This window comes from Corallococcus sp. BB11-1, assembly GCF_026626625.1.
GTDB lineage: Bacteria > Myxococcota > Myxococcia > Myxococcales > Myxococcaceae > Corallococcus > Corallococcus soli.
Map to the genome: position 1 here is coordinate 285,335 of NZ_JAPNJY010000031.1, position 230,686 is coordinate 516,020.

Annotated in this window: 166 protein-coding genes, 2 pseudogenes and 1 riboswitch (2 of these 169 cut by a window edge); of the genes and pseudogenes, 112 read left to right on the forward strand and 56 right to left on the reverse strand. The window is 70.5% G+C overall.

The annotated features are described in order from the left end of the window. The 12 genes in view from OV207_RS27240 to OV207_RS27295 are tightly spaced (at most 40 nt apart) and all read left to right on the forward strand, a layout consistent with a single transcriptional unit that may run on beyond the window. Window positions 1-336 carry the 3' portion of a cytochrome c3 family protein gene (locus tag OV207_RS27240; RefSeq protein WP_193430815.1) on the forward strand. It extends 327 nt beyond the left edge of the window, so the window shows 336 of its 663 coding nt (coding positions 328-663); the start codon falls outside the window, past its left edge; the stop codon is at window positions 334-336. Then, window positions 333-3,584, forward strand: coding sequence for a TAT-variant-translocated molybdopterin oxidoreductase (locus OV207_RS27245; protein WP_267558151.1), 3,252 nt, complete (start codon window positions 333-335; stop codon window positions 3,582-3,584). Before OV207_RS27240 ends, OV207_RS27245 begins: the two co-directional genes overlap by 4 nt. Window positions 3,585-3,589: 5 nt before the next feature. Further along, the gene (gene nrfD / locus OV207_RS27250; protein WP_193430814.1) at window positions 3,590-5,026 is read left to right on the forward strand and encodes an NrfD/PsrC family molybdoenzyme membrane anchor subunit; all 1,437 of its coding nucleotides are present in this window, start codon (window positions 3,590-3,592) and stop codon (window positions 5,024-5,026) included. A 4-nt stretch (window positions 5,027-5,030) separates the two neighbouring features. Continuing rightward, window positions 5,031-5,576: a DUF3341 domain-containing protein gene (locus OV207_RS27255; protein WP_193430813.1), complete on the forward strand. Its 546-nt coding sequence runs from the start codon at window positions 5,031-5,033 to the stop codon at window positions 5,574-5,576. Beyond that, a complete protein-coding gene (locus OV207_RS27260; RefSeq protein WP_193430812.1) occupies window positions 5,573-6,136 on the forward strand; it encodes a c-type cytochrome in 564 nt (187 codons plus the stop codon). The genes OV207_RS27255 and OV207_RS27260 overlap by 4 nt, the downstream gene beginning before the upstream one ends. Continuing rightward, window positions 6,133-7,332 (forward strand): hypothetical protein, encoded by a 1,200-nt coding sequence (locus OV207_RS27265; RefSeq protein WP_193430811.1) that lies wholly within the window; start codon window positions 6,133-6,135, stop codon window positions 7,330-7,332. Before OV207_RS27260 ends, OV207_RS27265 begins: the two co-directional genes overlap by 4 nt. Beyond that, window positions 7,329-7,808, forward strand: a complete 480-nt coding sequence (locus OV207_RS27270) for a hypothetical protein (protein WP_267557990.1) — start codon at window positions 7,329-7,331, stop codon at window positions 7,806-7,808. The genes OV207_RS27265 and OV207_RS27270 overlap by 4 nt, the downstream gene beginning before the upstream one ends. Window positions 7,809-7,848: 40 nt before the next feature. Then, a complete protein-coding gene (locus OV207_RS27275; RefSeq protein WP_193430809.1) occupies window positions 7,849-8,724 on the forward strand; it encodes an SCO family protein in 876 nt (291 codons plus the stop codon). Further along, the gene (coxB, locus tag OV207_RS27280; protein WP_267557991.1) at window positions 8,721-9,767 is read left to right on the forward strand and encodes a cytochrome c oxidase subunit II; all 1,047 of its coding nucleotides are present in this window, start codon (window positions 8,721-8,723) and stop codon (window positions 9,765-9,767) included. Before OV207_RS27275 ends, coxB begins: the two co-directional genes overlap by 4 nt. Continuing rightward, window positions 9,751-11,427, forward strand: a complete 1,677-nt coding sequence (locus tag OV207_RS27285) for a cytochrome c oxidase subunit I (RefSeq protein WP_267557992.1) — start codon at window positions 9,751-9,753, stop codon at window positions 11,425-11,427. Before coxB ends, OV207_RS27285 begins: the two co-directional genes overlap by 17 nt. After that, window positions 11,420-12,082 carry a cytochrome c oxidase subunit 3 family protein gene (locus OV207_RS27290; RefSeq protein ID WP_267557993.1) on the forward strand — a complete coding sequence of 221 codons (663 nt, stop codon included), beginning with the start codon at window positions 11,420-11,422 and terminating at the stop codon, window positions 12,080-12,082. Before OV207_RS27285 ends, OV207_RS27290 begins: the two co-directional genes overlap by 8 nt. 10 nt (window positions 12,083-12,092) lie before the next feature. Continuing rightward, on the forward strand, window positions 12,093-12,530 hold the full coding sequence (locus OV207_RS27295; protein ID WP_267557994.1) for a cytochrome C oxidase subunit IV family protein: 438 nt from the start codon (window positions 12,093-12,095) through the stop codon (window positions 12,528-12,530). Between the two features lie 87 nt (window positions 12,531-12,617). On the opposite strand, the gene OV207_RS27300 is transcribed toward OV207_RS27295, so the two are convergent. Beyond that, window positions 12,618-13,682, reverse strand: a complete 1,065-nt coding sequence (locus tag OV207_RS27300) for a DUF481 domain-containing protein (RefSeq protein ID WP_267557995.1) — start codon at window positions 13,680-13,682, stop codon at window positions 12,618-12,620. Window positions 13,683-13,852: 170 nt separating this feature from the next. Between OV207_RS27300 and OV207_RS27305 the strand changes: the two genes are divergently transcribed. The 5 genes from OV207_RS27305 to OV207_RS27325 are packed head-to-tail and all read left to right on the forward strand — an operon-like array spanning window position 13,853 to window position 18,020. Beyond that, window positions 13,853-14,524, forward strand: coding sequence for a hypothetical protein (locus OV207_RS27305; protein WP_267557996.1), 672 nt, complete (start codon window positions 13,853-13,855; stop codon window positions 14,522-14,524). Between the two features lie 43 nt (window positions 14,525-14,567). Then, window positions 14,568-15,524 carry a GNAT family N-acetyltransferase gene (locus OV207_RS27310; protein WP_267557997.1) on the forward strand — a complete coding sequence of 319 codons (957 nt, stop codon included), beginning with the start codon at window positions 14,568-14,570 and terminating at the stop codon, window positions 15,522-15,524. Window positions 15,525-15,555: 31 nt separating this feature from the next. Continuing rightward, window positions 15,556-16,692, forward strand: a complete 1,137-nt coding sequence (locus OV207_RS27315) for a zinc finger protein (RefSeq protein ID WP_267557998.1) — start codon at window positions 15,556-15,558, stop codon at window positions 16,690-16,692. Window positions 16,693-16,701: 9 nt separating this feature from the next. After that, entirely contained in the window at window positions 16,702-17,034 is a 333-nt protein-coding gene (locus OV207_RS27320; protein WP_267557999.1) for a YkgJ family cysteine cluster protein, read from the forward strand. Continuing rightward, the gene (locus OV207_RS27325) at window positions 17,031-18,020 is read left to right on the forward strand and encodes a hydrolase (protein ID WP_267558000.1); all 990 of its coding nucleotides are present in this window, start codon (window positions 17,031-17,033) and stop codon (window positions 18,018-18,020) included. The genes OV207_RS27320 and OV207_RS27325 overlap by 4 nt, the downstream gene beginning before the upstream one ends. 21 nt (window positions 18,021-18,041) lie before the next feature. On the opposite strand, the gene OV207_RS27330 is transcribed toward OV207_RS27325, so the two are convergent. Next, window positions 18,042-18,650: a hypothetical protein gene (locus tag OV207_RS27330; RefSeq protein ID WP_193430799.1), complete on the reverse strand. Its 609-nt coding sequence runs from the start codon at window positions 18,648-18,650 to the stop codon at window positions 18,042-18,044. A 1,309-nt stretch (window positions 18,651-19,959) separates the two neighbouring features. Between OV207_RS27330 and OV207_RS27335 the strand changes: the two genes are divergently transcribed. Both OV207_RS27335 and OV207_RS27340 read left to right on the forward strand, forming a co-directional pair. Further along, complete coding sequence (locus OV207_RS27335) at window positions 19,960-21,081, forward strand: IPT/TIG domain-containing protein (RefSeq protein ID WP_267558001.1); 1,122 nt, start codon at window positions 19,960-19,962, stop codon at window positions 21,079-21,081. Continuing rightward, window positions 21,078-21,686, forward strand: coding sequence for an outer membrane beta-barrel protein (locus tag OV207_RS27340; RefSeq protein ID WP_267558002.1), 609 nt, complete (start codon window positions 21,078-21,080; stop codon window positions 21,684-21,686). Before OV207_RS27335 ends, OV207_RS27340 begins: the two co-directional genes overlap by 4 nt. 16 nt (window positions 21,687-21,702) lie before the next feature. Here the strand turns inward: OV207_RS27340 and OV207_RS27345 are convergent, their stop codons facing one another. Beyond that, window positions 21,703-22,113, reverse strand: a complete 411-nt coding sequence (locus OV207_RS27345) for a DNA-binding response regulator (protein WP_193428820.1) — start codon at window positions 22,111-22,113, stop codon at window positions 21,703-21,705. A 326-nt stretch (window positions 22,114-22,439) separates the two neighbouring features. Between OV207_RS27345 and OV207_RS27350 the strand changes: the two genes are divergently transcribed. Further along, a complete protein-coding gene (locus tag OV207_RS27350) occupies window positions 22,440-23,837 on the forward strand; it encodes a DEAD/DEAH box helicase family protein (RefSeq protein ID WP_267558152.1) in 1,398 nt (465 codons plus the stop codon). A gap of 60 nt (window positions 23,838-23,897) precedes the next feature. Continuing rightward, a complete protein-coding gene (locus OV207_RS27355) occupies window positions 23,898-25,109 on the forward strand; it encodes a DUF790 family protein (RefSeq protein ID WP_267558004.1) in 1,212 nt (403 codons plus the stop codon). A gap of 27 nt (window positions 25,110-25,136) precedes the next feature. Here the strand turns inward: OV207_RS27355 and OV207_RS27360 are convergent, their stop codons facing one another. Further along, window positions 25,137-25,502, reverse strand: coding sequence for a helix-turn-helix transcriptional regulator (locus OV207_RS27360; RefSeq protein WP_120532873.1), 366 nt, complete (start codon window positions 25,500-25,502; stop codon window positions 25,137-25,139). 130 nt (window positions 25,503-25,632) lie between these two features. On the opposite strand from OV207_RS27360, the gene OV207_RS27365 reads away from it, so the two are divergent. The 3 genes from OV207_RS27365 (at window position 25,633) to OV207_RS27375 (ending at window position 28,278) form a co-directional block, all read left to right on the forward strand. After that, on the forward strand, window positions 25,633-25,995 hold the full coding sequence (locus tag OV207_RS27365) for a response regulator (protein ID WP_267558005.1): 363 nt from the start codon (window positions 25,633-25,635) through the stop codon (window positions 25,993-25,995). 69 nt (window positions 25,996-26,064) lie between these two features. After that, window positions 26,065-26,895: a metallophosphoesterase family protein gene (locus OV207_RS27370; RefSeq protein WP_193428823.1), complete on the forward strand. Its 831-nt coding sequence runs from the start codon at window positions 26,065-26,067 to the stop codon at window positions 26,893-26,895. A gap of 93 nt (window positions 26,896-26,988) precedes the next feature. Then, complete coding sequence (locus OV207_RS27375) at window positions 26,989-28,278, forward strand: DUF418 domain-containing protein (RefSeq protein ID WP_267558006.1); 1,290 nt, start codon at window positions 26,989-26,991, stop codon at window positions 28,276-28,278. 116 nt (window positions 28,279-28,394) lie between these two features. Here the strand turns inward: OV207_RS27375 and OV207_RS27380 are convergent, their stop codons facing one another. After that, a complete protein-coding gene (locus OV207_RS27380; protein ID WP_193428825.1) occupies window positions 28,395-30,650 on the reverse strand; it encodes a M4 family metallopeptidase in 2,256 nt (751 codons plus the stop codon). A gap of 471 nt (window positions 30,651-31,121) precedes the next feature. Here OV207_RS27380 and OV207_RS27385 point away from each other — a divergent pair, with 471 nt between their 5' ends. The 3 genes from OV207_RS27385 to OV207_RS27395 are packed head-to-tail and all read left to right on the forward strand — an operon-like array spanning window position 31,122 to window position 36,801. Then, window positions 31,122-34,052 carry a chemotaxis protein CheB gene (locus OV207_RS27385; RefSeq protein ID WP_267558007.1) on the forward strand — a complete coding sequence of 977 codons (2,931 nt, stop codon included), beginning with the start codon at window positions 31,122-31,124 and terminating at the stop codon, window positions 34,050-34,052. Between the two features lie 41 nt (window positions 34,053-34,093). Further along, a complete protein-coding gene (locus OV207_RS27390; protein WP_267558008.1) occupies window positions 34,094-35,797 on the forward strand; it encodes a hybrid sensor histidine kinase/response regulator in 1,704 nt (567 codons plus the stop codon). A 29-nt stretch (window positions 35,798-35,826) separates the two neighbouring features. Further along, window positions 35,827-36,801 carry an NADPH:quinone oxidoreductase family protein gene (locus OV207_RS27395; RefSeq protein WP_267558009.1) on the forward strand — a complete coding sequence of 325 codons (975 nt, stop codon included), beginning with the start codon at window positions 35,827-35,829 and terminating at the stop codon, window positions 36,799-36,801. Between the two features lie 18 nt (window positions 36,802-36,819). Here OV207_RS27395 and OV207_RS27400 read toward each other — a convergent pair whose 3' ends face one another. Both OV207_RS27400 and OV207_RS27405 read right to left on the reverse strand, forming a co-directional pair. Further along, window positions 36,820-37,224: a hypothetical protein gene (locus OV207_RS27400; RefSeq protein ID WP_193428827.1), complete on the reverse strand. Its 405-nt coding sequence runs from the start codon at window positions 37,222-37,224 to the stop codon at window positions 36,820-36,822. A gap of 99 nt (window positions 37,225-37,323) precedes the next feature. Continuing rightward, the gene (locus OV207_RS27405; protein WP_267558010.1) at window positions 37,324-38,595 is read right to left on the reverse strand and encodes an endonuclease/exonuclease/phosphatase family protein; all 1,272 of its coding nucleotides are present in this window, start codon (window positions 38,593-38,595) and stop codon (window positions 37,324-37,326) included. Window positions 38,596-38,871: 276 nt separating this feature from the next. Between OV207_RS27405 and OV207_RS27410 the strand changes: the two genes are divergently transcribed. Beyond that, the gene (locus OV207_RS27410; RefSeq protein WP_267558011.1) at window positions 38,872-39,984 is read left to right on the forward strand and encodes an XdhC family protein; all 1,113 of its coding nucleotides are present in this window, start codon (window positions 38,872-38,874) and stop codon (window positions 39,982-39,984) included. Between the two features lie 37 nt (window positions 39,985-40,021). Beyond that, the gene (locus tag OV207_RS27415) at window positions 40,022-40,588 is read left to right on the forward strand and encodes a nucleotidyltransferase family protein (protein ID WP_267558012.1); all 567 of its coding nucleotides are present in this window, start codon (window positions 40,022-40,024) and stop codon (window positions 40,586-40,588) included. A 2-nt stretch (window positions 40,589-40,590) separates the two neighbouring features. On the opposite strand, the gene rpiA is transcribed toward OV207_RS27415, so the two are convergent. Both rpiA and OV207_RS27425 read right to left on the reverse strand, forming a co-directional pair. Beyond that, entirely contained in the window at window positions 40,591-41,298 is a 708-nt protein-coding gene (gene rpiA, locus OV207_RS27420) for a ribose-5-phosphate isomerase RpiA (RefSeq protein ID WP_193428831.1), read from the reverse strand. 26 nt (window positions 41,299-41,324) lie between these two features. Next, window positions 41,325-42,521 carry an AI-2E family transporter gene (locus tag OV207_RS27425; RefSeq protein WP_267558013.1) on the reverse strand — a complete coding sequence of 399 codons (1,197 nt, stop codon included), beginning with the start codon at window positions 42,519-42,521 and terminating at the stop codon, window positions 41,325-41,327. 430 nt (window positions 42,522-42,951) lie between these two features. Here OV207_RS27425 and OV207_RS27430 point away from each other — a divergent pair, with 430 nt between their 5' ends. From OV207_RS27430 to OV207_RS27460, 7 genes are all read left to right on the forward strand, one after another. Then, a complete protein-coding gene (locus OV207_RS27430; RefSeq protein ID WP_267558014.1) occupies window positions 42,952-43,326 on the forward strand; it encodes a VOC family protein in 375 nt (124 codons plus the stop codon). A 39-nt stretch (window positions 43,327-43,365) separates the two neighbouring features. Then, window positions 43,366-44,712 carry a hypothetical protein gene (locus OV207_RS27435; protein WP_267558015.1) on the forward strand — a complete coding sequence of 449 codons (1,347 nt, stop codon included), beginning with the start codon at window positions 43,366-43,368 and terminating at the stop codon, window positions 44,710-44,712. Between the two features lie 64 nt (window positions 44,713-44,776). Then, entirely contained in the window at window positions 44,777-45,715 is a 939-nt protein-coding gene (locus OV207_RS27440; protein WP_267558016.1) for a vWA domain-containing protein, read from the forward strand. Beyond that, on the forward strand, window positions 45,715-46,695 hold the full coding sequence (locus tag OV207_RS27445; protein WP_267558017.1) for a VWA domain-containing protein: 981 nt from the start codon (window positions 45,715-45,717) through the stop codon (window positions 46,693-46,695). Before OV207_RS27440 ends, OV207_RS27445 begins: the two co-directional genes overlap by 1 nt. Window positions 46,696-46,714: 19 nt before the next feature. Beyond that, a complete protein-coding gene (locus OV207_RS27450; protein ID WP_267558018.1) occupies window positions 46,715-49,420 on the forward strand; it encodes a heavy metal translocating P-type ATPase in 2,706 nt (901 codons plus the stop codon). Between the two features lie 101 nt (window positions 49,421-49,521). Beyond that, entirely contained in the window at window positions 49,522-50,397 is an 876-nt protein-coding gene (locus OV207_RS27455; RefSeq protein WP_267558019.1) for an N-acyl homoserine lactonase family protein, read from the forward strand. Between the two features lie 173 nt (window positions 50,398-50,570). Next, window positions 50,571-51,983 (forward strand): L-serine ammonia-lyase, encoded by a 1,413-nt coding sequence (locus OV207_RS27460; RefSeq protein ID WP_267558020.1) that lies wholly within the window; start codon window positions 50,571-50,573, stop codon window positions 51,981-51,983. A gap of 6 nt (window positions 51,984-51,989) precedes the next feature. Here OV207_RS27460 and OV207_RS27465 read toward each other — a convergent pair whose 3' ends face one another. Beyond that, complete coding sequence (locus OV207_RS27465) at window positions 51,990-54,806, reverse strand: protein kinase domain-containing protein (RefSeq protein WP_420715265.1); 2,817 nt, start codon at window positions 54,804-54,806, stop codon at window positions 51,990-51,992. A gap of 166 nt (window positions 54,807-54,972) precedes the next feature. Here OV207_RS27465 and OV207_RS27470 point away from each other — a divergent pair, with 166 nt between their 5' ends. Further along, on the forward strand, window positions 54,973-55,989 hold the full coding sequence (locus OV207_RS27470; RefSeq protein ID WP_267558022.1) for a hypothetical protein: 1,017 nt from the start codon (window positions 54,973-54,975) through the stop codon (window positions 55,987-55,989). Window positions 55,990-56,059: 70 nt separating this feature from the next. Here the strand turns inward: OV207_RS27470 and OV207_RS27475 are convergent, their stop codons facing one another. Further along, window positions 56,060-57,505 carry a glycoside hydrolase family 6 protein gene (locus OV207_RS27475; protein WP_267558023.1) on the reverse strand — a complete coding sequence of 482 codons (1,446 nt, stop codon included), beginning with the start codon at window positions 57,503-57,505 and terminating at the stop codon, window positions 56,060-56,062. A gap of 207 nt (window positions 57,506-57,712) precedes the next feature. Here OV207_RS27475 and OV207_RS27480 point away from each other — a divergent pair, with 207 nt between their 5' ends. Then, window positions 57,713-58,603, forward strand: a complete 891-nt coding sequence (locus OV207_RS27480) for an HNH endonuclease (protein ID WP_267558024.1) — start codon at window positions 57,713-57,715, stop codon at window positions 58,601-58,603. Between the two features lie 2 nt (window positions 58,604-58,605). On the opposite strand, the gene OV207_RS27485 is transcribed toward OV207_RS27480, so the two are convergent. Both OV207_RS27485 and OV207_RS27490 read right to left on the reverse strand, forming a co-directional pair. Further along, window positions 58,606-60,057 carry an HTTM domain-containing protein gene (locus OV207_RS27485; RefSeq protein ID WP_420715266.1) on the reverse strand — a complete coding sequence of 484 codons (1,452 nt, stop codon included), beginning with the start codon at window positions 60,055-60,057 and terminating at the stop codon, window positions 58,606-58,608. Beyond that, window positions 60,050-61,276, reverse strand: a complete 1,227-nt coding sequence (locus OV207_RS27490; protein WP_267558026.1) for an imelysin family protein — start codon at window positions 61,274-61,276, stop codon at window positions 60,050-60,052. The genes OV207_RS27485 and OV207_RS27490 overlap by 8 nt, the downstream gene beginning before the upstream one ends. 176 nt (window positions 61,277-61,452) lie before the next feature. On the opposite strand from OV207_RS27490, the gene OV207_RS27495 reads away from it, so the two are divergent. Beyond that, window positions 61,453-62,985, forward strand: coding sequence for a hypothetical protein (locus OV207_RS27495; RefSeq protein ID WP_267558027.1), 1,533 nt, complete (start codon window positions 61,453-61,455; stop codon window positions 62,983-62,985). Window positions 62,986-63,111: 126 nt separating this feature from the next. Then, on the forward strand, window positions 63,112-65,481 hold the full coding sequence (locus tag OV207_RS27500; RefSeq protein WP_267558028.1) for a TonB-dependent receptor family protein: 2,370 nt from the start codon (window positions 63,112-63,114) through the stop codon (window positions 65,479-65,481). Window positions 65,482-65,584: 103 nt separating this feature from the next. Here the strand turns inward: OV207_RS27500 and OV207_RS27505 are convergent, their stop codons facing one another. Further along, window positions 65,585-66,172, reverse strand: coding sequence for a regulatory protein RecX (locus OV207_RS27505; protein ID WP_193428848.1), 588 nt, complete (start codon window positions 66,170-66,172; stop codon window positions 65,585-65,587). Window positions 66,173-66,392: 220 nt separating this feature from the next. Between OV207_RS27505 and OV207_RS27510 the strand changes: the two genes are divergently transcribed. The 5 genes from OV207_RS27510 (at window position 66,393) to OV207_RS27530 (ending at window position 72,730) form a co-directional block, all read left to right on the forward strand. Next, on the forward strand, window positions 66,393-66,833 hold the full coding sequence (locus OV207_RS27510; RefSeq protein WP_267558029.1) for a YciI family protein: 441 nt from the start codon (window positions 66,393-66,395) through the stop codon (window positions 66,831-66,833). Between the two features lie 77 nt (window positions 66,834-66,910). Next, window positions 66,911-68,299 (forward strand): hypothetical protein, encoded by a 1,389-nt coding sequence (locus OV207_RS27515; RefSeq protein ID WP_267558030.1) that lies wholly within the window; start codon window positions 66,911-66,913, stop codon window positions 68,297-68,299. A 107-nt stretch (window positions 68,300-68,406) separates the two neighbouring features. Next, a complete protein-coding gene (locus OV207_RS27520; protein WP_193428851.1) occupies window positions 68,407-69,741 on the forward strand; it encodes a hypothetical protein in 1,335 nt (444 codons plus the stop codon). Window positions 69,742-69,823: 82 nt separating this feature from the next. Continuing rightward, entirely contained in the window at window positions 69,824-70,990 is a 1,167-nt protein-coding gene (locus OV207_RS27525; protein WP_193428852.1) for a hypothetical protein, read from the forward strand. 129 nt (window positions 70,991-71,119) lie between these two features. Next, window positions 71,120-72,730 (forward strand): SDR family NAD(P)-dependent oxidoreductase, encoded by a 1,611-nt coding sequence (locus OV207_RS27530; RefSeq protein WP_267558031.1) that lies wholly within the window; start codon window positions 71,120-71,122, stop codon window positions 72,728-72,730. A 10-nt stretch (window positions 72,731-72,740) separates the two neighbouring features. Here the strand turns inward: OV207_RS27530 and OV207_RS27535 are convergent, their stop codons facing one another. Then, entirely contained in the window at window positions 72,741-73,925 is a 1,185-nt protein-coding gene (locus OV207_RS27535; protein WP_227027743.1) for a glycoside hydrolase family 26 protein, read from the reverse strand. A 166-nt stretch (window positions 73,926-74,091) separates the two neighbouring features. On the opposite strand from OV207_RS27535, the gene ileS reads away from it, so the two are divergent. Continuing rightward, window positions 74,092-77,835 carry an isoleucine--tRNA ligase gene (gene ileS, locus OV207_RS27540; protein WP_267558032.1) on the forward strand — a complete coding sequence of 1,248 codons (3,744 nt, stop codon included), beginning with the start codon at window positions 74,092-74,094 and terminating at the stop codon, window positions 77,833-77,835. Between the two features lie 191 nt (window positions 77,836-78,026). After that, window positions 78,027-80,270, forward strand: a complete 2,244-nt coding sequence (locus OV207_RS27545) for a TonB-dependent siderophore receptor (protein ID WP_267558033.1) — start codon at window positions 78,027-78,029, stop codon at window positions 80,268-80,270. Between the two features lie 3 nt (window positions 80,271-80,273). Here OV207_RS27545 and OV207_RS27550 read toward each other — a convergent pair whose 3' ends face one another. Genes OV207_RS27550 through OV207_RS27560 form a run of 3 tightly spaced genes read right to left on the reverse strand, consistent with a single transcriptional unit; the run spans window position 80,274 to window position 82,398 of the window. Further along, window positions 80,274-81,830: a PepSY-associated TM helix domain-containing protein gene (locus OV207_RS27550; RefSeq protein WP_267558034.1), complete on the reverse strand. Its 1,557-nt coding sequence runs from the start codon at window positions 81,828-81,830 to the stop codon at window positions 80,274-80,276. Continuing rightward, the gene (locus tag OV207_RS27555) at window positions 81,827-82,114 is read right to left on the reverse strand and encodes a hypothetical protein (RefSeq protein ID WP_267558035.1); all 288 of its coding nucleotides are present in this window, start codon (window positions 82,112-82,114) and stop codon (window positions 81,827-81,829) included. The genes OV207_RS27550 and OV207_RS27555 overlap by 4 nt, the downstream gene beginning before the upstream one ends. Then, on the reverse strand, window positions 82,111-82,398 hold the full coding sequence (locus tag OV207_RS27560; RefSeq protein WP_267558153.1) for a hypothetical protein: 288 nt from the start codon (window positions 82,396-82,398) through the stop codon (window positions 82,111-82,113). The genes OV207_RS27555 and OV207_RS27560 overlap by 4 nt, the downstream gene beginning before the upstream one ends. A 170-nt stretch (window positions 82,399-82,568) precedes the next feature. On the opposite strand from OV207_RS27560, the gene OV207_RS27565 reads away from it, so the two are divergent. Continuing rightward, on the forward strand, window positions 82,569-82,943 hold the full coding sequence (locus OV207_RS27565; RefSeq protein WP_267558036.1) for a GFA family protein: 375 nt from the start codon (window positions 82,569-82,571) through the stop codon (window positions 82,941-82,943). Window positions 82,944-83,049: 106 nt separating this feature from the next. Here the strand turns inward: OV207_RS27565 and OV207_RS27570 are convergent, their stop codons facing one another. From OV207_RS27570 to OV207_RS27600, 7 genes and pseudogenes are all read right to left on the reverse strand, one after another. Then, window positions 83,050-85,458 (reverse strand): Ig-like domain-containing protein, encoded by a 2,409-nt coding sequence (locus tag OV207_RS27570; protein WP_420715267.1) that lies wholly within the window; start codon window positions 85,456-85,458, stop codon window positions 83,050-83,052. 250 nt (window positions 85,459-85,708) lie between these two features. Further along, window positions 85,709-86,158: pseudogene (locus OV207_RS27575) on the reverse strand (integrase core domain-containing protein); the annotation flags it as partial. Window positions 86,159-86,230: 72 nt separating this feature from the next. Next, complete coding sequence (locus OV207_RS27580; RefSeq protein ID WP_267558038.1) at window positions 86,231-87,025, reverse strand: hypothetical protein; 795 nt, start codon at window positions 87,023-87,025, stop codon at window positions 86,231-86,233. Window positions 87,026-87,104: 79 nt separating this feature from the next. Continuing rightward, window positions 87,105-88,273 (reverse strand): IS3 family transposase gene (locus OV207_RS27585; RefSeq protein ID WP_267552771.1). Its coding sequence is split into 2 segments (ribosomal slippage): window positions 87,105-88,018 and window positions 88,018-88,273, totalling 1,170 coding nucleotides; the frame shifts between segments, so codons are not numbered across the junction. A gap of 19 nt (window positions 88,274-88,292) precedes the next feature. Next, window positions 88,293-89,090: an imm11 family protein gene (locus OV207_RS27590; RefSeq protein WP_267558039.1), complete on the reverse strand. Its 798-nt coding sequence runs from the start codon at window positions 89,088-89,090 to the stop codon at window positions 88,293-88,295. Between the two features lie 159 nt (window positions 89,091-89,249). Then, complete coding sequence (locus tag OV207_RS27595; protein WP_267558040.1) at window positions 89,250-89,678, reverse strand: hypothetical protein; 429 nt, start codon at window positions 89,676-89,678, stop codon at window positions 89,250-89,252. Between the two features lie 11 nt (window positions 89,679-89,689). Continuing rightward, window positions 89,690-90,664, reverse strand: a complete 975-nt coding sequence (locus OV207_RS27600) for an AraC family transcriptional regulator (RefSeq protein ID WP_267558041.1) — start codon at window positions 90,662-90,664, stop codon at window positions 89,690-89,692. Window positions 90,665-90,757: 93 nt separating this feature from the next. Here OV207_RS27600 and OV207_RS27605 point away from each other — a divergent pair, with 93 nt between their 5' ends. From OV207_RS27605 to OV207_RS27630, 6 genes are all read left to right on the forward strand, one after another. Then, entirely contained in the window at window positions 90,758-91,186 is a 429-nt protein-coding gene (locus OV207_RS27605; protein WP_267558042.1) for a nuclear transport factor 2 family protein, read from the forward strand. Continuing rightward, window positions 91,183-92,034 (forward strand): NmrA family NAD(P)-binding protein, encoded by an 852-nt coding sequence (locus OV207_RS27610; RefSeq protein WP_267558043.1) that lies wholly within the window; start codon window positions 91,183-91,185, stop codon window positions 92,032-92,034. Before OV207_RS27605 ends, OV207_RS27610 begins: the two co-directional genes overlap by 4 nt. A 214-nt stretch (window positions 92,035-92,248) precedes the next feature. Beyond that, window positions 92,249-94,132 carry a methylmalonyl-CoA mutase family protein gene (locus OV207_RS27615; protein WP_267558044.1) on the forward strand — a complete coding sequence of 628 codons (1,884 nt, stop codon included), beginning with the start codon at window positions 92,249-92,251 and terminating at the stop codon, window positions 94,130-94,132. Continuing rightward, on the forward strand, window positions 94,132-96,321 hold the full coding sequence (gene scpA / locus OV207_RS27620) for a methylmalonyl-CoA mutase (RefSeq protein ID WP_267558045.1): 2,190 nt from the start codon (window positions 94,132-94,134) through the stop codon (window positions 96,319-96,321). The genes OV207_RS27615 and scpA overlap by 1 nt, the downstream gene beginning before the upstream one ends. Continuing rightward, window positions 96,318-97,301, forward strand: coding sequence for a methylmalonyl Co-A mutase-associated GTPase MeaB (gene meaB / locus OV207_RS27625; protein ID WP_267558046.1), 984 nt, complete (start codon window positions 96,318-96,320; stop codon window positions 97,299-97,301). The genes scpA and meaB overlap by 4 nt, the downstream gene beginning before the upstream one ends. Before the next feature lie 75 nt (window positions 97,302-97,376). Beyond that, window positions 97,377-100,844: a methylmalonyl-CoA mutase family protein gene (locus OV207_RS27630; protein ID WP_267558047.1), complete on the forward strand. Its 3,468-nt coding sequence runs from the start codon at window positions 97,377-97,379 to the stop codon at window positions 100,842-100,844. Between the two features lie 55 nt (window positions 100,845-100,899). Here the strand turns inward: OV207_RS27630 and OV207_RS27635 are convergent, their stop codons facing one another. Next, a complete protein-coding gene (locus OV207_RS27635; RefSeq protein WP_193428869.1) occupies window positions 100,900-101,640 on the reverse strand; it encodes an SDR family oxidoreductase in 741 nt (246 codons plus the stop codon). A 155-nt stretch (window positions 101,641-101,795) separates the two neighbouring features. On the opposite strand from OV207_RS27635, the gene OV207_RS27640 reads away from it, so the two are divergent. Beyond that, on the forward strand, window positions 101,796-102,722 hold the full coding sequence (locus tag OV207_RS27640) for an AraC family transcriptional regulator (protein ID WP_267558048.1): 927 nt from the start codon (window positions 101,796-101,798) through the stop codon (window positions 102,720-102,722). Window positions 102,723-102,908: 186 nt separating this feature from the next. Further along, the gene (locus OV207_RS27645; protein ID WP_267558049.1) at window positions 102,909-103,625 is read left to right on the forward strand and encodes a hypothetical protein; all 717 of its coding nucleotides are present in this window, start codon (window positions 102,909-102,911) and stop codon (window positions 103,623-103,625) included. A 27-nt stretch (window positions 103,626-103,652) separates the two neighbouring features. Here OV207_RS27645 and OV207_RS27650 read toward each other — a convergent pair whose 3' ends face one another. The 5 genes from OV207_RS27650 to OV207_RS27670 all read right to left on the reverse strand — a co-directional run bounded on the left by OV207_RS27650 (window position 103,653) and on the right by OV207_RS27670 (window position 107,021). Next, window positions 103,653-104,666, reverse strand: coding sequence for an IS630 family transposase (locus OV207_RS27650; RefSeq protein WP_267558050.1), 1,014 nt, complete (start codon window positions 104,664-104,666; stop codon window positions 103,653-103,655). A 174-nt stretch (window positions 104,667-104,840) separates the two neighbouring features. After that, window positions 104,841-105,461: a hypothetical protein gene (locus OV207_RS27655; RefSeq protein WP_267558051.1), complete on the reverse strand. Its 621-nt coding sequence runs from the start codon at window positions 105,459-105,461 to the stop codon at window positions 104,841-104,843. A 51-nt stretch (window positions 105,462-105,512) separates the two neighbouring features. Then, window positions 105,513-106,115, reverse strand: coding sequence for a hypothetical protein (locus OV207_RS27660; RefSeq protein ID WP_267558052.1), 603 nt, complete (start codon window positions 106,113-106,115; stop codon window positions 105,513-105,515). Between the two features lie 91 nt (window positions 106,116-106,206). Next, complete coding sequence (locus OV207_RS27665; protein WP_267558053.1) at window positions 106,207-106,473, reverse strand: hypothetical protein; 267 nt, start codon at window positions 106,471-106,473, stop codon at window positions 106,207-106,209. Beyond that, window positions 106,470-107,021 (reverse strand): PAS domain-containing protein, encoded by a 552-nt coding sequence (locus OV207_RS27670; RefSeq protein WP_267558054.1) that lies wholly within the window; start codon window positions 107,019-107,021, stop codon window positions 106,470-106,472. Before OV207_RS27670 ends, OV207_RS27665 begins: the two co-directional genes overlap by 4 nt. 187 nt (window positions 107,022-107,208) lie before the next feature. Between OV207_RS27670 and OV207_RS27675 the strand changes: the two genes are divergently transcribed. The 3 genes from OV207_RS27675 to OV207_RS27685 all read left to right on the forward strand — a co-directional run bounded on the left by OV207_RS27675 (window position 107,209) and on the right by OV207_RS27685 (window position 110,323). Further along, on the forward strand, window positions 107,209-108,771 hold the full coding sequence (locus OV207_RS27675; protein ID WP_267558055.1) for a hypothetical protein: 1,563 nt from the start codon (window positions 107,209-107,211) through the stop codon (window positions 108,769-108,771). Between the two features lie 56 nt (window positions 108,772-108,827). Then, window positions 108,828-109,586, forward strand: a complete 759-nt coding sequence (locus OV207_RS27680; protein ID WP_267558056.1) for a DUF1338 domain-containing protein — start codon at window positions 108,828-108,830, stop codon at window positions 109,584-109,586. A gap of 185 nt (window positions 109,587-109,771) precedes the next feature. Then, complete coding sequence (locus OV207_RS27685) at window positions 109,772-110,323, forward strand: hypothetical protein (protein WP_267558057.1); 552 nt, start codon at window positions 109,772-109,774, stop codon at window positions 110,321-110,323. Window positions 110,324-110,374: 51 nt separating this feature from the next. Here OV207_RS27685 and OV207_RS27690 read toward each other — a convergent pair whose 3' ends face one another. After that, entirely contained in the window at window positions 110,375-110,965 is a 591-nt protein-coding gene (locus OV207_RS27690; RefSeq protein ID WP_267558058.1) for a DUF938 domain-containing protein, read from the reverse strand. 284 nt (window positions 110,966-111,249) lie between these two features. Between OV207_RS27690 and OV207_RS27695 the strand changes: the two genes are divergently transcribed. Continuing rightward, window positions 111,250-112,914 carry a cell wall anchor protein gene (locus OV207_RS27695; protein ID WP_267558059.1) on the forward strand — a complete coding sequence of 555 codons (1,665 nt, stop codon included), beginning with the start codon at window positions 111,250-111,252 and terminating at the stop codon, window positions 112,912-112,914. Between the two features lie 131 nt (window positions 112,915-113,045). Here OV207_RS27695 and OV207_RS27700 read toward each other — a convergent pair whose 3' ends face one another. Both OV207_RS27700 and OV207_RS27705 read right to left on the reverse strand, forming a co-directional pair. Continuing rightward, window positions 113,046-113,801 carry a DUF5953 family protein gene (locus OV207_RS27700; RefSeq protein ID WP_267558061.1) on the reverse strand — a complete coding sequence of 252 codons (756 nt, stop codon included), beginning with the start codon at window positions 113,799-113,801 and terminating at the stop codon, window positions 113,046-113,048. After that, complete coding sequence (locus OV207_RS27705) at window positions 113,798-114,535, reverse strand: DUF6310 domain-containing protein (RefSeq protein ID WP_324291570.1); 738 nt, start codon at window positions 114,533-114,535, stop codon at window positions 113,798-113,800. Before OV207_RS27705 ends, OV207_RS27700 begins: the two co-directional genes overlap by 4 nt. 464 nt (window positions 114,536-114,999) lie before the next feature. Between OV207_RS27705 and OV207_RS27710 the strand changes: the two genes are divergently transcribed. The 3 genes from OV207_RS27710 to OV207_RS27720 all read left to right on the forward strand — a co-directional run bounded on the left by OV207_RS27710 (window position 115,000) and on the right by OV207_RS27720 (window position 117,894). Further along, window positions 115,000-116,301, forward strand: coding sequence for a metal-dependent hydrolase family protein (locus OV207_RS27710; protein ID WP_267558063.1), 1,302 nt, complete (start codon window positions 115,000-115,002; stop codon window positions 116,299-116,301). A 104-nt stretch (window positions 116,302-116,405) separates the two neighbouring features. Next, window positions 116,406-117,371, forward strand: coding sequence for a hypothetical protein (locus OV207_RS27715; RefSeq protein ID WP_267558064.1), 966 nt, complete (start codon window positions 116,406-116,408; stop codon window positions 117,369-117,371). Between the two features lie 85 nt (window positions 117,372-117,456). Then, entirely contained in the window at window positions 117,457-117,894 is a 438-nt protein-coding gene (locus OV207_RS27720) for a nuclear transport factor 2 family protein (protein WP_267558066.1), read from the forward strand. A 282-nt stretch (window positions 117,895-118,176) separates the two neighbouring features. Here OV207_RS27720 and OV207_RS27725 read toward each other — a convergent pair. The 3 genes and pseudogenes from OV207_RS27725 to OV207_RS27735 all read right to left on the reverse strand — a co-directional run. Then, window positions 118,177-118,782 (reverse strand): annotated as a pseudogene (locus OV207_RS27725) (PLP-dependent aminotransferase family protein); the annotation flags it as partial. A 163-nt stretch (window positions 118,783-118,945) separates the two neighbouring features. Continuing rightward, on the reverse strand, window positions 118,946-119,767 hold the full coding sequence (locus tag OV207_RS27730; protein WP_267558067.1) for a hypothetical protein: 822 nt from the start codon (window positions 119,765-119,767) through the stop codon (window positions 118,946-118,948). An 11-nt stretch (window positions 119,768-119,778) separates the two neighbouring features. Further along, window positions 119,779-119,928 carry a hypothetical protein gene (locus OV207_RS27735; RefSeq protein WP_267558068.1) on the reverse strand — a complete coding sequence of 50 codons (150 nt, stop codon included), beginning with the start codon at window positions 119,926-119,928 and terminating at the stop codon, window positions 119,779-119,781. A gap of 209 nt (window positions 119,929-120,137) precedes the next feature. Here OV207_RS27735 and OV207_RS27740 point away from each other — a divergent pair, with 209 nt between their 5' ends. Together OV207_RS27740 and sthA are read left to right on the forward strand one after the other, a co-directional pair. Beyond that, a complete protein-coding gene (locus tag OV207_RS27740; protein ID WP_267558069.1) occupies window positions 120,138-120,266 on the forward strand; it encodes a hypothetical protein in 129 nt (42 codons plus the stop codon). A 71-nt stretch (window positions 120,267-120,337) separates the two neighbouring features. Beyond that, window positions 120,338-121,735 (forward strand): Si-specific NAD(P)(+) transhydrogenase, encoded by a 1,398-nt coding sequence (gene sthA, locus OV207_RS27745; RefSeq protein WP_193428891.1) that lies wholly within the window; start codon window positions 120,338-120,340, stop codon window positions 121,733-121,735. Window positions 121,736-121,825: 90 nt separating this feature from the next. Here the strand turns inward: sthA and ahcY are convergent, their stop codons facing one another. Then, window positions 121,826-123,256, reverse strand: coding sequence for an adenosylhomocysteinase (gene ahcY / locus OV207_RS27750; protein WP_267558070.1), 1,431 nt, complete (start codon window positions 123,254-123,256; stop codon window positions 121,826-121,828). An 85-nt stretch (window positions 123,257-123,341) separates the two neighbouring features. Then, a riboswitch (S-adenosyl-L-homocysteine riboswitch) is annotated at window positions 123,342-123,414 on the reverse strand. Between the two features lie 207 nt (window positions 123,415-123,621). Between ahcY and OV207_RS27755 the strand changes: the two genes are divergently transcribed. The 4 genes from OV207_RS27755 to OV207_RS27770 all read left to right on the forward strand — a co-directional run bounded on the left by OV207_RS27755 (window position 123,622) and on the right by OV207_RS27770 (window position 130,397). After that, complete coding sequence (locus tag OV207_RS27755; protein WP_267558071.1) at window positions 123,622-126,417, forward strand: cation-translocating P-type ATPase; 2,796 nt, start codon at window positions 123,622-123,624, stop codon at window positions 126,415-126,417. 127 nt (window positions 126,418-126,544) lie between these two features. Then, complete coding sequence (locus tag OV207_RS27760; protein WP_267558072.1) at window positions 126,545-127,843, forward strand: universal stress protein; 1,299 nt, start codon at window positions 126,545-126,547, stop codon at window positions 127,841-127,843. 96 nt (window positions 127,844-127,939) lie between these two features. After that, window positions 127,940-128,995 (forward strand): zinc-binding dehydrogenase, encoded by a 1,056-nt coding sequence (locus OV207_RS27765; RefSeq protein ID WP_267558073.1) that lies wholly within the window; start codon window positions 127,940-127,942, stop codon window positions 128,993-128,995. 100 nt (window positions 128,996-129,095) lie between these two features. After that, entirely contained in the window at window positions 129,096-130,397 is a 1,302-nt protein-coding gene (locus tag OV207_RS27770; protein ID WP_267558074.1) for a hypothetical protein, read from the forward strand. Between the two features lie 95 nt (window positions 130,398-130,492). On the opposite strand, the gene OV207_RS27775 is transcribed toward OV207_RS27770, so the two are convergent. Next, the gene (locus OV207_RS27775; protein WP_267558075.1) at window positions 130,493-131,440 is read right to left on the reverse strand and encodes a LysR substrate-binding domain-containing protein; all 948 of its coding nucleotides are present in this window, start codon (window positions 131,438-131,440) and stop codon (window positions 130,493-130,495) included. 126 nt (window positions 131,441-131,566) lie between these two features. On the opposite strand from OV207_RS27775, the gene OV207_RS27780 reads away from it, so the two are divergent. Further along, entirely contained in the window at window positions 131,567-133,042 is a 1,476-nt protein-coding gene (locus tag OV207_RS27780; RefSeq protein WP_193428900.1) for a catalase, read from the forward strand. A gap of 20 nt (window positions 133,043-133,062) precedes the next feature. Next, complete coding sequence (locus OV207_RS27785; protein ID WP_267558076.1) at window positions 133,063-133,602, forward strand: ankyrin repeat domain-containing protein; 540 nt, start codon at window positions 133,063-133,065, stop codon at window positions 133,600-133,602. Between the two features lie 54 nt (window positions 133,603-133,656). Here OV207_RS27785 and OV207_RS27790 read toward each other — a convergent pair whose 3' ends face one another. After that, window positions 133,657-135,561, reverse strand: coding sequence for a transketolase (locus tag OV207_RS27790; RefSeq protein ID WP_267558077.1), 1,905 nt, complete (start codon window positions 135,559-135,561; stop codon window positions 133,657-133,659). A 211-nt stretch (window positions 135,562-135,772) separates the two neighbouring features. Here OV207_RS27790 and tal point away from each other — a divergent pair, with 211 nt between their 5' ends. Next, a complete protein-coding gene (gene tal / locus OV207_RS27795; protein WP_267558078.1) occupies window positions 135,773-136,894 on the forward strand; it encodes a transaldolase in 1,122 nt (373 codons plus the stop codon). A 418-nt stretch (window positions 136,895-137,312) separates the two neighbouring features. Beyond that, a complete protein-coding gene (locus tag OV207_RS27800; RefSeq protein WP_267558079.1) occupies window positions 137,313-138,620 on the forward strand; it encodes a hypothetical protein in 1,308 nt (435 codons plus the stop codon). A gap of 314 nt (window positions 138,621-138,934) precedes the next feature. On the opposite strand, the gene OV207_RS27805 is transcribed toward OV207_RS27800, so the two are convergent. Genes OV207_RS27805 through OV207_RS27820 form a run of 4 tightly spaced genes read right to left on the reverse strand, consistent with a single transcriptional unit; the run spans window position 138,935 to window position 145,455 of the window. Beyond that, complete coding sequence (locus OV207_RS27805) at window positions 138,935-142,954, reverse strand: NACHT domain-containing protein (protein ID WP_267558080.1); 4,020 nt, start codon at window positions 142,952-142,954, stop codon at window positions 138,935-138,937. A 13-nt stretch (window positions 142,955-142,967) separates the two neighbouring features. Beyond that, window positions 142,968-143,375 (reverse strand): DUF6375 family protein, encoded by a 408-nt coding sequence (locus tag OV207_RS27810; protein WP_267558081.1) that lies wholly within the window; start codon window positions 143,373-143,375, stop codon window positions 142,968-142,970. After that, window positions 143,372-144,328 (reverse strand): radical SAM protein, encoded by a 957-nt coding sequence (locus OV207_RS27815; protein WP_267558082.1) that lies wholly within the window; start codon window positions 144,326-144,328, stop codon window positions 143,372-143,374. The genes OV207_RS27810 and OV207_RS27815 overlap by 4 nt, the downstream gene beginning before the upstream one ends. Then, window positions 144,325-145,455, reverse strand: coding sequence for a PDDEXK nuclease domain-containing protein (locus OV207_RS27820; protein WP_267558083.1), 1,131 nt, complete (start codon window positions 145,453-145,455; stop codon window positions 144,325-144,327). The genes OV207_RS27815 and OV207_RS27820 overlap by 4 nt, the downstream gene beginning before the upstream one ends. Before the next feature lie 500 nt (window positions 145,456-145,955). Between OV207_RS27820 and OV207_RS27825 the strand changes: the two genes are divergently transcribed. The 6 genes from OV207_RS27825 to OV207_RS27850 all read left to right on the forward strand — a co-directional run bounded on the left by OV207_RS27825 (window position 145,956) and on the right by OV207_RS27850 (window position 157,180). After that, window positions 145,956-149,642: a hypothetical protein gene (locus OV207_RS27825; protein ID WP_267558084.1), complete on the forward strand. Its 3,687-nt coding sequence runs from the start codon at window positions 145,956-145,958 to the stop codon at window positions 149,640-149,642. Beyond that, window positions 149,639-150,178 (forward strand): DUF1318 domain-containing protein, encoded by a 540-nt coding sequence (locus OV207_RS27830; protein WP_267558085.1) that lies wholly within the window; start codon window positions 149,639-149,641, stop codon window positions 150,176-150,178. The genes OV207_RS27825 and OV207_RS27830 overlap by 4 nt, the downstream gene beginning before the upstream one ends. Next, entirely contained in the window at window positions 150,172-153,636 is a 3,465-nt protein-coding gene (locus tag OV207_RS27835) for a hypothetical protein (protein WP_267558086.1), read from the forward strand. Before OV207_RS27830 ends, OV207_RS27835 begins: the two co-directional genes overlap by 7 nt. A 166-nt stretch (window positions 153,637-153,802) precedes the next feature. After that, window positions 153,803-154,252, forward strand: coding sequence for a hypothetical protein (locus OV207_RS27840; protein ID WP_267558087.1), 450 nt, complete (start codon window positions 153,803-153,805; stop codon window positions 154,250-154,252). Between the two features lie 96 nt (window positions 154,253-154,348). After that, window positions 154,349-155,485, forward strand: coding sequence for a hypothetical protein (locus tag OV207_RS27845; protein ID WP_267558088.1), 1,137 nt, complete (start codon window positions 154,349-154,351; stop codon window positions 155,483-155,485). A 225-nt stretch (window positions 155,486-155,710) separates the two neighbouring features. Beyond that, complete coding sequence (locus OV207_RS27850) at window positions 155,711-157,180, forward strand: ELWxxDGT repeat protein (RefSeq protein ID WP_324291571.1); 1,470 nt, start codon at window positions 155,711-155,713, stop codon at window positions 157,178-157,180. Between the two features lie 61 nt (window positions 157,181-157,241). Here OV207_RS27850 and OV207_RS27855 read toward each other — a convergent pair whose 3' ends face one another. Then, window positions 157,242-159,068: a fibronectin type III domain-containing protein gene (locus OV207_RS27855; protein ID WP_420715268.1), complete on the reverse strand. Its 1,827-nt coding sequence runs from the start codon at window positions 159,066-159,068 to the stop codon at window positions 157,242-157,244. A 224-nt stretch (window positions 159,069-159,292) separates the two neighbouring features. Here OV207_RS27855 and OV207_RS27860 point away from each other — a divergent pair, with 224 nt between their 5' ends. From OV207_RS27860 to OV207_RS27880, 5 genes are all read left to right on the forward strand, one after another. Then, the gene (locus OV207_RS27860; protein ID WP_267558090.1) at window positions 159,293-159,838 is read left to right on the forward strand and encodes a DUF2378 family protein; all 546 of its coding nucleotides are present in this window, start codon (window positions 159,293-159,295) and stop codon (window positions 159,836-159,838) included. A 136-nt stretch (window positions 159,839-159,974) separates the two neighbouring features. Then, complete coding sequence (locus tag OV207_RS27865; RefSeq protein WP_267558091.1) at window positions 159,975-161,192, forward strand: hypothetical protein; 1,218 nt, start codon at window positions 159,975-159,977, stop codon at window positions 161,190-161,192. 14 nt (window positions 161,193-161,206) lie between these two features. Then, a complete protein-coding gene (locus tag OV207_RS27870) occupies window positions 161,207-162,202 on the forward strand; it encodes a HEAT repeat domain-containing protein (protein ID WP_267558092.1) in 996 nt (331 codons plus the stop codon). A gap of 49 nt (window positions 162,203-162,251) precedes the next feature. Further along, window positions 162,252-162,767 carry a hypothetical protein gene (locus OV207_RS27875; RefSeq protein ID WP_267558093.1) on the forward strand — a complete coding sequence of 172 codons (516 nt, stop codon included), beginning with the start codon at window positions 162,252-162,254 and terminating at the stop codon, window positions 162,765-162,767. A gap of 79 nt (window positions 162,768-162,846) precedes the next feature. Continuing rightward, window positions 162,847-163,353, forward strand: a complete 507-nt coding sequence (locus OV207_RS27880; RefSeq protein ID WP_267558094.1) for an SgcJ/EcaC family oxidoreductase — start codon at window positions 162,847-162,849, stop codon at window positions 163,351-163,353. A 480-nt stretch (window positions 163,354-163,833) separates the two neighbouring features. Here the strand turns inward: OV207_RS27880 and OV207_RS27885 are convergent, their stop codons facing one another. After that, window positions 163,834-163,998 (reverse strand): hypothetical protein, encoded by a 165-nt coding sequence (locus OV207_RS27885; protein WP_267558095.1) that lies wholly within the window; start codon window positions 163,996-163,998, stop codon window positions 163,834-163,836. A gap of 549 nt (window positions 163,999-164,547) precedes the next feature. Further along, a complete protein-coding gene (locus tag OV207_RS27890) occupies window positions 164,548-164,778 on the reverse strand; it encodes a hypothetical protein (RefSeq protein ID WP_267558096.1) in 231 nt (76 codons plus the stop codon). 103 nt (window positions 164,779-164,881) lie between these two features. On the opposite strand from OV207_RS27890, the gene OV207_RS27895 reads away from it, so the two are divergent. From OV207_RS27895 to OV207_RS27910, 4 genes are all read left to right on the forward strand, one after another. Continuing rightward, on the forward strand, window positions 164,882-165,364 hold the full coding sequence (locus OV207_RS27895; RefSeq protein WP_267558097.1) for a hypothetical protein: 483 nt from the start codon (window positions 164,882-164,884) through the stop codon (window positions 165,362-165,364). 198 nt (window positions 165,365-165,562) lie between these two features. After that, complete coding sequence (locus OV207_RS27900; RefSeq protein ID WP_193428920.1) at window positions 165,563-166,000, forward strand: hypothetical protein; 438 nt, start codon at window positions 165,563-165,565, stop codon at window positions 165,998-166,000. 79 nt (window positions 166,001-166,079) lie between these two features. Next, the gene (locus OV207_RS27905) at window positions 166,080-166,478 is read left to right on the forward strand and encodes a phage holin family protein (protein WP_267558098.1); all 399 of its coding nucleotides are present in this window, start codon (window positions 166,080-166,082) and stop codon (window positions 166,476-166,478) included. Next, window positions 166,475-167,443, forward strand: a complete 969-nt coding sequence (locus OV207_RS27910) for a hypothetical protein (RefSeq protein ID WP_267558099.1) — start codon at window positions 166,475-166,477, stop codon at window positions 167,441-167,443. Before OV207_RS27905 ends, OV207_RS27910 begins: the two co-directional genes overlap by 4 nt. 71 nt (window positions 167,444-167,514) lie before the next feature. On the opposite strand, the gene OV207_RS27915 is transcribed toward OV207_RS27910, so the two are convergent. Continuing rightward, window positions 167,515-168,546 carry a serine hydrolase domain-containing protein gene (locus OV207_RS27915; RefSeq protein ID WP_267558100.1) on the reverse strand — a complete coding sequence of 344 codons (1,032 nt, stop codon included), beginning with the start codon at window positions 168,544-168,546 and terminating at the stop codon, window positions 167,515-167,517. 267 nt (window positions 168,547-168,813) lie between these two features. Between OV207_RS27915 and OV207_RS27920 the strand changes: the two genes are divergently transcribed. From OV207_RS27920 to OV207_RS27950, 7 genes are all read left to right on the forward strand, one after another. After that, window positions 168,814-169,695, forward strand: coding sequence for an ATP-grasp domain-containing protein (locus tag OV207_RS27920; RefSeq protein ID WP_267558101.1), 882 nt, complete (start codon window positions 168,814-168,816; stop codon window positions 169,693-169,695). Between the two features lie 189 nt (window positions 169,696-169,884). Then, entirely contained in the window at window positions 169,885-170,211 is a 327-nt protein-coding gene (locus tag OV207_RS27925) for a hypothetical protein (RefSeq protein WP_193428926.1), read from the forward strand. A gap of 50 nt (window positions 170,212-170,261) precedes the next feature. Next, window positions 170,262-171,128, forward strand: coding sequence for a hypothetical protein (locus OV207_RS27930; protein WP_267558102.1), 867 nt, complete (start codon window positions 170,262-170,264; stop codon window positions 171,126-171,128). Between the two features lie 303 nt (window positions 171,129-171,431). Next, entirely contained in the window at window positions 171,432-173,510 is a 2,079-nt protein-coding gene (locus OV207_RS27935; RefSeq protein WP_267558104.1) for a molybdopterin-containing oxidoreductase family protein, read from the forward strand. 453 nt (window positions 173,511-173,963) lie between these two features. Beyond that, the gene (locus OV207_RS27940) at window positions 173,964-174,194 is read left to right on the forward strand and encodes a hypothetical protein (RefSeq protein WP_267558105.1); all 231 of its coding nucleotides are present in this window, start codon (window positions 173,964-173,966) and stop codon (window positions 174,192-174,194) included. Window positions 174,195-174,327: 133 nt separating this feature from the next. Then, window positions 174,328-175,653, forward strand: coding sequence for a hypothetical protein (locus tag OV207_RS27945; RefSeq protein ID WP_267558106.1), 1,326 nt, complete (start codon window positions 174,328-174,330; stop codon window positions 175,651-175,653). Window positions 175,654-175,917: 264 nt separating this feature from the next. Next, window positions 175,918-177,090 (forward strand): zinc-dependent alcohol dehydrogenase, encoded by a 1,173-nt coding sequence (locus tag OV207_RS27950; protein ID WP_267558107.1) that lies wholly within the window; start codon window positions 175,918-175,920, stop codon window positions 177,088-177,090. A 19-nt stretch (window positions 177,091-177,109) separates the two neighbouring features. On the opposite strand, the gene OV207_RS27955 is transcribed toward OV207_RS27950, so the two are convergent. Both OV207_RS27955 and OV207_RS27960 read right to left on the reverse strand, forming a co-directional pair. Further along, the gene (locus OV207_RS27955) at window positions 177,110-177,979 is read right to left on the reverse strand and encodes a hypothetical protein (protein ID WP_267558108.1); all 870 of its coding nucleotides are present in this window, start codon (window positions 177,977-177,979) and stop codon (window positions 177,110-177,112) included. Window positions 177,980-178,017: 38 nt separating this feature from the next. After that, a complete protein-coding gene (locus tag OV207_RS27960; protein ID WP_193428934.1) occupies window positions 178,018-178,971 on the reverse strand; it encodes a GNAT family N-acetyltransferase in 954 nt (317 codons plus the stop codon). 261 nt (window positions 178,972-179,232) lie between these two features. Here OV207_RS27960 and OV207_RS27965 point away from each other — a divergent pair, with 261 nt between their 5' ends. The 6 genes from OV207_RS27965 (at window position 179,233) to OV207_RS27990 (ending at window position 187,222) form a co-directional block, all read left to right on the forward strand. Then, window positions 179,233-180,354, forward strand: a complete 1,122-nt coding sequence (locus tag OV207_RS27965; RefSeq protein ID WP_193428935.1) for a polysaccharide export protein — start codon at window positions 179,233-179,235, stop codon at window positions 180,352-180,354. Further along, window positions 180,351-182,522, forward strand: coding sequence for a polysaccharide biosynthesis tyrosine autokinase (locus tag OV207_RS27970; protein ID WP_267558109.1), 2,172 nt, complete (start codon window positions 180,351-180,353; stop codon window positions 182,520-182,522). The genes OV207_RS27965 and OV207_RS27970 overlap by 4 nt, the downstream gene beginning before the upstream one ends. A gap of 9 nt (window positions 182,523-182,531) precedes the next feature. After that, window positions 182,532-183,803, forward strand: a complete 1,272-nt coding sequence (locus OV207_RS27975; RefSeq protein WP_193428937.1) for an O-antigen ligase family protein — start codon at window positions 182,532-182,534, stop codon at window positions 183,801-183,803. After that, window positions 183,800-185,023, forward strand: coding sequence for a glycosyltransferase family 4 protein (locus tag OV207_RS27980; RefSeq protein ID WP_267558110.1), 1,224 nt, complete (start codon window positions 183,800-183,802; stop codon window positions 185,021-185,023). Before OV207_RS27975 ends, OV207_RS27980 begins: the two co-directional genes overlap by 4 nt. Further along, window positions 185,020-186,345 (forward strand): lipopolysaccharide biosynthesis protein, encoded by a 1,326-nt coding sequence (locus OV207_RS27985; RefSeq protein ID WP_267558111.1) that lies wholly within the window; start codon window positions 185,020-185,022, stop codon window positions 186,343-186,345. The genes OV207_RS27980 and OV207_RS27985 overlap by 4 nt, the downstream gene beginning before the upstream one ends. A 115-nt stretch (window positions 186,346-186,460) precedes the next feature. Then, window positions 186,461-187,222: a sugar transferase gene (locus OV207_RS27990; protein WP_324291572.1), complete on the forward strand. Its 762-nt coding sequence runs from the start codon at window positions 186,461-186,463 to the stop codon at window positions 187,220-187,222. Here OV207_RS27990 and OV207_RS27995 read toward each other — a convergent pair. Together OV207_RS27995 and OV207_RS28000 are read right to left on the reverse strand one after the other, a co-directional pair. Beyond that, window positions 187,143-188,294 (reverse strand): DegT/DnrJ/EryC1/StrS family aminotransferase, encoded by a 1,152-nt coding sequence (locus OV207_RS27995; RefSeq protein WP_193428941.1) that lies wholly within the window; start codon window positions 188,292-188,294, stop codon window positions 187,143-187,145. The genes OV207_RS27990 and OV207_RS27995 overlap by 80 nt on opposite strands. 127 nt (window positions 188,295-188,421) lie before the next feature. Beyond that, the gene (locus tag OV207_RS28000; protein ID WP_267558112.1) at window positions 188,422-189,798 is read right to left on the reverse strand and encodes a hypothetical protein; all 1,377 of its coding nucleotides are present in this window, start codon (window positions 189,796-189,798) and stop codon (window positions 188,422-188,424) included. Between the two features lie 221 nt (window positions 189,799-190,019). Between OV207_RS28000 and OV207_RS28005 the strand changes: the two genes are divergently transcribed. Beyond that, window positions 190,020-190,970 (forward strand): GNAT family N-acetyltransferase, encoded by a 951-nt coding sequence (locus OV207_RS28005; protein WP_267558155.1) that lies wholly within the window; start codon window positions 190,020-190,022, stop codon window positions 190,968-190,970. A 120-nt stretch (window positions 190,971-191,090) separates the two neighbouring features. Here OV207_RS28005 and OV207_RS28010 read toward each other — a convergent pair whose 3' ends face one another. Next, window positions 191,091-193,094: a polysaccharide biosynthesis protein gene (locus OV207_RS28010; protein ID WP_267558113.1), complete on the reverse strand. Its 2,004-nt coding sequence runs from the start codon at window positions 193,092-193,094 to the stop codon at window positions 191,091-191,093. Between the two features lie 447 nt (window positions 193,095-193,541). Here OV207_RS28010 and OV207_RS28015 point away from each other — a divergent pair, with 447 nt between their 5' ends. The 3 genes from OV207_RS28015 (at window position 193,542) to OV207_RS28025 (ending at window position 198,565) form a co-directional block, all read left to right on the forward strand. Continuing rightward, window positions 193,542-194,171, forward strand: coding sequence for a histidine phosphatase family protein (locus OV207_RS28015; RefSeq protein ID WP_267558114.1), 630 nt, complete (start codon window positions 193,542-193,544; stop codon window positions 194,169-194,171). A gap of 92 nt (window positions 194,172-194,263) precedes the next feature. After that, window positions 194,264-195,859 carry a hypothetical protein gene (locus OV207_RS28020; RefSeq protein ID WP_267558116.1) on the forward strand — a complete coding sequence of 532 codons (1,596 nt, stop codon included), beginning with the start codon at window positions 194,264-194,266 and terminating at the stop codon, window positions 195,857-195,859. A 48-nt stretch (window positions 195,860-195,907) separates the two neighbouring features. Next, on the forward strand, window positions 195,908-198,565 hold the full coding sequence (locus tag OV207_RS28025) for a winged helix-turn-helix domain-containing protein (protein ID WP_267558117.1): 2,658 nt from the start codon (window positions 195,908-195,910) through the stop codon (window positions 198,563-198,565). A gap of 13 nt (window positions 198,566-198,578) precedes the next feature. Here the strand turns inward: OV207_RS28025 and OV207_RS28030 are convergent, their stop codons facing one another. After that, window positions 198,579-200,072, reverse strand: coding sequence for a hypothetical protein (locus tag OV207_RS28030; RefSeq protein WP_267558118.1), 1,494 nt, complete (start codon window positions 200,070-200,072; stop codon window positions 198,579-198,581). A gap of 173 nt (window positions 200,073-200,245) precedes the next feature. On the opposite strand from OV207_RS28030, the gene OV207_RS28035 reads away from it, so the two are divergent. Continuing rightward, a complete protein-coding gene (locus OV207_RS28035; RefSeq protein WP_267558119.1) occupies window positions 200,246-210,340 on the forward strand; it encodes a non-ribosomal peptide synthetase in 10,095 nt (3,364 codons plus the stop codon). Between the two features lie 30 nt (window positions 210,341-210,370). Further along, complete coding sequence (locus OV207_RS28040; RefSeq protein ID WP_267558120.1) at window positions 210,371-211,402, forward strand: pyridoxal phosphate-dependent aminotransferase; 1,032 nt, start codon at window positions 210,371-210,373, stop codon at window positions 211,400-211,402. Here OV207_RS28040 and OV207_RS28045 read toward each other — a convergent pair. Further along, window positions 211,363-212,310 carry an aspartyl/asparaginyl beta-hydroxylase domain-containing protein gene (locus OV207_RS28045; RefSeq protein WP_267558122.1) on the reverse strand — a complete coding sequence of 316 codons (948 nt, stop codon included), beginning with the start codon at window positions 212,308-212,310 and terminating at the stop codon, window positions 211,363-211,365. The genes OV207_RS28040 and OV207_RS28045 overlap by 40 nt on opposite strands. A 189-nt stretch (window positions 212,311-212,499) precedes the next feature. On the opposite strand from OV207_RS28045, the gene OV207_RS28050 reads away from it, so the two are divergent. The 5 genes from OV207_RS28050 to OV207_RS28070 are packed head-to-tail and all read left to right on the forward strand — an operon-like array spanning window position 212,500 to window position 229,193. After that, a complete protein-coding gene (locus OV207_RS28050; protein WP_267558123.1) occupies window positions 212,500-214,167 on the forward strand; it encodes a PhpK family radical SAM P-methyltransferase in 1,668 nt (555 codons plus the stop codon). A gap of 60 nt (window positions 214,168-214,227) precedes the next feature. Beyond that, entirely contained in the window at window positions 214,228-218,742 is a 4,515-nt protein-coding gene (locus OV207_RS28055) for a non-ribosomal peptide synthetase (RefSeq protein ID WP_267558125.1), read from the forward strand. 41 nt (window positions 218,743-218,783) lie between these two features. Then, a complete protein-coding gene (locus OV207_RS28060) occupies window positions 218,784-219,788 on the forward strand; it encodes a class I SAM-dependent methyltransferase (RefSeq protein WP_267558127.1) in 1,005 nt (334 codons plus the stop codon). Continuing rightward, window positions 219,781-227,181, forward strand: coding sequence for a non-ribosomal peptide synthetase (locus OV207_RS28065; RefSeq protein WP_267558128.1), 7,401 nt, complete (start codon window positions 219,781-219,783; stop codon window positions 227,179-227,181). Before OV207_RS28060 ends, OV207_RS28065 begins: the two co-directional genes overlap by 8 nt. Then, window positions 227,181-229,193 carry a RiPP maturation radical SAM C-methyltransferase gene (locus OV207_RS28070; RefSeq protein WP_227027757.1) on the forward strand — a complete coding sequence of 671 codons (2,013 nt, stop codon included), beginning with the start codon at window positions 227,181-227,183 and terminating at the stop codon, window positions 229,191-229,193. Before OV207_RS28065 ends, OV207_RS28070 begins: the two co-directional genes overlap by 1 nt. A gap of 1 nt (window position 229,194) precedes the next feature. Here OV207_RS28070 and OV207_RS28075 read toward each other — a convergent pair whose 3' ends face one another. Beyond that, a protein-coding gene (locus OV207_RS28075) for an amino acid adenylation domain-containing protein (protein WP_267558129.1) crosses the window boundary here: on the reverse strand, window positions 229,195-230,686 show its 3' end. It continues 1,778 nt past the right edge of the window; the window shows 1,492 of its 3,270 coding nt (coding positions 1,779-3,270); the start codon falls outside the window, past its right edge; its stop codon occupies window positions 229,195-229,197.

Here is a 230,686-nt window from a genome sequence, read left to right on the forward strand (position 1 = left end):
TTCGCCGACCAGCCCATCCCCTGGGTTCGCGTCCACAACCTGCCGGACTACGTCTACTTCAACCACTCCATCCACGTGGGCAAGGGCGTCGGTTGCGCCACCTGCCACGGCCGCGTGGACCAGATGGGCGCCATCGAGCAGGCCGCCCCGCTGACGATGAGCTGGTGTCTGGACTGCCACCGCGACCCGAAGCCCAGCCTCCGCCCCGCGGAGTTCATCACCAGCATGACCTGGGCTCCTCCGGCGGATAAGGCCGAAGCCGCGGCGCTCGCCGACAAGCTCTACAAAGAATACGACGTTCACTCGCGCACGAGCTGCTCCACATGCCACCGATGAACACCAAGCCTGACAGCGCGCCCGCGCAGGACCTCCCCTCGTCGTTCGCGCTCCCGGTCGTCACGGGAAGCAACGAGGCCAAGCCCCACGCGCACGACCACGACGATGTCGTGGCCGTCGCCCTGGAGCACGCGTCCACCCGCTCCATCCCGGCGGAAGGCGCGTACGGCAAGACGTACTGGCTCGGCCTGGAGGAGAAGCTCGCCACGCCGGAGTTCCTGGAGGAGACCCGCCCGGAGTTCCCCGTCGGCGCGGACCTGCCCCCCACGGGCTTCGCCCGCCGCGAGTTCATGCAGATCCTCGGCGCGTCGCTCGCGCTGGCCGGCGCCACCGCGTGCAGCACCCGTCCGCAGGACGAGCGGATGGTGCCGTACACCAAGACGCCGCCGGAGATCACCCCGGGCAACCCGCTGCACTACGCCTCCGGCATGACGCTCGCCGGCCACACCTCCGGCCTGCTGATCACCGCGCGCGAGGGTCGGCCCGTGAAGGTCGAGGGCAACCCCCAGCACCCGGTCAACCAGGGCGCCGCGGGCATCTTCGAGCAGGCCTTCCTGCTGTCGCTCTATGACCCGCAGCGCGCCCGCGTGCTGCGCCAGGGCAACAACCCGCGCTCGCTGCGCGTGCTCGCCGAGGACATCTCCGCGCTCGTCGGCACCAAGGCCGCGGGCGACGGCGGCGCCCGGCTGCGCTTCCTCTCGGAGCCCATCAACTCGCCGCTGCTCGCGGACATCAAGGCCCGCATCCAGCGCAAGCTGCCGGCCGCGAAGTTCCACAGCTTCGCGTCCATCTCCCACGAGTCCGCCGACACCGCGCACCGCGCCCTGTTCGGCCAGCCCGTGCAGGCCGTCTACGACCTGACCCGCGCGGACGTCATCGTCTCCCTGGACGCGGACTTCCTGGAGAGCCGCCCGGAGAACCTGGGCGTGTCGCGCCAGTTCGCGGACCGTCGCGACCCGAAGAACGGCGAACTCAACCGCCTCTACGTGGCCGAACACCGCATGTCCATCACCGGCGGCATGGCCGACCACCGCCTGCGCGTGAAGTCGCAGGAGGTCTTCGGCGTCGCCGCCGCGCTGGCGCAGGCCGTCGGTGGCCCCGCGGGCTCCCTGGCCGCCTCCGCCAAGGGCGGAACGCTGCGCCCGGAAGTCGCCTCGTGGGTGCAGGCCGTGGCCCAGGACCTCAAGTCCAAGGCCGGCCGCGGCGTCGTCCTCGCCGGTGAGCGTCAGCCCGCCGCCGTGCACGCGCTCGCCCAGGCCATCAACGCGGCCCTCGGCAACGTGGGCACGACCGTGAAGGTCGTCCCCGCCGCCGCGCCGGAGGCCTCCGGCCTCGCGGAGATCCGCGCCCTGGTGGAGGACATCAAGGCCGGCCGCGTGGACACGCTGGTCATCACCGCCAGCAACCCCCTCTACGCCCTCCCGGTGGACGCGGGCCTGGCGGAGGTGCTGGACCCCAAGCAGAACGCCAACCGCAAGGCCCTGTCGGTCCTGTACGCGGGCCACTACGAGGACGAGACCTCCAAGTACGCTGACTGGTTCGTGCCCCTGGCGCACCAGTTGGAGACCTGGAGCGACGGCCGCTCGGTGGACGGCACGGTGTCCATCGCCCAGCCCCTCATCCAGCCGCTCTTCAACGGCGTGCCGGAAGCGGAGCTGTACGCGCTGTTCCTCGACGAGCCGTTCCGCCCCGCCTACCAGATGCTCCGTGAGTACTGGACGGCGCAGGGTGGCGAGGCCGGCCGCGGCGACTTCGAGTCCCGCTGGGAGACCTGGGTCTCCGAGGGCGTCATCCCCGGCACCCTCGCAACCGCCGTGACGACCGCGCCGGACGTGGGCGCCGCCGCCGCCACGGTGTCCGCGTACCAGCCGCCGTCCGCCGGCGACCTGGAGATCAACTTCGTCGCCGACTACAAGCTGCTCGACGGTCGCTTCGCGAACAACGCGTGGCTCCAGGAGCTGCCGGACCCCATCACGAAGATCGTCTGGGACAACGCGGCCATCCTGAGCCCCGCGACCGCCAAGAAGCTGGGCCTGGAGAACGGCCAGTTGGCGGAGCTGGAGTACGGCGGCCGCAAGCTGCAGGTCCCCGTCACCATCCTCCCCGGCAACGCGGACGACACCGTCACCGTGGCCCTGGGCTACGGCCGCACCGGCCTGCACGAGGTGGTGGCCAAGGGCGTCGGCTTCAACGCGAACCTGCTGCGCAGCGTGAACGCCCCCTGGTTCGACGGCGGCGCGAAGCTCACCAAGGTCCGGGGCAGCCACACCTTCGCCCGCACCCAGTACCACTGGCGCATGGAGGGCCGCCCGCTGGCGCTCGACATGTCCGTCAGCGAGCTGGCGAACCCCTCGAAGGCCACCGAGCACGTGCTGGAGCGCGTCCAGGGCGAGCTGACGCCGGGCAAGCGGGACATGCTCGTGAGCCAGCGGACCGAGGACGGCAAGACGGTCCTCGAACAAAGCTTCGAGTACGCGAAGACGCCCCAGGAAGGCTACAAGTGGGGCATGTCCATCGACCTGTCGCGCTGCACGGGCTGCAACGCGTGCGTCGTGGCGTGCCAGGCGGAGAACAACATCCCCGTCGTCGGCAAGGAGCAGGTGGGCCGCGGCCGTGAGATGCACTGGCTGCGCATCGACCGCTACTTCGAGGGCGACGAGAGCAACCCCGCCATGGTCATGCAGCCCGTCGCGTGCGTGCACTGCGAGAAGGCCCCCTGCGAGTACGTCTGCCCGGTGAACGCCACCGTGCACTCGGACGAGGGCCTCAACGACATGGTGTACAACCGCTGCGTCGGCACGCGGTACTGCTCCAACAACTGCCCCTACAAGGTCCGCCGCTTCAACTACCTGCACTACACGCAGGGCAAGACGCCGACCGAGAAGATGCTGATGAACCCGGACGTCACGGTGCGCAACCGCGGCGTCATGGAGAAGTGCACGTACTGCGTCCAGCGCATCGAGCGCGTGCGCATCAACGCCCGCGTGGAGAAGCGCCTCATCCAGGAGAAGGAACTCCAGACGGCGTGCCAGCAGACCTGCCCCACGCAGGCCATCGCCTTCGGCTCCCTGGCGGACCCCGCACAGCGCGTCACCCAAATGCACGAGGACGAGCGCGCGTACCGGCTGCTGCACGAGCTGGGCACCCGTCCCCGCACCGCCCACCTCATCCGTCTGCGCAACCCCAACCCTGCCCTCGTGGCCACTGCTCCCGCTGAGTCGAAGCCGGCGCCCGAAGGAGGTCACTGACCGTCATGGCCGAGACCGCTCACGCACTCCCGCTCGACCCGCTCGAGCCCCGGGACCTCGTCGCGCCGCACCACGACGACAAGTCCCTCAATGAGACGCTGCTGGACCATGTCTGGCGCAAGCCCGGCAAGGGCTGGTTCATGATGCTGGGCATCACGTCCGCCGCCCTGGGACTGCTCGTCATCGGCGTCACCTACACCCTGGCGCGCGGCATTGGCGTGTGGGGCAACAACCAGCCGGTGGGCTGGGCGTTCGACATCGTCAACTTCGTCTGGTGGGTCGGTATCGGCCACGCCGGCACGCTCATCTCCGCCATCCTCCTGCTCTTCCAGCAGAAGTGGCGCACGAGCATCAACCGCTTCGCGGAGGCCATGACACTGTTCGCGGTCATGTGCGCCGGCCTCTTCCCGCTGCTCCACACGGGCCGTCCCTGGTTCGCCTTCTGGCTGTTCCCCTACCCCAGCACCCTGGGCGCGTGGCCGCAGTTCCGCTCGCCGCTGGTGTGGGACGTGTTCGCCATCTCCACGTACCTCACCGTGTCCGCGCTGTTCTGGTTCGTGGGCCTCATCCCGGACCTGGCGGCCCTGCGCGACTCGTCCAAGACGAAGCTGCAGCGCACCATCTACGGCCTGTTCGCCCTGGGTTGGCGCGGCTCCGGCCGGCACTGGCACAACTATAAAATCGCCTACCTGCTGCTCGCTGGCATTTCGACGCCGCTGGTGGTGTCCGTGCACACCATCGTCTCCTTCGACTTCGCCGTGTCGCAGATCCCGGGCTGGCACACCACGGTCTTCCCCCCGTACTTCGTGGCTGGCGCCGTGTTCAGCGGCTTCGCGATGGTCATCACGCTCATCGTGCCCGCCCGCAAGTACCTGGGCCTCCGGGACGTCATCACCGACCGCCACCTGGAGAACATGAACAAGGTCATCCTCGCGACGGGCCTCATCGTGTCCTACGGGTACATGATGGAGCACTTCGTCGCCTGGTACTCCCAGAACCAGTATGAGATCTGGACCTTCTACGTGAACCGCGCCACCGGCCCCTACGCCGGCGTGTACTGGCTGATGATCGCCTGCAACGTCATCACGCCGAACATCTTCTGGTTCAAGAAGTGCCGCACCAGCATCCCCATCATGTGGGTGGCTTCCATCGCGGTGAACATCGGCATGTGGTGCGAGCGGTTCATCATCATCGTCACCTCACTCTCCCAGGACTTCCTGCCGTCTTCCTGGGACCTGTACAGCCCCACCTGGGTGGACTGGTCCATCTACATCGGCACGCTGGGCCTGTTCGGCACCCTCTTCCTGCTGTTCCTCAAGTTCGTTCCCGCCGTCGCGGTGAGCGAGGTGAAGGAGCTGCAGTTGGAGCTGAAGCACGCCGCCCACGCCGCCAACGGCCACCACGGCACGGATTCCGCCGCGGCCTCGCACGGAGCGCACTAGCGTCATGGAAGCCAAGGTCCTCGATTCCTGGGTGTTGGCCGAGTTCGCCACGCCGGATGCCCTCGTGGATGCCACCCGGCAGATGCGCGAGAAGGGCTTCCAGGGCATGGACACCTATTCTCCGTATCCGCTGCACGGCGGGTCGGAAGCGCTGGGGTTGCCCCCTTCGCGGGTGCCCTTCATCGCCCTGGGTGGCGCGCTCACCGGCATGGTCACCGCGCTCGCGATGCAGACGTGGATGAACACCATCGACTACCCGCTCAACATCGGCGGTCGTCCGCTGCTCAGCCTCCCGGCGTGGGTGCCCATCACCTTCGAGCTGACCGTGCTCTTCTGCGCGTTCGGCATCGTCTTCGGGCTGCTCGGCCTCAGCAAGCTGCCCCAGCCGTATCACCCTGCCTTCGAGTTCGAAGCCTTCCGCAGCGCGTCCACGCACGGCTATTGGCTGAGCGTGCCCCACCCCACGGGGCAGGACGCGACGGACACCACGAACCAGTTGAAGTCCCTGGGCGCCACCCAGGTGACCGTCGTCTCGGGAGAGAACGAATGAGGTGGCTCATCCCCGCCGCGGGGCTCGCCGCGCTCACCGGCTGCAACGTCAGCAGTGAATTCCTCCAGCGCATGGAGACCCAGGCCAAGTACGAGTACTACGAGGCCTCCGAGTTCTGGCCGGACGGCCGCGCCATGCGCGTGCCCCCCGCCGGCACCGTTCCGCGCGAGCGCCCCGTGGGCAACCCCGGCATCAGCACCGGCCGCGCCAACGGCGTCGCGGTGACGAACGTCCCCATGACGGTGGACAAGCCGCTGCTCGCGCTGGGTCAGAAGAAGTACAACATCGTCTGCGCGCAGTGCCACGGCGTGCTCGGCGACGGCGACAGCGTCGTCGCGGAGAACATGGCCCTGCGCCTGCCGCCGTCGCTGCTGGACCTCGCGGACAAGCCGGCCGGCCACTTCTACACCGCCATCAACGAGGGCTACGGCATCATGCCGTCCTTCTCGGGTGAGCTCGACACGCGTGAGCGCTGGGCCGTCGTCGCCTATGTGCGCGCGCTGCAGGCCGCCCGTAGCACCCCCGGAGGGGCTCAGCCCGTCCCGCAGGAGAACCGATGACTGCCATGGAGCGCTATACCGGCACGCCCAAGTTGATGGTGCCCGCGTTCGGCCTGGGCGTGGTGGGCCTCGTGCTCACCGCCGTGGGGTTCTTCATGAACCCCGAGGCCACCAGCTTCAGCTACCTGCTGGGCTTTACCTACTGGGCGGGCATCAGCGTGGCCGCCCTCATCATGCTGGCCATCTTCCACACGGCGAAGGCCAAGTGGCTCATCGTCCTGCGCCGCGCCATGGAGACGATGGCGATCGCGGTGCCCGTCTTCGCGGTCCTCTTCCTGGGCCTGATTCCGGCCCTGAAGTACCTGTACCCCTGGTTCCCGGGCTCGCCCCTGCTCGCCAACATCCACGGCCTGGAGCTGGAGCACCTGGCCCACAAGCAGCACGGCTACCTGAACCCCACGTTCTTCGGCATCCGCCAGGTCATCTACTTCGCGGTGTGGATCTTCGTGAGCAGCCGCCTCTACGCCTGGAGCACGCAGCAGGATGAGGCAGGCGGGCTGGACCTCACCGTCAAGCAGCGCCGCTTCTCCCCGGGCGCCCTGCCCTTCCTGGCGCTCACCATCACGTTCGCCGCCTTCGACTGGCTGATGAGCCTCACGCCGATGTGGCAGTCCACCATCTACGGCGTCTACTATTTTTCGGGCAGCTTCCTGGCCGCCTTCTGCATGCTGACGCTCATCACCGTCAACGCGCAGGGCAAGGACCTGTACGGAAGTGTGGTGAAGATTCCGCACTACCATAACCTGGGCAAGCTCATGCTGGCCTTCACGGCGTTCTGGGCCTACATCGCCTTCTCCCAGTTCCTCCTCGTGTGGATCGCCAACATCCCGGAAGAGGCCCCGTGGTACGGCCTGCGCATGTTCGGCGCGTGGCGCCCCATGTCCATCGCGCTGTTCTGGCTGCACTTCGTGCTGCCCTTCTTCATGCTGCTGTCACGCAAGCTGAAGGAGAAGCCCCGCCTGCTGGCCGCGATGGCCGTGTATCTGCTTCTCATCCACGCGGTGGACCTGTACTGGCTCATCTGGCCGGCGTTCTCCGGTGAGGCCGGCCCGACGTTCCACTGGACGCTCCTCACGGCCTTCGTGGGCGTGGGCGGTGTCTCGGTGGGCTACGCCCTGATGCGGGCGCGCGGTCGGTACACGCTGCCGGTGAAGGACCCCTACATCGCGGAGTCCCTGAGGTACGTGCAGCCATGAAGAAGACCCAGTCCGAAGTCGAGTCCCGGGTCATCGTCGGTGCGCATGGCGTCGCGGCCGAGGAAGACCACATCGTCATGGGGAAGGTCGTGGGCGTCGGTGTTGGCGCCATGGTCCTCTTCTTCGTGGGCGCGGTGTGGGCCTGGCGCATCCAGGTCGTCACCATGGAGGAGGCCCAGCCGGACGGTCCTCCGCCGCGTCCCGCCGCGGTGGGCCAGTACGAGATTGGCATCGTGAACCAGCGCCTGTTCGAACAGGACTGGCGCGCGGTGGAGAAGCTGGGCGGCCAGCAGCAGGCCGTGAAGAACGGCTGGGGCGACCAGCCGGGCGTCAGGGCCCACAAGACCATCGACCAGGCCATGGACCAGGTCGTGGCCTCCGAAGCCGAAAAGGCCCGCCAGCCCGCCCCGACCCCGACCCCGGCCCCCGAGCCGGCGCCGCAGACGACGCCCCCGACGCCCGCGCCGACGAAGTAGGTTCCACCCGCTCCCCCTTCACCCGAGCCGCGCCCCCGCCATGCCGTCCCTCCTCCCGAACACCTCCGCCCGCTCCGTCGGGCTCCTCGCGGCGGTCGCGCTGGTGTTCGCCAGCGCCCTGCCGGCGTCCGCCCTGCCGGGCGGAGGCCGGACGCCCCGCGCCATCGTGGAGGCGGACTCCGACCTGCCCCCGCCCATCAGCGGCGTGGACGTGCAGGAGCACCTGGGCGAGCCCATCCCGCTGGAGACCCGCTTCCTGGACTCCTCGGGGGAAGAAGTGCGGCTGGGGGGCCTGCTGTCGAAGACGCGCCCCACCCTGCTCACGCTGGTGTACTACGAGTGCCCCATGCTCTGTAGCCTCGTCCTCAACGAACAGGTCCGCGTGATGCGCGACCTGGGGCTTGAGCTGGGCAAGGACTACGAGGCCCTCACGGTCAGCATCGACCCGAAGGACACCCCGGGCCAGAGCGCGGAGCGCCGCCGCAAGTACCTGCAGTCCATGGGCAAGCCGGAGTCGGCCCCCTGGCATTTCCTCACCGGCACCGACGAGAACATCCGCAAGCTCGCCGACGCCGTGGGCTTCCAGTACACGTATGAGCCGAGCACGAAGCAGTACGCCCACCCCGCGGTGGTCACCGTGCTCACCCCGGAGGGGAGCATTTCGCGCTACCTCTACGGCACGTCATTCGACCGCCAGAATGCGAAGCTCGCGCTGCTGGAAGCGGCGGGCGGTCGGGTTGGGACGAGCTTCGATCGCATCGTCATGTCCTGTTTCAAGTATGACACCGCCACGCGGCGGTACGGTTTCTACATCTTCGGATTCATCCGCCTGGGCTCCCTTGCCGTCTTCGGCGCCCTGGCCACGATGCTGATCTATTTCTGGAGGCGCGAGCTGAAGAAAGGCGCGACTACATGAGCGACCTGGCCAACCAATTCCTGTTCCTCCCGGAGCGCGCGTCCACGTTCGCGGAACGGGTCGACTTCCTGCACTACTTCGTCGTCGGTACGACGATGGTGATGTCCGCGGGCGTCGGTCTCGCGGCGCTCTTCATGTTCTTCCGCTACCGTCGGCGGGAGGCCCACCAGACGACGGAATACGTCGTGCCGGACCTGAAGACGGAGTTCCTCTTCGTCTCCGTGCCGCTGGTGTTCTTCCTGGCGTGGTTCGCCATCGGGTTCCGGGACTTCACCTGGTACACCACCCCGCCCAAGGACTCGATGGATGTCTACGTCATGGGCAAGCAGTGGATGTGGAAGTTCTCCTACCCGGAGGGCCCCAACGGCGTGAACGTGCTGCACGTCCCGGCGAACCGCCCGGTGCGTCTGCTCATCACGTCCCGCGACGTCATCCACTCCTTCTACGTCCCGTCCTTCCGCATCAAGATGGACGCGCTGCCGGGCCGCTACACGCAGGCCTGGTTCGAGGCGACGAAGCCCGGCACGTACCAGGTGCTCTGCACCGAGTACTGCGGCCTGTCGCACTCGAAGATGCTGGCCGAGGTCGTCGTGCTCGCGCCGGAGGACTACGAGAACTGGCTGAAGGAGCAGCAGCGCGGCCGCCTGCAGGACCGGCAGGACGCGCTCGCGGACACCTCGCTGGTGCCCCCCGCGGCCCGCATGTCGGAGCAGGGCCAGAAGCTGGTCGGCACGCAGGGCTGCCTCGGCTGCCACTCGGTGGACGGCTCCAGGCACATTGGCCCCACCTTCCTGGGCATGTACGACCGCACGGAGAAGCTCGCCGACGGCCAGGACATCCGCGTGGATGAAGCCTACATCACCCAGTCGATGATGGACCCGGGCGCGCACATCGTCGCCGGCTACCAGAACGTGATGCCGACCTACCAGGGCAAGCTGCAGGGCCCCGAGTCGGCCGCCATCGTCGAGTACATCAAGTCGCTGCGCACTGCGAACGTGCGCGAGAGCGCTTCCGAGGGACCCGCCTATGACCCCATCCAGTAGCATCGCCGCGCCGGGGGCAGTCCCCGGCCATGAGGCGACCGACGACCACGGCCACCACCCGAGCTACCTGACGGACGGCACCACGGTGAAGTCGTGGCTGCTGACGGTGGACCACAAGCGCATCGGCATCATGTACATGGCCTGGGTGCTGCTCTTCTTCCTGGTGGGCGGCATCTTCGCGCTGCTCATCCGGATCGAGCTGCTGACGCCCGGTCCGACCATCATGGACGCGATGACGTACAACCGCGTCTTCACGCTGCATGGCATCGTCATGATCTTCCTGTTCATGATCCCTGCCATCCCGGCCATCTTCGGCAACTTCATGCTGCCGCTGATGCTGGGCGCGAAGGACGTGGCGTTCCCGCGGCTGAACCTGCTGTCGCTCTACGTGTACCTGGCGGGCGCGGGCTTCGCGCTCTGGGGCATGCTCAACGGCGGCCTGGACACCGGCTGGACGTTCTACACGCCGTACAGCGCGCACACGACGACGTCGGTGGCGCCAGTGCTCTTCGGCGCGTTCATCATCGGGTTCAGCTCCATCCTCACGGGCATGAACTTCATCGTCACCGCGCACACCATGCGGGCGCCGGGCATCACCTGGTTCAAGATGCCCCTGATGGTCTGGGCGCTCTACGCGACCAGCTGCATCCAGGTGCTCGCGACGCCGGTGATTGGCCTGCTGCTCCTGCTGGTGACGGCGGAGAACCTGTTCAGCCTGGGCATGTTCGACGTGGCCCGCGGCGGCGACCCGGTCCTCTTCCAGCACCTGTTCTGGTTCTACAGCCACCCGGCCGTGTACATCATGGTGCTGCCGGCGTTCGGCGTGATGAGCGAGGTCGTCGCGACCTTCAGCCGCAAGAACATCTTCGGCTACCGCGCGGTGGCGTACTCCAGCGTGGGCATCGCCTTCGTGGGCTTCTTCGCCTGGGGCCACCACATGTTCGTGTCCGGCCAGTCGACCTTCAACGCCGGCGTGTTCGGCGTGCTGTCCATGCTGGTGGGCGTCTTCACCGCCATCAAGGTCTTCAACTGGGTGGGCACCGTCTACAAGGGCGCGGTGGAGTTCAGCACCCCGTTCGCCTACTTCTGCGGCTTCCTGTTCTTCACCGTGTTCGGTGGCATGACGGGCATCGCGGTGGCGACGGTGTCGCTGGACGTGCCGTGGCACGACACGTACTTCGTCGTGGCGCACTTCCACTTCATCATGGTGGGCGCGACGATCATGGCCTTCCTGGCCGCGCTCCACTACTGGTTCCCGAAGATGTTCGGGAAGATGTACCACGAGGGGTGGGGCCTGGTGTCCGCGGCGCTCATCATCCTGGGCTTCAACGCGACGTTCATCCCCCAGTTCCTCGTGGGCAACGCGGGCATGCCGCGCCGCTACTACGAGTACCCGGAGCGCTTCCAGGCGCTGAACGTGGCGTCCACGGCCGGTGCGTCGCTGCTGGCGTTCGGTTTCATCATCATCGCCATCTACCTGACGTACGCGCTCATCTACGGCGAGCGCGCGGACAACCCGTGGAACAGCAAGGGCTACGAGTGGCTGACGGCGTCGCCGCCGCCCACCCACAACTTCATTGGCCCCCAGCCGACGTATCCCGAGGAGCCCCACTTCTACGTGGATCCGAACACGGGCAAGGGCGAGGTGTCGGATGTCTAGCGCGCACGTGACGCCGGGCTCGGTGCCCGGTCCCAAGCTGGCCGCCCACTTCGCGTCGCTGGAGGTGCAGAAGCACGCGGCGCGGCTGGGCATGTGGCTGTTCCTGGCCACGGAAATCCTGCTCTTCGCCGGTCTGTTCGCGTGCTACGCGGCGTACCGCTTCCTGTTCCCGGAAGCGTGGGCCGCGTGCAGCCGCGAGCTGGACCTGACGATGGGCACCGTCAACACGGTGGTGCTCATCACCTCCTCGTTCACCGCCGCCATGGCGGTGCACTACGCCAAGGAGGGCAAGAACAAGATGGTGGGGCACATGTTCGTGCTCACCCTGCTGATGGCCGTGGCGTTCCTCGTCATCAAGTACTTCGAGTACAAGCACAAGTTCGAGGTCGGGACGCTGCCGGGCCGGTACTACTTCTACGAAGGCATCCAGCTGCCGGGCGCCCCGCTGTACTTCACGGTGTACTTCGCCTCCACCGCGCTGCACGGCCTGCACGTCCTCATCGGCATGACGGTGCTGATGTTCTCCACGGTGCGCGCGTACCGCGTCGGGGACTTCAGCGCGAACAACTACACGATGGTCGAGCTGGGCTCCATGTACTGGCACCTCGTCGACCTGGTGTGGATCTTCCTCTTCCCGATGCTGTACCTGGTCTGAGAGCTACGACATGGCCATCGCCAACGAATCACATCAGGAAGAGCAGAACATGCAGGAGCACCACGGCGCCGGGCGCTACGTGGTCATCTGGGTGGTCCTGCTCGTGCTCACGCTCGTCACCGTCTACACCGGCCGCATGCACCTGCCGGACTTCGGTCTCCTGCTGGCGCTCGTCATCGCCAGCGTGAAGGGCACGCTGGTGGCGCTGTACTTCATGCACCTGTCCGAGCACCGGGGCGCCAACCGCCTGGTGTTCGGGGTGTCCATCGCGTTCGTGGTGCTGCTCATCGGCTTCACGCTGATGGACTTCGGCACGCGCTTCCGCCTGGCCAACCCTCCGGGCTCGCAGTACAGCGACCTGCAGGCGGTGGACATCGGCGCGAACCAGGCCGAGGGCCGCCAGGGCGGGCACCTGGACCCGAAGCAGAAGGGCGAGAAGCACGAGTAGCTTCGGCGGCTTCTAGTCTGGAAGCATGAACGCGGCGCCCGGGATTGCTCCCTGGCGCCGCGTCGCTTTTGGGGACTGCCCGCGCGACTACAGCGCGATGGTCAGGTTGAAGGAGAGCGCCGTGTCGGTGGACACCTTGCCCGGGGGCGGGGCGCTGTCCGACTTCACGAGGAAGCCCACGCCCAGGGCCAGCGCGTCGGTGAGGTTCGCCATCACCTGCGTCTGGCTGTTGAAGAGCACGCGGGATTCGGTGATGACGCTCACCAGGATCTCCGCCTCTTCCTGGAAGGTGATGTCCTTGGAGATGCCGTAGCGGAACAGGACACCGAAGCGCGGGCCGCCCAGGTCCACGTCCGGCAGGTCCAGGCGCTCCGGGTAGTACTGGAAGCGCGTCTCACGCGCATAGCGGAAGGCGAAGTCGGTGCGCAGCGTGGAGTCCCGCACGCCCAGCTTCTCGTCCTTCTTGGTGTCGAACCAGAGGATGCTGGCGCCGGCTTCACCGTAGGGCCGCGACTCGACGCTGCCGACGTGGTCCGTCAGGGCGCCCGCCAGCAGGTAGCCGCTGAGGTGCTCGGTGAAGCGGCGGTCGCCACGCAGCTCGATGCCGGCGGTGAGGGCCACCACCTGCGACAGCGACTCCACCCCTCCTTCCAGTTGGGGCGGGCGGCTGCGGCCGTACGCGCCGAAGGCCTTCACCGAGTAGATCCACCGCTCCGTCTTGCGCAGCGCGCTCGCGAGCCCGCTCACCGTCAGCGTGGACGCGTTGCCGGTGAGGGAGATGAGGCTCAGGCCCACGCTGACGTCCCAGACGCTGGGCTTCGTGGCGTCGGGCGCGGCGGCGGCGGCGGGCGGCGCCACCGGGGGCGGGGCGATGGGCCCCTGCGCCGTCACCTCGGCCAGGCGCTCGATGGCCGCCGCGAGCCGGGCGCTGGCCTCGGCGGCGCGCTCGGCGGCGAGGGCGGCGCGCTCGGCGGCGAGGGCGGACCGCTCGGCGGCGGGGGCATCCGCGGCAATCACGGAGGGCGGCGTCGGCGGAACGGGGGCGGCCTGGGCACGCGCGGCGGGCGGAGGCGGCGGCGCGGCGGGACGGGGCGCGGGCGGCGGGGTCTGGGCTTGCAGTGAGGTGGCGAGCAGCAGTGCGACGGGGAGCATCGGGTTTCCTTGGGTCTGAAGCAGGTGCGGCGACCGGACCTGCGGGGGAGCAATGGGGACCGGGCTCCCTTTTCCGGCGCGCACTTCTTAGCGCATGCGGGACATGGAGCGTCCGGACCTTCTAGGCTTGAGGCGCGGGTCCCTGGGGCCCGGTACGCGAGGACCCGCCCTTGAGAGCTGCCCTGCCCCTGCTGCTGAGCGCCCTGCTGTCGTGGCCCGTCCTGGCGACGGCGGCCCAGAAGGTCACCGTGCCGGTGGACGTGGGCGTGGGCCCGGCGGTGTTCATGTTCTTCGGGCCCGTCTTCGAAGACCAGGCCCTCCACACGGGGCTGAAGCTGTCGGTGGACGCGGTGCTGGACAAGGAGTGGCTGCGCAAGAACCAGCGCGTCATCCCGAGCCGCTACCGCAAGCAGGCCAAGAAGGTGGAGGAGATCCGCATCTCACCGTCCATCTTCATCCCCGACTCGCTCATCATCTCGCCAAAGTACCGCGACACGGGCATGTACGGCGTCACGTTCAAGCCGCTGGGCCTGGGGCTGCCGCTGTCGTCCAGTCCGGTGCGCTTCACGGTGGGCGCGGGGCTGGTGTTGACGTACGCGTACATCTTCTCCGACACGCTGGCGGACACGCACTTCCTCCGGCCCGGCGCGGAGGTGGGCGCGGACCTGGAGTTCCAGTTGTCGAAGAGCTTCCTCATCAGCGTGGGCTGGGAGTCCACCTTCTACGTGCCGCAGGAGCTGGGCGGGCTGGGGCTGCCGGACACGCTGGGCGACGGCATCTTCCACGTGGGGCAGGCGTACCTGCAGTTCCACTTCCGCTTCCCGTACAGCACGCGGCTGTAGGGCTCGCGCCGGGAGGGGCTGCGCGTCTAGCCTGCCCGGCACCATGTCCCTCGTCCTCGCCTCCGACGCGCAGAAGGCCGCGCGCGACGCCGTCACCCACGCCGCGTGGGGCTCCCCGCTCAGCGTGGCGCAGTACCAGGAGCGCGAGGCGCGCCTGCGGGCCCACCCGTGGAGCCGCGAGGCCATGAGCACCTGGCTGTGGGTGGGGGACGACGGCGCGGTGCTGGCCTCGTGCGAGACGTTCCGCACCGACAGCTTCCTGCGCGGCGAGGACGGGCGGTACGCGCAGGGTGACAGCTACGCCATCGCCAGCGTCTTCACCGAGACCGCCTTGCGCGGCCGGGGATACGCCACGCGGTTGATGGACGCGGTCGCCCTGGAGTTGGAGCGCGTGGCGCCGCGCCCGCACGCCGTCGTCCTGTTCTCCGACGTCGGGGCGCCGCTGTATCGCCGCTCCGGATACGTGGAGGTGCCCGCGTGGGACTGGCACCTGGATGCCTCACCGGAGCCCGGAGGCCGCGCCGTGGACGGCGGGCTCCAGGAGACGGACGTGGCCCGGGCGCTCGGACGGATGCGGCGGCCCGGGGTGCCCTTCCATCTCTGGCCCTCGGCCTCGCAGGTGGACTGGCACCTGGAGCGGGAGCGCATCTACGCGGAGCTGCTGGAGAGGCCGCGCCCCCAGACGTGCGGCGCGGTGGTGGGGGCGTCCACGGCGCTGTGGACGATGATGGCCCGCTACGGAGAGCTGGTGGTGCTGATGCTGGATGCGCGGGACGCCTCCGAAGCGCAGGCCCTGCTGGGAGAAGCACGCCGCGTGGCGCACCGGGCGGGGCTCAAGCGGGTGGTGTGGTGGGAGGAGGCCGCGACGGCGCCGCTGCTCGCGGGCGTGCCCGGGGCCGTGCGCGCGCCGAGGGACGGCTCGCTGCCCATGCTGCGCCCCCTGCGGCCGGGCCTGCCTCCCGCACCCGAGGTCCCCTTCCCTCGCGCCCTCTGGGTGTGACGTCCCCCCACGGGTCCCCTAGGATGGGCGCATGGCGGAACGAAGGCGCATCATCGAGGGAACCTGGAACTGCACGTCCTGCGGCGCGAAGAACATCCCCGCGCGCCACAAGAACTGCCCCTCCTGCAACAACCCCCGCGAGCTCACGGGCAAGGAGTCGGAGTTCGACTTCGGTGACGTGGACGCGGCCGGCAGGTCCACCCGCGAGGGCGTCACCGACGAACAGGCCCTGGACCTGGCGGGCGCGGGCGAGGACTGGTTCTGCGCCTACTGCGGCGCCTCCAACCGGGGCGATGTCACGGCCTGCCGGCAGTGCTCCGCGGAGCGCGGCTCGGACGCGAAGGCCGCGCCCATCGCGGACCTGTCCCCCCAGCCGCCCCCGAAGCCCGCGCCCAAACCCGGCAACTGGAAGAAGGTGGCGCTCATCGTGGCGGCCATCCTGGGCTCCTGCTGCTTCGGGACCTGCGCGATAGGGTACTGGGGAAACATGACGCACGACCTCCAGGGAGAGGTCACCGCCACGAACTGGCGCCGCGCCGTGGTGCAGGAGCGCTTCCTCCCGGAGTCCCGCACGGGCTGGAGGGATCAACTGAGCAGCACCGCCCCGCGCATGCCGGTGGACGGCGCCGGCGAGGTGCCGGGCGTGACGAACATCCGCGACTGCGTGTCCCGCCAGCGCGGCACGCGCAAGGTGGCGGATGGCACGGAGCGCGTGTGCCGGACGAAGACGCGCAAGGTGGCCTGTGGCACCGAGGAGAAGTGCCGTCGCCGCGACAAGGGCAACGGCTTCGCCGAGGAGGTCTGCCACGACGAGACGAAGTACTGCAACGAGTCCTACGAGGACTGCCAGACCGAGACGCGCTACCGCAACGAGCCCGTCTTTTCGCAGCAGTGCACCTACGACACGTACGCGTGGAAGCAGGTGGATCAACGGGAGCTGAAGGGCACCGACGACCCGCCGCGCTGGCCGGAGCTGACGGCCGGAACGAACGAGCGGGTGCGGCGCGAGGAGTCCTACCGCGTGAGCGTGCGCTATGAAGACGACGGCGTGAAGGAACACGTGGTGGAGCCCCAGCGCGAGGACGAGTTCGTCGCGTGGAAGAAGGGCCAGGGCGTCACGCTCACCGTGACGAACCTGGGCAAGGTCGAGAAGGCCGTCCGCCGCTGAAGGAGTTGCATGGAGTGCACCTGCTGTGGCGCCTGCTGCGTGGCGCCGGACATCGCCGCGCTGGACAAGCCCCTGGGGCTGCGCTGCCCCCATCTGGCCGCGGACAACCTGTGCACCGTCTACGAGCGCAGGCCGCAGGTGTGCCGGGACTACGCGGCGGATGAGGTGTGCCGGCGCATCGAGGCGCCCACGCTGGAGGAGCGCGTGCACAACTACCTGGCCCTGTTCCAGCTCACCGGGGAGGCGGAGGCCGTTCGGGCCTCCGGCTGCGCCTCCATGCGGGCGGCCCGGGCGGTGGCGGGGCTGTCGGGACGTGCTCGGGCGCCAGGAGACGCGACGTGAAGTTCCAACCCACCGAACCCTTCGTCCCCGCGCCGGGGATCCGCGGCGCGCATGCGCAGACCATCTTCGCCTCGCTTGCGCGGCCCACCCGTTCACCGCCCCTGCGGCGCGAGCGGCGCGAGCTGCCGGACGGGGACTTCGTCGACCTGGACACCTTCGACGGTCCAACGGGCGCGCCGCACGTGGTGGTGCTGCATGGCCTGGAGGGTTCGTCCCAGGCGGGCTACGTCACGGAGGTGCTGCGGGGCGCGGCGAAGCGCGGCTGGGGTGCCACGGCGATCAACTTCCGCTCGTGCAGCGGGGAGCCGAACCGGCTGGCGCGCGCGTACCACTCCGGGGACACGAGCGACACGCTGCTCGTGATGGCGGACGTGGGCGCGCGCATCACCGGGCCCATGCTCGCGGTGGGGTTCTCGCTGGGGGCCAACGTGTTGTGCCGGCTGCTGGAGGAGACGGGCGACGCGGCCCCGGTGATGGCCGCCGCGTCCATCAGCGCGCCGTATGATCTGGATGCGTGCTGCCGGAAGCTGGACAGCGGGAGCGGCTTCCTCTGGTTCTACCGCCAGCGGTTCCTGCGCACGCTCAAGAGCAAGTCCCGCGCGAAGCTCCAGCGGTTTCCGGGCGCGTTCGACCTGAAGACGATGCAGGCGGCGCACACCATCCGGGCCTTCGATGACGTCGTCACCGGACCGCTGCATGGCTTCCAGGGGGCGGAGCACTACTACCGGGAGGCGTCCTCGGGGCCCCGGCTGGCGGACATCCGCCGGCCCACGCTGCTGTTGAGCGCCGCGGATGATCCGATGCTGGAAGCCCCGGTGATTCCGCCTTCGGCGCGGGGCAATCCGTTCCTCAGCGTGGTGCTGACCGAGCACGGCGGCCACGTGGGCTTCGTCGCGGGCAGCCTGGGGCGGCCGTCCTTCTGGGCCGAGAACCAGGCGCTGGTGTTCTTCGAGCGGGTGCTCGCCGAGCGGCCGGCGGCGGTGTAGCGCCGCTCCGTCCGCGCGGGCTCAGCCGAAGAAGAGCGCGAAGCCGAGCTTCGCGGACGGCTGCAGGGCGCGCATGCCCCAGGACTGCTTCTCCACGGGCGTGAGCGCGTCGCGGAAGGGCTCGTCCAGCTTCTGGAGGCTGGGGACCGCCATCTCCATGACGCTCATGCCGCCGCGCACGAAGAAGCTGAGCCGCCGCGTGGCGTTGAACTCCAGGCCCAGGTGCGCGCTGGCGTACGAGTAGCCCACGCGCTCCATGGAGGACGCGGGCAACAGCGTCCGGTCCGCGAGTCGCCGGTTGAGGGTCTCGGTGCTCGCGGCTTGCGCGTGACCGAGTTCCAGCGACAGCGAGGGTGAGAAGGTTCCGCGCAGCGGCAGCAGCGTGAGGCCCGCGCGCGCGGCAGCGCGAAGTCCGTTGTGCGCACCACCGATGTGCAGCCGGACGTGCGGCGAAGGCCGGAAGACCGCGGAGAGTCCCGCGCCTTCAGGCATGCCCGCGTCGAGCATCAGGCCGAAGGGCGCCAGGCGCTCCGGATCACTGGTGCGGCGTCGCACTTCCTGCGTCTGGGCAATGGCCGTGTGCGCCGCCAGGAACACGACTGCCGCGGTGAAGATGGACACCGCTCCCATGAGGCTTCTCCCCGTTCCAGACATCGCGATCCACCGCGATGAGATTTGCGAGGCGCGCCAGATTCCGGAAGTGACCCATCCGCGGAACCCGACGTCTCTTGCTTCCCCCCGACCCGCCACTCCACACCCGCCGTTGTTCTCCATCGCGTGCCGACCGTCGCGTCCCCGTGAGCTGCCATCAGGTTCGAGCGCGACCGTCTCGCAGCGACATGCCCTGCGTGCGTCACTGCCCATCACTCCCGTCCGGCGTGTCACGACCGCAATGCCGAACTCCCCCAACCTGCACACTGCGCCATCCCGTCGCACAGCCCCTACCGCGTCCTGCTTGCTGCCTTGCTGCCCCGACCCGCCCGTCCTGCCCCGTTCAACCGTGCTGCCCGTCCTGCGTGCTGCCCCGACCCGCCCGTCCTGATTGCTGCGCGTGCTGCATGCCGACCTGATCCGCCCGTCGTGCTCGTTCAACCTTGCTGCCCCGACCCGCCCGTCCTGCCCCGTTCAACCTTGCTGCCCCGTCCCGCCCAACCCCGTCCTGCCTTGCTGCCCCGACCCGCCCGTCCTGCCCCGTCCTGCCTTTGCTGCCCCGCCCCGCCCGACCCCGTCCTGCCTTGCTGCCCCGACCCGCCCGTCCCGCCCGTTCAACCTTGCTGCCCCGACCCGCCCGACCCCGTCCTGCCTTGCTGCCCGACCCGCCCATCCCGCCCGTTCAACCTTGCTGCCCCGACCCGCCCGTCCTGCCCCGTCCTGCCTTTGCTGCCCCGACCCGCCCATCCCGCCCGTTCAACCTTGCTGCCCCGTCCCGCCCAACCCCGTCCTGCCTTGCTGCCCCGTCCCGCCCGACCCCGTCCAACCTTGCTGCCCCGACCCGCCCGTCCTGCCCCGTCCTGCCTTTGCTGCCCCGTCCCGCCCAACCCCGTCCAGCCTTGCTGCCCCGACCCGCCCGACCCCGTCCTGCCTTTGCTGCCCCGACCCGCCCGTCCTGCCCCGTCCAACCTTGCTGCCCCGTCCCGCCCGACCCCGTCCTGCCTTTGCTGCCCTGCCCCCCATCCCGCCCTGCTCCCCCCGAAGCAGTGCGGCTCCCCCCCACCGTGCTGCCCGTCCCCCCCACCGTGCTGCCCGTCCTGCCTGGAGCCTTAGCATTCGCCGTGCCGTCGCTCCGCCACGGGATATTCCCTTGGAACATCAGCCACTTGAGTCTCCAGGCCCCTCAGAACAGGCGCTGCTGTGAGGTCAGGGCCGGAAAAAACTCCTGACCCTCCAGGGCCCCGGCCTAACGTGTGACAGCCTTGTTGACGGGATGATGGAGGAACCCGTGCGCCTTCCGGTCGCCGCCGCACTGCTCAGCCTGGTCGCCTGCTCCGAAGCGACCGAGGGCCCCACCCCGAAACTCGAAGGCCTCATCAATCCGCTCGAGCGGCTCGTCACCCCCGCGCGCGTCTGCAACGCCGGTGGCGGGGAGCGCGGCTGGCGTCTGGAACTCTTGGGCACGGGCTTCAACCCCCTGCCCCGCGACGCGCTCACCGACACGCCCACCGTGGAGCTGCCCCTCGTGACGCTGAGCGGCCCGAGCGACTACACCCTCCCCGCGGACCACCTCTTCTTCGCGCGCGCCGAATTGCTGCGCATGGACCTGCCCACCCGCGACAGCGCTCCCTCCAGCCAGCTCGTCCCCGGCGCCTACACCGTCGCCGTGACGAACCCCCTGGGCGGCACCTCCGAGTTGGAGGACGGCCTGCGCGTCGTGCCCCCCCCCGCGCTCACGAACATCACCCCGCCCCGGGGCTTCTTCTACGGCGCCGGCAGTCCGCTCATCATCGAAGGCAGCGGCTTCCGCGCGGACGCGCTCCCCCTCATCACGCTGCGCCGCGAGGGCGAAGAGGACCGGCCGCTCTTCACCCTCGTCGTCGTCTCCGACACGCGCATCGAGACCGAGGTGCCTCCCGCGACGCCCGAGGGCACCTACGACGTCGTCATCACCAACCCCGAGGGCTGCTCCACCACCCGCCCCCAGGCGCTCACCGTCACCTATCCGAAGCTGGGGCTGCTCACCCTGTCACCCCGGAGCGGCCCCGCCAGCGGTGACACGGCCATCACGCTCACCAACGCCCCGTCCGGCGACGAGCGCCCGTTCTCGCCCGGCATCCCGGACGTGTACCTGGTCGCCCCCGTGAAGGCGGATCCCAGCCAGCGCGTGAACATCCCGCTGCGGGACGTGGCGGTCGTGAGCGGCGGCTCCCAGCTCACCGCCACCGTGCCCACCTGCGCCGGGTTCGAGCCGCCCCCCGTCACGGATCCCCAGTGCCCCAACGGCATCGTGCCCGGCGGCCCCTACGCGCTCATCGTCGCGGACCCCAGCGGCGCGCTGGGCCAGGTGCCCGGGTCCGCGGGCTTCACCGTCTCCGCCTCCCTCCTCAACGACGCCCCCACCCCATGAACGCCTTCGCCCTGCTCGCGTTCGCGGCGCTGGCCGCCGCCCCGTCCCCGTCCCACAAGGACAAGGAAGGCCCCCTCTTCCTCGCGCCCAAGGTGGGCTTCATCAAGACCACCACGTCGCTTGGCGGGGACCTGTACCTCGCTGGCGAGGTGGGCTACCTCACGCCCCTGCTCCAGCGGCGGCTCGCGCTGGTGCTGGAGGTGAACTTCCACCGGCCCTCCACCACGGGGACGCTGCGCGGGCCCCAGTTGGACAATCTGGGCCAGGCCGTGGAGCGCCCCTACACGCTCGCCCAACGCGAGGTGGCCATCCAACTGTCCGCCGTGTTCCGCCTTCCCCGGGGGCTGGGGCCGCTCACGCCGTACTTCGGCGCGGGCCCGGGCCTGTACCTGCACCGCGCGACGGTGGAGGTGTTCGACAGCACCGCGTCGGAGAGCGGCGGCGGGCTGGGCTTCCAGGCGCTCGCGGGCGTGGAGCTGCCGCTGGGCCCTGGCGGCGCGTTCGTGGAGGCGCACTACCACTTCGCCCCCGTGAACCTGCTCACCACCGGCGAGGTGAACGTCGGGGGCGTGCTCGCGGCCCTGGGCTACCGGCTGCGGCTGTAGTCCCCCGGCCCGCGCCTCAGGCCCGGCCCACCGGCGGACGCAGCAGCCGCAGCAGGTGCTGGGCGAGCAGGTCCCGCACGGCCTGGAGCAGCGAGCCCATCAGGTGGTGCAGCGCCTCCGCCGTGTCGCCGTGCGCTTCCCGCACGCGCTCGGAGCGACCATCGAAGATGCGCAGCCGGCCGGGCACCAGCGAGATGACCGGCAGCGACGGGTGCCGCTTGCGCAAGAGGCCCAGGAACAACGGATGGTCCTCGTCCGGGCGGCGCAGGTCCACCACCACCAGGGCCGGCGTGTTCTCCGCGATGGAGGCGAAGGCGTCGTCCGGCTCGCCCGTGGCGGTCACCTCCACGTCCGGCTCCGCGTCGAGGAAGCGCCGGAGGAGCGTGCGCGACGCCAGGTGCGGACTGACGACCAGGACCCGCATCAAGAGGTCCACGCCCGGAAGGACGCGGGGGGCCACCCGGGCAGCGGGGAGCGGCGAGCAGCGACGGGGCGGGTCCTGGGCATGAGCATGAAGCAGGTAACGCCCGGGGGCCCACCAAAGCAACCCGTCCCGTCCTCCGAAGGCACGCCATGCCGCCGGGCAGTCGATCGTCCGCGCCCGTGGCTTCTTCCGGGCAACCCGGCCACAGTGGCGCGGCGCCGTCCAACCCGCTACTTCCCTTCCCGCGGAGGTCCCCTCCCGGGTCGGCTCCCGCGCCCGTCTTTCGAACCCGCGAACCTGCGGCCCCCCACGAGCCCGTCATCGACTCCCTGCCCGCCCCCCTCATCGAGCTGCACTACGACAGCGGCACGCTGGTGGCCCCGACGCTGCCCGAGGACGCGCGCCTGCGGGAGCTGTTCCAGAAGGATGCGCGCACGGGCGTCTTCCGCGCGCCGGCGCGCCACTACCGCGACGTCGTCATGCGCCTGCGCGAGTGCGGGCTGGCGTACGAGGACCGCGCGAAGCGCTTCGAGCCGGTGGAACTGCCCCTCTCCGTCCCCATCGAGCCGTTCCCGCACCAGCGGGCGGCGCTGGACGCGTGGACACGCGCGGGGGGCCGCGGGCTCGTGGAGCTGCCCACCGGCGCGGGCAAGACGCTGCTCGCGGTGCTGGCCATCGCCTGGGTGAAGCGGCCCACGCTGGTGGTGGTGCCCACGCTGGACCTGATGGCGCAGTGGCAGGGCGTGCTCGCGAAGTACTTCCCCGGCCCGGTGGGCATGGTGGGCGGCGGCGTCAACGACCGGCAGACGCTCACGGTGACGACGTACGACTCCGCCGCGATGCAGATGGAGTTCACCGGCAACCGCTTCGGCCTGCTCATCTGCGACGAGTGCCACCACCTGCCCGCGCCCAGCTACCGCTTCATCGCGGAGGGCACGCTCGCGCCCTACCGCCTGGGCCTCACCGCGACGCTCGCGCGCGCCGACGGTGGCGAGCGCGTGTGCGAGGAGCTGCTGGGCCCGCTGGTGCACCGCACCGGCATCGAGGAGCTCCAGGGCCAGTACCTGGCACCGTACGAGGTCCGCCGCGTCGAGGTGCCGCTGACGCCCGACGAGAAGACGCGCTACGACGAGGCGCGCGGCCGGTACCTCACCTTCGTGCGCAGGCTGGGCGTGCCCCTGGCGTCGCCGGAGGGCTGGGCGCGCTTCCTCGCGCAGAGCCAGCGCAGCGACGAGGGCCGCGCGGCCTACCAGGGCTACCGGGAGCAGCGCCGCATCGCGCTCACCTCCAGCGGCAAGCTGGACGCGCTGTGGCGCATCCTGCTGGAGCACCGCGAGGACCGCGTCATCGTCTTCACCGACGACAACGAGACGGTCTACACGCTGGCCCGCAGGCTGCTGCTGCCCGCGCTGACGCACCACACGCCGCTGCCGGAGCGCAAGGCGCTGCTGGCCGCGTTCGCCAGCGCGGAGCTCCCGGTGCTGCTCACCTCGCGGGTGCTCAACGAGGGCGTGGACGTGCCCGAGGCGCGCGTGGGCGTGGTGCTCAGTGGCAGCGGCAGCGTGCGCGAACACGTGCAGCGCCTGGGCCGCATCCTGCGGAAGCGGCCCGACAAGCGCGCCATCCTGTACGAAGTGTGCTCCGCGCAGACCGCGGAGAGCGGCATCAGCGAGCGCCGTCGCCAGCACCGCGCCTACCAGGAGGGCCCTCCGGATGCCGGCGCATGAGCGGCGCACCCCGCCCGGGCTCGGAGGCGGCCCGCCCCCGCCCTCTCACGGAGGCCCCGCATGCTGACGCGTGAACTGCTCGCCTCGCGGGTGCGTGAAGGCATCCTGCGCCCTTCCTTCATCAAGGCGCACGACCCGTCCCTCCAGGCGCTCGCGAAGGAGCTGCTCGCGGACGCGGAGGCCTTCCGGGGTCAGGCCCGCGACGACGTGGAGGAGGCCTTCGCGCTCAAGGCCGGCGCGTTCAGCCGCCCCAAGGTCGCGCGCGGGCTGGTGAAGCTGCTGATGGACCGGCTCCTCTTCGACGAGGCCGGCGAGGGCGCGCAGGAGGCGCGCTGGCGGACGCTGCTCGTGGGCGCGAAGGTGCTGCGCACGCTGCCCCCGGACACGACGCTGGAGGCCTACGAAGCGCGCCTCCACGAAGCCCTGGACGCGCCGCTCGAGGCCACCCGCGAGGCGCTGTACACGGACCTGCCCGGCAACCGGAAGCTGCTCGGCTGGGACGGCGAAGCGCTCACGCCGCAGGGGCTGCTGGACCGCTACAACCTGGCGCTCGCGCAGGGGCCGCTGCTCAACGCCCGGCGCCTCACCCTGCGCGCGCGGGCGCCGGAGCTGCTGCGCGTGCGCAAGCTGCTGCGCTGGCTGAAGTTCTGCCGGCTGGTGGCGGAGGTGCGGCGCGACGGCGAGGACTGGTCGCTGGAGGTGGAGGGCCCCGGCGCCATGCTGTCCCTCCAGAAGAAGTACGGCCTCCAGCTCGCGAGCTTCCTGTCCGTCGTGCCGCTGCTGGAGCGCTGGGAGCTGTCCGCGGTGCTGGAGGACGCGCGCAAGCAGTCCACGCTCCAGCTGAGCCACGAGGATCCGCTGGTGTCGCCCCTGCCGGCCGCGCTGGGGCACGTGCCTCCGGAGGTCGCCGCGCTGTCGGAGGCCTTCGAGGATGCCGCCTGGGAGCTGGACCTGACGCCCCGGCCCCGCCACACCGGCGCCGCGGGCCTGTGCGTGCCCGACCTCACCTTCCGCCACCGGAAGACGGGCCACGAGGTGGCGCTGGAGCTGTTCCACCCCTGGCACGCGGGCCCCCTGTCGCGGCGCCTGTCGGAGCTGCGCGCGCGCCCGGACGCGGGCCTGCTGCTGGGCGTGGACCGGGCGCTGGCGAAGGAGGCGGCGGAGCGGCAGGTGCTGGAGGAGCACCCGCAGGTGGTGCTCTTCAACGGCTTTCCTTCCGTCCGGAAGCTGCGGGAGCGGCTGGCGCGCTGGGACGACGCGACGCCCTCCTGAAGGGCGCCACGCGCACCCCCGGGCGCATCAGCCCCGGGGCTTGAACTGCGAGGCCAGCACGCTGAGGATCCGGATGGAGCCCCGGTCCAGCTGCTTCGCGCGGCGAAGCAGGCGGCGCAGCTCCGCGGACTCGCCGTAGTCGGACGGAGGCTCCGCGGCCCACTTCACGTCCTGCGACGGCTTGAGGCCCAGCGCCTCGTCCGCGGAGATGGACAGCACCACGCACAACCGCCGGAAGGTCTGGATGCTGGGCAGCATGTGGCCACGCTCCAGCCGCCCATAGACTTCACTCGCGATGCCGATGCGCTCCGCCACGTCCGCCTGGGTCAGGTTCAGGCGGGTGCGGGCGACGCGGGCCGCACCTCCGAGCCGGGATGCGAGGGTCTTTTCCATGGGGTCGTTAACCTACCGGGTTCGCCCATGTCGATATGACTTGAGAGGTTGGCTTCCAAGAACTTCCGGGGTAGGCTTGTCGCGACACAACCTCTTGCGTTACGCCTGTCTTCACCACCTGGTGGCCTTCATGCGCGCGCAATCCCCTCCCGTCCCCAGCTTCCTCTTCGTCGACGCGGATCCACGCGCGCTCGCCGCGCTGCGGCGGCTGGTGAGGGATCTTCCCGGGCTCAAGCGCTTCGCCCTGGGCGCGCGCGAAGCGGTGCGGCTCATGCGCGAAGCGGCGCCGTCCGTGGTGGTGAGCGGCTATGGCCTGCCGGACGGTGACGGGCTGTGCCTGCTCGCGTGCGTGCGCGACCGGCTCCCCGGGACCGCGTGCGCGCTGCACACCTCGCAGCCGCCCCTGCGCGCGCTGGAGGGCCAGGGCATCACCTGGATGGACCGCGCCGCCCCGCCGCAGCAGGTGCTGGCGCTGCTCGCGTCCCTGGGCTGAAGCGGCCTCCGCCCCGCCTTCCCGTGCCGAGCGCGGGCCCGCGCGTTAAGGTGGTGGCCGGCCCACGTCATGAAGCTCTACGCCATCAGCGACCTGCACCTGCGACACACCGAGAACCACCAGGCCCTGGCGGCGCTCGCGCCACGTCCGGACGACTGGCTCATCGTCGGTGGTGACGTGGGCGAAACGCTCGCGGACATGGACCTGATGCTGCGCACGCTCACCGCGCGCTTCCGGCAGGTCGTCTGGGTGCCGGGCAACCACGAGCTGTGGTCCATGCCCTCCGAACAGCCGCCCCTGCGCGGCGAGGCGCGCTACCTGCGCATGGTGGACCTGTGCCACCGCTACGGCGCGCTCACGCCGGAGGACCCCTACCCGCGCTGGCCCGGCGACGGCCCGCACCGCGTCGTCGTCCCCATGTTCCTGGGCTACGACTACACCTTCCGCCCGGACACCGTGCCGGTGGAGAAGGCGCTGGAGTGGGCGTGGGAGGACGACCTGATGTGCACGGACGAGGTGCTGCTGCACCCGGAGCCGTACCCCACCCGTCAGGCCTGGTGCCACGCGCGCGTGGAGCGCACGCGCGCCCGGCTGGAGCGGCTGCCGCAGGGGGCGTCCACCATCCTCATCAACCACTACCCGCTGCGCTACGAGCACGTGCGGCTGCCGCGCATCCCGCGCTTCTCCATCTGGTGCGGCACGCGCCTCACCGAGGACTGGCACACCCGCTACCGCGCGGAGGTGGTGGTGACAGGGCACCTGCACATGCCGGCCACCCTGTGGCGCGACGGCGTGCGCTTCGAGGAGGTCTCCCTGGGCTACCCCCAGCAGTGGCGGCACCGGGGTGGACTGGAGCGCTGCCTGCGCGAGGTTCTGCCCGGCCCGGAGAAATCCGGCTGAACTGAGGGAAGCACCGCGGCGGGGCGCACGTCGCCCTGGGCGGGCCCCGGGTGCGTTTGACGGTGTCGAGGGCGCGGGCGTGTAGTTCGCGCCATGCCCGAACCTTCCTCCGCCGGTCCCGTCGACGTCTCCGAGCGCGTGCACCTGCTGGACGCCCTGCGCGGCTTCGCGCTGTGCGGCGTCTTCCTCTCCAACAGCGTCACCTGGTTCAGCGGCCGGGCGCTCCTGCCGCGCGAACAAGCGCAGGCGCAGGGCGCTCCACTGCTGGAGACGGTGGTGGGCGCGCTCTACGCCTTCCTCATCGACCAGAAGTTCGTCACCCTCTTCTCATTCCTCTTCGGACTGGGCTTCTCGCTGCAGATGTCGCGCGCGGAGGCGCGGGGCGCGTCCATCGTGCCGGTGTACCGGCGCCGGCTGGGGGTGCTGCTGCTCATCGGCCTCACGCACATGTTCGCGGTGTGGGTGGGCGACATCCTGAGCACGTACGCGCTGGTGGGCTTCGCGCTGCTGTTGTTCAGGAAGCGCTCCGACCGCGCGGTGCTCACCTGGGTGCCGGTGCTCTTCGTCGTCGTGCCGCTGCTCATCTCCGTCGCGCAGCGCTACGGCCCGGAGCTGCTGCACGGCGCGGAGGCGGCGGCCCTCTCCGCGAAGGCGAAGCGGGCCGAGGACGTGGCGAATCGCTCGGCGTTCCTCGCGGGCCTGTCCAGCGACTCCGTGGTGACGTCCCAGGCGGCCAACGCGAAGTTCGCCTGGCAGGGCCTGGCCAACCCCGGCCGCCCGGCGTGGCTGTGCATCATCCTGGGCCGCTTCCTGCTGGGCCTGTGGGCCGGACGACAGCGGCTGCTGGAGGACGTGGAGCGCCACCGCAAGCTGCTGCGCCGGCTGCTGGCGTGGGGGCTGGGGGTGGGGGTGGCCATCGCCACCCTGTCGCTGGTCATCAACCTGCGCAACCGGGGCACCGCGTGGCCCGCCAGCCCCACGCCGTGGATGCTGGGGCTGCGCACGCTGCGGGAGGTGGGCTACCTGTTCATGGGCACGGGCTACGCGGCGGCCTTCGCGCTGCTCTTCCAGAGGGAGCGCGGCCGGAAGGTGCTGGGCGTGCTCGCGCCCGCGGGCCGCATGGCCCTGTCGCTGTACCTGATGCAGTCGCTGGTGAGCGTGTGGCTGTACGACGGCTGGGGCCTGGGCTCCGTCGGGCACCTGCCCATGTCGCGCGTCATGCTGCTGTCGCTGGGCGTCTTCGCGGTGCAGGTCGTCCTGGCGCGCCTGTGGCTTTCGCGCTTCCGCTTCGGCCCGGTGGAGTGGGTGTGGCGCTCGCTCACCTATGGCAGCGCCCAGCCCATGCGGCTTGCCTCCGCGAGCCCGGCGCGCGCGGCGCACTGACTCCAGCGGCAGGAAGACGCAGGACAAAAAAGAACCCCGGGTCCCGCCGAGGAAAGCGGGAACCGGGGTCTGGAGGAGAGGGGCGCGGCCTCAAGCCGCGCCCCCTTCCGTGCGAACTACCGGACCTTGTACGAGGCGCCGAAGGTCGTCTTGATGTAGCCGTTCACCTCGGTGTCCACCAGGCTCGGCACACCGACGATGGTGATGTAGTAGCGACCGGCGGGGCGGTTGCGCAGCACGATGCTCTCCGTCGCGCTCTCCTTCACACCGCGGGCGATGTAGGAGGTGAACGTGGGGGCCGAGCCGTACTGCACGTAGACGTCCGCGTTGCCCTCGCCCTCACCCAGCGCGATGGACAGCGTGTTGATGCCGGAGTCCAGCTTGAACTCGGGCATGTCGATGATGTAGGTGCGGCTGGAGCCTTCCACGCCCGACAGGTTCTCCACGACGTACTCGTTGCCGATGTTCTCGAAGCCACCCTTCCAGGTGACCGTGAGCGACGTGCCGGAGTAGGTGGTGAAGCCCTTGATCATCACGTACCAGATGGCTTCCGTGCCGGAGGTCGCGAAGGTGCAGGTCTCCGCGTTGCCGGACTTGTACGGACGGCAGTCGTACAGCGAGTCCGTGGGGGCGTTGGCGCGACGGACGTAGAGGTCCGCGTCACCCGTGCCACCGGCCATCGTGAACGTCACGTCCGTGGCGCCCTCGGGGATGGTGATGGAGAAGTACTGCTTGCTGCCGGACGAGCCGTTGATGGGCGTGACGGTCGTGCCCTTTTCGACCGGGGTGGTGACCGGGGGAGGAACCGGCACGCCGACGCCGACGGCCTTCCACGCGTTGCCCACCGAGGCGACCTCATCCGCGGTGAAGCCCAGCTGGGTCGCGGCCTGCTCCGACGCGGTCTTCGCCGCCTCGAAGTTGGAGGACGCGATCAGGATGTCCGTGTTGATCTTGTAGATGACCTTGGCGGCCTTCTCGATGCCGATGCCGGCGACGACCTGGGTCGTCTTGGCGCGCGGGTGCGTGCCACCCTGGGACATCAGGTAGAACGCCAGGTTGGAGATACCCGAGCTGTAGTGCACGTCCACGCCGGAGGAGTAGTCCGGGTAGTAGTCGAGCGAGTCCCCGTCCTTCGTGGGCTCGTCCATGTAGCGCAGGCCGTCACCCGGGATGCTGGGCGTCCAGACGTCGTCGCCGACGATCCAGGTGTTCGCGTCGATGACCTTGCCCTTGCCGTACCACTCGCACACCGCTCCGAAGATGTCGGAGAAGGACTCGTTGAGGCCACCGGACTCACCGGAGTAGGTGAGGTTGGACTCCGCCGAGGTCACCGCGTGCGTCAGCTCGTGCGCCGTCACGTCCAGCGAGTTCGCCAGGTTGGAGGCGTTCACGCCGTCGCCATCGCCGTACACCATCTGGGTGCCGTCCCAGTAGGCGTTGACGTAGTTGTTGCTGTAGTGGACGTAGCTCTTCAGCACCTTGCCGGCGTTGTCGTACGAGTCGCGGCCGAACAGCTCGCTGTAGCAGTTGTAGACGGTCCCGAGGTGGTCGTAGTTGTTGTTCACGACCGGGTCGGCGTGGGCCGGGTCACCCTCGAAGCGCGCACGGACGGCCGTGGGCAGCGACGTGCGGTGCTCCAGGTCACGCACTTCGCGGTTGAGCGCGGAGTGGATGTTCGGACGGATCTCGAACACTTCGCCCGTCTTCGCGTTCACCAGCACCGTGTTGTCCACCGGCGTGGTGTCCTTCAGCTCGCCCTTGACGCGAACTTCGTACGTCAGGATCAGCTCGTTGCCGGAGCGGTGGTAGACGAGCTGGGGCTCGCCCTCGGTGGAGGCGCGCTCGGGAGCGGTGCGGTCACCCGTCGCCGCGGCGATGGCCGCCTCGGCGGCGATGGTGGCCTTCGCCTCGCCCTTCAGGTCGCCACGGGCGTTCGTGTTCACCGCGAACACGGTGCCGTTGCGGGCGTGCAGGCGGACTTCCGCGTCGCGCACCAGGATGCCGTTGTGGGTCACGCCATAACGGAAGTGGGTGTCGCCGTCGAAGCCGACGTAGGCCTTCTTCAGGAACAGGTCGTTCGGGTCCAGGCGGAACATCGGGGCCACGCCCGCGAGCACCGGGGCCAGCTGCTGGGGAGCAGCAATGCCCTGGATGGCCGACGGTGCGGGAACGGAACCAAAGGAACCGGTGACGAAGGTGGGGACCGCGTCCGTGTCGGCCGCGATCACCTTCTGACCCGCCGACAGGTTGGCGGACGCCTTCTGCAGGTTCGCGTCCTCCGTGTTCGCGGCAGGAGCACCTTCGGTGCAGGCACCAACCATCAGGGACAGGGCTGCGGCACCCAGGGCGCCGCGTACTCGCTTCTCGTACATGTAATCCTCCTGCTAAGTGGAAAGATTAGAAACGACTGTGCCACAAGAGAGACGCGTATTTCAAGTACAGGCGAGAATTTTACGGATACGCTACTTCTCAGGAATTGAGAGTTCTCGCAACTGCTTGAAATGACGGGAGGAACCCACGCAGACCGGGGGAAACGAGCAATACGTCAAAGCTGTCAAGACCTGAGCTTCGGCTTTGAAGTACCTGTCGGTGGAAGCGTGCATTGAGTGAACGCCGGGGAGAATTTGCCGTCTCATTTATTCCCGACCCGGGGTGGGTCCTACATCACCGCTGACCGTCGCGAGCCCGTGGAGACGCTCCAGCGCCCGGGGGCGCGGTGGGCTATCAGGGGGCGGAAGGGCGCCCCGCCCACGTGATGCCGTGTGGGACGAGCGCCGAAGGGACCTTCCGTGAAGAAACAGCAGCCCCCTTCCCCTCCGCCGGCCTCCTCACCTGAGGAGGCCGTGGGCGCGAAGACGTTCCCGGACCGCTTCCCCGTGGTGGGGGTGGGGGCTTCCGCGGGCGGACTGCCGGCGTTCCTGGCCCTGCTGGAGCATCTGCCCACGCGGACGGGCATGGCGTTCGTGCTCGTGCAGCACCTGTCTCCCCAGCACGAGAGCGCCCTGCCGGAGCTGCTGGCCCGGGCCACGAAGATGCCCGTGCTGGAGGTCACCGACGGCCTCACGCTCACGCCGGATCACGTCTATGTGAACCCGCCGGGGGTCAGCCTGACGCTCGACCACGGGACCCTGCGGCTGGGGCCTCCCGCGTCTTCCGCGCAGGGGCTGCGGCTCATCGACGACTTCCTGGCGTCGCTGGCGGAGCAGGCCCCCGGCCGGGCCATGGGCGTCATCCTCTCCGGCACCGGCTCCGACGGCACCCGGGGCCTGCGGGCCGTCCACGAGGCGGGGGGCACCACCCTCGTCCAGGAGCCGACGTCCGCCCACTTCGACGGCATGCCCCGGAGCGCCGTCGCGTCGGGCCTCGCGGACCACGTCCTGCCGCCGGAGGGCATCGCGGTCACCCTCGCCCAGCTCGCCAACCTGGACCCGCTCGCGCCGCATGCCCGGGCACCGGGCGCGCTGCCGGCCCCCGTGCTTCCCGAGGAGGGGTTGCAGCGGGTCTTCCAACTGCTGCGGGAGGCCCGGGGCGTGGACTTCACGCACTACAAGCCCAGCACCATCCACCGTCGCCTGGAGCGGCGGATGCATCTGGCCAAGATGGAGGACCTGGGCGCCTACCTTGGTTACCTGGAGGTGCACCCGGAGGAGCTGGAGCTGCTCCACCAGGACCTGCTCATCCACGTCACCAGCTTCTTCCGGGACCCCGCCACCTTCGAAGCGCTCCAGCAGAAGGTCTTTCCGGAGCTCTTCCAGGGCCGCCCTTCCCACCTCTCCGCCCCCTTCCGGGTCTGGATTCCGGGCTGCTCCACGGGCGAGGAGGTCTACTCGCTCGTCATGTGCCTGATGGAGTACCTGGGCGCGGCGGCTGAGGGGGCGCCCCTCCAGGTCTTCGCGACGGACGTGAGCGGGACCGCCATCGAACAGGCGCGCGCCGCCCTCTATCCGGAGTCCAGCGTGTCGGGCATTTCACCCGAGCGCCTGCGCCGCTTCTTCGTGAGGACGGAAGGCGGCTACCAGATCCACAAGTCGCTGCGGAACGTCTGCATCTTCGCGCAGCAGAACCTGGCGAGCGACCCGCCCTTCTCGCGGATGGACCTCATCGTCTGCCGCAACGTCCTCATCTACCTGGGCCCGGTGCTCCAGAAGAAGATCCTGCCCATCTTCCATTACGCCCTGCGGCCCGGAGGCTTCCTGATGCTGGGCACGTCGGAGACGGTGGGGGCCTCCGCGGACCTGTTCTCCCTGGTGGACAAGCGCAACAAGCTCTACCGCAAGAAGAACATGGCCCCCCAGCCGCACCTCACCTTCACCTATCGGGAGTCGCTGTCGGAGCGGCCCCCGCACGCGCGGCGCAAGCTGGAGCCCGGCGTGACGGACATGGATGCACAGAAGGAAGCGGACCGGCTGGTGCTCGCCCGGTACGGGCCTCCCGGCGTCATCGTCAATGAGGACCTGGAGATCCTCCACTTCCGCGGCCACACCGGGCCCTACCTCGAACCGCTCCCCGGGGTCGCGAGCCTCCACCTCATCAAGATGGCGCGCGAAGGGCTGGCGCTGGAGCTGAGGAGCGCCCTGCACCAGGTGAAGAAGAACGCCAGCCGGGTGCGCAAGGAGGGGCTGACCGTCTCCGGGGGAGAACGGCAGCGCAAGGTCAACCTGGAGGTGCACCCGCTGCCCCCGACGCGCGAAGCAGGGCACTGCTTCCTCGTGCTCTTCGAGGAGGCGCATGACGTCCTCGCCGCCCCCGCGCATAAGGGCCCCCGCGGCCGTAAGCACGCCTCCAGGGAGCCCGAGCGCGACCTTGAGCAGGAGCGGCTGCGCGAGGAGCTGCTCCTGACCCAGGAACACCTCCAGACGCTCGCGGAGGAACAGGAGGCGACGACCGAGGAGCTGCGCTCCGCGACCGAGGAGCTCCAGTCCAGCAACGAGGAGCTGCAGAGCACCAACGAGGAGCTGGAGACCGCGAAGGAGGAGCTCCAGTCCACCAACGAGGAGCTCATCACCGTCAACGAGGAGCTGCAGAACCGCAACCTCGAACTCAGCCAGCTCAACGGCGACCTGAACAACCTGATTGGCAGCACCCACATCGCCACCGTGATGCTGAGCAACGACCACCGCATCCGCCGCTTCACCCCCATGGCGGAGGAGGTGCTGAAGCTGTCCGCCGCGGACATCGGGCGGTCCCTGCGCGAGGTGAAGCTGGCCCTGCCCCTGCCGGACCTGGAAGCCGCCGTGACGGAGGTCACCGAAAAGCTCGGCGTCATCGAGCAGGAGGTGCGCGACGGCACCGGGCACTGGTATTCGCTGCGGCTGCGCCCCTACAGGTCCCAGGACAACAAGATTGAAGGCGCGGTGATGACGCTGCTGGACATCGACCGGCTCAAGTCCAGCCTGGACGAGTCCCGCCGCTCACGGGAGTACGCCAAGGCCATCGTGGAGACGATGCGCGAGCCCTTCCTGGTGCTGGACGCGGGCCTGCACGTCATCAACGCCAACCCGGCCTTCTATTCCACCTTCCAGGTGAGCCAGGAGCAGACCCTGGGGCACACGCTCTACACGCTCGGCAACGGCCAGTGGAACATCCCCCAGCTGCGCCACCTGCTGGAGGAGGTCCTGCCCCTGAACAAGCACCTGCGGGACTTCGTGATGGAGCACGGCTTCAACACCATTGGTCACCGGCGGATGCTGCTCAACGCCCGGCAGCTCTCCAGTGAAACAACCGGCGTCCAATACATCCTGCTCTCCATTGAGGATATAACCCGGGAGACCTGACCCTCGCGGAAGTGAGGGCGGGCGGGTCCGGGGGGAAGTCCATGGATGGGCGGAGCGGGAAGAAGCAGGCGGACCTCACGCAGGCGCTGCACACCCTGGAAAACAGTCCCAACGCGCCGGAAGAGCTGCGCGGGCTGCTCCGGGAGCTGCAACGCCACCAGCTGGAGCTGGAGCTGCAGAACCGCGAGCTGCAGGAGGCCCAGCAGGCGCTGGAGGAATCCCGCAACCGCTACATGGAGCTCTACGACTTCGCGCCCATGGCGTGCGCGAGCCTGGACGCGAACGGCTGCATCCAGGACCTGAACCTCACCGGCGCGAACCTGCTGGGCCAGAACCGTTCGTACCTGCAGGGGCTGCCCTTCACCCCCTTCGTGGACCCGGTCGACGTGGGCCGCTTCTTCGGCCACCTGCGCCAGTGCATCGACGGTGAGACGGTGAGCACGGAGCTGCGGCTGAGGATCGCGCGGAGGCAGGTCGAGGTGCGCCTGGTGAGCGCGCCGCTCGAGGACACCGGGTCCCCCGTGCGCATGTGCCGGACCGCCATATTCGACATCACCGAGCTGCGGCAGATGCAGGTGCGGCTGAGCCTGGCGGAGCGGCTGGCCGCGGTGGGCACGCTCGCGGCGGGCATCGCCCACGAGGTCAACAACCCGCTCGCCTTCCTCATGGGCAGCCTCAGTCTGGCCACGCACGCGCTGCGGGCCCCGGCGCCGTCCTCGGTGGACCCGGAGCTGCTCGCCGTCGCACGCCATCACACCGGGGCGTCCCAGGCGCTCGAGGCCCTGGGCCATGCGCAGGCCGGCGCCGAGCGCATCCAGGACATCGTCAAGGACCTGGGCGCCTTCGCCCGCCCCACCGCGCCGCGGGAGCGCAGCGTCAACGTCGAGCAGGTGCTGGAGCTGGCCCTGAAGATGGCCATGGTGGAGATCCAACACCGGGCCCACGTCGTGCGGGACTACACGCCGGTCCCGGAGGTGGTCGCCGACAGCGTCCGGCTGGGGCAGGTCTTCCTCAACCTGCTGGTGAACGCGGCCCAGGCGATTCCGGAGGGGATGGCTTCCCGCCATGAAATCCGCGTCCGGCTCCGGGCTTCCGCCGAGGGCGTGTTCGTGCACATCCAGGACACGGGCGAGGGCATGGCCCCGGACATCCTGGAGCACATCTTCGACCCCTTCTTCACCACCCGGCCCATGGGCCAGGGCCTGGGGCTGGGCCTGGCCATCAGCCACAACCTGGTGTCACAGATGAACGGCGCCATCACCGTGGACAGCGCGCCGGACCAGGGCAGCACCTTCACCGTCCGGCTTCCGGCGGCGCCGTCACCGGTCCAGCCCCGAGTGCCGCCGCCGCCCACGCCGCCCCCCACTCCCCTCCCGCGCGGGAGGATCCTCATCGTGGATGACGAGCGCTCCTTCGGGGCGACCTTGCGCCTGTTGCTGATGGACGCCCACGAGGTGACCTACACCCCCAGCGCGAAGCAGGCCCTGGAGTGGCTGCGCGAGGGGCGGCGCTACGACGCCATCCTCTGCGACCTGATGATGGCGGAGGTGACGGGGAAGCAGTTCCACGCGGCGCTCCGCGAGCAGGCTCCCGAACAGGCCCTGCGCATCATCTTCATGACCGGGGGCGCGTACACCCCCAGCTCCCGGGAGTTCGTGGAGCAGTTGACCCTCCCCCTCATCGACAAGCCCTTCAAGCGCGAGACACTCGACGCGCTGCTGGCTCCCCTGCTCGCGCGCGCATGAACTAGCGTCCGCGCTTCGGGAGGCGACACATGCGCGCGCTACAGGTGCAGAAGCTCACGGGGCCGGACGGACTGGTGGTGGTGGACGTGCCGGAGCCGGAGGCCGGGGACGCGGTGCTCATCGACGTGGTGGCGGCCGGGGTGAGCTTCCCGGATCTGCTGCTGTCCCAGGGCAAGTACCAGCTGAAGCCGGAGCTGCCCTTCGTGCCGGGCGTGGAGGTGGCGGGCGTGGTGCGGCAGGCCCCCTCCGGCGCGCGCGTGAAGGCCGGCGACCGGGTGATGGGCTTCTCCTTCACCCTGGGCGGCTTCGCGGAGGTCTGCGCGGTGGCGCCGGAGCTGGCGTTCCCCATCCCCGCCGCCTGGAGCTTCGAGCAGGCCGCGGGCGTGGTGATGAACTACCACACGGCGCACTTCGCGCTGCACCGGCGCGGTCAGCTCAAGGCCGGGGAGACGGTGGTGGTGCACGGCGCGGCGGGCGGCGTGGGCACGGCGGCGGTGCAGGTGGCGAAGGGCGCCGGGGCGCGCGTGCTGGCGGTGGTGGGCGACGCGCGCAAGGCGGAGGTGGCGAAGCGCGCGGGCGCGGACGTCACGCTGCTCGTGGGCGACTGGCCCGCGGGCGTGCGCGAGGCCACGGACGGCCAGGGCGCGGACGTGGTGCTGGACGTGGTGGGCGGGGACGTCTTCGACAAGAGCCTCAAGGCGCTCGCGCCCGAGGGACGGCTGCTGGTGGTGGGCTTCGCGGGAGGACAGATTCCGTCGGTGGCGGTGAACCGGCTCTTGCTGCGCAACGTGTCCGTGGTGGGCGTGGCGTGGGGCGCCTTCCTGATGCACGAGCCCGGGTTGACGGCCAGCATCGCCAGGGACCTGGAGGCGCTCGCCGAGCGCGGCATCCTCCAGCCCCTGGTGGGCAGCGTCTTCCCGCTGGAGGAGGGCGCCAAGGCGCTGCGCGAGCTGGAGTCGCGCGCGGCCATGGGCAAGGTCGTCCTCCGGGTGAAGGCCGGCTGACGCCAGGGCCCCGGGCCGTCAGTCCAGCGGCGAGGGGGTCCCCGCCTCGCGCTCCAGGACGTCCGCGGCGCGGGCGTCGCGGGGCAGGCCGAAGCGGGCGCGCGAGCACGTCAGCAATTCGCCCGCGTAGACGCTGTCCGCGAGCGCCTCCGCGTAGCGGCCGTGGGCCTCGCACAGGCGGGCCCGCTCATCCACCAGCCGGGCGAGGATGCGCGCCTGCTCCGGGTGGGTGAAGAGGCCGACGACGGAGCGGGCATCGAAGCGGGTGAGCGTCTCGAACTCCATGCCCAGCGACGCCGTGCACGCTTCGCGGATGTGCCCCAGGCACGCCTCCCAGGAGGCGCGGGTCCGGATGATGGCCGGCACCGAGCGGCCAAGCTCCCGGACGGCGTTGAGCAGGAAGGCGTGTCGTAGGACGGGCATCCGGATTGCCACTACAGCCTGTTCGGCCTGAATCATCCAGACGCGCCCCGCCGGGTCCCTCCGGCGGAGCGCGTTCACGGCCTGCCCGCCTCCCCGACGTCAGCTCGAACGGGGCGGCGGCTTCGCGGGCGCCGCGCCGGTGAAGCGGTAGTGCGCCACCACCGGCTGGTGGTCGGAGGACTCGGTGGAGCGGTCCACCTCGAAGAGGACGGGGGCCAGCGAGCGCGTCGCGTAGAAGTTGTCGAAGCGCTTGCCCGTGGCGTGGACGACACCGTGGCTGTCCGGCAGCGACGTGAGCGTGGCGCAGTCCGCGACGTCCTGCAGGCGCAACCACGCGGGGCTGCCCTTGGGGACCTGGCCCGCGCCCAGCTCCGCGCGCGCGAGCTGGGGCGTCGTCAGGGAGTGGTCCGCCAGCCGCACCCGCACCGTCGTCGCGTGGCACACCGTCTCCGGCAGCTCCTGCTCCAGGACATGCAGCTCGTGGCGCAGACGCGGGTCGGCGATGTTGCCCACGCCCCGGTCGCCCACCGTCACGTGGTGGAGGTCGCCGTAGCGCAGGCGGTACTCCTCGATGGTGTCCGTGTCGTTGTCCTGCTGCGGGTGCAGGTGCGCCATCAGCCACGAGCCGCCGCGCTTGATGGCGGTGTTGGCGTTGAAGTCGCCCAGCACCACGGCGGCGACGCCCTCGCGCTGGCGCACGAGCGCGTTGAGCTGGTGCAGGTTGTGCGCGTTGACGCCCGGGTCCCCGAGCGCGTGGTGCACGTTGTAGAAGTAGACCGGGCGTCCCTCCACCTCCGCCTTCATCCACAGCACGCCCCGGTCCTCCACCAGCTCCCCGGCCTGTCCCTGGCGGGCGATGGCCGCCTGGCGTTCAGCGTCGGTGAGGACGTAGGTGAAGTGCGCGGCGTCCACGATGGGGTGGCGGCTCAGGTAGGCCTTGCCGTTCACCAGCCGCGTCCCGTCGTCGCCGTCGCTGCCCTGGTACACGAGGTGGAAGCCGAAGCGTGACGCGAGCAGCACCGACATGGGCACGCCCGCCTCCTGCAGGCCGATGACGTCCGGCATGCGGTCCTGGGCCTCGAGCTGGGTGAAGTACTCCAGCAGCGCCTCCTGGCGCTCGCCGCCCATGAGGATGTTGTAGCTCATCACCGTGAGGCCGGGCCCCCGGGGCGCGCGCGGCGACGGGTGGTGCACGATGAGGGTGCGTCCGTCGCCCAGCCGGCGCTCACTTGCGGGCAGCGGCACGGCGTGGAAGTCCGGCAGGGTGATGCTGGGGTCACGTCGGGGCATGATGTCCTCGCGTCCGCCCGGCTTGCGGCCGAGCAGGTGCCCCACGGCCGGCAGGTGCTCCAGCAGTTCGGGCATCTTCATGAGGACCTCCCCCACCCCGGGAACCGAGCGAGGGGCCGCGCCCCACCATCGGGCGCGAGGGGGTTGTGATGTCGGGCGTCACGCCGTGGCACTGATGATTCCACCGAGCCTCCATCCACGAGTCCTCCCCTCAAGTTCATGGCGGAAGGGCTTGTCCGCCAGCGTCATTCCGAGAGCGGGCGGTCGGCTGGACGCCTGCCCTGCGTGCGCGAGGCGACATCGGCTTGGCACGGGGCGGCGCACGGGTGATGGGTGGGGTGCTTAGATGGGCCGGCGATGAGAGAACTCGACGACATCCTGCGGGTGCGGGAGCGCGCCTCGGGGCCGGTGGTCCTGGCGACGGTGGTGGCGGTGTCCGGCTCGTCGTACCGGCGCCCCGGCGCGCGCATGTTGATGGGCGAGGACGGCTGGCTGGCCGGAGGCGTGAGCGGGGGGTGCCTGGAAGGGGACCTGGTGCGCAAGGCCTTCTTCTGGACGTCGGGCGGGCCGCGGGTGCTGCGCTACGACACCACCGGGGACAACGCCGAGGACGAGGGCGGCCTGTCGTTCGCGCTCGGGTGCAATGGCGTGGTGGACATCCTGCTGGAGCGCTGGGAGCCCGGCCCCGGGGACGCGCTCACCTTCGCGGCCGACGCGCGCGGGCGGTCGCTGCGCGCGGTCGTGGCCACCGTGTTCCGCGGGCCCGAGGCGGCCGTGGGCTCGCGGCTGATGCTGCGCGAGGACGGCGTGGAGGCGGGGAACCTCTCCGGCGGACTGCACGGGCCGGTGCACGCCGCGGCGACCGAAGCGCTGGTGCGCGGCCTGCCCTGGAGTGGCGCGTGCGGCGGCGCGGAGGTGCTGGTGGAGGTGGTGGAGCCGGCCCCGCCGGTGGTGGTGTTCGGCGGCGGCTTCGACGTGGCGCCCGTGGTGTCCCGGGCGCAGGGGCTGGGCTGGCACCTCACGGTGGTGGCGGACCGGCCCGTGGAGCTGCTGCGCCGGAGGTTCCCGCAGGCCCAGGCGTTCATCGCATCCAGGGCCACCGAGGTGCTGGAGAAGGTGCCGCTGTCCGCGCGCAGCCTGGTGCTGGTGATGACGCACAGCCTGCCGCAGGACCGGGAGCTGCTCGCGCGGCTGGTGCCGCTGCCGGTGCGCTACCTGGGCGTGCTGGGGCCGCGTGCGCGGACCGAGCGCATCCTGCGGGAGCTGCCGCAGCCGCCCACCGCCGCGCTGCTGGAGAAGCTGCACGCGCCCATGGGGTTGGACCTGGGCGCGGAAGGGGCGGATGAGATCGCCCTCTCCATCCTCGCGGAGCTGCAGACGGTGCTCGCGGGGCGGGGCGGGGGACGGCTGCGCGAGCGACAGGCGCCCATCCACGCGGATGCCCCCGCGCCGGAGCGCAGGTCCGCGTGACGGCCCTGCGTGCGGTGTCGTCCGCGCGGAGCGGGACATGACCGTGGCCGTCGTGCTGCTCGCGGCCGGGGCCTCTTCGCGCCTGGGCCAGCCCAAGCAGCTCCTCCTCCATGAGGGCGTCCCGCTGGTGCGGCGCGCGGCCCAGGCGGCCCTGGGCGCGGGCCCGGTGGTCGTCGTGCTCGGCGCCCGGCGCGAGGCGGTCGCGGCGGAGCTGGAGGGCCTCCGCGTGCGGTGCGTGGACAACCCGGACTGGGCACGGGGCCAGGGCTCGTCCCTGCAAGCCGGCCTGCGCGCCCTGCCCCCGGACGTGGACGGCATGCTGGTGATGCTCTGCGACCAGCTCCGCGTGGAGGCGGCCCACCTGCGCGCGCTCGTCGCCACGTTCGAGCGCACGCGCGCCCCCATCGTCGCCTCCGCCTACGCGGGCACCCGGGGCGTGCCCGCCCTCTTCTCGCGGGCCGTCTTCGACGAGCTGGCGGCGCTTCCGCCCGCGGAGGGCGCGCGCGGGCTCATCGCCCGCGACCCGTCACGCGTGGTGGAGGTGGCGCTCGCGGGCGGGGAGGAGGACGTGGACACCGCGCGGGACCTCTCACGCCTCACCTGACGTCACGCGCCCCGGACGCGGTGGGTGATGCCTTCGGGGCCGGCCACCACCAGGTCGGTGGTCAGGTTCAGGAACAGGCCGTGCGCCATCACCCCGGCGCGGGACTCCAGCCGCGACGCCAGCGCCGCCGCGTCGTGGATGGGACCGAAGTCACAGTCCAGCACCACGTTGCCCTGGTCCGTGTGGAACGGCGCGCCATCCAGCGCCAGGCGCACCGTCACGCGCGCGCCCAGGGACTCCAGGAACAGCGACTGCGAGCGCCACCCGAAGGCAAGCACCTCCACCGGCACCGGCCACTTCGTGCCCAGCCTGGGGGACAGCTTGGGCGCGTCCACCACGATGATCTCCCGCCGGCTGGCCTGGGCCACCACCTTCTCGCGCAGCAGCGCCCCGCCACCGCCCTTGATGAGGGACAGGTCCGGGGCCACCTCGTCCGCGCCGTCGATGGTGAGGTCCACCACCGGGTGCGTGTCCAGGGTCGTGAGCGGCACGCCCAGCGACGCGGCCAGCGCCTCGGTCGCGCGCGAGGTCGGCACGCCCACCACGTCCTTCAGCGTCCCCGCCGCCAGCAACGCGCCCAGGCGCCGCACCGCGAACGCGGCCGTGCTGCCCGTGCCCAGGCCCACCACCATGCCGGACTGGATGAAGTCCACGGCGCGCTCCGCCGCCGCGCGCTTGAAGGACGACGAAACGCTCTCATCGGAGGTCATGACGGGCCCGGTTCAGGAGGAACGGCTCAGTGCGGCGCCCCAGGATGCCCGGAGTCGGGCGGGGGCGCACGCCGCGCGTCGCTCCTGCCCTCGGGGGCGAGAGGACCCGCCAACAGTGCCTCGTCCGCGTTCCCCGGCACCGCCGGCCCCCGGGCCGCCGCCGCGAGCCGCCGCTCCCGCTTCCACGACTTGCGGCGCTCCCGCTGCACCTCGGTGAGCAGCACCTGCCCCGCCGCCGCCGCCGGCACCGCGAGGATGACGCCCAGCAGCCCCGCCACGGAGCCGCCCACCAGGGCCACCAGCGAGATGAGCAGCGGGTTCATCTTGATGGCGCGCCGCTGCACCAGCGGGCTGAGCAGGTGGGCCTCGAACTGCTGGTAGACCATGAACAGCGCCAGCGCGATGAGCGCGCGCCGCGACCCCACCGACGCCAGCGTGGTGACGCTCACCAGCAGCGCGGTGATGAAGCTGCCGATGTACGGGATGAGCCCCAGCACCATCGCCACCAGCCCCAGCGGCAGGAAGTACGGCACCCCCAGCGCCAGCGCCATCAGCGCCGTGAAGGCCCCACCCACGCTCACGATGAGCAGCGTGCCCACGAGGTAGTTGCCCACCGCCACGCGCATCCGCCCCACCACCCGGCGCACGCGGCCGCGCTGACGGGGGCGCACCCAGCCCAGGATGCTCGCGTAGAGGTCCTGGCCGAACAGCAGCCCGAACACCGCGAGCGCCAGCACGGTGATGCCCGCGCCCATCAGCTCCACCGTGGAGGACAGCACGGTGATGAGCGGCCGGGCCAGCACGCCAGGCTCCATGTTGAACGTGTCCTGCGGGCGCGACAGCACGCCGAAGTGTTCATCCAGCCGCTGCACCCACGGAGCCTTCGTCAGCTCCGCCAGGAAGCCCGGCGCCGCGTGCACCAGGTTCTCCAGTTGCTCGACGAGGAGCGGCACCAGCGTGAGGATGAGCAGGCCGGTGACGCCCAGCAGGGTCAGCGCGATGAGCGCCACGCCGAACCCCCGGCGCACGCCCCACGACTGCATCCGCCGCACGACGGGCTCCGCCGCGAGCCCCAGCAGCAGCGCCACCGCCAGCAGCGTCAGCACGGGCCCCAGGCGCTGCATCGCCGTGCCCAGCAGCACCAGCAGCACCACCTGCGCCCCCACCGACCACACCGTCCGGGGTGGCACGTAGACGGGCAGCCCTCTGCGCGAAGCCTTCATGCTCCCAAGGTAGGGAGTGCCCTCCAGGCGGGCGATGGCGCGCCGAAGGAGGAGGCCTTCCTGTCGGGTGCAGGACGGTGGCCGCGCGACCTGGGGCCCGGGAAGCAGGCGGGCAGCCGGGCCCGGGAGCAGGGCCGACCAGGAATCGCTGCCATCGCCCCCGCCGGAGGACCCTGCTCCGCCGCTCCAATTCCTGCGCGCCCAGGTTTGCCGTTTCGTCCGTCACCGGCCGCGTGATGGAGGGCACCGTTCCCAGGAGCGGCGTCAGAAGCAGCAAATGACAGCAAGACGGCCTCCACCCTGTGGAGGCCCCCCAAGGGCGGGGAAGGACGGGAGGCAGGCCGGGACGATCTGCCCCCTGCACGCAGGGTTTGGGAGGCAAACCGCGCATGGCATCCCTCCAGCGCCCGGGGCAGACTGCCGCGCCCATATGGACGACAAGCCCCACACGACGCGGTTGTTCGTGAAGCTGCTGGTGACGGACGCCCCGGCCTCCGTGCGCTTCTATGAAGGTCTCGGCTTCGAACGCATCGCGTCGGTTCCCCCCATCATCCGCCTCCAGTGGGGCGGCGAGTCGGATGTCTACCTCGTCAGTCCGCCCGCGGGCCTGAAGCTGGAGGGGAAGAAGGGCACGGGCGTGCTCGTGGGCTTCCGGGCGGGCGGGGCGGGCGTGGACGCCGTGGCCCAGAAGGCGACCGCGCTGGGCGCCCCCGTGGAAGGGCCGCACGTGCAGCCCTGGTACACGCGGGAGATCATCATCACTGACCCGGACGGCTATCGGCTCAACTTCATCGAGCCGGCCTGAGCCGCGGGTGCCGCCCCACCCCTTGATTGCCCCAGCGGCATGCGCCAGCCTGTCGCGGCCTCCGTGAGCACTCCCCGCTACTTCGTTCCCCACGCCGCGAGCCCCGCCGAGCCCGTGCCGTGCGATGCCGCCGAGGTCGTCCACGTCATGGATGCGTTCCGCCTGGAGCCCGCGTACCTGGGCGAGGCGGAGTGGTTCGTCTGCACCGACGTCGTGGGCCAGCTCCAGCTCATCCCCGGCAGTGACCGCGCGCGGCTGCCCGCATCCGTGCAGGCGCAGCTCGCGCACCACGAGGTCGCCGCGGGACGCCCCCCGCGCCGGCTGGCCGCGACGGAGCTGTTCTTCTTCTCCACCGAGCTGGTGGAGCACCCGGCGGACGCGGAGGGCTTCAACGACCCCGTCTACCTCTACGGCACCCTGACGGGCCCCTGGCCCGGAGACGCGGTGACGCGCGTGCCCGGACAGCTCACCGTGAGCCGGGGCGACGTGCTCGCGGGCTTCGTGCACGGCGCCCAGGATGCCTTCCGCTACGTGAAGGACGCGGAGCGCCGCGAAACGCCCAGCGCCTGGCATGCGCTCCTTCCGGGCGACCGCGCGGAGCAACTGGCCCAGGGCAAGGGCCTCGTCCTCGCCTACCCAGCGGTGCCCGCCGAACTCCAGACGCACAACGTCGCCAACGGCCCGCAGGTCGCCAGCGTGCTGCACGCCGTGCTGGCCCAGTTGCAGGAGGACGCGAAGGCGAACAAGGGCCCCCAGGCCATCGCCGCGCTGGACCTGCCCGTCGCCAGCCGCGCGCAGGCCGTCGCGGAGCTGGAGGTGAAGGGCTTCGAGGTGAAGGGCGACATCGCCATCCCGCGCCCCACGAAGGGCGGGCTGGTGGGAAGGCTCGCCGGCTGGTTCCAGGCCGAGGAGGTGCGCGTCCCCCGCGAAGCGCCCCTGTTCGAGTTCCTGGAGCTGTCGCGCAGCGTCCTGGGACTGCTGCCCGGCTGGCCCACGGAGACGGAGCGCGCGCTGCGCGCCCATGTGCACGCGGGCACGCTGTCCCCGGGTGCCGCGACGCCCCGCCTGCCGCCGCGCGCGCCGTTCCAGCCCGCGTCCATCCCGCCGCGCCTGCCCACCCCGCCCACGCGCTCCAGTGACTGGATGAACGACTTCCTGGATGCCCACGCGCGCAAGGGCGCCGCGACGCCCCGCCTCACGCCCATGCGGCCGGCGCCCGCGCCGCGCCCCGCGCCCGCGAAGCCGCCGTCGTCCCCCGCCGCGTGGCAGGCGGACTTCGCCGCGAGTCCGCCCGCACGTCCGGCGAACAAGCAGCCTCCGAAGCAACCGAAGTCGCCCGCTCCGCCCGGCAAGAAGCCGGACTGGATGAACGACTTCGAGGACTGACCCCCGCCCGTTGCGACGCTCGCACTCGGAGCGCTAGCGTTTTCACCCTCCAGAAAGGCAGACCATGGGACACGAGAAGCCGATCGAGCCGTTTTCGGACCTCCACCGCGAAGGAGACCGCGTGCGCGCGGTGCTGCTGCACGACCCCACGGTGGAGGGCCTGGACATGGCCATCTACATGGACGCGTCCGGCAGCATGAAGGAGGAGTACAAGTACGAGACGAAGCCGCGCACCTTCCTGGAGTGGATCCGCGGCGCGCCCCTGAAGGAGCCCGCCAACCAGGTGGAGCCCCAGGTGCGGTGGATGCTGGAGTACCTGGCCACCAAGGACCGCAACGGCCTGCTCCGCGTGGCCTACTGGGCCAGCGGCACCAACGGCCGTCAGGTGGAGGTCGTCGGTGAGCTCAAGGGCACCGACGTCAACCAGTACAAGTTCCCCGGCGCAAAGCAGCTGGGCGGCTACACGTACCTGGAGCCCGCGCTGCGCGACTACGTGAAGTACCTGGAGGAGCAGGTGAAGGTGGGGGCGAAGCGCGGCTGCGCCATCGTCGTCACCGACGGCCGCCTCCACGACGCGGAGGCGGTGGAGAGGTTCTCCGCGGAGGTCGCGAAGAAGATCGCCACCGGCAGGCTGCCGCGCATCAACTTCGTGCTGGTGGGCGTGGGCGACGACATCGACGAGGAGCAGCTGGAGCACATCGCCCACCAGGAGCATGCGGGCGTGGGCCACCTGTGGTGCCACCGCATCGCGAAGGAGATCACCCAGGTCGCGGAGCTGGTCGCGGTGCTGGTGGACGAGACCATGACGGTCGCCGCCGGCGGCACCATCTACGACGACAAGGGCAAGGTCCTGAAGACGTACGAAGGCCGCCTGCCCGCGGTGCTGGAGTTCGACGTGCCCGAGGGCGCCAAGAGCTTCACGCTGGAGGTCCACGGCAAGCGCTACACCCAGCCGCTGCCCGACGAAGAGCACCACGAGGACGAAGACGAGGACCACCACTGATGGCCGGCCACGAAGTCATCAACCGCCCCTTCTCCGACGTCCACCGGATGGGCAACAAGGTCGTCGCCACGCTGCTGCACGACCCGACGGTGGAGGGCCTGGACGTGGCCCTCTACATGGACGGCTCCGCCAGCATGGAGAACGCGTACGGCCCCCGCGGCATCCTCGCGAAGCTGGCCCCGGTGAAGAACCAGGTCGAGCCGCAGATGCAGTGGATGCTGGAGTACCTGGCCAACAAGGACCGGGACGGCAAGGTGCGCGTGACGTACTGGGCCGCGGGCGACGGCACCCAGCTGGAGATGGTGGGCGACCTCACCGGCCCCCAGGCCAAGGGCTACCGCTTCCCCGGCCCGCGCTCCTACGGCAAGGCCACGGTGATGCTGCCGGTGCTGCGCGACTTCGTGGCGCACATCAAGCAGAGCGTGTCCGAAGGCGCCAAGCGCGGCCTCGCGGTCATCATCACGGACTCGCAGATCAACGACGCGCATGACGTGACGGCCTACGCCACCCAGGTGGCCAAGGAGATCGCCTCCGGCCGCCTGCCCCGCATCAACTTCGTGTTCATGGGCGTGGGCGACAAGGTGGACGAGGAGCAGATGGAGGAGATCTCCCACACCACCTATCCGGGCGTGGGCCACCTCTGGTGCCACCGCATCGCGGACCGCATGGAGGAGATGGCGGAGCTGGTCGCCGTGCTGGTGGACGAGACCATGACCGTCGCCGCCGGGGGCACCGTCTACGACGCGCGGGGCCAGGTGCTGAAGACGTACGAGGGCCGCCTGCCCGCGGTGCTGGAGTTCGACGTGCCTCCGGACTGCAAGAGCTTCACGCTGGAGGTCGCGGGGCAGCGCTTCGACCAGCCCATCCCCGAGGACCACGGGGACGAAGAGCACCACGACGAGGACGAGGCCCCCAAGGTGGCTCCGGCGGCACCGCCGGCCGCCGCCCCCTCGCATTCACGCCGCGGTCACCGCCACTAAGGGCGTCAGGAACACAGCCATGTCGGAGCAGAAGAAGAGCGGGTCGCGGTTCGGTTCGTTGAACATCAAGGGCCTCAAGGTGGCGCAGGGCGGCAACGCCGTGCAGCGCCACGTCCACGGCCCGGGGTGCGACCACGACCACGGCTCCGGCCATGACCACCCCGGTCATGACCACGGGCACGCGCATGCGCACGGCGAGGCCCACGAGCATGGCCCCTCCTGCTCCCATGGCCACGGGCATGATCACCACGGGCATGACCACCACGGCCATGCCCACTCCCAGCGCGTCATCCGTCCGCCGGCGCACCGCCCGGCGGAAGGGGGCGGCACGGCGCTCCAGCTCGACCTGGAGGGCACGCTGCCGGGGGAGACGGACGAGCAGGGCCGCTTCGCCCGGCTGGAAGCGGCGCTGGAGTCCCAGCGGGGCATCACCGACGTGCACCTGCGCCGCGACGCGGGCCACGCGGAGGTGTGCATCCACTACCAGCCGTCGCTGGTGAGCGCCTCGCAGCTCGTCACGCTGGCGCGGAAGATGGGCGGTCAGGTGGCGGCGCGCTACCTGCACCACACCTGGTTCGTGCGCGGGATGGACTCCGCGGACGCGGCCCAGCGCATCGAACACGCGGTGTCCAGGATACAGGGCGTGCTCACCGCCAGCGTCGCTTACGCGAGCGAGCGCGTGGTCATCGAGTACGACAAGGAGGCGTTGAAGCTGTCGGACGTGGAGGCCCGGGTGAAGGCGCTCGGGTATGGGCTGGAGGTGCCCATGGCGGGCCACGCCTGTTCGCACCACGCGCACGGCGGTGGGCTGGCGCCGCTGCTGGAGCTGCCGCTGGTGGTCGCCTCCGGCGTGCTACTGGCGGCGGGCTTCGTGGTGGAGCACTTCGCGCTGGCCCCGCCCCTGGTGGCCACGGTGCTCTGGGCCCTGTCGATGGCGAGCGGTGGCTTCTTCGCCATCAAGGGCTCGGTGCAGTCCATCGCGCAGCTGCGCATCGACATCGAGACGATGATGGTCGTGGCCGCGCTGGGCGCGGCGGTGCTCGGCGCGTGGTTCGAGGGCGCGTTCCTGCTCTTCCTCTTCAGCGCGGGCCACGCGCTGGAGCACCGGGCCATGGAGAAGGCGCGCAGGTCCATTGAAGCGCTGGGCCAGCTGCGCCCGGAGGTGGCGCGCGTGCGCCGGGGTTCGGACGTGGTGGAGGTGCCGGTGGCGGACGTGTCGCGCGGCGAGCGCATCATCGTGCGCCCGGGCGACCGCGTCCCGCTGGACGGCATCATCCGCGAGGGCAGGAGCTCCCTGGACCAGGCGGCCATCACCGGCGAGTCCATGCCGGTGGCGCGCAAGCCGGGGGACGAGGTGTTCTCCGGCACCATCAACTGCGAGGCGGCGCTGGAGGTGGAGGTGACGCGCCTGTCGTCGGAGTCGGTGCTGGCGCGCGTGGTGGACATGGTGGCGCAGGCGGAGGCGCAGAAGGGCCGCCGGCAGCGCTTCGCCCAGCGCCTGGAGCGCACCGTGGCGCCGCTGGTGATGGCGGCGGCGGTGGTGTTCCCGGTGGTGCTGGTGCTGACGGGCACGGAGCTGAAGGAAGCGGTGCTGCGCGCGGTGGGGCTGCTCGTGGCCGCGTCCCCGTGCGCGCTCGCCATCTCCACGCCGTCCGCGGTGCTGTCGGCGGTGGCGTCCGCGGCGCGCGGCGGCGTGCTCATCAAGGGCGGCATCTACCTGGAGCTGTTGAGCGGCATCAGCGCCATCGCCTTCGACAAGACGGGCACGCTCACCGTGGGCAAGCCCCGGCTGCTCACCACCTGGCCCGCGCCGGGCGTGACGCGCGAGGAGTTGCTCGGCACCGCCGCGAGCGTGGAGGCGCTGTCCGCGCACCCGCTGGCCAAGGCGGTGGTGGACGGCGCGGCCGAGGCGCGCGTCAGCGTACCGGTGGGCCGCGACCTGGAGGCCATCCACGGCCAGGGCATCCGCGCCAGGGTGGGCGACGACGCGGTGGACGTGGGCAGCCTGGCGCTCTTCGCGGGCCAGCCGGTCCCCCCGGATGTCGCCGCGGAGGTGGCGCGGCTGGAGGAGGCGGGCCAGACGACGATGGTGGTGCGCCGCGCGGGCCGCTACCTGGGCGTGCTGGGCGTGGCGGACACGCTGCGCGGCGGCGCCCGGCAGGTGGTGCAGGCGCTCAAGGCCGGCGGCATCCAGCGCACCGTGATGCTGTCCGGCGACAACGCGCGCGTGGCGCAGTCCATCGCGGACCAGGTGGGCCTGGACGAGGCGAAGGCGCCGCTGATGCCCGCGGACAAGGTCACGGCGGTGAAGGAGCTGGGCCGCACGCACGCGGTGGCCATGGTGGGTGACGGCGTCAACGACGCGCCCGCGCTGGCGGCGGCGGCGGTGGGCGTGGCCATGGGCGGCGCCGGCTCCGACGCGGCGCTGGAGACCGCGGACGTGGTGCTGATGAGCGACGACCTGGCCAAGCTGCCCTTCGCCCTGGAGCTGTCGCGCAAGGCCACCGCCGTGATGAAGCAGAACCTGGTCATCGCGCTGGGCGTGAGCGCGGTGCTCGTCGTCGCCGCCGTGCTGGGCCTGACGAAGATCAGCCAGGCCGTGGTGCTGCACGAGGGCAGCACGCTGCTCGTCGTCTTCAACGGCCTGCGGCTGCTGGCGTTCCGGCCGAAGACGCAGTCCGCGCCGCCGCAGCCCGCCACCGGGCCGCAGCCCGCCGCCGGGTAGCACGCGTCCGCGACGCGGAGTGCGAATCTCGGGATTGAATGCCGCCGTCATGCGTTGGCGGCGCGCTGATTCCACCCCGTGTTCTTCGCCGGAGCGACACCATGAAGGCCCTCCCCCTGTTGTCCGCCTGTCTCGCGCTCAGCGCCTGCGCCACAGCGAAGACATCCACCGGCGACGCGAAGGGGGTGGCCGACGCGCCAGCCTCCGTGAAGCTCTACGCGATGGACTGCGGCCGCGTGCAGGCGTCCGACTACGGCTCCATGGCGGACGACGGGTCGATGAACGGCGTCGGAGGCGAGGGCATCAACCCGTGCTACCTGATCCGCCACCCGAAGGGTGACCTGCTCTGGGACACCGGGTTCTCCGAAGCCATCGCGGACATGCCCGGAGGCCTGCGCCCCCAGGGCGCCCCCATGCGCTTCGAGATGCCCAGGAAGCTCACCGTCCAGCTCGCGGAGCTGGGGCTGGCACCGGCGGACATCGACTACCTGTCGTTCTCACACATGCACTTCGACCACGCGGGCAACGCCAACCTGTTCGCCAGCGCGAAGTGGATCGTGGACGCGGACGAATACGCGTCCGCGTTCTCCGAGACGGCCCACCGTCGCGGCGAAGTCACCCACTACAGCGCGCTGGAGCACGTGAAGCCCGTGCTGATGGAAGGCGACGCCCCCTACGACGTGTTCGGCGACGGCTCGGTGAGCATCCACCAGGCCCCCGGCCACACGCCCGGCCACACCGTGCTGCTGCTGAAGACGGCGAAGTCCGGCGCCGTCCTGCTGACGGGCGACCTGTGGCCCCTGGGCGCGTCGCGCGAGCGCAGCCTGGTGCCCACCTACAACAGCGACCGCGAACAGACGCTCGAATCCATGCGCCGCGTGGAGGCGCTGGCGAAGGACACCGGCGCCCGCGTCATCCAGCAGCACGTGCTCGCGCACTTCACCGCGCTGCCCGCGTTCCCGGCGCCGCTGGAATAGCCACGGTTCGCCGCCCCGCTGGAATCCTCCAGGCGGAGGACTGGTCGGCCCGCGTCATGCTTGGGATGGCAACTTCCCCAGCGGCCGAGCTGACCTGAAGTGGATGCACGCAGCGCGTCGCGACGGGGTGGACCCGGGCGGCGCGCGGCGGACATGGCATGGTGGCGCCCGCCATGTCCGTCAGCGTCTTCGACCTCTTCAAGATTGGTATCGGTCCCTCCAGCTCCCACACGGTGGGGCCCATGCGCGCGGCCCGCACGTTCGTGGTGGGCCTCTCGGACGCAGGGCTCCTGGAGCGCGTGACGCGGCTCAAGGTGGAGCTGTTCGGTTCGCTGGGGGCGACGGGCAAGGGGCACGGCAGCGACAAGGCGGTGCTGCTGGGCCTGAGGGGCGACACGCCCGAGGACGTGGACGTGGAGCTGGTGCCGTCGCTCGTCGCGCACTGGCGCGCGGAGGGCCGCGTGTCGCTGCTCCAGCGGCTGGTGGTGCCCTTCCGCGACGGCGAGCACCTGGTGATGCACAAGCGCAAGGTGCTGCCCTACCACCCCAACGGCATGCGCTTCACCGCGTTCGGCGAGGGCGGCGAGGTGATGACCTCCCGCCTCTACTATTCGGTGGGCGGCGGCTTCGTGGTGGACGAGCAGGCGGCGGCGGGACAGGACCCGCTGCGCGAGGAGGCCACCCGGCTGCCCCTGCCCTTCAAGTCCGCGGAGGAGCTGCTCAAGCACTGTGAGCGCGAGCGGCAGCCCATCAGCACGGTGATGCTGCGCAACGAGCTGGCGTGGCGGAGCGAGGAGGACATCCGCGCGCGGCTGCTGCACATCTGGGAGGTGATGCAGGCGTGCGTGACGCGCGGCTGCACCACGGGCGGCATCCTCCCCGGCGGCCTGAAGGTGGAGCGGCGCGCGGCGGCGATGTACCAGCGGCTGATGAGCCGGCCGGAGGCGGGGCTCACCAACCCGCTGACGGTGCTGGACTGGGTGAACCTCTACGCGCTGGCGGTGAACGAGGAGAACGCGGCGGGCGGGCGCGTCGTCACCGCGCCCACCAACGGCGCGGCGGGCATCATCCCCGCGGTGCTGCACTACTACTGGCGCTTCGTGCCCGGAGCGAACGCGGACGGCGTGGTGAGGTTCCTGCTCACGGCCGGCGCCATTGGCGCGCTCTACAAGGAGAACGCCTCCATCAGCGGCGCGGAGGTGGGCTGCCAGGGCGAGGTGGGCAGCGCGTGCTCCATGGCGGCGGGCGCGCTCACGGAGGTGCTGGGCGGCACGCCGCTCCAGGTGGAGAACGCGGCGGAGATCGCCATGGAGCACAACCTGGGCCTCACCTGCGACCCCATTGGCGGGCTGGTGCAGGTGCCGTGCATCGAACGCAACGCGATGGCGTCCGTGAAGGCCATCAACGCCATGCGCATGGCCCTGTCCGGCGACGGGCGGCACTTCGTCAGCCTGGACAAGGTCATCAAGACGATGCGCGACACCGGCCGCGACATGAAGGACAAGTACAAGGAGACCTCGCGCGGAGGCCTCGCGGTGAACGTCCTGGAGGTCGCGAACCTCAGCGTCGGCCTGCCGGAGTGCTGAGGCGCCCTACCGCCTGCGCTTGCCGCGCACCGGCACGGCCTTCGCCTTCGCGATCGGCGCGGGCCGGGCCTGGAGCCAGGCCTCCACGTCCTTCGCCTGGGCCGCGCGGCCGGACGACGTGAAGCGCGCCTGCGCCTGCGCCGCCGCGTCGCGGGCCGCTGACGCCTCGCCTTCCTTCCACAGCGCCTGCGCCAGCGCGTAGCCGGACTCGGCCAGCGAGTCCTCCTGCGCGTCCTTGAACGTCAGCGCCTGCTGGAGCGGCGCGATGGCGTCGCGCGTGCGGCCCATGCCCAGCAGGGCCTGCCCCACGCCGTCCAGCGAGTACTGGAGCAGCTCGTCGTCCGCCTCCAGCCTGGCCCGCTTCACCGCCAGCGACTCCTCGTAGCCCTTCAGCGCCTCCGGGTAGCGCTGGAGCGCGAGCAGGCTCATGCCCTCCTCGTCCAGCGCCTCCGCCAGCTTCACGCTCTGGGGCCCCAGCAGCGTGCGGTGGAGGGAGACCGACACGCGCGCGTGCTCCAGCGCCTTCGTGAAGTCCTTCTGCTCGCGCAGCGCCATGGACATGGCCTGGTGCCGGCGCGCGGTGTCCATGTGCACGGGCCCCATCGCCTTCTCCGTCTGCTGGAGCGCGTCCGCCAGCACCCTCACCGCCTCCGCGGACGCGCCCGTCTCCAGCAGCGTGCGCCCCAGCGTGAACGCCACCCGCGCCCGCTTGGGGTGCCCTTCCGGCAGCGCCTTCGCGAGCAGCCCGGACGCCTCCTCCAGCAGGGCCCGCGCCGCCTCCGGGCGGTCCTGCATCAGCGCGAGGTTGGCCTCGTTCACCTTGAGGTCGCTGGCCAGCACCGCGTCGCCGCCCACGCGCTTGAGCGTGGCGTCCCCCAACCGGCCCCAGCGCTGGGCGAGCTCATACTTCTCCCGCTCCCCGTCCACGAAGATGAGCTTGTTCATCGCGGACACCGCCAGGCGGTCCACCCGTCCGGCCTCCGCGTCGTAGACGGCCTGCTCCAGCGCCGCGCCGCCCGCGTCCTTGTCCCCCAGCACCGCCTGCGCCCAGCCCAGGTGGAAGCGCAGCTCCGCCACCAGCGGCAGGTAGCCCGTGGCCACCACGCGCGCCTCCGCCTTCTTCGCCAGCTCCAGCGCCTTGGGCATGCGGCTGGTGTCGATGCGCGCCTTCACCTCCGCCAGCTGGTCCTCCAGCGCGTCCAGCTCCGCGCGCTTCGCGGGATCCGCCGGCCGGGGCTGCAGCTCCGTCAGCGCCTCCACGTCCGCGCAGTCCCCGGGCGCGGGCAGCGCGTGGACGGCGTCCAGCGCCTTGTCCACGAGCGCCGCGTCCGCCGTCTGCAACGTGCCGACGAGCGCGCCCAGGTCCTTGCGCCGCCGCTCCAGGCACACGAAGCGCTGGGACAGGAGCCCCTCCGTCTGCACCTCGCGCACCCGCGTGTCCTCGCAGGCGGTGGTGTGCTGCTTCGCCCACTCCGCACCGTAGCCGTCCAGCACCGCGCCCACCCTGCGCGCCATGTCCTGCGCCACCGGGCTCTTCGTCGAAAGGAACGCTTGGTTCACCTTCTCGCGGGCCCCCGCGTCCCAGCGCTCGGCCACCAGCGCCTCCGCGCCGGCGCACACCCGCGAGCGCGACGCCACCACGCCGCCCGCCACGCCCAGCACCACCGTGGCCACTGCCGCGGCGCCCAGCCTCCGGTTGCGCAGGGCCCGCTTCTCCCGCTGGGCCAGCGCCTCCAGCAACGCCGCCATGGAGCGGAAGCGGTCCCTGGGCTCCAGCGACAGCCCCTTCATCAACGCGCGGCGCACCCAGACGGGCACCTTCGTGTCGCGCGGCGGCTCCTGGATGGGCGACGGCGGCAGCACCTGCGCCACCGCCACCTCCGTCACCCCGGGCTCGTCGGAGGGGCCCCCGCGCGGCCGAAGCTGCGAGGCCACCCGGGACAGCTCGTCCGGGTCGAACGGGCGGATGCCGTACAGCGCGCGGTACAGCGCCGCGCAGAAGCTGAACTGGTCGGAGCGCGAGTCCAGCAGCTCGCCCCGGAACTGCTCCGGCGACATATAGGCGGGCGTGCCCATCACCAGCCCCGCCTGCGTGAGCTGCGAGTTCAGCAGGGGCGACCCTTCTTCAGCCACCGGCCGCGTCTGCTCGTCGGCGTCCTCGTCGTCGGCCACCTCCCCCATGGGCCGCGCGAGGCCGAAGTCGGTGACGTAGACGCGCCCGTCCTTGCCCACCAGCACGTTGGCCGGCTTGAAGTCGCGGTGCACCAGCCCCGCGGTGTGCGCGGCCTCCAGGCCCCGGCCCGCCGCCAGGTACTTGTCCAGCAGCTCCTGCCACGTCCGGGGCTTCGCCTTCGCCCAGTCGCGCAGCGTGCCGCCGTCCACCAGCGCCATCGCCACGTAGACCTGGCGGTCCCACTGCCCCACCTCGAAGACGGGGATGACGTTGGGGTGGGAGATGCGCGCCATGGCCTGCGCCTCCCGCAGCAGCCGCGCCCGCCCCTGCTCCAGCTGCTCGTGGCCGCCCTTCACCCGCAGCAGCTTCAGCGCCACCTTGCGATCCAGGTCAGGATCATAGGCCGCGTACACCACCCCCATGCCGCCCTGCCCCAGCACCTTCAAAGGCAGGAAGCGCCCCACCTGCCGCGACGCCAGCCGCTGCGACTCGCCGCCGGCCCCCGAAGAGGACACGGAGGCCTCCGGCCCCTGACGCCCGGTTCCAGACGGCCCACCCCGACCTGTACCGTAGGATTCTCGCGACGTTGAAACGCGCGGTGCGGAGGCGGGCGCCGAGGCCCCATCGTCGCTGTCGTGCCGGTTCGCCATGGGTCCAGTGTACCCCTCGTTCCAGGATTCCTTGTTTCTCTGCCCGGTTGCCCGCCCGGTTGCGTCGGAAATCGCGCGTTCTCTCCAGATCCTGGAAATCCGAAGCAACCTTGGGAGTCGTGCCTGGATAATGCGGGCAGGACACTGACGGGACAGGAGACCTTCCATGGCCGGGCTCACCAGCATTGGCGCCAAACTCGACTCAGTCATGGAGCGGGTGCGGCAGGCGCAGGCACAGGCGCAGGCCCCTGTCGCCGAGCCCGTGAAGCCGACCACCGGCACGCCCGACGTCAGGCCCACCAACCCCAACGATGGCCGCTATCTGGACTCGTTCCAGGACTCGGCCACCAAGAAGCCGGGGCTGCCGGTGCTGACGACCCCGGAGCCGGTGACCGTCACCGACCCGGCGGACGTCACCGACCCGCCGCCCACCAACAATGCGAAGGCGGCCCAGGAGGAGATGGGCTGGAAGACCAACGAGTCCACCGTCATGCAGACCAGCACCAACGGCTGCGCGGAGGCCACCCTCACCTTCCTGGAGCAGTCGGATGGTGAGCACACCGCCGGCCTGACCCAGCAGGAGGCGCGCGAGAAGGTGCGCAACAAGGCGGACACGCTCGCGGGCTCCCCCTCTGCCGTGCAGGAGATGGGCCTGGAGTTGAACCTGGACGACGGCGCGACGCCGGACGAGCTGGGCGCCATCCTGGGCTCCATGGGCATCGAGGTCACCAGCGGCTCCGACAAGTGCAATCCGAAGGCGCTGAGCAACGCGCTCAACAAGGGCCAGTACGCCGTGGCGCTGGTGGACTCCAACGCCCTGCTCAACACCAAGCTGAAGCCGAAGGATCGAACCCAGGAGCCGGGGCAGCTGCACTGGATCACCATCGACGCCGTGGATCGGGGCAAGTCGAGGCTCAGCCAGGAGGACGACCGCTACCACGTGCGCGACTCCGTCAACGGCGACTACTGGGTGCACGCGTCGGACATGAAGAAGATCGTCTCCGAGGCCCAGTCCCGGCACGGCAGCGGCGGCATCATCACGGTGCAGATGGAGAAGGGCCGCGCCACGAAGGCGCCCGACCACCTGGAGAAGCTGGCCCGGAAGAATCTGGAGCACACCGCCGCGCTCGGCGACGGCAACGGTGGCGCCAGCCGGCGCGCCAGCATCGCCGAGTCCAGCTAGGACTTCCGTCTCCAGAAGCCCTCCCCCGGGCCCGCGCCCGGGCCCGCTTGACGTCAGAGGGAACGGTGGCTCAGGTGCCGTCGATGAGCCGCGTCGCCAGGTCCGGGCTGAACTGACCGGCGGGCGTGCCCGGGGCGATGCCGCAGTTGCCATCCGAGTCCCCCGGCACCTTCACCCAGAGCAGCATCTCCGCGCCGCCGCCCGTCTGCGAGGGCGTGCCCAGCTTGCGGCCCGCGGGGTTGCACCACTCCCCGTTGGAGCCATTGCCATTGCGGCTGGTGTCCACGACGAACTGGCGCGAATAGCCATAGCGGCTGGAGAGCGCGGCGTTGACCGCGTTGCCATAGGTGGCGGATTCGCTGGCGGCGTAGAAGTTGGAGACGTTGAGGGAGAAGCCGCGCACGTTGCGCGCGCCCGCGGACTCCAGGCGCTGCGCCATCGTGTCGGCGGCAATCCACCGCGCGTTGCCGCCATCCAGGTACGCCCAGGTGTTGGGCGCGCGGTCGCGGAACTGCTCGGAGGCGTAGCGCAGCAGGCCCAGCCGCGTCTGGCGCTCGGAGTCGTTGGGGAGGCAGTCGAGCTGCGCGACGGCGTCCGGTTCGATGATGACGACCGCGGGCCGGTTGCCGAGCCCCGCCGCGAAGGCGGAGATCCACGCGCGGTACGCGTCCGCGCTGCCCGCGCCGCCGCCGGAGTGGCTGCCGCAGTCGCGGCCCGGGATGTTGTAGGCCACCAGCACCGGCAGCTTGTCCGCCGCGTCCGCCGCGCCCACGAAGCTGGACACCGCCTGGGTGATGTCCCCGCTCCAGTTGCCGAACCAGCGCGCCATGGGCTTGCTGGCGATGGAGGCGTTGATGCGCGACGCGCGACCGTCACCGCCGTTGGCGCGCACCCAGATGGCCGGGTTGGAGTTGGGGTCCACGTAGAAGCCGCTGGTCATCGCCACCGGGCCGGAGCCAGGGGAGCCGCTCTCGGTGGTGAGCGACACATCGTCCAGCCGCACGGTGACGGCATTGGCGCGCCCGCCCAACTGGAACGTCACCTGCCCCACGCCCGTGGACAGCGAGGACGTGAACGGGATGGTGAACCTGCGCGACGTGCCGTCCAGCGTGAGGGGCTGGCTGAGCGTCGTCGCGTAGGGCGCGGTGTCCTGCTGCACCGTCACCCGCGCGGTGATGCCCGCCGTCGCCGTGGCGGTGAAGGACAGCGTGTAGGCCCGCCCGGCCACCAGCGACAGGCCGCTCTGGCCCACGATGGCGTCCCACGCGTTGGCCGTGTTCGCCGCCACGTCCACGCGCCACTGGTTGTTCTCCACGCGCGACTGCGTGCTCGCGTTGTTCCACCACGGCGCCGTCGTCCCGGCGTTGAAGCCGCCATTGGAGAGCAGCTCCGTGAGCGCCGCCTCCTGCACCGCCACCGGCGCCTCGGCCGGAACCTCAGGCGCTGCGGGGCCACAGGACGCGAACAACGACACCAACGGCAATGACAACCAGCGGAGCAGACCAGGTGAACGCATGACGAACTCCTCACCACGGGGGAGTCACCATTCATGCGGAGGCCGCGACCGGGATACAAGGTTAAACAGTTATTTCAGCTATGTGCGGAATTTTACTGGGACGTGCCCGGCGAGGGAGCAACCCCGCGCCTTTGGGGGGACCTGGCGCATGTACACCCCCCGCCATGAGCCCTAACCTGGCGCTCCCGGGACACGGGCAGGGAGCGCATGACGAAGGCCGTCTTCACCACCTCGGAGGGTTCGGCGTACGACGACCAGCCGGAGGTCCGTTATCACTTCCCGCAGACCTACCTGCGACAGGTGGAGGCCGCTGTCGGCGAGCTGGTCCTCTACTACGAGCCCCGCCGGATCAACGGGCCCGCGAGCTCGGGCGGACGTCAGGCGTACTTCGCTGTCGCGAAGGTCCGGCAGGTGGAGGAGGACAGGACCCGCCCCGGCCACTACTACGCGCTCATCGAGGACTTCCTCGAGTTCGACCATCCCGTGCCGTTCAGGGAGGGGGACTTCTACTACGAGGGTGCGCTGCGCAAGGCGGATGGCAGCACCAACAAGGGCGCCTTCGGCCGCGCGGTCCGCCCGCTGGACGACAAGGAGTTCGAGCTCATCGTCCAGTTGGGCTTCCGCAGGAACTACGAGCCGTGGGAGCTCACGCCCCTCGCTGGTGTCGCGGAGCCCCTCCCCGTCTACCCGGAGCGGCCGCTGGAACAACTGGTCGTCTCCCGCCCCTTCCGTGACGAAGCCTTCCGCCACAACGTGCGCCGTGCCTACAACCGGACCTGCGCCATCTCCGGACTGAAGCTCATCAATGGCGGAGGAAGACCGGAGGTCCAGGCGGCCCACATCCAGCCCGTCGCGGCACGCGGCCCGGACTCCGTCCGCAATGGCCTTGCACTGACGGGCACGGTCCACTGGATGTTCGACCGGGGCCTCGTCTCCATCGACGACGAGCACCGCGTGCTCCTGGCGACGAGCGGAGTGCCCGAGGAACTGGGCCGGCTCGTCCAACCCCACCGGAAGCTGCGCCTGCCCGAGCGCCCCGAATGGCGCCCCCACCCCAGCTACCTGAAGTGGCACCGGGAGCACGTCTTCAAGGGCTGACGTCAGGGGCTTGGAGCACGGGCCCGCGCGCCGCGCGTGGGGCGCAGGTGCACCGGCGGCGTCTGGGGCGCGGGGAGGATCCACGGCTTGGGCCCCAGGCCGTCCCCTTCGCGCGACAGGTCCACCGTGGGATCCACGAACGGCTCCGACAGCCGGCCGTTCAGGGACACCCGCACGTCGGCGCGCACCTCCACGGGGTGCTGCGTCTTCGCCTCGTAGTCCCGCGCGATGCGGTGGGCCAGTTGCAGGATGAGGTCCGGCTGCACCGACATCTCCCGCTCCTGCAACCGCGTGAGGTACTGGCTGGGCGGCACATGCCACTCCCGGCCGGTGATGCGGTCGCGCACGATGAACGTCGCGCTGCCGTTCTTCTCCCGCGTCATCACGCGCCAGGAGAAGCGCATCCCCTGCTCGTGCCAGAGCACGTTGCCCCCATAGGCATGCGTGCGCAGCGGCAGCAGCACCTGGAGCAGCGCGTAGACGACGGCCACGCCCAGCGCCACCCGCCCCTTCCAGCCGGGCACGCCCGTGACGCGGGCCTCGGGGGGAGGAGCGACGCCCTCCCACGGGAGCCTCCGCAGCCGGGCCAGGAGCGCCCTTGGCCACGACGGGTCGAAGAACACCAGCGCCCCCGTCACCATGATGAAGGGGAACATCCCGATGGGGAACAGCGCGAACGTCACCGCGTGGAAGCCCAGCACGACGACGTACGCGAACGGGCGCGTGCGACGCCACAAGAGGAACAGCACGATGGTGCTGTCGAACAGCATCCCGCCCCACGCCGCCGCGTACGCCACCCAGCGTTGCTCCAGCAGCGGCCCCACCCACGGCATCCCCGTGCGCGCGGCCAGCCAGATGTTGAGCGGCTGCGCGTGCACCAACCAGTCGGAGGTGAGCTTCGCCAGCCCCGCGAACACGTAGACGACGGCCACCTGGAAGCGCAGCAGGTCCGTGCACCACGCCGGCAGCCAGTCCCGTCTCAGCGAGGGCCTGCGCCACGCGTCCACGGAGAAGGCCCGGTGCGCCGGGATGAAACACATCAGCGCCAGCAGCAGGCTCACCAGGTAGTAGTGATTGAGGTAGTTCGTCACGTCCAACAGCTGCACGTAGGCGAACACCGCGAACAGCAACACCACCGTCACCCGGTAGAACAACCCCACCATCAGCAGCACGCCCAGCACGCCCAGCGCCAAGAAGAGCGCGGGCATCCCCCAGGCGGGCAGCGGCGGAATCCAGCCGAAGCCCCAATAGGTGAAGCGGAACTCCGGCTGCGCGAAGAGGACGCCCACCCAGCCGTACGCCAGGAAGCGCGCCGCGGAGACGGCGATGAGCAGCCCCAGCGCCACCCGGAACGCCGCCAGCGCGGCGATGTCCCGGGGCGCCAGCAGCCGCGCCCAGAGCCGGGCCCATGGACGCGAGGACGTCACGTCCCCGCCTCCAGCGGACTCAGTCATTGTCCCCCTCGAGGCCCGCGGGCGGCTCCAGGTCCAGCGTGGTGATGAAGTCCGTCTTCAGCACGTCCGTGATGCCCTTGAAGTCGTCATAGAGCCGCTGCACGGACGCCTTGTCATCCACCAGCGCCTGCCGCAGGTCCGCCTCCTCCACCGCGGCCAGGGCCGCCTCCGCCTCCACCATCTGCTCGTGCATCCGCGTGGCCACGGCCTCCGCGCCCGCCGCCACCAGCACGTCGTCGAAGCCCGGCCCCGAGTAGTCCGCGCCGCAGCCCTCCACGATGCGCCGGAAGCCCTTCAGGTTCTGGACGAGGTTCTGCTTCGAGCGGCCCGCGAACTGCGACTCCAACAGCTCCGGGCACGTGGCCGACGAGCAGTCGCGCAGCCCCAGCGGCCGGGCCAGCTTCTGGTCCTTCACCTCGCGCTCCACGTAGTAGATGGCGTCGCTCAGCGAATTGAGCGCCACCTGCGTGGACGGGAACACCGCGTTGCCCGGACCCGCCGTGGCGAGCGTCTTCTGGAAGTTGCCGCCCTCCGGCGCCCACGCGTCCACCAGCGCCTGCGCGCGCGTGCCCACGTCCGCCGCCACCACCGCCGCGTACGCCCGCTTGCGCGCCGCCCGGTCCTCCGCCGTCAGCGCCGCCCACGTCCCCTGCGCCACGATGGCCGAATTGGGACCGCACGCCGTGTCCGCGCCCTCGTGGAACAGCAGGTACTCCAGCGCCACGAACCCGCGCCGCGTCACCAGGCTGGAGGAGAAGCCGGGCGACTCGTAGCCCTTCGACACGAGCTGCTCCTCCACGGAGCACCGGTTGGTCAGCGGGAACGAATAGATGTTGTCGCGGATCTCCGCGCCGCCCAGGCTGCTGCGCATCGCCGCCGGCCCCACCTGCATCGCCTCCATCACCTGCCACACGTCCATCGCCTCATGGAACGCCGCGCGCGCCGCCGTCACCGCCGCCGCGTCCGGCGCGTCCCGCAGCGCCGCCGTCGCCGCCTGCAACGCCGTGGCCTTCGGCAGGAAGTCGCGCGCCGTGCCCAGGATGCACGCGCCCGTCGCGCTCAGCAGCTCCGCGCGCACGTCCGTTTCGCCCGGAGGCAGGGGAGGCTCCACCGGCTTCGGCTTGCTGTCGCTGCACGACACGCACAGCGCCGCGGTGAACGCCAGGGCCCTCACTCCCCAACGGGAGGGCGCATCAGGACGGGTTCGCGAGTGGCTCATGTCCGCAGCAGTATCAACGCATCTTGAGACTGACAATCATTCTCGATTCCACACCTTCTCTCTTGGAGCGGCGGTCGCTGCCTTGACTTCAAGCATCCCCAGGGCTACGCAGGCCCACCACTGCTATTGAAACTGAGAATCGTTTTCATTTTCATCTCACCCACCCGAGGGTATCCATGTCGAATCAGAGGAAGCACCGGAGCTTCAAGAAGCTGCTGCCCAGCATCCTGGTCCTGGGCGTGACCGCGGCTGCGCTGGGCGCCTGTGGCGACGACGAGGAGCCCACCCCCACGCCGGACGCGGGCACCCAGGCGGACGCGGGCACCCAGACGGACGCGGGCACCCAGACGGACGCCGGCACGGACGCGGGCACCGGCACGGACGCGGGCACCACCACGACGCCGGACACGGACCTGGCGCTCGTGCGCCTCAACACCAACGGCACGGTGGACACCACCTTCGGCACGAACGGCATCGCTCGGGTGAGCCTGGGCAAGGGCGCCGGCACGGCGCGTGACGCCCTCTGGGCCGCGGACCGCGACACGCAGAACCGCGTGGTGGTGTTCGGCTCCAAGAAGGCCGAAGGCGCCACCCGCGCGGACACCGACCGCGTCGTCGCCCGCATCACCGCCAATGGCGCGCTGGACGAAACCTTCAACGCGGGCGCCGTGGCCCCCGCGGTCAAGGGCATGTACGCGCTGGACATCGGTGGCCTGAGCGACACCGCGCGCCATGGCTTCGTGCAGGCGGATGGCACCATCCTCTCCGCCGGCTACCTGAGCCAGCCCACCGGCGTGGGCGCGCAGAGCGCCCACCGCGTCGTGATGCTGCGCCTGACCGAGGCCGGCACGCCCGACGCCACCTTCGGCTCCAAGGGCGTGGTGAACTCCGCGCCGTTCGCCACCAACGACGTGACGAAGGAGTGGGGCATCTCCGAGGCCTATACCGCCGTCCGGCAGTCCACGGGCTCCTACGTCACCACCGGCTACGGTCGCGCGGCGGGCGTGGCGGGCAGCACGGTGGACCTCATCTCCTTCCGCTACACGGCGGCGGGCGTGCTGGACCCCACGTACGGCACCAATGGTTCGTTCATCCTGAACCTGACGGGCGACAACGACCGCGGACGTGACGCGGTGGCCCTCAAGGACGACAGCGTGTTCATGGTGGGCAGCGGCGTCCGGACGACGGGCAAGGTCCAGCCCATGGCGGTGCAGGTGACCAAGGACGGTCAGCCGGCCCCGGCGCCCGGCTTCACGGAAGGCTACAAGCTGTACGACTTCGACCGCCCGGACCAGGCCTTCTTCGACGTGGCCCACGCCGACGTGGGCGGTGTCGAGTACGTCGCCGCCGCGGGCTTCCGCGCCGGTGGCTCGGAGGACGACGACGCCGTCCTGCTCATCCGCAACGTGGCCACCGGCGTGGAGTTCTCCAACCCGGTGCCCTTCTCCGAGACGGCCAACGACCGCTTCTGGGGCGTGAACTTCGGCCTGGACGGCAAGGTGTACGCCACGGGCTTCGTCACCGAGGCGGGTGACAACCACTTCGCCATCGCGCGCTTCAACCTGGACGGCACGCGCGACACCACCTTCGGCACGGGTGGCATCGTCACGGTGAACGTCATCGCCGGAAAGCTGGAGGAGCTGGCGCGCAGCGTCGTCATCCAGGATGACGGAAAGATCGTCATCGTGGGCGTCGCCGAAGCGCAGTAAAGCGCGCCTCACACGCTGTCGCGGTAAGCGGCGGTCCTCCGGGGCCAGCGGGGACCTCCACCGTCCCTTGTCGGCCCGGGCGACCGCCGCGCTTCTTTCGCACGTACCTCCGGGAGTCTTCGCTTCATGGGTGCACGGACCTGGGCAGTCGCGGTGGTTTCCTTCGTCGTCTCCTCGTCCGTGTCGGCACGGTCGCCCCAGGACCTGCCTCCTCCGCCGCCAGAGGCCGCGCCCGTCCCGGCGCCCGAAGCCGCGCCGGCCGCCGGGCCCGTGGAGTCCGCCGCCGAACCCGCAGCCGCCGAGCCTGCCGGGCCCGCGGAGTCCGCCGCGCCCGCGGAGTCCCTGGAGCCGGCGGCGCCCGCGCCCTCCGACGCGCCCGTCGTGGAGTCCGCGCCGGAAGGCTCCCGCAAGTTCGAGAGCGTGGTGGTGGGCACGTCCGAGACGAAGACGAGCGGCTCCATCCACATCCTCAAGCCGGAGAAGCTCCAGCGCTACGAGCTGGACGACCCCCAAGCCATCCTCCAGTCCGTGCCGGGCGTGTACGGCCGGGGCGAGGACGGCTTCGGCCTGAGGCCCAACCTGGGCCTGCGCGGCGTGAACCCGGACCGCAGCAAGAAGGTCACGCTGCTGGAGGACGGCATCCTCTTCGGGCCGGCGCCCTACTCCGCGCCCGCCGCCTACTACTTCCCCCTGATGACGCGCATGCAGTCGGTGCGCGTGCTCAAGGGGCCCTCCTCCATCCAGCAGGGCCCGCAGACGGTGGGCGGCTCGGTGGACCTCATCACCCGGGACATCCCGGCGCAGGAGTCCTTCGGCCTGGACGTCGCGGGCGGCCAGTACCTCTACGGCAAGGCGCACGGCTACTTCGGCGCGAGCACCGAGCGCGCGGGCTTCCTCGTCGAAGGCGTGCACCTGCGCAGCAGCGGCTTCAAGGACATTGACGACAGCGACGCCTCCACCGGCTTCCACCGCAATGAATGGATGGCCAAGGCGCGCTACCGGCTGGTGCCGGACGGCGAGCTGCGCCAGACGCTCCAGCTCAAGCTGGGCTACTCCGACGAAGGCTCCAACGAGACATACCTGGGCCTGTCGGACGCGGACTTCGCCGCCAACCCGCTGCGCCGCTACAAGGCCAGCCAGTTCGACCACATGCAGTGGCACCGCACGCAGGCGGTGCTCAGCCACGTGCTGGAGGGGCGCGACATCGCGGTGACGACGTCGCTGTACCGCCAGGACCTGGAGCGCGCCTGGCGCAAGGTGAACAGCTTCCGGGGCGTCTCCATCTCCGACGTGCTCGCGGACCCCACCAGCGCGCGCAACGCCGTCTATTACGGCGTGCTGACGGGGGAGCTGGACTCGTCCACGCCGGGCGAAACCCTCCTCATCGGGCCCAACCACCGCGTCTTCGTCAGCCAGGGCCTCCAGAGCGTCGCCCGCTGGACGGCGAAGACCGGCCCGCTGTCACACAACGCCGAGTTCGGCGTGCGCTACCACTACGACAGCATCGCCCGCCGCCACACCCAGGACGGCTTCCTGATGGTGGGCGGGGAGCTGGTCCCCGAAGGCGGCGCCACGCAGCTCACCGCCGACAACAAGGACTCCACGCACGCGCTCGCGCTGCACGCGACGGACGCCATCGCCTGGGGCCCGCTGGTGGTGACGCCGGGCGTGCGCCTGGAGCTCATCCGCTCCCAGTCCCACGACTCGCTGGCGGGCACCGTGGATCACGGCTCGCTGGAGGCCCTGATGCCGGGCGTGGGCGTGTACGGCGCCCTCACCCCGGTGCTGGGCCTGTTCGCGGGCGCCTACCGGGGCTTCTCCCCGCCCGCGCCGGGACAGCCCCAGGCCGTGTCCGCGGAGAAGAGCGTCAACTACGAGGCCGGCGCGCGCTGGTCCCGCCGGGGCGAGCGCTTCGAGGTGGTGGGCTTCTTCAACGACTACTCCAACCTCACCGACGTCTGCACCTTCTCCAATGGCTGTCTCAACGACAACCTGGACCGGCAGGTGGACGCGGGCGCGGCGAACATCTACGGCCTGGAGGCCTTCGCGGAGAAGACCCTCCGTCCGGGCGGCGGCATCACCTTCCCGCTGACGGCGTCGTACACGTTCACCCGCACGAAGCTGCTCAATGACTTCCGTTCGTCGGATCCGCAGTTCGGCAACGTGACGGCGGGAGACGAACTGCCGTACGTGCCCCGGCACCAGCTCTACGCGTCGGTGGGCGTGGAGGGCGCGCGCTGGGGTGTCTTCCTCAGCACCACGTACCTGGCCAGCATGCGCGAGGAGGCGGGCCAGGGGGAGATCCCCGAGGGCTCGAAGACGGGGGCCCTCCTGACCTTCGACGTGAACGCCAGCTGGAACATCACCCGCTGGGGCCAGCTCTACGTGAGCGGCCGCAACCTGTTGGACGAGGCGGTCATCGTGGGGCGCCGTCCCTACGGCGCCCGCCCCAACGCGCCCCGCACGCTCATCGGCGGGTTCAAGGTCCAGCTGTAGCCGCGACTGCTTCACCGCCACACCGCGGGCGGCGCCTGCACGCTGGAGGTGGAGGACTGGGCTCCCCCCGCCTACGACGACTTGAAGAGGTCCTGAGCCACCGTCAGCGCCGCAGCGGCGCCTCGTCGGCCGTTCCGTCGATGACGCGCTTCGCGATGGTGAAGGAGAAGCCCGCGCGCGCGAGCGCCGCCAGGTCCCGCTGGCGGTTGTCCGCCCGCGTGCTGGGGTCGCGCCGGAAGGGGCCCAGCCGCTTCTTGCGCGCCCAGATGAGGGCGGCGGCGTCCTCGGACACGTCCTGGGTGGCCTCCGCCACCTTCTCCTGCACCAGCTCCGGGGCCACGCCCTTCATGCGCAGCTTCTGGGTGATGACCCGCGCGCTGCGGCCCGACGCGCGCAGCGAATGCGCCTTCGTCTCCGCGTAGGCCCCGTCGTTGATGAGGTTGTTGCGGATGAGCTTCTGCGCCAGCGCGTCCACCCACCCCACCGCCTCCACGCGGTCGCCCCCGTGGAACTTCACCGAGCGGTCCACCCGGCGCATCAGCACGCGCTTGAGTTGGCTCACGGTGGCCGCGTACCGCTTGAGGTAGTGCAGCGCGGCGTTCTCCAGGTAGCGCGGCGACACCTTGCGCGGCGGCTTCGGCTTGCGCGGCTCCCGGCGACGGTCGCCGTCCCTGTCGGTTGGATCATCCATGGCATCTCCGGTCTACCACCCGGGTCCGACCCGTGGGGATGCGCCCGGCCCCCTTACGGGCACACCCTGCCAGGGCCCGTCTCGCCGTCTGCTCCCCGGGCGCACGGGGCATTCGACACGTCACCGCGAGAAAGGAGGAAAAATCACGGGCCTTGTCGATTCCGCCGTTCATCATTCGTCGCGCCGGTAGCGCCACGAATCCCCACCCCGGAGTGACCCGATGCGCTTCATGCTCATCCCCAGGCCGTCCACCCCTGAACCCACGCCCCCGCCGGCCGACGCGCCCTTCGATGAGAAGGTCTTCATCGCGCAGATGAAATTCAACGAAGAGATGCACAAGGCCGGCGTGCTCATCGCCTCCGAGGGCCTCAGCGCCTCCTCCGCCGGTGCGCACGTCGTCTTCAAGGGCGGCGCGTCCGAAGTGAAGGACGGCCCCTTCACCGAGACGAAGGAGCTCATCGGCGGCTTCTACGTGCTGGAGGTGAAGTCGAAGGAGGAGGCCATCGCCTGGGCCCGTCGCTATCCGGGCGGCATGGGCAACGACGACGTGATGGAGATCCGTCCGCTCACCGGCCCCGACGACATCCCGGCGGAGTTCCTGGCGCTCATCAAGAAGGCCGCGCCGACCTGGAGCGAGTCCTTCCACAAGAAGTCTCCGTAACACCGTTGTCACACGGGGCGCCTCCCGCCCCTGTCAGCCGGACATGCTATGCGGCGCTTCCCCCTGGAGGCTCCACCATGAATTTCCGTTCGTTCGGACTCGCATGTCTCGTCGCCCTCGCCGCGCCCGCCTGTAGCGGCCCCACCGAAGCTCCCACGGACGCCGCCGAGTCCGTGGACTCGGTGGGCACCACCACCGCCGCCGCGACGGTGGAGCGCCTCTACGCGAGCGAAGCCTCGCTCACGCTGAGCTTCGAAACGCTGGGCACCTTCGAGACGCGCAACGGCGTGCGCTCGCTCATCCTGCGCGCCACGGCGAACCGCTACCTGAGCAACGTGTTCAGCTACGTGCCCGACGACGCCTTCGGTCAGGCCAACATCATCAGCGAGCGCCGGCTGGAGGTGGTGCTTCCGGAGGGCCACGAGCTCAACTCGGTGCTGGCCGGCCTGCCGCTGTTCGTGACGGTGGACACCTTCACCGGCACGCCCACGCACTACACGGCGCGCATCGAAGTGGCGCCGCGCTTCTATGATTTCCGGGGCTCCAACGCGCTGTGGGTGGCGGAGGACGTCACGCCCTACTACGTCGTGAGCGGCACCCAGTCGCTCGTGTACCGGGGCAACGTGGACGCGGCGGCCAGCGGCCTCACCGTCACCGCGCCGGACGGGGCGCCCACCGTGGGCAGCGTGGACGCGGACAGCTTCAAGCTGGACTGGAGCTACACCACGCTCCAGCAGGCCATGGATCCGCACACCACGCCCCTCACCTTCACGGCGGCGCTCAACGCGGGCGGCACGGCGCAGAAGACGGGCCGGCTGGTCGGCCGCGTCACCAGCCTGGCGCTCACCACCGGGGATGCGTACGACGTCTGGCCGTCGCCCTCCTGCCAGCCCGCCACCTATGACTGCGTGCAGAACCAGCCCGCCGGCACGACGGACTTCTCCGCGTGCGGCACCTACCGCCAGGTGACGCGCTGCCTGTACGTCGCCAACGCGTGTGACGTGGGCACGCCCCAACCGCTGTCGCTGACGTCCATCAACGCCTCCTCCCTGGAGCCCGCGCGGGTGGCGTGGAACATCGGGTCCAACAACGGCGCGTGGCACGGCCTGTCGCCCATCACCGCGTTCCGCACGCCGTCCTGCCCCGCCTCGCCCACCACCGTCCAGGGCGTGGTCGCGAAGGTCGCCGAACAGGACCAGTCCTTCCCGGACCCCGCGGGCGGCACGTACACGAACCGCGCAGGCCTGGCGCAGAGCATCCTCTTCACGTCGAACTACTACGGCGACGGCGCGGCGCTGCTCCAGGCCATTGACGCCTTCGCGGGCGGCGGCGACGTGCAGGCGTGGCTCTACAACCAGGGCGTGCCGTGCCCCAACTGCCACGAGTTCGACACGCGCGCCGTCCTCTACTACCCGGCCACGCGCAAGGTCGTCGTGCTGAACGGCTACTACGGCTACGACTCCTGAGCCGTCGCCCCCAGGCCGCCTCCTCCCCCACGCAAGGGAGGGGGGGCGGCCTCCCGGCACGGGTGGAGTCATGGCCCCTGGCGCATTGGAGGTAGCATCCCGCCACCATGACGCCTGCTTCGCCGTCCCTCGCCTCCGCCCGCCCCACGGCCTCCTGGGTGCACCGCGCGTTGAAGGCGTTCCTGCCGACGGTGTTCGTGCTGGGGATGCTGGCGAACTTCTTCTACTACCGGGCGGATCCGCTGATGCCGGCCATCCGCTCGGACGGGTACGGCTACCACCTGTACCTGTCCGCCCTCTTCGTCCAGCACGACCTGTCCTTCCGCACGGAGATGGCGGAGTGGGGCGCGACGCTCAACTCCAGCCTGGGCCTCACCCTGGACGAGCGCACGGGCCGCTACCTCAACCGGTTCCCCCCGGGGCAGGCCCTCCTCATGACGCCCGCGTTCCTCATCGCGCACGTCAGCGCGCCGCTCGTGGGCGCGCAGCAGGATGGCTACTCCCGCCCCTACCACGTCGCGGCGGCCCTCAACGGACTGCTGGCGCTCCTCATCGGACTGGCGTTGCTGCGCCGGGCCCTGGAGGAGGCCGGCTACGCGCCGCCGGTGGTGCTGGCGACGCTCGTGGCCGTCACGTTCGGCACCAACCTGTTCCACTACGGCAGCATCGAAGCGAGCATGAGCCACGCGTATTCGTTCGCGCTCTTCGCCGCGCTGCTGCTGCTCGTGCCCCGCTTCTACCGCGAGCCCACCGTGCGCCGCGCCCTGCTGCTGGGGTTCGTGCTGGGCTTCATCGCGCTGGTGCGCAACACCAACGCGCTGATGGCGCTGTTCGTGCTGCTGTACGGCGTCTTCGACCCGCCGACGCAGCGGACGCGCTTCGCCTTCATCCGGGACAACGTCGGGAAGGTCGCGCTGGCGCTGCTCGCGTTCTTCGCGGTGATGTCCATCCTCTTCGCCTACTGGCGCTACGCCACCGGGCGCTGGCTGGTGTTCTCCTATCGGGGCTACGGCTTCCGGTTCGACCAGCCCCAGGTGCTCGCGGTCCTCTTCAGTGTGCGCAAGGGCCTCTTCTTCTGGGCCCCGCTGTGGCTCTTCGCCGTGGCGGGTTTCGTGCGCGACCGCGAGCGGCTCAAGCCCTACCTGCTGCCGTTGCTGCTCTTCTTCATCCTCCAGACGTACCTGGTGGCCACGTGGTGGCACTGGCCCTACGGCTCCAGCTTCGGCCACCGCGCCTACACGGAGGCGAGCGCCATCTTCGCGTTCGGACTCGCCGGCTTCCTCACGCGCCTGCGCACCCCGGCCTCGCGGAGCTTCGTCGCGGGCGTGCTCGTGCTGCTCGTCCTGCACCAGGGCTTCCTGATGCTGCGCTACTGCCAGGAGCGCCTCCCGGGGGACCGCACGACGTGGGAGCAGTACCGGGCCCTCTTCACGGGGTCCTGAGCCGGCCCCCCCGCCTGCCCTCCGTGGAGGGAGGGGGGCCACCGAGCCCTCCGCGTCCCACACCGTCTATACTGCCGCGCGCATGCCCACCCTCCCCGCCTCCGCCCTCGACGCGTCCGAAGCCCCGGCGTCCGTGCGCTTCCAGGGCCTGTGGCTCTTCTCGCCCCGGGCGGACATCAGCCTGCTGCTGCTGCCCACGCTGCTGATGCTCGCGTGCGTGTGGCTGGCCAGCTTCACCGGCGAGGGCTCCCGGGGCTTCTCCCAGATGATTGGCCGGTGGACGTCGCAGTACGTCTTCCTCAATGGCACCCACGTCATCCTGACGTTCCTCCTGGTGGGCACCCGGCGCGAGCTGCTGCACACCACCCCCCACCAGTCCCGGCTGCTGGTGGGCGGCTCGGCGGCGGTGTTCGCGGTCACCTTCGCGCTGTTCTGGTACACGAGCGAGCACGCCCCCCTGCTGGCGCTGCTGCTGGGCGCCACCGTCCACATCCTGGCGGCGCACCACACGCTGTCGCAGGTGAAGGGCCTGTGGGCGCTGCACGGCCTCAGGGGCCGCGCCCAGGGCGCCCCGCCCCTGTCGGAGGCCGAGCGCACCCTCCAGCGTCAGTTCGTCCCGCTCGCGCTGGTGCTGATGATGGCGCGCTCCCTGGCGCTGCCCGTCACGGCGGCCCGGGGCGAGGGGCCGATGATCAACATCGGCCAGGCGGAGTCCGGCTCGCTGCCGCACGTGCTCATCTGGCTGCTGCTCGCCGTGTGGGGTGTCTTCGTCGTGAGGCTGGTGCTCGCGATGCGGGGGCCTCCGGGCCAGAGCGGGCCCCGGCGGGTGTACGTGCTGGGACACGCGGCGGTGGTCGCGGTGTACCTGGTGTGGCCGCTGTGGGGCGCCATCCTGAGCGCGGGCATCCACGGGCTGGAGTACTTCTTCCTCACCGGCCGGATGCTGGAGCCCACGCCCGCGGAGCCCACGGCCCGGCTGCGGGGCCCCCGGGTGTGGCTGGCGATGGTGGCGGTGATGTCGCCCATCATCCTGGTGGGCATCGTCAACAGCCCCTTCGTGACGCTGGTGGACGGCGTCACAGGAAACGCGGCCACGGTCTTCTTCCTGCGGCAGGAGCCCCTGTGGTCCCTGGGCGTCGTCGCGACCAACGCCGTCGTCCTCGCGCACTACTTCGCGGACGCCTTCCTCTACCGCTTCCGGATCCCCCGGGTGCGCGAAGTCACCCTGCCCCGCCTGGGCCTGGGCTGACGGTCCCCGGATGGACGGGGGAGGCCCAGGCTCCGGCGCCCGGACGCCCGGCCCCCCGCCCGCCCGCCCACCGGGCCCCCTGCAGGCCCGCCTTTCCCTGGGGCGTCCGGGAGGGTAAGCACGCGGGTGATGAATCAACTCGTCAACACCTCCCAGCCGCCGCCGCAGGACGCCCCCGTCCCCCCCACCCCCAGCGTGGAGGAGGTGCGCCGCGCCATCGACCTGCTGAAGACGCTGACCGAGCACCGCATCCTGCTCACCCGCCTCCCGGAGGAGGACCACCACGGCCTGCTCGCCGCCGCCGGCCGGCTGGTGCACCCGGACAAGGCCGCCAAGTCGAAGCTGCTCAACACGCTCAAGCGCGAGCGCAAGGTCGAGAAGCGCGAGAAGGACCGCGTCGTGCGCGCCAACACGGAGATCCGCGCGCTGCGCCGCGCCCCCGTGCTCACGCTGCCGATGCTGCCCCCGCCGCCGCCCACGGAGACCGAGGAGCGCGTGCTGGAGGAGCCGCGCAAGTGCTACGTGTGCAAGCAGGAGTACCGCAAGCTGCACTTCTTCTACGACATGCTGTGCGGCGCATGCGGTGACTTCAACTACTCCCGCCGCACGCAGCGCGCGCAGCTCAACGGCAAGGTGGCGCTCATCACCGGCGCCCGCGTGAAGATCGGCTTCCAGGCGTCGCTGATGCTGCTGCGCTCGGGCGCGACGGTCATCGCCACCACCCGCTTCCCGCAGGACGCGGTGCTCCGCTACGCGCGCGAGCCGGACTTCGCGGACTGGTCCCACCGGCTGCACGTGCACGGCCTGGACCTGCGGCACGCGCCCAGCGTGGAGCTGTTCGCCCGCCACATCGAAGAGACGCACGACAGGCTGGACATCCTCATCAACAACGCGGCGCAGACGGTGCGCCGTCCGCCCGGCTTCTACCGACACCTGCTGGGGGGCGAGCTGCGGGATGTGAACAGCCTGCCCCAGGAGGTGCGCCCGCTGCTCGCCGGCCACCAGGCCTGCATCGCGGCGCTGCGGCCCGCCCTGAATTCAGGGAGCCCCGGCAACGTGCTGCGCGCGGGCGACACGGACGTGAGCACGGCGCTGTCCGCCACCACGTGGCGCAGCAGCGACCCGGCGCTGGGCATCCACTCGTCGGCGGCGCTGTCGCTCCTGCCCTATGCGATGGAGCAGGAGCCCGACACGCAGGCGCTCTTCCCGCAGGGCCGGCTGGACGCGGACCTCCAGCAGGTGGATCTGCGCACGACGAACTCCTGGCGCCTGAAGCTGTCGGAGGTGCAGACCGCGGAGATGCTGGAGGTGCACCTCATCAACGCCGTGGCGCCCTTCATCCTCGTGGGCAAGCTCAAGCCGCTGATGATGCGCGACCGCTCGCAGCCAGGCCACATCGTCAACGTGTCCGCGATGGAGGGCAGCTTCTCGCGCGGCACCAAGACGGACAAGCACCCGCACACCAACATGGCCAAGGCCGCGCTCAACATGATGACGCTCACCTCCGCGGCGGACTACGCCCGGGACGGCATCTTCATGAACGCGGCGGACACCGGCTGGGTGACGGACGAGGACCCCATCCTCCACGCCGAGCGCAAGGTGCAGGAGCTGGACTTCCAGCCCCCGCTGGACATCGTGGACGGGGCCGCGCGCATCGTCGACCCCGTCATCACCGCCATCAACACGAACGAGTTCGTGTGGGGCAACTTCTTCAAGGACTACCGCCCCACCAACTGGTGACGCGGCCCCGTCAGCGCAACGCGCCCCAGTTGTAGGTCGCGTTGCTTCCGCCGGTCAGCACCCGCCAGTACGTCCCGTAATACCCATACGTGTCCTTGATGGCCTTGTGGTTGCTGGACACGTTCCAGTCGTTCGGGCTCGTCGTCCCCAGGTTGTGGATGAGCGAGTCACCCCACACCGAGTAGATGGCCCACGGACGGGCGTCCAGCTCGGACACCGTCCCGTAGCGGCTGTCACCCCAGCGCACCGGCAGCTTGTCCGTCTCCGCCACCATGCGCGGTTTGTTGTAGCCCGCGAGCCCCGTGTAGAACTGGGCCGGGAAGTAGGGATTGCCGTGGTAGATGTCCACGGCCACCACGTCCACGCGGTCGCTGCCCGGGTAGTAGGCCGCCGCGTCGCCGCCGTACGTCCCGTCCCACTCGTACGGCGACCAGACGAAGATGAGGTTCTTCAGCCCGCGCGTCTTCACCAGGTAGTCGTGCGCGATGTTCCACAGCTGCCTGTACTGGTACGGGTCGTGGTTCGCCCACCAGAACGGGGACGCGCTCCCCTTCTTGTTCATCTCATGGAAGGGGCGGTACAGCACCGGCACGCCCGCATCCCGGAGGATGGTGAGCTTGTCCGCCGCGAAGGACAGGTCGCGCAGCAGCGCCTGGTACTCCGCCGTGTTCGCCTGCCAGTTGATGACCCGGCCCATCCAGTTGGAGTCCATCCAGGACTGCCGGAAGTTGTTCGGCCAGCTCTTCACCGGCGCGCCCGGGTAGGACTGGTGGAAGCTGAAGCCGACGATGCCCTCCCCGTAGATGAACCGGTCGCGCGCGAAGCCCACCGCGTAGTCCACGTACGGCTCGCTGTAGGTGGAGCGGTTGTTGCCCGGCCCGAAGTCGAACTCCACGAAGCCCGGACGCCGCCCGGAGATGTCCCCCACCTTCACCCAGTACTCGCCCGCGTAGGCCTCCTTCTGGGCCTCGCAGTGCTGGCCCATGATGGTCTGCTTCGGGCCGCCGTTGCGGCTGTTGTTCTCCAGGTCCGTCAGCAGGTTGTAGACCTTCTGCGCCTGCGCCGTGGGGCCGGGCGTGCTCAGCGTCCGGGACACCTGCGCCAGGGCCGGGCTCGCGCCCAGGCACAGCACCAGCGCCGCCAGGAGCGCGAACGCGGAAGGGAGGGAAGAGGCGGTGCGACGGGGGACGTGCATCACGAGGGGGACCTCCAGGGGCTGCCCGGGAAGCGGCCAAGGTGCCACCAGTCCACCACGGATTACATGAATTTCAGTGAAACCCAACTTGTCCACCGTCCGTCAGGGCGGGGCGCAAGGGCCTGGATTCACTGCCAGCGGGCCTGTCCGGTGGTATCAAGCGGCCATGTCTGAAAAGCCTTCGTCCCTGTTCGACGCGGTCCCCGTGGAGATGGACTTCCCGGCCGAGGAGCGCCGCGTCCTGGCCTTCTGGAAGGAACGCGGCATCTTCGAAAAGTCGCTCAAGGCGAACGAAGGGGGCAAGAGCTTCGTCTTCTACGAAGGGCCGCCCACCGCGAACGGCCTGCCCCACAACGGCCACGTCCTCACGCGCGTCATCAAGGACCTGTTCCCCCGCTACCAGACGATGCGGGGCCACTACGTGCCGCGCAAGGCGGGCTGGGACACGCACGGCCTGCCGGTGGAAGTGGAGGTGGAGAAGGAGCTGCGCATCCACGGCAAGGCGGAGATTGAGCGCTACGGCGTCGAGCCCTTCACCGAGCGCTGCATCGAATCCGTCTTCCGCTACACGGCCGAGTGGGAGCGGCTCACCCAGCGCATCGGCTTCTGGGTGGACCTGAACGAGGCCTACGTCACCTACCACCGCGGCTTCGTGCAGAGCGTGTGGTGGGCGCTCTCCGAGCTGTTCAAGAAGGGCCTGCTGTACCAGGGCCACAAGGTGGTGTGGTGGTGGCCGCGCGGCGGCACCGCGCTGTCCGCCGCCGAGGTGGGCCTGGGCTACAAGACGGTGGACGACCCCAGCGTCTACGTGGCCTTCCCGCTGCGTGACGCGCCGGACACCGCGCTGCTCATCTGGACGACGACGCCCTGGACGCTGCCGTCCAACATGTACGCGGCCGTCAACCCGTCGGTGGACTACGTCACCGTGGACGCCGGGGACCGCAAGCTCATCATCGCCGCCGCGCTGCGCGAGGAGCTGTCGAAGAAGCTCAAGAAGGACCTGCCGGTGCTGTCCACGCAGAAGGGCCAGGAGCTGGTCGGCAAGCGCTACACGCCGCCCTTCGACACCTACTTCGCGAAGGACGCCAACGCGACGCTGCCCCTCAAGGACGGCGGCGAGGACTCCGTGGGCTGGCGCGTGCTGGCCGCGGACTTCGTCACGCTCGACAGCGGCACGGGCATCGTGCACACGGCGCCCGCCTTCGGCGAGGACGACTACGACGCCTTCCGCAAGGACCGCCTGCGCTTCAAGAACCCGGACGCGCTGGAGATGCGCTGCGCGGTGAAGCCGGACGGCACCTTCTCCGAAGAGGTGCCGCTCGTCACCGGCCGCTTCGTGAAGGACGCGGACAAGGACCTTCAGCGCAACCTGAAGGAGCGCGGGCTGCTCATCCACACGGAGCAGTACCGCCACGAGTACCCCTTCTGCTGGCGCGCGGACGAGGACCCGCTCATCCAGTACGCCCGGCCCGCCTGGTACATCCGCACCACGTCCGTCATCGAGCAGGCCAAGGCCAACAACCAGAACGTCAACTGGGTGCCGGAGCACATCAAGGACGGCCGCTTCGGCGACTTCCTGGCCAACAACGTGGACTGGGCCCTGTCGCGCGAGCGCTACTGGGGCACGCCGCTGCCTTTGTGGATCCACTCGGAGACGGGTGAGACGGAGGCCGTGCCCTCCATCGCGGAGCTGCGCCAGAAGCCGGGCAACAACGTGGCCGCCGTGGAGGCGGAGCTGAAGGCGTTCCTCGCCGGCAAGCCGCACGAGGCCAACGCGGAGCACCTGCTGGTGCACAAGCCGTGGATCGACAAGGTCACCTACGAGAAGGCCGGCACCAGCGGGAAGTTCCAGCGCGTCCCGGAGGTGGTGGACGTGTGGTTCGACTCCGGCTGCATGCCCTTCGCGCAGTGGGGCTTCCCGCACGCGGCGGGCTCCCAGGAGACCTTCAACCGCGCGTTCCCGGCGGACTTCATCTCGGAGGCCATCGACCAGACGCGCGGCTGGTTCTATTCGCTGCTGATGGTCAGCACGCTCGTCTTCGACGAGGAGACGCAGAAGCGCATGGGGCTCACGCCGAAGCGTGAGTGGCCCATGCCCTACAAGAGCTGCATCGTGCTGGGCCACGTCTCCGACAAGGAGGGCAAGAAGGAGTCCAAGTCCAAGGGCAACTACACCCCGCCGGAGATCATCCTGGACGAGGTGCGCATGGACTTCGCGGTGCTCACCGCCACGGAGGCCGGCGTCCCGGCGGAGCCCGGCGTGGCGCTCATCGCGCGCGAGGACCTGGAGGGCCTGGACACGCAGGAGGGCGCCCGCGTGCAGCTCTTCCGCGCGGACCGGCCGGACGCTGCCGTCACCGTGACGGTGAAGGTGCACAAGAAGCTCAAGCGCCGCGTGGTGCTGCTGGCCCCGGCGGAGCTGCAGGCGCTGGACGTGAAGCCCTCCGCGCGCGGCGCGGACGTGATGCCGGTGGAGGTGCCCCGGCTGCCTGCCGGTGAGCGCGTGGTGCTCAAGGACCCCGCCACCAAGGCCCCGGGCGCGGACGCGTTCCGCTGGTTCTTCTACGCGGCGAGCCCCACCTGGTCCAACACGCGCCACTCGCTGGCGAACGTGCGGCTGTTGCAGAAGGACTTCCAGGTCAAGCTGCGCAACGTCTACTCGTTCTTCACCATCTACGCGAACATCGACGGCTTCAACCCGGCGAAGGGCAACGCGGGCGCGAAGGAAGCGCCGTGGATTGCCATCCGCAAGAGCGAGGGCTGGCGCCCGGTGAAGGACCGGACCGTGCTGGACCGGTGGATCCTCTCCGAGGTGCAGCTCACCCTGCGCGACGTGTCCAGGGCGCTGGACACGTATCAGGTGTACGACGCGGCCCAGCGGATGGTGGCGCTGGTGGACGCGCTGTCCAACTGGTACCTGCGCCGCAGCCGCTCGCGCTTCTGGGCGCCGGGCTTCGAACAGGACAAGCAGGACGCGTACTTCACGCTGTACGAAGCGCTCACCACCATCACCGCGCTGTCCGCGCCCTTCATCCCGTTCTTCACCGACGAGATGTGGGGCAACCTGGTGGTGAAGCCCTGGCCGTCCACGCAGCCGGAGAGCGTGCACCTGGCGCGCTTCCCGGACGTGGACACGAGCCTCATCGACGAGGGGCTGGCCGCGGAGATGGGCGCGGTGCGCGAGCTGGTGTCGCTGGGCCTCAAGGTGCGCACGGACAACAAGCTCAAGGTGCGCCAGCCGCTGTCCCGCGCGGACGTCATCCTGTCGCGCCGCGAGCTGACCGAGCGCGTGGCCGTGTACCAGGAGCTCATCTCCGACGAGCTGAACGTGCACACCGTGAAGCTGGTGGAGCCGGGCAGCCCGGAGGCGGACGTGGTGCGCTACCGCGTGCGGCCCAACCTGCGCGCCATGGGCAGCCGGCTGGGGCCCAAGCTCGCGCCGGTGCGCAAGGCGTTCGACGCGGGCGACGGCCGCGCGCTGCACCACGAGCTGCTCCAGACGGGCAAGGTGGCCCTCAACGTGGGCGGCGAGGACATGGTCTTCCCGGCCGAGGAGCTGGAGACGCTGGTGGAAGCCCAGCCCGGCTACGCCGCCGCCGGTGCGGGCGTGGGCGTGGTGGTGCTCCACACGCAGCTCACGGAGGCCCTGGTGGACGAGGGCCTGGTGCGCGAGCTGCTGGCGCGCGTGCAGGGCGCCCGCAAGGACCTGAACCTGGGCTACGCCGACCGCATCCGCCTGTGGGTGGACGGCGATGACCGGGTGAAGCGCGTCGTCGACGCGGCCCGCGAGGAGATCTCCCGCGAGACGCTGGCCTCGGAGATCCACGTCGGCCCCGAGGGCCTCAAGGGCACCGAGGAAGAGGACAGCCTCAACGGCCTGCCCGCGCGCATCCGCGTCGAGCGCGCCTGAGTCGTGACGTGGAAGGCTTGAGCGCTCCGGGGTAGCAACACACCCGGGGCGCCCAGAACAGACAGGGCGTGTGGCAGCGGAAAGGACCGGGAGGGCGTCACCGTCCTCCCGCGCCACGCCCGCCTTGCCGCGTCAACGGGGGCCGTGGTACGCGGCGGGCTCCCCCTTTGATTTCGCAAATCATTCTCAACATGCCCATCCTGCCTCGAAGCCGCGCTCGCCGCCTCGTCCCGGGAGCGCTGCTCGGCGCTTCGGTCGTCCTGTCCTCGTCGGCCCTGGCCCAGGAGCCCGCGGTGCCGCCGGCGTCCCCGGCGCCCTCGGAGTCGTCCCCCGTCGTGTCCCCGTCCGAGGCGCCCGCTCCGGCTCCGGCGGCCTCCACGGATCCGGAGGAGACCTTCACCCTGCCCACCGTGAACGTGGAGGCGGAGCGTGAGCGCGCCAACGGGCCGGTGAAGGGCTTCACCGCGCGCCGCAGCGGCAGCGGCACGAAGACGGACACGTCGCTGCTGGAGACGCCGCTGGCGGTGTCGGTGGTGGGCCGCGCGCAGATGGATGCGCAGCAGGTGCAGTCCGTGGTGGAGGCCACGCGCTACACGCCCGGCGTGCGCTCGGAGACCTTCGGCGCGGATTCGCGCAACGACTGGTTCCTCATCCGGGGCTTCACGTCGCAGGAGGGCGGCTACTTCCTGGACGGGCTCCAGCTGTACTCCAGCAGCTTCGCCACCTGGCGCATCGAGACCTTCGGCCTGGAGCGCGTGGAGGCCGTGCGCGGCCCCGCGTCCGTGCTCTACGGCGGCACGTCCCCGGGCGGCCTGCTCAACATGGTGGGCAAGCGCCCTCCCACGGACGGGCCGGTGCGCCACGTGGAGGTGGGCGTCAACGAGTTCGCCAACGGCTACGCGGGCGTGGACCTGGGCGGCGCCATCGACGCGGGCAACCACTGGCGCTACCGGGTGACGGCGCTGGCGCGCGGCGGCGGCACGCAGGTGGACGACATCGACAACAACCGGCTGTTCCTCGCGCCGGCGCTCACCTGGGCCCCCACGGAGCGCACGTCGCTGACGCTCTACGCGAACCTGCTGGCGGACCGCACCCGGGGACAGAACTTCCTGCCCTACGTGGGCACCGTGGTGGACGCGCCGTATGGCCGCATCCCCACCGACCTCTACACCAGCGACAAGAGCCTGGACCGCTTCAAGCGCGACCAGCGCTGGTGGGGCTATGAGTTCGCCCACCGCTTCGACGACACCTTCACGGTGCGCCAGAACCTGCGCCACGCCCGCCTGGACCTGGACTTCCAGACGCTCTACGGCGTGGGCTACGCGGGCGACCCGGCGGAGGCCCAGCTGGCGCGCGGCAACTTCGTGACGCTGCCGAGCGCGAACCTCTTCACCGTGGACACCCAGGGCGAGGCGCGCTTCACCACCGGCCCCGTGCACCACACGGTGCTGGCCGGCGTGGACTACAAGCACTACCGGCTGGACGACGAGCAGGGCTACGAGGCGGGCGCGCCGCTGGACCTACTGAACCCCGTGCGCGGCGACTTCACGCCCACCACGACGCGCTACACGGACAACCGCTCCACGCAGGACCAGCTGGGCGTCTACCTCCAGGACCAGGCGCGCTTCGGTGAGCACCTGGACCTCGTGGTGAGCGGACGTCACGACTGGGTGGGCCTGGCCGTGGACAACGCGCTGACCCCGGCCGCCAGCTACGACGGCAGCGAGAGCGCACTGAGCGGCCGCGCGGGCCTGCTCTACCGCTTCGACAGCGGCGTCGCGCCGTATGTGAGCTTCTCGCGCTCCTTCAGCCCGGTGGCCGGCACGAAGACGGACGGCACGCTGTTCGAGCCGGAGACGGGGCAGCAGCTGGAAGCCGGCGTGAAGTTCCAGCCGGAGGACACGCGCCTGATGGTGGGCCTGTCCCTCTTCGAGCTGAAGCGCCAGAACTTCGTCACCACCGACGGCGCCTTCAACCAGCTCCAGATTGGCGAGGTGCGCTCGCGCGGCTTCGAGGCGGAGGCCAACGCCACGCTGCTGCGCGGCCTGAGCCTCATCGGCTCCGCGTCGCTGTACTCGCTCGAAATCACGGAGGGCGCGGAGCTGGAGCTCGGCAAGCGCCCGGTGGGCGTGCCGGAGGTGATGGCGTCGCTGTGGCTGGACTACACCTTCCAGGACGGCGCGCTGCGAGGCTTCGGCGCGGCGGCGGGCGTGCGCGGCGTGGGCGCGTCCTACGCGGACCGCGAGAACACGCTGGAGGTGCCGGGCTTCACGCTGGTGGACGTGGGCGTGCACTACGAGCGCGGCCCGTGGCGGGCGGCCCTCAACGCCTCCAACGTCGCGGACACGACCTACGTGTCCTCGTGCAGCTCCACGGCGGCCTGCTTCTACGGCGAGCGCCGTCGCGCGTCCGCCAACGTCGGCTACACCTGGTAGCCGTCACGCCTTGACGAGCGGTCCTTCCGGAGCCTCCCCGCCCGGAAGGGCCTCCACCGTCCGCCGACGGCGCAGACCCCACGCGAGCCCACCGCAGCACAGGGTCATGCAGCACAGCAGCAGCTCCGACAGGAACACCGGAGGCATCCCCCGCGCCAGCGCCGTGAACAGGTTCACGTCGCGGAGCGCCACGTCGCCCACCACCACCCCACCGAACAGCACCGCGGACAGCGCGCACAGCACGCTGGCCACCTGACGGGGGACGACGCGAGGCACGAACGCGAAGACGACCGCGAGCGCCCACGCGCCCAGGAACAGGCCGAACTCCCAGTCGGCCCGCCGCGCCAGCGTCCACGGCAGCACGCGGTTCACGGCGAAGTAGAACGCCGTGCCGAAGGCGAGCCCCGCGGACACGCCCACCGTCAGCCGCTCCAGCGCCCGGTGGCCCCGGTGCTTTCGCAGCGGGTCCCGGCGCTCCAGCCACACGAGGTTGCCGGTGATGAGCACCGCGCACATCGCCAGCGCGAGCAGCGCGTAGAGCGGCTTCATCAGCGCCTCCGCGAACCGGCCGGCGTGCAGGTCGAAGAGGAGCCGCTCGAAGGTGAAGGCCGGCGTGCGGGACTCGGCGCTGGAGCCGAACGTCTCGCCGCTCACCGTGTCCACGTGGGCGAAGTGGTCCGGCCCCAGGGGCGCGAGCTGGAAGTAGACGCCGGCCCACGCCCTCGCATCACCGTAATGGTGGAGCTCCACGTAGCGGGGAACGCCCTCCGCGCCGGGGACCGACTGGCGGGCGCGGGCCACGACGGTGTCCAGCGTCAGCATGGGCGCCTCGCTCCTGGCGGCCTCACGCAATGGCTCCTCGTGTCCACGAAGCCGCGCCACCCGGTCCGCCTGACCGCCATACACGGCGGAGCCGAAGCCCTGGGAGGCGAGCGCGGACAGGCACAGGACCGCGCCCGACCACGCGAGCATCGCGGTGAAGGGCAGCCCGAAGACGCCCAGCACCTTGTGCGCATCCGACGCGGAGAAGCGCGGCTTCGCGGTGGGCCGGAAGCGCCACCACTGCGCGCGCAGGTCCTTCAGGTGGATCCACAAGCCGCTCACCAGCGCCATGAGCAGCGCGACGGACACCACGCCCGAGAACTCCATGCCCCACGGCACGCGGTAGAAGAAGTGCATCCAGTACAGCTCGCTGGCCAGCCGGCTGCGCTCCGGCAGCGCCGCGCCGGTGACGGGGTCCAGCCACAGCACGCGAAGCCCCGTGGGCTCGAAGAGGTACGCGGTGATGAACCGCGTGTCCTCGTGCGAGAGCAGGCCCACGCGCGAGCCCACCGGGAGCGGCGCCTGCTCCTTCACCCGCGCGAGCATCGCGTCGAAGGACGCAGGGCCCTCCAGGGACGGGGCCGCCTGGAGCGCGGGGTCCTGCCAGAGCTCCAGTTCCTCGCGGAACATCGAGAAGACGCCGCAGAAGAAGATGACGAACAGGAAGAGGCTGGCGATGACGCCCGCCCACGCGTGCAGGTCGTACTGGATGCGGAAGGTGCGGGGCGAAAGCTTCATCGCGCACCCCGCACGGCCAGCGCGAGCGCCACGGGCACCATCACCGCCAGACACACGCCCCAGGCCACCCGCCCACTCCTCGCCAGGGGCAGCGCGCACGCCAGCCCCACCCACACGGGCAACACCGCATGGAAGCCCAGCGCGAACGCCCATGGCCCCGACATGGGAAGGAAGGCCATCACCCCCGCGCCCACCGCGAACGCCGCGAGCGGCGCGCCCACCACGGTCGCCAGCGTCCGCGCGACGGAGTGGTTCGCGGCCTTGTCGGCGCGCTCCGCGCTCATTGCCCCACCCGCATCAGGACCAGGGGAACCAGTCCCACCGCCCCGCTCGCCCAAGCGACGGAGCGCGCGCGGTGGGGCCGGGGAGCAAGCCACAGCACCAGCGCCGAGGCCGCCGTCATCGCGAGCACCGACAGCACCAGCAGCCCCGCCACCGGACCGAAGCCCACGAGGCAGCACCCCAGCGACGCCAGCCCCGGCACCGCCGCGAGCCACCGCCCCTGACGTCCCGCGCCCAGCCACGACACCGCCGACACACAGAAGGCCAGCGCGGCCAGACTCAGCATCGTGGGCACCCGACGTCCCGGCTTCTTCGCTCAGTGTTGATAATGATTTGCATCCTCATCAGCCCCCCCTCCCCCTGTCAAGGCGGCGGAGCGGGCATCGAGCGTCGCAGCACCGACAGAGCGGCCTCCCCATGCTCCTGGCGCGGGTGCTCCGGGTTGATGATGGCGGGATGAGCGCAACCCCGTCCCTGAAGGGAAGCTGTCACTGCGGTGCGACGCGGTTCGAGGTCACCGCGCCTCCGGAGGAGGTCACCCGCTGCAACTGTACGTTCTGCTCCAAGCGGGGGCCGCTCTGGGCCTACTACGCACCGGAGCAGGTGAAGTTCACGAGCCGCGAGCAGGTGGGCACGTACGACCGCAACGCGCCCGTCGCGCACCACCACTGCCAGACCTGCGGCTGTGGCACCTGGACGGACGTCCCCCTCTTCGAGAATGACGCCATCGTCCCCGGCAGGTTCAAGGTCGGGCTCAACTCGCGGCTGTTCGACGACTTCAACCTGGACGCCGTGCGCGTGGTGTTCCTGGACGGGCGCAACCTCTGGTAGCGGCGACTTCGCGGGCGCCGGGAAGAACGACTCCCACCATGGCCACGGCGAACTGCATGCGCGCCTCCCACAGAGCAGGGAGGCGCGCATCAGGGCTTCAGTGGAGTCAGTACACCACCACCGAGGCGTAGACACTGGTGCCGTTCGTGTAGGCCACCAGGGCGCCGCCGTTCGACGGGAGCGCCGCGACCGCTGGCGCGGCGCCCAGCCCCACCGTCCTGACATCCGTGGCCAGAATCATGGCGGCCCCCACGAGCATCCGGTCCAACTGGATGTCGCCCGTCCCCCGCTGGGTGGCGATGTAGCCGTTGCCGAGCGCATCCGCGTCAATCGTCCGGAGGGAACCGGGACCGACGTCCGTGGGGAGGCCCGGCACCTGGGTGCTCGTCCCCGTCGCGGACATGGGGATGACGTCCACGTTGTTGTCCCCGTTGGAGCCCGTGACGTAGATGAAGCCGTTGGAGCCCGTCCAGTCCGAGAAGAAGGCCTGCCCCGGCGGGGAGCTCTGCGGGCCGAAGCTGGTCCCCTGGTCGCTGCTGCGACGGATGCGGAAGGAGGGGTCGTCGCTCACCGAGAAGACTTCTCCGCTGATCTTGTCCACGAGGACGTCGAAGAAGGCATTGTTCTGGTCCACGTCCGTCGCGCTGAAGTCGTTCGCGCCTCGCGCGAAGTTCCGGAGGACGCGGACCCCTGCGCCGCCTCGCGAGACGGAGATGTAGAGGGCGTCGCCCCTGGAATCCAGGCTGACGGTGGCGTTGGCCGCCGCGCTGAGGGTTCGCGGCGCCTCCCAGCTCGCTCCCGCGTCGACGGTCCGGGTGAACAGCACCACGCCCGGGCTCGCCGTAGCCGCGACGTACGCGACTCCCGTGGGGCCGCCTTCAATCGCGACCTCCGCCGCGTTGGTGATTCCCAGGGGAGTGGGCCCCACCCAGGTCTGGCCACGGTCCACGCTCACGCTGACGTGCACAGCGCCATCGCACCTCATGACGACGTAGAAGCGCCCCAGTGCATCCACCGCCACCTTGCGCCCCGTGTTCGTGTTGGCCGTGGTGCAGCTCAGCGTCCCGCTGACGAGCGTGGGGGGCACATTCGAGAAGGCATCCAGTTGGCAAGCGGCATCGCAGCCATCCCCGGGGGTCGTGCCGCCATCGTCGCACTGCTCTCCCGTGATGCTGTCCACCAGGCCGTCGCCGCACAGCTCCACGCCCTGGCAGTCCGCTCGGCAGCCGTCCCCCGCGACGCGGTTGCCGTCGTCACACACCTCACCCGAATCAACGGTGCCGTCCCCGCAGACAGGCGGCCCCCTGACGGTGACGCTGACCGTGGCGGTGTTGGAGGTCAGCGCGCCATCGCTGGCCGTGAAGGTGAACGGGTCCTCCCCCTGGAAGTCCGCGGCCGGCGTGTAGAGCCACTGGGCGCCCGTCCCGGACAGGGTCCCGTAAACGGGGGGAGTCGTCACGGTGTACGTGAGCGCGTCACCGTCCACGTCCGTGGCCGCCAACGTGATGGGCGTCGACGTGTTGTAGCCCACCGTCACCGTGGCGGAGGCAGCCACGGGCGCGTCATTGACCGGGGTCACCGTGACCGAGACGGTGGCCGTTGCCTGCTTCCTTCCGTCGGAGACCGTGACCTGGAAGGCGTCCTCTCCGGCGAAGTTCGCGTTCGGGGTGTACGTCACCGTGGCCCCTGAGAGCGTGAGCGTGCCATGGCCCGGCGTGGTGAAGGCGAAGGCAAGCGCGTCGCCATCCGGGTCCGCCGCGGGGAGGGTGATGTCCACCGAGGTGTCCTCGGGCGTGGTCGCGTGGACGTCCTCGACCGTGGGCGCTGAGTTGTTGTCGCAGACGCTCGGCTGTCCCGTGCAGGTGTAGCCCGGCTCCACTTCGCAGACGCTGTTGCAGCCGTCTCCAGAGAGCTGATTGCCGTCGTCACAGACTTCGGGTCCGCCCAGCACCCCATCACCACAGAGGACCCGCAGCGACGTCTCCACCGCGTCCACCAGGTAGAGCGCGAGCACCGCGCCCCTCAGGCGCACGTAGCGATAGGGCACGTTCCCCGGGTACCTCGCCACCGCCACGTGCGTCCCCAGGCCCAGCTCCACCAGGTGCAACGGGCTGGAGCCAATGAACGTCCCATCCGCCTTCAGGAAGTCCACCTGGGCCACCAGCGCCAATGACAGACCCTTGTAGTAGACGCGCAGGTCGCCGGTGCCCTCCTCGCCCTGGCCCAGGTCCAGCACCAGCGCCGAGTTGAGCAAGCCCAGCAGTGTCGCGGCCTGCCCGTCCGGAGCGCCCAGCGCCGCGCCCGCGTTGAGCACCGTCGCCGTGGTGCCCGACGCCACCGCGTCCGCATACGGGTCCCACATCAACAAGGCCTCCGGACGTTCACGCGTCAACGCCCCGTCATCCCCTTGCGACGCTCCCCTCTCCTCCGGGGCCTCCACACCGCACGCCCCCAGCGACAAGGCCAGCATCACACCCAGCCCCCACGACCCCAGCACACCAGGACGACTTTGCATTGAGTGTCCCCCACCGAGGAGCAGGATGGAGTCCAGGATGGACCATCCCCCCAGGGAATGAACGACGCCTCTCCTCGCACCCGGCAGCTCGGCGCGCAAGACATGGATGGCCAACGTCCTCAGGCCATCTGCCGACAAGCACTTGAGTCGCATGGATACAACAACCATTGATGCAAGAAGAGGGAGGGCACACTCAACCGGTCAGGGCAACGGAACCTGCCAACGTGAATGAGACAGTGGATTCGTGAGATTACTGCGCAGCCTGATGTGAGTTGGCAATCCGCGCGGGGTTGTTGCTCCAGACGGCGTTCGGTAGGGCCTGCGGCTTCGGTGGGCCGCGAGAGAAGCGCTCTGGGTGGGCGTCGTAGGCCGCCGCGAGCACGTCGGCTCGGGCCGCGAGACGCGCTTCAGCGTGGTCGTAGTGCACGTCGTGGGGCGTCAGCAGATCCAGCCCCGCGGTGGTGCTCCTTGTTGTACCAGCGGAAGAAGTCGCCGCAGCAGCCTTGGGCGTCCTCAAGGCAGCCCAAGCGGTGGGAAAGTCAGGCCGGTACTTCAGCGTCTTGAAGTGGGCCTCGCTGAAGGGGTTGTCGTTGGAGACGTGGGTCCTGGAGTGAGTCTTCGTCACGCCGAGGCCCGCCATCAGCAGGGCCACGGGCTTGGACGTCATGGAGGAGCCGCGGTCGGCGTGAATCGTCAGCTGCCGGGTGGGCTTCGCCGGGCCGTTCAGCCTGGCAATATCCCAACGTAGGCCATGTCATTCCCGAACTGAGGCTCATCCCGCCCGCCACGCTTGCGGTCCAGGCAGCGGTGTTCCGAGTGGAATCCTCGCGAGTTCGGGGAGCAGCTCATACGCAGGGAGGGGCCCCAGACCCTCCAGCTCCGCGAGCCGCAGGAGCGCCAGCCCGTCGAGGTAGACCCTCCCCGTCGTCGCCGCGACCTCCTCGTCGAAGTCGAGCTGCTTGCGATAGGCGCGATACTCACGCCTGCGTTCGGCCACGAGCGTCTGGAGCGCCTGGGAGAAACGATCCGGATCCTTCTCCATCAGCTTACGACATGCGTGCAATCGCATGTCCGGGTCGCCCTGCTCCACCACGATCGCCCAGCGCTCCAGCGTCAGTTCCAGTCCCGCGATGTCTCGGGGCGCGAGCATCCAGAGGTGCAGGAAGCGGGAGAAGAGAAAGTCCTCTTCGTATTCGAGGTCCTGCGCATGCCGCGTCGGGGAAAGGCGTGCGATGGCACGAGCCGCGTCCAGGTCACCGGAGGCCAGCGCATCACTGAAGCCGCAGTTGTCACTGGCGAGCAGGAATCCCGGTTCGCAGCCCTGCTCCTCTTGAGATGTACGCTCCAGCAAGGCGAGCCGTGCCTGTCCGGACTTGCAGAGGAGGTCCGCGAATCCTTCCATGTCCGAGTCTTGAAGCAGGGTGCAGAGCGCCAATACCCGGTAGCACACCGCTGCATTCGAGAAGAGTTCGGCCGAGGGCTCGTGCGCTTGCGCGAGGGCCTCCAGCGTTTCCGCAAGGTTCAAGGATTGATTGTGGCGAGCGTTCTCGACGTAGTCGTGACTCATGGAGTCAGGGCCACCCTGGCACCGTCAGGATAGAAGGTAGGGCCCATGTGAGCTTGCCCGGTTTTCGTGGACAGGTGGGTTACGCAGCCAACGGCACCTGTGAGGCGGCCTTCTCGAACTCGACGGGGCTGACGTAGCCGAGCGAGGAGTGCCGCCGCTTGCGGTTGTAGAACACCTCGATGAACTCGAACAAGGCGGACTTCGCGGACTCGCGCGTCAGGAAGTCTACCTCGTGCACCAACTCCGTCTTCAGGGTGGAGAAGAAGCTCTCCGCCACGGCGTTGTCCCAGCAGTTGCCTTTGCGACTCATGCTGCACTGGATGCCGCGGGCGGCGAGGGCTCGCTGGTAGTCTTCACTGGCGTATTGGCTGCCGCGATCCGAGTGGTGCAACAGCCCCTTGGGGGGACGGCGGCCCTTGAGCGCCATGTCGAGGGCCGAGAGCACCAGGTGCCGGTCGATGCATCGGTCCATGGCCCAGCCGATGACGCGCCGACTGAAGAGGTCCAGCACGACGGCCAGGTACAACCAGCCCTCTCGCGTGGGCACGTAGGTGATGTCCGTCACCCAAGCCCGGTCGGGCTTGGATGGATTGAAGTCGCGAGCGAGCACGTTGGGTGCCACCGGCAGGCCGTGCTTGGAGTCCGTGGTGTGCACGAAGCGCCGGCGCCGACGGGCCCGCAGCCCGGCCTCGCGCATCAGCCGGGCCACGCGATGCCGGCCTACGTGCTGCCCCTGCGCCTTCAGCTCGGCGCGCACACGCGGGCTGCCGTAGGTGCGGCGGCTGTCCTGGTGCACCTGCTGGATTCGCTCCGCCAGCGCCGCATTGGCCTTCTGGCGGGCGGACGCCTCCCGCCCCTCCCAGGCGTAGTAGCCCGCTCGCGACACCTCCAGCACACGACACAGCAGGGCTACCGGGTAGCTCGCCTTCTTCTCCTGGATGGCCGCGAACCTCACGTGCTCTCCCTGGCGAAGAAGGCCGCCGCGTTTTTTAGGATTTCACGCTCCATCCGCAGCTGGCGTACCTCGCGGCGCAGCTGGGCGAGTTCTTCCTTCTCACCCGTCGTCAGCGCCCCGGACGGCCCCTGGCCTGCATCGGTTCGTGCCTGCCTCACCCAGGTTTCCAGGGCGCTGCGCGTCAGGTCCAGGTCCTTGGCCACCTGCGCCCGGGACTTGCCCTCCTCCAGCACCTGCTTCACCACCCGGGCCTTGAACTCCGGCGTGTACTTCCTTCGCTCTCGTCTCGGCATCATCGTGGACATCCTTCGGTCACCTCATCTCGGGTGTCCACAAAACCCGGGGAGGCTCAATGATCCCCTCCTGCTCGAAGAGGTCCTTGAGGTCCCCTCGCACGACGGGAATCGATGGGACCGTGGCCGTGCGGAAGAGCCTGGCTCCGGGAGTGATTTTGTTCTCGTCCAGGGCAAGGCGCCTTACGAACACGAGGCGACGGGGATTGAACTCACTCGCATCTCCTTCGCTGCGAGCCATGTCCACACAATCCTGGGCCCCAATAACATTCGCGATATAGCAGTCTTCACTGGCGACGCGCCCACGGTGATTGAGGAGCGTGAAGCGAAGAAATTCGATGTCGGCACCCGCATGGCGCTCAAGGAGCGCTTTCATTCTCGCGGAAACCATGAGGTACCCGAGTGCATTGGGAATGACGTCAGCGATCTTCAACCCCTTCTCCTCCTTGGCCCTCTGGAAGCGCAACCCAGACGGATAGGCATCACCCATGCGCACGCCAAGGCCGGGCTTGTGGATGTCGGGCATGCCGTCTGGCATCTTGAAGATGGCGCAGTGTCCATCCAACACCTCACTCACCAGCAGGAAATACTTGTTCGCCCCTTGGGGGACCGAGGACATTTCCATCTCCTGTTGCGCCAATTCACTTCGCATACAACCGGTAAGCCGACCGAGCCCGGTGAAACCTTCGGACACCATGGGAATCGTGTGTCCACGCGCGGGCTCGTTTTGATGGGCCTCCTCGTCATGGACTGACACCTCGTCCACAGGCGCAATGCGCAGGATGCCCCCACTGCTGGCGACGCAGCTGCTTTCCACGTCCAACCCCAACGCAGACACCACTCCCATGCCAGTGACCGCAAGCACACGGCATACGAACCTTTCATACCATGTCATCCAGGGGGCTCGCCATGGGCAGGACATTCCACGGGGCCGCCGGAGGTCGAGTCCTCCAGCGGCCCGTGAATCACCACCTGCTCAGTTCGCGGTGAACGTCGTGTCGTTGCGGTACAGCAACGTCTGGGACCAGTCCGCCGTGTAGACCAGCGTGTCCACGCGGTAGGTGCCCGCGCCCAGCGACGTGGGGATGACGAACGCGGACATGTAGGAGCGCGTCTGGCCCGCGGTGATGACCTGCGCCGTGCACGCGCGGTCCGTCACCAGCGCTGAGTTGCCCGCATTGCGAATCTCATACTTCACCACCACCGTGCGCGCGGAGGACGGCGTGACGGAGCCCGTCACGTTGAACGTCTGGCCGCGCGCCACCCTCGTCGGGCTCACCGTCGCCTTCGTCGTGGTGGGCTGCGACGTCGGGGGCGGCTGCGTGATGCCCGCGTAGGAGTTCTTGAAGACCGCCGCGGCGTTGGGGAACTCCGCAACGAAGGTGTTGCCGCCGTTGTTGGCCACGTTTTGAGATTCTACATGTCAATCAATCCCTGACGTTTTTCACGGAGCGTGGGCGTCCGCCGATACGCGCCGGGTCCCACGCCCCAGCGGCGCTTGAAGGCCTTGCTGAACGCGGGCGCGCTCTCGTAGCCCGCGCGCTCGGCGATGGCGTCCAGGCTGTCATCGGATTCGTGCAGCCAGCGCGCGGAGCGGGTCATCCGCCAGTTGGACAGGTATTGCAGCGGTGTCTCGCCCACCAGCGCGTGGAAGCGCGCGGCGAACCCGGAGCGAGACAGGCCCACGGCCGCCGCCAGTCGCTCCACCGTCCAGGGGTCGCCGGGCCGCTCGTGCATGAGGGACAGCGCGTTTCCAATGGCCGGATCCGCCAGGGCCTTCCAGCCCGCCTCGCCCGGCTTCGCGAGCACGGCCTGGGCGCGCAGCGCGTGCACCAGCAGCACGTCCGCCAGCCGTCCGAGCACGAGCGCGCTCCCCGGTCCCGGCGCGGCGGTCTCCGCGGAGATGAGCTGCACCGTGGCCGCGAGCCAGGGCGCCCTGCCGGGCTCCTGCGTGGACAGGTGGATGACGGAGGGGAAGGCGCGCAGCAGCGGATGCGTGGCGCCCGCCCCCAGTTGGAAGCAGCCGGTGATCAGCGTGGTGCCCGCGCCGGGCCCGCCCAGCCGGAGGGGCACGCCCGCGGAAGCCCGGAGCTGCTCGTTGGAGATGAAGTCGCGGACCGCTGGCGCCTTCCGGGTGCCATCGTCCAGCACGTGGGCGGGCGCACGCGGCAGCAGCACCACGTCGCCCGCGGACATGAACACCGGCTTCGCCGTGCCCTCCACCTGGAGGCGCAGGCTGCCCCGCGCCACCACGTAGAACGAGGCGTTCGCCTTGCGCGGCATGCGCAGCGCCCATGGCGCGCCCAGGTCGACGCGGCCGAAGAGCAGCGTCTTGAAGCGCAGGGTCTCCAGCACGTCGGAGACGACGTCGGTCTTTTCGTCCACGGGCATTGGACTCCTGGACAGTTCTTTTGGACGCAGTGACATTGAGCGTCCATAACGCCAGCCCCATTCTAGGTCCATCACCTCTCGATGGAGCCTCCCATGGACCGCACCGCAGCCCCTTCCCCCGACCTGGCCCGCGTGATGGACGCGCACCTCGCGCTCATCGGCACGGATGTCGAACGCTGGCTGAGCCTGTTCGCCGACGACGCCGTCGTTGAATTCCCCTACGCCCCCTCGCTCGGCGCGTCCTCGCGCCTGGAGGGCATCGAGGCCATCCGGGGCTACTTCGTGCCCATCACGCAGCGGTTCCAGGGGCTCGCCTTCACGGACCTCCGGCGCTACCCGACCACGGACCCGGACGTCGCCTGGATGGAGGTCCACGGCACGGCGACCCTGCTGCCGGGCCACGTGCACTACGAACAGGACTACGTGATGCGGCTGCACCTGCGCGAGGGACGCATCGTGCGCTACGCCGAGTACTGGAACCCCATGGCCGTCCCGTCGTCCTTCGTGAAGGAGCAGGCATGAAGCCGCGCATCCTCGTCATCGGCGCCGCTGGCAACACGGGCCGTCCCCTCGCGCAGGGGCTGGTCGCGGAAGGGTTCCGGGTGCGGACCGCCACGCGGAGCACCACGCCCCCGCTCGCGTCCGCCGAACATGTGCGCTTCGACTGGGCGGACCCCACGACGCACGACGCGGCGCTGGAGGGGGTGGACCGGATGTACCTGCTGGCCCCCGGGCTGGTGGAGGACCCCTCCGTCCTCATGTGCCCCTTCATCGAACGCGCGTTGGCGCGGAGCGTGCGGCGCGTGGTCGTGCTCAGCGCCTCCGCCATCCCGGAGGGAGCCCCGGGAATGGGGCAGGTGCACCGCCTGCTGCGCGAACGCGCTCCGGAGTGGAGCGTGCTGCAGCCCTCGTGGTTCATGCAGAACTTCACCGACCCGCGCCACCACCACGGGGCGAGCCTCCGGCGCGACGGCACGCTGAGGTCCGCCACGGGCGAGGGACGCGTGGGGTTCGTGGACGCGGCGGACATCGCGGCGGTGGGCGTCCGCGCGCTCGCGGATGAGGCCTCGCATGACACCGCGCACGTCATCACCGGGCCGCGGGCCCTGAGCTACGACGACCTCGCGGCGGTCATCTCGAAGGTGGCGGGCCGGCCCGTCCAGCACGTGCACCTGGGCCCGGAGGAGGCGCGAAGACACATGCAGGACGCGGGCATGCCGGAGACCTACGCGCGCCTGCTCGTGGGGCTGGACGCGCTCATCCGCGAGGGGGCCGAGGACCGCGTGACGGACACCGTGCAACGCATCACGGGAAGGCCGCCGCGCGACTTCGAGTCCTTCGCTCGGGCCCACGCCAGCGTCTGGCGTTGACCCCGGCGGGCCTGACGCCGGACGCGAGGGGCCCACGGTGTGCAGCCGCACCCGGGCCGCGCCGTCACGCATGGGCGGTGGCTTCGCTTGGGGGGGCCTGGTGACTACATGGCGCCCCCCGCCACCATCCCATTGCCCCGGGCTGGCATTGCGCCTATGGGAAGGGAACGGCACGGTCCGTCGGACGGTGCTCCCCTTCCCGCGAGGACGCCGCATGTCGTCAGAGCCTCTTCCCATCGCCACCCAGTTCCCTCCCCCTCCCGTCGAGGAATGGCGTCGGCTGGTGGACAAGGACCTGAAGGGCAAGCCCTTCACGGTGCTCCAGTCGCCCCTGGAAGGCGGCCTGTCCCTCCAGCCGCTCTACACGCCCCAGGACGCTCCCGCCCCCTCCGAGCCCCCCGGCGTCGCACCCTACGTGCGGGGCACCCATCCCCTGGGCCACACCGAAGGGGGCTGGGTGGTGTGCCAGGAGTACGCCGGCCCCGACGTGGCCCGGACCGCCGAAGCGCTCCACAACGACCTGGAGCGCGGCTCCCAGGGCGTCTGGCTGGTGTTGGACGCGCCGCACGGCGTGGAGGTGAAGGACGCGGCCACGCTGGAGCGCCTGCTCGCGAACGTGCCGCTGGACCGCACGCCGGTGCACTTCGAGCCGACCACCGACCTGCTCACGCCCGCCTCCCTCTTCCTCCAGTTCGCCCAGAAGCGCGGCGTCGCGAAGCAGGCCCTGAAGGGCAGCCTGGGCATCGACCCCGTGGGCGCGCTGGCCCGCCTGGGCACGGCGCGGGTGGACGTGACCGCGACCCTGGCCAAGGCCGCGCCGCTGGTGACGTCGCTGTTGAAGGACGCTCCGGGCCTGCGCCCGCTGCTCGTGTCGTCGCGGGCCTGGGCGGACGCGGGCGCCACGTCCGTGCATGAGCTGGCGTGGGCCATCGCCACCGGCGTGGAGTACCTGCGCGAGCTGGAGCGCGCGGGTGTGGCCCCCGGCGACACGGCGCGCTCCCTCCAGTTCGCCCTGTCCGTGGGCGGCCAGTTCTTCCCGGAGATCGCCCGGCTGCGCGCGGCGCGGCTGCTCTGGTCCAAGGTCGTCGCCGCCTCCGGAGGTCCGCCGGAGTCGCAGGCCATGGTGCTGCACGCGCGCACCGCCAGCGCCACCAAGACGCAGCGCGACCCGTGGGTGAACATCCTGCGCGCCACCGCGGAGTCCTTCGCCGCCGTGATGGCGGGCGCGGACAGCGTGAGCACGTCCCCCTACGACGAGCCCCTGGGCACGCCCGACGAACAGGGCCGGCGCCTCGCGCGCAACACGCAGCTCATCCTGCGCGACGAGTCCAGCCTCAACCGCGTCGCGGACCCCGCGGGCGGCAGCTACTACCTGGAGCAGCTCACCGGCGACATCGCCCGCGCGGCCTGGGCGGAGTTGCAGCGCATCGAGGCCCTGGGCGGCATCACGAAGGCGCTCGTGCAGGGCGACGTGGCCCGCGTCCTCGCGGAGACGCGCGCCGCCCGTGACAAGGCCGTGCGCACCCGGAAGCTGCCCATCGTGGGCGTCAGCGAGTTCCCCCACCTGAACGAGGCCCCCGTGCGGCGCGAGGCCCACGCCGCCGCGCCCGTGCAGGGCGAGGGCGTCGTCGCGCCGCCGCGCCCCTTCCGGATGTCGGAGGCCTTCGAGTCCCTGCGCGACGCGAGCGACCGCTACCACGCCGCGCACGGCGTCCGTCCGCGCGCCTTCATGGCGAACCTGGGCACGGTGGCGGAGCACACCGCGCGCTCCACCTGGATCTCCAACGTGCTGGCCGTGGGCGGCATCGAAGCCGACGAACACCGGGGCTTCCCGGACGCGGCCGCCGCCGCGGAGCTGTTCGCGAAGGCGGGCACGACGCTCGCCGTCATCTCCGGCCCGGACTCGCTCTACCCGGAGCAGGTGCCCGCGCTCGTCGCGGCCCTCAAGGCGAAGGGGGCGCGCACGGTCGCCGTCGCGGGCCGTCCCGGTGAGCACGAGGCCGCCTTCCGCGCGGCCGGTGTCGATACCTTCCTCTACGCAGGAGCGGACCTGTTCCAGCTCCTGAAGACGCTGCACGCGCAGCTGGGAGTGGCCTGATGCGCCCCACCGTTCCGGACTTCTCCCGCGTCGCCTTCGACGCCCCCGAGACGCAGCCCGCGCCCGCCGCGCTCGACGCGCAGCGCGCCCACGCGAGTGAAGCCACGCGCGCCGCCGAGCGCTGGGACACCCCCGAGGGCATCCCCGTCAAGCCGCTCTACGGCCGCGAGGACCTGGAGGGCGTGGAGCACCTGGGCTCGCTGCCCGGCCTGCCCCCGTTCGTGCGCGGCCCCTACGCCACCATGTACGTGCAGCAGCCGTGGACGGTGCGCCAGTACGCGGGCTTCTCCACCGCGGAGGCGTCCAATGCCTTCTACCGGCGCAACCTGGCGGCCGGCCAGAAGGGCCTGTCCATCGCGTTCGACCTGGCCACGCACCGGGGCTACGACAGCGACCATCCGCGCGTCGCGGGCGACGTGGGCATGGCGGGCGTGGCCATCGACTCCATCAAGGACATGCGCATCCTGTTCGACCGAATCCCGCTCGACCAGATGAGCGTGTCGATGACGATGAACGGCGCCGTCCTGCCCGTGCTCGCGCTCTACGTGGTCGCGGCCGAGGAGCAGGGCGTGAAGCCCGAGCAGCTCAGCGGGACCATCCAGAACGACATCCTCAAGGAGTTCATGGTCCGCAACACGTACATCTATCCGCCCGGACCCTCGATGCGAATCATCGGGGACATCTTCAAGTACACGGCGGAGAAGATGCCGCGCTTCAACAGCATCAGCATCAGCGGCTACCACATGCAGGAAGCCGGCGCGACGCAGGACCTGGAGCTGGGCTACACGCTGGCGGACGGCGTGGAGTACGTGCGCGCGGGCCTCGCCGCCGGCCTGGGCGTGGACGCGTTCGCCCCGCGCCTGTCGTTCTTCTGGGCCATCGGGATGAACTTCTTCATGGAGGTGGCGAAGATGCGCGCCGCCCGCCTCCTCTGGGCCCGCCTCATCAAGGGCTTCAACCCGAAGAGCGACAAGAGCCTGGCGCTGCGCACCCATTGCCAGACGTCCGGCTGGAGCCTCACCGCGCAGGACGTCTACAACAACGTCGTGCGCACCTGCGTGGAGGCCATGGCCGCGACGCAGGGCCACACCCAGAGCCTGCACACCAACTCGCTGGACGAAGCCATCGCGCTGCCCACCGACTTCAGCGCGCGCATCGCCCGCAACACCCAGCTCTACCTCCAGTTGGAGAGCGGCACCACGCGCGTCATCGACCCGTGGGGCGGCAGCTACTACGTGGAGCGCCTCACCCACGAGCTGGCCCAGAAGGCCTGGGGCCACATCCAGGAAGTGGAGGCGCTGGGCGGCATGACCAAGGCCATCGAGGCGGGCCTGCCCAAGCTGCGCATCGAAGAGGCCGCCGCGCGCACCCAGGCGCGCATCGACTCCGGGCGTCAGGCCATCATCGGCGTGAACAAGTACCCGCCGGAGCGCGAGGACCGCATCGAGATCCTCAAGGTGGACAACTCCGCCGTGCGCGAGTCCCAGATTGCCCGCCTGCGCGAGCTGCGCGCCGAACGCAACGCGGAGGACGTGCGCCGCCGCCTGGACGCGCTCACCGAAGCGGGCCGCCGCAACGAAGGGAACCTGCTGGCGCTCGCCATCGACGCGGCGCGGGCGAAGGCCACCGTGGGTGAGATCAGCGACGCGCTCGAGAAGGTCTACGGGCGCTACGAGGCCACCGTGAGGAGCGTGTCCGGGGTGTATTCGGCGGAGGCCGGAGGGGCGCAGGGCATCGCGGAGGCGCGGGCGAAGGCGGACTCCTTCCTCGCGCGCTTCGGCCGCCGGCCGCGCATCCTCATCGCGAAGATGGGCCAGGACGGCCATGACCGGGGACAGAAGGTCATCGCCACCGCGTTCGCGGACCTGGGCTTCGACGTGGACATCGGGCCGCTGTTCCAGACGCCGGAGGAGTCCGCGCGCCAGGCGGTGGAGAACGACGTACACGTCGTGGGCGCCAGCTCCCTGGCGGCCGGCCACCTCACGCTCGTACCGCAGCTCAAGCAGGCCCTGAAGGCGCTGGGCCGCGAGGACATCATGGTGGTGGTGGGCGGCGTCATCCCCGCCCAGGACTACGAGCAGCTCAAGGCCGCGGGCGCCGCCGCCATCTTCGGCCCCGGCACCGTCATCGCGAAGGCGGCCCTCGAACTGCTCGACAAGCTGGCCGCCGCGCTGGAGGAAGAGGCGTGAAGTCGCTGCCCGCGGACACCTACGTGGACGGCGTGCGGGCGGGTGACCGGGCGGTGCTCGCGCGCGCCATCACCCTGGTGGAGAGCGAACACCCGCGCCACGCGGCGCTCGCGCAGGAGGTCCTCACGCGGCTCCTGCCCTCCACCGGCAGGAGCCGGCGCGTGGGCATCAGCGGCGTGCCGGGCGTGGGCAAGAGCACCTTCATCGACGCGCTGGGCATGCACCTGGTCGGACACGGGCACCAGGTGGCGGTGCTCGCCATCGACCCGTCCAGCAGCGTGTCCGGCGGCAGCATCCTGGGCGACAAGACGCGCATGTCGCGGCTGGCGCGCGAGCCCGCCGCGTACATCCGCCCCAGCCCCTCCAGCGGCACGCTGGGCGGCGTCGCGCGCAAGACGCGGGAGACGCTGCTGCTCTGCGAGGCCGCGGGCTTCGACGTGGTGCTGGTGGAGACGGTGGGCGTGGGCCAGTCCGAAACCGTGGTCGCGGACCTGGTGGACTTCTACCTGGTGCTGATGCTCGCGGGCGCGGGCGACGAACTGCAGGGCATCAAGCGCGGCATCCTGGAGGTGGCGGACATGGTCGCCATCAACAAGGCGGACGGCGACAACAAGCTCGCCGCGGCCCAGGCGCGCAGCCAGTACCGCGCCGCCCTGCACCTGATGCGCCCGGGCGCGGAGCCGGTCGTCACGACGTGCAGCGCCATGGAGGGCACCGGCATCGACCTGCTGTGGGACTCCGTGGAGTCCGTCGTCGCCCAGCGCGAGGCGTCCGGAGCGCTGGCCCAGCGCAGGACCCAGCAGCAGGTGGGCTGGATGTGGGCCATGGTGAACGACGGACTGCGGGCGGCCCTGCGAGCGCACCCCGACGTGGCCGCCCTCGTCCCCCGTCTGGAGCAGGACGTACGCGAAGGGCGCGCGACGCCCACGTCGGCCGCACTGCAGGTGCTGGGGGCCTTCCTTCCGCGTACGCAGGCCTGACGGGCCGCGTCGTGCGGACGGCAATGCCTGTCCCAATCGCTTGCCGGGCCCTCACCGCACTCCTAGTGTACGCCCGTGCGACACCCCCAACCGACGACCGCTCCCCAGCCCTACAAGCCGCGCTTCCACGTCCGCATCGTCACGGCCGCCAGCCTGTTCGATGGACACGACGCCGCCATCAACGTGATGCGCCGCCTGATGCAGTCCTCGGGCGCGGAGATCATCCACCTGGGGCACAACCGCTCCGTGGCGGAGATCGTCGACTGCGCCATCCAGGAGGACGCCCAGGGCATCGCCCTCACGTCCTACCAGGGCGGCCACGTCGAATACTTCAAGTACATGATCGACCTGCTGCGCGAGCGCGGCGCGAACATCAAGGTGTTCGGCGGCGGCGGCGGCACCATCCTCCCCACTGAAATCGAGGAGCTGCACCAGTACGGCGTCACGCGCATCTACTCGCCGGACGACGGCCGGGCCATGGGCCTGCAAGGGATGATCGACGACCTCATCTCCCAGTGCGACTTCGAGGTCCGTCCCCCGGACTTCAAGCCCCTCCTGAAGCAGCCCCTGCCGCGCGAGCCCGCGCGCATCGCGTCGCTCATCACCATCGCGGAGAACTTCGCGGAGGCCGGCGAGGAGCTGAGAGCCGCGCTTGCGAACGCCCGCGTGGAGCACCCGCGCGTGCCCGTGCTGGGCATCACCGGCACCGGCGGCGCCGGCAAGTCCAGCCTCGTGGACGAGCTGGTGCGCCGCTTCCTGGCGGACTTCCCGGACAAGACGCTCGCCGTGCTGTCGGTGGACCCGTCCAAGCGCAAGTCCGGCGGCGCGCTCCTGGGCGACCGCATCCGGATGAACGCCATCGACAACCCGCGCGTCTACATGCGCTCCATGGCGACCCGGCAGAGCAACCTGGCGCTGTCCCGGCACGTGGCCCACTCCATCGAGGTCTGCAAGGCGGCGGGCTTCGACCTCATCGTGGTGGAGACCTCCGGCATCGGTCAGTCGGACACGGAGATCACCGAGCACTCGGACGTGGCGCTCTACGTGATGACGGCCGAGTACGGCGCGGCGACGCAGCTTGAGAAGATCGACATGCTCGACTTCGCGGACGTCATCGCCATCAACAAGTTCGACAAGCGCGGCTCGCTGGACGCGCTGCGCGACGTGCGCAAGCAGTGGCGGCGCAACCACAACGCCTTCACCCTGCCCGAGGACGCGGTGCCCGTGCACGGCACCATCGCGTCGCAGTTCAACGACCCGGGCATGAACACGCTCTACCGGGCCATCATCGACGCGCTGGTGAAGAAGACGGGCGCGTCGCTGCCGTCCGGCTTCGCGCTCACGCCCGGCATGAGCGAGAAGAAGTGGATCATCCCCCCGGAGCGCACCCGCTACCTGGCGGAGATCGTCGAAGCCTGCGAGTCCTACGACGGCTTCGTGCGCGCCCAGGCCGCCATCGCCCGGCGCATGTACCAGTTGCACGGCACCATCCAGGCCCTGCGCACCAACGTGGGCAAGAAGCGCCTGGAAATCGTTGAACCCAAGGACGCCTCCGACGTGGTGCAGGTGACGGAGCGCGTGGAGGGCGAGCCCGCGTACCTGGGTGACCTGGTCGCCCTGTACCAGGACCTGGAGAGCCGCCTGCACGCGGACTGCCGGCGCCTGCTGGCGGAGTGGCCGGCCACGAAGAAGCGCTACGCCGCGTCCAAGTACCAGTTCCAGGTGCGCGACAAGGTCATCGAGCTGGACCTCATCTCCGAGTCCCTCTCCCACCTGCGCATCCCCAAGATCTCCCTGCCCCGGTATGAAGACTGGGGCGACATCCTCACCTGGCTGCTGCGGGAGAACGCGCCGGGCGCCTTCCCGTTCACCGCGGGCGTCTTCCCGCTCAAGCGCGAGGGCGAGGACCCCGCGCGCATGTTCGCGGGCGAGGGTGGCCCGGAGCGCACCAACAAGCGCTTCCACTACGTGTCGCGCGGCCTGCCGGCGAAGCGCCTGTCCACGGCGTTCGACTCGGTGACGCTGTACGGCGAGGACCCGGACCACCGGCCGGACATCTACGGCAAGGTGGGCAACTCCGGCGTGTCCATCGCCAACGTGGACGACGCGAAGAAGCTCTACTCCGGCTTCGACCTGGCGGACCCGTCCACCTCCGTGTCGATGACCATCAACGGCCCCGCGCCCATGCTGCTGGGCTTCTTCCTCAACGCCGCCGTGGATCAGCAGTGCGAGAAGTGGATCCGCGCGCAGGGCAAGGTGGAGGAGGTCGAGAAGCGCATCGAGGAGCTCTACAAGGCGCGCGGCGTGCCGCGTCCGCGCTACCAGGGCGAGCTGCCCCAGGGCAACGACGGGCTGGGCCTGCTGCTGCTGGGCGTGTCCGGCGACGAGGTGCTGCCCCCGGAGGTCTACGCGAAGATCCGCGCGCAGACGCTCCAGGCGGTGCGTGGCACCGTGCAGGCGGACATCCTCAAGGAGGACCAGGCGCAGAACACCTGCATCTTCTCCACGGAGTTCGCGCTCCGGGTGATGGGCGACATCCAGCAGTACTTCATCGACCAGAAGGTGCGGAACTTCTACTCGGTGTCCATCTCCGGCTACCACATCGCGGAAGCCGGGGCGAACCCCATCTCCCAGCTCGCGTTCACGCTGGCCAACGGCTTCACCTTCGTCGAGTACTACCTGTCGCGCGGGATGCACATCGACGACTTCGCGCCCAACCTGTCGTTCTTCTTCTCCAACGGCATGGACCCCGAATACGCGGTGCTGGGGCGCGTGGCCCGCCGCATCTGGGCCAAGGCCATCCGGGACAAGTACGGCGGCAACGACCGCTCCCAGAAGCTGAAGTATCACATCCAGACGTCTGGCCGGTCCCTGCACGCGCAGGAGATTGCCTTCAACGACATCCGCACCACGCTGCAGGCGCTGCTGGCGCTCAACGACAACTGCAATTCCTTGCATACCAACGCGTATGACGAGGCCATCACCACGCCCACGGAGGAGAGCGTGCGGCGGGCGCTGGCCATCCAGCTGGTCATCAACAAGGAGTTCGGCCTGTCGAAGAACGAGAACCCCAACCAGGGCTCGTTCATCATCGAGGAGCTGACGGACATGGTGGAGGCGGCGGTGCTGGCGGAGTTCCGGGCCATCTCCGAGCGCGGCGGCGTGCTGGGCGCCATGGAGCGCATGTACCAGCGCTCCAAGATTCAGGAGGAGTCGCTCTACTACGAGATGCAGAAGCATGACGGGACGCTGCCCATCATCGGCGTGAACACCTTCCTGGACCCCAAGGGCTCTCCCACCGTGACGCCGCCGGAGGTCATCCGCGCGACGAAGGAGGAGAAGGACTACGCCATCACCGCCCGCGACGCCTTCTGGAAGCGCAATGAGAAGACGTCCGCGCAGGCGCTGGAGGCGGTGCGCCGCGCCGCACTGGACAACGGCAACGTGTTCGGCGCGCTGATGGACGCCTGCAAGGTGTGCACGCTGGGCCAGCTGTCCCGCGCGCTGTACGAGGTGGGCGGGCAGTACCGGCGCAACATGTAGAGGACCGGGGGCGACCGCGCCTGTTCGCGGTCGCCCAGGGCCCTCCTGGCGTTCATCAGTACAGGCTCGCGGTGGGGCGGATGATGATTTCACTCACGTCCACGTCCGCGGGCTGGGCGATGGCGTAGGCGATGGACCGGGCGACGGCCTCCGCCGGGATCGCGCCCTTGCGGAACTCGCGCATCACCTCGCGGGCGTTCGGATCGGAGATGCTCTCCGCCAGCTCCGACGTCGTGACGCCCGGGGAGATCACCGTCACGCGGATGTCCGCGCCCACCTCCTGGCGCAGGCCCTCGGAGATGGCCATCACCGCGTACTTCGTGGCGCAGTAGACGGCCGCCGTCGGGCTCACCGCGTGCCCGCCAATGGACGACAGGTTGATGAACTGGCCCGCTTTCTGCCGCTTCATCACCGGCAGCCCCGCCGCGATGCCGTGCAGCACGCCCCGGATGTTCACGTCAATCATCCGGTCCCACTCGTCCACCTTCAGCATCTCCAGCAGCGACAGCGGCATCACGCCCGCGTTGTTGATGAGCACGTCCAGCCGCCCGAACTCCTTCAGCGTGAAGTCCACGAAGCCCTGCACGTCCTCGCGCTTCGTCACGTCCAGCGCCCGCACCCGCGCTTCGCCGCCCTTCGCCTTCAGCTCGGAGGCCAGCACCTCCAGCCGGTCCACCCGCCGCGCCCCCAGCACCACCTTCGCGCCCTGCTGGGCGAGCAGGCGGGCCGTCGCCTCGCCAATCCCGCTGCTCGCTCCCGTGATGGCCACCACCTTGCCCTGGATGTTCGTCGTCATGTGCCTGTCCTCGCGTGTGGGCCGGCGCGGAAGGCGCGCCGGCGACATGCACACCCTCTCAAGAGAGGTCCAGGGGGCGGTATCCGGATGCTCCCGGACTCTTGCCCATTCCTGCACGGGCGCCCCCGCCCCTTCGGGATTAAGACAGGCCCCGCATGACGACCGCACGTCCCGCCTCCCCCCTGAACCCGCACCTGTCCGCGCTGTCCACGCTGCTCAAGCGCCACGCGCCCACGGACGGCATCCACGCCACCGCCATTCCCCGGCTGGTCCTCATCCGCGCCTCGCGGCCCACCACGCCGCTGCATGTGCTGCATGAGCCGGCGCTGTGCATCGTGGCGCAGGGCCGCAAGCAGGTGCTGCTGGGCGACGAGTCGTATGTCTATGGCCCGGACCAGTGCCTGGTCGCGTCGGTGGACCTGCCTGTCACGGGGCAGGTCATCGAGGCCTCCCCCGCCATGCCCTACCTCTGCTTCCGGCTGGACCTGGAGCCCGGCCAGCTGGGCGCGTTGATGATGGAGGCCCAGCTGGAAGCGCCTGCGTCGCGTGGCATGGGGCGGGGACTGGCGCTGGGCCCGGTGGACCCTGCGCTGCTGGATGCGACGGCGCGCCTCGTGCGGCTCCTGGACACGCCGCGCGACATCCCCGTGCTGGCGCCGCTCGTCATCCGGGAGATCCTCTACCGCCTGCTGTCCGCGGAGAACTCCGCGCGGCTGCGGCAGATCGCCATGGCCGACAGCCGCCAGGAGTCTGTCACCCGCGCCATCCACTGGCTCAAGGCGCACTACGCCGCCCCCCTGCGCATTGAACGGCTGGCGCGCGCCGTCCACATGAGCCCGTCCGCGCTGCACCACCACTTCAAGTCCGTCACGGCGATGAGCCCGTTGCAGTACCAGAAGCAGCTGCGGCTCCAGGAGGCCCGCCGCCTGATGCTCGCGCAGGCGATGGACGCGGCGATGGCCGGGCACTCGGTGGGCTACGAGAGCCCTTCGCAGTTCAGCCGTGAATACAGCCGGATGTTCGGGGCGCCTCCCTCCCGCGACATCGCGCGGCTCCGCCAGTCGCTGGGCGCCACGCAGTAGCCCGAAGGCGCACCGCCCCCGGGGATGCCCTCTCCGTCCTCGCAATGACAGTCATGGCCCGGCTCCCAGGCACGGCGGCCCCGGGGTCCCATGGACACCCTGGCGCCCCATCCACAGCTTGAGCCCTCCCCCATGCCCCTGGCTCCACGAAGCCGAGCAGGGGTGCGCGCCCGGGAGGAGGGCTGAATGTCGCCGGATGAAGACGTGAAGCAGGGACTGAAGCGCACGGCCCTGTTGCGCACGGCACAGGAGCTGGAGCACCTGGCCCACGCAGCCCCGGCGGGGGGCGCCGTGCAGTTCCTCCAGGGTCCCCTCGCGCGGATCGCCGGAGCGCTGGACGCGGTGGCCCCTTCCGCCTTGCGCAAGCGCATGAGCGGAGCCCTCCAGAGCCTGAAGGGGGCCAAGACCGCGCTCTTCGTGGACAGGTTGTGCGAGCGGCTCTCCTTCGAGAAGACCAGCTCGCGGCTCTACGCGAGCCTCCTCCTCAAGACCCACGCGCTGGGCACCTACACGGGGGGCCCCTCTTCGGCGCGGCTCCTGGAGCTCCACAACCAGGAGCTGGAGCACCAGGCCCTGGTGCGCGAGGGCCTCTTGCGATTCGGAGTCCCGACCTCCCTGCGGACACCCTCCGGCGACGTCGCGGATTCACAGTCACAGGCGCTCATCCAGGCCGTGGATGCTCCGGGCACCTCGCTCCTGGAGGCACTGCGCGCGACGCTCGTCTCGGAGCTCATCAACAACGCCGGCTGGGCGGTGCTCGTCGACCTGGCCGCGGAGCTGGGGCCGTCCGACCTGGAGCAGTCCTTCCGCGAGGTCCTGCTCGCGGAGTCGCGGCACCTGACGGAGGTCACCGTCTGGGTCACGAACGGGACGTACACGGACGAAGCCTCCGCCCTCCGCTAAACGACAGATCGTGATTCTCGATGGGTTTCAGGCTGCGCGTCGTGCGGTGACGGCGCGCAGCACAGGGCTGGGCGTCGCCTGAGCGTTTCGCGCCTCCAGGTAGATGCCCACCTCGCCCATCAAGGCCTCCATGCTCTTGCACCGATGGTTGCGGGTGACGTTGGCGTGGACGTCCCACCACACGCGCTCAATCCGGTTTCCCTCGGGGCAGTACGGTGGCAGGAAGTGCAGCACGACGCGCCCGTCCAGCGCCGCCAGCGCCTTCTGTGTCACCTTGCTGGAGTGGGTGGCGGCGTTGTCCAGAATGAAGTGCAGGCGCTTCGCCTTGGGATAGGCCGCCGTCACCGCTCGCACCAGGTCGATGAAGAGCGCACTCGTCTTACTCTGCCCCTTCACCCACGTCAGTCTGCCAGTGCGCGCATCCAGGGCTCCGGCCACGTACTGCTTGCGGTTATTGCCCGGCGTCACCACCTCTCGCCGCTGCCCGGGCAGCATCCAATCGGGCCCGATTTTGGGGTTGAGGTGCACGTCCATCTCGTCCTCATAGAGAACGGGCTCCTTGGGCCGGGCATAGGTGGCCCGGCACTTCAATTGCCACAGGCGTTGACGCCGCCGCCGCGCGGGCCAGGGGCAGCGCACCACGGGCCGAGGCCGCTTGCGACGTGCGCCCACCGAGGCCAGCGCGCGTCCCATCGTCGCGGGCGACACCCGCACCCGGCCGCGACGCTCCACCTCGCGCGCCAGCAACTCGCGTGTCCACGTCGTGCGCCGCCAGCCGGACTGCTGCGGCGTCCCCGCCAGCACCCGGCACAAGGTTTCGCGGAACCGCACGTCCACCTTGCGCTGGCCGTTGAAGGCCCGGCCATCCCGCAGTCCCTCACGGCCACGCTCCTGGTAGCGCAGCACGGCGGACACCACAGTGGAGGTGGCACATAGCAGCTCCCGCGCTGCCTGGGCTCGCGACTGGCCCGCGGCCACCTTGGCCACCGCCAGGCACCGCCGCAGGGTGAGCGGGCAGCCAGTCTTCTCGCCCCACCGCATCAGGCGCCTGCGGTCACGACAGCACAGGCGCAGCTGTTGCCCTCCCTGAGGCAGGGCTCGCTTCTTCCTCCGGTTCTTGCGCACACAAGGCCGAACGGAGCGAGTCCCTGCCCCTTCCTCACGTTGCTCGCGCCAGCCTACTCTCCAGGCCGATCGGGAATCGTGCTCCGTCGTTTAGGGCACGGGGCGCCGGAGGGCGACCTTCGCGCGCACGGCTTCGATGAAGGCTGGCTTGTCCGCGCTCCCTCGCACGCGCTGGAAGTCCAGGCCCAGGTTCCCGGCGACCGCGCGCAGGTGCTCCAGACAGGGCTCGCCGTCGGGGGGCGCACCTTGCACGAACACCGGATGGCAGCGCGAGCAGTAGTTGACCACCCAGACGCGCTCGTCCGGCGGAATCTCCAGGGAGGCGGAGCTGCCGTCGCTCGCGCCGTCCACGGAGGGCTCGATGCGCCAGATGCCGGTGGCGTCACCGGCGCCCATCAGGACGTCCCGGTAGTTGAGGCTGGGGACGAACTCCCAGTCGCCCCAGTCGTAGCCAAACGGCCGCGTCTCGGTGCGACGGGCGCGGCCCCGCGCCTGTTCGAAGTCACGGGCGGTCGTGGGGGCGTCCCCGGCGGCGAAGAAGAACAGGTCCAGCACGGCATGGTCGTCGCCCATGCCCTCCTCCTCGCACTCCTGCCCCGCCTGCTCGCCACACTCGTACGTCGTCGGTGGACCACAGACACTGCACTGGTAGTCATGGACGCCCATGACGGGAGCATACGCGCGGCCCGTCACGGCGACGACGGGCCGCACGGGGACGGGCTGCGTTTGCGAAGGGCGGACGTTCGAGGGTCCCCCCACCGCTCAGTCGTCATCGTCGTCCCTGCCGCCGCCGCCCCCCCCGCCCCCTCCATCCGCGTCGTCAGTGATGTCGGTCAGCCCGTACTCCGGGACGTTGAAGGTGCACGTCAGCTCACCGCCGTCCTTGTAGCGATAGACGAAGTGGCCTTCAGCGTGGTCCAGGGCGATGCGGTCCAGCGTCACCGACCCCTCCACCGGAACCCCGGGCGCGGCGAGGTAGCCCTCGGCATCGCCCATGTTCCCCTTCCACTTCAGCACCAGCGACGTCTCCTCGGGGTCCAGCCGGTCCTCCCGGGGAAGCAGCTTCACGGTCTTCGAGCCGCCCTCCTGGATCTTGACGTCCTTCACCAGCTTGATGTCCACGCCGAAGTCCTGGAGGCCCTCGACGCCGTCCGGCGTGTAGGACAGCTCAATCGCCGTGCTCCGCGTCCCATCCTCCATGAAGTCGATGCGCGACAGGACGGCGTTGCTGGAGATGGGCCAGTTCACGCTCTGGCCCAGGTGGGTGCCCTTGCATTCCCCTGACGCCACGGGGGACTCACAGGCGGAGTTGAGCAGGGCACAGGCGAGCAACGGAAGCGCGGTACGCGACAGGAAACGGGTCATGTCCCCATCCTAGACGCGGAGTCCCCTACCTCCGCCAGGGGGCCTGGGGCCGCTACCCTGGCAATGCCAGTCATCGCGCCTCAAAGGGGTGTCAGCGAGGGCCCGACCGGGACACGCTGTCGCCGTTCGCGCCGTGCATCACGGCGTGCACGCTGAGCAGGCCCCCCACGGCGCCCGCGAAGCCGCCGGTGGTGATGAGGACCTGCGCGAAGCGGTGCAGCTCATCCGCGCTGGAGATGTGGACGAGGCCCGTGGCGCGCAGGGCCTCCTCCAGGACGAGGGCCCCCCGGGCGGGCCCCAGCACGGAGTTCAGCTTCGCGACCGCGATGCCATGCCAGTCTTTGGATTGGGGGCTCATCGCGAGGAGAACTTCGCTTCGAGCTCCGCGACCCGCTGCTCCGCGGCGAGCTTCTCCGCGCGCAGGCGCACCAGCGCGGTCTCGGTCTGCCGCGCCTGCTTCGCCACCTCCGCGAGGAGCGCCTCGGTGCGCCGCTGCGACTCACGCTGCTCGTGGATGTTCGTGTTGGTGCCCAACCACTGGAGGATGTGGCCGCTCGCGTCCCGTTCGGGCACCGCCCGCGCCAGATACCAGGCGTACTGCCCATCCGCCAGCCGGAGCCGGAACTCGACCTCGTAGCCTTCGCCCGTGCGCAGCGCGGTCGTCCAGCGCTCGATGGCCAGGGGCCGGTCCTCCGGGTGCAGGATGTTGAGCCAGCCCTCGGAGAGCAGGGTTTGCAGCGGCACGCCGAACTCGATGACCGCCCGGGGGCTCACGTAGTCCAGCAGGCCGTCAGGCTTCGCCGTCCACACCTGCACCGGGATGGTCTCCGCCAGGAAGCGGAAGCGCGCATCGCTGGCCCCCAGAGAGGTGACGGCAGGACTCGGATGAGGGGGAGTGGGGGGCACTCGGAGCAGCTCACTTCGATAGACAGTGGGGATTCCCACTGTACGTGGACGGCCACGAAACACCACCGTCTCCCCTCCAGCGGAGATCGTCTGGGCTCATAGCAACGACAGGGATTGGCGCCAGCGTGACGAGCGGTGGGCCGGGACTCGCACGACCCGTTCCTGCGCCTGCGTCCGTATGAGGTCCATGCGAGCCACGACCTCCCGCCGTACCCGCCTCCTGCTGGGCCTCCTGGGAGGGCTGGCGACCTCCGCCTGCCATGAGGCGGAGGACCTGCCGCCTCCCTGCGAGGGCGTGGGCTGCTGGGTTCCCGGCCAGGGGCTCGCGCGCGCGTTCGAGCACGGGGGCGCGTCATCCCGCCAGGAGCCGCGCGCGAACTTCGGGGGACTCAAGGTACGGAAGTCCTCCGGACGCACGACCGTGCTGGAGGCGAAGCGGGACGCGGAGGGTGGCGCCCGCCGTCGGCTCGCGGTGCGGACGCTGGACGGCGCGCTGCTCTGGCGCGTCGACGAAGCCGTGGGGGAGCACTTCAGCGACTTCACCGTCCACCCGTCCGGAGAGACGACGCTGGGCGTCGAGCGCACCGACGTGGAGGCGGGCGCGTTCGAACTGGTGCGTCTGTCCACCGGAGGGCAGGTGATGTCGCGGCAGCCGCTGCCCACGCCCGCGACGGTGCCGGCATCCGACCTGGGAGGAGAGCTGCTCCCCTCCCCCTTCCGCATGAAGTCGTCGTGGCTCCACGCCCTCACCGACGGCTGGCTTCGCACGGAACCACGCGGCGAGGACCTGGCCGTGGCCTTCCTGTCGCGGGTGGCCCGCGCGGAGGGTGCCGTCGAAACGCAGCACCTGGCGACAGGGCTCATGACGCTCCAGTGGGAGGACGGCCGCTACCGCGAGCAGTGGACGCGCGTCGTCGACGGGCGCCACTCCACGCAGCCCGCGGCCTGGGCCTACGACGAGTTTCGCTGGCGCGAGGCGCCGCTGCGTCCACTGCTGGGGGTGGACGGCGACGGACGGCTGGTGGTGGGACGGACGTGGAACCTGTCCCGCTGTCTGGCCGCGAGCCGCACGTTCAACGAGTTCACGAGCCTGCACTGCAAGACGGGCCAAGACGTCACCTCGAACGTGGACACCGAACGCCAGCCTTTCGCCGTGACGACGTTCACCCCCGCGGGGGCCCGGCTGGGCACGCACACCTTCGTCCCCGCCAGCGCGGCGGAGTTCGTCGTCTTCGACATGGCGGTGCGCGACGGGGAGCTGGCGCTCGCGGGCACCGTGGTGACGGAGGCCGGGGACGGCACGCTGGCGTACTACCCGTCCGCGCCGGGAGCGCAGGACCGGATGACGCCGTATGACGGCTACCTGGGCGTGGTGTCGCTCGACACGGGCGCCCTGCGCTTCGAGCACCGGGTGGACACGGGGCGCGCGGACCACTTCTCCGCGCTGCGCTGGACGGACGCGGGGCTGCTCGCGGTGGGCGGCGCCGGGTGGGACCGGTGGTACGGCGGCATGAGCATCTCACGCGGCGCGGGGGCGCTGCTCTCACGGGCCTCCAGCGATGGACAGACGGTGCGCACGCGGCGGGTGGGCCCTGAAGGTGGGGACCGGCACTTCCACCTGCTGGGCGTGGACGCGGACGCGGAGGCCCTGGTGGCCGTGGGGCTCGCGGAGGCGCCGATGACGCACTCGGGGGACGGAGGCGACACGGCGGCCATGACCTTCGGCGGCTTCAACGTGGAGCTGCGCTGAGGGCCGGAAGGCGGCGGGGCGTCCAAACCAGCGGCCTCCGGCCTACACTCGCGCGCATGACGACCTCCACCTCCAATGCCTCGCGGCTGCTGGACCTGCTGTGGGAGCGCTATGCCTCCGAAGTCCCCTTCGCGCGCACCTTCGTGGCGCTGTCGGGAGGACACTTCCGCAACGACCACGTCGCGTTCCGCACGCTCGCGCGGCCGGAGGGAGGCATTGCCCTGTTCTCGCGGGTGTTCGAGCGCCTGGGCTGGCGTCCGGCGGGGACGTACACCTTCCCGGATGCGCACCTGTCCGCCATCTACCTGGCCCACCCGGACGGACTGCCGCGCGTCTTCCTCTCCGAGCTGAAGTCGGAGGAGCTGTCACCGCGTGCCCGCGAGCTGCTCGCCGCGCTCCCCGCGGACCCGGCGCCGCCGGAGGACGTGGAGGCGCTCGCGGCGTGGTTCGCGCCGCCGCCGCCGCCGGAGGAGGCCGCGCTGCTGGAATTGGAGAAGGAGACCCAGTACGGCGCGTGGCTGCTCGCGTTCGGCCGCAAGGTGAATCACTTCACCGGCGCGGTGGACGACGTGGAGGCGTGGCAGCGGCGCATGCGCGAGGCGGGCGTGCCCATGAAGGCGGACATTGAAGGGGCGCCCGGCACGTCGCTGCGGCAGACGGCCACGCACGCATCCCCCCTGCCCCTGCGGCTCCGGGACGGAGGCACGCGCGCGTGGCCCTATGCTTACTTTGAAATCGCCCAGCGCTCGGGGGGCTTCGACGGCTTCCTCGGCCCGCAGGCCCGCGCGCTGTTCGACATGACGAAGCGCGGTTGAGGTCCGAGGCCGGCCCCTCCGAGAAGCACGCCACGCCGCGCTCGTCTGTTCGCTGCGGGATGAACGCAGCCCCCCGTGGGGTGGGGCCTTCAGGCGTGGCCCTGAAGGCATCTGCTTGCGGAGCCGGAGGCCGCGTCCCCACCTTGCGCACGAAGAACTCACGACAGAGGAGGCTCACCGTGCCCATGTCCAGACTTTCGCTGGCCCTCGCCGCGTCCGCGGCGCTGTGCTTCACGGCAGGTTGTTCCAAGCAGGGGATGCACAAGTCCGAATCGACGAAGGCGACTTCCGCGTCCGCGTCCGCTGACCCGAACTGCCCCATGTCGGTGCCGGGCGCCCAGGTCCGCTCGCAGGAGACGTCGGACGGCGTGGCGCTCATCTTCACCACGTCGGATCCCTCCCAGGTCACGGACCTCCAGATGCGCGGCCGGAAGATGATGGACGCGCAGGCCCAGTACGCGCGCTCGCAGACACCCATGGACATGGCGCAGGCGGAAGACCTGGGCATCAGCCCGACGGAGGAGCAGGACGGCGCGGATGACACCGGCACTGGCGGTGGCGGCTCCAAGGGCTCGGCCGGAGCCCCCACGGTTCCGTCGCGCGCGGTGGTGCAGGACACCGCGAACGGCCTCACCGTCACCTACTCCGCCGACGACGCGATGCAGAAGCGCCAGCTCATCGACCAGGTCAACGAGACGGCCCGCCAGTTGGAGAAGGGCTCCTGCCCCGGCATGTAGCCGCGAGCAGGTCGCCGGGACGGCGCGAGGCGGCCGTCCCGGCAGGCGGTCCTACCGGACGAACACGACCGTGAGGTTGTTGCTCGGCATCTCCACCACGCGCTCCCGCGTCAGCCCGTGTCGCAGCGCCTCGGCGGTGACCGCGCCCAGCTCGCGCACGCCCCAGGCCGGGTCGCGCGCCTTGAGCGAGGCATCGAAGGCGACGTTGCTCGGCGCGGGCTCCGTGCCTTCCACGAAGTAGGGCCCGTACAGGACGAGCCGTCCCCCCGGACGCAGCACCCGTCCCGCGCCCCGCATCAGGCCCTGGCAGGCCGCCCACGGCGCGATGTGGATCATGTTCACGCACAGCATCGCGTCCGCGTGCTCCACCGGCCACGCGTCGGTGCTCGCATCCAGCAGGCGCGCGGGCAGCAGGTTGGGCGTGCCTTCCGCGGCCCGCCACGCATCGATGCTCGCCAGCGAGTCCGGGTCCCCATCCGTCGGTTGCCAGGCAAGCTCCGGGAAGGCCCGGGCGAAGAAGGCCGCGTGCTGGCCGGTGCCGCTCGCCACCTCCAACAGGACGCCGGACGAAGGCAGCACCTCCTTCAGGACGGCGAGGAGCGGTTCGCGGTTTCGCTCGGTGGCGGGGGCATGGCGCATCATGAGCGCCGGTCTTCCACACCCGTCCCCAGGTGAAAAGCCCGCACTCGCGGTTCTGCGCAACCCCACGCACGGCGCTTCGCTGGCGCCCAGGCAACCGTGCGGCATGAAACATCCGCTGCCTTCAAAGCAGCCTGTCGCGGAAGTTTGCAGTCGGGGTCCATGCGAACCAACGAACTGCGGGAATTCCGCAACAGTCTTTCGCCCTTTTCGACAACTTCCTGCGAAAGCGAGAGCGCCGTCGGCTCTCGTGGACGTCCCTGTCTCGCATCACCATCCAGGCTGGAGTGACCTTGAAGTTCTTCAATCGCAATGTCTCACGCATGTTGTGCTCGGTTTCGCTGCTCGCGGTCGCGGGCTGCGGGCCGCAGGACTCGGACACCGCGTCTCCTCCCGAGCAGTCCGAGCAGTCCGGCGTCTCCGCCGGGGTCGGCACCACGGGTCAGGCGCTGTCCACCATCGCCTACCGCAGCAGCAGCACCGCGAGCGGGACCACCCGCACGTCCCTGAGCATCACGAAGCCCGCGGGCACCGTGGCGGGTGACGTGCTGCTGGCGCGCATCATCAACCGCAACGTCGTGGCGGCGGTGGCGACGCCGCCCGCGGGCTGGACGTTCCTGCGCTCGGACCAGAGCGCGTCGCAGATCAAGGCGTGGATCTTCTACAAGGTCGCGACCGCGTCCGAGCCCACCAGCTACGCGTTCACCCTGGACCTGGCCAGCTACATGGCGGGCAGCATCTCCGCCTTCTCTGGCGTGGACCCGACGAACCCCATCGACGCGCAGACGGGCCAGAAGAACGGCACCACGGCCAGCTTCAACACGCCCGCGCTCACCACGAGCACGGCCAATGGCGTCGCGGTGTGGTTCGGCTCGCAGCTGTGGACTGGCAGCGCGTGCCCGGCGAGCCCCATCGTCCCGCCCGCGGGCTTCACGGAGCCGGTCGACACCTGCCACGTGTCCTCGTCCACCGGCATGCTCTACAACGTCGCGCACAAGGAGCTGACCGCCGCGGGGGCCCAGGGCGCGTTCAACGGCTCGTCGCCCTTCCCGAACACGAACATCGCGCAGGTCGTCGCGCTGCGCGCGGTGGGCGCGTCCGCGTCCTGCTCCGTGGGTGACACCTTCGCCACCTCGTACACGATCCAGGGCAGCGTGGCGTCCCCCGCCATCGTGGAGCCGTCCGGCCTGGCGATGAGCCGCCTCACGCCGGGCGTCCTCTACGTGCACAACGAGGACACCACCGCCATCGTCGCCATCAGCACCACGGACGCCTCCACGCTGGGCACCTTCAACGTGTCCAACGTGACGCCTGCGGACTGGGAGGACGTCGCCTCCGGCCCGTGCCCCACCGGCCAGTGCATCTACATGGGGGACATCGGCCGCTCGAGCGCGAACTTCCCGACGCCGCCGTCCACCTTCGCCGTCTACCGCATCCCGGAGCCGAACATCGGCGCGGGCACGACGAGCGGCAACCTCACCGCGACAGCCTTCCCGTTCCAGTACCCGGACTCGCCCAAGGACGCGGAGACCATCATGGTCCACCCCACCACGGGCGACATCTACATCGTCACCAAGTCCTACGCGGGCGCGAGCAAGGTCTACAAGTTCCCCCAGCCGCTGCCGGCCCCGGGGACGATGTCCACGCTCGTCTTCGTGGCGAACATCCAGCTGCCCACCAACCCGGACGACTCCAACTTCGCCGCGGCCACCTCCGGCAACATCCACCCGTGCGCCAACCGCTTCCTGCTGCGCACGTACCGCAAGGTGTATGAGTTCCGCGCCGCCCCGGGCGCCGCGTTCGAAACCGCCTTCGCCGCCACGCCCGTCTCCCTGACGGACACCGTGGAGGGCCAGGGTGAGGCCATCGAGTACGACCCCACCGGCACGGCCTATTACACGATGAGCGAGTCGGGCCCGCCCTTCCGGCTCCGACGCGTCGTGCGCCAGTAAGCGCAATCGCAGGTGTCGTTCCCAGGCCGCGTCCGGCTTTCCATGCCGGGCGCGGCCTTCGTGCATCAGGAGGCACGCGGGGATTTTCGCCCGGGAAATGGTGCATGACCTCCCAAACCCCTTGATTGGGATCAAGGCGCTGCGCGTCCGCCGATCTCTGGAAAGCGCTCATAGGCCCGCTTGAGCGCGTCCAGGTGGGCGGGGTTGTCCAGGTCGAGCGGCGCGTCGGTGAGTTGCACGACCCACCCGCCCGTCGCCGTGCGCCGTGCCCGTGACAGCAGTTCGGCGTCACGGGGCGGGTCCGGGAACCCAATGGCATGTGCGGCAGCGGCAGACCAGTAGTTCAGCCATCCAAGGCGATGCGGAATCTCAGGCGAGCGGATCTTCTCTGGCAGCTTGAGTGCTGGCAGCCCCCGGGGCGGACCCCCTGGCTTGTGGACCGGATCGCGTGTTTGCCGTGCGATCTCGACACCCGCGCCAGACGGCGTCGCATGTCCCCAAAACGCGCGAGCCCCCTCCGCCACGCCTCCAAGAACATCCGCTGCTGCCGCGATGACGACCTCGTCCAGTGGCAGCTCCGCATGGACATCAAGCAAAGGCTGCCCGCCCGGCGCTTGGCGCACGGGTGTTTGCAACCCATAGATCATCACAGGGAAACGCTCGTCACCGTTGCACACGAGGGGGAAGCCCCCATCCCTGGTCCTTTCAGCGAGCCACGTGTCACGCTGCGGCAAAGCGACGGTACGTCCGTCTTCGGAAACCTCCCAATCGAGGCGCAAGCCAGGGAGGGTCCGCTCCATCCCATGGACGACAGCGAGCGCGCGACCGTCCCTGGCGAGCAGAGCAGGCGCGTAGACGATGATGCCGAGGGAGCGTTGCGTCGTCATCGCTTGCACCCCGTGACAACGATCTCCAATTCGGGCGCCGCACGCTCCAGCGCGTCTCTGTGCGCGTCGGTGCTCACCCCAACGACGAAGCCATATCCACATGACAGCGCGATGTCGCGCTCTTCCCGCATCTTGGCCGCCTGCGCTCTGACCACCTGCCCCTGGAGAAAGGCATTGTACGTGGCAAATTGGTCGGTCTTGATCTCCCACAGCACACGCACGCCAACTTGCAGCGCATCAAAACGCTTGCCGCCAACGATCACGTCCTTGCCGGGGTAGCGGTTCGGCGGAAACGTGTCAGCGCACTCATCATGCGGAACATCTCCGCCCGCGTGAGGCACTGGAACGGGCTCGCAACTGGCGCGTCCCGTCCGGTCCACGGGCACAGGTGGCACCGGAGGCTGCCAGTCCTGTCCCGCGGGCTCTGGCTTCAGCTTGGGCTTGCGTTGCGCTTCAGCTTCCCGGGATGACACCTTCGTTCCTCGCGCGGTTCCTGCTTCCTCGGGATAGAGGTGGCGTAGCGCATACGCATCCAGCTCTTCCTTGATGGCGACGGCGACCACCACCACGCCAAGAACGATCACGGCTCCCACAACGATTTCAGGGGCCACCAGAACGCAGAGCCCGACGCCCATGGCACCAGCGCCAGCGGAAGCGACCGCGCAGCTTCCCGTGGTGTCGTGGAACTCGAGCCGGTCATGGTCGAGAGCCTGATAGCACCGCTCAACCGCCATGGGCCAAGACTGGGAAGCTTCGCGGACAACGCACTGCCCGCCGTCCGTCCAGGGCAGCGCCGCCGCTCGCTGGAGGTTGGCAAATCTCTGACTCCAAGCTCTCCGCGCGGTGGGAGGCGGTGCCGACGTAGCGCAGGCGGAGAGAAGAAGAAGGAGTCCGAGGCAAGCGCGGGAACGCATGAACACAGCTTTTCCACCAAGGCAGGGAGCTACAGAGCAGGGAGGGCCTGTCCTGGAGTATGCCAGCATGCGCTGACCGCAAGGGTGCTGAGTTCGGGACGTTGGTGAGGATCGCGGGAAGAACCCACGCGGCCTGGCGGGAGGCGTCTGGCGAGCTCACCCTGGTTCCTTCCCTGACACCCCAGGACCTGGAGTCCCGCACGAAATGAACATCCCTGCCCATCACCGCGGACACAGGGCCGAAAGGGATTGCACTTCGTCCTGACGCGGTTCACCGTCCGTCCGTGTTCTCGAACCTGCGCGCCCCGCTCCTCGCCACCGTCCTGTTCGCCGTGCTCGCCCCTGCGTCCGTCCGGGCGCAGTCGCCGGCGGCCCCGCCCCGCTCGTACCTGCTGCGTCCGGCGCGCGTCTTCGACGGCACCTCGTCCAAGCCCCACACCGGCTGGGTGGTGCTCGTCACCGGGGAGCGCATCGCCGCTGCGGGACCCGCGCAGGGCGTGAAGGCGCCGGAGGGCACGGAGGTCATCGACCTGCCCGGGACCACGCTCCTGCCGGGCCTCATCGAGGGCCACTCGCACCTGTTCCTCCACCCGTACAACGAGGCGTCGTGGAACGACCAGGTGCTCAAGGAGTCCCTGGCCCTGCGGGTGGCTCGGGCCACGAACCACGCGAAGGCGGCCCTGCTGGCGGGCTTCACCACCACCCGCGACCTGGGCACCGAGGGCGCGGGGGACGCGGACGTGGGCCTCAAGCAGGCCATCGACCAGGGCATCATCCCGGGCCCGCGCATGTTCGTCACCACGCGCGCGCTGGTCGCCACCGGCAGCTACGCGCCCAAGGACTTCGCCGCTGAATGGGCGGTGCCGCAGGGCGCGGAGGAAGCGGACGGCGTGGACGGTCTGGTGCGCGCGGTGCGCGGGCAGATGGGACGCGGCGCGGATTGGATCAAGGTCTACGGCGACTACCGGTGGGGCCCCCGTGGCGAGGAGCTGCCCACCTTCTCCCTGGAGGAGATGCGCCTCATCGTGGAGACGGCGAGGAGCGGCGGACGCCCGGTGGCGGTGCACGCCAGCACCCCGGAGGGCATGCGCCGCGCGGTGCTGGCCGGCGCGGAGAGCATCGAGCACGGCGACGGCGGCACCCCGGAGGTCTGGAAGCTGATGGCCCAGCGGGGCGTATTCCTGTGCCCCACGCTCGCGGCGAGCGACGCGCAGCTCCAGTACCGGGGCTGGAAGCGCGGCGTGGACCCGGAGCCGGAGTCACTGAAGAAGAAGCACGCGGGCCTCAAGGCCGCGCTCGCGGCGGGTGTGCCCCTGTGCATGGGCGGGGATTCGGGCGTGTATGCGCACGGCGACAACGCGCGGGAAATGGAGCTGCTGGTGGCCCTGGGCGTGACGCCCGCGCAGGCGCTCCAGGCCGCCACCTCCGGCAACGCGCGCATGCTGCACCGGGAGGACCGCCTCGGGCAGGTGAAGGCGGGGTTTCTCGCGGACCTCGTCGCCGTGGAGGGCGACCCCACACAGGACATCTCCGCCGTGCGGAAGGTGCGGCTCGTCCTGAAGGGCGGCACGCCGTACCGGCGCTGACCTTCACGCAACCGTCCGGGAGCCCGCGAACAGCGACACCGTGAGGAATCCCCCCCGCAGGGTCGCCATGTCCCAGTCCACCGGGTTCCGGTGTCTGATGAGGCATGCTCGGATACGGCTGGAAGTCGGTCACGGTGGGAATGTTCCTCCTGGGGATGGGGGCGGTGCTTCCGCCTTCGGCGCAGGCCTGCGTCGCGCCCAACTGCATGCGGGGGGTCCGCTTCCCGCTCCCACCTGACGGCGCGAGCGTGCCCACGAACCTCCCGGGGCTGGTGGTGGTCCCGCCGCTGCTGGAGAGCGTGGATCCCACCACCGTCCGGCTGCTCCTGGCGGATGGAACCCCGGTGCCAGCGACCGTCACCCCGGGCGCCCATTCAACGCAGGTCCTGGTCCCGGAAGCCCCGCTGGTCCAGGGTACGGAGTATCGCCTGGAGGCGACGGGCGTCTGCACCTTCCAGGGGTCCCAGCCCGGGGAGGAGACCTTCACCGCTGGCGCGCCCCGGCCGCTGCCCACGACGCTCGGGACGCTGACGGCGGAGACGCCGCGCCGGGGAACCTTCGTCGTCTACGGGGATTCAAACTGTGGAAACACGCAACAGGAGGGCGACTCCACCCACCTGCGCTTCACACCATCACCGGAGCTGGTGCCGTTCCTCCCCTGGGTGCACTGGACCGTTCAGGTGGACGGAGCGCCCTGGTCCTACGCGAAGCACGGCGGGGTGACCGCGACGGGTGAAGAGAACTTCGACACCCGCCTGTACGAGTACAACCGCAGGCTGCTCTTCCTCTACACGGTCTGCGAAGCGCTCCAACCCCAGTTCCCGAACACCGGCCTCGCGCCCGGCCGCCACCGGGCCACGCTCCAGGGGACGCTGGAGCACGCCAACCTCACGCTGCCGCCACTGGAGGTGGACTTCGAGCTGTCGTGCGACCCGAAGCCGGTGGAGCCGAAGCCGGTGGAGCCCGGGAGCCCGTCGTCCGGTGGAGGCTGTACCCAGGCCGGAGGAGGCCTGACGGCGCTGGGCCTCCTCGCCACGCTCCGGCTCTGGCAGCGCCGCGCCAGGGATTGAGGCCAGGAGACACCCGCACGGGCCCGCTTGGACGACCGCCGGACGGATGTGCTTCTGTCCTCCCGACATGAACTTCCAGACGACCGTGACCACCGTCCTCGCCGTCGCCCTGGGCGCCACCGCGGAAGCACGCGACCCCGCGCAGGACGAACGCGACCTGCTCAAGGTCGAAGCGGCCCTCTGCCGTGCCTTCGAGACCGGCGACGCCGACACCCTCCGCAAGAGCCTGGACAAGCACTTCACGCTCACCGACTCGAAGGGGACGGTGACGAACCTGGACCAGAACCTCGCGGAGGTGGTGAAGCGCGACCCCGTCTACGAGGTCTTCAAGAACCACCACCAGAAGGTCCGGCTGTATGGCGACGCCGCCGTCGTCACCGGCATCACCACGCTGAAGGGCCGCTCCGGCAAGACGCAGTTCGAGGGCGACTTCCAGTTCACCGACACCTGGGTCCATCGCGAGGGCCAGTGGAAGCTCGCCGCGAGCCACGTGACCCGGCTGTCCAAGCCCGCGGCCCCCTGAGCGCCCTGCCCTACGCAGCGGAGAGGCAGGCCCCCAGGCGCCGCAGCCCCTCCGGGATGCGCGCGGTCGGCAGCGCGCCGTAGCCCAGCACCAGCCCCGGCCGTGTGCACGGGGCCCGGCGTAGTAGCGCGAGAGGGTGACGAGCCCGACGTCCGCCGCCCGCGCCACGGCCTCCCGCTCCAGCTTCAGGCCGCCCCGCTGGAAGGTCGCGCAGAGGTGCAGCCCCGCGACCGAAGGCACGACCTGGAGCCAGTCGCCGCAATGGCGCGTCAGTCCTTCCGTGATGCGCGAGTGCCGCTCCTCGTAGTCGCGCCGCAGCTTGCGGATGTGCCGCGCCAGCATCCCGCTGTCGATGAAGCGCGCGAGGGCCGCCTGTTCGACGAGCGGGCTGTGCAGGTCCATCAGGCGCCGGGCCTGACGCAGCTCCCGCTGGAGTGAAGGCGGTGCGATGAGGAATCCCAGCCGCAGCGCCGGGAGCATCACCTTCGAGAACGAGCCGACGTAGAGGATCCGGCCGGAGCGATCCAGGCCGTGCAGCGTCTCCAGGGGACGTCCGCCGAAACGGAACTCGCTGTCGTAGTCGTCCTCGACGATCACCGCGTCGCGCTGCTTCGCCCAGTCCAGGAGCGCGCCGCGCCTCGCCGGGGACAGGGGCATGCCCAGCGGGAACTGGTGCGAGGGCGTGACGTAGACGAGGCGCGCGGAGCCCGGCAGCGCCCGGACGTCGAGCCCCTCCGCATCGACGGGGACGGGCACGACATGCGCGCCCAGCGATTGGAACACCTGTCGCGCGGGCGGATAGCCCGGCTCCTCCACGGCGACGCAGTCTCCCGGTTCGATGAGCACCCGGCCCACCAGGTCGAAGGCCCGCTGCGCGCCATTCGTGATGACGAACCGGCGGTCCTGCTCATCAACGTGCGCGGCGCCATCGAATACCTGGGCCCGGACGGCGAGGTGCTCGGCCGGGTGACGTCCGCGGACCGGCTGGAGACCTACCGGCGCTGGTGCGAGGCGAACGGCGCGCCGTTCCTCGCCACCTGCGAATAGCGGCTCACGGGACGCGGATGCCGTGGCGCAGGAGCGGCGCCTTCACCTGCGCCTCCACCGTCTCGTGGGTCACCGCGACGTAGTCCTGGGACTCCATCCAGCCCAGCGCGTTCACGTGCTCCAGGAGGAAGCCCTCGCGGGTGACGCCGTCCTTCGCGCTGCTGCGAAGCTTCTCCCAGAGCGGCGCCTGCGCGTCCAACGTCCTCCGCGCGACGCGCCCCAGCCGCTCCTTCTCCGCGGGCCCCAGCTCCGGGGCAATCCAATCCAGATACAGATACCCGAGCCGCCCGTGCAGGGCCTCCTCCTGGACGAGCGTCGTGAGCACGGCGCGCGTCAGGGGATGCGACGTCGCGCGCAGGCAGCCCGACAGCAGCGCGAAGGAGAGCGTCTCCCCCACGCAGCACACCTGGACGATGAGCTCGCTGGCGCGCTGGAGGAAGGTGAGCGACGGGTCGAAGGCCACCGCGAAGGCCGCCGGCTCGTACGTCAGCCGGGTGCCCCCACCCAGGCTCATGGCCATCCGCGCGCACAGCTCCACGTGGTGGATCTCCTCCGCGGGGAACCGCGCCGCCAGGCTCCACAGGTCCAGGGGGACGCGTGCCTCGCCCAGCACCTGCACGAGCTGCCCCATGACCGTGGCGCTCCCGAACTCGTTGAACGCGCGCAGGGTCCAGGAGTGCCGGGCCCGCTCCACCAACAGCGGCGGATAGCAGGACGGGTCCATCGACGCCCAGGGATAGCGCTGGCCCAGGTCCCCCGTCGCCCGCTCGTGCAGCGTCAGCGCGGGGCCGTCCGTCAGGTCGATTTCGAAGAGCTCGGAGGCCATGGCGCGCCCCCCTACGGATTCACCAGCGTCCCGGCGTCCACCCCGGCGTCGAGGCCCGCGTCGGAGCCTCCCTGGGGGTCGCCGTTCACGCCATTGCTCGGGTCGCAGTCGTCATCATAGAAGCCGCCGTCGTAGAGGCAGGGCGCCGGGTTGATGGTCATGTAGGGATCGCACCCTGAGACCGCCAGGGCCGCCCCAGCGGCGGTCGCGGCCAGGAGCGCCCGTCCCCTGCGGCGGCGCTCCGGCGCGGCGGGTTCGGACGGCGTGGGAGATGAAGACGGTTCCTGCTTCCGGGGCAAATCGCTCATGGTTCACTCGCGCTTCGCCGGCCCGACAGCTCACGCGGAATGCTACCCGAAGTGCCCGTGACGTGGCGACCCCCTGGGGGAACATCGAGCTGTGCCGCATCACCTCTCCGTCCGCGAGCGTCTCCCACGTGATGCTCAAGGGCTACGCCGACCACTCCGGCGTGGAGCTGAAGGCCTCCTACTCGCCCTGAGGAAGCAGGCAGGCCCGGCCCCGAGTCTTCTTTCTTTCCTCGGGGCCGGGGTGGGGAAACACTCCGCCCCCATGAGTGCTCGGCAGTTCGACGTGGTGGTCCTCGGCTCCGGTCCGGGGGGTGAAGGTGCATCCATGAAGGCGGTGAAGTCCGGCCGCCGGGTGTGCTCCGTGGAGCAGAGTCCGCTCGTCGGCGGCGCGTGCACGCACACGGCCACCATCCCCTCCAAGGCGCTGCGCCACGCCATCCAGCGCCTGATGGACGTGCAGCGGGACCACCCGGAGCTGCGCTCCGAGCTGGCGCGACACACGCCGCTGGCGGACATGATGCGCGCCGCCACCTCCGTGGTGTCCAAGCAGGTGCAGCTGCGCAGCACCTTCTACGAGCGCAACCGCGTGGAGCTGGTGGTGGGCCGCGCGCGCTTCCGGGACGCGCACACGGTGGAGGTGACGGAGCCGCGCGGCTCCGTGGAGCTGATGACGGCGGGGGCCTTCGTGGTGGCCACCGGCTCCAGGCCCTACCACCCCCGGGGCGTGGACTTCCGCCACCCGCGCATCTTCGACTCGGACACCATCCTGCGGCTGCGCGAGTCCCCACCGTCGATGATCATCTACGGCGCGGGCGTCATCGGCTGCGAGTACGCCTCCATGTTCCGGATGCTCGGCGTGAAGGTGGACCTGGTGAACACGCGCGACCGGCTGCTGTCGTTCCTGGACGACGAGATCTCCGACGCCCTCTCCTACCACCTGCGCGAGCAGGGCGTGCTCATCCGCCACCAGGAGGAGATGACGAAGGTGGAGGCCCATGACCACGGCGTGGTGCTGCACCTGAAGAGCGGCAAGCGGCTCAAGGCCGACGTCTTCCTCTGGGCCAACGGGCGCTCCGGCAACAGCGAGGACCTGGGCCTGGAGGCGCTGGGCATCGCGGTGGACTCGCGCGGCTGCATCCAGGTCAACGACGCGTATCAGACGTCCGTGCCGCACATCTACGCGGTGGGGGACGTGGTGGGCGCCCCGTCCCTGGCGAGCGCGTCCTATGACCAGGGCCGCTTCGCCGCCACGCACATCGTGGAGGGCCGGCTGGAGCACAAGCTGGTGAAGGACATCCCCACCGGCATCTACACCAGCCCTGAAATCAGCAGCCTGGGCCGCACCGAGCGCGAGCTCACCCAGGCGGGCATCCCCTACGAGGTCGGCCACGCCTTCTTCAAGAGCCTGGCGCGCGCGCAGATCACCGGCCGCACCGTGGGCATGCTGAAGCTGCTCTTCCAGCGGGAGACCCGGGAGATATTGGGCATCCACTGCTTCGGGGACAACGCCTCTGAAATCATCCACATCGGCCAGGCCATCATGACGCAGGAGGGGCCGGGCAACAGCATCGACTACTTCATCAACACCACGTTCAACTACCCCACCATGGCGGAGGCCTACCGCGTCGCCGCGCTCAACGGCCTCAACCGCCTGTTCTGAAGCACGGGCAGGACGCCCCTCCCCGGAAACGACGAAGGGCACCGCGGGCGACATGGCCCACGGTGCCCCGGATGTCACAGCCGCTTGGGATTAGTAGCGGTAGGTGTCCTGCTTGTAGGGACCGGACTTCTCCACGCCGATGTAGCTCGCCTGCTCCGGCGTCAGCTCCGTGAGCTGCGCGTTGAGCTTCTTGAGCTGGAGCCGGGCGACCTTCTCATCCAGGTGCTTGGGCAGCACGTACACCTTGCCCACCTGGTACTTGTCGCTGTGCGAGTACAGCTCGATCTGCGCGATGGTCTGGTTCGCGAACGAGCTGGACATCACGTAGCTGGGGTGGCCGGTGCCGCAGCCCAGGTTCACCAGGCGGCCCTTGGCCAGCAGGATGATGCGCTTGTTGTCCGGGAAGATGACGTGGTCGACCTGGGGCTTGATCTCCTCCCACTGGTACTTCTCCAGGGAGGCGACCTCGATCTCATTGTCGAAGTGGCCGATGTTGCACACGATGGCCTGGTCCTTCATCTTCGCCATGTGCTCGTGGGTGATGACGCTCTTGTTGCCCGTCGCGGTGACGAAGATGTCCGCCTTGTCCGCGGCGTACTCCATGGTCACGACCCGGTAGCCCTCCATCGCGGCCTGGAGCGCGCAGATGGGGTCGATCTCCGTGACCCACACCTGGGCGGACAGCGCGCGCAGCGCCTGCGCGGAGCCCTTGCCGACGTCGCCGTAGCCGGCGACGACGGCGATCTTCCCGGCGATCATCACGTCCGTGGCGCGCTTGATGCCGTCCACCAGGGACTCACGGCAGCCGTACAGGTTGTCGAACTTGCTCTTCGTCACGCTGTCGTTGACGTTGATGGCGCGGAACAGGAGCGTGCCCTTGACGGACATCTCCTGCAGGCGGTGCACGCCCGTGGTGGTCTCCTCGGTGACGCCCAGGATCTTGGCGCTCTTGCGCGAGTACCAGGTCGCGTCCTCCGCGAGCTTCGCCTTGATGGAGGCGTACAGCTCACGCTCCTCCTCGCTCTCCGGGTTCGCGATGACGCCCAGGTCCTTCTCCGCGCGCTTGCCCAGGTGCATGAGCAGGGTCGCGTCGCCGCCGTCGTCGAGGATCATGTTCGGACCCTCGTGGTCGCTGCCGGCGGGGCCGAACTCGAAGATGCGGTGGGTGAAGTCCCAGTACTCCTTGAGGGACTCGCCCTTGTGCGCGAACACCGGCGTGCCGGCCTCCACCAGCGCGGCGGCCGCGTGGTCCTGGGTGGAGAAGATGTTGCACGACGCCCAGCGGACCTCGGCGCCCAGCGCCTGGAGGGTCTCCACCAGCACCGCCGTCTGGATGGTCATGTGCAACGAGCCCGTCACGCGCGCGCCCTTCAGGGGCTGCTGCTTCGCGTACTCGTCGCGGATGGCCATGAGCGCGGGCATCTCGCTCTCGGCGATGCGGATCTCCTTGCGGCCCCAGCTGGCGAGCTTGAGGTCGGCGACGGCGTAGTCCTGCTTCTGCTGCTTGGTGGCTGCGGTCATGGAATGGCTCCGGGTCCAGGTGGCGCGCCGTCCTGGCGAGGAAGGGGTACGGCCCTCAAGCCGACTCACCCTCGCAAGAAACGCGTACAGGTGAGCGCCGTTGGGTCATTCGGCTTCGAGCCTGGGGCCGGGAGGGCCTCGCAACGCTCCTCGAAGTCGCGGTGGAAACTACGGGAAGGCGCTTCGAATTTCAAAGGGAGATTGCCGGCCCGGGGGCGGCCCCGGGTCGCACGAAGGGGTACCCTGGAGGACACCCGCTCGCTCGCCTGACGTGCCCGCCGCCACGGTGGCGGGCAGCCCAGCGGTGGCCGTCCCAGGTCCCAGGGCCCCGGCGTTGCCAGTTTCCCTGTCGGGGAGGCACGCCAATGCAGCAGGGGCCACGCACCGGGAAGCAGCCGACCATCCGGGATGATGCGACGCCGCCCGAGCCCTGGCATGCCCTCACGCCCGAGGCGGTCCTGGAGCGGCTGGGCAGCACCGCCGGGGGCCTCACGGAGGAGGCGGCCCGGGAGCGCCTGGCGCGCTTCGGCCCCAACGAGCTGAAGCGCGCGCGCGGCGACAGCGCCTGGAAGCTGCTGTGGCGGCAGATCAACAGCCCGCTCATCTGGGTGCTCATCGCCTCCGCGGTGCTGGCCATCCTGCTGGGCAAATTGACGGACGGCCTGGTGGTGGCCGCCGTCGTGGTGCTCAACACGCTCATCGGCTTCGTGCAGGAGTATCGCGCGGGCAAGGCCATCGAGGCGCTGGGCCACATGGTGCCGGAGTCCACCACCGTGGTGCGCGACGGCCGCCCGGTGGCCCTGCCCGCCTCACGGCTGGTGCCCGGCGACGTCGTGCGCCTTTCCTCCGGTGACCGCGTGCCCGCGGACCTGCGCCTGCTCCAGTCGCGCAACCTCCAGGTGGAGGAGGCCGCCCTCACCGGCGAGTCCGTCCCCTCCAGCAAGCACGTCGCGGCCGTCGCCTGGGACGCGGAGCTGGGGGACCGGGCGAGCCTCGCGTTCGGGGGCACCCTGGTGACCGCCGGCACGACGACCGCGGTGGTGGTCGCCACGGGGAGCGCCACGGAGCTGGGCCGCATCTCCCACATGCTGGAGCAGACCACCGACCTGAGCACGCCGCTCACGCGCGAGCTGGCGCGCCTGGGCCGCGTCATCACCCTGGGCATCGTCGTGCTGTCCGCGGTGCTGCTGGGGGTGGGGCTGCTGCGCGGGTATGCGTTCAGCGACGCCGTGCTGGTGTCCATCACCCTGGCGGTGGCCGCCATCCCGGAGGGGCTACCCGCCATCGTCACCATCGCCCTGGCCATTGGCGTGCAGCGCATGGCGTCCCGCCGCGCCGTCATCCGCAAGCTGCCCGCGGTGGAGACGCTGGGCAGCACCACCGTCATCTGCACGGACAAGACGGGCACCCTCACCCGCAATGAAATGACGGTGCGCGCGCTGTGGACGCCCCAGGGAACGCACGAGCTCACCGGCGTGGGCCACGCCACGGCCGGACAGCTGCTGCGCGACGGTCAGCCCCGGGACGCGCTTCCGGAGGACGTGCGCGCGCTGCTGCTCGCGAGCGTGCTCTGCAACGAGGCCGCGCTCCAGTCCCACGGGGGGCGCTGGCGGATGACGGGGGACCCCACCGAAGGCGCGCTGCTGGTCGCCGCGGAGAAGGTGGGCCTGCGCGTGAGCGACCTGCGCGCGCGCCACCCGCGCCTGGACGCCATCCCCTTCGAATCCGAACAGCAGTTCATGGCCACGCTCCATGCGGACGGGGCGGACGGCCGCCGCGACCTGTTCCTCAAGGGCGCTCCGGAGGTCGTGCTGCGCCGCTGCACGGCGGAGACGGACGTGGACGGCGTGCTGGCGGAGGTGGAGCGCCTGGCCCGGCAGGGCATGCGCGTGCTCGCGGTCGCGCGCAAGGACGCGCCCGGGGCCACGTCCCTGGGCACCGGGGACGTGGAGGGCGGCTTCACGCTGCTGGGCCTGCAGGGGATGATCGACCCGCCGCGCGAGGAGGCCGTGGAGGCGGTGAGGGGCTGCCACGCCGCCGGCATCCGCGTGAAGATGATGACCGGGGACCACCTGGCCACGGCGGAGGCCATTGGCATCCAGTTGGGCCTCCACACCCCGGAGCGTCCGGGCCTCACGGGGGCGCGCCTGTCCGAACTGGACGACGCGGCCCTGGCCACGGCGGTGGAGGACACGAACGTGTTCGCGCGCGTGGCCCCCGAACACAAGCTGCGCCTGGTGCGCGCGCTCCAGGCCCAGGGACACGTGGTGGCGATGACGGGCGACGGCGTCAACGACGCGCCCGCGCTCAAGCAGGCGAACATCGGCGTGGCCATGGGCATCACCGGCACGGCGGTGTCCCGCGAGGCCTCCGACCTGGTGCTGACGGACGACCACTTCGCCACCATCGTCTCCGCCGTGGAGGAGGGCCGCCGCGTCTACGACAACCTCATCAAGTCCCTGGCCTTCGTGCTGCCCACCAACCTGGGGCTCGCCCTCATCCTCCTGCTGGGCGTGGCCTTCTTCCCCATCCAGCAGGTGGGCGGCGTGCACGTCCCGCTGATGGTCATGCGCCCCACGCAGCTGCTGTGGATCAACCTGGTGGCCACCATCACGCTGGCGCTGCCCCTGGCCTTCGAGGCCCGCGAGCGCCACGTCATGTGCCGCCCGCCCCGCGCCCCCGACGCGCCGGTGCTCAACCGGTTCGTGGTGATGCGCACCGGGCTCGTCGCGCTGCTGATGGCCGCGGGCGCCATCGGCCTGTTCCTCTGGGACTTCAACCGACAGGCCGGGACCCGCGACGCCCTGGCCGAGGCCCAGACGATGGCGGTCAACACCGTCATCAGCTTTCAAATCTTCTACCTGTTGCTGTGCCGCACGCTGAGCGGCTCCATGCGGGAGGTGGGCCTGTTCAGCAACCGCACCGTCTTCGTGGGCATCGCCACGCTGGTGCTGCTCCAGGCCGCCTTCATGTACGTGCCCTTCTTCCAGCGCCTCTTCGGCACCGCGCCGCTGTCGCCCGTGGACATCGCCCGCTCCGTGCTGGTGGGCGCCGGCGTGCTGCCCATCGTGGGGCTGGAGAAGTGGCTGCGCTCGCGCGGCGGACGCCGCTCCGGACAGAGGGCGTCCCTCCCGCACGGCCGGGCCCGGCTGCCCGCCTGAGCCTCGCGCTTGCGCCGCGCCCCCCCAGCAGGGGGCCCGGCACGCCCCCGCGCGCCCCCCGCCCCACCGCGCCCTGGCCTGCTCGCCGTGGCTACCTTCAAGGCAACCTTCTTGTGGAGGGCTTCCCATGACCATCGCCTGCGCCACCCTGCTCTCCGACGCGTCCCGCCGCGCCTCCGAAACGGCGGTCCTCCTCGCCCGGCGGATGGGCGTCTCCCTGTGCCTGGTCCACGTGCTGCCCGGCAACGCGGTGCGGACGCTCGGGCAGCCCATCTGGGAGGCCACCCAGGCCGCGCTGCTGGAGGAGGGCCGGCGGCTGGAGGAGCTGGGCGGCGTGACCGTGGAGCGGGTGCTGCTGATGGGCGAGCCGGAGCGGGCCCTGGCGGAGCTCGTGGCGAAGCGCGGCCTCCAGGCGGTGGTGGCCGCCGCGCCGCGAAAGGACACGCCCTTCATGGGCCTGGGGGGCACCCTGGACCGGATGGCGCAGGCCCTGGAGGTGCCCCTCCTGGTAGTCCGCGATGGGACGGCGCTGGAGGCCTGGGCGCGCGGCGAGCGCTCCCTGCGGGTGATGCTGGGGGTGGACCGCTCGCGGCCGTTCGAGGTCGCGCGCGACTGGGTGAAGGGGCTGGCGCGGTTCGGTCCGCTGGACGTGCTGGGCGGCCGGGTGTTCTGGGTCTCCGAGGAGGCGGAGCGCCTGGGGCTGGTGCATCCGCACAGCTACAAGGACGTGTCGGACGAGCTGCGCGAAGCCCTCATGCGGGAGGTGTCCATGCAGTTGGAGCCGCTGCGCATGGAGGGCGTGACGGTGCGCGTGCGGCTGGAGCCGGGCCTGGGCCGCATCGCGGACCACCTGGTCGCGATGGCCTCCGATGAGCAGGTGGACCTGCTGGTGGTGGGCACGCACCACCGCAAGGCGCTCGCGCGGCTGTGGAGTGTTTCGCACCACGCGCGGCGACTGGCCACCATGTCGGTGGTGAGCGTGCCCGTGGCCGCCCCCGAGCTGGGCCAGGAGGAGGAGCTCCCCCGCGTGCGCTCGGTGCTGGCGACCACGGACTTCCTGGCGGCGGGGGACCGCGCCATCGCGTACGCCTTCGCGCTGACGCCTCCGGGGGGCACGGTGCACCTGCTGCACGTCGCACCCGCCCGCGCGACGCCGGAGCAGCTCCAGGAGGCCCGGCGCCAGTTGGAGCTGCGCGTGCCCCGCGCGGAGAAGGCGGGGACCCACCGGGTGGAGCTGTCGGTGCTGACCGGGGACGACGTGGCGGGCGTCATCACCCAGGCCGCCGAGCGCCATTGCGTGGACCTGCTCTGCCTGGGCACGCACGGCCGGGGCGGCGTGAGCCGGGTGGTGCTGGGTTCGGTGGCCCAGCAGGTGATGGCGCGCAGCGACCGGCCCACGGTGACGGTGCGCATGCCGCGCGCATGAGCGGACAGGCAGCGGCGCGTTGCATCCCGTCCTGGCGCTTCCGAGCTTCTGTGGGGAAGGCCTCCCTTCCCGCGCAGTCGCGCCAGGAGCAGACCCATGCGAGCAACCGTGTTTCGGGGCATCAACCAGGTGGGTGTGGAGGACGTCGAACGGCCGAAGGCCGGCGTGGGAGAGGCCGTCGTCCGGGTGACGCTCACCACCATCTGCGGCACCGACGTGCACATCGTCAAGGGCGAGTTCCCGGTGAAGCCGGGCCTGACGGTGGGCCATGAGATGGTGGGCGTCATCGACGAGCTGGGCGAGGGCGTCACCGGCTACCGGGTGGGCGAACGCGTGCTGGTGGGCGCCATCACGCCGTGCGGCCAGTGCCGGGGGTGCCTGGGCGGTCACCCGGCCCAGTGCGGACACGGCACCGGCATGGAGGCGGCGGGTGGATGGCGCCTGGGCAACACGATGAACGGCGTGCAGGCGGAGTACGTGCGCGTGCCCTTCGCGCAGGCCAACCTGGCGCCCATCCCGGACGGGCTGACGGATGAGCAGGTGCTGCTGCTGGCGGACATCGCGTCCACCGGCTTCAGCGGCGCGGAGTCCGGCGGCGTGCGCATCGGGGACGCGGTGGTGGTCTTCGCGCAGGGCCCCATCGGGTTGTGCGCGTCCGTGGGGGCGCGGCTCATGGGCGCGTCGCTCGTCATCGGCGTGGACGGGGACGAGACGCGGCTGGCCATGGCGGGCAAGCTGGGCGTGGACGTGGCGCTCGACTTCCGCGAACAGGACGTGGTGGCGGCGGTGAAGCGCATCACCGGCGGCGGGGTGGACGTGGCCATCGAGGCGCTGGGCACGCAGCAGACCTTCGAGAGCGCGCTGCGCACGTTGAACCCCGGCGGCACGCTGTCCAGCCTGGGCGTGTACTCCGGCAAGCTGCAGCTGCCCTACGACGCGTTCGCCGCGGGGCTGGGCGACCACCGCATCGTCACCACGCTCTGCCCGGGCGGCAAGGAGCGCATGCGGCGGCTCATGGAGGTGGTGCGCACGAAGCGCGTGGACCTCACGCCGCTGTTCACGCACCGCTTCGCGCTCAAGGACATCCGCGACGCCTACGAGCTCTTCAGCCAGCGCAAGGATGGCGTGCTCAAGGTCGCCATCCACCCGTGAGCCGGGCCCCTCCGTAGGGACGCGGCGGAATATGCGCGCGGCCCGGCGTAATCCCCTGTGAAGGCGGCATTTACCGCTCGACCTCCTCCGGGGCACCCCCATGGCGCAGCACCTCCTCCGATTCTCGCGGCTCCTCCCGGTCCTGGCCGCCTCCGTGCTGGCCGCCTGTGGTGGAGAGGACGACCCCGGCGACGACAACCCTCCCGGAGAGACCTGCGTCCGGGACGTCACCGGGAAGCAGACCGCGGCGACGACCTGGTCGCCGGGAGACGACGGCTGCGCCTACGTGGTGGAGGACGTCGTGGAGGTGAGCGGGGCGCTGACCATCGCTCCCGGGACGGTGGTCCGCTTCGGACCCGAGGCGGGCCTGCTCATCACGGAGACGGGCTCCCTCAACGCGGTGGGCACCGAAGCCAAACCCATCACCTTCACCGGGACGACGCAGACGCCGGGCTTCTGGAAGGGGCTCGCGTTCAAGTCCAACAACCCCGCCAACGTGTTGGAGCACGTGGTCATCTCCTACGCGGGCAGCGAGGACCCGTTCTGCTGCGACTTCTTCCACGGCCCCGGCGGCAAGCTGGATGCGCGGGCCGCCGTGCTGCTGGGCTCCAACTCGCGCAGCGCCGCCACCACGGTGCGCATCGCGAACACGACGATTGAGAAGAGCGGCACGCAGGGCCTCTTCGCCTTCAACAAGGCCCGGCTGCCCGGCTTCTCGCAGAACCTCTTCCGGGGCAACCTGGGCGCTCCCCTCACCGTGAGCATGTCCCTGGTGGGCGCGCTGGACAGCGCGACCGTCTACTCCGGCAACAGCGCGACCAGCCCCCAGGCCAACGGTGACAACACCGTCCACGTCCTGGCGGCGCCGGCGTCGGACTCCGGGGGAACCCAGACGCTGCGCAAGCTGGACGTGCCCTACGGCATCGCCACCGGCCTGCCGGACACGACCGTCTCCTACACCGGCGCGCTCACCATCGACCCGGGTGTCCGGCTCCAGTTCGAGGCGCAGTCCGGCCTGCGCATTGAACAGGACGGTTCGCTGGTGGCGCGGGGCACGGCGGCGGAGCCCATCGTCTTCACCGGCAGGACCGAGACGACGGGCTTCTGGAAGGGCCTCTCCTTCCGCTCCTCCAGCGGCAACAACGTCATCGCCTTCGCGCAGGTGAGCCACGGCGGCTCGGACACGTTCTGCTGCGACGCCTTCACGGACGCAGGGGACATCGTCGCCAACATCTCCGTGGGCGGCGCGGTCGACTCCTCCGGTCTGGGCCGGCTCCAGCTCACCGACACCGTCATCTCCGGGAGCCCCGCGTATGGCGTCTTCGTCTTCAAGAAGGCCACCTTCAGCGAGAGCGGCAACACGTACAGCGACAACCACCAGGACTTCGCACGCGAAAACTGAGGCGGTGCCTCCAACGCCGCTTCACCCGCCGCGCGCTGTCCCTGGAGGACGGCGCGCGGCGGTCGATTCCGCGAGCCCCCACGCGGACGGCATCGTCACCGCGGCGAAGGCGCTGTCCTGACCTTCGCGGGCTTCGCGCTCCCCGGCCACACCGAGCGCAGCGTCCCGGCGATGGCGCGCAGCGCCTCCGCCCTGGGGTGGCCCGGGCGCCACGCCAGCACCAGGGTCCTTCCCGGCACCGGCGGGGCGAAGGGCCGCACCACGAGCTGCCCCTGCCGGTTCTCCCGGGACACCGCGAGCTGGGGCAGGAGCGTGACGCTGCCGGACGCCATCACCATCTGCGCCAGCGTCGTCAGGCTGGTGGCCCGGAAGTCCACCTCGCGCGCGCCCACCCGCGTGCACAGCGCCAGCGTCTGGCTGCGGAAGCAGTGCCCATCCTCCAGCAGCAGCACGTCCTCGTCGTCCAGGTCGCGCAGCCGCACCTCCTTCTTGCGCTCCAGCGGGTGCCCCGGCGGGGCGGCGACGACGAAGGGGTCCTCCGCGATGACCTCGTGCTCCATCGCCTGGCCTTGCTCCGCGTCCAGCGCCAGCAGCGCCGCGTCCAGCCGGCCCTCGTCCATGTCACGCACCAGCACCGCCGTCTTCTCCTCGCGCAGCCGCAGGCTCAGCTTCGGGTAGCGCCTCACCAGCGCCGGCACCACCTCCGGCAGCACGTAGGGCGCCACCGTCGGGATGGCCCCCAGGTGCAGCGGGCCCGCGAACGGGTCCCCCATCCCCTCCGCCGCCTTCAGGAGATGCTCCGCCTCCGTCAGCACCCGCCGGGCCCGGGCCACCAGCGCCGTGCCCGCGGGCGTGGGCATCACCCGGCGCGCATTCCGTTCGAACAGCTTCACGCCGAGCACCGCCTCCAACTGCTGGATTTGAGCGCTCAGGGCCGGCTGGGAGACATGGCACCGCTCGGCCGCCCGCCGGAAGCCCAGCGTGTCCGCCACCGCCACCAGGTATTCGAGTTGCCGCAGGGTGATGTCGTTGAGAGAGGCCATGGACCCTCCTGAAACCGATAGGCAGGGCCTATCACTCCCATCCAAACGATGTCTTGGCCTGATTCAAGGGCGCGGCCTACTGTTCCCCCCGTTGAAGTCCCCTGAAGCCTTCACGAAGGAGAGTCCATGTCGTCCAAGCGCCCCACCCTGACCACCGAAGCGGGAGCCCCGGTCTCCGACAACCAGCACTCGCAGACGGCGGGCCCCGGCGGCCCGGTGCTGCTCCAGGACCACCACCTGCTGGAGAAGCTGGCCCGGTTCAACCGCGAGCGCATCCCGGAGCGCGTGGTGCACGCGGTGGGCTCCGGCGCCTACGGGACCTTCGAGGTGACGTCGAAGGAGGTGTCGCGCTACACGCGCATGAAGCTCTTCAGCGACGTGGGCAAGAAGACGGAGGCGTTCCTGCGCTTCTCCACCGTGGCGGGCTCCAAGGGCGCGCCGGACACGGCCCGCGACCCGCGCGGCTTCGCGGTGCGCTTCTACACGGAGGACGGCAACTGGGACCTCGTGGGCAACAACACGCCGGTGTTCTTCCTGCGCGACGGCATCAAGTTCCCGGACTTCATCCACTCGCAGAAGTACGACCCGTACACGAACTGCCAGGAGCCCGACAACGTCTGGGACTTCTTCTCCTACTCGCCAGAGGCCACGCACCAGTTCACCTGGCTCTTCGGTGACCGGGGCATCCCCGCGAGCCTGCGGCACATGGATGGTTTTGGCTCCCACACCTTCCAGTGGGTGAACGCGCAGGGCGAGCGCTTCTGGGTGAAGTTCCACTTCAAGACCGACCAGGGCATCCGCACCTTCACCACGCCGGAGGCGGAGGTCGTCGGGGGCAAGGACCCGCAGCACCACCAGCGCGACCTGTACCAGGCCATCGACCGGGGCGAGTTCCCCTCGTGGACGCTGAAGGTCCAGGTGATGCCGGAGGCGGAGGCCGTCAACTACCGCTTCAACCCGTTCGACCTCACCAAGGTGTGGCCCCACAAGGACTACCCGCTGATGGAGGTGGGCCGGCTCACGCTGAACCGCAACCCGGAGAACTTCTTCGCGGAGGTGGAGCAGGCGGCCCTGGACCCGGCGAACTTCGTGCCCGGCATCGGCCCGTCGCCGGACCGGATGCTCCAGGCGCGCCTGTTCGCCTACGGCGACGCGCACCGCTACCGGCTGGGCATCAACGGCACGCAGCTGCCGGTGAACTCGCCCCGGGGGGTGAAGGGCGGCGCGCGCAACTACGGCCGCGACGGCGCCATGCGCTTCGATGGCAACGGCGGGCGCGGCCCCAACTACGAGCCGAACAGCTTCAACGGCCCGGCGCAGACGGAGGAGGCGTCCGGCCTGGGCTACACGGTCAGCGGCCTGACGGGCACCTACGTCCACGGCAAGCACGCGGAGGACAACGACTTCGTGCAGGCCGGCGACCTGTACCGACTGATGACCGAGCCACAGAAGCAGCGACTGGTGGAGAACATCTCCGGCAGCCTCGCGCAGGTGAGTCAGGAGGACATCATCGTCCGCGCCATCTCCCACTTCCGCGCCGCGGATGAGGAGTACGGTGCCCGCATCGCCACCGCCGTGCAGCAGCTGCGCCGCGCGCGCTGAGTCCGAAAGGAACACCGCCCATGAATCCGCCCACCGACCCGAAGAATCCCCCCGCCCCTCCTGGCGCGGACGCCGACGACGCCGCCCTGATGGAGCTGGCGCGGGGCGCCTTCACGCTCGCGCGCGCGGGGGATGCCCAGCAGCTGGGCGGGCTGCTCGACGCCGGACTGCCGGTGGGCCTGCGCAACGAGCGGGGGGACTCGCTGTTGATGCTGGCCAGCTACCACGGCCACGCGGAGGCCACCCGCGTGCTCCTGGAGCGTGGGGCGGATCCGGAGCTGACCAACGACGCCGGGCAGACGCCGCTCGCGGGGGCCGCCTTCAAGGGCAACACCGCCATCGCCGCGCTGCTGCTGGACCGGGGCGCGCGCGTGGACGGCGCGGGCAGGGATGGGCGCACGGCGCTGATGTTCGCGGCCATGTTCGACAAGCTGGAGATGCTGGAGCTGCTGCTCCAGCGCGGCGCGAAGCAGGACCAGCGGGACGCGGACGGGCGCACGGCCCTGGACTACGCCCGGTCCATGGGCGCCGCGCGCACGGCCGCCCGACTGGAGTCCTGACGTCGGCGTGGGTCCGGACCGCCCGGCCCGGGAGGCACCTCCCGGGCCCGGGCTTCACGCGTTCGTGTGGCCCCAGGTGCCCGCCTCCGGCCGACCATCCGACTCCGTGTCCAGGGGCGAGTCCTCCACCAGCGAGGTGACGCTGTCGACGATGTGCTCCGCGTCGATGCCGGCCGCGCTCAGCAGCTCCTCGGGCTTGCCGGAGCCGGGCAGCTTCTTCACCGCCAGACGCACCACGGTGGGCAGCCGCGCGCGCTCGCCCGTGAAGGCCTCCAGCACCGCGTCCCCCAGGCCGCCCTCGGACCAGTGGTCCTCCACGACCAGGATGCGGCCCTGCGTTTCGCGCGCGGCCTTGCGCAGCGTCTTCACGTCCACGGGCTTCACCGAATAGAGGTCGATGACGCGCACCTGGACGCCGTCCTCCTTCAGCAGCGCGTACGCCTTGAGCGCCTCGTGCAGCGTGATGCCGGCGCCCACCACCGTCGCCACGTCCTGGTCGGACTGGCGCAGCACCTTGCACCCGCCAATGGGGAACTCCTCCGACGCGGGGTAGAGCACCGGCGTCTTCTCCCGCGTGCTGCGCAGGTAGGTGATGCCCTGGCACTCCACCAGCTGCGCCAGCAGCTTCGCGGTCTGGTTGGCGTCGCTCGGGTAGACCACGGTGCTGCCCCCCACCGCGCGCATCATGGCCAGGTCCTCCAGCGCCATCTGGGAGGGCCCGTCCTCGCCAATGGACACCCCCGCGTGGCTGCCGCACAGGTGCACCGTGGCGTTGGAGAGGGCCGCCATGCGGATCTGATCGTACGCGCGCGACAGGAAGGCCGCGAAGGTGCTCACGAAGGCGCGCTTGCCCAGCACCGCCATGCCCACCGCGGTGGACACCATGTTCTGCTCGGCGATGTACATCTCGAAGTAGCGCTGGGGGTGGGCCTTCTTGAACTCCTGCGAGTAGGTGGAGTTGGAGACCTCCGCGTCCAGCGCCACCACGTCCGGGCGCGCGGTGCCCAGCGCCAGGAGCGCGTCGCCGTAGGCCTTGCGCGTGGCCTCCTTCTGGCCGACCTCGTACGTGGGCAGCTTCAGCGCGGAGGCCGCGTCCTGGCCGGAGGGGCGCGTCGCGTCCGGCTTCTTCACCTGGATGCGCACGTCGCGCTCGCCGCCCAGCTCCTGGATGGCCTCCTTCGCCTTGTCCTCCGGGAGCGGCTTGCCGTGCCAGCCGGGCTGGTTGGCGATGAGCGAGTAGCCCTGGCCCTTCTGCGTCTTGAAGACGATGCAGGTGGGCTGGCCCTTCTTGCCCTGGGCCTCGGTGAAGGCCCGGTCGATGGCCTCCAGGTCATGCCCGTCCACGGCCACCGCGTGCCAGCCGAAGGCCCGGGCGCGGGCGAGGTACGCGTCCGCGTTCCAGCCCAGCTCCGTCTCCGTGCTCTGGCCCAGCCGGTTCATGTCGATGAGGGCGCACAGGTTGTCGAGCTGGTAGTGGCCCGCCTTGTCGAAGGCCTCCCACACGGAGCCTTCGGCGGTCTCGCTGTCCCCCATCAGCACGTAGGTGCGGAAGGGCAGCCGGTCCAACCTCGCGGCCAGCGCCATGCCCACGCCGATGGCCAGCCCCTGCCCCAGCGAGCCGGTGGCCACGTCCACGAGCGGCAGGACGTGAGGATTGGGGTGGCCTTCCAGCCGGCTGCCGAACTGGCGCAGCGTCATCAATTCCGTGTCGTCGATGGCGCCCGCCGCCTTGAACGCGGAGTAGAGGACCGGGCAGGCGTGGCCCTTGGAGAGCACGAAGCGGTCGTTGTTGGGCGCCTTCGGCTGTTGAAAGTCGAAGCGCAGGTGCTTCTGGAACAGCACCGCCACGATGTCCGCCGCGGACATGGACGAGCTGGGGTGGCCCGAGCCCGCCGCCGTGGTGCAGCGGATGCTGTCGATGCGCAGCTGCGCCGCGAGGTCCGCCAAGGTGTCCGCCATCGTGTCGCTCCCGGTCAGAGAAGGGGGCACCCCGGTGCCCTCCGTACTGTGTTGACTGACGCGGCCTGGGAGAAGCGGTCCACCCCGCCGGCCCCGGGCCCAGGCAGAATCCGCGAGTGCCCGCCCGCCCGCTCGGACATGGGGGACTGGACGTGGTCATCTTGAACGAACGCCATCCGGGAGCCTCCGCGCTCCCCCCGGAGATAGACCCATGAACCCGCTTCGACAGCTTGCCGAGCTTGGCCAATCCCTCTGGGTGGACAACCTCCAGCGCAGCTACATCACGAAGGGCACCCTGAAGAAGTTCATTGAAGAGGACGGGCTCAAGGGCCTCACCTCCAACCCCACCATCTTCCAGAAGGCGGTGTCGGGCAGCGAGGACTACCAGGACCTCTTCGACGCGGCGAAGGGCAAGGGCCTGTCCGGCAACGACCTCTATGAGCAGCTGGCGGTGCGGGACGTCCAGGGCGCGGCCGACATCCTGAAGCCGGTCTACGAGGCGACGAAGGGCCAGGACGGCTACGCGTCGCTGGAGGTGTCGCCCCGGCTCGCGCTCGACACGAAGGCGACGCTGGAGGAGGCGCGGCGGCTGTGGAAGACGCTCGCGCGCCCCAACGTGATGATCAAGGTCCCGGGCACGCTGCCGGGGCTGCCGGCCTTCGAGCAGCTCACCGCCGAAGGCATCAACGTCAACGTGACGCTGCTCTTCAGCCAGGAGCGCTACAAGGAGATCGCCGAGGCGTACGTGTCCGGCCTGGAGAAGTTCGCCGCGTCAGGCGGGGACGTGAGCCGTGTCGCGAGCGTGGCGTCGTTCTTCATCAGCCGCATCGACGCCATCGTGGACAAGGAGATTGAGAAGAAGGTGAAGGCGGGCGCCACGCCCGAGCAGCAGAAGGCGTTGGAGGGCCTGAGCGGCAAGGTGGCCATCGCCAACGCGAAGCTCGCCTACCGCACCTTCAAGCAGGTCTTCAGCGGCGCCCGGTGGGAGGCGCTCGCGAAGAAGGGCGCCAAGGTGCAGCGCGTGCTCTGGGCGAGCACCAGCACCAAGAGCCCCAAGCTGCGTGACGTGCTCTACGTGGAGGAGCTCATCGGCAAGGACACGGTGAACACCATGCCGCCCGCGACGATTGATGCCTTCCGGGACCACGGCAAGGTGCGCGCGAGCCTGGAGGAGGACCTCCCGGCCGCGGAGGCGACGATGCGCCAGTTGGAGACCTCCGGCATCTCCATGAAGACCGTCACCGACCAGCTGGCCACCGACGGCATCCGCCTGTTCGAGGAGTCCTTCGACCAGCTCCTGTCCGCCGTGGGCGAGAAGCTGGCGAAGACCTAGCGCGGCGGCTGCACCGCCAGCGGTGGGGGCTCCGCGTGCTCGCGGACCTCGAAGGCGCCCAGGTTCGCCAGGGGGCCTTCCAGCGCGGGCCCCGCTTCACCGTGCGCGGCTGGCCGCGCGAAGCTTCAGGACATCGCGCTTCTCCAGCGTAGGAGGCAGGCCGACACCGGACAGGAAAGGCAGGCATCGCGGTGTCCGGAAACACTCGCACCTCCTCGGCGTGCTCCTTGAAGGACAATTCCTTGCACATGACCTTCCGAACGCTTCGCGTCGGAAGGAGAAGACAATGCAGGTCAGGAATTGGGGTGCCCTGGGATGGCTGGGGCTGGCGGTCGCGGGGTGTGGGGGAGAGTTCCCTCCTGTCTCTCCCGAAGGAGAAGGCTCTCGCCAGGTGACGGCCCAGGCGTGTCCTGCCGGGGTGGCGTCACGGGTGAAGGCCATCAACTCCGCCCTGTACGAACCCACCGATGTGCAGGGGACGCTCTACTTCACCACCGGCGCCCCCGGGGGTGGCACCCTCCTGTGGCGCAGTGATGGCACGGAGGCGGGCACCGTCCAGGTGCGGGTGTTCCCGACCGGCATCTACGCGACGGGCGACTCGGTGGCGGTGGGCAACACGCTCTACTTCCAGCTCTCCGAACTGGGAGTGCCGACGGAGCAGCTCTGGATCAGCGATGGGACGTCGGGTGGAACGCGGTTCCTCAGGTCCTTCCCGCGCGACAGCCTGGGCGGCTCGCTGCTGTCCAGCTTCACGGCCCTCGGCAGCCGGCTGGTCTTCTTCCACCAGCCGGTGGGAATGGCCCCCGAGCTGTGGCGCTCGGATGGGACGAGCGTGGGCACGGTGGGGGTCGCGCAGCTCCCCGGGGTCATCGGACTCGACCAGGGCCAGACCCTGCGCGTCGGCAACGCCCTGCTCTTCTTCCGCTCCCAGGGAGGGAGCACCACGCTGTGGCGCACCGACGGCACGAGCGCGGGGACGCGCGCCCTCAAGCAGGTGGATGCGGGCGCCGTGAGCCTCAGGGAGGTGAGCGCGGCGGGGAGTCCGGGCCTGTTCGTCTTCCAGGACGGCCCGAACCACGAGGTCTGGCGAACGGATGGCACGGCGGGGGGCACGTTCCGGATGGACGCGTTCGGCAGGCCCGTCCAGTTGCTCGGGACGTTGGGCTCCTTCGTCTACGTGGCGTCCACGGAGCCGACGACGAACCGGCTGCGCATCGACCGTCTGTCATTGGGCGGCGGGGGCAAGACGCTCATCACCACCCTGCCCCCCAATCCGGCCGGCCTGTTGCCCGAGGTGCGGCAGAAGACCGTCTCCGGAGGCAGCCTCTACTTCTCGGTGGGCCTGCGCGACACGGGGGGCGTACTCCAGGAGGTGTCGCTGTGGACGAGCAATGGGACCGCCGCGGGGACGCGCCAGCTCTCCCGCGCGCTGCCCGTGGATCCGTACAGCGACTCCCCGGTGTTCGCCACCGGCGGGGGCGTTGTCCTCTTCCACAGTGAGTCCAATTCCGTCTCCACGCCCTGGTTCACCCGGGGCACCGTGGCGACGACCGGCCAACTGTCGGGTGTCCGGGTCCTGGGGATTCCGAACGCGGGGAGAGAGCCGTTCGTCCGCTCGGGCAACCGCGTCTTCTTCTCCGCCATCGAGGACGACGGCGCGGCCCAGCTCTGGTCCGCGCCGGTCAGCTTCACCTGCCCTGCGGGGTTGAGCGAAGCACGGGAGTAGCGACAACAGTCTTCAACATCGCGGGCTCCGGGGCAGCCACCAGCCCCGGAGCTCCGACTCCGTTTCCAAGTGGAGGCGGCGCAAGGCCCTGCAGGGCGATCGCAAACGGCCCCAGGCGCACGCCCGGCTTAAGGACCTCCTCCTCGCGAGCAGGACTCCTTTCGAGTTCCGTACGGGTGTGGCTCTCATCCTGAGCAGCCAGCAGTCCCCTCGTGAGTTCAGCCCCTTGTGCGGAGCTTGGCGGTTGGGCGAGCATCCAGCTCCCCTCGGAGCGTGCTCAGGATGAGAGCCACACCCTTCCGTACTGCTAACTCTCAACCTTGAACTGTCCGATTTGACGGGGGCGACTCCACTTTGATGTCGGCCTCAGTCAACACAACGTGCCACGCATTGGCCTCCTGCCGATGGGCATCAACTAACCACTGGGGTGGCGATGGCGGATAGGGTCGTAATTCTCGCTCGCCGAACGCGAACCACACAATGGCGCGCCCGCCTGCGTACTGCCGGAGCAGCTCCTCTCGAACGTAGAGAATGTCAGCATCGAGCCCATCGACTCCGCTGAGGGTGATCGTGGCCCGGCTTCCGTCTGGGAGGAACTGATCGAAGGATTGCGCGGCGCTGCGAAGATCGAATCGATGCGAGAAGGGCTGGGACGGCACCCGCGCGTTTCCCGCTCGGTTCATCTCACTGTGGTAGCTCTCCCACGCGTAGTCGTGTGCAAGCACCTCCACGTCCACCGCATCGATATCGACGCGTACATTCTCGCAGTATGCGTCCTCGGCGAGCGCCGCGGACGCGAAGTTGGGGTGCCAGGGGATTTCGCCGGCGAAGATGTAGTGGTCGCTCGGAACGTCACTAGTTCCCCACGGGCGAGTCCCGGCCATCAGGGCGGACACAAGTCGTGGCTCGCTTTCCTTCGAGACCACCAGCGCCGAAATGGACGCCCACGCATGGCGGCCAAGCACCCTGTCGCTAGCGCTGACATGGCCATGTACGGCGAGCCACGGTCCAGGGTGTCCACCGATTGCGTCTCGACGAATGATACCGATAGGTAGCGACGTGGTGCCCTTACGCACCCAATCTTCGTGGCTCTCCACGGTCGGAGATAGCCACGCCTCGAGCACCGAAGCCCTCCCGTCAGTGGGCGGCTCCTCCGGGAATGACGGGTCGATATCGACGTCGGAGAACGGACGACTCGTGCGAGGAAAGTGGCCCCGATCCTCGAGTAGCCCAGCGTACGTGAAGAAGCCGATCCAGCCGTACTTCTTGCCGTAGCGTTCTACAGGCGGACGACCTCCACGACCATATCGATAGGCATCCTCGGCGATCCTGCGGTCCAGCGCATCGAAGCTCGCAGTTCGCCAGCCGAGCTCCGACACAACGCCTCGTACATACGCCACCGCAGCCTGATGGCCTGCATGGTCCATGTCGTAGTTGGAACGGTCTTCGAACAGCCTCCCCAGTTTGTAGTTCTCGAAGTCCATGTGGAGCGTTCGCCCCGCCTCATCTGCTCCTGCGTCGCCCTTGGCCAAGGGCTGTACCGGTGCGGGTACAGCGAACGACCACGTTCCGCTCAGCGAGCCGGAAAGTGCAGACGCGTAGAACTTCGTGGCGAAGGCGACGATGCCTCGCACGTAGAGTCGTGCGAGGTAGTGGTGCGTTGGCGCGCTCGCAGACGATCCCACGAGCGTCGACTCAACCTGCTCGAGAAACGGCTTTAGATGTGCTGCGAACTCAGCGTCTGCATGCTGGTGGCTCAGGACGATACCGTATGCGGCCGCGAGCATGCGCTCGCCCACGTAGGCGTCGTTCACGGCCAGCGAGTCGATGGTCAGTAAGAAGAGCCCTTCGGGATCGACGCGCCCGAACCAATAGAGAGCGCGAGTCGCTTGGTCTCGAAGCGGCCGGACCGTACTCGTGAGCGTCCACATCACCCAGCGAGCGCGCAGCCTATCGCCGGTGCGCACTTGCTTCGACCGCCAGCGCTGCTCCAGATGTTCTAGGTCGCGGAGTACACTTCGACCTCTCGCCAACACATCGTCATGGTTCCTGCGGAGCCACTCTGTCCACCGCAGGTCGCGATCCGCCACCGTCATCGTCCGCAGTGTTCGGTCCAGTGCCTCGGCGTTCAGCGGGTGGCTTGGCGTTCCTCGCACTTGCCAGAGGCGATTAAGAATCTCTGCGTCTCCTGTGCGCATGAGGTCGAGCAATGCGTCGACCGTCACCGCGTCGAGGAACGCCGGTTCGAGGTGCGCCGCCGACCGAAGAGCACGCCCACGCAGCGGTTCGTCTACCAACTGCCAGAGCTGCTTCGAGCGAAACCGTCGAGGCACCTGCCCGACCAACGACAGGACAACGTCATCGGCAAGCGGATGGCGGACGTTGTAGTCGCCAGCGAGCAAGGTCGTGGTTGACGGCTTTTTGATCCACGTCTCGAAGGAACTCTGCCCATGCTTCGCAAGCAGCGCGTTGGCGATGACGTGTCCGCCCAATAGGTCGTACACGGGCACAAACGTGTCGCTTCCGTTCGAAGGCATGCGGAGCAGGACACCCTCATGCTCCAGCGCTCGCACGAGGCTCTGGTCCCAGGGCCGCTGCGCATCGCCGAGGAGGTTTCGCAGCTCGGCGAGCTCAATCGAACGGGCTCCCGACTCCCACAGCTTGTTGGCGATGGTCGCGATCGCCGCGTTCACGTCGTGTGCATAGAACCGGTGCGCGCGAGGAGCCAGCTCGACGACCCGAACGCCAACTTGCTCCAGGTAGCGCTCGAAGAGCGCCGTCAGTGAACCCGGCATCGCATTGGCGCCGACGAGCTGCTGCCTAGTCGGGTTCGTCACCTCGCAGAAGAGCCGTAGCGTGAGCGGGTGTCGCAAGAATCCGGGCAATGAGGCGTCCGTGGCGTCAATCTTCCAGTAGCGGAAGTGCTCACGAGCCGCCTCAACGGTCTCCTCTCCGTAGTCCTTGATCTCGACGCAGCGTGTTCCATCGGGGAGAGCATCGTCCACAAACTCGGGTCGCAAGGTGCAAACCAGAAGTACGTAGGGATACTTCGCGAGGGTGGTCTCTAACGAGGCGAGTAGGGGCTTCCACGTCCGTGGATCCTCGGACTCATTGAGGCCGTCGATGAACACTGGAAGACGGTGGCGAGCCCGCTGTCCTGCGGCATCCACCGCTGTGAGCAAGGACTCGATGCTCGGCACAGGCTGAGCCGCGATCGATACGCGGCGAGCCAAGTCATCGAGCGTGTAAGTCGCGTGCAGGTCTCGGCCGTGTAGCAGCACTCCGTGGGGTCGCGTCGTCGTTCCTGCCGTGAGTTGAGCCGCGAGGTGCGTCTTCCCACAGCCCGCTGGCGCAAGCACTGCAACCAACCGCGAAGAAAAACCTGCCTCGACATCACCGAGCAGCCGTACTGCGTCGTGACAACCGGCAACAGTATTCGTTGCGTAGAGACCGGCTCGGTGGTTCCCGGTTCGAAGTCTCCGAGGGGCCGTCGCTACGGCGACGGGGAGCGCGCGTGGATGCGCATCGAACTCATCGCGAAGCAAATCCAGATCGCCGTTACGGATGCCTTCAGCAACCCTGTCCAGGGTGTCTGCCGATTGCCTTGACGTCGCGACGACACCCGTCACGAACGGTGCGAGTAGAGGAGGCACCGGTGGCGAGGCCTCGACTGCCTCGGCAGATGTGCGCAGCTCTGCCGATAGCGCACGAAGCTCGTCCAACGACTCCGCCTCGCCAAGCATGCGGCGCAGCTCACGCTCGGCTTCGCCAACGTGATGCACCTCGGGCTGCCACCGTGCTCGAATCGGAGCGACGGCCTGCTCGTGGCGTTCACGCAGGATGTCTGGCGTTAGTACCAGCTCGCCGAAGTAGGTGCTGCGAAGAACCGCCGCTTGCCCAGCAAGATGGTTGTCGACCTCGTCACCCGTCCAGAGGTGGAGCTTCATCTTCGATGAGAGCCGGTTGAACCAGTCTTGGTCGTCCTTGGTCAGCGTACGGCGTGTCCACAGGACCCAATCCGTGAGGTCAGGAAGATGGGCCTCTGTCTTTCGGAGACCTTCCTCGATCTTCGCTCGCCTTGTCGCCCCCAACGAGCCGTTGGCAGCGAGGTCGTACCACTTGCACTGCCAGCCCCACCACCGCCCCGGATCGCCGAGCGCATCGCAGTGCTTGTCGAGCTTAAGATGGAACTCCACGCCCGGCTGGTTCGCGAGGGCACGAAAGGCGCCGAAGCTGCCGAAGTTCTGGCGCACGATGCCCCGGCAGAGCAGCTCGAAGTTCTTCTCCGCGCTCCCCGGTAAACCGGCGAAGATGTCCCAGTTCAGCGCTGGCATCGCGTCTCCACGTTCATCGGTCTTTCCCGTGGGCCGTGTCCGGGTAGTCGTGGGCCGAGTAGACCTCGATCCGCGCGCCCTTCAGAAACATCACCTTGAGGAACGCAGAGATGTCGATTTCCTCCGTCGTTAGGACGAGGTCATTGCCTTCGATCTTGACGCTGACCTCGTATGCAAACTGCTCGACCTCCTGAGGTCCGATGGAGACGTTCAGGCGCCCGAGCAGGTCGAGCATTGCGCTGCCGTACCGATCCGATGGGCTGCCCAAGGTCAGAGTACCGTTGGTTTGATCCTCGGCGACTTGGCTCGTCAGCGCGTCGATGATCTCCTTGGCCTTCGTTGCATCACTGGCATTCTCGAAGTGACCGATCATCACAAGGTTCGCGGAGTGCTCGGAGCCGTGTTGGTACCAGATTTTCATGTGTCGTTCTCCGCGAGGTCGTGAGCGAGTCGGTCGAGCGCCTGCAGCACGCCACCCTCGCCGAGTGGAATGCCGACCTCGGCGTAGGAGGAATGCTTGAGCACACCCATCGCGTCGATGTGTGCGTATGCGCGGAGACCACGTTCCTCACTCAACGGATCACAGGTCGGAAAGCCCTCGGCGCTCGCCTCGTTGATGCACAACTTCAGGGGGCCTCTATACGCGTCGACCCAACGACGAAGGCCCTGTACGGCACCCACGTCGATCTCCTTCACGCTGCGCACGGCCACCTGCGGGAGCAGCAACAGCTCGCACGCTCCAGCATCTGCGGCAAAGCGGGCGACGTCATTAAGGTCGGGCAGCGTGCGCTCGTTGATGACAACGTTGACGCCGAAGCGTGAGATGGCTCGAACGCATCCCAGGCGTTCAAGTAGCTCGGCGAACGAACGCCGTCGGATGGACTCGTAGGTCGCACCAACACCGTCCATGCTCACGCGGATGAAGTGGACGCTGCCGCGAAGGCGCTCAGCCAGCTCACTGTCAATGTGGTGGCCGTGCGTCGTGAACGACACCGAGAGCCGCGTCTCGTGGGCCGCGTACTGACAGAGCTTTACGAATTCGGGGTAGCGCGTCGGCTCACCACCACCGAATCCGATCCCCAGAGTGCCGTGCGCATCGAGTTCAGCAAGCCATCGCGTGATCGTGTCGAACCGCAGCTCGTCGCGAGACTTCGGCGCGTAGCAGTGCGCGCACGCCAAGTCGCAGCGGTTCGTGAGCGCGATGGAGACCTGCCGAGGTGCGCGAGAGTGGAGAGAGGCAGGAACAGGGAGTTCGTCGAGAAGTACGTTTAGACCAGTGGTGCGGTCGAAGAGATGTACGCCTGCCGCCGAACACCGTTGCTTCCACTGGCGTCGTGGAGTGGCACGACGTTCGTGGGATGAGGTGCCGTTCATGAGCGTCTCCGTAGATGCGTCGCTCGGGGAACGACCGCATTCTTCGGCGCGAGCTGCGCGTACAACTCGTGGAGCTTCGCCCGTAACAGCTCCTTTGACGGCAGGAACGTCTGGTACTCGGCGACGAGCGTGGGCGCCGTCGTCCGCGCGAGCGCGTACTCGACGACCTCGTCGTCCTTCGTTGCGCAGAGGAGCACGCCTATCGAGGGCCGCTCGTGGAGCTTCTTCACGTCGCGGTCAAGCGCCTCGACGTAGAACGACAGCTGTCCGAGATCGGCAGGCTTGAACTTGTCGACCTTCAGCTCGAAGGCGACGAGGCACTGAATACCACGGTGGAAGAACACGAGGTCGATCGCGAAGTCCTGGCTACCGACCTGCACCGGGTACTGCGAGCCGACGAAACAGAAGTCGCGACCCAGCTCGGTGAGGAAGCGGCCGAGGTTCCGAAGGAGCGCGTCGTGGAGGTCGGCCTCGGAGTGATCCGCGGCGAGGCCGAGAAACTCAATGTTGTAGGCGTTCTTGAACTCGTCGATTGCCGTCGGGTGGGTTTGTCTCACCGCTGGCGAGACTTTCTTCGTGGCGCGTGCCTCGCGAAGGACGGCGCCCGATCGGATCTGCCGTTCGAGTTCCCGCTTGGGCCAGCGATCCTTGATGGCGGCGAGGATGTAGAACTCGCGTGTCTCGACGGGCTTGGCCTGGCTGAGGATGATGAGGTGGTGCGTCCACGGCAATTGTCTCACCAGCGGTGAGACTTTTCGGTTCGACCGGTACGCCTCATAGAACTGTCGCATCCGAAAGAGGTTCGGGCGCGTATAGCCCCGGACGCCCGGGTAGCGCCTCGCGAGATCGGCGGCGAGATCCTCGACGATGCCATCGCCCCACTCGGCGCTGGCGATCTTCTGGCTGATGTACTCGCCCAGCTCCCAGTAGTGGGCCACCAGCTCCGTGTTCACCGCCTGGTACACGCGTCGTCGGGCCGCCTCGATGAGCACGATGATCTCGACGAACCGCGTGTCTCCGCCGTCGACGATCGCCCGCTTTGCACGAGGCACGGCGAGCGCCGTCGCCTTGGTGGCTGCGGGCTTCGTGCGCGTGAGGCGCTTCTTCGAGGAGGACTTCTTCGTCATGCGAAAGGGGGGAACATAGGTTCCGGCGAACCTTGCAATTTCGCAAGCGAATCTGGCCGGTCGATTTCGTGTCCCGTTTCGGCGGGGAAGACCGCGTTTCTTTCCCAGAGACCCACCAAAGGACCACCCCATTGCGGCTACCGGAAATTCGGGGCCAGTGCCCGAGTGCGTCAGCGAACACGTCATTGCATGTGAGCTTGCCCCGGCGCTCCCAAGCAGTGAACGCACCATTCGGGTGCTTGCCATGGCACCCTGCTCGACGGGAGGCAGAGGGTGTGAGGCCGAGGGAAAGGCCGTAAGGCTGAATTTATGTTGGATTACTTCGTGGACACTCCACTCGCGACGGCCCTGCGGGAATGGCGCCCTCCGGCCGTGGTTGAAGCGAAAACCGGGCGCACCGTGCCGCCCTGCCCGCCCTCCGTCTCCGAGGGAACCTCGGATTGAAGCCCGATTCCACCGCATGGTAGGACGCGGGTGGCTGCTCGCCTCGACGGAACATCATGGAATCCCCCGGAGCTGGACGGCCTCGTCGGCGAGTGAAGCGGATCATCGCGGGCGCGCTGCTCGGGCTCGTCGCGACCGTCGTGCTGCTCGTGGTTGTCGCAGTGGCCGCGCTGCACGACCTCGGTCGCCCCTGGCTGAAGCAGCGCATCGTCTCCCAGGTGGAAGCGGCCAGTGGCCTGCGGGTGGACTACCAGGCCGCGCGCGTCGCGGTGCTCTCCGGGTTGTACCTGGAGGGGCTGGTGGTGCGGACCCCGCCGCCGTTCGACAGCGCCGCACCCGAGCTGCTGCGCGTCGGGAGGCTGGAGGCGCACTGGTCGCCCGGTGACCTGCTGAGCCGGACACCGCGCGTCGAACGCGTGGTCGCGAGGGACGTGACCTTCACCCAGGTGGCCGATGATGCGGGCCCAACCTCCGTCGATGCCTTGTCGGGCCCCGAGGCCCCCGAGCCGGCGCCCGTCGAACCTCCCCTCGGAGCCTCGCGGCAGGCCGCGGACTTCCTCGCCTCCGCCCCTCCGTTCGGGAGGATTGAGCTGTCGAACGTGTCCCTGGGCTACGTCCGCGTCCGGAACAGCGCCGTGGTCGACCGCTGGACCCTGGGCGGGCTCGCAGCCGGGATTGAAGCGAAGCGCCACGACGGGAAATGGAAGCTCTTCGCGGAGCTGGGCCAGCCCGGACGGCCCCTGCCGCTCGTCCTGGGCCGGGAAGCTCCCGCGACGCCCGCCGCCCAGGCCGAGCTGGAGCTGACCCTCTCAGTGGAGGTGGGTGCCTCCGACGCACGCGCGAAGGTGGACCTGGACGTCGCACGGCAGACGTTTGATCCCCGGTTCACCGTCCGCACGCTGCTGCACGGCGCGGTGTCGGCGAAGTTCGAGGGCGACAAGCAGCACATCGCCGTCGACCTGGACCGCACCCGACTGGCCGACAGCGCCGAAGTGCAGGCGCAACTGGTGCTCCCGGATGCGGCGGAGCTTCCCCCCGTCCTGACCCGGGCCCTGGCGGACGTGGACCTGGGACGGCTGTTGCAAGCGGTTCCCGCTGACCTGCGCCCCGTCTCCCTGGAGCGCGGCAAGGTGCACCTGGATGCGCGGGACGTCACGCTCAGCGCCATGCCCCAACTGGGGCCACAGGGCAGGCTCGGGCTGGAGGTGGAGGTCTCGGCGCTCCAGCACAGCCAGGACACGCTCCGGCTGTCACTCGGCGGCGGAACCATCTCCCTGAGCGCGACCCCGGATCCCCAGCAGGGGCTCACCGCGCAGCTCACCTTCGCGCTCCAGGGGCTGGATGTCCGGGGGCCCACCGCGCTGCGCATCCCCAAGGCCTCCGGCGAGCTGACAGGCCGCCAGCTGCGACCGGACCTCGCATCGCCCCTCCAGGTCGCGGGGGACGTGGCCCTGTCTGGCAAGGTGGAGGCCCTGGAGGCCCGCGCCTCCGGCGTCCAGGTGATGGCCGAGCGCCTGGGATTGGGTCTTCAGGCTCCGCTCGCCGGCAAGCCGCCCTTCACGCTGAAGGCAGACATCCCCGTGGGGATGCTCCAGGTCACTACGGCGGAGGGACGCGAGCTGCTGAAGGGCCCGGTGAACGTGAAGCTCCACGCATGGGACGCGTTCCCCGTTTGGGATGAGCCCCGGCGCAGCCGCGCGCGCGCCCGGCTGGAGCTCGACGTCGGCACGCTGCACGCGTCGTTGGAGGCCACCAAGGGGACCGACGACGTCGCCTATGCGCTGGACGTGAAGACGCCGGACCTCATCGCCGCCCGGCCCTTCATCCCCGACTCCGTCGCCGCGCACGTCCCCTGGAAGGAGTTGGGGGTGGCCCTGACGTCCAAGGGCAAGCTGACGGCGCTCTTCTCCGCCTCCCCCCGGCTGGAGCACCAGACGGAGCTGCGCTTGCAGCGGCCGGGCTGGGGCGACGTGACGGCGCGCGACGCCGCCTTCGTGCTGCGCTCCCACGGCGATGCGTGGCGCCACCAGGGCGAGCTGGACCTCCAGTTCGAAGGGCTGCGCATTGGCGACAGCGACGCGGGCGCCCAGCATCAGCGCCTCACGCTGGACCTGGATCGCCGCAAGCCTTCGCTTCGGCTGGGAATCACCGGCCAGACGGGGCTGAAGCTCTCTCTCGACGCCGCGCTGGCCTTCGACCGCAAGACCCGGGGACTCCGCGTGGACGTGAAGGGCGACCTTCCGCCCCTGGGTCCCCTTTCGCCCCTGCTGGTCCGGGCCCGGGTGCCCCGGGAGCTGGAGCCCTCGCGGATGGCCTTCAACGGGGAGATCCACGGCACGCTGTTCGGCGTGCTCACGGGCTTCGCCGCGGATGGCACCCCACGCTTCGCGCCCGATCCGCTGCGCACCATCGCCTTCGACGGGACCGCGGAGGTGGACGGGCGGGGGCTCCGCTGGAAGCAGGACGCCCTGTCCATCAACCTCCCCGAGGCGCACTGGAAGGCCGAGTCACACATCGACGGGCCCCGGCGCCGCCTCCACAGCCTCCTGACGGCGGAGAAGCTCTCCGTGGGCATGAGCGACCGGCGCCTGTCATTCGCCGGGCTATCAAGCGACACCACCGTCAACTTCACCGACAAGCTGGAAGCGGAGGAGATGGAAGGCAGACACCAGATCAAGGTCCGCACCCTTGAACAGAAGCCGGCGCTGCCCTACCCCGCCCAGGACCTGGAGACGTCCTTCACCCTCCGCCACAACCCCCGTGGCGTCCTCCACGTCCCCGACCTGAAGCTCTCCAGCCCGGGGACCGGCACCGAGCTGAAGGTGCAGGGGCGGTTCGACTTCAGCGACGGCCGGCGCCGGCTGGCCTTCCGAGGAGAGCTGGAGCAGGACCTGTCCCGGCTCGCGCAAGCGGGCCGCATCGAGAGCAGCGGCAAGGTCGCCGTCACCTTCCGGGTGGCGTCACCCGACCTCGTGGTCTTCCGGACCCTCTCCCACCTGGTCTTCCAGAACGTGAACCTGCGGCTGCCCGGCTCCGGCGTCGCGGTCGAGACGCTCGATGGCAACGTGCCGCTGACGGAGAACGTGCAGTTCACCGATGGTCAGGTGCGGCTCTTGAGCGACAGCGACGTCAACCCCTACTCGATGCTGCGCTTCGCCGACCAGCACCCCCTGATGTCGGGCAGCAGCTTCGTGTCGGTGGGCCGCATCACCACGCCCATGCTCACCATCGCGCCCCTCGCGGGCAACCTGTCCATCCACCAGAACGTGGTGTCCATGAGCCAGCTGGAGATGGGCGTCCGGGGCGGGCGCATCACCGGCCAGTGCCTGCTGGACTGGCAGGGCAAGCACTCCACGCTGGAGGCCCACGTGCGGGCGACGGGCGTGAAGTCGTCCCGGGGCGAGCCCTTCGACGGCAACGCCGCCGTGGTCATCTCCGCCAGGGACCGCAGCGTCAACGGGCGCGCGGAGATCCTGCGCATCGGCAACCGCCACCTGCTCGACCTGCTCGACCTGGAGGATCCACGCCACGTGGATCCCGCCACCAACCGCGTCCGCTACGCATTGCGACTGGGCTACCCGGAGAACGTGCGGGTGAGCTTCAACCAGGGCTTCGGCAGCCTGCGCATCACCATGGGCGGGCTGGCGAAGCTCATCAGCATCGATGAGATCCGGGGCATCCCCATGGGACCGCTCGTCGACCGGATGCTCCTCTCCCTGACTCCCCCGGAGGCCACGCCATGAAACACCGTGGGTTGCTGCTCCTCGCCGCGCTCGCCGCTCCTGGCTGCATCCGCGCCCCGGAGATCGTCCTGGTCGACCGCGCGACGGCGCTGGAGGAACAGGCCGCGGGCTCGTTCAAGGACGTGGAGCAGCGGCTGGCCCGCGCGGGCATGAACCCGACGCCCGTGCCGCTCACGCCCAACCAACTGGAGGACCTGGGCGTCCAGCCCACGCCGCTCATCGAGAACATCGGCAGGACGCAGGCGGACCGCGTCGACGATCTGTTGCGGCGTCACTGCGTGGGCGAGGGCCGGGAGGGGCTGCTGGTGGTCACCCGGCGCCAGTGTCAGGCCGGGCGCATGTCCTCCGACGACGTCGCGCTGGTGGAGCGGGTGAACCGCGGCCGGATGCAGGTGTGGCAGTGGATGCACTCGGTGCGACCGGGCGTGCCGGAGGCAACGCTGCGCAAGACCTGGCAGCAGGCACACGCGGAAGGGGTGGTCTGCGGCGGCTGGGTGGAAGCGGGCGACGGCACCTGGGGAGAGAAGAAGTGCTGACGCCCGGGGGCCGGTGGCTCGCGGTCCTGTGCGTGCTCCTGGCGGGCGTGGCCGGGGCCCAGGATGACGAGCCCGACGGGGGCATGCGCACGCTCTCGCGGCTCACCGTGGGCATGGGGGACCAGTTCCTGGGGCAGCTGGCGCCGGATGGGAACACGCTGCTCTTCGTGTCCAACCGCAACATCGCGACCGAGCTCTACACCCAGGACCTGGAGCAGGGCCGCGAGCGGCGCCTCTTCGACGAAGGCGCGGACGTGACGTGGCCGCGCATCAGCCCCGATGGCAAGCGCCTGCTCTACATCTCGTTCCGGACCCAGGCCGGCGGGCAGCTGTGCGTGAGGGACCTGCCGGCCGCCGAGGAGCGCCACTGCCTGGAGGAGGAGACCAGCGCGCTTCAGGCCGAGTGGATCGACAACGCGCACATCGCGCTGGTGAGCCGCGCGGACATCCAGGGCGACCTGCGCCTGTCGCGGGTCGCGGTGGAGCGCGAGTGGGGCGTGCGCCCGCTGCTCGTGCGCAACCTGACCAGCCCCACGGTCTCCCCCGATGGGCGCTGGCTGGTGTACGTCCCCATCGAGCGCTCCGTGCAGCAGGTGGGCCCGGGCTTCGCCGCGCGCGCCGCGCCCCATCTGGAGGCGCTCCGGCTGGACCGCCCCGACGCGACCCCCATCCCGCTGACGCTCGACCTGCCGGGGCAGACCGGCCAGCCCGTGTTCGCCCGCGATGGGCGTTCGCTGTACGTGGTGCAGTTCTTCACCGACTCCAACGCGGATGGCGCGATTGACGCCAGCGACAGCGGGGTGTTGTTCCGGGTGCCCTTCGCGTCCGACCGGGACGACGCGCCCCAACAAGCCGCGGCCTCCAGTCCGGACCAGCTCACCAGCGTGGCCTGGAGCTGCCAGTACCCGGCGCCCGCGGCCGCGTCCCTCATCGCCACCTGTTCACGCGACAAATCGCTGGACGTGTATCAGCTGCCGCTGGACGGCCTGGTCCCCAGCGACTGGGACGTGCCCCGCCTCAATGAGGAGCTGGGGATGGTGGGGAGGCGCGCGGACCAGCTGCTGCTCTACCGCCAGCGCCTGCTGCGCGAAGCGCGCCCCAAGCCGCGCCGGCTGCTGATGATGCGCCTGAGCCAGCTCCACCTGGCGTTCGAGGACTTCGACGCGGCGGACTTCTACGCCCGCCACATGTCGTCCGTGGAGGACCCCGCCACCCGGGGCCTGTCGGAGCCGCTGCGGATCCTCATCGACCACCGGAAGGCCATGAAGGAGCGCGAGCGGGGCCGCATGGTGGACGAGCTGAGTGAAGCCGAACGGCAACGCATGGCCGCGTTGGATCCCGCGCATGCGCCCAGCCCGCCGTCCGCCGTCTTCCAGCACGTGGTGCGCAGTGAGCTGGCGGAGTCCTCGGGCGACTTCACCCGGGCGCGCCAGGAGCTGGAGGCGGCCCAGCTGACGGACACCACGCCGCGCGCGGTGCTGGAGGCGTGGTTCGAACGCGCGGACGCGCTGTACCGGGCGCTCGACGACCGGGCGGCCCTGCACGACGCCGGCCGCCGGCTGTCCATGAACAAGGTCTTCCGTGAAGACGACCAGCTCGACTTCGCCCGCGCCGCCGTCCGCGCGCTGTACCGGGGGCGCCCCTATGCGGAGGCGGACGCCGCGATGGCCCAGGCGCTCGAGACGGCGCCCGCCGGGTCCGCGTATGCCTTTGCCCTGGAGCTGGGCCGGCACGTCAATGCCTTGCACGAGGAGCGCCCGCCCCGCCCCGTCCGGGATGCGCTGATGGCCTTCTACCATCAGCAGAAGGACCCGCTCCGGCGGCGCGCGCTGGTGCAGGACGCCGTCGAGCGCGCGGCGAGCCTCGGCGCGGATGGCGTGCTGGAGGCCCTGGCGTCGGCCTACGTCGAGGACGCCCCCGCTGGCACCGAGGAGGCCCGCCGCGCTGACCGGCTGTTCCGCCGCGCGATGATGGGCCGTGCATACCGCCGGATGGGAAGGCAGCGCCTGGACGAAGCCCGCGCCGACTTCGACCTCGTGACGCGGCGGACGGGCTCGCTGGAGAGCGCCGTCGAATCCATGAGCCTGCGGCTGCGAGCGGGCGTCAGCCCGGAGGTGGTGGAGCAGGAGGTCACCACCACCTCCGCGAAGATGCGCGAACCGCTCAAGCGCTTCGTGAAGGCCTATGTCACGACACGCCGGTTGACCAAGCTGGAGGACGACGCCCACGCGAAGGCGGTGGCGACGGCCGTGAAGGAGCTGCGCGCGGCCTGGCCGGAGCTGAAGAACCAGCGCGCGGCGCGGGCCCTGTATGGCGCCATCCAGCACGAGGACTTCCTGCGCGGCCGCGACCCCGCCGCCGCCGAGCGCGCCAACCGGCACTACCTGGTCGCCCTGGACCTGGTGCGCAACAACATCCGCTACAAGGCCATGGTGCTGGGCGCGCTGGGGCTCCTGCACACGCAGGTGGGCAACTACCACATCGCCCTGGGCTACCTCGACCAGCGGGACGCCTACCCCTACGTGGACAACGCGGCGGGGGTGGCGGTGTCACTGGCCCGCGCCCGGGCGCTCCTGCACGTCGGCCGGGAGGCGGAGTCCGCGCAGGCGGCGGACAAGGCCCTGGCCCTGGTGGACGCCGCGCCGAAGCTGGCCCGGTTCACCACGTTGGCCCTGGATCGCGCGGCCCTCTACAACCTCGCGGCGGGCCGGTTCGAGCGGGCCCTGACGCTCTACGGCCGCGAGCTGCCGCTCGTGGAGGCCAGTCCCCGCGACGAGGCAGGGCTGCGCAACCGGCTGGTGGTGCGCCTGTCCCGCAGCGCCGCGGCGTTGGGCGCGGGTCAGCCCCAGCAGGCGTTGGAGGACCTGGAGCAGGTGGAGCGCGACCTGGCGCTCCCCGCCGTGCAGGCCACGCTGAGCCACGCGCGGGCCACGCCCCGGCAGGTCCAGCGCGCCTACGGCCTCATCGCCTCGGGCCTGCGCGCCAACGCGGAGACGCGGCTGGGGCGCCTGGACGCCGCGGCCCGCGCGCTCGAACAGCGGCGCGCGCTGTTCCTGGAGCAGTTCGACGACACGGACCGCGACGAGGACATCCGCGCGGCGACGCTGGCGGAGCTGCGGCTGGCCGAGAACGCCGTGGACCGTCAGGACCCGGCGCTGGCGGCCCGCTGGCTGGGCAAGGCGCTGGAGCACGCCGACGCGCTGATGGAGCGCACCCACGCGCCGGTCGATGCAGGGCAACTGGACGTGCTCTGGTTCGCGGCGCAGCTGCACGCGGAAGGAAAGGCGCGGCTGCCCTTCAACGTGCCCCAGCGCCTGGACAAGGCGCGGCGCGCCCTCCTCCAGCAGCGCGACCCCATCTGGCGCGACTACCTGTCGTGGTTCGACGTCTACCTGGCGCTCGGTGAGGCCGAGGGGCCTGGCCCGGTCGCCAGGGAGACGCCGGGCCAGACTCCCTAGCTCCCCCACGGACGCGAACGGCCCGGCGAGCTGGCCCTCCTCCTGGATGCAGGGCGGGCCAGCAGCCGGGCCCCGGCTGTCCATTGTCCCGGCGGCCGAGAGGTATTCGCCGGACCTGTCTCCACCTTCACGCGGTGCACTGTCAGCCAGGACGTGGAGACGCCGCGTGAAGGTGAACCTGTTCCAGCTCTTCGCGGTCTCGGCCGTGGTGATGGGCATGGCCCAGACCCTCACCCGGGAGCGCATCTTCGCCGGGGTGCGTGAGCGGCTGGGTGGGAAGGACACCTGGGCGGGCTATCTCGTGTCCTGCCCCTACTGTGCCTCCCACTACTTCGCGTTCGTGCTCGTCCCGCTCACGGGGACCTACGCCATCGACGTGACGGTGGGCGGCTGGGTGGGCGGCGTGCTGCGCTGGTTCCTGTCCTCCCTGTTGATCACCGTCATCGCGGCCTTCTTCCGCGTCATCTTCTGGTTCGTGGACGAAACCCAGGGGCTGGTGCGGCGGCGTCAGCGGACGGAAGAAGAGGAGACCGCCACCCGGCGGCTCATGCGCAAGAAGGTGGAGCGGACCATCGCGCCCCAGGAGCGCGCCGGGCCTCCGGAGCCGCCGCACTGAAGGGCGATGTGGGGCGCACCGGGACGGCGTGAGGGGAGCGGACCAACTCGTCTCCGGCGGGTCGCCGCCCTACACTGCCTCCATCCCGGAGGATGGATGCACTCGAAGAGACTTCGCAGATTCCCCTCGACCGCGGTGCGCGCGCTGGCCGCGGGCGTCGTGCTCGCCTGCGCGGCGGGCTGCTCGGACGATGAGGGCCCCGGCGTGGACGTGCCCAACCCGCTGACCAACCCCAAGGACGGGCCTCCCGCCGGCAATCCGAACGCGGAGGCCACGTGCAGCGTGCCCGCGGAGGCGGGCCTCGCGGACGTCTCCAAGCCCACCACCGTCGTGGGGACCGGGACGCCGGCGAGCTGTACGGGCGCGGCCTTCGTGGACGCCGTGGCCAGGGGCGGGGTCATCACCTTCGACTGTGGGCCGGAGCCGGTCACCCTCACGCTCGACAGGACGGCGAAGGTCTTCAACGACAAGGGGCCTGACATCGTCATCGACGGCAAGGGCCTGGTGACGCTCAGCGGGGCGGGCAAGCACCGCATCCTCTACATGAACACCTGCGACCCGAAGCAGGTGTGGACGACCTCCCACTGCCAGGACCAGGACCATCCCCGGCTGACGCTCCAGAACCTCACGTTCGTGGACGCCAGCTCCAAGGCGGAGACGGAGTTCGACGGGGGCGGGGCGGTCTGGGTGCGCGGTGGGCGGGTGAAGGTCATCAACTCCCGCTTCTTCAACAACGCCTGCGCCGACGTCGGGCCCGACGTCGGCGGGGGCGCCCTTCGCGTCTTCAGTCAGTACGAGGGGCGGCCCGTCTACGTGGTGAACACGACCTTCGGCGGCAAGGAGGGCTACGGCGGGGTCTGCTCCAACGGCGGCGGCATCAGCAGCATCGGCGTGTCGTGGACCGTCATCAACAGCCTGTTCTCCCACAACCGGGCCATCGGCAACGGCGCGAACCCCGCCAGGCCGAACACCCCGGGCGGAGGCAGCGGCGGCGCCATCTACAACGACGGCAACACGATGACGCTGTCCCTCTGCGGCACGCGAATCGAACACAACGAGGTCAACGCCCACGGCAGCGCCATCTTCTTCGTCAGCAACGACCACTCGGGCGACATCCGCATCGACCGCTCCGTCATCCAGAACAACCGGGGTGGCTCCTGGTACGAGACCTATCCGCAGATCTCCAATCACGGGGACACGCCCATCGCGGTCACGAACTCCACGATTGAGTGACGGACGTGCCGCCCGCTCCCACCGCCACCGCGGCGGGAGCACACCGGACACGCCTTCAACAGCCCGGCCCACTGCGCGAGCCACGCTGGCGGAAGTTTTCACGCTCCTGGAAAAACAGGAAAATACATGAAAACAGTCCTACCTCCTCTGGGGCCCCCTTGGATGCCAAGGCATTGCACCCCACCCTCTGCTTGCTTTGGGCCGGAAGGAGAGGACATGCGTGTAATGAATTGGGGTTCCCTGCTGTGGTTGGGATTGGCGGGGATGGGCTGTGGCGGTTCGGTGGGTGAAGACGTGTCAGGGGAGCCCGTGCTCCCGTCGGCGGAGGCTGCGCCCGCCCAGGTGAACGCGCAGGCGTGCCCCGAAGGGGTGGCGTCCCGGGTGAAGGCCGTCATGACGCCGGGCCTGGGAGGCTTCATGGGGGAGCTGACCGACGTCCAGGGGACGCTCTACTTCATCACCTCCACGTACGACAGTGACGCCATCCTGTGGCGCAGCGACGGCACGGAGGCGGGCACCGTCCCGGTGAAGGTGTTTCCGCGGGACTCCCTCAACGCCCCCCAGCCGGAGAACCTGGTCGCGGTGGGCAACCGGCTCTTCTTCCAGTTCTCCGACCCGGCCACCGGGAACGAGCTCTGGGTCAGCGATGGGACGGAGGCCGGGACCCGGCGGGTCGAGGACATCACGCCCGGGCCCGCGGGGTCCTCGCTGGACAATCTCACCGACATCAATGGGCGGCTGGTCTTCTTCCGCTACGTGCCCGTGCCGGGAGGAGGGTCGCGGCCGGAGCTGTGGCGCTCGGACGGGACGGTCGCGGGCACGCTGCGGGTGCGCAACTTCAGCGGGTTCTCCGGACTCGACGCCGACACCTTGAAGGTCGGCAATGCGTTGATCTTCTTCTTCGGCCAGGACACGGGCACCACCCTGTGGCGCACCGATGGCACGCTGGCCGGGACCACGGCCGTCAAGCAGTTGGACGCGGAGCCCCTCGACATCACGCAGGTGAACCGCGTGGGAGACCCCGGGGTGTTCATCCTGGCGGACGGCCCCAACTACGAGGTGTGGAAGACGAATGGCACCTCCGCGGGGACCGTCCGGCTGGACGCGTTCGGCAAGCCCGTGGGCCTCATCGGGACGCTGGGCTCGTACGTCTACCTGGACTCCATGGACAACCCGACGACGAAGCGGCTGCGCATCGACCGACTCTCGTTGAACGGCGGGGGCAAGGCCCATGTCACCACCCTGCCCAACCCCTTCGGCGCCGGTGAGGACGCGTACCCCTACCTGCAGCGCGCGGTCGTCTCCGGAGGCGACCTCTACTTCTCCATGGCCATCGGCAGCCCTGGCCCCGCGCCCGTGAACGTGTCGCTGTGGGCGACCAGTGGGACCGCCGCCGGGACCCGCAGGCTCTACAACACGCTCTCCCGGGGAGACGAGTACTGGTCCCCCCTGTTCGCCACCGGCGCGGGCCAGGTCCTGTTCGGCGCCGACCCGGCGGAAGCTGGGCCCATCATCCCCTACTTCACCCGGGGCAGCGTGGCGACCACCGGCCGACTGGCGGACGTCGCCAGGCCGGATTCGTTCACCCGCGTGGGCGGTCGCGTCTTCTTCACCGCCTACGACGACACCGGGCTGCGCCAGCTGTGGTCCGTGCCGGCCAACTTCACCTGCCCGCCGGGGCCCGCCGCCCGGTAGGCGCGACGCCGCACGCCTCCCACCCACCGGAGTGCAGCCGGTGGGCGGGCGGCATCACGGCTTACGGATACGTGTCCAGGTAGGCGCGGTGGCTGTTGGAGAACTCGAAGTTCGTGAACTTGTCCCAGTTGATGGACCAGGTCATCAGCCCCTTGAAGCCCGGGTAGCCGCCGGCCTTGCGCAGCACGTAGGTGCCGCCGAAGGACTGGCCCTTCATCAGGTAGTCCAGCGCCTTGTGCACGTTGGCGGGCGTCGTGTAGCCACCGCCCGCGGCCTGCGGCGAGGACGGCAGCCCGATGACGACGTGCGAGGGCAGGAGCGCGGGGAAGACGGCGCCCGGGTTGCCACCGACGGGGAAGCCCTGGAGCAGCATCTCCGCCATCGCGACATGGAAGTCCGGCGTGCTCTGCGCATAGGCGCGGCCGTCCAGCGCCGTCACCGTGCCGGTGTTGTAGTGCTGCACGTGCAGGTACGTCAGCCGGTCGCGCAGCGCGTGGATGACGGGCAGGTAGGCGCCCCACGGGCCGCCATAGGCCGAATAGCCGCCCTGCACGTAGGCCGTCTCCGGCGCCATGGTGAGCAGGAAGCCCGCGCCGTTGTCGTTGAGCAGCTGCCGGGTGCCGGCGATGAGGTGCTGGATGCGGGGCGTGGTGGGGTTGCGGAAGTCGGTGTCCCCGCCGTTCAGCGCCAGGGACGCGCCCTCCAGGTCCAGGTCCAGGCCGTCAAAGCCATACGTGTTGATGAGCCCCTGCATGCTGGTGACGAAGTTCTGCCGGGCCGCCGCGTCGTCCAGGTGGATGGTGCCATTCGCGCCGCCCAGGGAGATGAGCACCTTGCGGCCCTGCGCCTTGAGGGCGGCGATGTCTGACTTGAACTCCGCGACCGTCGCGTTGTACGGCGTGAAGCCCATGGTGCCGGAGCCCGCGCCCGGCACCGGCTCCGCGAAGGCCACCTGGATGACGTTGAACTTCGAGGAGACGTCACGCAGCCGGATGTTGGTGGAGCCGTTGTCGAAGTTGTGCCAGTAGCCCACCAGCACCTTGTTGCCCATGGGCGCGGTGTTGCCCGTCGTCACGGCGACGCTGTTGCTGGCGGAGGACCGGTTGCCGGCCGCGTCGCGCGCCTTCGCGGTGAACGTATACGTCGTGTTGGCGGACAGGCCCGTCACGGTGGCGCTGGTCGTGGTGCTGGTGGCCGCGGGCGTCGCGCTGGCGTTGACGAAGACTTCGTAGCCGGTGACGCCCACGTTGTCGGAGGACGCATTGAACGCCAGGGTGACGCTGCTGGCCGTCACGCCGGTGGAGCGCAGGGAGCCGGGCGCGGTGGGGGCCTGGGTGTCGGTCGCGGGCCGCGTGGGCGTGGTGGTGCTGAACGCCGCGCTCGCCGCAGAACGGTTGCCCGCCGCGTCCCGCGCCTTCACCGTGAAGGTGTAGGTGGTGTTGGCGGACAGGCCCGTCACGGTGACGCTCGCCGCCGAGCTGGTGGCCCCGGGTGCGGCGTTGCCGTTGACGAAGACTTCATAGCCGGTGACGCCCACGTTGTCGGACGAAGCGCCCCACGTCAGCGACACGCTGTCGAACGTCTTGGAGGGAGACGCAAGGCCCGTGGGCGCGGTGGGGGCCTGCGTGTCCGCTGGCGGGTTGCCGGTGCGCTCCAGCCACAGGGCCAGGACGTTGGGCGGCTCCCACCCCGGCAGGGACGTATGGGATTGCCGGCAGTCGTAGCCCTTGCCGCCATGGGACGCGATGTCGCCCACGACGTACGCGACGCCCGGGGCCCAGGCGCCCCGGTCCGCGGCGGCGGCTAGGGTGGGGAACACCATCAGGAGCAGCGCGACCGCGACGCTGCGCGCGGACCGGACCGCGCGCGAGGGGGAATGGGGATGCATGGGGTGAAGCCTCCCAGGAGGGGGTGCGGAGGGAGGGAGGACCGGACCCTGGAAAACGGGTCAAACGCCCCGGACGATTTCCGCGAGGAGCGCCCCACCCTGGCCCTGGCGCATGCGTCACGGCCCCTGATCACTTCAGGGGACAGCCCGCACCCGGCGCGCGAGTGCATTGCAGGGCCAATCCAGGGATGCTCCCGAGGTTCCAGGCTCGGAAGGGTGCCGCGTTGAGCGAAGAGATCGTCTACCGCCATGCCATTGAAGGGCTCTTCCTGCGCTCCGTGGGCAAGCGCCTCACGCCCGAGCTCAAGGACCAGCTGCGCGCCATCGGCCTGGACCTGGACGTGAAGATTCCGCACCACACGCCCCGCCGCGTCTTCGCCGAGGCCCTGCGCCTCACCGCGCGCCACCTCTACCCGGACCTGGACGCGCAGGAGGGCTACCGCCAGCTCGGCGTGGGCATCATCACCGGCATGGAGCACACGCTGCTGGGCAAGGCGCTCGTGTCCCTGTGGCCCATCTTCGGGCCCGACCGCGTCCTCTCCCGCATGCAGGAGAGCTTCGCCACGGTGAACAACTACCTGAAGACCGAGCTCATCACCCACGGCCGCGCGAACCACACCATCAAGGTGAGCGAGTGCAACGGCAACCCCGGCTACCTGATGGGCATCATCGAAGCGGGGCTCACCCGCGCCGGCGCGAAGCACCCCCGCGTCGAACCCTTCGGCTTCGACGGTCACGCCTGCTCCTACCGCGTGCGCTGGGACCCCTGAGCCCGCGCCCGCCCCCACCGCACCGCGGCACTTTTTCATAGTCTTATAAAAAGATACCGCCTGGTCGGTTTGTACTGGTCTGCCGGAGAATACCGGGTCTAAATGGGAAAAGACCCTTTCTCCCTGGCTGGCCGCCATGTCCCCAGACTCCCCTCCTCCCTCCGCCTCCCCCGGAGAAGGCCCCCCGCGCTGGCGCAAGCCCCTGGTCGCGTCAGGGCTCGGGCTGCTCGTGCTGTTGACCGGCGTGGCCCTGCTCTCCCGGGACCCGGCGACCGAAGCCGGGGGCGCCGTCCCGGCCCCCAAGAAGGACTCGCGCGAGGGCACCACGTCCCGGGGCGGCGCGGGCGGTACGGGGCGGGGCTCGCTGGAGGGGGGCGAGGCGGAGGCGGCGCCCCGGCGGTTCGAGTCCGGGACGTGCTGGCGGGACCTGGAGCGCTTCAACGACCAGGTGACGGTGGAGACCTTCCGCGACTGGGCGGCGCCGCTGCTGGCCTCGCGGGACTCGGTCGTCCGCAACTACCTGAAGGAGCGCCTGACGGAGCTCATTGGCAACGACGCGGGGCGCGCCCGGGAGGTGCTGGGGTGGGCGCGTGACGCTCCGGGCAAGGAGTTCCAGGTGTACCTGTCGGCCCTGCGGGACTCGGAGGCCGTGCAGCAGCCGCAGGTGGTCGCGCAGCTGATGGCCGCGGGGCTGGATCCGAAGCTGGAGACGGGGCGGCGCGCGGGCATGCTCTCCGCTCTGGACACGCAGAAGCGCCTGGAGCCGGCGGCGCTGGACTCGCTGACGGACTTCGCGCGGGACCCGGCCTCCGCGGAGGCTGGCTGGGCCGCCACCCGCACGGTGGCGCGCGTGATGAAGAAGGACTTCGAGCGGACGGGCAACGCCGCGCCGTACCTGGACCGGCTGCTCACCATCGCCACGGACTCGCCCGACGAGGACATCCGCTACCTGGCGCAGTCCACGCCCATGCACACCGCGCCGGTGCTCGACGCGGCGTCCACCGAGCGCTTCTCGCGCATCCTGACCAGCGAGGGCAACGAGGACGGCCGGGACGCGGCGGCGCACAACCTGTCGCTGTCCCAGGACAAGCAGCAGGTGCTGGCGCTGTTCGCGCGCACGTTCCCCACGGAGCCGTCCGTGTGCGTGCGCTGGGCCCTGTTCCGCTTCTCCGCGCGCGTGGCGGGCAAGGACGCGCTGCCGGTGATGGCGAACATGGCCGCCATCGACCCGCGCTTCCAGGAGCAATACCGCATCTTCGAGCAGCTCTACGCCAGCGGCGTCCTGGACTTCATGCGGGTGTGGAACAGCCTGCCCAACCAGGACCCCTTCGCGTGCATGGACCACCACGCCTGAGCCTGGGACTCCCAATGACTCGCATGTCTTCCTTCCGCCTGAGCACCCTGGGATGGCTGGCGTTCGCGCTGGGCCCCCTCGTTCCCCTGACGGCCGTGGCCCAGGCCGCGTCCACCCCTCCGGCGCTGGAGGGGGAGACCTGTTCGGTGACGGGGCTGATGGATCAGATCCGCCGGGGGCTCACGTCCAAATCCCCGGCCTACCAGCGCTATCTGCGCATGCTGCTGCGGGAGGCTGCCGTCACCCTGCCCGGCGCGGAGCTCCAGGCCGCGTTCGAGCGGGAGACGGACCCCACGATGGCGGAGCACCTGGCGGCCGCCATGGTCGCGCGCAGCGAGCGGGAAGCGGACGTGGGCGCCATGCAGGCCGTGGCGAAGCGGGCGCTGGAGGACCGCGACCCGGCCGTGCGCTCCGCCACCGTGCGCGCCATGCGGCGCACCGGGGCGCTGGAGAAGACGGGCGACATGTACGAGCGCTTGATGCGGGACACGTCGCCGGAGGTGCGCATGGAGGCCGCGACCAACCTCCAGGAGGACAACCAGTTCGTCTACGCGGGCCAGCTCGGGTCCGCGACGGACACGGCGGTGGCGGCGGCGGCGGCGTCCCGGGACCCCAAGGCGACGGCGAAGATACTGGGCACCCTCAACACGGAGAAGCTGGGCGCGGAGGCGACGGGAAAGCTCCAGGGGCTCTTGCGCAGCGACTCCGCGGAGGTGCGTCAGTCCGCGGCGCTCGCGCTGGGCGGCGTGCCGGCGGAGCAGATGGGGCAGGCGCGCGAGTCCCTGGTGGCCATGTACCGGGGCGAACGGGATGCGGGCGTGCGCAAGGCGCTGGTGCGGAGCATCGCCCAGTTGGGATTCGCGAGCGCGGTGCCGGAGCTGCAACGGCTCCGCGGCATCGACCCGGGCATGGCACCGGAAATCGACGCGTGGATTCGCGCGCTCGGCACGGGTCTTCAGGAGTGGGAGCTGCTCCTGAGGGAGAAGCAGCGGCTGCAACAGGCTCCGTAGCGGTCACTCACCCCCCAGGGCCGGGAGTCCGGCCCGAAAGGAACATCCGATGCGTTACACGACGAAGGCGTCCCTCGCGGCACTGACCCTCCTCCCCCTCATCGCTGGCGCCCACACGGTGAAGTCGCCCTTCCCCGGCACGGTGACGGCCACCACCAAGTATTCCAGCGGCAAGTTCCACGGCGCCGTGGACATCTCCAGCGGCCGTTGCAACTACTGGGGCGCGGAGACCGGCGTGGTCGGCTCCGTCTATTGGAACGTGACGGTCCGCACGTCGGGCGTCCACTGCAGCGGCACGGGCAGCGGCACCCAGAACGAGGCCAAGCACGTCTGGGCCAGCGGCTGGACGTTCCGCCAGTGGCACTTCATCAAGACCGCGGACTCGTATGACCGCACCTGCGACCGCTGCCAGGTCGGCAACGAGGGCGCCACCGGCAACTCCACCGGCCCCCACGCCCACCTCCAGCAGGACAAGGCCGGCACCAACGACACGTCCTGGTACGCCAGCCACACCACCAAGGGCGAGGCCGTGGACCGCTCCGAGACCGTGGGCGTGCTGGACTAGTTGAGCCAGGAGGCGCGGTCTTCCCGCCGCGCCTCCGTTTCAGCAAGACAGCCAGACGGGCCGTGGCAGACTGCCCGCCATGACCCGTTCTTCCATGCTTTCAAGCCTCGCCGTCCTGAGTCTGTCATTCCTGTCCGCTGGCTGTGCGACGCTGGACGAGGCCCAGGCCGAGCAGGACATCCGCCAGCTGGTGACCGAGCAGACCGCGGGCTGGAACGCCCACGACGCCGCGGTCTGGACCCAGTCCTTCACGGACGACGCGGACTTCACGAACATCGTCGGCACCGTCTTCCAGGGGCGCGAGGAGATCGAGGCGCGGCACGCGGCCATCTTCGCGAGCATCTTCAAGACGAGCCATGCCGAGGTCACCGTGCGCCGGCTCGTCTTCCCCGGTCCGGACGTCGCCGTGGTGGACACGGTGCATGAAGTCACCGGCCACACGGGCCTCCCCCCGGGCGTGCAGAACACGGAGGAGGGGGTGCTGCGCACGCAGATGAAGTACGTGCTGAAGCGCACCGACAACCAGTGGCGCATCGTCACGGGCCAGAACACCGACGTGAAGCCCGCGCCCAAGCCCGCGCCGTAGCCCCGCGTGCGGAGGGCCCGGCCGCGGGTGACAGGGAGAGGACGCCGCACGTCCGGGGTTTCCGGGCCGGGCGGGCTCTTCCCACGCGGCTGGGGCCGTGAGAGCGGGCCCCGTGGGGCCTGCGCTGGCGGAGGGGAGTGCTTCCTGCTCCCCTCTCCGGCGGGGCGTGGAGGTGGCCGGCTGACAGGTGAGGGGCGTGCTCGTCACGTGCTCCTTGCGATGCGGCCGAGGCTGCACTAGCCATCGGGGAACGGAGGGGCGACGGCGCCGACCGCTCGGGACCTCCGATGAGGAATCCATGGCCCAGCGCCGTCCAGCTCCCAGTTCCGCAGCCCCAGGCAAGTCCGCCTCCCGCAGTGCACCCGGCAAGACCGCCGCGAAGCCCGTGGGCCGGGCTGTCACCGGCAAGGCGCCCAGCGCGGTGAAGAAGGCCGCTCCCGCGCGCGGGGCCACGGCGGTTTCGAAGGCGAAGCCGGCGGCTCAGGCTCCGAAGGCTCCTGCGGCGAAGTCGAAGCCGGTGGTGCAGGCTCCGAAGGCTCTTGCCGCGAAGTCGAAGCCGGTGGTGCAGGCTCCGAAGGCTCTTGCCGCGAAGACGAAGCCGGCGGTGCAGGTGAAGACGCCGCCCGCCAGGTCGAAGCCGGCCACGCCTGCCCCCGCCGCGAGGTCGAAGCCGGCGGCTCAGGCTCCGAAGGCTCCTGCTGCGAAGTCGAAGCAGGCCACACTCGCGAAGGCGCCTGCCGCGAAGTCGAAGCAAGCCACGCCCGCGAAGGCGCCTGCCGCGAAGTCGAAGCAAGCCATGCCCGCGAAGGCTCCTGCCGCACAGTCCAAGCCAGCCACGCCCTCGTCCACCGTGCAGTCGAAGCCAGCCACGCCCGCAGAGGCGCCTGCCGCGAAGCCGAAGCAGGAAGCGAAGGCCGCGAAGGTGCCTGCCTCAAAGTCGAAGCAGGGTGCTCTGGACCTGCCGCCCTCGACCACGCCCCCGGCGCCCACCACTCCGGCGCGCGAGACGGAGAAGACCGTGACGCCTGCAACCCCGACTCAGGCTGCTACCGGAGCGACCCGTGCACGGGCCGCCAAGAAGAGCGCTACCAGTGCCGCTCCTCCGGAGAACACCCCCGGCGCCCCTCCCAGCCCCGGGGACACCGCCACATCCGAAGCGACCACCGCGAGCGCCACGGAGCCGCCTCCGGCAATTCATGGGGACACCGCTGCGTCCGAAGCAACCACCACGAGCGCTCCCGAGACGCCTCCGGCAAGCCCCGGGGACACCGCCACATCCGAAGTGACCACCGCGAGCACCACGAAGACGCCTCCGGCGAGCTCCGGGGACACCGCCACGCCCGAAGCGTCACCACCGGGCCAACCGGAGCCTGCCTCTAGCGCGACCTCGGCAGAAGACAGCGAGGCCCCGGTCAAGGCTCGCACCACCCCGGCCCGCTCCACGAAGCGCAAGGCTGCCTCCGAGCCGGCGGAAGGCCAGGCTCCGTCTCCCTCCGCCGCCCCTGCGACCTCGAAGGAGGCACCGTCCGTGGCCTCCCCCTCCGCTGACGTCACCGAAGCGGCGGCTCCCTCGGCGGCGTCTGGAGAGGCGTCTCCCGCGCCCTCCACCGCCAAGGCGAAGCGCGCAGGCAAGAACGCCGCGCGTCCTGCCCTCGAGGAGCCGGGCGAGCCCGAAGCCCCCGCCCCCGAAACGGCGAAGCCCTCACGCCCCGCCGCCGACCCCCAGTATCTCGTCCTCACCGGGGGCTCTCCCTTCCTGCGCGCCATCGGCTTCGTGCGCCGGGCGGACGGCGAACCCCTCCCAGGCTTCGTCAACCTCTCCGTGTCGAAGATGGCCACGCTCACGCTGCCCGCCGAGCCAGGCCACTACGAATTCCGCTTCCAGACCCGCAACGGCAATGGCGATTTCAAGCTCGCCCAGCGCACCGAGCGCGGGTCGCCCCGGAACGTGCGCGACTTCGAGATGGAGCCTTCGGGCGTCGTGCAGACCTACCGATTCAGCATTCCCTGAACGGCACGGCCGCGCGCCCGTACCTTCGTTCAATGTTTCATCCGCATTCCCTGCCCTGGTCTTGAACCAGGGCAGTCCCAACGCCTGCTCCACGACCAGCGCACGCGCCCCTCGCGGCAGCTCACGTCCGATTGCATAGCTTCAAGTGCAGTCGTGCAACGGAATACGTGAGCCATCCACGTCAGAGGAGGTTGCGACATGGGCAGCATCATCGAAGAGGAGCGTCAGGGAAGTCCCGGCTTCTACAACCGTGAGGGACAGGTCCCGTCGTCGGGTGACGACAGGAGCCGGGCGGGCCTTTCGCAGGAAGGAAAGGAGCAGGTGAAGCGCATTGGCGGGCTGACGCGCGAGCGAGCCTTCTCCCAGGTGGACTCCCGGAAGGGCGCCCTGGTGGAGAGCCTCAACGGGTTCGCGAAACAACTGGAGTCCATCTCGGGCCAGGGTGACACGCAGATGCCGCAGCAGCTGCTGGGCAGCGCGGTGGGCTTCGTGCGCAAGGCCTCCGATACGCTGGAGCAGAACTCGACCGAGGAGCTCCTGCGTCAGGCCCAGACGCGCATGCGTGAGCGCCCGGGGGTGACGCTGGCGGGCTGTGCACTGCTCGGCTTCGTCGCCGCGCGATTCCTCAAGGCGTGAGGGGACGGCCATGGAAACCGATTCCTCACGAACCCGCTTCGAGCAGGACAGACTCAGGGACACTGGCCGGACAGGAGAGGTGCCACTCGGCGCCCTGGTCTCCGAGTTCATCGAGCAGGGCCGTCACCTGCTCCGCGCGGAGTTCACGCTCGCGCGCACGGAGCTGAAGTCCGAGGCGAAGAAGGCCACGGCCGGCGGCGGAATGGTCGCCGCGGGCGGAGTGGTGCTCCTGCTGGGCGCCATGGCGCTGGTGGCCTTCCTGGTCATCGCGCTCGCGCAGGTGATGCCGCTGTGGGCCAGCGCGCTGCTGGTGACCGTGTTGCTGCTCGCGGCAGGCTCGGGCCTCGCCGCCGTGGGAGCGAAACGACTGAAGACGATCCACGCACCGCGAAAGACCATCCAGACCCTCAAGGAGGACAGCCAATGGGCGAGCACGACGATGCGCTCCGCGAAATCGCACATGCACGGGCACGCATGAGCGTGCTGGCGGACGAGCTCGGCCGCCGTGCGAACCCCGAGCTCCTGAAGGCCCGCGCGAAGGAGTTCGCGCTCGAAAAGAAGGAAGAGGTGACGGAGCACGCGAAGCACCTCGCCGTGGAGAAGCGCGAGGCGCTGAAACAGCAGGCCCGGGACAAGGTGCTCGACTGGAAATCACAGGCGAAGGAGACGACGATGCGCAAGACGTATGAATTGGCAGATGAGGCCACCCACACCCCTCGCGGCCTGGGGCTGCTGGGCGCGCTGCTGGGCGCGGGGGTGGGCTCCATGGTGATGAAGCGGGTCTTCCGCTCCCGCATCGACGAGCGCGGCTACGACGAGCGCGGCTACCGGATCCGGGGCCATGAGCGGGCCTACGCCGCCTACGGGTCGGGCCGTGACGTCCCCTACCCCGAGTACAGCGGGGAGGCGGGTGAGCGCGGCCAGGACGAGGGCACGAACCTCAAGGACCGCGCGGCCGGCGCATTGAGCTCCGCCAGGGAGTCGGTGGGCAGCACCACGGAGAACGTGAGGGAGCGGGTGGGCGGAGCCACGGAGACCCTGCGCGGACGCGTCCACGACACGGCCGACGTCGTGCGGACCCGTGCGTCGCACCTGAACGAGCGCGTCCCGTCGACCCGGGAGCTCCGCGGACGCTCCTCGGACTGGTATGACAAGGCCCTCCAGGAGCAGCCCCTGGCGCTCGCGCTCGGCGCGGTGGCGCTGGGCATGCTCACCGCGAGCCTGTTGCCCGTGACCAACAAGGAACGTCAGCTCATCGAGCCCGCCAAGCGCCGCGCGCAGGAGGGGCTGTCGCAACTGGGGGACCAGGTGAGCCAGAAGTTCGAAGGCAGCGACGCGTCCCAGGAGGACGAGGCGTCCTCCTCCGGCCCGGTCTCCAGGGGAGTCAGCGGTGGAATCCCACCGCTGCCACCGCTGGAGCAGATTGAGCCGAAGGTGCACTGAGCACCCTTGTGCCCTTGAAGCGTGGGAGTCCTCCGGACCCGGTGTCACGTCACGGTCCGGAGGCCCCCACCTCAGGGCCGCGGGAGCAGTCGGGAGAGCAGCGCGAGGCCCGGCGCCTCCAACGGCACGCGCCCGCGCAACCCGGCGAACAGCGACCAGCCGTGGTCCGACAGCAACACCACGCCCGCGTCCGCGTCCGGCGCGAAGCCCAGGAAGCCCACGAAGCCGCCCATCACCGACGAGCGCCACACCACGTCATGCCCACGCACCTGGGAGACGGTCCACCCCAATCCCTTGCGCACGGCCCCGGCCTCCACGCGGGGAGCGTGTGTCAGCCGCAAGGCGCGGACGAGGGCAGGCTCACCGCGTCCCAGGTTCGCGTCCAGGAAGCGCAGCTGGTCTCCCACGGTGGAGTGCAGCGCCCCCGCGCCGGGGAGCGCGGGGAAGGTCCAGGGGGGCACCGGCTTGCCGCGCGCGGTGTGTCCGGGCCGCAGCCGGGGCGCCTGCTCGTCCGTCACCCTCGCCGTGGTGTCCACCATGCCCAGGGGCTTGAAGAGCAGGTCCCGCAGCGCGTGGCCGTAGTTCAGCCCCGCGCGCCTTGAGAGCGCATGACCGAGCACGCCCATCCCCAGGAAGGACTCCGCATGGGGGCGCGGCGGTGGGCGCTCCGGGTGGTAGCTCCGCAGGAACTCCCCGAACAGGCCCGCGGAGTAGTGACCGAACGGATCCTCCGGGTCCTGCGGCGCCGCATGCAGGTTGGGCGGCAGGTGCGGCAGGCCGGAGGTGTGCGTGGCCAGCTGCTCCACGGTGATGCGGCCCGCGACGTCATCCACCAGCAGGGCCCGGGGAATCAGCTCCGAGAGCGGCGTGTCCAGCCGCAGCCGCTGGCCATCCACCAGCACCGCGAGGAGCGCCGCCGTGAAGACCTCCGTGATTGCCCCCAGGGAGAACACCGCGTCCGTGGGCGGAGGCGTCCCCTTCCCCCGGAGCCCCACCTCGTGGTGCACCCCCTGCCAGGTGATGCCCGCGCACAGGGACGCGGAGCGATACCCGCGCAGGTAGCGCCGCGTCTCGGCGTGGAGGATTTCAGAGGGATTCGGCATGGGGTGATGCGGCTCTTACGGGCCCCCTGCCCCGCGAAGCAAGCCTCCTGGCCCCACGACGTCAGGAGTTCCCATGCGCCAACGTCCACCTGCTGGAAGGCCCCTCCCCACCGACGCGTCGCCCGCGCTCGCCCCTCGTGGCGTTCGCCGTGGCCGTGTCAGGTCCCGCGGATGCCGGCGTCTGGCTCGGCCCGCATGCCCTTCCCTCCCGCGTGTCGCATCGCTGGCCCCGGAGGGGCTGCGCCCACCCTGACGAAAGGTTCGTGGATGCCCTCCCTCCGTTCCCGCTCCGTCACCCCCGCCCTCCTCTTCGGTCGCAATCCGCACCAGTCCGACACGTTCGACGTGGAAGCCGACGCGGCGGAGGCGCTGGGGTTCGACACGTATCAGGCGGACCTCTCCGCCCTGCTGTCGGGGGATGCGTCGCGGGCGCTCGCCGGGGTGCCAGAGCGGGGACGTCTGCCGTTGCTCTATCGCGGGTGGATGCTCACGGAAGAGGAGTACGGCGCACTCGATGAGGCCGTCTCCGCGCTCGGGCACCGGCTGATGACCACCCCCGAGCAGTACGCCGCCGCGAACTACCTGCCGAACTGGTATCCGCGCCTCGCGGGCTACACCGCGCGCTCGGTGTGGACGCAGGAGCCGGATGCCACCGCGGCCTGGCACGCGGCGAAGGCGCTGGGGCCGTCGCCATGGCTCGTGAAGGACCACGTGAAGTCCGCCAAGGAGCGCTGGGCGGAGGCGTGCTTCGTTCCTGCCGGTGCCACGCGCGAGGACTTCGAGCGCATCTGCGCCAACCTGCTGGACGCGCGCGGCGACCGCTTCGAGCGCGGGTTCGTGGTCCGCCGCTTCCTGCCGCTCAAGGTCTACGGACGCACGCCCGCGGGGCCCGCGCACCTGGAGTTCCGCCTGTTCTTCGGCCGGGGTCGGTTGATCGCCGCGGAGCCGTACCATGAGTTCGACGTGGAGGTTCCGGACTTCTCCGCCTTCGAATCGCTCGGCAGGCGCATCCCATCCCCCTTCTTCACCCTGGACGTCGCGATGCTCGAGGACGGCGGCTGGGCCGTGGTGGAGGTGAATGACGGAGGCGTCTCTGGCCTCCCGCCCGGCCTGGACCCACGGGAGCTCTTCGCGGCGCTCCTGGGATAGGTCGGCGCCTGCCCGGGCCCATGGAGGCACCGGCCGGAGAGTCGCTTGCAGCCCTCCCAACGCACTGCCCTCGAAGCGGGGGGCTGCATATCCTTCATGACGTAGCCAGGAGCCGCCTCGGAGCTGGAGTCGTCACCGAGCGATGCTCGGGCGCTCGCACTCCAGACTCGAGGGACAGGAGGGGGCATCATGAAAAGGGGAGCTTGTCTGGCCTCGGCCCTGGCGCTGCTGGGCGGCACCGCGCACGCCTCGCAGTTCACCGGCCTCATCGACCCGGCAGGGATACGCTTCAGCACGGGGACGTCTCCCGCGCGTGTATCCGTTGCGGTTCCCATGGTCACCGCATGTGGCGGACAGCGCTACTACGCCTATGAAAACGCGGACAGCGGCCTGGGGGGGCTGTGGACCGAGGCGCTGATCCAAGCAAGGGTCCATGGTCGGCCGGTCATGATCGTTGGCACCGGCACCTGCGACAACTTCGGCATCGAGAAGATCAGCCATATCGACCTCCGGTAGCCCCATGGCTCACGAACGGGCGCCCTGGTGCTCGCGCGGAAGCACGGCAAGTGGACGTCGCGAAGGAGAACGCCATGAGATGGGCAAGCTTTCTCACCGTGCTGGCCCTGCTCCCTGGCCTCGCCTACGCCTCGGAGTTCGTCGGTCCCATCGGTGCGGGTGCGGAGGGGTTGCGCTTCAGCGCCGGAACCGCGTCCCCGCGAGTGGCCGTCGCGGTCGCGAAGAGCACTTCGTGCCAGGGCCCGTGGTACGCGTATGAGAATGCTGACACCGGCCTTGGCCGCTTGTGGACGGCAACGCTGACCGAAGCACAGGCCCAAGGCCGGCACGTCAGGATCGTGGGCAACGGTGTTTGCGACGCTTCCGGCGCGGAAGGCGTCCTCTTCGTGGAGCAGCACGGTGCAGGTTCAACCCACGTCTGTGCCCGGGGCGGCGCGGCCCCGATGATCTCCCTCGACGCCAATCACATGCGGACCGGCCAGAGCCCGGGCCGGAAATTGATGGGCTACAAGCTCAGGGTCCATCAGGAGGCGCTCTTGATTCTCGTGGATGATGCGCCAGACCTCCAACCCAACCAGATCCGCCTGGAGGTCGACCTCGATGCCGACGGCGCGAGACGGGGCAAGGCCATCGAAGCCTGGTCCTTCTGCCAGGGCTCCAGGACGGGGCTCATCGAGACATCCATGCAGGGCGGCTTTGGCGTGGGCGTCATCTGCAACCCGATCTCACCGGCCAACAACTTTCGTTCTGGCTGCACCAACACCCAGAGCATGGTGATCCAGCAGGACACGACGAGCGAACTCTGGCTGCGCAGACGCGACTGGGCAGGCGTCTGGCACTACGCCGAGGGCATTGACTCGACGCTCTGGAAGGCCTTCGGTGGCCGCTCGCTTCGATTCATCTGGCTGACGGATTGAAGCACCTGACGCCGGGCTCAGTTGAGTTGAAGGAAGCAGAGGCCGTGGCGGAACCAGGCCGCGAGCTTCGCGAGCGGAGTGGCCGCACGTAACTGCCTCACCGTCCGTACCAGGTCCTCGGTGGCCCGTCGCAGCTTCTCCGGGGTGGGATGTCCTTCGCGCATCCCCAGAGCAGCTCAAGCCTTGATGATCACGTCAAACGAGCCCTGGGTTGAGCACCCGGCCGACAGAAACGTCGGACGTACCTGTCGGCGACGTGGCTGTCGGGAAAGTGCCGCACGACGCTGTGGTAAATTGTTTCGGATGAGCGCCACAATCATTGAAGACCCAGGAACGACAGTCGTGCGGAACGTGTGCCCGCACAACTGCCCGGACACCTGTTCCATGCTGACCACGGTCAAGGCTGGCCGGGCTGTCGCGGTACGAGGCAATCCCGACCACCCGACGACTCAGGGCTTCCTCTGCGCGAAGGTCTCCCGGTACCTGGAGCGCACCTATCATGCCGGCCGCGTACTCCAGCCGATGCGCCGCGTGGGCGCGAAAGGTGAGGGGCGCTTCGAGCCGATCTCCTGGAAGGAGGCGCTCGACGAAATCGCATACCGGTTCAAGGAGATCATCGCGGAGTGGGGGCCGCAGGCAATCCTGCCGTACTCGTTCAGCGGCACGCTCGGGCTCCTACACGGCAGTTCGATGGATCGACGGTTCTTCCACAAGCTCGGCGCCTCGCTCCTTGATCGCACGATCTGCGGATCCGCCGGCATGGTCGGCATGGCCTACAGCGTGGGCAGCTCCATGGGCATGGATACAGAGTGCTTCGGAGGAGCGCGCACGATCCTCCTGTGGGGCACCAACACGCTGAGCTCGAACCCCCACCTCTGGCCGTTCGTCACCGAGGCGCGCAAGAGAGGGGCGAGGGTGATAGCGATTGATCCACGGAGGACGCGGACCGCGGAGCAGTGCGATGAACATATCGCGCTGCTGCCGGGGACTGACGCGGCGCTGGCGCTCGGGATGATGCACGTCATCTTCCGTGACGGCCTGGGCGACGAGGATTATATGGACCGATACTGCGTGGGCCGGAGCGAGCTGGCAGCGCGCGCCGCCGAGTACCCGCCTGAGCGGGTCGCGGCCATCTGCGGGATCCCAGCGGCGACGGTCGAAGCCCTCGCAGTTGAATACGCGACGAGCAAGCCCGCAGCCATCCGCCTGAATTTCGGGATGCAGCGCCACGCCGGAGGAGGGATGGCAGTGCGCGCCATCTCGTGCTTGCCAGCGGTGACCGGCGCATGGCGCTCCGCCTCTGGCGGTGTCCAGCTATGGACCTACGAAACCTACCCGGTCAATCATGCCGCGTTGCAGCGTTTTGAGCTGATCCCGCCCGGCACCCGCACCCTCAACATGGTCGAGCTTGGGCGGATCCTCACGGAGGTCACCGACCCACCCGTCAAGGCGCTCTTTGTCTACAATTCGAATCCAGCCAGTGTGGCTCCCGACCTGGAGCGCGTCAAAGCCGGGCTCCGGCGCGAGGATCTTTTCACTGTCGTTCACGAGCAGTTCCACACGGACACGGCCAACTTCGCGGATCTCCTCCTCCCGGCGACCACGCAGCTTGAGCACGTGGACATGCACATCGGTTACGGCCACCTGTATGTCATGTGGAACGCGGCGGCCATCGCGCCGCTCGGTGAGGCCGTCCCGAACACGGATCTCTTCCGAAGGCTCGCGGCGCACATGGGCTTCAGCGACCCGTGCTTCCAGGACAGTGACGAGTCCATGGCGCGGCAGGCGCTGCAGAGCGAGCACCCCTGGCTCGCGGGGATCACACTTGAGCGCGTTCAAGCCGAGGGTTCAGTGCGCCTGAATGTTCCGACGCCGTTCGCGCCATACGCCGAAGGAGGCTTTTCGACGCCCTCCGGCAAGTGCGAGCTCTTCTCCGCGAGAATGGCCCGCGACGGCCATGACCCGCTGCCGACATGGACTCCCCCACGGGAGAGCAGCGCGTCGAGCCCCGAACTCTTTGCACGCTATCCGTTGGCGCTGATTTCACCGCCCGGTCACTACTTCTTGAACAGCACGTTCAGCAATGTGCTGGCGCGCTTCGAGAAGGGCCCGCACGTGGAGATCCACCCCATCGACGCGGCGGCGCGCTCGATCACCAACGGCCAGAGGGTACGTATCCGGAACGATCGCGGTGCGTTCCTGGCCGAGGCCGTCGTGACGGAGAAGGCACGACCGGGGGTGGTCGTCGCTCCGTCGCTCTGGTTGAGCGCGCTCACACCTGACGGGCGAAACGTGAATCACACGACTTCGCAGGCGGTGACCGACATGGGCGGCGGGGCGACGTTCTACGACAACCTGGTGGAGGTCGAGGGAGCGAGCTGAGCGGGGAAGGAGGCGGCGGCCAGAACGGAGCGGATGAAGCAGGGGACGCCGCGAGTGGACCCGGCCGGGTTGCTGAAGAGGACGTTTGATTTCGACGTGTTCGCCTTCGTGCAGTGTCCTGCTCCGCCTTCATCCCGCGTCCACTCCCCACCACCGTCGGGAAGTCCCCCTGAACGGACCTACCTCGGCTGGCTGAGGCTCGGTGTTTCCACGTCAATGCGTTCCGACCCTCGCTTCGAGAGCCCCATTCCATGACGCAGAAGTCCACGAAGCGAATCCATCAGACCGCAGTGGTGGCCTTGTGGCTCGCAGCAGGATGCGGAGAGCCATTCCCCGCGAGCGCGAATGGGTGGCTGTTCTCCTCCCAGGCCTTGAAGGACTACGCGCGGACTGGCGTGGCTCCGGCGCGGCCAGAGGGTAACACCGAGTCCGATCTGGTTGCCCGAGCTGCGCTTGTCGCCTGATCCCGGCCGCTTCCTCATCACCGGCCGCTTGGAGGACTTCAACCACTTCAAGATGAGCTCGCTGTGGAACATCAAGGACACGGCGCCCTACTTCCACGACAACTCGGCCAAGACGCTGGAGGACGTGCTCACCCACTACACCTTCGCGCTCGCCCCTGGAGGCATCCTCCTCACCCCGCGGGACTCGCACGACATCATCGCGTGGATGAAGCTCCTGTGAGGACCCGCCCGCCTCTCCAAGGCGCATAGACGGTGCAGGGAACAGGTGGAACTCCAATAGGCCCGTCCTCCACGCCCAGGGTCACTCGCCCCCTGCTCGCTGCTTCCAAGGGCCGGGTGCTACCGTCGCGGCCATGAAGGCCCGCCCTCCCGGAAACCGCTCGCTGCTCCACCGCCTCGCAGTCCTCGTCCTGGTGGGCGCCACCGCATGCGGAGGCTGTCGGGCGACCGACGCCGAGCGCGCCGCGAAGGAGCGCGCCGACATGGAGGAGCGCATGCGCGACTCCGTCGCCATCCTCCCCTACCGCGCCTTCAAGCTCACCCTGCGCGCGGACGGGGACCCTCGCGCCCCGGAGGAGGTGGCCCTGCTCTGGAAGGCGCTGGCCGAAACGCGCGAGCTGCCCGACAAGCCCCTCACCGACGAAGCGACGCGCGACGCGGCCCGCACGTACCTGAACCTGGGCGTCGCCTTCTACAAGGCGCGCAAGACGCTCCAGACGCGCGACGAGGACGAGTTCCCCCTGCTGTGGTCCAAGTGGATGCCCGGCAGCCCCGTGCCCCTGGCGGCCTATGACGCAGGCCACGAGCACGCGCTGCTCGCCAGCGTCTGGCTCCTGCTGGACCGGGCCGCGAAGGCCGGCCGCATCCCCTCCACGGAGCTGGCCCTCTACGAGCTGTCGCGCGCCACGCCGACCCCTTCCTGGTCCCCGCCCCTGCGCGCGGCGGTGCAGGCCAACCGGGGACTCGCCTTCTGCCAGGCCGGCTACCACTACGCCGCCGAGGAGGAGCTGAACGCCTTCCTCGTCGAGGCCGAGCGCCTCCCCGCCGAGGACTTCGGGTCCATCCGCGGAAGCACGCCCGCGCAGTCGCGGGAGATGGTGCTCGCGGCCGGGCACTTCCTGCGCGCGTGGAACCGCATGGCCCTCAAGCGGCAACCGGCCGCGGAGGACGACATCGAACAGGGCCTGCGCTCGCTCCAGACGCTGGGCGTGGAGAACGAGCTCACCTGGTGGGGCTGGGCCTTCATCCACGCGCGGCGCGAACGCTACGCGGAGGCGGCGGCCTCGCTCGACAAGCTCGCGGCCAGTCCCTTCCTGGAGGAGCCGGAGCGCCGCGAGGTGCACGACAGCGCGGAGGCCCTGCGCAAGCACGGCGACAGCCTGCCCGTGTTCCAGCAGGCCCGCGCGGGCCTGCTCCTGGGACGGGCCCTGCTCGCGCGCGCCGGTGGCCTGGAGCACGTGCTCACCGTGGCGCTCGGCCCCGAACAGGCGAAGCAGCTCCATGAGCCCATCGCCTGGATGGAGCGGGTGCGCCAGGGCACCGCGACGCTCGCCCCGGAACAGGTGGCCCAGGGCGCGGGTGAGACGCTCGACCGCGCGCGCGAAGCGGGCAGCAAGGGCTGGGATGCCCTCAAGCAGCGGCTGGGCGACAAGGCCACGGTCGGCGACACGCCTCCGTGACGCGGAGCCCAGTGCCGCCGGTGTCCCCACTCCTGGCCACCGGGACGAGAGCTGGGGACGCGGGGTTCAGGTGGGGGATGAGGGGTGGCCCGCGCACGGGCGCCCGGGCGCATCGTCCCCAGGTCCAATCCGTCGTCCTGGCTGCCTGCCTGCATGCCTCCCCTGGAAGACAGACAGGCAGGCAGCGCCCAGGCGCCAGTTCTGCCAGTGACGCGGACAGGAATCAACTTCCTGGAAACCATCCCTTCCAAGGAGCAGCGCGCGATGAAAGCCATCTGCTGGCACGGTCACGGAGACGTCCGCTACGAGACCGTCCCCGACCCGAAGATTGAAGCCCCCGGCGACGCCATCATCAAGGTCACGCGCACGGCCATCTGTGGTTCGGACCTGCACCTGCTGGACGGCTACATGCCGACCATGAAGAGCGGGGACGTGCTCGGCCACGAGTTCATGGGCGAGGTGGTGGAGACCGGCGCCAGCGTCACGAAGCTCAAGAAGGGGGACCGGGTCATCGTCCCCTTCAACCTCGCGTGCGGCGAGTGCTTCTTCTGCCAGAAGACGCTGTTCTCGCTGTGCGACCGCTCCAACCGCAACGCGGAGGTCGCCGCGAAGGTGATGGGCTATTCGCCCTCCGGCCTCTTCGGCTACTCGCACATGCTGGGCGGCTACTCCGGCGGCCAGGCCGAGTACGTGCGCGTGCCGTACGCGGACGTGGGCCCGCTCAAGATTCCGGACGGCCTCACCGAGGAGCAGGTGCTCTTCCTCACGGACATCTTCCCCACCGGCTACATGGCGGCGGAGCACTGTGAGATGGAGAAGGGCGACACCGTGGCGGTGTGGGGCTGCGGGCCCGTGGGCCAGTTCGCCATCCAGAGCGCCTGGATGTTCGGCGCGGGCCGGGTCATCGCCATCGACCACGTCCCGGAGCGGCTGGCGCTCGCGAAGTCCTGGGGCAAGGCGGAGACCATCGACTTCCTGAAGCAGGACGTCTTCGACACGCTCAACGAGCTGACGAAGGGCCGGGGCCCGGACCGCTGCATCGACGCGGTGGGCGCCGAGGCCCATGGCACCGGCAGCTTCGACGCGGTGCTCGACAAGGCCAAGGCCGCGGTGAAGCTGGCCACGGACCGGCCCCATGCGCTGCGCCAGGCCATCCACTGCTGCCGCAAGGGCGGCACCGTGTCCGTCCCTGGCGTCTACGTGGGCTTCCTGGACAAGGTCCCCATGGGCGCCTTCGTCAACAAGGGCCTGACCATGAAGACCGGCCAGACGCACACGCACCGCTACACGCGGCCCCTGCTGGAGAAGATTCAAGCGGGCGCCATCGACCCGACCCGGCTCATCACCCACCGGGCGAAGCTGTCGGAGGCGCCCGCGCTCTACAAGAAGTTCCGCGACAAGGAGGACGGCTGCATCAAGGTCGTCCTCTCGCCCTGAGCGTCCTGCCTTCCCCCGCCTACTCCAGGCCCGTCAGCCGGTAGTAGGCGTGGGGACGCCGCCAGCGGATGAAGGCCTTCGCCAGCGGGTTCATCCCCCACTGGATGGGCACCGGGTCCACGATGTAGCCCAGGTCGTCCTTGAACTGTCCCAGTTGGGTGGCCTCGCGCGCATGGAGGCCGCCCACCAGCGTGTGGACGGTCTTGAGCCTCCGGCAGATTTGCGCGAACTCGAAGCTCAGCCCGGTGGAGATGTTCGTCGGCAGCGCCCAGGTGGCGTAGTAGGCGCTGAAGCCATACGCGACGCCGTCCACCACGTAGCCGTCCAGGTAGCCGCCGAGCTTGCCGTCAATCATCCCGGCGAGCACGCACCAGTGGTCGGACATGAAGTACCGCCGCACGTCCTTGAGGTAGTCCTCCATGGTGGGGATCTTCTTGTGCTGCGTCCGGGACAGGGCATCCCGCACGACCGCGTAGCCCTGCTCCAGCAGCACCGACGGCCCGGTGAGCTGGACGATGCGCACCATCTTCTGGCACTTGCGCAGCTTGTTGCGCCGGTTCGAGGACAGGTGGCTGGCGTCATAGCTGTCCAGGTCCCTCAGGCGCACCACGGGCACCGTGCCGGTGGCGGCGCCCGCCGTCTCCGGCGTCAGCGCCGCGCGGAAGCCCCAGGCCAGCGGCGTGGGCGACGTCGCCTCCGCGGGCGTCAGCCGGGCCAGCAGGTGCACCGGCTGGAAGAAGCCGGGCGCGCCCGACTGCTCCCAGTAATGACCCCGGTGGGAGATGACGCGAACACCCTCTTCGCGCCGACGGTCAGCGAGTTCCCGCTCCGTGAGACACGCGAAGTGGGCGTTCTCCGCGTCACGGAGCTGGGGCAGCGAGAGCACCATGTCAGTCCTTCCTTCAAAAAATGGGGGGACAGCCGGCTTCAGGACCGCGGCGCGCGGTAGGCGGGGAAGTAGTCCGTGCCCTCGTGGCCCTGGGACAGCGCCGCGTACACGGCGGGGTCGCAGACGAGGTCGTGCGTGTAGAAGGGGGCCGTCACGTTGGCGAAGCCCCGGTTGAAGCGCTCCAGGTCGTCACCCGGCCGGAGGCCGCCGCCCAGGTGCACCCGGGCCTCCAGCTTCGCGGACAGGTCCACCAGCAGCGGCACCTCGTTCTTCTCCGGGGAGTGCTTCCGGTACGCGTCCGCCGTGCCTCCCAGGAAGTGGTGCAGCAGGCCGTCGCTGAGCACCGCGAGCGTGGAGGAGGCGATGGCGCCGTCAGGGGCGCGCGTCGTCACCAGCCAGGCGAAGCCGCAGGTGAGCACCTCGTCGAACCAGGCATCGGAGAAGTCGTACCGGGCCTCCGCCCCGTCGTGGGCCAGGGTCTGCCGGTAGACCGCCTTGAGCCCCTCGCGCTGCTCGGACGTGGTGTCCTTCACGGGCACGCAGGTGCTGACGTAGCCCAGCCGGGTGTTGCGGCGGATGTCCGCGTCGTGGTCGCCGCGAAACGCCACCGGCTGGCTGGTGTCCACCAGGTACACCTCGCTGCGCAGCCTCCCACCCGCGAAGCAGCGCAGCCCGCCCACCCGGTCGCGCACGAAGATGCTGACCAGCTCCGTGCCCCGCCAGTCGATGGCGTCGGAGGGCACCTCGCTCAGTCCGTTCAGCTCCGCGCCGGGGAACCCGTACGGCGACACCGCGTCCCGGTACGGCGTCCCCTCGATGGCGCGCACGATGAGCGGCACCCGCAGCGCCCGGCCCTCCCCGTCCTCCACGATGAGGCTGTGGGTGACCCCTTCCGCCTTCAGGTGCTGCTCCGAACGGAAGTAGTCCGCCGAGCAGGCCCGCTGCCCCTCATCGGGGACGAGAATGGCTCTCCACTGGGTCATGGGCTGCATGTCGGTTCCTCCCGTTGGCGGAAGCTCTCCGCACGGCCCCCCTGGAGCCTCCCCAACGCCGCGCAAGGGTAGACGCTCCCTCCCCTGCTCCGTCACGCCCCCTGGAGTGCACCGTGGATGTCTTGATTCCGTCGAACGGCCCCGCTCCGGCACTCCAGGGCAGTCATGTGTCGACTCAATTGGGGGCCCTAACCTCTTCCTGACACCTGCCCCCGTGGCTGGGTTTACGCTTGCTCCGACAGGGCCGAAGAATTCCGGCCAATGAAGCAATTCCTTTCTTTCGCCCTGGCCCTGTGCGTGAGCGCCTGCGCCTGGGGCCCCGGCATGCAGATGGACGAGGATGCCTTCCGGGAGCGGTACGCCGGAAAGGCAGACGCGGGCGCGGACGACGCCTTCCAGGTCGTCACCATCGACGCGTCCCTGCTGCTCAAGCAGCAGGCGGCGCGCCAGCAGGTCCGCTCCGCGCCCCTGAGGGATCCGCTGGCGCAGGTGGCCGTGGACTATGACTACAAGGTGAGCGCCCATGACGTGCTGAGCGTCATCGTCTGGGACCACCCGGAGCTCACCATCCCCGCGGGCGAGTTCCGCTCCGCGGAGGCCACGGGCCACCCGGTGGCGGCGGACGGGACGATGTTCTACCCCCACGTGGGCGTCATCCCGGTCGCGGGCAAGACGCTGCGGGCCATCCGCGAGCTGCTCACGCAGCGGCTGGCCAGCGTCATCGAGCGGCCCCAATTGGACGTGCGCGTGGTGGGCTTCCGGGGACAGAAGGTCCAGGTGACGGGCGAGGTGGTGGCGCCCGGCACCCTGCCCATCACCGACGTGCCCCTGCGCGTGCAGGACGCCATCAGCCAGGCGCGGGGCTTCGGTCCGGAGGCGGACCTGCGCACCGTCACGCTCAACCGCGCGGGCACCACCTTCACCCTGGACCTGCAGGCCCTCTACGAACAGGGGGACGTGAGCCAGAACTGGCTGCTCGCGGACGGGGACATCGTCAACGTCGCGGACCGCAGCCGCAACAAGGTCTTCGTGCTGGGTGAGGTGCGCAAGCCTTCCTCGCGCCTGATGGTGAAGGGGCGGATGACGCTGGCGGAGGCCATCGGGGACAGCGAGGGGGTTGATCCGCTGACCTCCAACCCGGGTCGCATCTACGTCATCCGGGGCAACTTCGACCGGCCGTCCATCTACAAACTCGACGCGAGCTCCCCGGACGCGCTGCTGCTCGCGGCGCAGTTCCAATTACAACCACACGACGTCGTCTTCGTCTCCGCGCACGACTTGACGCGCTGGAACCGCATCATCCAGCAGATCCAGCCAACAGTGCAGCTGCTCTGGCAGGCAGTGGATATCGGAGACAGAACCATCATCATCGACAACCCATGACGCGCGCCCCCGACAACGAAGATGAGCTGGGTTTGGGTGGCTATCTGGCCATCCTGGTGGAGCGTCGGAAGACGATCGCCGCCACCCTCGCGCTGACGCTGGGCGTGGGCGCGCTGTACCTGCTCAGCGCGACGCCGGTGTATCGCGCCAACGCCGTGCTCCAGATAGAGCAGAAGGGCGGCAGCCTGGGCCAGCTGGACGAGCTGCTCTCGGACGCGCCCAGCGTCGCGGCCACGGAGATGGAGGTCCTCGGCTCCCGGGCGCTGCTGGGCCGGGTGGCGGATGCGCTGCGGCTGGGCGTCTCCGCGGAGCCCCGCTACTTCCCGGTGCTGGGCGCCGCGCTCGCGCGTGCCCATGAAGGCCCGGACCTGGCGCCCGTCCCCTGGTGGGGCCGGAGCACGTACGCCTGGGGCGGGGAGCGCCTCCAGGTGGAGCGGCTGAACGTGCCGGAGGCGCTGGAGGACCTTCCGCTCACGCTGGTGGCGCTGGAGTCCGGCGCGTACGTCCTCCAGGACCCGGACGCGGTGGAGCTGCTGCGGGGCGAGGCGGGCACCGCCGCCACGACGCCACCGGACGCGGCGCACGAGGTGGAGCTGCTCGTCTCCGAACTGCATGCCCGCCCGGGGACGCGCTTCCAGCTGATGCGGCGCTCGCGGATGACGGTGGTGGAGGATCTCCAGCGCGCGCTGCGCCTGGGCGAGAAGGGGGTCGGCACCGGCGTGCTCACCCTGACCCTGGAGGGACCGGATCCCAAGCTGGCCCTGACGACGCTCCAGGCCCTCGCGGACACGTACGTGCAGTCCAACGTCGAGCGCCGCAGCGACGAGGCCGGCCGGACGCTGAGCTTCCTCGACAGCCAGCTGCCCGGCCTGCGCCAGGGCCTGGAGCGCGCGGAGACGGCCCTGCGCGACTACCGCACGGGCAAGGGCGGCGTGGACCTGGGGCTGGAGGCCCAGGCCATCCTCAACCGGAGCGTGGAGCTGGAGAAGTCCATCTCCGAGCTCGCCCTGGAGCGCTCGGAGCTGCGCCAGCGCTTCACCCGGCACCACCCGCTGCTCGTCGCCACCGGCAGCAAGCTGGCCCGGCTGCGGACGGAGCGCGCGGAGCTCACCGCCCAGCTCAAGGGCATGCCCAACGCGGAGCTGGTGTCCGCGCAGCTCACGCGCGACGTGAAGGTCGCCAACGAGCTGTACCTCCAGCTGCACAACAAGGCGCAGGAGTACCGGGTGCTCAAGTCGAGCACCATCTCCAACGCGCGCATCATCGACGCGCCCGTGGTGACGCGCCGCCCGGTGCGCCCCACGAAGCCGGACGTGCTCGCGGTCTGCCTCGTGCTGGGGCTGGCGGTGGGCGTCGCGTTCGCCTTCACGAAGCAGGCGCTCCAGCCGGGCGTGTCCAACCCGGCCGCGCTGGAGGCGGCGCTCGCGAAGCCCGTCTACGCCAGCCTCCCGGTGGGGCCGGACCGCCCGTCGCGCGACAGCGGCAGGCCCGCCATCCTGGCGCGGACCCGGCCGCGCGACCGCACCACCGAGGGCCTGCGCGCCCTCAGGACCCGGCTCCAGCTCACGCTGAAGGACACCCCCCACAACGTCGTCGTCCTCACGGGGACCGCCCCGGGCGCGGGCACGTCCTTCGTGGCCCTCAACCTGGCGTGGGTGCTGGCGGAGTCCGGCCGGCGCGTGCTGCTGGTGGACGCGAACCTGCGCGGAGGCTGGCTCCACCGCTGCTTCCGGGACGCGCGCGCGCCGGGCCTGGCGGAGGTGCTGCGCGGCACCGCCCCGCTGGAGAAGGCGCTGCAGCCCGACGTGGCCCCCCACCTGTCCTTCCTGGCCTCGGGCGAGCTGCCGCCGGACCCCGCGGAGCTGCTGGCCAGCGACCGGTTCACCGCGCTCGTGGCGTACCTGGCCGCCCGCTACGAGTTCGTCCTCTTCGACACGCCCTCCATCCTCGCGGTGACGGACGCGGCGCTCGTGGGCCGGCACGCGGGCGTGAGCCTGGCCGTGGTGCGCTCCGGCGCGCACCCGATGCGGGAGGTGGCCGCGGCGCTGCACCAGTTGGAGGGCAACGGCGTGCCGGTGAAGGGCGTCGTCCTCAACGGCGTGCCGCGCTCCCGCTCCGGCCGCGCGGTGAGCGGCATCTACCAGTACGACGCCCCCTCCCCGAGCTGAGCGCCCACCGTGAGCTGGCTGCGATGCACAGGCCTGGGCTTCATCGCGGCGCTCTACGTGCTCGCGGGCCGCTGGGGCTTCCACCGGCTGGCGGAGGCCGTGCCGGAGGTCAACCCGTTCCTGGAGCTGCGGCTGTGGGTCGTCATGGGCGGGCTGGTGCTCGCCTCCGTGGGGCTGATGCTGCGCGCCATGCGCGAGCCGCGGCCCGGCGAGGCGCGCTTCGACCCGCCGCTCGCCGCGGCGCTGGTGGGCTTCTTCGGCTACCTGTGCGCGAGCGCCCTCTGGGCCCCCGCGCCGGACTTCGCCCTGCGCAAGGTCTACGACTTGGGCCTGCTGCTGGTGATGAGCGTGGGCTTCGGGCTCGCCGCGCTCCGGCAGCCCGCGCCCCGGGTGCTGGATGCCTTCTGGGGCATCGTCGTGCTGGCCACGGGGCTGCTCGCGCTCACCGGCGTCCGCCAGCTGCTGGGCGGGGGCGGGGGCGCGCGGCTGGCGGTGATGGGCGGAGGCCCCAACATCTTCGCGCGGCTCATGGGGCTGCTGGCGCTGGGCGCGCTCTACTTCTGGTACTGGCGGGGCCAGGCGTGGCTGTGGATTCCCCTGGCGGCCACCGGCGTCATCCTCGCGCTGCTCACGGGCTCGCGCGGGGGCACCGTCGCCATCCTCGCGGGCGTCACCACCTGCCTCGTGGTGGGGCGCGTGCCCGTGCGCCGGCTGTTGATGCTGACGCTGCTCGCCACGGTGGCCGTCACGGCCGTGACGCTCTTCTCCCCGCTGGGCAAGGCGCTGACCCGCTCCGTGGAGGAGCGCTTCCTGCGCCTGACGCTGAACTACGAGCAGGGCGCGGGCGGCGCGTCCAGCAGCAACGGCCAGGTGTACCTGTCCGGGCGCGAGATCCTCTACGCCTCCGCCCTCCAGTTGGGCCGGGACCACCCGGTGACGGGGGCGGGGCTCGCCGCGTTCCCCGGGCTGGGCCTGGGCGTGTACCCGCACAACCTCTTCCTGGAGGTGTTCTGCGAGGGCGGCGCCGTGGGGCTGCTGTTCTTCGCGGGCGTGCTCGGCGCCTTCCTGCGCACGGCGCTGACGCGGCGGCGCGGCCTGGACGGCGCCACCGTGGGCGCGGCGGTGCTGGTGCTGCTGGGCAGCCAGTCCAGCGGCGACCTCTACGACAGCCGCGCCCTCTTCCTCTTGATGGTGATGGCCTCCTGCACCGCGGTCGCGGGACGCGGGGCCGCCGTCACCGCACCCCTTCCCCTTCAAGCCATGCCAGGAGCCACCCGATGAAGATCGTCTACCTGCACCAGTACTTCAACACGCCCACCATGCACGGGGGCACGCGCTCCTACGAGCTCGCGCGCCGGCTGGTCGGCATGGGCCACGAGGTCCACATGGTGACCTCCGACACCCGGCCGCAGGCGCCCTCGCGCGGCTGGCGCGAGTCGCAGGAGAGCGGCATCCAGGTGCACTGGCTGCCGGTGCCCTACAGCAACTCCATGAGCTACCCGGACCGCATCCGCGCCTTCAGCCACTTCGCGGTCAACTCCACGCGCCGCGCGGCGCAGCTGTCCGGCGACGTCTTCTTCGCCACCAGCACGCCGCTGACCATCGCCGTGCCGGGCATCTTCGCCTCGCGCTGGAACAGCCGGCCCATGGTGTTCGAGGTGCGCGACCTGTGGCCCGCCATCCCCATCGCGGTGGGCGCGCTCAAGAACCGCTCCGCCATCCTGGCCGCGCAGATGCTGGAGAAGGCCGCGTACGCGGGGGCGGCGCACATCGTCGCGCTGTCGCCGGGCATGAAGGCCGGCGTGGAGGCGGCGGGCGTGTCGCCGGAGAAGATCACCATCATCCCCAACCTCTGCGACCCGGAGCGCTTCCAGGTGCCGCCGTCCGAGGGGCAGGCGTTCCGCCAGAAGTACGCGTGGCTGGGGGACCGGCCCATGGTGCTGTACGCGGGCACGCTGGGGCTGGTGAACGGCGTGGGCTACCTGGTGCGGCTGGCGAAGGAGATGCTGACGCGGGACCCGGAGGTGCGCTTCGTCGTCATGGGCCAGGGCCGCGAGGAGGCGGACCTGCACGCGCTGGCGGAGAAGCTGGGCGTGAAGGACCACAACCTCTTCTTCCTGCCCAGCGTGCCCAAGGCGCAGGTGCCCGCCGTCCTCAGCGCGGCCACCATCGCCACGTCCCTCTTCACCGACGTGAACGGCATGCAGGACAACTCCGCCAACAAGTTCTTCGACGCGCTCGCCGCGGGCCGGCCGCTGGCGCTCAACTACGGCGGCTGGCAGGCGGAGCTGCTGGACCAGGAGCCCTTCGGCCTGCGCCTGCCGCCCCGGGACCTCCCCGTGGCGGCGGACCTGCTGGCGAAGAAGCTGCGCGACCCGAAGTGGCTCGCGGAGGCCGGCGCGCTCGCCGGACGCCTGGGCCGGGAGCGCTACTCCGCGGACATCGCGGCCCAGCGCCTGGCGGAAGTGCTGCAGCGTGCGGCGGCGGCGGCGCGCTCGTGAAGCCACGCTCGGTGGGGGGCAACTTCGCCTGGTCGCTCTCCGCCGGGCTCATCTACGCCGCGGCGCAGTGGGGCGTGCTCGTGGCCTTCGCCCGGCTGGGCACGATGGAGGAGCTGGGCGACTTCGCGCTGGCGCTGGCCATCACCGCGCCGGTGCTGCTGATGGCCCGCATGCAGATGCGCACGCTCCAGGCCACCGACGCCCGGGGCGCCTTCGGCTTCGAGCACTACCTGGGCCTGATGGTCCTCAACGTGGTCGCGGGCGTGGCGGTGTGCTGCGCCATCGCGGGGGCGGTGGCGTCCTCGCCCCGCGCGATGGCGGTCATCGCCCTGGTGGCGCTGGCCAAGGGCTTCGAGGCGCTGAGCGAGGTCTTCTACGGCGCGCTCCAGCGGGCGGAGCGGCTGGCGCTCATCGCCCGCTCCACCATCGCGAAGAGCGTGCTGTCGGTGGTGCTGGTGGCGCTGACGCTCTGGCTCACGCGCAGCCCCGTCGCCGCGGCGGCCGCGCTGGCGCTCTCCTGGGCCATCGTGCTCCTGCTCTTCGACGCGCACGCGTTCCGGCGCGAGTTCCGCGACGCCCACCCCTGGCGGCCCCTGTGGCGCACGCCGTGGCGCGAGCAGGGCCCGCGGGTGAAGGCCCTCTTCCTGCTGTGCTACGTGCTGGGCGTCACCTCGCTGCTGGGGGCGCTGCGGCCCAACCTGCCCCGCTACCTGCTGGAGGCGCACGCCGGCCAGGCGGAGCTGGGCATGTTCGCCGCGCTCGCGTACTTCACGGCGCTGGGGGGCCGGGTGGTGCAGTCGCTGGCGCAGGCCGTGAGCCCCCGGCTGGGGCGCTACCACGCCGAGGGGGATTCGCGCCGCTTTGGCCGGATGCTGGCGGGCTTCACGGGGGCCGCGGCGCTGGTGGGGCTGTGCGCCATCGCGGGCGCGGCGCTCCTGGGGCGCTGGGCGCTGACGCTCTTCTACGGGGCCGCGTACGCGCAGAACCTGGAGCTGTTCGTCTGGCTGATGGGGGCCGCGGCGCTGGAGTACCTGTGCGTGAGCCTCCAGGTGGGGCTCACCGCGGCGCGGGAGCTGAAGGGCCAGGTGGTGCTGCTCATCGCGTCGGTGGTGGTGGTGGCGCTGGGCAGCGCCTGGTGGGTGCCCAGGGTGGGGCCGGTGGGGGCCGCGTGGGCGCTGGGGCTCGGGTGGCTCACGGAGCTGTGCGGCAGCGTCTGGCTGGTGGTGCGGGCCTGGCGACACCTGCGTCGCCCCGCGGTCGCGCCAGCGCTGGAGGTCGCGGCGCGGGCGCCCGTGGATGCTCGGGAGCGGACAGCCGGTTGAGGCCGGGGGGTCGTGGTGGGCTTCGGAGGCGGCCCCTACGCTGTGCCGAGCTTCGAGCACGCGGCGTCATCGGAGTGGAGCATCAGGCCTGACGCCGCGCCCGGGAGCGCGACACATGCGAAGACAGACAGGGGCCGGACGGCTCCTCAAGCGGTGCATCGACGTCGTGGCCGCGGGGCTGGGCCTGGTCTGCCTGTCACCGGTGATGGCCGCCACGGCGCTGTTCGTCCGCGTGACGATGGGCCGCCCCGTCCTCTTCCGCCAGCAGCGACCGGGCCTGGAGGGGAGGCTGTTCACGGTCCTCAAGTTCCGCTCCATGCTGGACGCGATGGACGCGCAGGGGCAGGTGCTCCCGGACGAGCAGCGCCTCACGTGGGCCGGGCGGCTGCTGCGCTCCACCAGCCTGGATGAGCTGCCCCAGCTGTGGAACGTGCTCCGGGGGGACATGAGCCTCGTCGGGCCCCGCCCGCTGCTCGTCGAGTACCTGCCGCGCTACTCCGCCGAACAGGCGCGGCGCCACGACGTGCTGCCCGGCATCACCGGCTGGGCGCAGATCAACGGCCGCAACGCCCTGCACTGGGACGAGCGCTTCCGGATGGACGTCTGGTACGTGGACCACTGGAGCCTGGCGCTGGACTTCAAGGTGCTGGCGCTGACGGTGCTGCGCGTCCTGCAGCGCCAGGGCATCTCCTTCGTGAGCGACGCGACGATGCACAAGTTCGCCGGCAACGCCGCGGAGCAGGAGCAGCGGCCGGAGCCCAACGTCATGGCGCTCCGGCAGGGCGGGGAGGCCCCCTTCAGCTCCCCGTCCGGAGAACCGGGTTCCGGGCCACGGCGCGCACCACCTCCACCACCCGCTCGAGCTCCGGGGCGGTGAGGTTGGAGCCGGAGGGCAGGCACAGCCCCCGCTGGAACAGGTCCTCCGCCACGCTTCCGCGCCGCCGGTCGAAGGAGGCGAACACGGGCTGCAGGTGCATGGGCTTCCACACCGGCCGCGCCTCGATGTTCTCCTTTTCGAGCGCCAGGCGCAGCGTCTCCCGGTCCGCGCCGAACGCCTCCGGGTCCACGGTGACGGTCGTCAGCCAGCGCGTGTGCCGGCCCCACGGGGCCTCCGGCATGAACGTGATGCCGGGCAGGTCCGCGAAGGCCTTCGCGTAGAAGGCGTGGTTGGCGCGGCGCGCGAGGACCCGGTCCTCCAGCACCAGCAGCTGCCCCCGGCCAATGGCGGCCAGCACGTTGCTCAGCCGGTAGTTGTAGCCAATCTCCGAGTGCTGGTAGTGCGGCGCGGCGTCGCGCGCCTGCGTCGCCAGCTTGAGCGCGTGCTGGATGAGCTGCCCGTCGGATGACACCAGCATCCCGCCCCCGGAGGTGGTGAGGATTTTATTGCCGTTGAAGGAGTAGATGCCCACCCGGCCGAACGTGCCCGGGGCCCGGCCCTTGTAGGAGCTGCCCAGGGCCTCCGCCGCGTCCTCCACCACGGGGACGCCGTAGCGGTCGCAGGCGTCCAGCAGCGGGTCCAGGTCCGCGCTCTGGCCATACAGGTGGACCACGACGACGGCCCGCGGCAGCCGGCCCGCGCGGGCGCGCAGGGCCAGCTCCTCCTCCAGCAAGGCCGGGTCCATGTTCCAGGAGTCCCGCTCGCTGTCGATGAAGACGGGGGACGCGCCCAGGTAGCGGATGGGGTTCACGGAGGCGGAGAAGGTGAGCGTGCTCACGAGCACGTCATCACCGGGCCCCACGCCCACCAGTTGGAGCGCCAGGTGCAGCGCGGCCGTGCCGGAGCTCAGCGCGAGCGCGTGCGGGCTGCCGACGCACCGGGCGAACTCCTCCTGGAAGGCGTCCACATGCGGGCCCAGCGGGGCGATCCAGTTGCTGGCGAACGCGTCGTCGACGTAGCGACGCTCCAGCGTGCCCATGTGGGGCGAGGACAGGTAGATGCGGGAGGACATGCGCGGCTCCGGTTCCCACCGGGGCCTGTCCCCGGCGTTTCCCTGAAGCGTTCGCACACTCCCTCCCCCCGCGCGCTCGGGCGGGGGGAGGGGGTGTTTGTCCGCATTGCGGAACTTCCGCGAGGCACTACCCGCCGAGCAGCTTCACGTTCAGCGCGGCGTTGCCGTAGTACTGGGTGTTGTTGCCCACGGTGTGGGTCTCCAGGCGTCGCTGGAGGGCGGCGTCATAGCGGCCCAGCTTCATCAGACCGTCGTTGAACCAGCCCGTGCCGCGGCCCGACCCGTCCACGTAGTTGGAGTAGCTGCCAGCCGAGGGCCAGATGACCTTGTTGAGCGTCACGACGAACTTCTGGATGTCCGTGGCCGTCCACTCCATGCCCGCGTCGCGGGCTTCCACGATGTAGGCCATCACGCCGTTGCCGTGGGCCACGTCCTGGCCCGGGCGGGCGCGGGAGCCCCAGTTCGCGGCCCAGAAGTAGGCCGAGGGGTTCACCATGCTGGTCATCAGCTGCCCGCGCAGTGAAGAGGTGTTGTTCGGCATGTCGCGGTTGATGTTGTTGAAGACCTTCAGATAGGCGGCCTTCTTCGTGGCGTCCGTGGTCATGCGCGACAGGTCCATCGCGATGAAGGCCCAGTGCGACGCCATGTGCGTGTTGACGCGATAGACGTAGCTGTTCGCGCCGCGCTTGTTCCACTTCTCGAACATGTTCCGTTCGGAGAACGCCAGGAGCCGGTCGTACTGCGAGCGATAGTTCGCGTTGTTGTACAGGGCGGGCGTCTCACGGATGACGCGCAGCATGCTCGTCACGTACCGCCAGCAATAGCTCTCGAACAGGGGCACCTCCTGGCCCACGGTGTCGGAGCGCGCGGAGGCCCAGCCCATGTAGCTGTCCCGGAAGTTGCTGCGGGGCAGCGACGAGGAGACCCTGGCGTTGTTGACCACGTTGTTGACGTAGAGCAGGGCGCGGTCCAGGTACTGCGTCTTGCCCGTGGCCCGGTACATCGCGGTGTTCCCGTCGATGCCGTAGGCCAGGTTGTAGAACTGCCAGCTGTCGAGCGACTTGCTCATGGGCAGGAAGCTGGAGGTGTGCTCGGAGTTCCAGCGCTTCAGGAACAGCGTCTCCCAGGCCGCGACGGTGCGCAGGCCGGCGACCGCCGCCTGCGAGGTGGTGCCAAGGCCCTCCTGGCCGGAGGCAAGCGCGTCCGGGGCCGGAGCGGTGGGCGCCATCGCGTCCGCCTCCGGGGAGGGGTCCGCCAGCGCATCCGCATCCGGGAAGGAGGGAGCAAGCGCGTCCGCCTCCGGGAAAGAGGGAGCAGGCGTCTGTGTTTCAGGGTTGACGGCTTCGGGGGTGCCTTGCGCGTTTTCTCCGCTGGTGTCGACCGAGGCTGCTTCTTCGGAGGGATTCTCCGGGTTGGGGCCGCAGGCACCCCCGACCAGGAGGGCGACCGACAGCAGGGACGACAGGGCAAGACCAGACGTGTAGCGACGACGAGATTCCGACATCAGTGGGGTCCCGTGGGGCAGGCCCGGAGTACGGCCCGGTGCGCTACCCTGTTGTGAGAACGCCGGAGTGCGTTCGCAGCCGCCAAAGGGTTGAGAGGCGCACAGAATTCCTTTGTGATTATACAAACAAAGAGGATGCCTGTCCGTTTGTCTTTGGTGCCAGGCGACATGGGCCTGGCTGCCTGAGCCGGTGGTCAACACAAACGGAGCGGGGTGGAATGATGAGAAGGGTGCAAGCGAGCGCCATGCTGGTGCCCGACGCGGGAGCCTCGGCGCTGTCGGAGGAGTACTTCTGCTCCGCGCACCACCTCCGGGCCGAAGGGGTGACCCACACGCTGGTCATCCGGGGCCACGCGGGGGGAGCGCTATCCCTGCCACTCATCGTGCGGCCCATTGAAGGCACGCCCTACCGCGACGCCATCTCCCCGTACGGGTTTCCCGGGGGCGCGATGGAGGGCTTGAGCGGGGTGTCCAAGCACGACGTGGACTGGCGGGGCACGGAGCTGGTCAGCATCTTCGTGCGCGACCGCGTCCAGGGCCCGCGCTGCTTCGCGGAGCCCACCGCGCGCAACGAGGTGTTCTTCGTCGACCCGGGGCTGCCGCTGGTCCTGCGGGAGATGCACCGCCGCCACCAGCGGCGCAACGTCAGGCAGGGCTTCGTGAGCACCGTGTGCGTCGCCCGTGAGGCGTCCCGCGAGGAGCGGCAGGGCTTCCTGGACGTGTACCGGCAGACCATGGTCCGCGACCGCGCCCGAGCCCGGTACTTCTTCTCCGACGGCTACTTCGAGGAGCTGTTCACCGCCCCGGGCGCCTGGCTCGCGACGACGCGCGCCCCGGACGGGCAGGTCGCCTCCAGCGCGCTCGTCGTCCGCAGTGACGGCCTCCTGCACTACTACCTGGGAGGGACCGCGGACGCGCACCTGACGCAGTCGCCGGCGAAGAACGTCTTCGGTGCGATGATTGAGCTGTGCACGCGCCTGGGGCTCCCCCTGCACCTGGGGGGCGGGCTCCAGCCGGGCGACGGCCTGGAGGACTTCAAGCGGGGCTTCGCGAACGCGAGCACGCGCCTCCACACGCATGAGATCGTCTGCGAGCCAGGGGTGTACTCCAGCCTGTCGGAGGGCCTGCCCGCCGGGACCTTCTTTCCGGCCTACCGCGCGCCCCGGAGCTAGCGGCGCGGACACGGGCGGCGGGAACGTCCAGGGCCCCGGCGCCCCGCGCTCCGGCGGCGGAGAGCGCGGGCACCGGGGCCCCGGGTGCCACTTGGGAAGGTCGGGTGCGCCCCGTCCGGCTCAGGCGCCCATGGGCACGGAGCTGACGCGCGCCCCCATCACCTGCGGCGGGAGGACGACGGCCTTCGGGAGGACGACCTCCACGGGGGCGCTCCCCGGCATCTTCGACGGGGTGTACGAGGGGATGAGGTCCTGCAGGGCCAGCTTCACGCCGTGGACGTCCCCCACCCGGGACGCCCGGTCCAGCCGCAGCAGTTGCAGCTCGAAGTCCGGGGGAGGCGCCGGGCTGCGCGCCACCTTGACGCGGTCACGGACCTGCTGCGTGAGCTCCTCCTCGTCGCTCAGCAGCGTCTCCTCCAGCTTCTCGCCCGGGCGCAGCCCCGTGTAGACGATGGGGATGTCCTTGTCCGGCACCAGGCCCGCCATGGTGATCATGTTCGCCGCCAGCTCGGCGATCCTCACGGGCTCGCCCATGTCCAGGATGCACAGCTCGCCGTAGCCGCCCAGCCCCGCCAGCACCACGAGGCCCACGGCCTCCGGGATGATCATGAAGTAGCGGGTGCAATCCGGGTGCGTCACGGTGATGGGCCCGCCGGCCTGGATCTGCTGCTTGAACAGGGGCACCACGCTGCCCGCGGAGCCCAGCACGTTGCCGAAGCGGACGGCGCAGAAGACGGTGCGCGACTTCGCGGCGATGTTGCGGATGACCATCTCCGCCAGCCGCTTGGACGCGCCCATCACCGACGAGGGCATGACGGCCTTGTCCGTGGAGATGAGGACGAAGCGCTCCGCGCCGCAGGCGTCCGCCATGCGCGCGACGTTCTGCGTGCCGAAGACGTTGTTCTTGATGGCCTCCTCGGGCGAGTCCTCCATCAGCGGCACGTGCTTGTGCGCGGCCGCGTGGAACACGTACTGCGGCCGGTACTGCTGGCCGATGCGCATCATCCGGTCCTGGTCCCGGATGTCCGCGACGATGGAGCTCACCGGCAGCCCCGGGTAGCGCGACTGGAGCTGGCGCACGAGCAGGTAGAGCTCGTTCTCGTTGATGTCCACCACCACCAGCGAGGCGGGGGAGTGGCCCGCCACCTGGCGCGTGATTTCACTGCCGATGGAGCCCGCGCCGCCGGTGACGAGGATGCGGCGGCCGGTGACCAGCCGGTGGACCTCCTCGCGGTCGAACGAGACGGCGTCGCGGGGCAGCAGGTGCTCCGGGCTGAGGTCGTGCAGCATCGCGGCGGTGATCTTCTCGTCCAGGTAGGCGAACGAGGCGGGGATGATCTTGAAGCTGACGCTCTGGTGCCGGCACAGGCTCAGCAGGTGCCGGGTGCGCTCCGGCGACAGCCGCGGGATGGCGATGAGCACCTGCGTCACCCGGTGACGCTTCATCAGCTCCGGGAGCGCGTCCAGGACGCCGAGCACCGGCTTGCCATTGAGGAACGTGCCCTGCTTGCCGGGGTCGTCGTCCACCAGACCAATGACGTGCCAGGGGCTGGAGGGGCCGCGCATCAGGTCGCGCAGCAGCAGGTCCCCCGCGCTGCCCGCGCCCACGATGAGGGTGCGCTGGGCGCCGTCGTCCCGCGCGCGGCGCTGCTCCAGGTACCACTGCCGCGCCATCCGGGGCGCGAAGCGGTGGATGCCCAGCAGCGTGGTGGTGGCGAAGAACTCGAGCGCGACCACCTGGCCTGGCAGCGAGTCCACGAAGAACACCAGGCGGAGGAATTCGAACACGATGCTGGCGGCGACGTTGGCCATCACCAGCCGGAGCGCCTCGTTGATGCCGGAGCGGCGGAAGGACCAGCGGTGCAGGCCCAGCCAGACGAGCGCGACCCCGCGCACCACCAGCAGCAGGGCCAGCGCGCGCGGCAGGGCGGCCCGGGCGTCCGGCGGCAGCACGCCGTCGAAGCGCAGCAGCGCCGCGAAGTAGAGCGCGCCGGTGATGAGCACCGCGTCCACCAGGAGCATCCTGAGCGAGCAGAGCCAGGGCGAACTGCGTGTCACGCCCTCGACGGGCAGCGTGGATCCAGCGGCGGAACTCAACCCTTCGACCTTCGCGGAACTCTTCATGTGGCCTCCCCCTTTGGGCCTGGCGCGGGGATGAATCCGCTTCCCCCCCGAAGTCCGTAGGGAAGCGCGCACCAGTTCAGAAACGTGAGGAAGAGTTGGCTGCTAGCCCCCCATTCCCAAGCCGTCCCGAAGTGCATTCGACCCACTGCACGAGGCGCGTGGAGCACGGTGAGCACCCCTCCCCTCCCGTGGGCCGGCTTCGCACCCCCTCCGGAGCCGTCCCGCTCGCGCGATCCACCGTCATAAGTTTTCTGGTTAAACTAATTTCTGCGTTTTTCCTGAAAAACCTGCCGAGCGCGCCTGGCTGGCTGCCCTCGCCGTCTGGAGGTCGAGTGTCCTGGTGGAGACCCTCCACCGGACCGGACGGGGGCCTGGGCATGCGCCAAAGCCGTGACATGCCCCGGCCGTGACTTGCCCATGTCAGGGTGTCCCGCCACGCTCCGGCCCATGACGACCGAGTTCATCCTCCTGCGCCACGGCGAGACGGAGTGGAACGCCCTGGGGCGCTTGCAGGGGCACCTGAACAGCTCGCTGAGCCGTGAAGGGCTGCGGCAGGCGGACGTGCTCTCCGCGCGCCTCGCCACCCTCTCCTTCCAGGCGCTCTACAGCAGCGACCTGGACCGGGCGGTGCAGACGGCGGCCCGCATCGCGACCCGGACGGGCCATGACGTCCGTCAGGATCCGCGCCTGCGCGAGCGCGGGCTGGGCATCCTCGAGGGGCTGACACGCGCGGAGGCCCGCGAGCGCCACCCGGAGGTCTTCGCCACGTACGCGGCCGGCGGACCCGACGACGTGATTCCCCAGGGAGAGAGCAGCGCCGGGCGCCTCCGCCTGGCGCGCCAGTGCCTGGAAGAACTCGGGGCCCGCCACCCGGACGCCCGCGTGGTGGTGGTCACCCACGGAGGCGTGCTCAGCAGCCTCCTGCGCGACTGCCTGGGCATCCCTCCAGCCACGCCGCGCGCCTTCTCCGTGCTCAACGCGAGCTGGAACCAGTTCGACCTGCAGGCCGGCGCGCTCCGGCTGGTGACCTGGGGGGACGTGAACCACCTGCGGGGGCTCAGCCTCGATGACACCTGAGGCCGGAGCGGCGCGGATTTAACTCGGCTTAATGCCACCCGCTCCACGACCTGGGCGACAACTCCCTCAGCGGAAACATCAGGGGGACGCACATGTCGGGATCCATCCAGGGCCACAAGCCCTTCAGCCTCTTCATCCAGAAGCCGAACGCCGGCAGGCCGCAGGGGGCGGCCAGCGCTCCGGCGGCGGCACCGGCGGCACCGGCGGCACCGGCCCCGCGGCCCCAGGGCGCCAGCCTCTTCAGCGATGGCTTCACGGCCGCGACGCCCCGGAGCGCCCAGCGCAACCCCGTGCTGGACCCCTTCAGCCCGCCCGCCTTCCTCCAGGCCCCGGCGGCGCCCGCCCCCAAGGGCCCGCCCTCCGTGAGCGTGGGCGGGGAGGCCTCCGTCACCGTCACCCCCGGCGGCGTGTCGGTGGAGGGCAGCGCCCAGGTGGAGTTGGAGCGCGACGTCGGGGCCTTCTCGGTGAAGGTCGGGGCGTACACGGAGGTCGAGTCCAGCCAGGGCACCGACGGCGACATGACCACCTTCAGCGTGGAGGCGGAGGTCAGCCTCAAGGCGGAGGCCAGCGTGGAGACGCCGCTGCTGGACGCCACCGTTACGGGCGCCGCGGGCGCTCGCGGCTCCTACCAGGTGTCGCTGCCCACCGCGGCCGCCGCGGGCATCACCACGCCGGAGCAGGCCGCCGCGCAGTTGAGCCCCTTCGCGCCGGAGAGCCTGCCGGTGGGGACCACCATCGAGATGCACGGCGAGGCCTTCATGGAGACCGGCATGTCGGTGACGTTCAAGAAGATCGCCAACGCCATCGACCTGTCGGTGGAGGAGAGCGTCGAGCGCGCCAAGGGCATGTCCATCGCCATCAACAAGGTGGACGAGAGCACGGTGCGGGTGACCATTGGCCCCACGGAGGCGGTGTCGCGCACCAACGGGCTGGGCATCAGCGTGGCGGGCGTGGAGGTCAGCCTCTCCACCACGGGCTCGGTGGACCAGCAGACCGCGCGGCAGGTGGAGTTCGACATCTCCACCCCCGAAGGCCAGGCGGCCTATGACCGCTTCATGGCCACCGGCGAGCTGCCCGGCAACGACGCCGCGAAGGGCACCACCAACGCCGCGACCGTGCGGTACGTCAACGGGGAGGTGTCCACGGAGCTCACGGTGGGCGTCTCGCTGGGGAAGAACACCCCGGTGAGCGACGCGTACACGTACACGGACTACGACGACGGCCGGAAGGAGTTCACCTGGTCCGGGCAGATTGGCCCGGTGACGCTGGACATCGCGGGCACCGTGGGCGACCCGTCCAGCCAGACCTACGAGGCCACCCTGTCCGGCGTGGACCCGGCCAGCGTGGAGGGGATGCGGCAGAACTTCGCGGGCATGACGGGCACCGGCGAGACGCTGACGATGACCTGGACGAACGCGGAGGCCGAACAGGTCCAGCAGATCGCCCGGGACTGGGTCGCGGCCCACGACGAGGTGAGCGGCTTTCCGCCCTACAGCCTCGACAAGGTGGCGCCGGAGTGGGTGGTGGACATCGCCAACGCGGCGACGCCCGAGGAGGCCATCTCCCTGCTGATGTCCCCCACGGCGAACTACGACACCACCACGGTGGCCAACCGGGTGAGTTACATGACGAACTTCCTGCGCGACGTCGACGGCGGCCCCATGCCGGGCACGGCCAGCGCGAAGTAGCGACAGGCTGCCGGCCGGGGCCGTTCTGACCCTACAATGGCGGGCGCCATGCGCACGCCAACCACCCCCGGGCTCGGTCCACCCGCCGTCTTCGTGGGCCGCGCCCAGGAGGTGCGCCGACTGGGGGAGATGCTCCGGCGCGTGCATGCCGGGGTCGTCTACGGCCTGCCGGGGGCGGGCAAGTCCGCGCTGGTGGCGGCCGTGGCCGCGCGCCACCGGGGCCCCGTCGTGCACCGGCGCGTCCTGCCCGGGGACACGCTGGACACGGTGGTGGACGACGTGCGCCGCCTGCTGCGCGAAGCGCCGGTGGCCCAGGCCCTGTCGGACGCGTCCCGCCTGGAGGACCTGGCACGGGAGCTGGATGCGCACCGCGCGATGTGCGTGCTGGACGACCTGCACGTGCTGGGGCCCCTGGAGCGCGTGGTGCTGGTGGAGGACCTGGGGGGCAGGCTGCGCAAGGGGGCGCTGCTGGCCACCTCGCGCGAGTCCGTGCCCCGGCACGCCAGCAGCCCGGACCGCGTCGAGCTGCGGCTGGATGGCCTGCCGGAAGAAGCAGCGCGCCTGCTGTGGCGTCAACTGGGCTCGCTGTACGGGAATCGGGACGGCTTCGAAGAGGCATGGAGCCGCTCGCGGGGGCTGCCCTTCCTGCTGCGCCGTGCCCATGCGGGCGACACGGGCGGGGAGGAGCCGGTGCGCGCGGCGCTCGCGGCGCTGCCCGCGGACGAGCGGCGGCTGGCGGCGGTGCTGGCCCTGAGCGAGATGCCGCTCGACGCGGGCGCGCTCGCGGCCGTGCTGCCCGGGAGCGCCGCGGAGGAGTCGCTGCGACGGCTGGGCGCGCGGCTGCTGGTGGAGACGGACGCGCGGGGCCGGCACGGCGTCCACGACCTGGTGCGCGAAGCGCTCGTGTCACTGCTCACCCCGGAGGAAGCGAACGCCGCCCACGCGTCCCTGCTGGAGGTGCTGGAGCGCGAGCCCCTGCCCGCGGTGGTGCGGGTGCGCGCCGTCTGCCGCCACCTCCAGGCTTTGGGCCGTCATGAAGCGCGCGCGGCCTTCATCGTCGCCCAGGGCGAAGCGCTGGTGCGCCACGGCGCCGCGGACGAGCTGCTGTCCCTGCTGGACTCGCTGCCAGAGGCGCTGCGCACGCCGGAGGTGCGGCTCGCGCACGCCCGCGCGCGGGTGCGGCTGCTCGACCTGCGCCGGGCCTACCCGGAGCTCCTGGCGCTGCGGGCGTCGCTGGAGGCGCTGGACGGCGCGCCGGGGAGCGAGGCCCTGCGCGAAGGCGTGGGCACGGTGCTGGTGCGGGTGGCCCTCTTCTCACTGGAGCCGGAGGCGTGCGAGCGGACGCTGGAGGCGATGCCGGTGCCAGGCAGCGCGGAGGTGTTCCTCCAGCAGCTCCTGGCGCTGACGGCGCTGCGCTTCTTCCAGGGGCGCCTGGACGAAGCCCTGGCGATGCTGGACGGCGCGGCGGCGGCGTCCGGCGGCGCGGAGTCCGGAGGGGACCGGCGCGTGCTGGGGTGGTGTGCCTATGCCCGCGCGCTGATGCTGTGGATTGAAGGCCGCGACAGCGAGCTGGCGGAGCCGCTGGCCCAGTGCGTGTCGCTGCTGGAGGACGCGCCGCTCGACTCGCGAGGCCCGCTGGTGGCCGCCATGTCCGCGGGCATCCTGAGCCGGCTGGGCCGCTTCACCGAAGCGGAGGCCGCGCTCGCCAGCGCCCGGGAGCGGCTGGGGCAGCTGGGAGCGCCCCGGCTCGCGCTGGAGCTGGACTGCATCGCCGCGTGGGTCCGGGGCGAGCTGGGGCAGCGCCGGGCCGCGCTCGCGGCGCTGTGGGAGACGGAGGTCCGGGCGGAGCGCGCGGGCTACCTCTTCGTGCGGCTGCTCTGCCGGGTGGGCGCTGGCCGGATGTTGCTGGAGCTGGGCCGGCGCGCGGAGGGCCAGGCGCTGCTGGACGCGGTGGAGGCGGAGGTGCGGACGCGCGGCGTGCTGGGGCTGCTGCGGGCCGTGCAGGTGGCGCGCACCCTGGACGTGCCGGGGCCCCAGGAGCCCCCCGTCACCGTGGAGCCGCGCGAGGTGCGCCCGGGCATCGCGGCCCGCCAGCGCGCCCTCGCGGCGTGGGGCGCGGCGCGGCAGGGGGACTTCGTGAGGGCCACGGGCCTGCTCGCGGCGCTGGAGCCGATGGCGACGGGGGCGGACTTCGCGCTGGAGCGTGCGCTGGGACACCTGGCCCGGGCGGCGCTCCACCGGCACGCGGGCCGGGCGAAGGAGGCGGAGGCGGCGCTGGAGCAGGCCGCGCGCACGGCGGCGGAGGGCGAGGTGGACCCCGAGCTGATTCCGGAGCTCTCCCGCGTCCTCACGGCCACGCCCGCGACGGACGCCGGGCCCCCGGTCGGCGCGGCGGACGCGGTGGTGCTGGACGCGAAGCGCCACGAGCTGCGGGCGCTGGGGCGTGTCGTGTCCCTGGAGCGGCGGGCCCTGCCGCGCAGGCTGCTGTACGCGCTGGCCCGGCAGCCGGGGCGCACGCTGTCGAAGGAGGACTGCGTGCGCGCCATGTGGAACGCGGACTACGACCCGCGACTGCACGACAACTCGCTGCGCGTGCACGTCAGCCACGTGCGCGAGATGCTGGAGGGCACCGGCACGCGGGTGGTGTTCGAAGACCCCGGCTACCGGCTGGAGGTGGCCGGGGGCTTCACCTTCGTCGCGGAGTAGCGCGCCCCGAAGCTCAGGGCGCGCAGTAGCGGATGGCCTGGAGTTCGTGCGCTTCCGGATCCGGCGTGGAGGTCATCACGAAGGCCCCCATCCAGTTCTCCGGGAGTTCCTCCAGGAGGACCCACTGCGCGAACCGGTGCAGCGGCAGCGGTCCGGGGCTGGGCGTCCAATTCGTGGGAGCACCGCCGGGCGACTGGCTCCAGAAGTGGCCACGCCAGTCGAACAGGTCATCACCGCCCGAAGGCGGCTGCCTGTAGACGGAGAGCCAGGCCACCTGGAGCCCGCGAGACGTCATCGCGGCGTTGAACCAGGCGGCCTCCTTGGAGGTGGTCCTGGCCAGGAGCTCCGGAGCACCTCCCGCGAAGGGGTTCTTCACCACCGACAGCGTGGCGTGCACCCCGTCCAGCTCGCGCACCACCACGGCCACGGACGCGTCAGGCCCCCCCGCCGCCGCGCCCAGGTCCACGAGCGCGGTCTGGGTTTCGGATCCCGGATAGAAGGAGCGCTCCGCCCCCAAGGGCTGCAGGTCGCTGTCGAAGCGCTGGAGCCGGAGCTGTCCCCCCTCCAGGGGGCCCACCTCCTCGATGACCATCGCCAGGAAGCCACCATCGCGAAGGGCCAGCACGTCCATGCGGCCCAGCCAGGACTCCTCCGACAGCTGGGCGCGCATCAGGACCCGGGGTCCGGACACCGTCTGTCCATCCAGGTCGGTGACCTTGCCAATCAGCTCACGGGCCGACCTCGACAGGGTGGCGGTGTCCAGCCAGGCCGCGAAGACCCGCGAGCCATCCGCCGACAGGGCCACCCGGCTCTGAACCTGCGCCACGGGGTGGTCGAAGAGGACCGTGCCCCCCTTCGGCCCGGGCCCGGGATGCCCCTGCGCGTCGAGCGGGAGGAGGAAGCCCCGGGTGTTGTCCGGCAGCCCGTCCGACGAGGCGTAGTACAGCGCGGGCCCACGTGAGGTGGCCAGCAACTGGCTGTACATCGTGCGGAAGGACTCGTGCGTGACCACGGCCACGGGCACCTCCGTGGTTTCGAGCGGCGTCAGGGCGTCATCCAGCCGCATGATCCGGGCCACCCCGGCCGAGCTGAACGCCGCCACCAACACCCCGTCCGCCACGCGGAGGCTGCTCACATTGGCCCGGGTGCTGGCTTCCGTCAGCGACGCGACCTTCGCCCACCGGGCGGGTGGATCCGTCACCCCGTCGCAGTCGTTGTCCATGCCGTCACAGCGCGTCTCCTGCGCCTCGTATGCCGCGCCATACGACAGCGCCGTGCACACCGGCTCGTAGACGCCATCCACCTGGGCGCGCCGGGCTCCCGCGCAGACGCCCAGCGTGCGCTCACACGGCAACGCTTCAGCGGTCTGTCCGCCATCCGGGCTGCCCGCGTCACCCGAAGTCCCCGCGTCGACCAGGGGGCCCGCGTCCTGCGGGGAGTTGGAGGACCCGCATCCCCCGAGCATCAAGCCGCCCACCAACGACACCACCGCCCACGTTCTTCGCATCGCCATCATCCCCTCACCTGCTGACGCTCCCGGCCACGCCAGTGCCCGCGAGTCTAATCCGCTCCGGCCTCCAGGAAGCAGTGCGGCACGAGCCTCCCCTTCGTCCTGGAGCAAGGAAGCGCACGCATGGGCCGCGTGGACCCTGACGCGGCCCCGGTGATACGAAAATGCGCATGCGCGAGACCGAGGACGCCATCCCCACCGGGGCCGGATTGAACCAGGGTGACGCGCAGGATCCCGCCCGGGGCGCGGACACGCTCGTGGGTCTGCTGCGGGAGCGCGCCCGTCAGGAGCCGGGCTTCGCGCTGTACACCTTCCTGGTGGACGGCGAGGCCGAGGAGGAGCGGCTGACGTGCGCGGAGCTGGACCGCCGCGCCCGGAGGATCGCCGCCGGGCTGCGCGGGCTGGCCCCCGGTGAGCGCGTGCTGCTCGTCTATCCGCCGGGGCTCGACTACATCACCGCGTTCTTCGGCTGCCTCTACGCTGGCGTGGTCGCGGTGCCCGTCTACCCGCCAAGGCACGACCGCTCGCTCGCACGGCTCCAGGCCATCGCGCAGGACGCGCGGGCCACCGCGGGCCTCATCCGGACCGAGCACCTGGAGCTGCTCCGCCAGTTCTTCCCGCTCGCGCCCGACCTGGAGCAGTTGACGTGGTGGGCCACCGACACGCTCCCCGTGGGCAGCGAGGACGCGTGGACGCCGCCCGCGCTCACCGGCGCGGACCGGGCGTTCTTCCAGTACACCTCCGGCTCCACCAGCCTGCCCAAGGGGGTGATGCTCTCGCATCAACACCTCCTGCGGAACCTGGAGGCCATCCGCCGGAGGTTCCAGCAGACGCGCGCCAGCAAGGTGGTGACGTGGCTGCCGCCCTACCACGACATGGGGCTCATCGGCGGCCTGCTCCAGCCGCTCTACACGGGCTATCCGGCCGTGATGATGTCGCCCGCGGACTTCCTCCTGCAACCGCTGCGGTGGCTACGGACCATCTCCCGCCACGGCGCCACCACCAGCGGCGGGCCGGACTTCGCCTATGCGCTGTGCGTGCGCAAGGCCACGCCGGAGCAGTGCGAGGGATTGGACCTGTCCTCCTGGCGCGTGGCGTTCAACGGCGCCGAGCCCATCCGCCCGGAGACGCTGGAGGGCTTCGTACGGACGTTCGGGCCGTACGGCTTCCGCCGCGACACGTTCCTGCCCTGCTACGGCCTGGCCGAAGCGACCCTGCTGGTGGCCGGTGGCGAAGCAGGACACCCGACCCGGGTGGAGGCCTTCGATGGCGGCTCGCTCCAGCGCGGGCAGGCCGTCGCGGTGGAGGCCGGGCGCGAGGGCGCGCAGGCGCTGGTGAGCTCCGGTCGCAACGCGCTGGATGGGCGGTTGCTCATCGTGGATCCGGAGCGGAGGTCTCCGCTCCCCGAGGGGACGATTGGCGAAATCTGGGTCTCCGGCTCGTCCGTCGCGGGCGGGTACTGGAACCGCCCGGACGCCGCCCGGGAGACGTTCCAGGCCACGCTGCGCGAGTCCGGAGAGGGCCCCTTCCTGCGCACCGGCGACCTGGGGTTCATGCGGGACGAAGAGCTCTTCGTGACGGGACGGGCCAAGGACCTGCTCATCCTGCGCGGCCTCAATCACTACCCGCAGGACCTGGAGCGCACCGTCGAGCGGAGCCACCCTGCGCTGCGTCCCGGCTCCGGGGCCGCGTTCTCCGTGGAGGCGGGCGGTGAGGAGCGGCTCGTCATCGTGTACGAGGTGTCCGCGAAGCTCGCGCCCGACGGGCTCGACCCGGTCATCGAGGCCATCCGCCGGGAGGTGCCCCGGCACCACGAGCTGACCGTGTACGCGGTGGAGCTGCTCGAACCGGGCTCCGTGCCCAAGACGTCGAGCGGGAAGATCCAACGCCACGCCTGTCGCGCCGGCTTCCTCGCGGGAGAGCTGCAACCCCTGGCGCGCTTCGCGCTGTCCGGTGCGCCGGGCGCGGAGGACGGCCCCGGCGAGACGGCGAGCGCCCCCGCGTGGGCGCCGGCCTCCGCGTTGGCGAGCGAGGTGCTGGAGGAGGTGACGGGCGTCCTGACGCATGGCGTGCGCGATGACCGCGAGCCGCTGTGGTTCGACTCGCTGTCCAGCGTGGACCTCCAGCATCGGCTCCAGGCGCGCTTCCAGGTGAACGTGCCCCTCTCGCGACTCTTGAGCGGCGCGAGCCTCGCGCAGCTCGTCTGCGAGGTCGAAGCAGCCCGAGCAGGGCAAGGGGCCACGGGGGCGACGCTCACGCCCACCGGCCCGGCGACGGGGGACTTCCCCCTCTCCCACGGGCAGCGGGCCCTGTGGTTCCTGCACCAGCTGGCGCCCGGCAGCGCCGCCTACCACATCGCCGCCGCGCTCCGGGTACTGGAGCCCTTGGATGCGCAGGCGCTCCGGCGCGCGGTGCTGCGGCTCGTGGAGCACCACCCTGCCCTGCGCACCACCTTCCACGCGGCCGGTGGCGAACCCTTCCAGCGGATCCACGAGGCAGGCGTGCTCGACCTGGAGTCGCGCGAGGCCACCGGGTGGAGCCCCGAAGACCTCCAGCAGGCCCTGCGGGAGGAGGCGCTGAAGCCCTTCGACCTGGAGCGCGGTCCGCTGCTGCGGGTGCGGCTCTTCCAGCGCGGTGGCGGCGAGCACGCGCTCCTCGTGGTGGTGCACCACCTGGTGGCGGACCTCTGGTCGCTGGGACAACTGGCCCGTGAGCTGTCCGTGGCGTACCCGGCGGCGCTGCGCGGCGAGCGCGCGGAGCTGTCCGACGCGCCCCACTCCTACGTGGACTTCGTCCGCTGGCAGCGCGTCCAGTGGGAGGACGCGGCGCAGGCGGGCCCCTGGGCGTACTGGAAGCAGCAGCTCGCGGGGCCCGCGCCGGTGCTGGACCGGCTGGCGGACCACCGTCGTCCCTCCGTGCAGACGTATCGCGGAGGACGGCGGGAGCGGCGGCTTGCGCCGGAGCTCACCTCGCGCCTGAAGCGGCTGGGGGGTCTGGAGGGCACGACGGTCTTCGCCGCGTTGCTCGCGGGCTACGCCACGCTGCTGCACCGGCACAACGGGCAGCGGGAGCTCTGGGTGGGCACCCCGACCGCGGGGCGGGAGCGCGTGGAGCAGGCGGGGACGGTCGGCTACTTCGTGAACCCGGTGGTGCTCCGGGTGGAGCTGACGCCGGAGCTGCCCTTCCGCGCGCTGGTGGCGGACGTGGGCAGGAGCGTCCGCGAGGCGCTGGAGCACGCGGCCCTTCCGCTCGGCGTCCTCGTGGAGCGGCTGGCCCCCGCGCGCGACCCGGGCCGCTCGCCCCTCTTCCAGACGATGTTCGCGCTCCAGCAGCTCCCGCTCCGGGGCGACGAAGGGCTGGCCGCGCTCGCGCTGGGCGTGGGAGGCGCGCGGCTGTCGCTGGCGGGGCTGGCCATGGAGTCCATCGCGCTGGACCTGGGCACCTCCCAGTTCGACCTGAGCCTGTCCGTCGCGGAGGTCGACGGGCGGCTTCACGTGACGCTCGAATACAACGCGGACCTGTTCGACGCCGCGACCGCGGAGCGGCTGCTGCAACGCTATGAGACCCTGCTGGCCGGCGCGGTCCTCCAGCCGGAGGCGCCGCTGGGAGCGTTGCCCATCGCCCCTGAAGTGGACCGCGCACGCCTGCTGGACTGGGGCCGCCCCGCGGAGTCGCCTCCTCCGGCGTGCGTCCAGACGTGGATTGAAGCCCGGGCGCGGCAGGCCCCGGATGCCATCGCCGTGCTGTCCGTTGCGGGGGCGCTCACGTACGCGGAGCTGGACGCGCGCGCCAACGCGCTGGCGTGGCGGCTGTGCGCGCTGGGCGTGGGGCCGGACGTGCCGGTGGCCCTCTACCTGGAGCGGTCGCTGGAGCAGGTCATCGCGGTGCTCGGCGTCCTCAAGGCCGGTGGGGCCTATGTCCCGTTGGATCCCGAATTCAACGCGGCGCGACTGGAGACCGTCCTCGCGGACGCGAACCTCCGCGTGGTCATCACCGGCCCTGGGTTCGACGCCGGGGCCCACCGCGTGACGGCGGTGACGGTGGGAGATGCGCGGGAGACGCGGCGCGAACCGCCTCCGGTGGCGCTCGACCCCGAACACCTCGCCTACGTCATCTACACCTCCGGCTCCACGGGGAGGCCCAAGGGCGTCATGGTCTCCCACCGCGCGCTCGCGAGCTTCATCCACGCGGAGCGGGGCCTGGTCGGACTGACGCCGGAGGACCGGGTCCTCCAGTTCAACTCGCTCAGCTTCGACACCAGCGTGGAGGAGCTCTTCCTCACGCTCACCGCTGGCGCCACGCTCGTGCTCCGGGACGCGGCCATGCTCGCGACCCCGGAGGCGTTCCTGGAAGGGTCCCGGCGGTGGGGCATCACGCTGTGGGACCTGCCCACGGCGTTCTGGCACTCGCTCACGGCCGCGCTGGAGGAGCGGGACCTCGCGCTGCCCGCGTCGCTCCGGAGCGTCATCATCGGCGGTGAGCAGGCGCGCGCGGAGCGGGTGGCGCAGTGGTATCGCCGCGCTTCCGCCGACGTCCGGCTCCTCAACACCTATGGCCCGACCGAGGCGACGGTGGCCGCCACGTTCTTCGACCTGGAGGCGCGGACCTCCGGGGACCTGGAGGTCGTGCCCATCGGGCGGGCCTCGAAGACGATGGGCGCCTTCGTGCTCGACGCGCGCCTGGAGCCGGTGCCGACCGGCGGCGTGGGAGAGCTGTGGCTCGCGGGAGCGGGGCTGGCGCGCGGATACCTGGCCGAGCCCGCGCTGACGGCGGAGCGCTTCAGGCCCCACCCGCACGCCACCACGCCCGGCGAGCGCCTCTACCGCACCGGGGACCTGGCCCGCTTCCGCGCCGACGGGGTGCTCGACTTCCTGGGCCGCGCGGATGCGCAGGTGAAGGTCCGGGGCTTCCGCGTCGAATTGGGGGAGATTGAGGCCGTCCTGCGCACCTGCGAGGGCGTCCGCGACGGGCTGGTCCTGCTGCGCGCTGGCACGCACGGGGGCGCGGAGGGGGCGCTGGTCGCCTACGCGGTCGCACCGCCAGAGGTGACGGTCCCCGCGCTGCGAGCGCACCTGGCCGCGCGACTGCCGCCCTACATGGTGCCCGCGCACTTCGTACGGCTCGACGCGTTTCCCACCAACGCCTCCGGCAAGGTGGACCGACGCGCGCTCCCCGTGCCCGAAGCCTCCGAGGAGGGACTGGCGCCCCGCACGGAGGCGGAGGCACGGCTGGCGGGCATCTGGGCGGAGGTGCTGGGCGTCGGCCGTGTCGGCGTGGACCAGGGCTTCTTCGAGCTGGGCGGACACTCGCTGCTGGCCATGCGGGTCCTGTCGCGGATCCGCGATGCGTTCGGGGTGGAGCTGCCGCTCCGCGCGTTGTTCGAGGACGGCACGGTGGCGGCGCTCGCCATCCGGCTCGAACAGGCCCGCGAGGGAGCACGTCCCGCCCTGCCCCCGCCGCCCGCGCCCGTCGCACGCGGTGGGGGTCCCCTTCCCCTCTCCTTCGCGCAGCAGCGGCTCTGGTTGCTGGCGCGGATGGAGCCGGACAGCTCCGCCTACAACGAGCCCGGCGTGCTCCGCCTCTCGGGCCCGCTAGACCCCACCGCCCTGGCGGAGGCGCTGGTCGACCTGCTGCGCCGGCACGAAGTCCTGCGCACCCGCGTCGTCGAACACGATGGAGCGCCCGTCCAGCGCGTCGAACCGGAGCAAGCCGCAGCGGACCTGCTGCGCCAGCACGCACTGCCGCACGGCCGCTCCGGTGGACACGCTGGAGCGTCCAGCCAGGGCATCCCGCCGGAAGGCACGGGCGCCAACCCGCGCCCGCACGAGCCTCCGCGCGACCGCCTCGGTGAGCATGACCGAGCACCCGAGCAGTCCACCGCGCGGGAGGCCCGTGCCGTGCTCCCGGTGGAGGACCTGCGTTCACTCTCCTCCGAGGCTCGGGAGGCCCGCGCCGCGGCCATCGTCCATGAGGAAGCAGCGCGCCCCTTCGCGATGGACCGGGCGCCCCTGCTGCGCATGCGCCTGCTGCGCCTGGGCGACGAGGAGCACCGGCTGGTCGCGGTCCTGCACCACATCGTCTGCGACGCCGGCTCGCTCGGCATCCTCTTCCACGACCTGGCCGCGCTGTACGAGGCGCGGCGGGATGGACGCACGGCCTCCCTCCCGGTCCTCTCCGTGCAATACGCCGACTTCGCGGTGTGGCAGCGCGGATGGCTCCAGGGTGACGTGCTGGAGCGCCAGCTCACGTACTGGCGCAAGGTCCTGGACGGCGCTCCGGCCGAACGGGACGTGCCCTTCGCCCGGGGCGCGCGCACCTCCGAGCCCGGCCCCAGCGGCACCGTCCACCGCGCGCTCCCCCACACGCTGGGCGCGCCCCTCGAAGCGCTCTGCCGCCGTGAAGGCGTGACGCCGTTCATGGCCCTGCTGGCCACGTTCCAGGCCCTGCTCCAGCGCTACACCGGGGAACACGACGTCCTCGTGGGCACGCCCGTGGCCCACCGCACGCACGGCGCGCTCGAAGCGCTGGTGGGCTTCTTCGTCAACACGCTGGTCCTGCGAACCCACGTCCCGAAGGGCGGCTCGTTCCGTCAGCTCCTCGCACGCGCCCGCGAGGACGCCCTGGGCGCGTTCTCCCACCCGGATCTCCCCTTCGAGAAGCTGGTGGAGTCGCTGAAGCTGGCGCGCACCTCCAGCCGTCCCCCCTTCCTCCAGTTCATGTTCGCGCTCCAGGACGCTCCCCGGGCGGACCTCGTCCTGTCGGGACTGCGGGCCACCCTGGAGGAGCCGCCTCCGGCGCAGGCGAAGTTCGACCTGCTGTTGGAGCTGTCGCGCCGAGGAGATGGCTGGCACGCGAGCTGGCAGTTCGACACCGCGCGGTTCGACAGCGTGACGGTCGGGCGGATGGCAGAACACTTCGAGCGCCTGCTCACGGTCGCGCTGTCACGACCGGACGCCCCGCTCGCGCACCTGCCCCTGCTCACCGAAGCGGAGCAGGCCCTCATCGCCCGGGCCAACGACACTGGCCCGACGGTCCCCCGCGACGCGTCGATTCCCCGGCGCTTCGAGGCCCAGGCTGACCGTACCCCCGACGCCATCGCGGTCGAGCGCGACGGCCAATCCCTGACGTATCGGGAGCTGGACGCGAAGGCGAACCGACTCGCGCACACCCTGCACGCGCGGGGGGTCGGGCCCGACGTGCCGGTGGGCCTCTGCCTCTCCCGTTCGTTCGAGCTGATCATCGGGATGCTCGGAGTCCTCAAGGCAGGCGGTGCCTACCTTCCGCTCGACCCCCAGGAGCCCCCCGAGCGCCGGACCCGGCTGCTCACGAACGCGGGCGCGCGCTGGGTCCTCACGCAGACGGCGCTGTCCCCCGTGGGCGACGACGCCGGAGCGAGTCCCATCGATTTGTCGGGGCCGGCCGTCCCGGGACAACCCGAGGGCCGCCTCGCCTCCAGTCCCCACGCGGACACCCTCGCCTACGTCATGCACACGTCCGGCTCCACCGGACACCCGAAGGCCGTCTGCGTGCCGCACCGGGCGGTGCTCCGCCTCGTCACGCACCCCAACTACCTCACGCTCACGGCGGAGGACGCCTTCCTCCAGCTCGCGCCGCCCTCCTTCGACGCCGCGACCCTGGAGGTCTGGGCACCGCTCCTCAACGGAGGACGGCTGGTGCTCTTCCCCGGCCACGGCGCGGCGGCGCTCGAAACGCTGGGCCAGGTCGTGGCGCGGCACCGCGTCACCTGTCTGTGGCTGACGGCGGGCCTCTTCCACGGTGTCGTGGACCAGCACCCCGAAGCGCTCACCGGCGTGCGGCAGCTGCTCGCGGGCGGTGACGTGCTGTCGCCCGAGCACGTGCGCCGCGTGCTCGAACGCCATCCCCTGCGCGTCATCAATGGCTATGGGCCCACGGAGAACACCACGTTCACCTGCTGCCACCCGATGGCCTCTCCCGAGCAGGTGGAGTCGCCGGTCCCCATCGGCGCGCCCATCACCGGCACGCGGGTCCACGTGCTCGACGCCATGCTCGCCCCCGTGCCCGTCGGGGTCCCCGGCGAGCTGTACTGCGCGGGAGACGGGCTCGCGCGCGGATACCTGGGCCAGCCGGACCTCACCGCCGAGCGGTTCCTGCCGGATCCGTTCAGCCAGGAGCCGGGCACGCGGATGTACCGCACCGGGGACCGGGCCCGCTGGCGCGAGGACGGCCGCATCGACTTCCTCGGGCGCGTGGACCAGCAGGTGAAGGTTCGCGGCTTCCGGGTGGAGCCCGGCGAAGTGGAAGCCGCCCTGCTGTCACACCCGGACGTGCGCGACGCCGCCGTGGTCGCGGTGGGCGCACGCGCGGACACCCGGCGGCTGGTCGCGCACGTCGTCCTCCGCGACGCCGCCACGCTCCCGCCGGAGGCCCTGCGCGCCTTCCTCGGGGAGAAGCTCCCCGAACACCTGGTGCCGGGAGCGGTGACGCTCCATGAAGCGCTCCCCCTCACCCCGAACGGCAAGGTCGACCGGCGAGCCCTCGCCACCACCCTGCTCACGGAAGGCGCCACCGACCCCGCGGCCCTCACGCCCCGCACGCGCACCGAGGCCCTGCTCGCGGCGCTCTGGACCTCGCTGCTCGGCCTTCCCCACGTCGGCCCGCACGAGAACTTCTTCGCGCTGGGAGGCCACTCGCTGATGGCGATGCGGCTGCTGTCCCGGGTGCGCGAGGCCACCGGCGTCACCCTGGGGCTGAAGACGCTCTTCGAGGCGGCCACCCTCGCCACGCTGGCGGAGCGGATCGACGCGGCCCGGAGCGCGCTGCCCTCCGCCTCCGCGCGGCCCCTCGCGCCGGTGCCCCGCGAAGGCCCCCTGCCCCTGTCCTTCGCGCAGCAGCGGCTGTGGTTCATCGCGCAGCTGGATCCGGTGAGCGCCGCGTACCACATCCCCGGAGCCCTGCACCTGACCGGCGACGTCGACGTGCCGTTGCTGGAGCGCTGCTTCAACACGCTCCTGGAACGGCACGAAGTGCTGCGCACCGCGTTCGTCTCGCGTGACGGCACCCCCATCCAGCAGGTCGCCCCCCGGCTCACCCTCACCCTCCCCGTCGAGGACCTCCGCGCGCTGCCGCCCACCGAGCGACAGGCCCGGGCCCGCGACTGGGAGCGCAGTGACGCGGAGCAACCGTTCGCGCTCGACGCGCCCCCGTTGCTGCGCGTGCGCCTGCTGAGGCTGGAGGACCGGGAGCACCGGCTGCTGCTCACGCTGCACCACATCGTCTCCGACGGCTGGTCGCTGGGCGTCCTCTTCCGGGAGGTGACGGCGCTCTACGAGGCCTTCGCCGCCGGCCGCGACAACCCCCTGCCGCCCCTGCCCATCCAGTACGCGGACTACGCGTGGTGGCAGCGGGAGTGGCTCCAGGGGCCGGTGCTGGAGGAGCAGCTCCAGTTCTGGACGCGGCACCTGACGGGCGCGCCGCCCCGGCTCCGCCTGCCGTTCGACCGGCCGCCGCCGGAGATCCCCAGCCACCGGGGGAGCCTCGTGGTGGGGCGCATCGACGCGGCGCGGACCTCCGCCCTGGAGGCGTGGGGCCGCGGCACTGGCGCCACCCTGTTCATGACCACGCTGGCGGCGTTCTTCGCGCTGCTGCACCGGCTCACCGGCGCCTCGGACCTCGTGGTGGGGACGCCCACGGCCAACCGCACGCATCCCTTTACCGAGGACCTCATCGGCTTCTTCGTGAACACGCTGGCGCTGCGGTGCCAGGTGCGCGCGGACCTGGGCTTCGCGCAGCTCCTGGAGCAGGTGCGGACGCTCGCGCTCGCGGCCCACGACCACCAGGACGTGCCCTTCGAGCGCGTGGTCAACGCGCTCGGCAGCGAACGCTCCCTGAGCCACAACCCGGTGTTCCAGGTCCTGTTCGCCTTCCAGAACGCGCCCCTGTCCGCGCTGCGCCTCAGGGACCTGAGCTTGAGCGAGGTGGAGCCGAACTTCGACGTGGTGAAGTTCGACCTGGTGGTCATCGTCCAGGAGCAGGGCGGCGCGCTCACCGTCACCTGGAGCTACGCCACCGACCTCTTCGACGCGCCCACCATCGCACGGATGCACCAGCAGTACGCAGGGCTGTTGGACGCGCTGCTCGCGGACCCGGGAGCGCGCGTGGGGCGCGTGGAGCAGGCGCCCCCTCCGGCCCCGGCCACGCGAAGGACGTCCGACTTCGAGCGGCTGCGCACCATCAAACCCAGACCGCTCCCCGTCCCGCCCCGGGACGAGGACAAAGAACACTGAAATGCACTCCGAACCCAGGCGGCCCCTCCCATGACCGTGACCTATGACCCCGGTGTGCACATCGCGGGCGATGGCTGGCTCGCGCTGCACCGCAATGAGAACCTCTTCGCGGAGCCCGCGCTGCTCGACGACATGGCCCGGAGCGCCCTGTCGAAGGTGACGCTCTCCGCGTACCCGCACCCGACCTCCCTGCCGCTGCGGGAGAAGCTGGCGGAGGTCCACGGCGTCGACGCGGCGAACGTCTTCGTGGGCAACGGCTCCGACGAGGTGCTCTCCGAACTGCTGCGCCTCCTGCGGCCGTCCTACGACACCCTCTGGATGCAGGACGTGGGCTACGTCATCCACGGCGTGCTCGCGGACCGGCTGGGCTACCGCCCCCAGACGCTGCCCGGGAGCACCTTCGCCACGGGCCGCGTGACGGCTCCCGACGGGCCCTGTCTGTCCGTGGTGGACTCCCCCAACGCCGTCACCGGCCACGCCGTCTCCGGGGACGACCTGGCCGCCCTGGCCCGCGCACCCGGCGCGTTCCTCGTCTGGGACAACGCCTACGGAGAGATTTCCGGCGACACGCTGCCCAGGGAGGTGCGCCCCAACGTCGTCACCGTGCGCAGCTTCTCCAAGTTCTACGCGCTCGCCGGGGCGCGGGTGGGCTACTGCATCGGCGACCGCGCGCTGGTGGCGCGGATGCTCCAGCGCAAGGACGCCTTCAACGTGGGCGCCTTCTCCCAGGCCGTCGCGCTGGAGGCGCTCGCGCGCCGGGAGCACTTCGTCCAGCTCGCCGGGGAGCTGCGCGCCGCCCGCGCCCGGCTGGTCACCGCGCTGGAGGCCCTGGGCTTCGAGGTGCGACCGCCCCGGGGGAGCTTCGTCTTCGCGAAGCACGCGACCCGCGACGCCGCCGCGCTGCACCAGGGCCTGGAGGCCCGGCGCATCGCCGTGCGCCACTTCCAGAAGGACGGCGTGCGGGACTACCTGCGCATCACCGTGCCGCGCGCCGCGGGCATGCAGCGCCTGCTCGAAGCGCTTCAGGCCCTGCTGTCGGAGGCCAGCGGGAACGGGAGCTGACCCAGCGGCGTCTTCAGGGACACGGACGTGACGCGCCCCTGTTCGCGCTGGAGCACCAGCAGGATGGCCGGGGGCACGCCGAACATCCGGAACGCGTCCTGCCCCAGCGGCTCCAGCCCGATGAGGTCCTGGCCGTTGATGGCCATCACCAGCCGGTCCCCGGCGACGCGGACCTCGCCGTCGAAGTCGCGCTTCAGGCCCCACTCCAGCGGCAGGTTCTCCGCCAGGGGCGTGTCCCCCAGCGACCCGGAGACGGTGAAGCGGCAGGCGTACGTCCCCAGCTCCGAGCGGGGCAGCGTGATGGCCTCCTGGTGCTTCGCCACGCCGGGCTGCCGCGCGACGAACTCCGGCGGGAACAGCCCCACGATGAAGTCATTGATACACACGTCCGCGATGAGGTGGACGCGCGGCACCGGCCCCTGGTTGGCGACGTGGTGGGTGAGGCTGAAGTCGCCGTACCACAGCTCGCCGGGCTGCCAGCGGCACGGCTCGTCCCCCACGACGAACTCCACCCCGGGGTTCGTGGTGATGGGGATGTGCAGGCGGATGAGTCCCTTGTCGAAGCCCAGGAACCAGTCGCTGTGCGGGTTGATGCGCCCGTTCGGCCAGATGACGGAGATGCGCACGCTGTGCTTGGGACACGGCAGCGAATCCAGCACCTGCTTGAAGTACGGAGCGACCTGCGTGAGCTCGGTCTCCTGGAAGCCCACCAGCGCGGGCTCCCCGGGGGAGGCGTCGTTCCACCGGCCGCCAATGGAATGCAGGCTCGCGCCGCCCCAGCGCGCGTGGATGGGCGGGTCGCTGTAGGTGGGCTCCTCGCGAATCTGGAACCGGGAGATCTGCTCCAGGGCCTGAAGCAGCTTCGCGGGCTCATAGGTGAGGGGCAGTTTCGTCGTGACCCGGGCCATGCCAGACCTCGCTCCGAGGAAGGAAGCGCTGTGGAAAAAGGCACGGTAGCAACCGCCAAAAGGGAATCAAGGCATGCTGCCGCGCGTCGTTGAAGCAGGTCGGTATCCATGCCAGATTCCGCCCCCCGTACCTGCTGAAACCTGTCTCACCGTCCGGGCACATCCCGCACTCCCCCACGGGTCCCAACCATGTCGGAGTCCACGCGTCTCGACTGCGTCGTCGTTGGTTACAACGAGACCCCCTTCGTCGAGTACGAAGCCACCCTGCGTCGCTACGGCGAGGACTCGGAGGCCTACCGGGACCTCAAGTTCAGCTTCGTGGACCTGGGCGACGCCAGGCTCAACTACGCGGACCTCCTCAATCGCGTGTATCGCGAGGCCCTGGAGCCCGGGACGCCGCACCGCGAATTCCTCTCCGGCGACATGCCCAGCCTCGCGGCCGTCTACCTCACCAGCTTCCTGCGACGCCGGGGCCTCCAGTCTCGTTACATCAATCTTTTCCAGTATGAGAAGGAGCCCCTGGCGGAGCTCCTGGCGGCCAACCCGCGCGCCATCGCCCTCACCACCACGCTCTATGTGTTGAACGAGCCGGTGATCGAGATGGTCAAGTTCATCCGCCAGCACAACCCGGACGTGCGGATCATCGTGGGCGGTCCGCTCATCGCCAATCACTTCCGGCGCTACCAGGGCCATGAGCTGGCCACGGTGCTGGACGACCTGGGCGCGGACCTCTACGTGGTGGAGGGCCAGGGCGAGCTGACCCTGGCGCGCATCCTGGAGACGCTGCGCGACGGCGGGGACCTGTCACAGGTGCCCAACCTGGCGTACGTGGATGCGAAGGGCCCGGTGCGCGCGGGGCGCTATCGCATCAACCCCCGCGAGGAGGAGAACAACCCGCTCGATGAGAACCTCATCGACTGGAATGGCCTGTCGGACGCGACGCTGGGGCCCACGCTCCAGACGCGCACGGCGCGCAGCTGCGCCTACAGTTGTTCGTTCTGCGCCTACCCCATGCGCGCGGGCAGCCTGACCCTGGCGAGCCTGGACGCGGTGGGGCGGGAGCTGGACGCGATGGCCGCGCAGGGCGCGCGCAACGTCGTCTTCATCGACGACACCTTCAACGTGCCGCTCAAGCGCTTCAAGGAGCTGTGCCGGCTGATGATTGAACGCCAGTACGGCTTCAACTGGTTCTCCTACTTCCGGTGCAGCAACGCGGACGAGGAGTCGGTGGAGCTGGCGGCGCGCAGCGGCTGTCGGGGCGTGTTCCTGGGCATCGAGTCGGGTTCGCCCACCATCCTGACGAACATGAACAAGGCCGCCAGCGTGGAGAAGTACACGAACGGCATGAGGTGGCTGAAGTCCCACGGCATCCTGACGTTCGCGTCGTTCATCGTCGGCTTCCCGGGGGAGACGGACGCGACCGTGCAGGAGACCCTGGACTTCATCCAGACGACCCGGCCGGACTACTACCGGGCGCAGCTCTGGTACTGCGAGCCGGGCACGCCCATCGAAGGCAAGCGGGAGCAGTACGGCATCACCGGCCAGGGCTTCAGCTGGCGCCACGCCACCATGGAGAGCCTGGAGGCGATGGACCACATCGACCGGATGTTCCTCACCGTCCAGGACTCCACCTGGCTGCCGCAGTGGTCGTTCGACTTCTGGATCATCCCCTACATGGTGGGCCGGGGCATGAGCCTGGAGCAGTTCAACGCGCTGATGCGGCTGGCCCACCGGCTCCTCGCGCTGGAGGTGGCCTACGTGCCGCCGCAGGAGAAGCGCTCGCTCCAGCAGGGCTACCTGCGCCAGATGCGGGACCACGTGCGCCAGTGGGGCGCCCCCGCCCTGGCCGCGCGCTAGCAGGATGGCCGGTCGGCGATGCGCCGACATGGCGACGACCCGGATCCAGGAGTGCCGAGCGTGAGCATCGACGTCTTCCGCCTGTCCCCCCAGCAGCAGCGTTCCTGGCGGCTCCAGCGCCGCGGCGGGCCGCTGTGCGTCGATGGGCTGATGCACCTGGAGGGGCCCCTCCGGCGGGATGACCTCCAGCGCGCGCTGGACCGGCTGGTGGACCGCCACGAAGTGCTGCGCACCACGTTCCCCACCCCACCGGGGAGCACCGAACCGGCGCAGGCGGTGAACCCGCGCGGCGAGGTGGCGTGGGACGTGCTGGACCTGGGCGCCTTCGCCCCGGAGGAGCGGGAGCGCCGCGCGAAGGAGCACTTCGAGCAGCTCCGCGCCCATCCCTTCCCGCTCGACTCCGGGCCCGCGCTGCGCGCGATGCTCGCGACCCTGGACGGGGGGCGGCACCTGCTGGGGCTGGTGCTCCCGGCGATGCGCGCGGACGCGGCCACCCTGCGCCTGCTCTTCCGCGAGCTGCGCCGGGCGTACGCGGCGGGCCCGGACGCGGCCACGTCGGAGCCGCTGCCCTACCTCTCCTTCTCCGAGTGGCAGGGGGAGCTGGTGGCCGAGCGCGCCGACCCCGCCAGCCCCGCGGCGGCCTGGTGGGAGCGGCACTTCCGCGCGTCCCCCCCGGTCGCCCTGCCGATGGAGCAGCGGGGCGGCGCGGTGTCCTCCCTCGCGCCGGAGCGGCACGCCTTCACGTTGAGGGGTGAAGTCGTGGCGGCGCTGGAGGGCGCGGCCCGGGGCGCGGGGTGCACGGTGGAAGCGCTGGTGCTGGCCACGTGGGCGGCCCTGCTCGGCAGGCTCACCGGCCAGGGGGAGCTCGTCGTGGGCCTGTGGAGTGACGGCCGCGAACACCCGGAGCTGGCGGAGACCTTCGGCCCCATGGCGCGGTGGCTGCCGCTGCGCTGCGACCTGGAGCCCACCGGGGCCCTGGACGCCCTGGCCCGGCAGGTCCAGCAGGCCCGGGCGGAGCTGCTCGAATGGCAGCGCTACTTCGTCTGGCCCGTCGAAGGCGAGGAGCCCGTCGCGGGCCGCGACCATCCGACCTTCGGCTTCGAGTGGGACACCCCGGCCCCCGGGGACGTCCCCGTGCGGGCCTTCGTGGACCCCGCCAGGGTGACGCTCGCCCGCGAGTCCGTGGCGTCCGGCGCACTCGGCCTTGAGCTGCGGTACGACCCGGGCTTCTTCACCGGAGCGGACCTGCGGCACCTGGCCGGCCAGTTGGAGGCGCTGCTCGAACAGGCGGCGAGCGCGCCCGGGACGCGCCTGGACGCGCTGGAGCCGCTGGGCCCCCGTGAGCGGGAGCGGCTGCTGGTGGACTTCAACGCGACGGAGCGCAGCCTGTCCCCGCGCTGTGTCCATGCGTGGATCGCCGAAGCCGCGGCCCAACACCCCGCGCGGACCGCGGTGGTGTACGAGGACGCGTCCCTCACCTACGCGCAGCTCGACGCCCGGGCCAACCAGGTGGCCCATGCGCTGCGCAAGCGCGGCGTCGGCCCCGAGTCACGGGTCGGGCTGCTGCTGGACCGCTCCCTTGAAATCGTGGTGGGGATGCTGGGCGTGATGAAGGCGGGCGCGGCCTACGTCCCGTTGGATCCCTCCCAGCCCCGCCTGCGCTTGCAGTCCCTGCTGGAGGACCTCCAGGCCCCCGTGCTCCTCACGGAGCGCCGCCGGCTCAAGGACGTGCCCGCGCGGGAGGGCTGCGAGGTGCTGTGCCTGGACCCCGGTGAGGCGGTGTGGTCGGACGAACCCACGCACGCGCCCGAAAGCGACGTCACGCCGGAGCACCCGGCCTACGTGCTGTTCACGTCCGGCTCCACGGGCCGCCCCAAGGGCGTGGTGGTGGAGCACCGCCAGCTCCACAACTACGTCGCGAGCATCCTGGAGCGCCTGGAGCTGCCCCGCGACGCCACCTACGCCACGGTCTCCACGTTCGCGGCGGACCTGGGCAACACGGTCATCTTCCCCGCGCTCTGCACCGGGAGCTGCCTGCACGTCATCTCCTCCGACCGGGCGTCGGATCCGCTCGGGCTGGCGGACTACCTGCGGCGGCATCCGGTGGACGTGCTCAAGGTGGTCCCCAGCCACCTGCGCGCCCTCTTGAGCGCCGGGGACACCCAGGCGCTGTTGCCGAAGCAGCGGCTCATCCTTGGAGGCGAGGCCAGCCCCCGCGCGTGGGTGGAGCAGCTCCAGCAGGCGGCGCCGCACTGCCGCATCCACAACCACTACGGCCCCACCGAGACCACGGTGGGCGTGATGACGTTCCGCTTCGACCCCGCGCGCCCCTTCGCCGCGCGGACGCAGCTGCCCCTCGAGCGCCCCATCGACAACACGCGGGTGTACGTCCTGGACGCGCGGATGCGGCCGGTGCCGGTGGGCGTATCCGGTGAGCTGTACGTCGGCGGGGCCGCGCTCGCGCGGGGCTACCTGGGCCGGCCGGAGCTGACGGCGCAGGCGTTCATCCCGGATCCGTTCAGCGTCGCGCCGGGCGCCCGGCTGTACCGCACCGGCGACCTGGGGCGGCACCTCTCCGACGGCACCCTGGAGCACCTGGGCCGCGCGGACAGCCAGGTGAAGTACCACGGCTATCGCGTGGAGCTGTCGGAGCTGCGCCACGCGCTCACCCAGCATCCCCAGGTGCGCGATGGCGTCGTGCTGCTGAAGCACGACACGAACGGCAACGAGGTGCTGGTCGCCTACTACGTCGCGCGGCAGGAGCTGGAGCCGGAGGAGCTCCGGGCCTTCCTCGCGGAGCGCCTCATCGACGAGGTGCTGCCGAACCTCTACATCCACCTGCGCAAGCTGCCGCTCACCCTCAACGGCAAGCCGCACTACGACGCGCTGCCCTCCATCGAGCAGGCGCGGCAGAAGCAGCGCAAGGCGCGCGTGCCGCCCCGCACGGAGTCGGAGGCCACGCTGGCCCGCATCTGGAGCCAGGTGCTCAACCTGGAGGGCGTCGGCGTCCACGACAACTTCTTCGGCCTGGGCGGCGACTCCATCCTCTGCATCCAGGTCATCTCGAAGGCCAATCAGGCCGGCCTGCGGCTCACCCCGCGACAGCTCTTCCAACACCAGACCATCGCGGAGCTGGCCAGCGTCGCCACCGAAGCCCCCGCGGTCCCCGCCATCGTGGAGGCGCCCCTCACGGGCCCCCTGCCGCTCACGCCCATCCAGCGGTGGTTCTTCGACCAGGAGTCACCGGAGCCGGACGCCTGGTGCATCCTGGTGCCGCTCGACGCGCGCCAGCCCCTGGACGTCGCGCGGCTCCAACAGGCGCTGAGCGCCCTGCTCGACCGTCACGACGCGCTCCGGCTCCGCGCGGTGCGGGGACCTTCCGGTTGGGAGGCGACGGTGGCGCCCCAGGGGGCCCCGTTCCCGCTGGAGCGCGTGGACCTGTCGGCGGAGCCGGACGCCACGGTGGAGGCGCAAGTCCGTCAGGTGGAGCAGCGACTCCAGCAGGGGCTGCACCTGAGCACCGGCCCGGTGGTCGCGGCGGCCTTCCTCGACTTCGGCGCCCGGCGCCCGGCCCGGGTGCTCATCGCCGCGCACCGGCTGGTGGTCGACGGCGTGTCCTGGCGCATCCTCTTCGAGCACCTCCAGTCCGCCTACGAGCAGCTCCTCACGCAGGAGCGCTGCGAGCTGCCCCCGAGGACGCGCTCGCTCAAGGCGTGGGTGGAGGCGCTCCAGCGTCACGCGACCACCGGGGCCCGCGAGGAGCTTGCGCACTGGAGCACCGCGGGCGCGCCCACCGGGCTCCTTCCCGTGGACCGCGTGGAGGCCGCCCTCCCGCTCACGCTCGACCAGCGCGTCGCGTTCACCCTGACGCCGGAGGAGAGCCGGGCGCTGCTCCACACGCTGCCGGAGCGGCACCACTCGGAGATTGGCGAGCTGCTGATCGCCGCGCTGGCGAAGACGCTGTGCGGCTGGTCCGGCCAGCCGCACCTGCGGCTGGACCTGGAGGGCCACGGCCGCGAGGACCTGTTCGACGGGATGGACCTCTCCCAGACGGTGGGCTGGTTCGCGTCGCTCTACCCGGTCCAGCTCACGCCGTCGCCCGGCCCCGACCTGGGCGAGACGGTGAAGGCGGTGAAGGAGCAGCTGCGCGCGGTGCCCCACCGGGGCATCGGCCACGGGGTGCTGCGCTACCTGGGCACCGGCGACGACGCCCGGGCGCTGGCCGCGCAGCCCCGCGCCCAGGTGCTCTTCCGCTACGTGGGCCAGTACCACCTGAGCAGCCCCTGGCTCACCGTGCTGGACGCGGCGGAGCCCCAGGCCCCCACGCGGCAGCACCGGCTGGCCGTCGTCGCGGGCCTGTCCGAGGGCCAGCTGCGCATCACCTGGTTCTTCAGCGAAGCGATGTACCAGCGGTCCACGATGGAAGCGCTCGCGGAACGCCATGCGCAGGTCCTGCGCGCCCTGATTGCCGGCGACGCGGTGTCGGACGCGCCGGCCTACACTCCCTCCGACTTCCCACTGGCGGGGCTTGATCAGCGGAAGCTCGACAAGCTGCTGTCCCGTTTCAAGAAGTAGTCCCCCGACGCCGCCCGCCTCGGCCCAGGAGCCCTTGCCCGATGCCTTCTCCACTGCTCAGCGCCGAGCTCTTCAACGGACACCTCGCCGCGGTCGCCATCTCCGCCCTGAACGAGCTGGGCCTGCTGGACGAGCTCGACCGCGCCGGCACGCTGCACCTGCCCACCTGGGTGGAGCAGCGCCAGCTCCACGCGATGACCGTCGACAGCCTGATGGAGGTCCTGTCCCTCTACGACATCGTCACCCGTTCGGAGGACGGCCACGCCCGGCCGGGCAAGCACTTCGCGGACATCCTGCGCACGAAGGGCTACTTCACCTGGCTCACGTCCGGCTACGGGCGGCTCTTCCAGAAGCTCAGCAGCACCGTGCCGCTGGCGGGCCGGGGGGCGGGCTTCATCGACCGGGACGGCGCGGCCATCGCGCTGGGCGGGCGGGACTACGGCCGCCAGTTCGTGGACGAGCAGTTCGCCCAGGTGCTGCGCACGAAGGACTTCCGCGTGGTGGCGGACCTGGGCTGCGGCAGCGCGGAGCGGCTCATCGGCATGGTGCGGCACGGTGCCGCCGAGGGCATCGGCATCGACATGAACGCGGGCGCCATCGAACTGGCGGGGAAGGCCGTGAAGGGCGCGGACCTGGAGCAGCGAATCGGGCTGGTGCTGGGCGACCTGCGGACGCTGGAGCCGTCCCCCCGCTTCGCCCAGGTGGACCTGCTCACCAGCTTCTTCAACGGCCACGACCTGTGGCCGCGCGAAGCGTGCCTCGCGGTCCTCCAGCGGCTGCGCCAGGTCTTCCCCCACGTCACCCGCTTCCTGCTGTGCGACACGTACCGCGCGGAGCCATTCACCTCCTGCGCCGGGGTCCCCATCTTCACGCTGGGCTTCCACGTCACGCACGCGGTGATGGGCCAGTACATCCCCACCCGCGAGGAGTGGCTGTCGCTGCTGGAGGAGGCCGGCTGGCGGTGCAACGGCGTCCACGACATTGGCATCCCCTCCAGCGCCATCTTCGACCTGGCGCCCCTCCACCCGCAGGGCCGCCATGACTGAAGCGGCGGTGCCCCTCCTGGAGTTCGTGACGCGGCTGCGCCAACTGGAGGTGAAGCTGTGGCTGGAGCAGGACCAGTTGAAGTGCAGCGCGCCCAGAGGCGTGCTCACCGGGGAGCTGCGCGCGTCCATCGGCGCGCGGAAGGCGGAGCTCATCGGCCTGCTGCGCGAGGCCCGGGCCTCCACCCGCGCGGCCCCCTCCCGCATCCCGAAGGCCCCGAGGACCGGAGCGCTGCCCCTGTCCTTCGCGCAGCAACGCCTCTGGTTCTTCGACCAGCTCGAACCCGACAGCCCCGTCTACAACATCGCCAGCGCCCTGCGCCTCCGGGGCACCCTGGACGTGCGCGCGCTCCAGGCGGCGTGCACCGCGCTGGTGGAGCGGCACGAAGTCCTGCGCACCACCTTCCAGAGCGAAGCGGGGCGCCCCTTCCAGGTCATCGCGCCGCCCGGGCCGCATCCGCTGCCGGTGGTCTCGCTGGAGTCCCATCCACCGTTGGAGCGCGAGGCGGTGGCGCGCGGCCTCGCGGGTGAAGAGGCCCGGCGGCCCTTCTCCCTGTCGCGGGGGCCGCTGCTGCGCACGACGCTGCTGCGGCTGGCCCCGGACCACCACATCCTCCTGATGACGCTGCACCACATCGTCACGGACGCGGGGTCGGACCTCGTGCTCCACCGCGAGCTGGCGCAGCTCTACGCGGCGGCGCGCACGGGCACCGCCGCGGACCTGCCGGCGCTGCCCATCCAGTACGCGGACTTCGCGCTCTGGCAGCGGCAGTGGCTGCAGGGCGAGGTGCTGGAGGCGCAGCTCGACTACTGGCGCAAGCAGCTCGCGGACGCGCCCACGGTGCTGGAGCTGCCCACGGACCGTCCCCGCCCGCCCACGCAGACGTACCGGGGCGACCGGCACACCTTCGAGCTGTCCGCGGACCTCACCCGGGGACTGCGCGCCCTCTCCCAGCGGGAGGACACCACGCTGGCGATGACGCTGCTGACGGGCTTCGCGGCCCTGCTGCATCGCTACACCGGGCAGGAGGACCTGCTCATCGGCTCGCCCATCGCCGGGCGCCATCACGTCGAGACCGAGGGCCTGCTCGGCTTCTTCGTCAACACGGTGGTGCTGCGCTCGCGCACCCCGGCCCAGGGCACGTTCCAGGCGCTGCTCCAGGGCCTCCGGGAGGCGTCGCTGGGCGCGTACGCGCACCAGGACCTGCCGTACGAGACCCTGGTGGAGAAGCTCCAGCACACGCGCGACCTCAGTCGCGGTTCGCTCTTCCAGGTCATGTTCGGCATGGCGCCCGGCGGCGACGGGGACGTGGCGCTGCCCGGCCTGACGCTCGAACCCATGGACGTGAAGAGCCGGGTCGCGCACTTCGACCTCATCATCGAGTTCGAGGAGCAGCAGGACCACCTCGTCTGCCGGCTCAAGTACAACTCCGACCTCTTCGACGCGGACACCCTCGTCCGCATGGGCCACCACCTGCGGCGGCTGTTCGAGGCCGCCGTGGCCACGCCCGGCATCCGCCTCACGGACCTCCCGCTCCTGCCGCCCGAGGAGGAGCAGCGGGTGCTGCGCGACTGGAACGCGACCACGGCCGACTTCCCGGCCGACACGCCCATCCACGAGCTCATCGAGGCCCAGGCCGTCAAGGCGCCCACGGCCCCCGCCGTCATGGTGGCGCGCGCGGAGGGACACGGCGCGGCCGACCTGCCGCCCCTCACCTACGGCGAACTGGACGCCCGCTCCAACCAGCTCGCTCGCCACCTGCGCACCCTGGGCGTGGGCCCGGAGGTCCGGGTGGCGCTCTGCTTCCGGCGCTCGCCGGAGGCCATCGTGGCCATGCTCGCCGTGCTCAAGGCGGGCGGCGTCTACGTCCCGCTCGACCCCCAGTACCCGGGACAGCGGCTCGCGTTCGTCATCGAGGACACGCAGCCGCGCGTGCTCCTCACCCAGCAGGACCTGCTCGGCGCCCTTCCGACGCCGGGCGCGGAGACCCGGGTGGTGTGCCTGGACCTGGAGGCGGAGCAGCTGTCCCGCCGGGACGCGTCCCCGCTGGAGCGGAACGTCGCGCCGGACAACCTCGTCTACGTCATCTACACGTCGGGTTCGACGGGGCAGCCCAAGGGCGTGATGATCTCGCACCGGGGCCTGCAGATCTCCAACACGGCGCGGCTCCACTTCTACCGTTCCCCCGCGCGTCGCTACCTGCTGCTGTCGTCGTTCGCCTTCGACAGCTCCGTGGCGGGCATCTTCTGGACGCTGACCCAGGGCGGGATGCTGGTGCTCCCGGAGGAGGACCTCCAGCAGGACACGGTGGAGCTGGTGCGCTGCGTGGACCGGCTGTCGCTCACGCACCTGCTCTGCGTGCCGACCTTCTACCAGCAGCTCGTGGACGCGGCCCCGCCGGGGCGGATGCGCTCGCTGGAGGTGGCCATCGTCGCGGGCGAGACGATGCCCCACGAGCTCATCCAGACGCACGTCGAGCGCTTCCCCCAGGCGGGCCTCTTCACCGAGTACGGCGCGACCGAGTCCTCCGTCTACACCACCATCCACCGCTACGAGGCCGGCGGGCTCCGGGGCCGCGTGCCGGTGGGGCGGCCGGTGGAGAACAACACCCTCTACGTGCTGGACGCGCGGATGCGGCCGGTGCCCATCGGCGTGAAGGGCGAGGTCTTCCTGGGCGGCGCGGGCGTGGCGCGCGGCTACTACGGGCGCCCGGAGCTGTCAGCGCGAAGCTTCGTGCCGGATCCCTTCAGCCGCGAGCCCGGAGCCCGGCTCTACCGGACCGGAGACCTGGGGCGGTTCCGCGCGGATGGCGTGCTGGAGTTCCTGGGCCGCATCGACCAGCAGGTGAAGGTGCGGGGCTACCGCATCGAGCTGGAGGAGATTGAGGCCGCGCTCGCGCAGCACCCGTCCCTCCAGGCCAACGCCGTCGCGGTGCGCGAGGACCTCCCGGGCAACCCCCGGCTGGTCGCGTACGTCGTCCCGCGCGCGGGCGGGGCCGCCACGGGCCACGAAGGCACGTCCATCGACGATGCGCAGCTCGACCGCGTCTCGCAGTTCCGGACGATGTACGACCAGCTCTACGGTCACACGGAGGGGTTCTCCAGCGAGGATCCATCCATCAACCACCGCATCTGGATCGACACCTACGACCACCAGCCCATCCCGCTGGACGTCATCCACGAGGTGGTGGACGACACGGTCCAGCGCATCCTCGCGCTGAAGCCGAAGCGGGTGCTCGAAATCGGGGTGGGCACCGGGCTGCTGCTCCTGCGCATCGCCCCCAGCACCGAGCGCTACCTGGGCGTGGACTTCTCCGAGACGGCGCTGGACCGGCTGCGCACGCTGCTGGCCGGACGCCCCGCCATCCCCGGTGTCTCGCTGAGACAGGGCGCGGCGCACGAAGCCGATCGCTTCCGTGAGGAGCCCTTCGACGTCGTCGTCATCAACGAGGTGAGCCAGCACTTCCCTTCGCTGGACTACTGCGTGGAGGTGCTGGAGAAGCTGGTGCCGCTGCTGCGCCCGGGTGGCCACGTCTTCATCGGCGGCGTGCGTCCGCTGCCCCTGCTGGAGCTGTTCCACGCGTCGGTGCAGCTCCACCGTGCCGGCGAGGACGTCACCCGCGAGGCCTTCGAGCGCACCGCGCGCGAGCACCTGGTGGGCGACAAGGACCTGTGCATCGACCCGGCGTTCTTCCGCGCGGTGCGCGAGCACATCCCGGCCATGAGCCAGGTGTGGATGCAGCTCAAGGGAGGCCGTCACCGCAACGAGCTGACCCGCTTCAAGTACGACGTCTTCTTCCAGGTGAATGGCCCCCGGGCCGCGCCGCGCGAGGTGGAGTGGCTCGACTGGAGCACCCGGAGGCTCACGCTCGCGGAGGTGCGCGCGGAGCTGGACCGGAAGGCGCCGGAGTTCCTGGCGCTGGCGAACGTGCCCAACGCGCGCCTGTCCCGCGAGCAGCAGGCCCTGGCCCTGTTCAAGGCCCCCGGCGGCCCGGCCACGGTCGGTGAGCTGCGGCGGTCGCTGGCCTCCCTTGCGTCCCCCTCCGCCGAAGACCCCCAGGACTTCCAGGAGGCCGCGCGCGCGGCGGGCTACGACGTGATCATCGACTGGGCGGGAGAGGGGCGGGACGCGGCGTTCAACGCCGTCTTCCACCGCCGGCCGGGCCGGCACTTCGAGGTGCTTCGTCCCGCCGCGGCGCAAGACCGCGCCGCGCCCACGGGCTGGAGCGCGTACGCCAACGACCCGCTCCGGGAGCAGGCCGCGCGCGCCCTCATCCCCACGCTGCGCGACTTCCTCCAGCGGCAACTGCCGGCCTACATGGTCCCGTCGGCGTTCGTCGTGCTGGACGCGCTGCCGCTCAACCCCAACGGCAAGGTGGACCGCAAGGCCCTGCCCGCGCCGGAGCCGACCCGGCAGGGGCCGAACGATGGCTTCGTCGCCCCCCGTAACGACGTGGAGGCGCGCCTCGCCGCCATCTGGGCCCAGGTGCTCCGGCGGGAGCGCGTCAGCGTCCACGACAACTTCTTCGACCTGGGGGGCGACTCCATACTGAGCGTCCAGATCGTCGCCCGCGCCACCCAGGCCGGCCTGCGGCTCACCGCCCGGCAGATGTTCGCGCACCAGACGCTCGCGGAGCTGGCCCCGGTGGTGGGCTCCGCGCCCGTCGCCCTGGCGGAGCCGGAGTTCGTCACGGGCGAAGTGCCGCTCACCCCCGTGCAGCGCTGGTACCTGTCACAGGGCCCCCAGGCGCCCCACCACTTCAACCAGACGGTGCTCCTGCTCGCGAAGGAGCCCCTGCGCGTCGAGTGGCTGGAGCAGGCGGTGCGTCACATCGTGCGGCACCACGACGCGCTCCGCATGCGCTTCGAGTCAACCGGCTCCGGCTGGTCGCAGCGCTGCATGCCCCCCGACGACCTCACGGCGGTGGAGCACTTCGAGCTGGCGCACCTGCGCGCCGAACAACAACCCGCCGCCCTGGAGGCCATCGCCACCCGGCTCCAGGGAAGCCTGAACCTGGAGCAGGGCCCGCTGCTGCGGGTCGCGCGCTTCACGTCGGGCCAGGGTGAACCGGAGCACCTGCTCCTCATCGCCCACCACCTGGTGGTGGATGGCCTCTCCTGGCGCATCCTGCTGGAGGACCTCCAGACCGCGTACCAGCAACTGCGTGAAGGGCGCGCCGTCCACCTCCCCGCCAAGACTTCGTCCTTCCAGCGCTGGTCGCGGCGGCTCGTGGAGTACGCGCGCACGTCCGCGCCCCCCCTGGAATACTGGCGCGGCCTCCCGACGGAGGTCTCCCCCCTGCTGCCAGCGGACCTCGCCGCCACGGGCATCGACTCCAGGACGGTGGGCACCTCGCGCACCCACTCCCAGGCGCTGGGCCAGGAGGAGACGCAGGCGCTCCTGCGCGAAGTGCTCAAGGCCTTCCACTGTGAGATCAACGACGTCCTGCTGACCGCGCTCGCCTCCGCGCTCGCCTCGTGGACCGGGCGCAGCCGCTTCCTCATCGACCTGGAGGGCCACGGCCGCGAGCCGCTCTTCGACGACGTGGACCTGTCGCGGACGGTGGGCTGGTTCACGTCGCTGTTCCCGGTGGTGCTCGAACACGAAGGCGACGACCTGCTCGACACGCTCCACGCCGTGAAGGCCCGGCTGCGCGGCCTCCCGAACCGGGGCATCGACTACGGCATCCTGCGCTACCTGCGCGAAGGCGGCCCGGAGTCGGTGCCGGAGCTCCACCCGTCGCTGGTCTTCAACTACCTGGGCCAGTTCGACCAGGTCTTCTCCGGCGACGCGCTCTTCCAGCCATCCGACGCCTCGGTGGGACCGACGTCCAGCCCGCACGCGCTGCGCCCGCACCTGCTGGAGGTCAACAGCCTCGTGCATGAAGGACGGCTGCGGGTGAACTGGACCTACAGCCCGGCGCTCCACCTCACGAAGACCGTCGCACGGCTGTCCGAGCACTTCCTCCAGACGCTGCGGCGGCTCGTCGCGCTCGCCCGCACCGACGGCGCCCGGCGGCTGTCGCCATCCGACTTCCCGCTCGCGCGCGTGGACCGCGCGGGGCTGGACCGGCTGCTGGCGAACCGGGGGCCCGTGGAGGACGTCTACCCGCTGGCGCTCTCGCAGCAGGAGATGTTCGAGGAGAGCCGCGCCCGGCCGGGAACCTGGGCCTACGCCATTCAAATCTCCGGGCGCATCACCGGCACCCTCTCACCGGAGACCTTCGAGCGGGCCTGCCAGCACGTCATCGACCGCAACCCGGTGCTGCGCAGCGCGGTGGTGTTCGACGGCGTGGCCGTGCCCCACCAGGTGGTCCAGCGCGAGGCCCGTCTCACCGTCGAACGAATCGACCTGACGAGGCTGCCGCCAGCGCAGCATCCCGCCGAGCTGGCGCGGCGCAAGCAGGACACGCTGCGCGGCTTCGATCTGGAGCGGGCGCCGCTGATGCGCCTCGCCCTCGTCCAGCGCGGGCCGGAGCGCTACCACTTCGTCTGGAGCACCCACCACGGGATGCTGGATGGCTGGTGCATGTCCCTGCTGCTCCAGGACGTCTTCACCGTGTACGCCGCCCTCGCGCGCGGCGCCCCGGTGGACCTGCCCGCCCGAACGCCCTTCCGGGAGGTGCTCCGCTGGCTGGAGCGCCAGGACCTGGCGAAGGCGGAGGCGTACTGGCGCCGCGAGCTGGCCGGACTCGCGCTCCCGACCCACGCGGAGCCCACGGGCGCACGTCCCGGGTGGCGCTGGGCGGAGAAGCGGGCGCGGCTGTCGAAGGACACCACCGAGGCGCTCTCCCGCATGGCGCGCCGCCACCGGCTCACGCTGAACACCGTGGTCCAGGGCGCCTGGGCGCTGGTGCTCGGGCACGCGCGGCAGCGCCAGGAGGTCTGCTTCGGCGCGACGTCCGTGGTCCGCCCCGCGGAGGTGCCCGGCGTCGAGGGCATCATCGGGCCCCTGCTCAACACGCTCCCGGTGCGCGCGCGGTGGGAGCCGGAGGCGTCGGCCGCCGTGTGGCTCGCGGCGCTCCAGGCCCGTCAGCAGGAGCAGCGCCCGTTCGAGCACGTCCCCCTCTCCACCCTGCGCCGCTGGATGGGCGCACCGGAGGGCGTGCCCCTGTTCGACAGCATCGTCCGCTTCCAGAACTACCCCATGCAGTTCTCCGCCGACGGGCTGTCGCTCGGGTTCGGCTTCGACCGGATGCGCGTCATCGACCGGTGGCCTGCGCCGCTGGCGCTCATCGTGGTGCCGGGGGAGCAGTTGAAGGTGGAGCTGGGGCACCGGCTCGACCGTGTGGACACGGCGCAGGCGCGACACCTGCTGGAGCGCTTCCGTCGGCTGCTGACGCTTCTCGCGAACGGGCCCGAGCAGCGACTCGCGGCCCTGATGGAAGTCCTGTGATGACGAACGTCCCGGAGCCGCCCATGAAGGTCTGCCTCGTCGCGCTGCCCTGGTCCATGTACCGGCACCCGTCCGCCGCGCTGGGAACACTCTCCGCCTTCCTGCGACAGCAGGAGCCGGGCGTGGAGGTCGAGACCCGCTCGGAGTTCCTGGAAGCCGCGCTGGCCATCGGCATCCCGCTGTATGACCGCATCTCGCAGTCGTTCGCGCTCGGAGAGCTGCTCTACACGGCGCTGCTGTTCCCGGAGCGCCGCGAGCACGTCCGCGCGTACTTCGCCAAGACCATGGAGGAACGGGACGGCCCGTTCGAGGGCGCGGGAGGCGAGCTGATCGGGGCGTCGCTCCGGGGCCCCGAGCCGACCTGGGCCTCCGCCTTCGACGGGGTGCTCGGGCAACTGGACGCCCACCTGGACCGGGTGGTGGAGGCGATGGCCGGGCGCTATGCGCTGGTGGGCCTGACGACCTGCTTCGGCCAGCTCTTCGCGAACCTGGCCTTCAGCCAGCGGCTCGCGCGGCGCTCGCCGGGGACGCGCATCCTGCTGGGCGGCTCGACGGTCTCCGACAAGGTGGGCCCGTCGCTCCTGAAGGAGTTCGACTTCCTCGACTACATCATCCAGGGCGAAGGCGAGCGGCCGCTGGCGGCGCTGGTCCACCAGCTGCGGGAAGGCAACCCCGACCTGACCGGCCTCAAGGGCATCCTCTCCCGCGAAGGGGCCCGCGCGAACGGCGCCCGCGCGGAGCTGTGGGAGGTCGGCAACATGGATGACCTGCCGCTGCCGGACTACGACGAATACGCGGCGAAGGCGGAGCAGGCGAACCTCCTCTGGCTCATCACCATCGAGGGCTCGCGCGGGTGCTGGTGGGACCGGACCAAGCGCACCGGAAACCCCAAGAACACCTGCTACTTCTGCAACCTGAACGTGCAGTGGAACGGCTACCGCCAGAAGCGCTCCGAGCGGGTCGTGTCGGAGGTGGTCGCGCTCAACGAGCGGTACGCCAACAACGTCCTCTTCTTCCTGGACAACATCATCCGCGCCAAGGGCATCGAGGAGCTGGCCCAGGGCCTCATCGACACCCGCAAGGACTTCATCCTCTTCTATGAGATGCGGGCGAACGTGAAGCCCCATGAGCTGGGCCTGCTGCACGAGGCCGGCCTGCGCTTCGTGCAGTTCGGCATCGAGAGCCTGTCACCCACCTACCTGGAGCGCATCGGCAAGGGCACGTCCGTCATCGCGAACCTCCAGGTGATGAAGCTCTGCCACGAGCTGGGCATCACGAACGGCGCGAACCTGCTGACCCACTTCCCCGGCGGCACCGCCGAGGAGGTGGAGGAGACGCGGCGGAACATCCTCGAGTACGCGCTGGCCTACGAGCCGCTCAGCCCGAACCCCTTCTGGCTGGGCCGGGGCTCCACGCTGGACGCCCTGCGCAAGGAGTACGGGCTCACGAACTTCCGCAACGCGGACTTCTACCGCGTGGGCCTGCCGGAGGCCGTGTACGAGCGGCTGGAGCTGATGGACCTCTCCTTCGACAACCCCACCGAGCCCGCGGACTGGAGCAGCGTCTACCAGGCCTGCAAGCTGTGGAGCGGCGCGTACGCGGCGGCCCGGGCGACGGAGTACCGGCACCTGCTGTCGTACCTGGACGGGGGCACGTCCATGCGCATCTTCGATGCCCGCACGGGCCAGCTGCGCAACACGGTGCTGCGCGGCCTGGAGCGCGACGTCTATCTGGACTGCCTGGAGATCAAGAAGTGGGAGGAGCTGAAGGCGCGCTTCGTCGACACCGGGCGCACCAGCGCCTCCGGGCTCCAGGCGATGCTGGAAGGCTGGAACGCGATGCGCCTGCTGTACCGCGAGGGCGAGAAGTTCGAGGCCAGCCGCTTCCTGGCGCTGGCCCCGGCCTTCACCCCGCAGATGGCCTCCAAGCGGATCCGCGAAGCCCACGACACCGCGTCGCGCGAGCGGACAGCCCAGCCGCCCCCCGCCGAGCGCGCCCCGGCGGTGGCGTGACCTAGAACTCGAACTCCTCGCGCTCGTCGTCGCCCGCGCCGGATGCGGGCGGCGCTTCGGCGGCCCAGCGGAGCGCTTCGAGCTTGTTCGCGAGCTGCTCCACCGTCACCAGCTCAAAGAGGCTCCGCAGCGGCACGTCCACGCCCAGCGCCTCCCGCATCCGCGAGAGCACCCGGATGGCGAGCAGCGAGTGGCCGCCGAGTTCAAAGAAGTTCTCGTCCACGCCAATGGGGCCGCGTCCCAGGACCTCCTCCCAGATGGCCACCAGCCCCTGCTGCATCGGCGTCCCCGGCGCCTTCACGACCCGCTTCGCGAACAGGTCCGCGTCCGGCGCGGGCAGGGCCTTGCGGTCGATCTTCCCGTTGGCGTTCAGCTTCAGGAACGGAAGGATGACCAGCGCGGCCGGCACCATGTAGTGCGGCAGCCGCTCCCGCAGGAAGCCGCGCAGCTCCGCCTCGACGTCCGCGCGCGACGGCACGGCGACGCCCTCCGGTGCGTCCTGGAGCGAGACGTAGGCCACCAGCTCCTTGCCGCCGCCCAGCTCGCGCACCAGCACCACCGCCTGCTTGATGCGCGGGTGTCGCTGGAGCGTCGTCTCAATCTCCCCCGGCTCGATGCGGAAGCCGCGCAGCTTCACCTGGAAGTCCGCCCGCTCCACGAACTCCAGCGCGCCGTCCTCGCGGTAGCGGCAGACGTCCCCGGACTTGTAGAAGCGGGCGCCGGGCCGCGACGCGAAGGGGTTGGGCAGGAACACCGCGGCGGTGCGCGCGGGGTCGTGCAGGTAGCCCCGGGCCACGCCCACCCCGCCGATGTAGAGCTCCCCGGGGACCCCCTGCGGCACCGGCAGCATGCGCCGGTCCAGCACGTACATCTCCAGGTTGTCCAACGGGAAGCCGATGGGCACGCGCTCCGCGTCCTCGGCGGGCGGGTGCTCGATGACGAAGAGGTTCGTGTCGTCACAGACCTCCGTGGGGCCATAGCCGTTGAGCAGCGGCTTGTGCGGATACATCCGCAACCAGCGGCGGCAGTGCGCGGGCGGAAGCACCTCGCCCGTGGGCATGGGCCAGCGCAGCGCCTGGAGCGGAGGGCGCCGTTCCCCCAGCCGCTCCAGTTCCTCCAGCAGGTTCGCCAGCAGCGAGGGGACGACCTCCAGCACCGTCACGCCCCGGCGCTCCACCTCCGCGAGGAAGCGGGGCGCGTCGTATTGCAGCTCCGTGTCGAAGATTTCGACCCGCGCCCCCACCACCAACGGCGCCAGGAACTGCCACACCGACACGTCGAAGCTCTGCGTCGCCGTCTCCGCCATCACGTCGTCGGGACCCAGCTTCATGAAGTCGATCATCGACAGGATGTGGTTGAGCTTCCCGCGGTGGTCGAGCATCGCCCCCTTGGGCACGCCCGTGGAGCCCGAGGTGTAGATGACGTAGAAGAGGCTCGCGTCGGCGTTGCGGACGGGCGGTGGTGTCTCCAGCCCGCCCTGCGCGAAGAGCTCC

What these genes read in the sequence shown, in the direction of transcription:
- OV207_RS27755 (WP_267558071.1), top strand. Translation starts at nt 123,622, where the DNA reads ATGCAGCAGGGGCCACGCACCGGGAAGCAGCCGACCATCCGGGATGAT.
- OV207_RS27545 (WP_267558033.1), top strand. Translation starts at nt 78,027, where the DNA reads ATGCCCATCCTGCCTCGAAGCCGCGCTCGCCGCCTCGTCCCGGGAGCG.
- OV207_RS27570 (WP_420715267.1), bottom strand. Translation starts at nt 85,458, where the DNA reads ATGCAAAGTCGTCCTGGTGTGCTGGGGTCGTGGGGGCTGGGTGTGATG.
- OV207_RS27845 (WP_267558088.1), top strand. Translation starts at nt 154,349, where the DNA reads ATGCACTCGAAGAGACTTCGCAGATTCCCCTCGACCGCGGTGCGCGCG.
- OV207_RS27260 (WP_193430812.1), top strand. Translation starts at nt 5,573, where the DNA reads ATGAGGTGGCTCATCCCCGCCGCGGGGCTCGCCGCGCTCACCGGCTGC.
- rpiA (WP_193428831.1), bottom strand. Translation starts at nt 41,298, where the DNA reads ATGACCTCCGATGAGAGCGTTTCGTCGTCCTTCAAGCGCGCGGCGGCG.
- OV207_RS27500 (WP_267558028.1), top strand. Translation starts at nt 63,112, where the DNA reads ATGGGTGCACGGACCTGGGCAGTCGCGGTGGTTTCCTTCGTCGTCTCC.
- nrfD (WP_193430814.1), top strand. Translation starts at nt 3,590, where the DNA reads ATGGCCGAGACCGCTCACGCACTCCCGCTCGACCCGCTCGAGCCCCGG.
- OV207_RS27555 (WP_267558035.1), bottom strand. Translation starts at nt 82,114, where the DNA reads ATGAGCGCGGAGCGCGCCGACAAGGCCGCGAACCACTCCGTCGCGCGG.
- OV207_RS27485 (WP_420715266.1), bottom strand. Translation starts at nt 60,057, where the DNA reads ATGACTGAGTCCGCTGGAGGCGGGGACGTGACGTCCTCGCGTCCATGG.
- OV207_RS27270 (WP_267557990.1), top strand. Translation starts at nt 7,329, where the DNA reads ATGAAGAAGACCCAGTCCGAAGTCGAGTCCCGGGTCATCGTCGGTGCG.
- OV207_RS27390 (WP_267558008.1), top strand. Translation starts at nt 34,094, where the DNA reads ATGGATGGGCGGAGCGGGAAGAAGCAGGCGGACCTCACGCAGGCGCTG.
- OV207_RS27865 (WP_267558091.1), top strand. Translation starts at nt 159,975, where the DNA reads ATGTCCCCAGACTCCCCTCCTCCCTCCGCCTCCCCCGGAGAAGGCCCC.
- OV207_RS27290 (WP_267557993.1), top strand. Translation starts at nt 11,420, where the DNA reads ATGTCTAGCGCGCACGTGACGCCGGGCTCGGTGCCCGGTCCCAAGCTG.
- OV207_RS27920 (WP_267558101.1), top strand. Translation starts at nt 168,814, where the DNA reads ATGCCCTCCCTCCGTTCCCGCTCCGTCACCCCCGCCCTCCTCTTCGGT.
- OV207_RS28065 (WP_267558128.1), top strand. Translation starts at nt 219,781, where the DNA reads ATGACTGAAGCGGCGGTGCCCCTCCTGGAGTTCGTGACGCGGCTGCGC.
- OV207_RS28050 (WP_267558123.1), top strand. Translation starts at nt 212,500, where the DNA reads ATGTCGGAGTCCACGCGTCTCGACTGCGTCGTCGTTGGTTACAACGAG.
- OV207_RS27610 (WP_267558043.1), top strand. Translation starts at nt 91,183, where the DNA reads ATGAAGCCGCGCATCCTCGTCATCGGCGCCGCTGGCAACACGGGCCGT.
- OV207_RS27330 (WP_193430799.1), bottom strand. Translation starts at nt 18,650, where the DNA reads ATGGGAGCGGTGTCCATCTTCACCGCGGCAGTCGTGTTCCTGGCGGCG.
- OV207_RS27495 (WP_267558027.1), top strand. Translation starts at nt 61,453, where the DNA reads ATGTCGAATCAGAGGAAGCACCGGAGCTTCAAGAAGCTGCTGCCCAGC.
- OV207_RS27455 (WP_267558019.1), top strand. Translation starts at nt 49,522, where the DNA reads ATGAAGGCCCTCCCCCTGTTGTCCGCCTGTCTCGCGCTCAGCGCCTGC.
- OV207_RS27935 (WP_267558104.1), top strand. Translation starts at nt 171,432, where the DNA reads ATGAGCGCCACAATCATTGAAGACCCAGGAACGACAGTCGTGCGGAAC.
- OV207_RS27375 (WP_267558006.1), top strand. Translation starts at nt 26,989, where the DNA reads ATGCCCGAACCTTCCTCCGCCGGTCCCGTCGACGTCTCCGAGCGCGTG.
- OV207_RS27580 (WP_267558038.1), bottom strand. Translation starts at nt 87,025, where the DNA reads ATGAGTCACGACTACGTCGAGAACGCTCGCCACAATCAATCCTTGAAC.
- OV207_RS27605 (WP_267558042.1), top strand. Translation starts at nt 90,758, where the DNA reads ATGGACCGCACCGCAGCCCCTTCCCCCGACCTGGCCCGCGTGATGGAC.
- OV207_RS27880 (WP_267558094.1), top strand. Translation starts at nt 162,847, where the DNA reads ATGACCCGTTCTTCCATGCTTTCAAGCCTCGCCGTCCTGAGTCTGTCA.
- OV207_RS28060 (WP_267558127.1), top strand. Translation starts at nt 218,784, where the DNA reads ATGCCTTCTCCACTGCTCAGCGCCGAGCTCTTCAACGGACACCTCGCC.
- OV207_RS27970 (WP_267558109.1), top strand. Translation starts at nt 180,351, where the DNA reads ATGACGCGCGCCCCCGACAACGAAGATGAGCTGGGTTTGGGTGGCTAT.
- OV207_RS27650 (WP_267558050.1), bottom strand. Translation starts at nt 104,666, where the DNA reads ATGCGGTGGGGCGAGAAGACTGGCTGCCCGCTCACCCTGCGGCGGTGC.
- OV207_RS27760 (WP_267558072.1), top strand. Translation starts at nt 126,545, where the DNA reads ATGACCATCGCCTGCGCCACCCTGCTCTCCGACGCGTCCCGCCGCGCC.
- OV207_RS27530 (WP_267558031.1), top strand. Translation starts at nt 71,120, where the DNA reads ATGAATCAACTCGTCAACACCTCCCAGCCGCCGCCGCAGGACGCCCCC.
- OV207_RS27645 (WP_267558049.1), top strand. Translation starts at nt 102,909, where the DNA reads ATGTCGCCGGATGAAGACGTGAAGCAGGGACTGAAGCGCACGGCCCTG.
- OV207_RS27490 (WP_267558026.1), bottom strand. Translation starts at nt 61,276, where the DNA reads ATGAGCCACTCGCGAACCCGTCCTGATGCGCCCTCCCGTTGGGGAGTG.
- OV207_RS27320 (WP_267557999.1), top strand. Translation starts at nt 16,702, where the DNA reads ATGGAGTGCACCTGCTGTGGCGCCTGCTGCGTGGCGCCGGACATCGCC.
- OV207_RS27255 (WP_193430813.1), top strand. Translation starts at nt 5,031, where the DNA reads ATGGAAGCCAAGGTCCTCGATTCCTGGGTGTTGGCCGAGTTCGCCACG.
- OV207_RS27340 (WP_267558002.1), top strand. Translation starts at nt 21,078, where the DNA reads ATGAACGCCTTCGCCCTGCTCGCGTTCGCGGCGCTGGCCGCCGCCCCG.
- OV207_RS27680 (WP_267558056.1), top strand. Translation starts at nt 108,828, where the DNA reads ATGACGACCTCCACCTCCAATGCCTCGCGGCTGCTGGACCTGCTGTGG.
- OV207_RS27245 (WP_267558151.1), top strand. Translation starts at nt 333, where the DNA reads ATGAACACCAAGCCTGACAGCGCGCCCGCGCAGGACCTCCCCTCGTCG.
- OV207_RS27820 (WP_267558083.1), bottom strand. Translation starts at nt 145,455, where the DNA reads ATGACGAAGAAGTCCTCCTCGAAGAAGCGCCTCACGCGCACGAAGCCC.
- OV207_RS27400 (WP_193428827.1), bottom strand. Translation starts at nt 37,224, where the DNA reads ATGCCCGTCCTACGACACGCCTTCCTGCTCAACGCCGTCCGGGAGCTT.
- OV207_RS27640 (WP_267558048.1), top strand. Translation starts at nt 101,796, where the DNA reads ATGACGACCGCACGTCCCGCCTCCCCCCTGAACCCGCACCTGTCCGCG.
- OV207_RS27480 (WP_267558024.1), top strand. Translation starts at nt 57,713, where the DNA reads ATGACGAAGGCCGTCTTCACCACCTCGGAGGGTTCGGCGTACGACGAC.
- OV207_RS27445 (WP_267558017.1), top strand. Translation starts at nt 45,715, where the DNA reads ATGGCCGGCCACGAAGTCATCAACCGCCCCTTCTCCGACGTCCACCGG.
- tal (WP_267558078.1), top strand. Translation starts at nt 135,773, where the DNA reads ATGAACCCGCTTCGACAGCTTGCCGAGCTTGGCCAATCCCTCTGGGTG.
- OV207_RS27805 (WP_267558080.1), bottom strand. Translation starts at nt 142,954, where the DNA reads ATGCCAGCGCTGAACTGGGACATCTTCGCCGGTTTACCGGGGAGCGCG.
- OV207_RS28000 (WP_267558112.1), bottom strand. Translation starts at nt 189,798, where the DNA reads ATGTCGGAATCTCGTCGTCGCTACACGTCTGGTCTTGCCCTGTCGTCC.
- OV207_RS27980 (WP_267558110.1), top strand. Translation starts at nt 183,800, where the DNA reads ATGAAGATCGTCTACCTGCACCAGTACTTCAACACGCCCACCATGCAC.
- OV207_RS27380 (WP_193428825.1), bottom strand. Translation starts at nt 30,650, where the DNA reads ATGTACGAGAAGCGAGTACGCGGCGCCCTGGGTGCCGCAGCCCTGTCC.
- OV207_RS28070 (WP_227027757.1), top strand. Translation starts at nt 227,181, where the DNA reads ATGACGAACGTCCCGGAGCCGCCCATGAAGGTCTGCCTCGTCGCGCTG.
- OV207_RS27275 (WP_193430809.1), top strand. Translation starts at nt 7,849, where the DNA reads ATGCCGTCCCTCCTCCCGAACACCTCCGCCCGCTCCGTCGGGCTCCTC.
- OV207_RS27715 (WP_267558064.1), top strand. Translation starts at nt 116,406, where the DNA reads ATGCTCGGATACGGCTGGAAGTCGGTCACGGTGGGAATGTTCCTCCTG.
- OV207_RS27475 (WP_267558023.1), bottom strand. Translation starts at nt 57,505, where the DNA reads ATGCGTTCACCTGGTCTGCTCCGCTGGTTGTCATTGCCGTTGGTGTCG.
- OV207_RS27430 (WP_267558014.1), top strand. Translation starts at nt 42,952, where the DNA reads ATGGACGACAAGCCCCACACGACGCGGTTGTTCGTGAAGCTGCTGGTG.
- OV207_RS27875 (WP_267558093.1), top strand. Translation starts at nt 162,252, where the DNA reads ATGCGTTACACGACGAAGGCGTCCCTCGCGGCACTGACCCTCCTCCCC.
- OV207_RS27960 (WP_193428934.1), bottom strand. Translation starts at nt 178,971, where the DNA reads ATGCAGCCCATGACCCAGTGGAGAGCCATTCTCGTCCCCGATGAGGGG.
- OV207_RS27855 (WP_420715268.1), bottom strand. Translation starts at nt 159,068, where the DNA reads ATGCATCCCCATTCCCCCTCGCGCGCGGTCCGGTCCGCGCGCAGCGTC.
- OV207_RS27675 (WP_267558055.1), top strand. Translation starts at nt 107,209, where the DNA reads ATGCGAGCCACGACCTCCCGCCGTACCCGCCTCCTGCTGGGCCTCCTG.
- OV207_RS27395 (WP_267558009.1), top strand. Translation starts at nt 35,827, where the DNA reads ATGCGCGCGCTACAGGTGCAGAAGCTCACGGGGCCGGACGGACTGGTG.
- OV207_RS28005 (WP_267558155.1), top strand. Translation starts at nt 190,020, where the DNA reads ATGAGAAGGGTGCAAGCGAGCGCCATGCTGGTGCCCGACGCGGGAGCC.
- OV207_RS27950 (WP_267558107.1), top strand. Translation starts at nt 175,918, where the DNA reads ATGAAAGCCATCTGCTGGCACGGTCACGGAGACGTCCGCTACGAGACC.
- OV207_RS27410 (WP_267558011.1), top strand. Translation starts at nt 38,872, where the DNA reads ATGAGAGAACTCGACGACATCCTGCGGGTGCGGGAGCGCGCCTCGGGG.
- OV207_RS27770 (WP_267558074.1), top strand. Translation starts at nt 129,096, where the DNA reads ATGGCGCAGCACCTCCTCCGATTCTCGCGGCTCCTCCCGGTCCTGGCC.
- scpA (WP_267558045.1), top strand. Translation starts at nt 94,132, where the DNA reads ATGCGCCCCACCGTTCCGGACTTCTCCCGCGTCGCCTTCGACGCCCCC.
- OV207_RS27310 (WP_267557997.1), top strand. Translation starts at nt 14,568, where the DNA reads ATGTCCCTCGTCCTCGCCTCCGACGCGCAGAAGGCCGCGCGCGACGCC.
- OV207_RS27525 (WP_193428852.1), top strand. Translation starts at nt 69,824, where the DNA reads ATGCCCACCCTCCCCGCCTCCGCCCTCGACGCGTCCGAAGCCCCGGCG.
- OV207_RS27870 (WP_267558092.1), top strand. Translation starts at nt 161,207, where the DNA reads ATGACTCGCATGTCTTCCTTCCGCCTGAGCACCCTGGGATGGCTGGCG.
- OV207_RS27465 (WP_420715265.1), bottom strand. Translation starts at nt 54,806, where the DNA reads ATGGCGAACCGGCACGACAGCGACGATGGGGCCTCGGCGCCCGCCTCC.
- OV207_RS27435 (WP_267558015.1), top strand. Translation starts at nt 43,366, where the DNA reads ATGCGCCAGCCTGTCGCGGCCTCCGTGAGCACTCCCCGCTACTTCGTT.
- OV207_RS27635 (WP_193428869.1), bottom strand. Translation starts at nt 101,640, where the DNA reads ATGACGACGAACATCCAGGGCAAGGTGGTGGCCATCACGGGAGCGAGC.
- OV207_RS27660 (WP_267558052.1), bottom strand. Translation starts at nt 106,115, where the DNA reads ATGACCCGTTTCCTGTCGCGTACCGCGCTTCCGTTGCTCGCCTGTGCC.
- OV207_RS28020 (WP_267558116.1), top strand. Translation starts at nt 194,264, where the DNA reads ATGTCGGGATCCATCCAGGGCCACAAGCCCTTCAGCCTCTTCATCCAG.
- OV207_RS27945 (WP_267558106.1), top strand. Translation starts at nt 174,328, where the DNA reads ATGAAGGCCCGCCCTCCCGGAAACCGCTCGCTGCTCCACCGCCTCGCA.
- OV207_RS27520 (WP_193428851.1), top strand. Translation starts at nt 68,407, where the DNA reads ATGACGCCTGCTTCGCCGTCCCTCGCCTCCGCCCGCCCCACGGCCTCC.
- ileS (WP_267558032.1), top strand. Translation starts at nt 74,092, where the DNA reads ATGTCTGAAAAGCCTTCGTCCCTGTTCGACGCGGTCCCCGTGGAGATG.
- OV207_RS27850 (WP_324291571.1), top strand. Translation starts at nt 155,711, where the DNA reads ATGAATTGGGGTTCCCTGCTGTGGTTGGGATTGGCGGGGATGGGCTGT.
- OV207_RS27955 (WP_267558108.1), bottom strand. Translation starts at nt 177,979, where the DNA reads ATGGTGCTCTCGCTGCCCCAGCTCCGTGACGCGGAGAACGCCCACTTC.
- OV207_RS27365 (WP_267558005.1), top strand. Translation starts at nt 25,633, where the DNA reads ATGCGCGCGCAATCCCCTCCCGTCCCCAGCTTCCTCTTCGTCGACGCG.
- OV207_RS27505 (WP_193428848.1), bottom strand. Translation starts at nt 66,172, where the DNA reads ATGGATGATCCAACCGACAGGGACGGCGACCGTCGCCGGGAGCCGCGC.
- OV207_RS27665 (WP_267558053.1), bottom strand. Translation starts at nt 106,473, where the DNA reads ATGAGCCCCCAATCCAAAGACTGGCATGGCATCGCGGTCGCGAAGCTG.
- OV207_RS27565 (WP_267558036.1), top strand. Translation starts at nt 82,569, where the DNA reads ATGAGCGCAACCCCGTCCCTGAAGGGAAGCTGTCACTGCGGTGCGACG.
- OV207_RS27285 (WP_267557992.1), top strand. Translation starts at nt 9,751, where the DNA reads ATGACCCCATCCAGTAGCATCGCCGCGCCGGGGGCAGTCCCCGGCCAT.
- OV207_RS27560 (WP_267558153.1), bottom strand. Translation starts at nt 82,398, where the DNA reads ATGCTGAGTCTGGCCGCGCTGGCCTTCTGTGTGTCGGCGGTGTCGTGG.
- OV207_RS27535 (WP_227027743.1), bottom strand. Translation starts at nt 73,925, where the DNA reads ATGCACGTCCCCCGTCGCACCGCCTCTTCCCTCCCTTCCGCGTTCGCG.
- OV207_RS28035 (WP_267558119.1), top strand. Translation starts at nt 200,246, where the DNA reads ATGCGCGAGACCGAGGACGCCATCCCCACCGGGGCCGGATTGAACCAG.
- OV207_RS27405 (WP_267558010.1), bottom strand. Translation starts at nt 38,595, where the DNA reads ATGAAGATGCCCGAACTGCTGGAGCACCTGCCGGCCGTGGGGCACCTG.
- coxB (WP_267557991.1), top strand. Translation starts at nt 8,721, where the DNA reads ATGAGCGACCTGGCCAACCAATTCCTGTTCCTCCCGGAGCGCGCGTCC.
- OV207_RS27300 (WP_267557995.1), bottom strand. Translation starts at nt 13,682, where the DNA reads ATGCTCCCCGTCGCACTGCTGCTCGCCACCTCACTGCAAGCCCAGACC.
- OV207_RS27425 (WP_267558013.1), bottom strand. Translation starts at nt 42,521, where the DNA reads ATGAAGGCTTCGCGCAGAGGGCTGCCCGTCTACGTGCCACCCCGGACG.
- OV207_RS28045 (WP_267558122.1), bottom strand. Translation starts at nt 212,310, where the DNA reads ATGGCCCGGGTCACGACGAAACTGCCCCTCACCTATGAGCCCGCGAAG.
- OV207_RS27775 (WP_267558075.1), bottom strand. Translation starts at nt 131,440, where the DNA reads ATGGCCTCTCTCAACGACATCACCCTGCGGCAACTCGAATACCTGGTG.
- OV207_RS27440 (WP_267558016.1), top strand. Translation starts at nt 44,777, where the DNA reads ATGGGACACGAGAAGCCGATCGAGCCGTTTTCGGACCTCCACCGCGAA.
- OV207_RS28025 (WP_267558117.1), top strand. Translation starts at nt 195,908, where the DNA reads ATGCGCACGCCAACCACCCCCGGGCTCGGTCCACCCGCCGTCTTCGTG.
- OV207_RS27450 (WP_267558018.1), top strand. Translation starts at nt 46,715, where the DNA reads ATGTCGGAGCAGAAGAAGAGCGGGTCGCGGTTCGGTTCGTTGAACATC.
- OV207_RS27815 (WP_267558082.1), bottom strand. Translation starts at nt 144,328, where the DNA reads ATGAACGGCACCTCATCCCACGAACGTCGTGCCACTCCACGACGCCAG.
- OV207_RS27460 (WP_267558020.1), top strand. Translation starts at nt 50,571, where the DNA reads ATGTCCGTCAGCGTCTTCGACCTCTTCAAGATTGGTATCGGTCCCTCC.
- ahcY (WP_267558070.1), bottom strand. Translation starts at nt 123,256, where the DNA reads ATGACCGCAGCCACCAAGCAGCAGAAGCAGGACTACGCCGTCGCCGAC.
- OV207_RS27830 (WP_267558085.1), top strand. Translation starts at nt 149,639, where the DNA reads ATGAAACACCGTGGGTTGCTGCTCCTCGCCGCGCTCGCCGCTCCTGGC.
- OV207_RS27515 (WP_267558030.1), top strand. Translation starts at nt 66,911, where the DNA reads ATGAATTTCCGTTCGTTCGGACTCGCATGTCTCGTCGCCCTCGCCGCG.
- OV207_RS27810 (WP_267558081.1), bottom strand. Translation starts at nt 143,375, where the DNA reads ATGAAAATCTGGTACCAACACGGCTCCGAGCACTCCGCGAACCTTGTG.
- OV207_RS27790 (WP_267558077.1), bottom strand. Translation starts at nt 135,561, where the DNA reads ATGGCGGACACCTTGGCGGACCTCGCGGCGCAGCTGCGCATCGACAGC.
- OV207_RS28030 (WP_267558118.1), bottom strand. Translation starts at nt 200,072, where the DNA reads ATGCGAAGAACGTGGGCGGTGGTGTCGTTGGTGGGCGGCTTGATGCTC.
- OV207_RS27470 (WP_267558022.1), top strand. Translation starts at nt 54,973, where the DNA reads ATGGCCGGGCTCACCAGCATTGGCGCCAAACTCGACTCAGTCATGGAG.
- OV207_RS27690 (WP_267558058.1), bottom strand. Translation starts at nt 110,965, where the DNA reads ATGATGCGCCATGCCCCCGCCACCGAGCGAAACCGCGAACCGCTCCTC.
- OV207_RS27355 (WP_267558004.1), top strand. Translation starts at nt 23,898, where the DNA reads ATGCTGACGCGTGAACTGCTCGCCTCGCGGGTGCGTGAAGGCATCCTG.
- OV207_RS27990 (WP_324291572.1), top strand. Translation starts at nt 186,461, where the DNA reads ATGCGAAGACAGACAGGGGCCGGACGGCTCCTCAAGCGGTGCATCGAC.
- OV207_RS27415 (WP_267558012.1), top strand. Translation starts at nt 40,022, where the DNA reads ATGACCGTGGCCGTCGTGCTGCTCGCGGCCGGGGCCTCTTCGCGCCTG.
- sthA (WP_193428891.1), top strand. Translation starts at nt 120,338, where the DNA reads ATGAGTGCTCGGCAGTTCGACGTGGTGGTCCTCGGCTCCGGTCCGGGG.
- OV207_RS27900 (WP_193428920.1), top strand. Translation starts at nt 165,563, where the DNA reads ATGGGCAGCATCATCGAAGAGGAGCGTCAGGGAAGTCCCGGCTTCTAC.
- OV207_RS27295 (WP_267557994.1), top strand. Translation starts at nt 12,093, where the DNA reads ATGGCCATCGCCAACGAATCACATCAGGAAGAGCAGAACATGCAGGAG.
- OV207_RS27705 (WP_324291570.1), bottom strand. Translation starts at nt 114,535, where the DNA reads ATGGCGGTTGAGCGGTGCTATCAGGCTCTCGACCATGACCGGCTCGAG.
- OV207_RS27360 (WP_120532873.1), bottom strand. Translation starts at nt 25,502, where the DNA reads ATGGAAAAGACCCTCGCATCCCGGCTCGGAGGTGCGGCCCGCGTCGCC.
- OV207_RS27925 (WP_193428926.1), top strand. Translation starts at nt 169,885, where the DNA reads ATGAAAAGGGGAGCTTGTCTGGCCTCGGCCCTGGCGCTGCTGGGCGGC.
- OV207_RS27910 (WP_267558099.1), top strand. Translation starts at nt 166,475, where the DNA reads ATGAGCGTGCTGGCGGACGAGCTCGGCCGCCGTGCGAACCCCGAGCTC.
- OV207_RS27550 (WP_267558034.1), bottom strand. Translation starts at nt 81,830, where the DNA reads ATGAAGCTTTCGCCCCGCACCTTCCGCATCCAGTACGACCTGCACGCG.
- OV207_RS27600 (WP_267558041.1), bottom strand. Translation starts at nt 90,664, where the DNA reads ATGCCCGTGGACGAAAAGACCGACGTCGTCTCCGACGTGCTGGAGACC.
- OV207_RS27765 (WP_267558073.1), top strand. Translation starts at nt 127,940, where the DNA reads ATGCGAGCAACCGTGTTTCGGGGCATCAACCAGGTGGGTGTGGAGGAC.
- OV207_RS27685 (WP_267558057.1), top strand. Translation starts at nt 109,772, where the DNA reads ATGTCCAGACTTTCGCTGGCCCTCGCCGCGTCCGCGGCGCTGTGCTTC.
- OV207_RS27370 (WP_193428823.1), top strand. Translation starts at nt 26,065, where the DNA reads ATGAAGCTCTACGCCATCAGCGACCTGCACCTGCGACACACCGAGAAC.
- OV207_RS27730 (WP_267558067.1), bottom strand. Translation starts at nt 119,767, where the DNA reads ATGGCCTCCGAGCTCTTCGAAATCGACCTGACGGACGGCCCCGCGCTG.
- OV207_RS27785 (WP_267558076.1), top strand. Translation starts at nt 133,063, where the DNA reads ATGAATCCGCCCACCGACCCGAAGAATCCCCCCGCCCCTCCTGGCGCG.
- OV207_RS27615 (WP_267558044.1), top strand. Translation starts at nt 92,249, where the DNA reads ATGTCGTCAGAGCCTCTTCCCATCGCCACCCAGTTCCCTCCCCCTCCC.
- OV207_RS27700 (WP_267558061.1), bottom strand. Translation starts at nt 113,801, where the DNA reads ATGACGACGCAACGCTCCCTCGGCATCATCGTCTACGCGCCTGCTCTG.
- OV207_RS27965 (WP_193428935.1), top strand. Translation starts at nt 179,233, where the DNA reads ATGAAGCAATTCCTTTCTTTCGCCCTGGCCCTGTGCGTGAGCGCCTGC.
- OV207_RS28010 (WP_267558113.1), bottom strand. Translation starts at nt 193,094, where the DNA reads ATGAAGAGTTCCGCGAAGGTCGAAGGGTTGAGTTCCGCCGCTGGATCC.
- OV207_RS27510 (WP_267558029.1), top strand. Translation starts at nt 66,393, where the DNA reads ATGCGCTTCATGCTCATCCCCAGGCCGTCCACCCCTGAACCCACGCCC.
- OV207_RS27825 (WP_267558084.1), top strand. Translation starts at nt 145,956, where the DNA reads ATGGAATCCCCCGGAGCTGGACGGCCTCGTCGGCGAGTGAAGCGGATC.
- OV207_RS27915 (WP_267558100.1), bottom strand. Translation starts at nt 168,546, where the DNA reads ATGCCGAATCCCTCTGAAATCCTCCACGCCGAGACGCGGCGCTACCTG.
- OV207_RS27780 (WP_193428900.1), top strand. Translation starts at nt 131,567, where the DNA reads ATGTCGTCCAAGCGCCCCACCCTGACCACCGAAGCGGGAGCCCCGGTC.
- OV207_RS27265 (WP_193430811.1), top strand. Translation starts at nt 6,133, where the DNA reads ATGACTGCCATGGAGCGCTATACCGGCACGCCCAAGTTGATGGTGCCC.
- OV207_RS27315 (WP_267557998.1), top strand. Translation starts at nt 15,556, where the DNA reads ATGGCGGAACGAAGGCGCATCATCGAGGGAACCTGGAACTGCACGTCC.
- OV207_RS28015 (WP_267558114.1), top strand. Translation starts at nt 193,542, where the DNA reads ATGACGACCGAGTTCATCCTCCTGCGCCACGGCGAGACGGAGTGGAAC.
- OV207_RS27735 (WP_267558068.1), bottom strand. Translation starts at nt 119,928, where the DNA reads ATGACCATCAACCCGGCGCCCTGCCTCTACGACGGCGGCTTCTATGAT.
- OV207_RS28040 (WP_267558120.1), top strand. Translation starts at nt 210,371, where the DNA reads ATGACCGTGACCTATGACCCCGGTGTGCACATCGCGGGCGATGGCTGG.
- OV207_RS27995 (WP_193428941.1), bottom strand. Translation starts at nt 188,294, where the DNA reads ATGTCCTCCCGCATCTACCTGTCCTCGCCCCACATGGGCACGCTGGAG.